This is a genomic window from Deinococcus deserti VCD115, assembly GCF_000020685.1.
In the GTDB taxonomy this organism is placed as follows: domain Bacteria; phylum Deinococcota; class Deinococci; order Deinococcales; family Deinococcaceae; genus Deinococcus; species Deinococcus deserti.
Window position 1 is genome coordinate 649,308 of the sequence record NC_012526.1, and the last position, 230,686, is coordinate 879,993.

Annotated in this window: 176 protein-coding genes, 15 tRNA genes and 2 pseudogenes (2 of these 193 only partly in view); 90 read left to right on the forward strand and 103 right to left on the reverse strand. The window is 62.1% G+C overall.

Features of this window, described 5'->3' with window-relative positions; translation table 11 throughout:
- A protein-coding gene (locus DEIDE_RS17910; RefSeq protein WP_012692520.1) for a hypothetical protein crosses the window boundary here: on the reverse strand, nt 1–86 show its beginning. Its footprint begins 1,588 nt before the window's first position; only the first 86 of its 1,674 coding nucleotides appear in the window; its start codon is at nt 84–86; its stop codon lies beyond the left edge, outside the window.
- A 95-nt stretch (nt 87–181) separates the two neighbouring features.
- Here DEIDE_RS17910 and DEIDE_RS03200 point away from each other — a divergent pair, with 95 nt between their 5' ends.
- From DEIDE_RS03200 to DEIDE_RS03210, 3 genes are read left to right on the forward strand one after another with little or no spacing between them, the layout of a single operon-like run.
- A complete protein-coding gene (locus DEIDE_RS03200) occupies nt 182–1,246 on the forward strand; it encodes an Mrp/NBP35 family ATP-binding protein (RefSeq protein ID WP_012692521.1) in 1,065 nt (354 codons plus the stop codon).
- A gap of 8 nt (nt 1,247–1,254) precedes the next feature.
- Nucleotides 1,255–1,926: a helix-turn-helix transcriptional regulator gene (locus tag DEIDE_RS03205; protein ID WP_338032127.1), complete on the forward strand. Its 672-nt coding sequence runs from the start codon at nt 1,255–1,257 to the stop codon at nt 1,924–1,926.
- Nucleotides 1,923–2,528, forward strand: a complete 606-nt coding sequence (locus tag DEIDE_RS03210) for a 2'-5' RNA ligase family protein (protein WP_012692523.1) — start codon at nt 1,923–1,925, stop codon at nt 2,526–2,528. The genes DEIDE_RS03205 and DEIDE_RS03210 overlap by 4 nt, the downstream gene beginning before the upstream one ends.
- Nucleotides 2,529–2,679: 151 nt before the next feature.
- Here the strand turns inward: DEIDE_RS03210 and DEIDE_RS03215 are convergent, their stop codons facing one another.
- From DEIDE_RS03215 to DEIDE_RS03225, 3 genes are all read right to left on the reverse strand, one after another.
- Nucleotides 2,680–3,771 carry a bifunctional 3-deoxy-7-phosphoheptulonate synthase/chorismate mutase gene (locus DEIDE_RS03215; RefSeq protein ID WP_012692524.1) on the reverse strand — a complete coding sequence of 364 codons (1,092 nt, stop codon included), beginning with the start codon at nt 3,769–3,771 and terminating at the stop codon, nt 2,680–2,682.
- A gap of 111 nt (nt 3,772–3,882) precedes the next feature.
- On the reverse strand, nt 3,883–4,293 hold the full coding sequence (locus DEIDE_RS03220; RefSeq protein WP_012692525.1) for a globin domain-containing protein: 411 nt from the start codon (nt 4,291–4,293) through the stop codon (nt 3,883–3,885).
- A gap of 176 nt (nt 4,294–4,469) precedes the next feature.
- Nucleotides 4,470–4,961, reverse strand: a complete 492-nt coding sequence (locus DEIDE_RS03225) for a hypothetical protein (RefSeq protein ID WP_041227021.1) — start codon at nt 4,959–4,961, stop codon at nt 4,470–4,472.
- 535 nt (nt 4,962–5,496) lie between these two features.
- Here DEIDE_RS03225 and DEIDE_RS03230 point away from each other — a divergent pair.
- Complete coding sequence (locus DEIDE_RS03230; RefSeq protein ID WP_041227022.1) at nt 5,497–5,721, forward strand: hypothetical protein; 225 nt, start codon at nt 5,497–5,499, stop codon at nt 5,719–5,721.
- A 294-nt stretch (nt 5,722–6,015) separates the two neighbouring features.
- Here the strand turns inward: DEIDE_RS03230 and DEIDE_RS03235 are convergent.
- The 4 genes from DEIDE_RS03235 to DEIDE_RS03250 form a co-directional block, all read right to left on the reverse strand.
- Nucleotides 6,016–6,090 (reverse strand) — tRNA-Asn (locus DEIDE_RS03235).
- An 84-nt stretch (nt 6,091–6,174) separates the two neighbouring features.
- Nucleotides 6,175–6,702: a YqgE/AlgH family protein gene (locus DEIDE_RS03240; RefSeq protein WP_041227024.1), complete on the reverse strand. Its 528-nt coding sequence runs from the start codon at nt 6,700–6,702 to the stop codon at nt 6,175–6,177.
- A 90-nt stretch (nt 6,703–6,792) separates the two neighbouring features.
- A complete protein-coding gene (gene lon / locus DEIDE_RS03245) occupies nt 6,793–9,255 on the reverse strand; it encodes an endopeptidase La (protein WP_012692528.1) in 2,463 nt (820 codons plus the stop codon).
- Between the two features lie 239 nt (nt 9,256–9,494).
- A complete protein-coding gene (locus DEIDE_RS03250; RefSeq protein WP_012692529.1) occupies nt 9,495–10,637 on the reverse strand; it encodes an acyl-CoA dehydrogenase family protein in 1,143 nt (380 codons plus the stop codon).
- A gap of 388 nt (nt 10,638–11,025) precedes the next feature.
- On the opposite strand from DEIDE_RS03250, the gene DEIDE_RS03255 reads away from it, so the two are divergent.
- The 13 genes from DEIDE_RS03255 to ppk1 all read left to right on the forward strand — a co-directional run bounded on the left by DEIDE_RS03255 (nt 11,026) and on the right by ppk1 (nt 24,450).
- A tRNA-His gene (locus DEIDE_RS03255) sits at nt 11,026–11,102 on the forward strand.
- Nucleotides 11,103–11,144: 42 nt separating this feature from the next.
- Nucleotides 11,145–11,230, forward strand: a tRNA-Leu gene (locus DEIDE_RS03260).
- 263 nt (nt 11,231–11,493) lie between these two features.
- Nucleotides 11,494–12,810: a trigger factor gene (gene tig, locus DEIDE_RS03265; RefSeq protein ID WP_012692530.1), complete on the forward strand. Its 1,317-nt coding sequence runs from the start codon at nt 11,494–11,496 to the stop codon at nt 12,808–12,810.
- A 183-nt stretch (nt 12,811–12,993) separates the two neighbouring features.
- On the forward strand, nt 12,994–14,046 hold the full coding sequence (locus tag DEIDE_RS03270; protein WP_012692531.1) for a beta-ketoacyl-ACP synthase III: 1,053 nt from the start codon (nt 12,994–12,996) through the stop codon (nt 14,044–14,046).
- Nucleotides 14,043–14,975: an ACP S-malonyltransferase gene (gene fabD, locus DEIDE_RS03275; protein WP_012692532.1), complete on the forward strand. Its 933-nt coding sequence runs from the start codon at nt 14,043–14,045 to the stop codon at nt 14,973–14,975. Before DEIDE_RS03270 ends, fabD begins: the two co-directional genes overlap by 4 nt.
- Nucleotides 14,972–15,493, forward strand: coding sequence for a DinB family protein (locus tag DEIDE_RS03280; RefSeq protein ID WP_012692533.1), 522 nt, complete (start codon nt 14,972–14,974; stop codon nt 15,491–15,493). Before fabD ends, DEIDE_RS03280 begins: the two co-directional genes overlap by 4 nt.
- Entirely contained in the window at nt 15,490–16,257 is a 768-nt protein-coding gene (gene fabG / locus DEIDE_RS03285; RefSeq protein WP_012692534.1) for a 3-oxoacyl-[acyl-carrier-protein] reductase, read from the forward strand. Before DEIDE_RS03280 ends, fabG begins: the two co-directional genes overlap by 4 nt.
- Before the next feature lie 197 nt (nt 16,258–16,454).
- The gene (gene acpP, locus DEIDE_RS03290) at nt 16,455–16,685 is read left to right on the forward strand and encodes an acyl carrier protein (RefSeq protein WP_012692535.1); all 231 of its coding nucleotides are present in this window, start codon (nt 16,455–16,457) and stop codon (nt 16,683–16,685) included.
- A 93-nt stretch (nt 16,686–16,778) separates the two neighbouring features.
- The gene (gene fabF, locus DEIDE_RS03295) at nt 16,779–18,023 is read left to right on the forward strand and encodes a beta-ketoacyl-ACP synthase II (protein WP_012692536.1); all 1,245 of its coding nucleotides are present in this window, start codon (nt 16,779–16,781) and stop codon (nt 18,021–18,023) included.
- Nucleotides 18,024–18,429: 406 nt separating this feature from the next.
- Entirely contained in the window at nt 18,430–20,643 is a 2,214-nt protein-coding gene (locus DEIDE_RS03300; RefSeq protein WP_041227026.1) for a hypothetical protein, read from the forward strand.
- A gap of 65 nt (nt 20,644–20,708) precedes the next feature.
- On the forward strand, nt 20,709–21,680 hold the full coding sequence (locus DEIDE_RS03305) for a hypothetical protein (protein ID WP_242402946.1): 972 nt from the start codon (nt 20,709–20,711) through the stop codon (nt 21,678–21,680).
- A 10-nt stretch (nt 21,681–21,690) separates the two neighbouring features.
- The gene (locus DEIDE_RS03310) at nt 21,691–22,176 is read left to right on the forward strand and encodes a hypothetical protein (RefSeq protein ID WP_012692539.1); all 486 of its coding nucleotides are present in this window, start codon (nt 21,691–21,693) and stop codon (nt 22,174–22,176) included.
- 222 nt (nt 22,177–22,398) lie between these two features.
- Complete coding sequence (ppk1, locus tag DEIDE_RS03315; RefSeq protein WP_083764269.1) at nt 22,399–24,450, forward strand: polyphosphate kinase 1; 2,052 nt, start codon at nt 22,399–22,401, stop codon at nt 24,448–24,450.
- Between the two features lie 375 nt (nt 24,451–24,825).
- Here ppk1 and DEIDE_RS03320 read toward each other — a convergent pair whose 3' ends face one another.
- On the reverse strand, nt 24,826–26,556 hold the full coding sequence (locus DEIDE_RS03320) for a 30S ribosomal protein S1 (RefSeq protein ID WP_012692541.1): 1,731 nt from the start codon (nt 26,554–26,556) through the stop codon (nt 24,826–24,828).
- Nucleotides 26,557–26,855: 299 nt separating this feature from the next.
- On the opposite strand from DEIDE_RS03320, the gene DEIDE_RS03325 reads away from it, so the two are divergent.
- From DEIDE_RS03325 to DEIDE_RS03335, 3 genes are all read left to right on the forward strand, one after another.
- Nucleotides 26,856–26,929, forward strand: a tRNA-Gln gene (locus DEIDE_RS03325).
- Nucleotides 26,930–27,047: 118 nt separating this feature from the next.
- A complete protein-coding gene (trxB, locus tag DEIDE_RS03330; RefSeq protein WP_012692542.1) occupies nt 27,048–28,025 on the forward strand; it encodes a thioredoxin-disulfide reductase in 978 nt (325 codons plus the stop codon).
- Nucleotides 28,026–28,101: 76 nt separating this feature from the next.
- Nucleotides 28,102–28,617, forward strand: a complete 516-nt coding sequence (locus DEIDE_RS03335) for an HD domain-containing protein (RefSeq protein ID WP_012692543.1) — start codon at nt 28,102–28,104, stop codon at nt 28,615–28,617.
- A 207-nt stretch (nt 28,618–28,824) separates the two neighbouring features.
- On the opposite strand, the gene DEIDE_RS03340 is transcribed toward DEIDE_RS03335, so the two are convergent.
- The gene (locus DEIDE_RS03340; protein WP_012692544.1) at nt 28,825–29,304 is read right to left on the reverse strand and encodes an FKBP-type peptidyl-prolyl cis-trans isomerase; all 480 of its coding nucleotides are present in this window, start codon (nt 29,302–29,304) and stop codon (nt 28,825–28,827) included.
- Nucleotides 29,305–29,606: 302 nt separating this feature from the next.
- Nucleotides 29,607–30,275: a CAP domain-containing protein gene (locus DEIDE_RS03345; protein ID WP_162485389.1), complete on the reverse strand. Its 669-nt coding sequence runs from the start codon at nt 30,273–30,275 to the stop codon at nt 29,607–29,609.
- 279 nt (nt 30,276–30,554) lie between these two features.
- Here DEIDE_RS03345 and DEIDE_RS03350 point away from each other — a divergent pair, with 279 nt between their 5' ends.
- Complete coding sequence (locus DEIDE_RS03350) at nt 30,555–31,757, forward strand: molybdopterin molybdotransferase MoeA (protein WP_041227382.1); 1,203 nt, start codon at nt 30,555–30,557, stop codon at nt 31,755–31,757.
- A 304-nt stretch (nt 31,758–32,061) separates the two neighbouring features.
- Here DEIDE_RS03350 and DEIDE_RS03355 read toward each other — a convergent pair whose 3' ends face one another.
- Both DEIDE_RS03355 and DEIDE_RS03360 read right to left on the reverse strand, forming a co-directional pair.
- Nucleotides 32,062–33,516 carry an alpha-amylase family glycosyl hydrolase gene (locus DEIDE_RS03355; RefSeq protein WP_012692547.1) on the reverse strand — a complete coding sequence of 485 codons (1,455 nt, stop codon included), beginning with the start codon at nt 33,514–33,516 and terminating at the stop codon, nt 32,062–32,064.
- 36 nt (nt 33,517–33,552) lie between these two features.
- Complete coding sequence (locus tag DEIDE_RS03360; RefSeq protein ID WP_012692548.1) at nt 33,553–34,854, reverse strand: HD domain-containing protein; 1,302 nt, start codon at nt 34,852–34,854, stop codon at nt 33,553–33,555.
- Nucleotides 34,855–35,044: 190 nt separating this feature from the next.
- Between DEIDE_RS03360 and DEIDE_RS03365 the strand changes: the two genes are divergently transcribed.
- A tRNA-Ala gene (locus tag DEIDE_RS03365) sits at nt 35,045–35,119 on the forward strand.
- A 488-nt stretch (nt 35,120–35,607) separates the two neighbouring features.
- Here the strand turns inward: DEIDE_RS03365 and DEIDE_RS03370 are convergent.
- Nucleotides 35,608–36,165 (reverse strand): GAF domain-containing protein, encoded by a 558-nt coding sequence (locus tag DEIDE_RS03370; RefSeq protein ID WP_012692549.1) that lies wholly within the window; start codon nt 36,163–36,165, stop codon nt 35,608–35,610.
- Between the two features lie 403 nt (nt 36,166–36,568).
- Entirely contained in the window at nt 36,569–36,799 is a 231-nt protein-coding gene (locus DEIDE_RS03375) for a hypothetical protein (protein ID WP_041227028.1), read from the reverse strand.
- A gap of 660 nt (nt 36,800–37,459) precedes the next feature.
- Between DEIDE_RS03375 and DEIDE_RS03380 the strand changes: the two genes are divergently transcribed.
- The 3 genes from DEIDE_RS03380 to DEIDE_RS03390 all read left to right on the forward strand — a co-directional run bounded on the left by DEIDE_RS03380 (nt 37,460) and on the right by DEIDE_RS03390 (nt 38,379).
- Nucleotides 37,460–38,134, forward strand: a complete 675-nt coding sequence (locus tag DEIDE_RS03380) for a TrmB family transcriptional regulator (RefSeq protein ID WP_012692550.1) — start codon at nt 37,460–37,462, stop codon at nt 38,132–38,134.
- A gap of 57 nt (nt 38,135–38,191) precedes the next feature.
- A tRNA-Ala gene (locus tag DEIDE_RS03385) sits at nt 38,192–38,267 on the forward strand.
- Nucleotides 38,268–38,302: 35 nt separating this feature from the next.
- Nucleotides 38,303–38,379 (forward strand) — tRNA-Met (locus DEIDE_RS03390).
- Nucleotides 38,380–38,472: 93 nt separating this feature from the next.
- Here DEIDE_RS03390 and proS read toward each other — a convergent pair.
- The gene (proS, locus tag DEIDE_RS03395) at nt 38,473–39,972 is read right to left on the reverse strand and encodes a proline--tRNA ligase (protein ID WP_012692551.1); all 1,500 of its coding nucleotides are present in this window, start codon (nt 39,970–39,972) and stop codon (nt 38,473–38,475) included.
- A gap of 115 nt (nt 39,973–40,087) precedes the next feature.
- Between proS and DEIDE_RS03400 the strand changes: the two genes are divergently transcribed.
- The 4 genes from DEIDE_RS03400 (at nt 40,088) to rplT (ending at nt 43,634) form a co-directional block, all read left to right on the forward strand.
- On the forward strand, nt 40,088–40,888 hold the full coding sequence (locus DEIDE_RS03400; RefSeq protein WP_012692552.1) for a nucleotidyltransferase domain-containing protein: 801 nt from the start codon (nt 40,088–40,090) through the stop codon (nt 40,886–40,888).
- 87 nt (nt 40,889–40,975) lie between these two features.
- Entirely contained in the window at nt 40,976–42,892 is a 1,917-nt protein-coding gene (locus DEIDE_RS03405; RefSeq protein ID WP_012692553.1) for an alpha-amylase family protein, read from the forward strand.
- Nucleotides 42,893–43,074: 182 nt separating this feature from the next.
- Nucleotides 43,075–43,275 carry a 50S ribosomal protein L35 gene (rpmI, locus tag DEIDE_RS03410; RefSeq protein WP_012692554.1) on the forward strand — a complete coding sequence of 67 codons (201 nt, stop codon included), beginning with the start codon at nt 43,075–43,077 and terminating at the stop codon, nt 43,273–43,275.
- Between the two features lie 5 nt (nt 43,276–43,280).
- Nucleotides 43,281–43,634: a 50S ribosomal protein L20 gene (rplT, locus tag DEIDE_RS03415; RefSeq protein WP_012692555.1), complete on the forward strand. Its 354-nt coding sequence runs from the start codon at nt 43,281–43,283 to the stop codon at nt 43,632–43,634.
- A gap of 129 nt (nt 43,635–43,763) precedes the next feature.
- On the opposite strand, the gene DEIDE_RS03420 is transcribed toward rplT, so the two are convergent.
- On the reverse strand, nt 43,764–44,456 hold the full coding sequence (locus tag DEIDE_RS03420; RefSeq protein WP_012692556.1) for a GntR family transcriptional regulator: 693 nt from the start codon (nt 44,454–44,456) through the stop codon (nt 43,764–43,766).
- 211 nt (nt 44,457–44,667) lie between these two features.
- A complete protein-coding gene (gene moaA / locus DEIDE_RS03425) occupies nt 44,668–45,669 on the reverse strand; it encodes a GTP 3',8-cyclase MoaA (RefSeq protein ID WP_083764270.1) in 1,002 nt (333 codons plus the stop codon).
- 235 nt (nt 45,670–45,904) lie between these two features.
- On the opposite strand from moaA, the gene DEIDE_RS03430 reads away from it, so the two are divergent.
- The 3 genes from DEIDE_RS03430 to DEIDE_RS03440 are packed head-to-tail and all read left to right on the forward strand — an operon-like array spanning nt 45,905 to nt 48,522.
- Entirely contained in the window at nt 45,905–46,207 is a 303-nt protein-coding gene (locus DEIDE_RS03430; protein ID WP_012692558.1) for a DUF485 domain-containing protein, read from the forward strand.
- On the forward strand, nt 46,204–47,790 hold the full coding sequence (locus DEIDE_RS03435; RefSeq protein WP_012692559.1) for a solute symporter family protein: 1,587 nt from the start codon (nt 46,204–46,206) through the stop codon (nt 47,788–47,790). The genes DEIDE_RS03430 and DEIDE_RS03435 overlap by 4 nt, the downstream gene beginning before the upstream one ends.
- A 60-nt stretch (nt 47,791–47,850) precedes the next feature.
- Nucleotides 47,851–48,522, forward strand: coding sequence for a hypothetical protein (locus DEIDE_RS03440; protein ID WP_012692560.1), 672 nt, complete (start codon nt 47,851–47,853; stop codon nt 48,520–48,522).
- Here the strand turns inward: DEIDE_RS03440 and DEIDE_RS17915 are convergent, their stop codons facing one another.
- Nucleotides 48,523–49,137 carry a 3'-5' exonuclease gene (locus DEIDE_RS17915; protein ID WP_012692561.1) on the reverse strand — a complete coding sequence of 205 codons (615 nt, stop codon included), beginning with the start codon at nt 49,135–49,137 and terminating at the stop codon, nt 48,523–48,525.
- A 1-nt stretch (nt 49,138) separates the two neighbouring features.
- Entirely contained in the window at nt 49,139–50,896 is a 1,758-nt protein-coding gene (locus tag DEIDE_RS17920) for a DUF294 nucleotidyltransferase-like domain-containing protein (RefSeq protein WP_012692562.1), read from the reverse strand.
- A 300-nt stretch (nt 50,897–51,196) separates the two neighbouring features.
- Here DEIDE_RS17920 and acs point away from each other — a divergent pair, with 300 nt between their 5' ends.
- A complete protein-coding gene (gene acs, locus DEIDE_RS03455) occupies nt 51,197–53,149 on the forward strand; it encodes an acetate--CoA ligase (protein WP_012692563.1) in 1,953 nt (650 codons plus the stop codon).
- Nucleotides 53,150–53,199: 50 nt separating this feature from the next.
- Here acs and DEIDE_RS03460 read toward each other — a convergent pair whose 3' ends face one another.
- Nucleotides 53,200–54,351, reverse strand: coding sequence for an aminotransferase class I/II-fold pyridoxal phosphate-dependent enzyme (locus DEIDE_RS03460; RefSeq protein WP_012692564.1), 1,152 nt, complete (start codon nt 54,349–54,351; stop codon nt 53,200–53,202).
- 87 nt (nt 54,352–54,438) lie between these two features.
- On the opposite strand from DEIDE_RS03460, the gene DEIDE_RS03465 reads away from it, so the two are divergent.
- A complete protein-coding gene (locus tag DEIDE_RS03465) occupies nt 54,439–54,972 on the forward strand; it encodes a DUF2721 domain-containing protein (protein WP_012692565.1) in 534 nt (177 codons plus the stop codon).
- 257 nt (nt 54,973–55,229) lie between these two features.
- Here the strand turns inward: DEIDE_RS03465 and DEIDE_RS03470 are convergent, their stop codons facing one another.
- Both DEIDE_RS03470 and rpoB read right to left on the reverse strand, forming a co-directional pair.
- On the reverse strand, nt 55,230–59,855 hold the full coding sequence (locus DEIDE_RS03470) for a DNA-directed RNA polymerase subunit beta' (RefSeq protein WP_012692566.1): 4,626 nt from the start codon (nt 59,853–59,855) through the stop codon (nt 55,230–55,232).
- Between the two features lie 88 nt (nt 59,856–59,943).
- Nucleotides 59,944–63,399: a DNA-directed RNA polymerase subunit beta gene (gene rpoB / locus DEIDE_RS03475; RefSeq protein WP_012692567.1), complete on the reverse strand. Its 3,456-nt coding sequence runs from the start codon at nt 63,397–63,399 to the stop codon at nt 59,944–59,946.
- Nucleotides 63,400–63,722: 323 nt separating this feature from the next.
- Here rpoB and DEIDE_RS03480 point away from each other — a divergent pair, with 323 nt between their 5' ends.
- Nucleotides 63,723–64,511: a tetratricopeptide repeat protein gene (locus tag DEIDE_RS03480; protein ID WP_012692568.1), complete on the forward strand. Its 789-nt coding sequence runs from the start codon at nt 63,723–63,725 to the stop codon at nt 64,509–64,511.
- A 336-nt stretch (nt 64,512–64,847) separates the two neighbouring features.
- A complete protein-coding gene (locus DEIDE_RS19850; RefSeq protein ID WP_415542892.1) occupies nt 64,848–65,204 on the forward strand; it encodes a DUF2239 family protein in 357 nt (118 codons plus the stop codon).
- A 39-nt stretch (nt 65,205–65,243) separates the two neighbouring features.
- Here the strand turns inward: DEIDE_RS19850 and rplL are convergent, their stop codons facing one another.
- The 12 genes from rplL to DEIDE_RS03545 all read right to left on the reverse strand — a co-directional run bounded on the left by rplL (nt 65,244) and on the right by DEIDE_RS03545 (nt 71,103).
- Nucleotides 65,244–65,609, reverse strand: a complete 366-nt coding sequence (gene rplL / locus DEIDE_RS03490; protein ID WP_012692570.1) for a 50S ribosomal protein L7/L12 — start codon at nt 65,607–65,609, stop codon at nt 65,244–65,246.
- Nucleotides 65,610–65,675: 66 nt separating this feature from the next.
- Nucleotides 65,676–66,173, reverse strand: a complete 498-nt coding sequence (gene rplJ, locus DEIDE_RS03495; protein ID WP_012692571.1) for a 50S ribosomal protein L10 — start codon at nt 66,171–66,173, stop codon at nt 65,676–65,678.
- Between the two features lie 198 nt (nt 66,174–66,371).
- Nucleotides 66,372–67,073, reverse strand: a complete 702-nt coding sequence (gene rplA / locus DEIDE_RS03500; RefSeq protein ID WP_012692572.1) for a 50S ribosomal protein L1 — start codon at nt 67,071–67,073, stop codon at nt 66,372–66,374.
- On the reverse strand, nt 67,066–67,500 hold the full coding sequence (rplK, locus tag DEIDE_RS03505; RefSeq protein WP_012692573.1) for a 50S ribosomal protein L11: 435 nt from the start codon (nt 67,498–67,500) through the stop codon (nt 67,066–67,068). The genes rplA and rplK overlap by 8 nt, the downstream gene beginning before the upstream one ends.
- Nucleotides 67,501–67,669: 169 nt before the next feature.
- Nucleotides 67,670–68,242, reverse strand: a complete 573-nt coding sequence (nusG, locus tag DEIDE_RS03510) for a transcription termination/antitermination protein NusG (protein WP_012692574.1) — start codon at nt 68,240–68,242, stop codon at nt 67,670–67,672.
- Nucleotides 68,239–68,418 (reverse strand): preprotein translocase subunit SecE, encoded by a 180-nt coding sequence (gene secE / locus DEIDE_RS03515; protein ID WP_012692575.1) that lies wholly within the window; start codon nt 68,416–68,418, stop codon nt 68,239–68,241. The genes nusG and secE overlap by 4 nt, the downstream gene beginning before the upstream one ends.
- An 82-nt stretch (nt 68,419–68,500) precedes the next feature.
- Nucleotides 68,501–68,668, reverse strand: a complete 168-nt coding sequence (rpmG, locus tag DEIDE_RS03520) for a 50S ribosomal protein L33 (RefSeq protein ID WP_012692576.1) — start codon at nt 68,666–68,668, stop codon at nt 68,501–68,503.
- 709 nt (nt 68,669–69,377) lie between these two features.
- Entirely contained in the window at nt 69,378–70,595 is a 1,218-nt protein-coding gene (gene tuf, locus DEIDE_RS03525; RefSeq protein WP_012692578.1) for an elongation factor Tu, read from the reverse strand.
- 143 nt (nt 70,596–70,738) lie between these two features.
- A tRNA-Thr gene (locus tag DEIDE_RS03530) sits at nt 70,739–70,813 on the reverse strand.
- A gap of 9 nt (nt 70,814–70,822) precedes the next feature.
- Nucleotides 70,823–70,895 (reverse strand) — tRNA-Gly (locus DEIDE_RS03535).
- Nucleotides 70,896–70,903: 8 nt separating this feature from the next.
- Nucleotides 70,904–70,989 (reverse strand) — tRNA-Tyr (locus DEIDE_RS03540).
- Between the two features lie 38 nt (nt 70,990–71,027).
- Nucleotides 71,028–71,103: transfer RNA gene (locus tag DEIDE_RS03545), tRNA-Thr, on the reverse strand.
- A gap of 328 nt (nt 71,104–71,431) precedes the next feature.
- Here DEIDE_RS03545 and DEIDE_RS03550 point away from each other — a divergent pair.
- The gene (locus DEIDE_RS03550; protein ID WP_049760501.1) at nt 71,432–73,321 is read left to right on the forward strand and encodes an ABC transporter ATP-binding protein; all 1,890 of its coding nucleotides are present in this window, start codon (nt 71,432–71,434) and stop codon (nt 73,319–73,321) included.
- Nucleotides 73,318–75,186, forward strand: coding sequence for an ABC transporter ATP-binding protein (locus DEIDE_RS03555; protein WP_012692580.1), 1,869 nt, complete (start codon nt 73,318–73,320; stop codon nt 75,184–75,186). The genes DEIDE_RS03550 and DEIDE_RS03555 overlap by 4 nt, the downstream gene beginning before the upstream one ends.
- Before the next feature lie 254 nt (nt 75,187–75,440).
- Here the strand turns inward: DEIDE_RS03555 and tsaB are convergent, their stop codons facing one another.
- Complete coding sequence (tsaB, locus tag DEIDE_RS03560; RefSeq protein WP_012692581.1) at nt 75,441–76,004, reverse strand: tRNA (adenosine(37)-N6)-threonylcarbamoyltransferase complex dimerization subunit type 1 TsaB; 564 nt, start codon at nt 76,002–76,004, stop codon at nt 75,441–75,443.
- A gap of 96 nt (nt 76,005–76,100) precedes the next feature.
- Here tsaB and DEIDE_RS03565 point away from each other — a divergent pair, with 96 nt between their 5' ends.
- A complete protein-coding gene (locus DEIDE_RS03565) occupies nt 76,101–77,234 on the forward strand; it encodes a citrate/2-methylcitrate synthase (RefSeq protein ID WP_012692582.1) in 1,134 nt (377 codons plus the stop codon).
- A gap of 84 nt (nt 77,235–77,318) precedes the next feature.
- Here the strand turns inward: DEIDE_RS03565 and DEIDE_RS03570 are convergent, their stop codons facing one another.
- The 3 genes from DEIDE_RS03570 to DEIDE_RS03580 all read right to left on the reverse strand — a co-directional run bounded on the left by DEIDE_RS03570 (nt 77,319) and on the right by DEIDE_RS03580 (nt 79,486).
- The gene (locus tag DEIDE_RS03570) at nt 77,319–77,777 is read right to left on the reverse strand and encodes a hypothetical protein (protein ID WP_041227035.1); all 459 of its coding nucleotides are present in this window, start codon (nt 77,775–77,777) and stop codon (nt 77,319–77,321) included.
- Nucleotides 77,778–77,845: 68 nt separating this feature from the next.
- Entirely contained in the window at nt 77,846–78,838 is a 993-nt protein-coding gene (locus DEIDE_RS03575) for an MBL fold metallo-hydrolase (RefSeq protein WP_012692584.1), read from the reverse strand.
- 111 nt (nt 78,839–78,949) lie between these two features.
- Nucleotides 78,950–79,486 carry a hypothetical protein gene (locus DEIDE_RS03580; RefSeq protein WP_162485391.1) on the reverse strand — a complete coding sequence of 179 codons (537 nt, stop codon included), beginning with the start codon at nt 79,484–79,486 and terminating at the stop codon, nt 78,950–78,952.
- Nucleotides 79,487–79,572: 86 nt separating this feature from the next.
- Here DEIDE_RS03580 and DEIDE_RS03585 point away from each other — a divergent pair, with 86 nt between their 5' ends.
- Together DEIDE_RS03585 and DEIDE_RS03590 are read left to right on the forward strand one after the other, a co-directional pair.
- On the forward strand, nt 79,573–81,303 hold the full coding sequence (locus DEIDE_RS03585) for an outer membrane protein assembly factor BamB family protein (RefSeq protein WP_012692586.1): 1,731 nt from the start codon (nt 79,573–79,575) through the stop codon (nt 81,301–81,303).
- A gap of 291 nt (nt 81,304–81,594) precedes the next feature.
- A complete protein-coding gene (locus tag DEIDE_RS03590; RefSeq protein ID WP_012692587.1) occupies nt 81,595–82,689 on the forward strand; it encodes an alkene reductase in 1,095 nt (364 codons plus the stop codon).
- Nucleotides 82,690–82,811: 122 nt separating this feature from the next.
- Here the strand turns inward: DEIDE_RS03590 and DEIDE_RS03595 are convergent.
- A tRNA-Ala gene (locus tag DEIDE_RS03595) sits at nt 82,812–82,887 on the reverse strand.
- Between the two features lie 146 nt (nt 82,888–83,033).
- On the opposite strand from DEIDE_RS03595, the gene guaB reads away from it, so the two are divergent.
- Nucleotides 83,034–84,551, forward strand: a complete 1,518-nt coding sequence (gene guaB / locus DEIDE_RS03600) for an IMP dehydrogenase (protein WP_012692588.1) — start codon at nt 83,034–83,036, stop codon at nt 84,549–84,551.
- 67 nt (nt 84,552–84,618) lie between these two features.
- On the forward strand, nt 84,619–85,263 hold the full coding sequence (gene trhA / locus DEIDE_RS03605) for a PAQR family membrane homeostasis protein TrhA (RefSeq protein ID WP_012692589.1): 645 nt from the start codon (nt 84,619–84,621) through the stop codon (nt 85,261–85,263).
- Nucleotides 85,264–85,326: 63 nt separating this feature from the next.
- Here trhA and DEIDE_RS03610 read toward each other — a convergent pair whose 3' ends face one another.
- The 4 genes from DEIDE_RS03610 to DEIDE_RS03625 form a co-directional block, all read right to left on the reverse strand.
- The gene (locus tag DEIDE_RS03610; RefSeq protein WP_012692590.1) at nt 85,327–85,941 is read right to left on the reverse strand and encodes a site-2 protease family protein; all 615 of its coding nucleotides are present in this window, start codon (nt 85,939–85,941) and stop codon (nt 85,327–85,329) included.
- Nucleotides 85,942–85,972: 31 nt separating this feature from the next.
- Nucleotides 85,973–87,073, reverse strand: a complete 1,101-nt coding sequence (locus DEIDE_RS03615; RefSeq protein ID WP_012692591.1) for a tRNA nucleotidyltransferase/poly(A) polymerase family protein — start codon at nt 87,071–87,073, stop codon at nt 85,973–85,975.
- A gap of 14 nt (nt 87,074–87,087) precedes the next feature.
- The gene (locus tag DEIDE_RS03620; protein WP_012692592.1) at nt 87,088–88,341 is read right to left on the reverse strand and encodes a S1C family serine protease; all 1,254 of its coding nucleotides are present in this window, start codon (nt 88,339–88,341) and stop codon (nt 87,088–87,090) included.
- Nucleotides 88,342–88,597: 256 nt separating this feature from the next.
- Nucleotides 88,598–89,506, reverse strand: coding sequence for an Hsp33 family molecular chaperone HslO (locus tag DEIDE_RS03625; protein WP_012692593.1), 909 nt, complete (start codon nt 89,504–89,506; stop codon nt 88,598–88,600).
- Nucleotides 89,507–89,791: 285 nt separating this feature from the next.
- Between DEIDE_RS03625 and DEIDE_RS03635 the strand changes: the two genes are divergently transcribed.
- The 3 genes from DEIDE_RS03635 to DEIDE_RS03645 all read left to right on the forward strand — a co-directional run bounded on the left by DEIDE_RS03635 (nt 89,792) and on the right by DEIDE_RS03645 (nt 95,831).
- The gene (locus DEIDE_RS03635; protein WP_012692594.1) at nt 89,792–91,588 is read left to right on the forward strand and encodes an ABC transporter substrate-binding protein; all 1,797 of its coding nucleotides are present in this window, start codon (nt 89,792–89,794) and stop codon (nt 91,586–91,588) included.
- Between the two features lie 82 nt (nt 91,589–91,670).
- A complete protein-coding gene (locus DEIDE_RS03640; RefSeq protein ID WP_012692595.1) occupies nt 91,671–92,366 on the forward strand; it encodes a response regulator in 696 nt (231 codons plus the stop codon).
- A gap of 546 nt (nt 92,367–92,912) precedes the next feature.
- Complete coding sequence (locus DEIDE_RS03645) at nt 92,913–95,831, forward strand: sensor histidine kinase (RefSeq protein WP_012692596.1); 2,919 nt, start codon at nt 92,913–92,915, stop codon at nt 95,829–95,831.
- A 26-nt stretch (nt 95,832–95,857) separates the two neighbouring features.
- Here DEIDE_RS03645 and DEIDE_RS03650 read toward each other — a convergent pair whose 3' ends face one another.
- On the reverse strand, nt 95,858–96,892 hold the full coding sequence (locus DEIDE_RS03650) for a YkoP family protein (protein WP_012692597.1): 1,035 nt from the start codon (nt 96,890–96,892) through the stop codon (nt 95,858–95,860).
- A gap of 163 nt (nt 96,893–97,055) precedes the next feature.
- Here DEIDE_RS03650 and DEIDE_RS03655 point away from each other — a divergent pair, with 163 nt between their 5' ends.
- A complete protein-coding gene (locus DEIDE_RS03655; protein WP_012692598.1) occupies nt 97,056–98,237 on the forward strand; it encodes a glycosyltransferase family 4 protein in 1,182 nt (393 codons plus the stop codon).
- Here DEIDE_RS03655 and DEIDE_RS03660 read toward each other — a convergent pair.
- Nucleotides 98,179–98,871 (reverse strand): glycosyltransferase family 2 protein, encoded by a 693-nt coding sequence (locus DEIDE_RS03660; protein WP_041227386.1) that lies wholly within the window; start codon nt 98,869–98,871, stop codon nt 98,179–98,181. The genes DEIDE_RS03655 and DEIDE_RS03660 overlap by 59 nt on opposite strands.
- 62 nt (nt 98,872–98,933) lie before the next feature.
- On the opposite strand from DEIDE_RS03660, the gene DEIDE_RS03665 reads away from it, so the two are divergent.
- Nucleotides 98,934–100,187 carry an MFS transporter gene (locus DEIDE_RS03665; protein WP_012692600.1) on the forward strand — a complete coding sequence of 418 codons (1,254 nt, stop codon included), beginning with the start codon at nt 98,934–98,936 and terminating at the stop codon, nt 100,185–100,187.
- Between the two features lie 16 nt (nt 100,188–100,203).
- Nucleotides 100,204–100,941, forward strand: coding sequence for a polysaccharide deacetylase family protein (locus DEIDE_RS03670; protein ID WP_083764218.1), 738 nt, complete (start codon nt 100,204–100,206; stop codon nt 100,939–100,941).
- A 55-nt stretch (nt 100,942–100,996) separates the two neighbouring features.
- On the opposite strand, the gene recR is transcribed toward DEIDE_RS03670, so the two are convergent.
- From recR to DEIDE_RS03690, 4 genes are all read right to left on the reverse strand, one after another.
- Entirely contained in the window at nt 100,997–101,593 is a 597-nt protein-coding gene (gene recR, locus DEIDE_RS03675; protein WP_012692602.1) for a recombination mediator RecR, read from the reverse strand.
- 28 nt (nt 101,594–101,621) lie between these two features.
- On the reverse strand, nt 101,622–101,912 hold the full coding sequence (locus DEIDE_RS03680) for a YbaB/EbfC family nucleoid-associated protein (protein ID WP_041227042.1): 291 nt from the start codon (nt 101,910–101,912) through the stop codon (nt 101,622–101,624).
- Nucleotides 101,913–101,971: 59 nt separating this feature from the next.
- Nucleotides 101,972–102,652 carry an NUDIX hydrolase gene (locus DEIDE_RS03685; protein WP_012692604.1) on the reverse strand — a complete coding sequence of 227 codons (681 nt, stop codon included), beginning with the start codon at nt 102,650–102,652 and terminating at the stop codon, nt 101,972–101,974.
- 104 nt (nt 102,653–102,756) lie between these two features.
- Nucleotides 102,757–104,742 carry an amylo-alpha-1,6-glucosidase gene (locus DEIDE_RS03690; protein ID WP_041227388.1) on the reverse strand — a complete coding sequence of 662 codons (1,986 nt, stop codon included), beginning with the start codon at nt 104,740–104,742 and terminating at the stop codon, nt 102,757–102,759.
- Between the two features lie 173 nt (nt 104,743–104,915).
- Between DEIDE_RS03690 and infC the strand changes: the two genes are divergently transcribed.
- Together infC and DEIDE_RS03700 are read left to right on the forward strand one after the other, a co-directional pair.
- Nucleotides 104,916–105,548 (forward strand): translation initiation factor IF-3, encoded by a 633-nt coding sequence (gene infC / locus DEIDE_RS03695; RefSeq protein WP_012692606.1) that lies wholly within the window; start codon nt 104,916–104,918, stop codon nt 105,546–105,548.
- Between the two features lie 127 nt (nt 105,549–105,675).
- Entirely contained in the window at nt 105,676–105,921 is a 246-nt protein-coding gene (locus tag DEIDE_RS03700; RefSeq protein WP_012692607.1) for a glutaredoxin domain-containing protein, read from the forward strand.
- Between the two features lie 68 nt (nt 105,922–105,989).
- On the opposite strand, the gene DEIDE_RS03705 is transcribed toward DEIDE_RS03700, so the two are convergent.
- The gene (locus DEIDE_RS03705) at nt 105,990–107,012 is read right to left on the reverse strand and encodes a metallophosphoesterase (protein WP_012692608.1); all 1,023 of its coding nucleotides are present in this window, start codon (nt 107,010–107,012) and stop codon (nt 105,990–105,992) included.
- 437 nt (nt 107,013–107,449) lie between these two features.
- On the opposite strand from DEIDE_RS03705, the gene thrS reads away from it, so the two are divergent.
- Nucleotides 107,450–109,399 carry a threonine--tRNA ligase gene (thrS, locus tag DEIDE_RS03710; protein ID WP_012692609.1) on the forward strand — a complete coding sequence of 650 codons (1,950 nt, stop codon included), beginning with the start codon at nt 107,450–107,452 and terminating at the stop codon, nt 109,397–109,399.
- A gap of 129 nt (nt 109,400–109,528) precedes the next feature.
- On the opposite strand, the gene DEIDE_RS03715 is transcribed toward thrS, so the two are convergent.
- Nucleotides 109,529–110,539, reverse strand: a complete 1,011-nt coding sequence (locus DEIDE_RS03715; protein WP_012692610.1) for a DsbA family protein — start codon at nt 110,537–110,539, stop codon at nt 109,529–109,531.
- 127 nt (nt 110,540–110,666) lie between these two features.
- Between DEIDE_RS03715 and DEIDE_RS03720 the strand changes: the two genes are divergently transcribed.
- The 3 genes from DEIDE_RS03720 (at nt 110,667) to DEIDE_RS03730 (ending at nt 111,897) form a co-directional block, all read left to right on the forward strand.
- The gene (locus DEIDE_RS03720) at nt 110,667–111,380 is read left to right on the forward strand and encodes an esterase/lipase family protein (protein ID WP_012692611.1); all 714 of its coding nucleotides are present in this window, start codon (nt 110,667–110,669) and stop codon (nt 111,378–111,380) included.
- A gap of 354 nt (nt 111,381–111,734) precedes the next feature.
- Nucleotides 111,735–111,808, forward strand: a tRNA-Cys gene (locus tag DEIDE_RS03725).
- Nucleotides 111,809–111,822: 14 nt separating this feature from the next.
- Nucleotides 111,823–111,897, forward strand: a tRNA-Val gene (locus tag DEIDE_RS03730).
- Between the two features lie 104 nt (nt 111,898–112,001).
- On the opposite strand, the gene DEIDE_RS03735 is transcribed toward DEIDE_RS03730, so the two are convergent.
- From DEIDE_RS03735 to DEIDE_RS03750, 4 genes are all read right to left on the reverse strand, one after another.
- Nucleotides 112,002–113,189 carry a tyrosine-type recombinase/integrase gene (locus DEIDE_RS03735; RefSeq protein WP_012692612.1) on the reverse strand — a complete coding sequence of 396 codons (1,188 nt, stop codon included), beginning with the start codon at nt 113,187–113,189 and terminating at the stop codon, nt 112,002–112,004.
- A gap of 84 nt (nt 113,190–113,273) precedes the next feature.
- Nucleotides 113,274–113,534, reverse strand: a complete 261-nt coding sequence (locus DEIDE_RS03740) for a hypothetical protein (RefSeq protein ID WP_012692613.1) — start codon at nt 113,532–113,534, stop codon at nt 113,274–113,276.
- Between the two features lie 177 nt (nt 113,535–113,711).
- Nucleotides 113,712–116,225, reverse strand: coding sequence for a bifunctional DNA primase/polymerase (locus DEIDE_RS17925; protein ID WP_049760435.1), 2,514 nt, complete (start codon nt 116,223–116,225; stop codon nt 113,712–113,714).
- Nucleotides 116,222–116,455, reverse strand: a complete 234-nt coding sequence (locus tag DEIDE_RS03750; protein ID WP_012692615.1) for a helix-turn-helix domain-containing protein — start codon at nt 116,453–116,455, stop codon at nt 116,222–116,224. The genes DEIDE_RS17925 and DEIDE_RS03750 overlap by 4 nt, the downstream gene beginning before the upstream one ends.
- 65 nt (nt 116,456–116,520) lie before the next feature.
- On the opposite strand from DEIDE_RS03750, the gene DEIDE_RS03755 reads away from it, so the two are divergent.
- On the forward strand, nt 116,521–117,687 hold the full coding sequence (locus DEIDE_RS03755) for a hypothetical protein (RefSeq protein WP_041227044.1): 1,167 nt from the start codon (nt 116,521–116,523) through the stop codon (nt 117,685–117,687).
- A gap of 409 nt (nt 117,688–118,096) precedes the next feature.
- Nucleotides 118,097–118,648 (forward strand): hypothetical protein, encoded by a 552-nt coding sequence (locus tag DEIDE_RS03765; protein WP_162485392.1) that lies wholly within the window; start codon nt 118,097–118,099, stop codon nt 118,646–118,648.
- 26 nt (nt 118,649–118,674) lie between these two features.
- On the opposite strand, the gene DEIDE_RS03770 is transcribed toward DEIDE_RS03765, so the two are convergent.
- From DEIDE_RS03770 to DEIDE_RS03790, 5 genes are read right to left on the reverse strand one after another with little or no spacing between them, the layout of a single operon-like run.
- Nucleotides 118,675–121,425, reverse strand: a complete 2,751-nt coding sequence (locus DEIDE_RS03770) for a helicase-related protein (RefSeq protein WP_012692618.1) — start codon at nt 121,423–121,425, stop codon at nt 118,675–118,677.
- Nucleotides 121,425–124,193 carry an anti-phage-associated DUF1156 domain-containing protein gene (locus DEIDE_RS03775; RefSeq protein ID WP_012692619.1) on the reverse strand — a complete coding sequence of 923 codons (2,769 nt, stop codon included), beginning with the start codon at nt 124,191–124,193 and terminating at the stop codon, nt 121,425–121,427. Before DEIDE_RS03775 ends, DEIDE_RS03770 begins: the two co-directional genes overlap by 1 nt.
- 16 nt (nt 124,194–124,209) lie before the next feature.
- Entirely contained in the window at nt 124,210–126,993 is a 2,784-nt protein-coding gene (locus DEIDE_RS03780) for an anti-phage-associated DUF1156 domain-containing protein (RefSeq protein ID WP_012692620.1), read from the reverse strand.
- Nucleotides 126,990–127,610, reverse strand: a complete 621-nt coding sequence (locus DEIDE_RS03785) for a DUF3780 domain-containing protein (RefSeq protein WP_012692621.1) — start codon at nt 127,608–127,610, stop codon at nt 126,990–126,992. The genes DEIDE_RS03780 and DEIDE_RS03785 overlap by 4 nt, the downstream gene beginning before the upstream one ends.
- Nucleotides 127,611–127,635: 25 nt before the next feature.
- Entirely contained in the window at nt 127,636–130,710 is a 3,075-nt protein-coding gene (locus DEIDE_RS03790; protein ID WP_012692622.1) for a DUF499 domain-containing protein, read from the reverse strand.
- 491 nt (nt 130,711–131,201) lie between these two features.
- Here DEIDE_RS03790 and DEIDE_RS03795 point away from each other — a divergent pair, with 491 nt between their 5' ends.
- On the forward strand, nt 131,202–136,253 hold the full coding sequence (locus tag DEIDE_RS03795; protein ID WP_012692623.1) for a RecQ family ATP-dependent DNA helicase: 5,052 nt from the start codon (nt 131,202–131,204) through the stop codon (nt 136,251–136,253).
- A complete protein-coding gene (locus DEIDE_RS03800) occupies nt 136,250–138,430 on the forward strand; it encodes a hypothetical protein (RefSeq protein ID WP_012692624.1) in 2,181 nt (726 codons plus the stop codon). The genes DEIDE_RS03795 and DEIDE_RS03800 overlap by 4 nt, the downstream gene beginning before the upstream one ends.
- Before the next feature lie 36 nt (nt 138,431–138,466).
- Here DEIDE_RS03800 and DEIDE_RS03805 read toward each other — a convergent pair whose 3' ends face one another.
- Nucleotides 138,467–141,016, reverse strand: coding sequence for an ATP-dependent helicase (locus DEIDE_RS03805; protein WP_012692625.1), 2,550 nt, complete (start codon nt 141,014–141,016; stop codon nt 138,467–138,469).
- Between the two features lie 150 nt (nt 141,017–141,166).
- On the opposite strand from DEIDE_RS03805, the gene DEIDE_RS18350 reads away from it, so the two are divergent.
- From DEIDE_RS18350 to DEIDE_RS03825, 6 genes and pseudogenes are all read left to right on the forward strand, one after another.
- Complete coding sequence (locus tag DEIDE_RS18350; RefSeq protein WP_083764220.1) at nt 141,167–145,012, forward strand: SIR2 family NAD-dependent protein deacylase; 3,846 nt, start codon at nt 141,167–141,169, stop codon at nt 145,010–145,012.
- Nucleotides 145,013–145,145: 133 nt separating this feature from the next.
- The gene (locus tag DEIDE_RS03810) at nt 145,146–146,147 is read left to right on the forward strand and encodes an IS4-like element ISDds2 family transposase (protein WP_012692627.1); all 1,002 of its coding nucleotides are present in this window, start codon (nt 145,146–145,148) and stop codon (nt 146,145–146,147) included.
- Nucleotides 146,148–147,260: 1,113 nt separating this feature from the next.
- Entirely contained in the window at nt 147,261–147,680 is a 420-nt protein-coding gene (locus DEIDE_RS19465; RefSeq protein WP_012692628.1) for a type II secretion system protein, read from the forward strand.
- Nucleotides 147,681–147,933: 253 nt separating this feature from the next.
- Nucleotides 147,934–149,037, forward strand: a complete 1,104-nt coding sequence (locus DEIDE_RS18975) for a hypothetical protein (protein ID WP_012692629.1) — start codon at nt 147,934–147,936, stop codon at nt 149,035–149,037.
- A 107-nt stretch (nt 149,038–149,144) separates the two neighbouring features.
- On the forward strand, nt 149,145–150,554 hold the full coding sequence (locus DEIDE_RS18980) for a hypothetical protein (RefSeq protein WP_162485394.1): 1,410 nt from the start codon (nt 149,145–149,147) through the stop codon (nt 150,552–150,554).
- Between the two features lie 335 nt (nt 150,555–150,889).
- Nucleotides 150,890–151,954 (forward strand): annotated as a pseudogene (locus DEIDE_RS03825) (IS4-like element ISDds7 family transposase).
- Between the two features lie 177 nt (nt 151,955–152,131).
- Here the strand turns inward: DEIDE_RS03825 and DEIDE_RS03830 are convergent.
- From DEIDE_RS03830 to DEIDE_RS03850, 5 genes are all read right to left on the reverse strand, one after another.
- Entirely contained in the window at nt 152,132–152,818 is a 687-nt protein-coding gene (locus tag DEIDE_RS03830) for a PulJ/GspJ family protein (RefSeq protein WP_012692632.1), read from the reverse strand.
- Nucleotides 152,815–153,180: a PulJ/GspJ family protein gene (locus DEIDE_RS03835; RefSeq protein ID WP_012692633.1), complete on the reverse strand. Its 366-nt coding sequence runs from the start codon at nt 153,178–153,180 to the stop codon at nt 152,815–152,817. Before DEIDE_RS03835 ends, DEIDE_RS03830 begins: the two co-directional genes overlap by 4 nt.
- Nucleotides 153,177–153,593 carry a pilus assembly FimT family protein gene (locus DEIDE_RS17935; protein ID WP_012692634.1) on the reverse strand — a complete coding sequence of 139 codons (417 nt, stop codon included), beginning with the start codon at nt 153,591–153,593 and terminating at the stop codon, nt 153,177–153,179. The genes DEIDE_RS03835 and DEIDE_RS17935 overlap by 4 nt, the downstream gene beginning before the upstream one ends.
- Nucleotides 153,590–155,506, reverse strand: a complete 1,917-nt coding sequence (locus DEIDE_RS03845) for a hypothetical protein (RefSeq protein WP_162485395.1) — start codon at nt 155,504–155,506, stop codon at nt 153,590–153,592. The genes DEIDE_RS17935 and DEIDE_RS03845 overlap by 4 nt, the downstream gene beginning before the upstream one ends.
- A gap of 920 nt (nt 155,507–156,426) precedes the next feature.
- On the reverse strand, nt 156,427–158,811 hold the full coding sequence (locus DEIDE_RS03850) for a PAS domain S-box protein (RefSeq protein ID WP_083764222.1): 2,385 nt from the start codon (nt 158,809–158,811) through the stop codon (nt 156,427–156,429).
- An 835-nt stretch (nt 158,812–159,646) separates the two neighbouring features.
- Between DEIDE_RS03850 and pdxH the strand changes: the two genes are divergently transcribed.
- Nucleotides 159,647–160,291: a pyridoxamine 5'-phosphate oxidase gene (gene pdxH / locus DEIDE_RS03855; RefSeq protein ID WP_012692637.1), complete on the forward strand. Its 645-nt coding sequence runs from the start codon at nt 159,647–159,649 to the stop codon at nt 160,289–160,291.
- Nucleotides 160,292–160,381: 90 nt separating this feature from the next.
- On the opposite strand, the gene DEIDE_RS03860 is transcribed toward pdxH, so the two are convergent.
- Nucleotides 160,382–161,887, reverse strand: a complete 1,506-nt coding sequence (locus DEIDE_RS03860; protein ID WP_041227394.1) for a 2-phosphoglycerate kinase — start codon at nt 161,885–161,887, stop codon at nt 160,382–160,384.
- Between the two features lie 127 nt (nt 161,888–162,014).
- Entirely contained in the window at nt 162,015–162,632 is a 618-nt protein-coding gene (locus tag DEIDE_RS03865; RefSeq protein WP_012692639.1) for a TetR/AcrR family transcriptional regulator, read from the reverse strand.
- An 85-nt stretch (nt 162,633–162,717) separates the two neighbouring features.
- On the opposite strand from DEIDE_RS03865, the gene ppgK reads away from it, so the two are divergent.
- The 3 genes from ppgK to DEIDE_RS03880 are packed head-to-tail and all read left to right on the forward strand — an operon-like array spanning nt 162,718 to nt 165,602.
- Entirely contained in the window at nt 162,718–163,575 is an 858-nt protein-coding gene (gene ppgK, locus DEIDE_RS03870) for a polyphosphate--glucose phosphotransferase (RefSeq protein ID WP_012692640.1), read from the forward strand.
- A gap of 49 nt (nt 163,576–163,624) precedes the next feature.
- Nucleotides 163,625–164,359, forward strand: coding sequence for a sporulation protein (locus DEIDE_RS03875; protein ID WP_012692641.1), 735 nt, complete (start codon nt 163,625–163,627; stop codon nt 164,357–164,359).
- Between the two features lie 52 nt (nt 164,360–164,411).
- The gene (locus tag DEIDE_RS03880; RefSeq protein ID WP_012692642.1) at nt 164,412–165,602 is read left to right on the forward strand and encodes an amidohydrolase family protein; all 1,191 of its coding nucleotides are present in this window, start codon (nt 164,412–164,414) and stop codon (nt 165,600–165,602) included.
- A 3-nt stretch (nt 165,603–165,605) separates the two neighbouring features.
- Here DEIDE_RS03880 and DEIDE_RS03885 read toward each other — a convergent pair whose 3' ends face one another.
- From DEIDE_RS03885 to DEIDE_RS03895, 3 genes are all read right to left on the reverse strand, one after another.
- Nucleotides 165,606–166,214: a thymidine kinase gene (locus DEIDE_RS03885; RefSeq protein WP_012692643.1), complete on the reverse strand. Its 609-nt coding sequence runs from the start codon at nt 166,212–166,214 to the stop codon at nt 165,606–165,608.
- A gap of 137 nt (nt 166,215–166,351) precedes the next feature.
- Complete coding sequence (gene rpmE, locus DEIDE_RS03890; protein ID WP_012692645.1) at nt 166,352–166,570, reverse strand: 50S ribosomal protein L31; 219 nt, start codon at nt 166,568–166,570, stop codon at nt 166,352–166,354.
- A 94-nt stretch (nt 166,571–166,664) separates the two neighbouring features.
- On the reverse strand, nt 166,665–167,657 hold the full coding sequence (locus DEIDE_RS03895) for an ADP-ribosylglycohydrolase family protein (protein WP_012692646.1): 993 nt from the start codon (nt 167,655–167,657) through the stop codon (nt 166,665–166,667).
- Nucleotides 167,658–167,723: 66 nt separating this feature from the next.
- Between DEIDE_RS03895 and DEIDE_RS03900 the strand changes: the two genes are divergently transcribed.
- From DEIDE_RS03900 to DEIDE_RS03915, 4 genes are all read left to right on the forward strand, one after another.
- Complete coding sequence (locus tag DEIDE_RS03900) at nt 167,724–168,245, forward strand: DUF4388 domain-containing protein (protein ID WP_012692647.1); 522 nt, start codon at nt 167,724–167,726, stop codon at nt 168,243–168,245.
- An 81-nt stretch (nt 168,246–168,326) separates the two neighbouring features.
- Complete coding sequence (locus tag DEIDE_RS03905) at nt 168,327–169,055, forward strand: hypothetical protein (RefSeq protein ID WP_193589560.1); 729 nt, start codon at nt 168,327–168,329, stop codon at nt 169,053–169,055.
- A gap of 609 nt (nt 169,056–169,664) precedes the next feature.
- Nucleotides 169,665–170,159: an NUDIX hydrolase gene (locus tag DEIDE_RS03910; RefSeq protein ID WP_012692649.1), complete on the forward strand. Its 495-nt coding sequence runs from the start codon at nt 169,665–169,667 to the stop codon at nt 170,157–170,159.
- Nucleotides 170,156–172,918 (forward strand): valine--tRNA ligase, encoded by a 2,763-nt coding sequence (locus DEIDE_RS03915; protein ID WP_012692650.1) that lies wholly within the window; start codon nt 170,156–170,158, stop codon nt 172,916–172,918. The genes DEIDE_RS03910 and DEIDE_RS03915 overlap by 4 nt, the downstream gene beginning before the upstream one ends.
- A 58-nt stretch (nt 172,919–172,976) precedes the next feature.
- Here DEIDE_RS03915 and DEIDE_RS03920 read toward each other — a convergent pair whose 3' ends face one another.
- The 6 genes from DEIDE_RS03920 to DEIDE_RS03940 form a co-directional block, all read right to left on the reverse strand.
- The gene (locus DEIDE_RS03920) at nt 172,977–173,579 is read right to left on the reverse strand and encodes an HD domain-containing protein (RefSeq protein WP_012692651.1); all 603 of its coding nucleotides are present in this window, start codon (nt 173,577–173,579) and stop codon (nt 172,977–172,979) included.
- Between the two features lie 150 nt (nt 173,580–173,729).
- Nucleotides 173,730–174,044, reverse strand: coding sequence for a hypothetical protein (locus DEIDE_RS18985; protein ID WP_162485396.1), 315 nt, complete (start codon nt 174,042–174,044; stop codon nt 173,730–173,732).
- Nucleotides 174,045–174,170: 126 nt separating this feature from the next.
- Complete coding sequence (locus tag DEIDE_RS03925; RefSeq protein ID WP_012692652.1) at nt 174,171–175,304, reverse strand: cysteine desulfurase family protein; 1,134 nt, start codon at nt 175,302–175,304, stop codon at nt 174,171–174,173.
- A gap of 34 nt (nt 175,305–175,338) precedes the next feature.
- Entirely contained in the window at nt 175,339–177,006 is a 1,668-nt protein-coding gene (locus DEIDE_RS03930) for a PASTA domain-containing protein (protein WP_012692653.1), read from the reverse strand.
- Between the two features lie 63 nt (nt 177,007–177,069).
- Nucleotides 177,070–177,366: an AzlD domain-containing protein gene (locus tag DEIDE_RS03935; RefSeq protein ID WP_012692654.1), complete on the reverse strand. Its 297-nt coding sequence runs from the start codon at nt 177,364–177,366 to the stop codon at nt 177,070–177,072.
- On the reverse strand, nt 177,363–178,025 hold the full coding sequence (locus DEIDE_RS03940) for an AzlC family ABC transporter permease (protein ID WP_012692655.1): 663 nt from the start codon (nt 178,023–178,025) through the stop codon (nt 177,363–177,365). Before DEIDE_RS03940 ends, DEIDE_RS03935 begins: the two co-directional genes overlap by 4 nt.
- A 387-nt stretch (nt 178,026–178,412) precedes the next feature.
- On the opposite strand from DEIDE_RS03940, the gene DEIDE_RS03945 reads away from it, so the two are divergent.
- Complete coding sequence (locus DEIDE_RS03945) at nt 178,413–178,868, forward strand: TlpA family protein disulfide reductase (RefSeq protein WP_041227056.1); 456 nt, start codon at nt 178,413–178,415, stop codon at nt 178,866–178,868.
- Nucleotides 178,869–178,997: 129 nt separating this feature from the next.
- Nucleotides 178,998–179,618 carry a histidine phosphatase family protein gene (locus tag DEIDE_RS17940; protein ID WP_012692657.1) on the forward strand — a complete coding sequence of 207 codons (621 nt, stop codon included), beginning with the start codon at nt 178,998–179,000 and terminating at the stop codon, nt 179,616–179,618.
- A gap of 205 nt (nt 179,619–179,823) precedes the next feature.
- Here the strand turns inward: DEIDE_RS17940 and DEIDE_RS03955 are convergent, their stop codons facing one another.
- The 7 genes from DEIDE_RS03955 to DEIDE_RS04000 form a co-directional block, all read right to left on the reverse strand.
- The gene (locus DEIDE_RS03955) at nt 179,824–180,963 is read right to left on the reverse strand and encodes an NAD(P)/FAD-dependent oxidoreductase (protein ID WP_012692658.1); all 1,140 of its coding nucleotides are present in this window, start codon (nt 180,961–180,963) and stop codon (nt 179,824–179,826) included.
- Nucleotides 180,964–181,654: 691 nt separating this feature from the next.
- Nucleotides 181,655–181,942: a PAAR domain-containing protein gene (locus DEIDE_RS03960; protein ID WP_012692659.1), complete on the reverse strand. Its 288-nt coding sequence runs from the start codon at nt 181,940–181,942 to the stop codon at nt 181,655–181,657.
- A gap of 32 nt (nt 181,943–181,974) precedes the next feature.
- Nucleotides 181,975–182,685, reverse strand: a complete 711-nt coding sequence (locus DEIDE_RS18990; protein ID WP_049760436.1) for an eCIS core domain-containing protein — start codon at nt 182,683–182,685, stop codon at nt 181,975–181,977.
- 4,517 nt (nt 182,686–187,202) lie between these two features.
- Nucleotides 187,203–187,745 (reverse strand): phage tail protein, encoded by a 543-nt coding sequence (locus DEIDE_RS03985; protein WP_012692661.1) that lies wholly within the window; start codon nt 187,743–187,745, stop codon nt 187,203–187,205.
- A 180-nt stretch (nt 187,746–187,925) separates the two neighbouring features.
- Nucleotides 187,926–188,345, reverse strand: coding sequence for a hypothetical protein (locus tag DEIDE_RS03990; RefSeq protein WP_012692662.1), 420 nt, complete (start codon nt 188,343–188,345; stop codon nt 187,926–187,928).
- Between the two features lie 11 nt (nt 188,346–188,356).
- Entirely contained in the window at nt 188,357–188,812 is a 456-nt protein-coding gene (locus DEIDE_RS03995; protein WP_012692663.1) for a phage tail protein, read from the reverse strand.
- 44 nt (nt 188,813–188,856) lie between these two features.
- On the reverse strand, nt 188,857–190,506 hold the full coding sequence (locus DEIDE_RS04000; RefSeq protein ID WP_012692664.1) for a phage tail sheath family protein: 1,650 nt from the start codon (nt 190,504–190,506) through the stop codon (nt 188,857–188,859).
- Nucleotides 190,507–190,733: 227 nt separating this feature from the next.
- On the opposite strand from DEIDE_RS04000, the gene DEIDE_RS04005 reads away from it, so the two are divergent.
- The 9 genes from DEIDE_RS04005 (at nt 190,734) to DEIDE_RS04045 (ending at nt 207,552) form a co-directional block, all read left to right on the forward strand.
- Nucleotides 190,734–191,558 (forward strand): Pvc16 family protein, encoded by an 825-nt coding sequence (locus DEIDE_RS04005; RefSeq protein ID WP_012692665.1) that lies wholly within the window; start codon nt 190,734–190,736, stop codon nt 191,556–191,558.
- 53 nt (nt 191,559–191,611) lie between these two features.
- The gene (locus DEIDE_RS04010; RefSeq protein WP_012692666.1) at nt 191,612–192,025 is read left to right on the forward strand and encodes a GPW/gp25 family protein; all 414 of its coding nucleotides are present in this window, start codon (nt 191,612–191,614) and stop codon (nt 192,023–192,025) included.
- Nucleotides 192,026–192,084: 59 nt separating this feature from the next.
- Nucleotides 192,085–194,211: a putative baseplate assembly protein gene (locus tag DEIDE_RS04015; protein WP_012692667.1), complete on the forward strand. Its 2,127-nt coding sequence runs from the start codon at nt 192,085–192,087 to the stop codon at nt 194,209–194,211.
- Nucleotides 194,211–195,155, forward strand: a complete 945-nt coding sequence (locus DEIDE_RS04020) for a phage tail protein (protein ID WP_012692668.1) — start codon at nt 194,211–194,213, stop codon at nt 195,153–195,155. Before DEIDE_RS04015 ends, DEIDE_RS04020 begins: the two co-directional genes overlap by 1 nt.
- Complete coding sequence (locus tag DEIDE_RS04025; RefSeq protein WP_012692669.1) at nt 195,152–200,029, forward strand: FHA domain-containing serine/threonine-protein kinase; 4,878 nt, start codon at nt 195,152–195,154, stop codon at nt 200,027–200,029. The genes DEIDE_RS04020 and DEIDE_RS04025 overlap by 4 nt, the downstream gene beginning before the upstream one ends.
- Nucleotides 200,030–200,056: 27 nt before the next feature.
- The gene (locus DEIDE_RS04030) at nt 200,057–200,665 is read left to right on the forward strand and encodes a CIS tube protein (protein WP_012692670.1); all 609 of its coding nucleotides are present in this window, start codon (nt 200,057–200,059) and stop codon (nt 200,663–200,665) included.
- A 5-nt stretch (nt 200,666–200,670) separates the two neighbouring features.
- The gene (locus DEIDE_RS04035) at nt 200,671–202,443 is read left to right on the forward strand and encodes a VgrG-related protein (protein WP_012692671.1); all 1,773 of its coding nucleotides are present in this window, start codon (nt 200,671–200,673) and stop codon (nt 202,441–202,443) included.
- Nucleotide 202,444: 1 nt separating this feature from the next.
- On the forward strand, nt 202,445–204,346 hold the full coding sequence (locus DEIDE_RS04040; protein WP_041227069.1) for an ATP-binding protein: 1,902 nt from the start codon (nt 202,445–202,447) through the stop codon (nt 204,344–204,346).
- 80 nt (nt 204,347–204,426) lie between these two features.
- On the forward strand, nt 204,427–207,552 hold the full coding sequence (locus DEIDE_RS04045) for a DEAD/DEAH box helicase (RefSeq protein ID WP_012692673.1): 3,126 nt from the start codon (nt 204,427–204,429) through the stop codon (nt 207,550–207,552).
- Between the two features lie 9 nt (nt 207,553–207,561).
- On the opposite strand, the gene DEIDE_RS04050 is transcribed toward DEIDE_RS04045, so the two are convergent.
- From DEIDE_RS04050 to coaE, 5 genes and pseudogenes are all read right to left on the reverse strand, one after another.
- Nucleotides 207,562–208,020: a GNAT family N-acetyltransferase gene (locus tag DEIDE_RS04050; protein WP_012692674.1), complete on the reverse strand. Its 459-nt coding sequence runs from the start codon at nt 208,018–208,020 to the stop codon at nt 207,562–207,564.
- Nucleotides 208,021–208,129: 109 nt separating this feature from the next.
- A complete protein-coding gene (locus DEIDE_RS19735) occupies nt 208,130–208,372 on the reverse strand; it encodes a GTP-binding protein (RefSeq protein ID WP_338032134.1) in 243 nt (80 codons plus the stop codon).
- A 113-nt stretch (nt 208,373–208,485) separates the two neighbouring features.
- Nucleotides 208,486–208,560: pseudogene (locus tag DEIDE_RS19825) on the reverse strand (hypothetical protein); the annotation flags it as partial.
- Between the two features lie 73 nt (nt 208,561–208,633).
- Nucleotides 208,634–209,662, reverse strand: a complete 1,029-nt coding sequence (locus DEIDE_RS04055; RefSeq protein WP_012692675.1) for a PIN/TRAM domain-containing protein — start codon at nt 209,660–209,662, stop codon at nt 208,634–208,636.
- A gap of 35 nt (nt 209,663–209,697) precedes the next feature.
- The gene (gene coaE, locus DEIDE_RS04060) at nt 209,698–210,345 is read right to left on the reverse strand and encodes a dephospho-CoA kinase (protein ID WP_012692676.1); all 648 of its coding nucleotides are present in this window, start codon (nt 210,343–210,345) and stop codon (nt 209,698–209,700) included.
- 331 nt (nt 210,346–210,676) lie between these two features.
- On the opposite strand from coaE, the gene DEIDE_RS04065 reads away from it, so the two are divergent.
- On the forward strand, nt 210,677–211,876 hold the full coding sequence (locus DEIDE_RS04065) for a tetratricopeptide repeat protein (RefSeq protein WP_012692677.1): 1,200 nt from the start codon (nt 210,677–210,679) through the stop codon (nt 211,874–211,876).
- A 318-nt stretch (nt 211,877–212,194) separates the two neighbouring features.
- Here the strand turns inward: DEIDE_RS04065 and DEIDE_RS04070 are convergent, their stop codons facing one another.
- The 8 genes from DEIDE_RS04070 to DEIDE_RS04105 form a co-directional block, all read right to left on the reverse strand.
- A complete protein-coding gene (locus tag DEIDE_RS04070) occupies nt 212,195–212,905 on the reverse strand; it encodes an ABC transporter ATP-binding protein (RefSeq protein WP_012692678.1) in 711 nt (236 codons plus the stop codon).
- Between the two features lies 1 nt (nt 212,906).
- Nucleotides 212,907–213,674, reverse strand: coding sequence for an ABC transporter ATP-binding protein (locus DEIDE_RS04075; RefSeq protein WP_012692679.1), 768 nt, complete (start codon nt 213,672–213,674; stop codon nt 212,907–212,909).
- Nucleotides 213,671–214,600 carry a branched-chain amino acid ABC transporter permease gene (locus DEIDE_RS04080; protein ID WP_012692680.1) on the reverse strand — a complete coding sequence of 310 codons (930 nt, stop codon included), beginning with the start codon at nt 214,598–214,600 and terminating at the stop codon, nt 213,671–213,673. Before DEIDE_RS04080 ends, DEIDE_RS04075 begins: the two co-directional genes overlap by 4 nt.
- 48 nt (nt 214,601–214,648) lie before the next feature.
- Complete coding sequence (locus DEIDE_RS04085; protein ID WP_012692681.1) at nt 214,649–215,623, reverse strand: branched-chain amino acid ABC transporter permease; 975 nt, start codon at nt 215,621–215,623, stop codon at nt 214,649–214,651.
- A gap of 95 nt (nt 215,624–215,718) precedes the next feature.
- Complete coding sequence (locus tag DEIDE_RS04090; protein ID WP_012692682.1) at nt 215,719–216,885, reverse strand: ABC transporter substrate-binding protein; 1,167 nt, start codon at nt 216,883–216,885, stop codon at nt 215,719–215,721.
- A gap of 142 nt (nt 216,886–217,027) precedes the next feature.
- A complete protein-coding gene (locus DEIDE_RS04095; protein WP_012692683.1) occupies nt 217,028–218,734 on the reverse strand; it encodes a DNA polymerase/3'-5' exonuclease PolX in 1,707 nt (568 codons plus the stop codon).
- Nucleotides 218,727–219,512, reverse strand: a complete 786-nt coding sequence (gene hisJ, locus DEIDE_RS04100; RefSeq protein WP_012692684.1) for a histidinol-phosphatase HisJ — start codon at nt 219,510–219,512, stop codon at nt 218,727–218,729. Before hisJ ends, DEIDE_RS04095 begins: the two co-directional genes overlap by 8 nt.
- 10 nt (nt 219,513–219,522) lie before the next feature.
- Nucleotides 219,523–220,413, reverse strand: coding sequence for an EamA family transporter (locus DEIDE_RS04105; protein WP_041227073.1), 891 nt, complete (start codon nt 220,411–220,413; stop codon nt 219,523–219,525).
- Between the two features lie 126 nt (nt 220,414–220,539).
- Between DEIDE_RS04105 and argF the strand changes: the two genes are divergently transcribed.
- The 3 genes from argF to argC are packed head-to-tail and all read left to right on the forward strand — an operon-like array spanning nt 220,540 to nt 223,063.
- Complete coding sequence (gene argF, locus DEIDE_RS04110; RefSeq protein ID WP_012692686.1) at nt 220,540–221,595, forward strand: ornithine carbamoyltransferase; 1,056 nt, start codon at nt 220,540–220,542, stop codon at nt 221,593–221,595.
- 29 nt (nt 221,596–221,624) lie between these two features.
- Entirely contained in the window at nt 221,625–222,140 is a 516-nt protein-coding gene (locus DEIDE_RS04115; RefSeq protein ID WP_012692687.1) for an NUDIX hydrolase, read from the forward strand.
- The gene (gene argC / locus DEIDE_RS04120; RefSeq protein WP_012692688.1) at nt 222,137–223,063 is read left to right on the forward strand and encodes an N-acetyl-gamma-glutamyl-phosphate reductase; all 927 of its coding nucleotides are present in this window, start codon (nt 222,137–222,139) and stop codon (nt 223,061–223,063) included. The genes DEIDE_RS04115 and argC overlap by 4 nt, the downstream gene beginning before the upstream one ends.
- 60 nt (nt 223,064–223,123) lie before the next feature.
- Here the strand turns inward: argC and DEIDE_RS04125 are convergent, their stop codons facing one another.
- From DEIDE_RS04125 to DEIDE_RS04135, 3 genes are all read right to left on the reverse strand, one after another.
- Entirely contained in the window at nt 223,124–223,900 is a 777-nt protein-coding gene (locus tag DEIDE_RS04125) for a segregation and condensation protein A (RefSeq protein WP_012692689.1), read from the reverse strand.
- A complete protein-coding gene (gene trpS, locus DEIDE_RS04130) occupies nt 223,900–224,898 on the reverse strand; it encodes a tryptophan--tRNA ligase (RefSeq protein WP_012692690.1) in 999 nt (332 codons plus the stop codon). Before trpS ends, DEIDE_RS04125 begins: the two co-directional genes overlap by 1 nt.
- Before the next feature lie 77 nt (nt 224,899–224,975).
- On the reverse strand, nt 224,976–226,856 hold the full coding sequence (locus DEIDE_RS04135) for a peptidyl-prolyl cis-trans isomerase (RefSeq protein ID WP_012692691.1): 1,881 nt from the start codon (nt 226,854–226,856) through the stop codon (nt 224,976–224,978).
- Between the two features lie 40 nt (nt 226,857–226,896).
- Between DEIDE_RS04135 and DEIDE_RS04140 the strand changes: the two genes are divergently transcribed.
- Nucleotides 226,897–226,973, forward strand: a tRNA-Arg gene (locus tag DEIDE_RS04140).
- A gap of 190 nt (nt 226,974–227,163) precedes the next feature.
- Nucleotides 227,164–228,186 carry an SIS domain-containing protein gene (locus DEIDE_RS04145; protein WP_041227076.1) on the forward strand — a complete coding sequence of 341 codons (1,023 nt, stop codon included), beginning with the start codon at nt 227,164–227,166 and terminating at the stop codon, nt 228,184–228,186.
- Nucleotides 228,187–228,473: 287 nt separating this feature from the next.
- On the opposite strand, the gene recJ is transcribed toward DEIDE_RS04145, so the two are convergent.
- Entirely contained in the window at nt 228,474–230,618 is a 2,145-nt protein-coding gene (gene recJ, locus DEIDE_RS04150) for a single-stranded-DNA-specific exonuclease RecJ (protein WP_012692693.1), read from the reverse strand.
- Nucleotides 230,619–230,620: 2 nt separating this feature from the next.
- Nucleotides 230,621–230,686, reverse strand: partial view of a hypothetical protein gene (locus DEIDE_RS04155; RefSeq protein WP_012692694.1) — the 3' portion only. Its footprint extends 291 nt past the window's final position; 66 of the gene's 357 nt are visible here — the last part of the coding sequence; the start codon falls outside the window, past its right edge; it ends in the stop codon at nt 230,621–230,623.

Below are 230,686 nucleotides of genomic sequence, written 5' to 3' on the forward strand. Positions count from 1 at the left end.
AAGCGGTCGGTGGCGTGCAGCGTGCGCACCGACTGTTGAGCGCCCGAGAGGTCGCGCGCCGCCACGTAGGGACCGATGGGCTTCACAAGCGCCAGTATACCGGCGTGCAGGGCTCTTCCGGGGCCGTAGTGTGAGTTGTTGTCTTGCCGCGTGCGCAGCTTTGCGCTACTACTGAAAGGATATGCGTGACGCCCTACTCAGCGCCCTGAGCACCGTGAATGACCCGGAACTGCACCGCGACCTGGTATCGCTGGGCATGATTGAGCGGGCCGAAATGGAGGGTGGGGTGGCGCAGGTCAAGGTAAACCTCACCACGCCCGCCTGCCCCATGAAAGGCCGCATCGAAGCTGATGTCCGCGCCGCGGTGCTGGAAGTACCTGGCGTGCAGGACGTCCAGGTGACCTTCGGTGCAACTGTGCGCCAGGCCGCCCAGCCGGCGCTGCCTGGCGTCAAGCACGTGGTGCTGGTGGGAAGCGGCAAGGGAGGCGTGGGCAAAAGCAGCGTCGCTGTGAACCTGGCTGCCTCTCTGGCCCGTGACGGCGCGCGTGTGGGTCTGCTTGACGCCGATGTCTACGGCCCCAGCGTGGCGCACATGATGGGTCAGGGAGCTGCCCGCGTCACCGCCAATGAGCAGCGCAAGATGCAGCCTATCGAAGCACACGGCCTGCTCTTTCTGAGCATGGCCAACCTCTCGCCAGCCGGGCAGGCGCTGGTATGGCGCGGGCCGATGCTGCACTCGGCCATTCAGCAGTTCATCAAGGACGCGGCCTGGGGTGAGCTTGACTACCTGATCGTGGACCTGCCGCCCGGCACCGGGGACGTGCAGCTCAGCCTGACCCAGACCGTACAGGTCACGGGGGCGGTCATCGTCACCACGCCGCAGGACGTGGCCCTGATCGATGCGGCGCGCGCCATCGATATGTTCCGCAAGGCCAGTGTGCCGGTGCTGGGCATTGTGGAGAACATGAGCTACTTCGTGGCACCCGACACCGGGCACACCTACGATCTGTTCGGACGCGGCGGCAGCCGCAAGCTGGGCGAGCAGTACCCGCTGCTGGGTGAGGTGCCACTGAACGTAGAAGTGCGGCAGGACGCGGATCAGGGGATTCCTGCTGTGCTGGCACACCCCGACAACGCGGCCGCTCAGGCACTGATTCAGGTGGCACGCAACCTGGCCGGGCAGATCAGCGTGCGTGCTCTTCACCAGAGCCTTGCGGACCTTCCGGATCAGCTGACCGTCGTATGAGTCTGTCCGTGGCTGCTTCCTCTGCCTCGCCCGTGTCCCCGGAGCGGACCAAGACGCGCTTGCTGGATCTGGTCAAGCGTTATGGTCCGCAAACCGCGCAGGACCTGGCGACCCGGCTGGATGTCAGCGTCCCGGCAGCCCGGCGTCATCTGGGTGACCTGCTGGATCAGGGGCTCCTGGAAGCGAAGGTCGAGAAACCCGGTGGGCGGGGCCGCCCGCAGCATGTGTTTGCGCTCACAGAGCGGGGAGAGGCGGCTTTTCCCAATACCTACTCGGGGCTCTGTGTCGATGTGCTGCACCACCTGCGCGACCTGTACGGCCAGGGCGCGGTGATCAAGGTGCTGGACGCCCGCAGTCAGGCACTCGCCGAGCGGCTGCGTACGGAACTGGCAGGAACGGCCACCCTGGGCCAGCGGGTCGAGAGCCTCGCGGTGCACCTCACAGAACTGGGCTTTGACGCTGTGGCCCACCGGGAAATGGTGGGTCCGGGCGGGGAAGAGGTCTGGTATATCACCCAGCGGCATTGCCCGAACCTGTCTGTGGCGCGGCAGTATCAGGAGTTGTGCATCTCAGAACTTACCCTCTACCGGAACCTGTTTGGTGTTCCCGTGAGTCGTGAGACCCGTATTGCCTGTGGTCAGGGGTGTTGCCGGTACCGTATCGGCGCGGCTGTTTCATGAGCCAGCCTGGCCCGCCGCAGTTTCTGCCGGCCGACCTGGAGACCCGCAAGCCACTGCACAGCATCGTGGCGTGGCCTCCAGAGCCGCTGGACACCTGGATGCGTCGCCGTCAGGAACAGCTGGGAGTACGTGGCTTCGGCCTGCCGCATCTGAACCTGCGGGCACCCTTTCAGACTGAGCTGCGCAGCGCCGAACTGGTGGCTGCGGTCAGAGAAGCGTTGCGCGGCGAGCCCGAGTTTGAGGTACGCATCAAAGGCTGGAAACAGCTTCCAAATGTCATATTTCTGGAGTTCGAACTTGATCCGACGCTGCGGAGGCTGCATGAGCGCCTGCTTGCCGTCGGTCCCTCAAGCCGCGCCCCCCACGACGGGGAACTGTACCGGCCGCACCTGACCCTGGCGCTGGGTGTATTGCCCTGGGCCGAGCCTGTGCTGTGGGAGGCTGTTCAGCGTCTGAAGCCACCGGTGGACCGCTTCACGGTGCACGCACTGAGCCTGACCCGGGAGGAACGTGGCGAGGTGCAGGAACTGCATACCTTCCCGCTGGAAGCTGCCCCGGACGAGGTTCCAGTGCTGGTCAGCCGCGACGCCGAACCCAGCTGATCTGGCGTGGGAATGGACCTGGGTGCTCGTCTCAGGAGGCCGGTACCGGGAGCCTCCGGCTGTCTCTTCTGACCGGGGGTTGAGACTTGCCGGCGGAAGCCACAGCAAGGGGGGCCGGGGATTGATGACCCGGCCCCCCTCAGCTGTGTCCTCAGGCTGGCGTTGCCACGCGCATCATGCTGCTCAGCGCCGCATGGAACTGCTCGTAGCCGGCGAAGTCCAGCTGCTGCTCGTTGTCCGACAGCGCGGTGGCCGGGCTGGGGTGTACCTCGATGTGGATACCGTCGGCACCTACAGCCAGCGCGGCCTTGGCAAGTGGGATCAGCAGGTCACGGCGTCCAGCAGCGTGGGTCACGTCCACAATGACCGGCAGGTGAGTTTCCTGCTTGGCCAGCGCGACCGCGCTGAGATCCAGGGTGTTGCGGGTCCACTTCTCGTAGGTACGGATACCGCGCTCGCACAGGATGACCTCGTTGTTGCCCTCGGACAGGATGTACTCGGCAGCGTACAGCCATTCCTCGATGGTGGCCGACAGCCCGCGCTTGAGCAGCACCGGGCGGCGGGCGCGGCCGACCTCGCGCAGCAGGGCGAAGTTGTGCATGTTGCGCGCGCCGATCTGCAGGATGTCGGCGTACTCGGCCACGACCTCTACGTCACGGGTATCCATGACCTCGGTGATAAACAGCTGGCCATGCTCACGGGCCACGCTGCTGCCTAAAATCAGACCATCGACGCCCATGCCCTGAAAGCCGTAAGGGCTGGTGCGGGGCTTGTAGGCACCGCCGCGCAGGATTTTCACGCCCTTGCCTTGCAGGAAGGCGGCCGTCTGCTCCATCTGCTCCTCGCTCTCGATGCTGCAGGGCCCGGCAATGATGATGGGCGGCTCGTTGCCTCCGATACGGACACCATCGATATCCAGCACGGTATCTTCCCGCTTGACCTTGCGCGAGACCAGCAACTGCTTCTTGTCGTTGCTTTCCTCCAGGGCCAGGCTGGCCTTGAAGATTTCCTTGAAGATGGTCTTGATGGTCGAGGCCGGGAACGGTCCAGGGTTCAGGGCTTCGAGCTCGCGCAGCTGCTGCTCTTCCCGGGCCGGATCGTAATGGTTCGGGCGGCCCTCCTGGGTCTTGGCGTGACCGATCAGGGCCACCACCTCGCCCCGCTTGGACATCAGGGTCAGGAGCTCACGATTAATCTGATCGATCTCAGCGCGCAGATCGTCAATAGAACGTTGTGATGTCATGGCCTGCAGTGTAGGAGTCTGGGATCGCAGGATTCACTCGCCCTGCTAGTCAATTGACAGGAGTTGTCCAAGTCCTGTCCAGGCTTGCTGGCCAGTCGTCGTACCCGGAAATCAGGCTGATCCGGCGGCTGGTGTGTTCACCATATGAATGGCTACCCGGCTCAGCGCCGCATACAGTTCTCGGGCGTCGTCCGGTGAGATTTCAGGCGTCTGCTGGAGCGCTGCTTTCATGCATCTGAGCCACGCCTGAGCAAGCTCCGGGGTAATAGGGAAGGGCAGATGCCGGGCCCGCAGACGGGGATGGCCGTAGCGCTGGTGATACAGCGGGGGCCCGCCGAGGAAGCCGGTCAGAAAAGCCAGTTGTTTGTCGGCCGTATGGCCGAGGTCAGATGGAAAAATCGGTGCCAGGTCCGGATCGGCCGCAACAAGCGAATAAAAGCGGTCCACCAGTGCTTTCAGGGCCTGGGGACCGATCCGTTCGTACAGGCTGCCACCTGCGCTCAGAGACATTGGGGCCGACATCATCTCCACGGTAGCGCCTGAAGTGTGCGCAGACCGTGGACGTGACCACTTGGGCTTGGCTGCCGACACGACTCGCGGTTTGATTGCCTGGGGGCAGAAGGAAACCCTGAAGGTCCCAGGCAATGAAGTCCGCGATTTAAATCATTTCCCTCAAGACCCTGGGTGGTAATCAGTGGTTACTTGTCGAGCTCGGCGCAGTCGTTGTCGGTAGCGAGCTTCAGATTTATCGTCTTCGCTGCCGCCAGATACCGCTGATAGTTCTTCTCGCGTGCGTCGGTGTTCAGCACCATCTCCTTCAGCTTTTTAAGCAGGCTGTCGCGCACGGCGTCACTTCCCTGGGTCGTGCGTTTGAGGCAGAAGGAGGTGATGAGGTGCAGTTGCAGGTGGCGGCTCAGTTCGGCTGAAGTGGGATCAGGATTGTTGCTCATGGCCTGCAGCACCAGTGCAGCGCGTACAGCCGCCCGATGCTGGGGCAGTGACTGATCGAATTCATGTTTGACCAGAGCATCTACATCGGGCCGCAGTTCGCTGATGATTTTGGCCGACCCAGAGGCGTCAGCAGCAAGTTGCGAGACAATAGAACTGCCTGAGCCTTCTGCCTGTGCCGAGCCTGCCACAAGCACAGCAGCAAACGTGAGATTTACGAGAGCTGAATGAGAAAAACGCATACCGCGCGACCGTAACATAAACAGTCTGACTAAACTCCTACAGACTCAGCTTGGTTTTCCAAAAACTTCATCCTGACGGCTTTTTTTCGGCATGAATGTCTGAACATATTGGTAAGGTCGTCTAGGCGCGTTGCCGGTCTTTCGGCTTTTTCAAAGGCATGGCGGGCTGCGATGGTCAGCACGGACCTGATCGCCGGCTTTTTGTTGGACTCAAATCATACGAAGCAGCATCCCGCTCAGGATTTGGCGTCACGCGGTGAGTGTTCAAATCTGGTCGCCCTTCAAGGGTTCGGGTTCAGGTGGCCTGGACTGGGAACACCGTCGTTGAACAGCACTGCAGGGCCTGACTCTGATGTGTGATCGGCGGACCTGCATATGACGTACTCAAATGCAGGAGCACTCAAACGTACTTCCTGCGTCTCATAGATGTCCTGCAGCCGCAGGGGAAGCGTTTGCGAGAGGAAAGAAAGGAGTAAGCCGGAGGGAGTTCAATTCAAGTATCTCCATTGCACATCAACCTTTCTTCGGAGGTCTTATGCTCACTGTGCATCTGCATCTAGCCGGCGGCGACACAATTGCCTTGGAGATGTCGCCTTCTCAGAAGGACCGGCTCAGCCGGACCATCAATCAGGAGAAACTTCCTCCCCTGCCTTTTGTAGCAGCGATCAATGGCATGACTGTAGAAATCCCCTGGCGCTCGATTGCCTACCTTTCCTCGTGTCCCCAGGTTCCAAATGTAGCCCTGGAAGCTGCTGACTAACCCGGCCCCGGTCACCCCATGGAACCGCTGTTGGATAGGCGACCAATCAGGAGAATCACGGGGGCTGGACGCGGGATCGACTGGCTCATGTGCTGCGGAAAAGTCAAAGCAATACCCATAGCCGCCCCGTCCCTGGACGGGGTTGTTGTGTTTCCCGGCTCATGCGCCTGACAGGACCGGCATATCGAGGAGTCTCTGGCCACAAATTCAGGAAATCCAGTTTCCTGAGCCCATATATCCCTGTAAGCATGGCAGCTATAAAGAAAAGCCCCGCTTGATAGCGGGGCTTTCTCCTGGCTCGGCAGGCTGGGGTCGAACCAGCGACCATTCGATTAACAGTCGAACGCTCTGCCACTGAGCTACTGCCGAATCCTACGCCTCAGGCGCGTGTGGCGCACCGTTTCCAGCGCGAGAGGGATAGTAGCATGCGTCTCCCACCTGTGCAAGTCCTGCTCAGGCCTGAGCTCCACCGGGCATCAGGGTACCGGGAGTCACTCCCAGGCGCTTGAGTGCTTCTGCCCACCGCTGCGGCGCTGGAACTTCCCACAGCAGCTCGGGAGTACTCTGCTCTACCCATACCCAGGCGCCTGCACGGGCCTCCTCTTCAAGCTGCCCGGCAGTCCAGCCAGCGTAGCCGAGGATCAGCATGTATTCCTGATCACTGGCCATCACGGCGCGCAGGACTTCCAGGCTGCTGGACAGGTGCAGGTCATCTACCAGTTTGATCTCGCCGTCCAGGCCCACCGGGTGGTGATACAGGCACCAGCCAAGGGTGGGATCGACCGGGCCACCCAGCCATGCCCGCCGGTTCTGACCGGCCGCGTCTGCCATCAGTTCTGCCACTGTCTGTGGCGTGGGAGCATTCACGATCAGGCCCATAGCGCCCTTGCGGTCGTGTTCCAGCAGCAGAATCACGGTCCCCTCGAACACCTCGCCCTGCAGGTGCGGGCTGGCTACCAGGAAAGTCAACGGTGCAGACATTGGGTTCAGGATAACGGCCCGCAGGCCCAATAACAGGAAAAACCCCCACCGTTAACGGATGGGGGCATTTGCAAAAAGCTGCAGTGAAGGTCAGGCGTGGGCGCCACCGGCACCGGCGCGGCGGCTGCTCTTGCGTTTGCCGGTGGCTGCTGGAACCGTGGCACTGCCGTCACGGGGCGTTTCCAGCGCCTTCAGGCCACCTACGAGGGCCACATCCAGAACCTGATCGACCGTCTCGCAGGGGTGGAAGCGCATCGAGCTGCGCAGGTGCAGTGGGATGTCCCTCAGGTCGGGTTCGTTGGCTTTAGGCATGATCACGTGCTTGATGCCTGCGCGCCGGGCACCCAGAACCTTCTCTTTCAGACCGCCGATGGGCAGGTAGCGGCCTGTCAGGGTCATTTCGCCGGTCATCGCCACGTCGTGACGGGCAGGAATACCGGTCAGAGCGCTGATCAGGCTGGTGGCCATGGCGCCCCCAGCGCTGGGGCCTTCTTTGGGAATGGCCCCGGCCGGGACGTGTACGTGAATCTCGCTGTTGTCCAGGCGGTCCTTGTCGATGTGGAAGCGCTCGGCATTGCTCTTGGCGTAGCTCAGGGCGGCGCGGGCCGATTCCTTCATCACGTCGCCCAGCTGTCCGGTCAGGACCAGACCCTTACCGGGCATGATGCTGGTTTCCACGAACAGGATGTCGCCGCCCACGGGGGTGTAGAACATTCCGGTACTGACACCCACCATATCTTCCTTGCCCTCGGTTTCCGGGGTGTGCCGGGCCTGGCCCAGGTAACGTTCGAGTTCCTTGTCGGTCACCTTGACGCGCTTGACCTCACCGGTGGCGATGCGGCGGGCGACCTTGCGGGCCACCGTGCCGATCTCGCGCTCCAGATTACGCACGCCGGCCTCGCGGGTGTAGTGGCTGATCAGCTTTTCCAGTGCTGCGTCCGTAAAGCTGATCTGATTGGGCTTGAGGCCGTTCTGAGTCAGCTGGCGGGGCAGCAGGTAGCGCTTGGCGATCTCCAGTTTCTCCTGCTCGATGTAACTGGAAAAGTCGATGACCTCCATGCGGTCCATCAGTGCGGGCGGAATCTGCTCGGGGTAGTTGGCGGTCGCGATGAACATTACTTCGCTCAGGTCGAACGGCACGCCCAGGTAGTGATCGGTGAAGTGCTGGTTCTGCGCCGGGTCCAGCACTTCCAGCAGTGCGCTGGAGGGGTCACCCTGGTAGCTGGTGCCCAGCTTGTCGACCTCGTCAAGCAGAATCACCGGGTTCTTGGTGCCGGCGGTGCGGATGCCCTGGATCAGGCGACCGGGCATGGCGCCGATATAGGTGCGGCGGTGTCCGCGGATATCCGACTCATCACGTGCGCCGCCCAGCGCGATGCGCACGTACTTGCGGCCCAGGGCGCGTGCAATGCTCTGCGCGATGCTGGTCTTCCCGACGCCAGGAGGGCCGGTGAACACCAGAATCGGGCCTTTGTTGACGTCCTCGGCGCTCAGTTCACCGCGCTCGGCGCGTTCCTTGCGCAGGCGGCGCACAGCCAGGAATTCCAGAACGCGGTCTTTGACCTTCTCCAGACCGTAGTGGTCCTCGTCAAGCACCTGCGCGGCTTCCTCCACATCCAGGCGGTCTTCGCTGCGTGAATTCCAGGGCAGCTCTGTCACCCAGGTCAGGTAGGTGCGGATCACCGAAGCTTCGGCTGCGTCTGGATGCATGCGCGCCAGACGGTTGACCTCGCGGTCGATTTCCTTCTTGACGTCCGGCTTGAGGTCCAGGGCTTCGATCTTGGTGCGGAAGGCTTCGGCTTCGTCGGCGTCTTCGCCGTCCTCACCGCCGTGCAGCTCCTTCTGGATCACCTTCATCTGCTCACGCAGATAGTATTCGCGCTGGTTTTTGTCGATCTCTTCCTTGACCTGAGCGCGGATGCGGGCCTGCACGGCCTGCACTTCCTGCTCCGTGTCCAGCAGGGTCAGCAGCCTGCGGATACGCTCGGTGACGGTAACAGTCTCCAGCAGCGCCTGCTTGTCTTCCAGCTTGAAATCCAGGTTGAAAGCGATGTGATCGGCCATCTCGCCGGCATCCTCTTTACCCTGAATGGTCTGGACACTCTCGGCACTGACCTTGCCACCTGCGGCAATGCCCTCGAACTTCTCGCGCAGTTCGCGGGTCAGGGCCTGCAACTCTACGGTCGGGCCAGTCTCTACAGGCAGAACCTCGATGTCGGCCGTCAGGTGCTCGTCGCGGCGGTAGTTGGTGGCGCGCACGCGGGCAACCGCCGAGACCAGCATCTGTACCGTGCCGTCAGGATTCTTGCGTACGCGCAGCACGTTACAGGCCGTCCCGATTTCGTAGAGGTCGCTGCCCTGCGGGTCATCCACGTCCTTGTCCTTCTGGGACACGATCAGGATAACCTTGTCGCCCTGCATGGCGGCCTCAATGGCATTGATGGAGATGGCGCGGCTGGCATCGATATGCTGCACCATCGTGGGGTAGATCACGCTGCCGCGAACCGGGCAGACGGGGACATTTTTGGGAAGGGTGATGTGTTCGGTGGGCATGAGGTGCTCCTTTGGCCCGTGAGGGTCTTGCTCTGAGAGGCGGGTCTCTGGCGCTCCTGATGCCAGGAAACTTGAGTGTGAATATATCAAGTTTGGGCAGTTGGGGCAAGTATGAAATCCCACTCTGCCAAGAGGCTTAAAGAGTGTCCACCACGCCAAAAGTTTACGACTCCTGGCATGATGGGACACTCACCTCCGGCTGACGGAACATTCACCCTCCGGGTTGTTCACCCCGAGGCTCAGGCCAGCAGGTCGCGCGCGATGATCAGCTTCTGGATCTCGCTGGTGCCCTCATAGATGCGCAGCAGCCGCTGGTCACGGTAGTAGCGCTCGACCGGCGAGTCCTTCATATAGCCCATCCCCCCGGCCACCTGCACGGCCTTGTCAGCGACCTGTGAGAGCGCTTCGGTGGCGTGATACTTGGCCACACTGGCCATGCGGCGCACGTCCTGCTTCTGATCGACCATCCAGGCCACCTTCTGCCACAGCAGCCGGCTTGTCTGAATGGCGATTTCCATCTCGGCCAGCATGAACTGCACCGCCTGGAACTCGGCAATGGGCTGCCCGAACTGCTCACGCGTCTTGGCGTGCGCCACACTGAGATCCAGCAGCCGTTGCATGGCGCCGGTGGATCGGGCCGCAATTCCCACGCGGCCGTTGGTCAGGATGCCCAGAGCCTCGCGGTAGCCCAGGTGTTCGGGGCCCAGCAGGTTGGCGGCCGGCACCTCGGCGTCCTGAAAAATGACCTCGGACGACAGGGCGCCCTTCTGGCCCATCTTCTCGTCGACCTTGCCGATGCTCAGGCCTGGGGTGTTCTGCGGTTCCACCAGAAAAGCGCTCATGCCGCGGGTACCCTGGGCCGGATCGGTAATGGCAATCACGGTGAGCAACCCCGCGATCGGAGCGTTGCTGATGTAGTGTTTGGTGCCGTTGAGGATGTACATGTCGCCGCGTTTCTCCGCGCGGGTGCGGATATTGGCTGCGTCGGAGCCGCTGCTGGGCTCAGTAATCGCAAAGCCGGCAATGCACTCGCCGCTGGCCATGCGGGGCAGGAAACGCTGTTTCTGTTCCTCGTTGCCCAGCTTGACCAGCCCCGAAGTGCCGATACTGGCGTGCGCACTGATCACACCACCAAAGCCCATGTGGCCCTGACCCAGCGCCTCATACACGGCGCAGCGCCCCAGCGCTCCCAGGCCCACGCCGCCGTATTCCTCGGGAATACTCAGTCCGAACAATCCCAGCCCGGCCGCCTCGCGCATCAGTTCCGGCGGCACGGCATTGGTGTCTTCGATTTCATGCGCACGCGGCTCCACGCGCGAAAGCATGAAGTCACGAATGATGGTCTGCATCTCCCGCAGGTCTTCCGGCAACTCGAAATTCATAGGCATCCTCCATCCCACCCCGCCCGGCACCGACATCTGTTCACCACACGCGCTGAGACGCGTGGGCACCGAAGAACGTTTGGACGTGAAGTAAATTAGCGCATGCCCTTGTGCGCATGCAGCCGCAGGAGGCTGGGGCGCCGCAGGCAGTCATCCCCAGGCAGGGCTTTACTGAAGCGGCGGGGCTCGGAACTCCTTCGGGAACTTTGCGTCATGGAACCTCCGCTGCCGAGCGGGACGCCTAAATGCTGAAAACTGTCCGGTGCGGGAGAACGGCAAAGTCGGAGGAGGTCCGGTGGCCTCCGACTGGCCTGACAGCAGGCATTGACACCCCACGTATCACCCCCTAGGATGTGTGGGCCTGTGAAGGTTTCGGAAACAGGACATGGTGGGTTTAGCTCAGCCGGTTAGAGCGCCGCTCTGTGGAAGCGGAGGTCGTGGGTTCAAATCCCATAATCCACCCCAACAAGTCCCGGCCCACCGTCAGGTGAGGTCGGGATTTTCCATGCGGGGATGGCGGAATTGGTAGACGCACTAGACTTAGGATCTAGTTCCCATAGGGAGTGAGGGTTCAAGTCCCTTTCCTCGCACCAGCATCAGGGGCCACATGCGGCCTGGACTCCGTGATCTCGGGTCCAGGCCGTGGCCTTATGGGCTCACTTCCTGTGCCATACGGCACATGCGGCAAATGCCGTATGATGCTTGGCGGCATGCCGCGCGCGCGCCTCTTTGCCCACAGTGGGGAGGGAGGCGGGATGCGGACGGCACGGCAACAATCAACACGGATTGCCCGCCGGGGGCCGCTCCGCACAGGAGCAAGCGCCTTTCGGCAGGCACGGACGGGAGACGAGACGCAATGGCAGAGCTGATCAGCAGAGAAGGCAACAAGGTGGAATTCAAGGTGGCGGTACCCGCCGCCGAAGTAAACCGCGCATACGAGCAGGTCTGGGCCGGTCTGGCCCGCGACGTGCGTGTTCCCGGGTTCCGCCCCGGCAAGGCCCCGCGCAAGGTGATCGAAGGCCGCGTGGGCAAGGGCTACGTGGAGCAGGAAGTGCGTGACCGCCTGCTGCAGGTTCACTACCCCCAGGCGGCCCGCGAGCTGAAGCTGAGCCTGGTGGACGCCACCATTGATCCCCAGGATCTCAACAACGGTAAGGACTTCACCTTCAATGTCCGGGGCGAAACGTACCCCGAAGTCACCCTGGGTGACTGGAGTGACCTGAAGCTCGAAGCGACCTCCCCTGAGATCACTGATGATGTGCTGAACCGCACCCTCAGCGATCTGCAGGAGCGCAACGCCACCTTCGAAAGCGTGGACCGCGCCATTGAGGCCAGCGATCAGGTAACCATCGAGGAGCAGGGCGAAGATGGCGGAACCTACCCGGTGTACCTCGATGTCGCCGAAGCTCACGTTCGTGACGCTCTGCTGGGCAAGAACAAGGGCGACACCGTGGAAATCACCGTGCCGGCCCACCAGCACGGCGACCATGAGCATGCCGAGCACACCGTGACCGTCAAGATCATGGACGTGAAGACCAAGCAGCTGCAGGAGCTCAACGACGAGTTCGCCAGCAGCCTGAACTTCGAGTCGCTTGATCGCCTGCGTGCAGATCTGCGCAACGAGCTGCAGCGCCGCGCCCAGCAGGAAGGTGACAACGCCCGCCGTGAGGAGTTCGTTGCCCACCTGACCGAGCGCATGCAGGCCGACATCCCCCAGGCTCTGCTGGAGCGCCGCCGCGAAGCGATGATGCAGGAGATTCAGGATGACCTGAGCCGCCAGGGCGTCAAGTGGAGCGAGTACGAGACCTTCATGAAGGAGCAGGGCAAGCTCGACGAGTTCATGGCCGACCTGTCCAAGAACGCCGAGACCCGCGTGAAGCGTGACCTGGCGCTGGAGAAACTGGCTGAGGACCTCAAGGTGCAGGTCAGTGACGCCGAGTTCAACCAGACCATGACCATGCTGGCGCAGGCCAACGGCCTGAGCCCTGAGCAGCTGAGCAAGCAGCTGGGGCCGAACGGCATCAACTCCTACTACGCCAGCATCGTGCGTGAACGCGCTCTGCAGCAGGCTCTCGCGCAGCTGAGCGGCCCTCAGGCCGAGACGGTCGCTGCTGACCAGGGTGAGCAGCAGGCTGAAGGGCAGGAAGAAAGCGCCGAGAAGAGCGAAGAGTAAGACCTTTCTGATGAAAGGCGGGCCCGTCAGGGCCCGCTTTTTTTGGTGACCACGCGGCCCAGGCTTGGAGTCTGCGTGTGCAGCATTCCGTTCGCACGGTTCTGGCCGGGGGAAACTGGTTCACTGGCCAAACGTTGGACTCAATTCATTGAACGTCCGTTCAAAGAATGGTAGCTTGCGTATATGACTGCACCTTCTGCCTCCCGTCTGTCCCTGGGCATTGTTGCCCTGGGCGCCTATACCCCCGAGCGCATCGTGCGCAACGAGGATTTTGAGGCGCGTATGGACACCAATGCCGCATGGATCGAGAGCCGCACCGGCATCCGTGAACGCCGCTTTGCCGCCGAGCACGAGTACACCTCCGACATGGGGGTGCGTGCGGTTCAGGACATGCTGCGGCGTGACCCGCAGGCCCTGACTGACGTGGACGCCATCATCTGTGCAACCGTCAGCCCCGACGCGCTGATGCCTTCTACGGCCGCATTGATCGGCATGCAGGTTGGTCTGGTCGGCGCGGCGGCCTTTGACCTGTCGACTGCCTGCAGCGGCTTTGTCTACGGCCTGAGCGTGGCGTCCGGGCTGATCCATGCCGGTACGGCCCGGCGGGTACTGGTCGTGGGCGCTGAAGTGCTGAGCAAGATTGTCGATCAGGATGACCGGGGCACCGCCATTCTGTTCGGCGATGGCGCCGGAGCTGCCGTTGTGGGCCCGGTGCCGGAGGGTTACGGCTTTCAGGACTTTGTGCTGGGGGCCGACGGCAACGGGGGCTCGAGTCTATACATGCGCAGTGTCGCCAAGCAGCTGCCGGGCGGCTTTGCCATGGGCGATTTTACCGGCATGAACGGCCGTGAAGTGTTCAAGTTCGCAGTACGTGTGCTGGGGGACAGCGGAACCCAGGCCCTGGAGAAAAGTGGCCTGACCACCGCTGACGTGGACTGGGTCATTCCACATCAGGCCAACGTGCGCATTATCGAGGCGGCCATGGAACGGTTCGGGCTGCCCATGAGCAAAACGATCATCAACCTCGACCGCTATGGCAACACCTCCAGCGCGACGGTGCCGCTGGTCCTGCGTGAAGGGTTGGACGACGGCCGGATCCGTGACGGACAGCAGCTGCTGCTGATTGCCTTCGGCGGCGGCCTGAGCTGGGTGGCCGGCACCATGAAGTGGTGGGGCGGGGCGCCCAGCCTGCAACCAGACAGGGCCGCAGAGCACAGCGCCGGGGTGCAGGGATGAGTGCTCAGCCCAGAATCGCGGCCCTGTTTCCTGGCCAGAACTCCCACTCTGTGGGCATGGGCGCCGATATTGCAGCGGGTTTCCCAGTGGCCCAGGAGCTCTACAGCAGTCTGGACAGAACACTGCCCGGCCTGCGCGCCCTGATTGAGCAGGGCCCGCTGGAAGACCTGACCCTGACCGCCAATCAGCAGCCGGCCCTGGTGGCCGCCAGTGTTGCCGCCTACCGTGCCTGGCACTTGCAGACGGGCCTGACGCCGGTGGTGGCTGCCGGACACAGCCTGGGAGAGTACAGCGCCCTGGTGGCCGCCGGGGTACTGGATCTTCACGACGCCCTGCGCCTGACCCGGCAGCGTGGGGAACTGATGCAGCAGGCTGTGCCAGTCGGAGTGGGCGCCATGAGCGCGGTGATGGGTGACCCGGCTGCTGTCCAGGAAGTCTGCGCATCAGTGGCCGCCCAGACCGGGCAGGTCGTGCAGCCGGCCAACTTCAATGCACCCACTCAGACGGTCATTTCCGGTGACAAGGCAGCTGTGGAAGCCGCCGCTGCCGAGCTCAAGAGCCGTGGCCTGAAAGCCATTCCCCTGAAAGTCAGCGCGCCGTTCCACTGTACGCTAATGGGTCCTGCGGCTGAGGGGCTGGCACCTGCCCTGCGCTCGGCGGCCTATGGGGCCTACGCCTTCCCGGTGGTGGCCAATGTCACCGCTGAGCCGGGTGAGGCCCCTTCGGTCACAGCAGCGCTGCTGGAAGAACAGATCACAGGCGCAGTCCGCTGGGTAGACACGATCCAGGCTTTGCACAGCATGGGCGTCGACACCTTTATTGAGTTCGGTCCGGGGACGGTGCTGACCGGTCTGGTCAAGCGCATCCTGCCTGAGGCCCGTACCCTGAATGTGGGGACAGCCGAGCAGATCAGGACCTTTTCTCTGTGAACCTGGGCACCACCCAGGGCCTGCGTGACGGCCTGCTGGAAGTTCAGGAGACCGTCAGCGACTACGTCCGGGGTCTGAGCGACCCGCAGTTTACGGCTGGAACGGCCGAGCGCTGGTCTCCGGCACATCACCTTGACCACCTGTACCGCTCGAACACTCCTGTGGCTGCCGCGCTGGGCATACGTGAGCGCTTGCCGTATGTAGCGCCGGACCAGCAGAGGCGTTCATTCGGAGAAGTGCAGGCGGCTTACCGGACCCGACTGGCTGCGGGCGCCCAGGCCAGTGGCCGCTTTCTTCCAGAACCCGCAAATGATCTCGGGGTGCAGCTGGAGCTTTACCGTGGCAGTCTGAAAGCCCTGCACGAGCAGATGCAGGGTTGGTCAGACGATGAGCTTGATGCCCGGGGCATGCCGCATCCGGCGCTTGGTGTGCTGACAGCGCGCGAAATGCTTTACTTCACCATTGAGCACAACCTTCATCACCTCAGGGGTATGCAGGCCCGATTGGAGCAATCATGACTGAACCGCAACAGACCACGACCTCAACGGGCAAGGTTGCCCTCGTGACCGGAAGCAGCCGCGGCCTGGGCCGCGCTATGGCCCTTGAGCTTGCCCGCAGCGGCTTCTCGGTGGCTATTCACTACGGCCGCAATCAGGCGGAAGCCGAGAAAGTGGCCGCTGAGGCCCAGGGCTTTGGCGTGCAGGCCGAGGTGTTCGGCGCTGACCTGACGGCCCCGGCCAATGCCTCGGCGCTGGTCGACCAGGTAATTGCCCGGATGGGCCGCCTGGACGTGCTGGTGAACAACGCCGGCATCACGCGGGATACCCTGGCCATCCGCATGAAGGATGAAGACTGGGACGCCGTGCTCCAGACCAACCTGTCCAGCGCCTTTACCGCGAGCCGCGCGGCAATCAAGCACATGATGCGGGCGCGTGCGGGTCGCATTATCAACATCGCTTCGGTGGTGGGGCTGATGGGCAACCCCGGGCAGGCCAATTACGTGGCCAGCAAGGCGGGTCTGATCGGCCTGACCAAGGCTCTGGCCAAGGAGTACGGCGGGCGGGGTATCACCGTGAATGCTGTCGCACCTGGTTTTATCCAGTCGGATATGACAGCCGAACTGAACGAGGACACCCGAAAAGCCTACCTTGCCGGCATTCCCCTGGCCCGTTTTGGTCAGCCGGAGGACGTTGCGGCGCTGGTTGTCTTTCTGGCCAGTGACGCGGCGGGATATATCACCGGCCAGACCATCGGTGTGGACGGCGGGCTGTACCCGCACTGAGCACGGGTGGCTGAACATAGGTGCTGGGCACAGATACCTGCCTGGGAAGCAGCTGGTACGACGTCTCCGTCAGGCATCTGCACACCCCGCAGGCACAGCACCGGCACGGTCTCGAATTGAACCCTGTCCACTCTGGCGCCGCTTCGGCGCGCCACACGTGTAGACTGGCGCAGACTTCAATGCAGGAGGTACCAAGCATGGCAACTTTTGATGATGTGAAAGACGTGATTGTAGACAAGCTGGGCGTAGACGGCGACAAGGTGATGCCGGAGGCCCGTTTCGTGGAGGACCTGGGTGCCGACAGCCTGGAGACCGTCGAGCTGATCATGGGTCTGGAAGACAAGTTCGGTATCACCATCAGCGACGAGGACGCCGAGAACATCCGTACCGTTCAGGCAGCCATCGACTACATCGAAAGCAAGCAGTAATCGCGCACCCTGCGCCTGTCGCAGGACACTGAAGGCAGGGGTGGGATGCGGTGAAGGCCGCGCCCACCCCTGTCTGCGCGGCAAGGAGGACACATGAGCGTTGCAGGCTTGAAACGGGTGGTGATTACCGGCCTGGGTCCGGTCACACCCATCGGGACAGGCGCGCAGGCGTATGCCGAGGCGCAGCGCGCGGGCCGCAGTGGCGTAACCCCTGTCACCCACTACGATCCCAAGAATGTTGCCAGCAAGATTGCCGGCCAGGTCAATGATGATCTGACCCCCTGGATCGACGTACGGGAAGCGCGGAAGCTGGACCGTTACGTGCAGCTCGCCCTGGTGGCGGCTGATCTGGCGGTCAAGGACAGCGGCCTGAGTGAGGAAGAACTGCGCGGGGAGCGCACCGGCACATTGGTCGGCAGTGGAATTGGAGGCATCAAGACCTTCGAGGACCAGTCGCGGGTGATGTTCGAGCGCGATGCCAGCCGCATCAGCCCGATGTTCGTGCCCATGATGATCGCCAACATGGCCACCGGTCATGTGGCCATGCGCTACGGCGCCACTGGCCCCAGCAGCACGGTCGTGACGGCCTGTGCTACCGGCTCCGGCGCCATCGGTGACGCGGCGCGCTATATCCAGCTGGGTCTGGCTGACCTGATGATTGCCGGGGGCACCGAGGCGGCTGTGACCGAGCTTGCCATGGGGGGCTTTGCCAATATGAAGGCCCTGTCCACCCGCAATGACAGTCCTGAAACGGCCAGCCGGCCCTTCAGCGCGACTCGCGACGGCTTCGTGCTGGGCGAGGGCGCTGGGGTGGTCATTCTCGAAGAGTACGAGCATGCCGTAGCACGCGGTGCGACCATCTACGCAGAGCTGGTGGGCTACGGTACCAGTGCAGACGCGCACCACATCACGATGCCGGCTCCCGAAGGACGCGGTGCCCAGGTGGCTATGCGCATGGCCCTGGCCACTGCCGGTGTCAACCCGGAGCAGGTGGGCTATATCAATGCCCACGGCACCAGCACGCACTTCAATGACCTGCACGAGACGCAGGGCATCAAGCAGGTGTTTGGTGAGCATGCTTACAAGCTGGCCGTCAGCAGCACCAAGTCCATGACCGGGCATCTGCTGGGTGCAGCCGGCGCCATTGAAGCGATTGCTGTATCCCAGGCGCTCAAGGACGGCGTCCTGCCTCCCACAATCAACCTGACGGATCCTGATCCGGAGCTGGATCTGGACTACATCCCCGAAGGTGCCCGCGAGCAGCAGGTGGAGTACGCCCTGAGCAACTCCTTCGCGTTTGGCGGTCAGAACGCCGCGCTCCTGTTTAAGCGCGTTTAAAAGTCACGCAAGCCGCCTGAGGGCGGGAAAGGATTCCTTCAGGAGTCTTTTCCCGCCCTCCTCAACTTCGCTAGGAGCAGGGCCGGGGGGCCACTAGACTGGCCACCATCCCCGGCCCTGCTTCAGTCAGGGTCAGACCCTTTACTCCAGCGCTATGCGAATTGCGCGTTCTGATCAGGCAGGTGCGTTCATGCTCGAAGCTCCCCAGACCAGGCCCAAGCCAATAAAGTCCGCCCCAAAAGACCCAGTCCAGGGAAAGACAGCAGGGCCACCGCCGCGCAAATCAGGAGCCAGGCCGCCGGGCAACAGTGTCAAGCCCGGGAAGGCAACGGTTCAGGCTACACCCAAGCCGGTCAGAACTGGCGCCAGGCAAGCACCCAAGGCCTCCGCTGTCCAGGGCCCGCAATTGCCTCCCGGAAACGCCAGCAAGCCCCAACTTGATCTGCGGCCTCAGCGCGGCAGTCCTCCTCCGGCAGCCAAAGGCATCATGGGGCTGTTCCGCGACAGGCTGACAGAGCTGCACAAATCGGCCGCCGGCAAGCGCCTGACCAGCGTGATGGATGGGGCCAGGAAGACGGTCGTGGCCGCTGCAAAGTTCGCCCGTAATCCAGTCAAGGGAGTGGCAGAGGGCGCTTCGGCCATAGGCCGGTACGCGGGCGGCAAAGTCACGCAGTTCAAGAAGTGGTACGCCACTCCAGAGGGCAAGGCCAAGTTCTGGAAGGGTGTGGCCTTGACTGCCGTGGGTGTGGCCACAGTCGCGACTGGGGGCGCTCTGACGGCCCCTGCACTGGCGCTGGCGGCTGGAATCAGTGCAGGTGGTGGCGTGGCTGCCAGGGTCGTCGAGAACAAGGTTTTCAACGCGGCAGCGGCAGCCAAGCAGAAGAACGACCGCAAGTATCAGTACAAGGCAAAATCCACCTTCGAAGGCGTCACAGCCAGAAGCGTAGCTATCGACGCCGTGGTCGGGAGTGTAGGGGGCCCGGTCTTCAAGTTCGCAGGCAAGGCCCTGGTCGGTACTGCCGCCGCGCTGGGCAAGGGAGCCCTACCGGCAGCACGTGGCCTCGCGCAACTGGGAGCCGCTGCGGCCCGGGGAAGTGGGCGCGCCACTGCCAGGCTGGCAGCCAGGATTGTTCCGCGAAGTGTGCAGAAAATCTTTGCTCAGGTGGGCCGGTTGGCCAGGAAGAACGTCGCCCAGCCCATCCTGAAGGGTGGCCGGGGTCTGGCCGCTGGAGCGCGTAAAGTGGCGAGCCGGACAAGCAAGGGACTCAGGGACACTAAAAACGCTGCTGTCCGGGGTCTGACCACGGCCACTGCCGGACCACGCGCCGCCATGACGGCTGCCCAGCGCAAGGCGGTCCGTTTTCTGGTGCGAGAAACGCCCAACCTCCGCAGGATTGCCCGGCAGACACCTGCGGCCATCCGGGAATTCGTGCAGACACGGGTGACGGCGGCGCGCCGCATGGACCGCCGGTTGCTGACGCGTTTGAAGTTGCAGGTCCGCCGCAGCCCCACCGTCAAACTGGCCCGCACTTTCAAGAATGCGGTGGACACTCTGGGCAACCGGCTGAGCAAAAATGTGCTGGTCAGGGGCAAGGTTGCCCTGGCAGACGGCATTGACGCCCTGAAGGCCCGTGTGGGCCAGAAGGTCAGCCAGACCAGTCTGGCCCGGCACGCCCGCACCTCTGCCACGAAGATGTCCAGCCACCTTGACGACATCGTCGCGCGAAATCCCGATGGACACTTCAGCAAAGCGATCCTGGAGTTCCGTACCAGCGGTACGGCAGTCCGCACCCACCTGAACAAGGTCTGGGGAGAGGCGAGCCAGGGGCTGAACAAGGATCTTTCGCGCCTGCTGGGACGCCATGGGAGTGTGCAGGCCGACTTCAGGAATCTGGCGGAGCAGGGAAACCGGGCCCTGTATGAGCAGGAGGTCGCCGCAGCGCGGACACTGGCGACCGACCGTCTGCGGCGGAAAATCGAGCAGGATACGGAAAGAGCCCTGCTGGCTCAGAGGCCTGTTCCTGGTGTACAGGTCAATATTGAAGCTGTCCGTGAGCAAGCCAGACAGGCTGGACAGAATGCGGTCAATCAAGCGAGTGACCGCCTCACACGGGAGGCCGAGACGTTCGTGGCTCGTCATCCCTCGACGGTGTTGGAAGAGGCGGCGCTCAAGACCCAGGCACTGGAAGAATCGGCTAAGGCCGCAGAGTATTACTTCGGTAAGAATGCTGCCGGTAAAGGGCTGCTGGAAAGAATGGGCCTGGCTCTGACCGCGCCTGCCCGGGCTCCCATCAACGAGCGGCTGGAGAGATACACCAAGATTGCGCAGGCCATGCGCAGCAGTACGCCGCTGGCGTCTACGGCCCTGATCGGCGTGGACACCGTGAATGAGGCCCTTGCAAAAGGCATTCAGACTAACCTGGAAAATCAGCTGAAGGACAAGGTAAGTGATCTCAAGGGCACAGGCACTGAGAAGAAGCCCAAAAAAGCCACAGAGGAAGATGGTTCTGTTCTGGCAAACGTGCTGGACGAGACCCTGAAAGAACTGTTTGCCCCCTACAGCCTTGAAGAAATCGAAAGCGACATTGCCAAGAAGACGAACATGAAAGGCGGCGAGTAATGTTCGGGCTGTTCAACAGGAAAAAGCCGGAGCCGCATCTTCGGAAAGGCGTTGAGATAGGCGAGATGCGGGATAACGCGTTGAGCACCGTAGCCAGGCTGGCGGAACTGGGTGGGGAGATTCATTCATTCCGGCAGACGGAAAGCGACATGGCTGAGGTTCGCTATAAGGATCTGAATATTCAGCTTCCTGTTGTTGGAAATCTGCTGAGTCTTCGACTTCACACCTCCATCGACCAGTGCAATATCCGCCTATGCAACACGGTTTCTGAAAAAGCCTTTGCTTACCGCTGTATTGATCATGTGTGCACTACCTGTGAGGGCGTCCGCGCCTTTTTCGATCCGCTTTCTGGCGCGCTGACTCTTGGGGTGCAGTCGGCTGGCTTCGACGAGCAGTTCCGTGCCGATACCCTGATTGATGTTGCCCTGTTCATGCTGGAAGAAGGCGTGATGGAAGCGCGCAAGTACCTGGGGCTTCCTTTCACGGAGGCAGAACGGCCCCGCGTGACCCAGTGGCAGGGAGGTTTCCATTACGGCGAGGGCTTCAGAACCTTTGCGACCGCGACCGAGGCCTTTGCCCATTTCATGGAAAGGAAGTATCAGTCCCGCGAGGTGACCCGCGACGCGACCTCGATCCTTCTGGAATCCGGGCCAGTGCAATATGACGTCAGGTTCTTCGGTTGGCGTTTCGGGTACATGGTGACCACCGCGACCCGCGGGTTCAAACACGCCTACACGGATGACGAGCGCTATGTGAGTATTCAGGAACGTCTGGCATGCCCAGTACAGTCCAGGGAACCGCACAGCGAGCTGACCTGGAACTTCCGGTCCCCTGAACTTTCGGCCATCGCCTACTTCCAGCCCGACGGCACCTTTGTGCTCGGCGAGTATGGCTTTGGCAATGTCAACACCGACAAGAATGGCACTGTTTTTGAGCGAGTGGCAGGCGCCCAGATGCTGAACGTCAAGTTCATGACATTCCTGGCAGAGGAACTTCCAGATGAACTCTACTCCGATGAATCGAACCGGCCCAATTGAAGGTGAATGTATGACCGAGCAGAAGGCAGTTAAAGTGGCCCGACCCCGTTCCAGGACTGCAGTCGTCAAGGAAGCAGTGTCTCCAATGATTGCCCTGAGAACGATGCTGGAAGCCCATGGATTTTCAGTTCAGGACGACCCAGAAGTGGGACTGTCGTTCATGTTTGAGGGCGGGCAGTATTATCTGCCGTTACAGAGCGGCGATCAGGAGTTCTATCACCTGCTGTTCCCCAACTTCTGGGCGCTGGATTCGGACGAGGAATATGGCCGCGCTTTGTTCGCCTGTGACGCTGTTAACCGGGAGGCGAAGCTGGTTAAGGTCCACACGGCCAAGTCCGATGTGTGGGCTGGTGTTGAAGCCCTGCACGCCTCTCCTGAAGCCTTTATCGCGCAGTTGCCCCGGTACCTTGTGTTGGTGCAGGAAGCGGTCCGGGCCTTTCGTGAAGTAATGCTAGCGGCCCTTGAGGAGATCGAGGTCGCTGCAGGAGTATCCTGAGCGTCACTTCAAGCGGACAGAGGTGGACAGCCACGGACTGACACCCCCTCTGTGGCGGCCCTGAGGCCGTCAGGCACGGACTGACATAGCGGTGACTGCCTCCGCGTCTCATGTCAAGGAGCCATGCCTGTGAACCTCGAACAGCCTGCTGACCATGTTGCCCATTCAACGGCGCCGAAAGGACAGAGCACAACAGATTCGTCCTCCACAGTGGAGGACGACATGCCAGAGAAAGAGGGGCAGCTCCGGACACACAGCACAGTGGCCAATCCTCAGAGCCGCTTTCTGAACCGAGAACTGTCCTGGCTGGCGTTTAACGAACGGGTGCTTGCCGAGGCCCGGGACCGGCGCAACCCGCCACTGGAACGCCTGAAATACGCGGCGATCTGCGGCAGTAACCTCGACGAATTTTTTATGGTTCGCGTTGCCGGGATTCACCGCCAGATCGCGGCCCACGTCAACATTCCCAGTCCTGATGGTCTGCTGCCGCGTGAAACGCTGACGCTGGTGCGCCAGCGTACGCACGGCATGCTACGTGGAATCGAGAAGGCGACCCGCAAGATTCTGCGTGACCTGGCCGACGAGGGAGTGAAGCTGATCCGGGTCAGTGAACTCGGCAAGCAGGCCCGCGCCCAGCTGCGCGAGCATTACCTGACAGAAATCCAGCCGGTCCTGACCCCGCTGATTGTTGATCCCAGCCATCCTTTTCCATACCTCAGCAACCTGAGCCTGAATCTGGCAGTGCTGCTCGACGCCGGGGAGGGCGAAGACCCCGACTTTGCCCGCGTGAAGGTGCCTGTGGGGGTCCTCCCACGAGTGGTCATGGTCGGAGACTCTTTGTTGATGCTCGAGGACGTGATCGCGGCGCACATCGGTGATCTGTTCAAGGGTCGGCAGGTGATTGCCACGTATACCTTCCGCGTTACGCGTAACACCGATTACGAGTTTGAAGAGGAGGAAGCGGAGGACCTGCTGGCCACCATTGAAGATGGCCTGCGTCGGCGGAGGTTCGGGTCCGCCGTGCGTCTGGAAGTCATCCGCGAAACTCCGCAGGAGATCATCACGTTTTTGCAGGCGAAGCTGCGTCTGGCAGCCGAGGATGTTTTTCTGCTGGATGGGCCACTGGGAACGGCCAACCTGATGAACCTGCCGGTTCACCGCCCGGATCTGAACTTTCCTGAATTCACACCAGGAATGCCTGACCTGGACGGAGACGACGAGGATGGCCTCTTCGAGACTCTGCGGCATGGCGACGTGATCCTGCATCACCCCTACGATTCGTTCGCCAACGTCCTGAATTTTGTTGAGGAGGCCAGCCGGGACCCCCAGGTTCTGGCGATTAAACAGACGCTGTACCGGACGGGCGATGACCCCAGGTTGCTGGGAGCCCTGCGCACCGCAGCAGAGAACGGCAAACAGGTGGTTGCGCTGATCGAGCTTAAGGCCCGCTTCGACGAACAGAGCAATATTTCCTGGGCCCGCAAGCTTGAGCATGCCGGGGCGCATGTGGTGTATGGGGTTCCGGGGCTCAAGACCCATGCAAAAGTGACCCTGATCGTGAGGCGTGAAGTCGGCGGGCTGCGCCGCTATGTGCATATCGGCACTGGAAATTACAACCCCAAGACCGCACGCCTCTACACCGACCTCAGCCTGCTCAGCGCCGACGCAGGCCTGGGCGCTGATGTGGCTGAGCTGTTCAACCACCTGACTGGGTATGCCGAGGCGCAGTACGAGCACCTGCTGGTGGCTCCAGATACAGCTCGCCGTGGCTTCGAGGCCTTGCTGGAACGTGAGGCCGACCATGCCCGTGCTGGCCGCGACGCCTGGGCCCGGATCAAGGTGAACTCGCTGACTGACCCGCAGATGATTGAAGCTCTCTACCGTGCGGCAGCAGCCGGGGTAAGAATTGAGCTGGTCCTGCGGGGAGTGTGCTGCCTGCGTCCCGGGGTTCCAGGCCTGTCGGAAACCGTGCGCGTACGCAGTCTGCTGGGCCGCTACCTGGAGCATGCCCGCGTGTATGCCTTCGGTAATGCTGGCAGCCCAGAGGTGTACTTCGGCAGTGCCGACTGGATGAGCCGGAACCTCGACCGACGGGTCGAGGTTGTGGCACCCCTGATGGATGACCGCCACCGTGAGCAGGTCCTGGCCATTATGGACACCGAGTGGGCCGATACCCGCGGTTCCTGGGAGCTGTGTACTGACGGCGAGTACGAAAAGATCATGGGAGACTTCAGTGCACAGGAAGCGTTTGCCAGCGCACGGCATTCACCCTGAGCCGGGTGCAGGTGAGGAGCGAGCCTGGCTTTATGGGGCATGTCAGACAGATGAATCCGGGCAGGGGAGATAGAGGCGAGTCAGGCTTCATTAGAGCCTAAAGCCTGCGGCTTACCGCCTGATGAAGCAATTCAGGGCACAACCTGGTTCACCTTCTGGAAGAAGCGCAAGCCGGGAACTTAGGCTCTTCGTCTCCGCATCATCCTGGGAGGTCAAGACCAGATTCGGCCTTCTGTATCACGCTGTCTGGCCTGCCTGTGCAGCCAAAGTTCAGGGTGCCACTGTGCTTTCCCAAAGTAAAACAAAGGACAGCAGAAACGCCCGGGTGCATGCACCTGGGCGTTTCTGTCTGGTCCCGGCTGGGACCGATGGGGATTATTCCCCCTTGGTTTCGTTGGTTTCGGGAGCGTCGTCCTTCTTGTCGCTGCCCAGACCGAACTGCGCGAACAGGTCGGCGTACACGTCACCCAGCTTGGTGCTGATCTTGCCACCCTGGCTGGCGTCCTTGGCGTTGTAGGCGTAGTCCGCACCGCCGCCACGGCCACCGCGTCCACCGGGGCGCCCGCCACCGCCACCGCTGCTGTAGCGGTCGCTGCGGCTTCCGCCACCCTGGCTGACGAAGTCACGGTTTCCGCCGCCCTGCGTAGGCAGCGGGCCACCGCCCAGGAAGCGGCGACGGCTCAGGCTGGCACGCTGCTCCACAGGATCGATGTTCAGGATGACGGCTTCGATCTCGTCGCCCTTCTTGAACAGATCAGCGGGGTTGTTCACGCGCTGCGTGTCGAGTTCGCTGATGTGAATCAGACCTTCGATGCCCTCTTCAATCTCCATGAACACGCCGAAATCGGTCATGCCGGTGATCTTGCCCTTGACCTGGGTGCCGGGTGGGTAGCGGTCAGGCAGCGCGCTCCAGGGATCGTCGGTGGTCTGACGGATTCCAAGGCTGATGCGGCGGTCCTTCGGGTCTATGCGCAGGATGACGGCCTCGACCTCGTCGCCTTCCTTCATGACTTCGTTGGGGTGACGCACGCGCTTGGTCCAGCTCATTTCGCTGACGTGGACCAGACCTTCCAGACCGCTTTCGAGCTCCACAAAGGCGCCGAAGTTGGTGAGGTTGGTGACCTTGCCGTTGACCTTCTGGCCAATGCTGTAACGCTCGGTGGCGCCTTCCCAGGGGTCCTGGGTCAGTGCCTTCATGCTCAGGTTGATGCGCTCGCGGCCGTCATCGACGTCCAGCACCTGTACCTGAACCTTTTCGCCCACCTTGACCACGTCGCGGGGGTGGTTGAAGCGGCCGTAGGTCAGCTCGCTGCGGTGAACCAGACCGTCGATGCCGCCCAGGTTCACGAACACGCCGAAGTCGGTAATTTCCACGACCTCGCCTTCAAACTGCGCGCCGGCTTCCAGCTGACCAACGGTGGCCTCGCGGGCCTTGGCCTTCTGGGCTTCCATGATCGCGCGGTGGCTGATGATCACGCGGTTCCGCTTGCGGTTGAGCTCGATCAGCTTCACCTGCAGCGGTTTGCCCACGTAGGGGTCGAGATCGTTGACCCGGCGGGTGTCCACCTGGGAGGCGGGCAGGAAGGCACGGATGCCCTCGACCTGCGCGACGAGACCGCCACGCACTTTTTCCAGCACGTCCACCTCGAAGGCTTCGTCGGCTTCCTGCATCTTCTCCAGGACGCGCCAGCCCTTGTCCTGATCGGCGCGCTTCTTGCTCAGCACGATCTGGCTGTTGGGCAGGTCAACGCGCACGACGTACGCCTCGATGGTATCGCCGGCCTTGTACATCTCCTGGGCCTGTTCCAGCGTGACGGGCTCGTCGCCGATCTGGTTGAGGGGAATGACGCCCTCGACCTTGGCGCCGATATCCACGGCAATGCCGTCCTGACCGATGAAGACGATGGTGCCGTCCACGATGTCACCACGGGAGACGCTCTGGTGCTCCTGCGCCGCTTCACTGGCGAGGATGTCCTCCATGGTCATCTCGGGGTACTCGCGCTCCTCGGACTGAGCAGCGGGGGCGGCGACCGGCTTGGTCGTGTCGGTGCCCGTCGTGGGCTGAATCCCGTCCAACTGGGCGGGGGTCTGGGTGTTGTCTTCCATGAACTCCTGTCCTCCTGGCGCGCGGCACTTGGCATACCGCTTCGCCTGCCTGATACCTGCTCGCACGCCACCCCCGGTCTCTCGCTCTGCATGGCCTGGGGTGGCTGCGGCGTGGCAACACCACACTGTAGCACCCTAAGACGAGCAGGGGCAAGGGTAAAGAGCGCGCTGTAAACGCGGTTCATTCCATGTGATGCGGTTTTTGCCCTGAGGCGCGTCGGGGGGGAGGTGTTGACGAGTCCGGGAGGGGCCGCTATACTCCCTCACGCTTCCCCTGTGGAAGCAGTCAGAGTATGCGTTGGGGCATCGTCTAATGGCAGGACGACGGTCTCTGACACCGTTAATCTAGGTTCGAGTCCTAGTGCCCCAGCCAGTCAAGCACCTTCACTTAGCGTGGGGGTGTTTTTCGTTGGTTGACGGCAGCGATGCTTTAGAAAGTAAAGCGTGCCTGTCTGACTTTCGACAAACGTGTGCAGTGGTACGCTTTGCTCATGACAGCGCACACTCCCCAAACGCAGGATTATGACGTCGTAATCGTCGGCGGTGGCCCCGCTGGCCTGACGGCCGCGATCTATACCGGCCGCGCCAGCCTGAGCACCGTAATCCTCGAAAAAGGACTGCCCGGTGGTCAGATCGCTCAGACTGAGGAAGTCGAGAACTACCCGGGCTTTCCGGAGCCGATCCCCGGGATGGAACTTGCCAGCCGTATGCAGCAGCAGGCCGAGAAGTTTGGGGCGCGCATTGAGATGGAAGAAGTGCAGGGGATCACCCGCAACGAGCATGACCCCCACTATCCCTTTACCGTGCAGGGCTACGGAGGCAGCTACCGTGCTAAGGCCGTGATTCTGGCCACAGGCGCCAACCCCAAGCGGCTTGGCATTCCCGGTGAGGAACTGTTCTGGGGCAAGGGCGTGAGCACCTGCGCCACCTGTGACGGATTCTTCTACCGTGGCAAGAAAGTGGTTGTTGTGGGTGGTGGCGACGCGGCCGTCGAAGAAGGCCTGTTCCTGACCAAGTTTGCCGAAGAAGTCACGCTGATTCACCGCCGTGACACCCTGCGCGCCAACAAGGTGGCCCAGGCCCGTGCGTTTTCCAACCCCAAGATGAAGTTCATCTGGGACACCGCCGTTGACGAGATTCAGGGTGAGGATCACGTGACCGGCGTTCGCCTGACCAACCTCAAGACCGGAGAGACCAGCGAGATGAGTACCGACGGGGTTTTCATCTTCATCGGGCATACCCCGAACACGGAGTTTGTCAAGGACACCGTCAAGCTGCGTCCTGACGGCTATGTGGACGTAACCGACGAGATTTACACCAGCGTGCCCATGCTGTTTGCTGCTGGCGACATCAGCGACTACATCTACCGTCAGCTGGCCACCAGCGTCGGTGCCGGCACACGCGCGGCCATGAGCGTGGAACGGTCGCTGGCCGCTTTGGAAGTCGAAACCGAAACCGCTGCTGACTGATTGCTGCCGCTCAGCAAATCTTGAGGAACGCCGCGCCACCATCCGGAGGCCGGCGTTCTTCTCGTATGCTCGGAGCATGCTGCACCTGTCTCCACCGGCCCGCGTCGTACGTAAGGCACGCGGCTACCTGGGCAAGGTGAGCCGCCTGTTACGCAGCCTGCGTGAAACCGACGCCCATCCCGACGATCTCTGGGCTGGAACCTTCCTGACTCCTGAGGAGCGCCGCGTCTACGAAAGCATGGACGCCCGAGACCGGGAGCACGCCTGCCGTGTGGCCCGGCATCTGCTTCGCGACCACCCCGAATCGGACCCGGAAGTCGTGGCCGCTGCGCTGCTACACGACTGCGGCAAGAGCGTGCGGCGCTATTCCCTGATCGAACGGGTACTTGTGGGCCTGATTCCCAACCGGTTTGCCCGGCTGCTGCCTCCGGTAGGAGCCATCGGAATCCGGGCCAGCCACCCCGAACTCGGCGCGAGGCTGCTGGCGCACGCGGGCGCGCGTCCACGGGTGGCGCGGCTTGTGGCGCGGCATCATCACCCGGTTGGAGATCCAGAGGCGACTCTGCTGCATCATTACGACGACCTGGAGTAGAGGATGTGAAGCTGGAAAGGACCTAGGCTGTCTCATTTGATGACGGCCGGAAAGCGTAGTGCGGCCTGAAAGGGAGACAGGCTGTTTCGCCGGAGCTGCTCTGTTGGCCTGACGTCTGTGCAATGACTGGTGTCTGGGAACTGAATAGCCATAAATAACTGAGGCCGCCCCCACAGCTGCGGAGGCGGCCTCGGTTGAGGTCAGTGCTTACTCGTGGTCGTGTGCTCCTGCTGCGTGCGCGTGGCCATGGTCGAGCTCCTCGCTGGTGGCGTCACGCACTGTCAGGACCTTCACATCGAAGTTCAGGGTCATGCCGGCCAGCGGGGGATTGAAGTCCACCGTGACCTTCTCGCCGTCTACCGTCAACACCGTGAAGGGAATGACGCTGCCGTCTTCGGACTGAGCGTAGTAGGTGGCTCCGACTTCGATGTCGTCATCGAAATCTGCGCGGTCGAGTTCGTCGGTGTTGTCCTCGTCACGCTCGCCGTAGCCTTCTTCCGGCTGCACGGTGACCTGCAGGACGTCACCGGCAGTTTTGCCTTCCAGGGCCTTTTCCAGTCCTGGAATAATGTTGCTGTGACCATGCAGGTAGGTCAGGGGCTCGCCGGGTTCGCTCTGGTCGATAACCTCGCCGTCTACGGTGAGCTTGTAATCGAGTTCAACAACCTTGTCCTGGGTGATGTTCATGGCAGTCTCCGTTCCCCGCGCGCCCGGCTAAACCGGGGTGAAAGGTGAGGCCGCGCGGCTGGTGCCTCAGAAGTCTACCCTGTGACCCCGCGCACAGGAGCGCTGCAGGGCCGCCTGCCTTAATCTGCGTCCTTACCAGCCACCTGAAACGACCAGCTCTGACGTCCTTCCGAGGTGTTCAGGCTGACCTGTACCTCAGCCCCGGCAGGGAGAGGATCGCGTGGCAGTTGAACAGCTGCTCCCTGAGAAGCCAGCACTTCACGCCCGGCCTGAGTGTCACCCGGAGAGCTGCCCTGGAACGTCTATGAGGTCAGCAGACACGCAGCCACGGGCTGCCCGTCCACCTTGAGGGCCCCAGCCGACACCGCTACTCCGGGTCCCGCAAGCCGCGCAATCGGCGCCCCGGCAGGTGCACGGTACCGGCAGGCGGGCAGTGGATCCGGCCACTCGTGCCGGGCTGCTTCCCGAAAAGGCGTGACAGTCCCAGGTGCCGGGAAACGAACCGGATACGCGGCCTGTCCGGAAAGCCCCCGCCTCACATCCAGCACCCCGGCTGACTGCATGGTTCCGGCCGGGTCATGGGCCTCGCCGAAGGCAACCTGTTTCAGGCGGGGGTCGAGCAGCTGAGGCAGGTGAAACGGTCCGGTGGCCCAGTACCCCACGGCGCGCTCCGGTCCGGAGTCACGTTGTGACGACACGAAATAGTGGCCATGTGCGCAGGCTTCGCCGGCCGTTGAGTGGTGGGGATTGGCGGGATCCTGGCGGTGCTCGGCACGGTCTGCACGAACCAGATAGCGGGCATGTGCTGAGCACTGCGCGGCCCATTCGTCCTGCCAGCCGACAGGTGGTAACAGGGCCAGGGCCCGGACAGCGTTCAGGCTGACCAGGGCCGCATGTGGTCCCTTCTGCAGTGAAGTGAGAGGGAGGTCGTCGGCAGCTTCCGGCCTGGATGGTGGCGATTGTGGGGGCATGGAGGCCACAGGCCGAGAGACACCGGGGGCCGCCTCTGGATGTCGGGGCGGCGGAGTCTCTGGCGCAGTCTGAACACGCGGTGGCGCCGACCTCACCATGCCCCACGACGCGAAAAAGGTAACATGCCTCAGCCAGCCGGCCCAGCCCATTGCCACCACACCGATCAGAAGAAGTCCTGCTGTCCAGCTCATCGCCCGCAGGGCCCGGCGCCACATGATGTGTTCAGCCTAAGGGGACCGGGCCAGCGCATGGATCATGGCGGCCTCTATGCTGCCTTTATGACCACCACCCACCCGGAAGGCGGGTTTCCCATGTTTGTCAGCGTGCCGCAGGCGCGCGACCTGTTACGTGCCCTGCTGCCGGACCCTGGAACCGAGACCCTGCCCCTGGCCGCAGCGTATGGCCGGACACTGGCCAAAGCACTCGACGCGCGCGTGAGTCATCCGAGCGCCACTGAAAGTGCTCTGGACGGCATTGCCTGCCGGGAGGCAGACACGCTGGCTGCTTTTTCTGAGGCCCTGGTGCGGCTGCGCGTGGTGGGGGAGAGCCGGGCCGGACTGCCGTATTCCGGTGAGGTGCAGTCCGGCGAATGCGTGCGGATCTATACCGGAGCGCCCCTGCCACCTGGTACGGACGCAATCTGCCCGGTTGAACAGCTCGACGACGATGGCCCAGACCATGTGTGCCTGCGCCGCCCGGCCCGCCCGGAAGATGTCCGACATGAGGGGAGTGACTTCTCTGCGGGTGAGGCGGTGATGCCTGCCGGGCTGAGGTTGACGGCCCCAAGACTGGCGCTGGCTGCCGCCCTGGGCCACGCGGAGGTCACAGTCCACCGGGCGCTACGGGTGGCGCTGCTGAGCACCGGCGATGAGGTGGTTGCTCCAGGCGAGCCTCTGGCACGTGGACAGGTTTATGACAGCAACCGGGTGGGGCTGCACGCCATGCTGCGGGAATGCGGCTGTGAAGTGATCCCGCTGGACCACGCGGCAGACACCCCGGCTGCCCTGCAACAGGCCCTGACAGAGGCAGGAGGAGCAGATCTGCTGCTCACCTCCGGCGGAGTCAGTATGGGCCGCTATGACCTGCTGCGCGACCTGCTGATCGGAGAGGGACAGGTGGCATTCTGGAAGGTGCGTATGCGTCCCGGAGGCCCCGCGATTTTGGGTGGCTGGCACGGCCTGCCCATTTTCGGACTTCCCGGCAATCCGGTCAGCAGCCTGGTGGTGTTCCACGTGATCGTGCGCCCGGCCCTGACCGGTCAGCCGCTCCAGATGTTGCGCCTGCGGGCTGCGACAGCCTTCCGGACGCTGCCCGACAAGACTGCATTCTGGCGCGGCGTGATCGACTCCGGAGAGGTCCGGGACTACGGTGCCCAGGGCAGCGGCATGCTGCGCTCTCTCAGCGAGGCCAACGCCCTGGTGGTGGTTCCGGAAGGGCACCCGGTCAATGCTGGCGACGATGTGGATGTGATTCTGCTCTAGCACCTGCTCCTGGAGGGAGGACGTGCTGAGCACTGCAGCACAGCAGGCGCAGCAACGTGGTGGGGCTGTCCCACATCATTGAGAGATCAGGGCTGGGGAATGGTCATGAACTTCCAGGGCGCCGTTGTCATGACAACGACGCCCTGGAAGCAAGCAGGAGAACAAAAGTTCCGGAAGGGGAGCCAATCTGCCGGCGTGCTCCTGAGAAGCCACGAGACGCCAGCTGAGCGACAAGAGGTGCGCTCCTGCTTCCGGTGGCTCCGCCTGTGCAGGACTGTGGCGGCAGGGCCTGGCTGCGACACGTTCACACAGGCAGGAGCACCACGGCCCCACGGCCGGGAACATCGACCTCACCCTGAGCCGCGATCGTGATGATCTGGCCGCTGAGGACATTGCAGTACTTTCCGGGCTGTGCATCGACCGGCAGGCTGGCTGGGGTGGGCGCGCAGTTCATGGCCACGTAAGCGTTGCCTGCGCTGTGCTCACGTGCGAATACCAGATGCTGGCCGCAGGCGTGCGTGACCCGGAAGCCGCCACGTTGTAGGGCCGGGCTGGCGTGGCGCGCAGCAGTCAGCTTACGCGTCAGGTTCAGGGTCACGTGGTCCCAGGTGCCTTCGTTCCACGGAAAAGCCCGCCGGCAGTCCGGGTCAGGTCCGCCAGGAAGGCCGATTTCGTCACCGTAGTACAGGCATGGGGCGCCTACATAGGTCATCAGGAATGTCAGGGCCAGCCGGTGGGCACTGGCGTCCCCGCCCACCGCGCTCAGGTACCGGGCCGTGTCGTGGGAGTCGAGCAGATTCAGCTGTGCCTGCACCACTTCCGGGTGATACATACGCGTCACTTCGGTCATGCGCGCCCCGAAAGCCTCGGCGGTCATCGCGGCAACCAGACCGGTGCCGCTGCGCTCGTTCATGGCATGATCCAGGGTTTCAGCACCAAAAAAAGCCAAGCATGGGCGCGTGAAGTGGTAATTCATGACCCCGTCGAACTGATCGCCAGCCAGCCAGCGGTGGGCGTCGCCCCAGATCTCCCCGACAATGTAGGCTTCGGGGTTCAGGGCCTTGACCCGCCGGCGGAACTCCTGCCAGAAGCTGTCGTCGTCAATCTCGTTGGGCACGTCCAGTCGCCAGCCGTCAATCCCGAAACGGATCCAGTGCTCGGCCACGTCCCACAGGAAATCCCGCACGGCCGCATTGCTGGTGTTGAACTTGGGAAGCGCGCGGTTGCCCCACCACGCCGCGTAGTTGGCCGGACGGGAATCGTCGTACGGGCGCAGCGGCCAGCCTTCAACGTGAAACCAGTCGCGGTAGGCACTGTCCTCGCCCTGTTCCAGCAGGTCGTTGAACTGGAAAAAGCCACGGCTGGCATGGTTGAACACACCGTCAAGCACCACCCGGATACCGCGGGCGTGGGCCGCATCGATCAGCGCCCGGAGCGCCTCGTTGCCCCCCAGCATGGGGTCGACCTGATAGTAGTCATGGGTGTGGTACCGGTGGTTGCTGGCCGACTGAAAGACCGGGCAGAAGTAGATGGCGTTGACGCCCAGACTCTGGATGTAATCCAGCCGCTCCAGTACGCCCCACAGGTCGCCTCCCATGTACTTGTTGAAATGAGGCGTATCTCCCCAGGGCTGCAGGTTGAGTCCGGTGACGCGGCCACTGCGCGCAAAACGGTCCGGGAAGATCTGGTAGAACACGGCGTCCTTCACCCAGTCGGGTGTCAGAGGGTGAGCGTCATGCGTATGGTCCTGCGGGGTCATCGGGCGGCAGCATAGCGGGAACGACCTACAGGATTGTCACGGCGCATGTCTGCTCCAGGCAGACAGAAAGTCCCGCGCTTCCTGGGCGCTGCGTACCTCCCCCAGAGCGGCGGCCTCGGCCACGGCCCGGAGCGCCTCTCCGACGCGCGGACCGGGACCCGTATTCAGCAGGGCCATGACCTCCTGGCCGCTCAGCAGAGGTGGCGGCGGTGCAGGCTGCTCCTCCAGGGCCGCCAGCACCCGGTCCATGCCCTGCGCGTAGGCCCGGCGGCTGGCCGGGCTGCTCATAGGTCCACGGGCCGCCTCGCGGTCAGCCAGCATGAGGCTCAGAAGGTCAGGCAACAGCTCGCGCCGCCTGTGAACGAAGCGCCTTGCCTCGCGCTCCGTGGCTGGCAGCGGCACCATATGTGCGCCCACCAGCGCAGCGGCCCGCCGCACGTCCCCGGCTGGCAGTTTCAACCGGGTCAGGACCGCGCTGGTCAGCTCAGCGCCCAACCTGTCATGCCCGTGAAAAGAGGTGCGGCCTGTGTCGGGGTCGGTGGCCCGAGTCCGTGGCTTGCCCACATCGTGCAGCAGGGTGGCCCACCGCAGCGGCAGGTCTGCGTCCGGGCGCCGGGCCAGCAGCTGATGCAGGGCTTCGACACCATGATCGAACACATCCAGGTGATGGAACCCGCCCTGGAGCATTCCGCGCCCTTCGCGCAGTTCAGGCATGGTCAGGCTCAGCAGCCCCAGGTCTTCCAGTCTCTGGATACCCAGTGCTGAGTTCGGATGGGAAAGCAGGGCGTGAAGTTCGTCACGGATCCGCTCTGCGGCCGGCATCGAAAGGCGCCCAGATGCCAGGGCGGTGGTGACCTCGCGCACCGTCCTCTCGGTTTCGGCTTCCAGACGGAACCGCAGGGTGACCTCGAACCGCGCCGCGCGCCATACCCGTAGGGGATCGGCCCACAGGTTGTCTGCTGAAACCATGCGCAGCTGCTTTGTCCGCAGGTCCTGCTGACCCTGGGCTGGATCCAGCACCTGCCGGTCGGCTGTCAGGGCCAGTGCGTTGACAGTGAAATCACGCCGGAGCAGATCCGCCGTGACCTCTGCGGGAAGCGGCACGAAATCATGCTGGATTTCGCCTGGGGCATGTACCCGCCAGTACCCGCGGACCTCATCCAGGGGGAAGACGGCTCCACCGGTTTCCTGGGCAAGCTGCGCCGCAGCCGCGGCCGGGTCCGGCACGGCCCAGTCAAAGTCCTTGGGAGCGACGCCACGAAGCCAGTCACGCGCCGCGCCACCAACCAGCAGCGCGCTGGGTGGGAATGGAGGCAGGGGCGGGCGACGGCGGAACATGGGCCTATGCTAGCGACCCTTTCGTGCTGTCCCGACCTGGAGCCGTTCAAGGCACCGGTACGGCAGGCACCCAAGTCGGCTGGACAGGCTTCCATGCCCGTCTCAAAGCGGTTTACGTTGCGATGGAGCCCAGGGGGAAACAGCAAAGCTTGCCAGATGCGTTTTGCTCTGCTAAGCTTCCCAGCGCTGAGGGGGCTTAGCTCAGCGGGAGAGCATCCGCTTTGCAAGCGGAGGGTCTGGGGTTCGAATCCCCAAGCCTCCACCACAAGCACGATAGAAAAAACACCCGGCATTCACCGGGTGTTTTTTCGTTGTGGGCTGCTTGTGAGGAGTTGCGGGCGAGTAATGCATGCGGGTCTGTTCCGCCCAGGTGTACCTCCCAGGCACCTGATGACGCACACAAGTTGTGGATTGCCTTTCAAGCACCGTCAGGTTCAGGTGCAGGGCTCCGTGGACAAATGGCGGGCTCCTCAATCTGTCCTGTCTGATGGTGCCGGGAAGCGATTATGAAACTGAAGTGGCCTTTGGAAGGCAAGACGGGGCCCGTATGACGATCAGGTGCACGGCTGACCCCTGGACGTACTGACCTTGCTGGCTGGGGCATGAGCGTTTCGTGCGGTGTGATTCCGAGCTTGTGTTGTTGCCCACGCACTGTTCAGCCTGGAGTGGCCGGCGGGTTTATTGCCTGAGTAAATTCACAGAAAGGTACAGCTGGCGAGAACGCTGGACGTGGGGACCGAAAACCTATTTCCCTTAGTTGAACTCAGCCCTGGTCCGCCACACCCGGTAGGGGGGATAGTCCACTCCTGAGCGAGAATTCTTCTTACGGGCCTGCAGGGTGACCGCCACCATCCCTGCAAAATAGGTCAGCGCAGACAGGTCGAATTCCCCTGCCGCATGGGGCTGGGTATCAAGAATGCAGACCGTCCCGATCCGGAAGCCTTCGGTCATGATGGGGACTCCGGCATAAAACCGAAGTTCCGGCTGTCCAATCACGAAGGGATGTGAAGCTGAGCGGGCATCCAGGCGTGTATCCGGAATGATCAGAACATCGTCGGCAGCCAGCGCGTAGCGGCACAGGGACTGAGTGACCGGCATGCTCTGGAGTTCCAGTCCGACGCTGGCCTTGCAGAACTGACGGGTTCCGTCCATGAAATTGACGAGTGCCATGGGCACGGCGTACAGCTGAACGAGCCCTTCGGCAATCAGATCAAAGGACCGTTCTTTGGGCGTATCCATAATGTTCAGGCTGCGGAGCATGCTGACGCGCTGCTCTTCATGGACAGTGGGGTTCGACTTGCGAGACAGCATCCTGGGTTCTCCTCGAGATAGGTGAAGATCAGCGCAGAGAATGTTGCCCTGACTCAGCGTGGCTCTGAAGGTGTAATCAGGATAGTGCTTCCTGTCTGAAATCGTGGCTACATGAATAGCTGTTTATTGCATGCTTGTGCGCTATGAACGAAGTGGCGGCGTACCACGAGCGCGTGCGAGCGGCTCGGGCAGGCAAGTGGACTGTGTGGTCATGACTTAGCACTGAGAAGCTCTGGACTCGGCCCCTTCATTCCTGACTACACGACAGCACAACACCTGGGGGAAGCCGGGTGCTGTGCTGGCTCATCGACCTCCTGGCGTGACGCTTGCCACTCCGTTGGTCAGGGGAAAGTTCAGGGTCGAACGAGAAAAAACCCCACTCCAGGTGGGGTCTTACTACAGTTCACATAGCAGCTTCGCGAAGCACCGGAGAAGACTGAACCTGTGGGTACGAGGAAATATACGAGATGGAACGCCAGGGAATTTCTACATCAACCCCGTCAACATTCGCGGTGAAGGGAAGAGTCGGCAGCTGGGCCTGATTGATGGTTTTGCTGAGCCGGTTTTTCTGCGAGGGAGTCATGTTCAAGGCGATGATGTCGCCGCCGGCTAAGTGCATTTTCACAGTCAGCATAGTCGTGCGGGGAATTTACCCCATTATTCTTTGTCTTATCTTAATGATTGGAATGGTGGGGGCTGATGTTCCCCACGGCCCGGCCATCTGCCTCATATGAGGGTCCTGTGCCAAGCTTGAGACGAACTGCGAAAAGGCGGCAGAGAGCGTATGCAGAGGGAGGGGCAGGAAAGCGCCCAAGGCACTTTCGGGGCAACTGCATTGGCAGAACGGCTCCTCAGAAGCCATCAGATGTGCTGTGTTGCCCTGATGACGCCGTCATCCTGAGTAACGTTCTCGCTGTACTTCCTGGCATCCTCCTGAAGCTCGTGTACGGCATATTGTTGTGCTTCTCCACGTTCACGTCAGGTCTGGTCGAAGCGGACAGATGACAGCCACCCTTGGTGTTGATGTAAACAAATGTGCTGGCGCCCAGGTTTTCGCATTTCTTGGCCCCTGAGTTCTGACCTGAAGGCACCTTCTGTTGGCCAAATTGGGCAGGCGACCTGAGCTGGGCTGGAGCGCTCCTGAAGGCGAATGGACGACGCAGCTAAAGAGCGCTGCAAACGACGTATGTCCGTGCTGCTATGAACGGGACAGCTTTGCACCGGGTGTAAAGGCAGCAGAACAGGAACGGCAATCCCAGGTTTTTAGCAGTTCATCCCGTATGCTGGGCCATAGATGAGTGCCGTGATTCACCTCCAAGCGCTGGGCCTCACCGAGTATGAGGCCCGTGCCTACACCGCCTTGCTGGCCCTGGGACGTGCGGTGCCGGCCCGCGTGGCTCGCCAGGCCGGCATTCCCCGCCCGAAGATCTACGAGACGCTCGAGCGTCTGGAAGGCCGCGGCCTGGCAGCCAAGGTGGGCCAGAACCCCCTGGAGTACGCTCCCCTGAGTGCCCGCGAGTACCTCGCCCGTGCCCGGCGTTCCTTCGACGACCGCTTGGGCGCCCTGGACCGTGACCTGTCACGGCTGGCGCCCGATCCGGCGCCTGAAGCGGTGTACCACCTGTACGGGGAGGCCGCTATCCGCAGCCTGTGCGAGGACCTGACGCTCAATGCACGGCAGCATATTTACATGGCTGGAGAACCGGCCCTGGCCGACATGCTCGAGCGCCTGACACCCAGAGGCGTCACGCTTCACCGGACCCACCTGACCAATCTGCCTGCCATCGCAGCACATGGACAGCGGGCCTTTCTGCTGGCCCGTGACGGCGAGGCCGCACTAATTGCCCACTTTATCGAGGAGGGCGGTGCTGGCGAGGCGCATGGGGTTCACACCCATAATCCCGTGATTATTCATCTGATTGAGGGTTATGTGGACCTGGCCTCTCAGCACCTGGCCGTCCCCCGTTGACAACACTGAAAGTCGCTGGTAACCTAGCTGAGCCTTGAAAGAGGCGCACCAGAAAAAGGGGCTGTGGCGCAGTTGGGAGCGCGTCTGAATGGCATTCAGAAGGTCAGGGGTTCGAATCCCCTCAGCTCCACCAAGTGAAGCCCCGGGTCAAACCGGGGCAACTTATATGGCGATGTAGCTCAGCTGGTTAGAGCGAACGACTCATAATCGTTAGGTCCGCGGTTCAAGTCCGCGCATCGCCACCAACCGAGGAACCCCGCTTCTTGCGGGGTTTTTTCGTGTAACGACAAAGCACAGAGGCCGCTGGTTCTATATCAGCGGCCTCATAACCTGCTCCTTCAGTACTGACGTCCAAAAATCACGCGCTTGCCGTATGCGCTGGGCTGACCACACTTCACGCACTGGCCCTCGCCCTGCTCATTGAAGAATTCGGCGTCGTCCAGAGGCACGTTACGGGTAGTCGCCTTGGTGTCGTCCTTGATGGCTTTCTCGCATTCCGGCTGGGCGCAGTGATAGGCGCGTACCCAGTTGCCCGCCTCAATGGCTTCCTGGAAGGCGTCGTATGTATCGGCCGGCAGGGTGTGTTCAAGCATGAAGCTGGTGGCGCGCTCCAGCAGCCAGTCATGGATGCCGTCCAGGCGCGCGGTCATACCAGAGACGGCTTCCGCGCGCTCCAGAGTTTCCTTCTCCTCGCTGTTGCGCCCCTTAACCACGACCACGCCCTGTTCCAGGTCGCGCGGCCCCAGTTCGATGCGCACGGGCACGCCCTTGAGTTCCCAGTCGTTGTACTTGAACCCGTTGGTCACACCGTCGCGCTTGTCCACCTTCACGCGCAGGCCCAGCGCACGCAGCTCCCCGGCCAGCTGCTCGGCTTCCTGGACCATGGCGTCAAAGTTGTCCTTGCGGCCCACGGGAATCACGACCACCTGAATGGGTGCGATGCGGGGGGGCATGATCAGGCCGAAATCGTCACCGTGCGTCATGATGATCGCCCCGATGATGCGGCTGGAAATGGCCCAGGAGGTGGTGTGCGCGTACTCTTCCTTCTGCTCGCGGGTCTGGAATTTTACGTCGAAGGCCCGGCTGAAGTTCTGGCCCAGGTAGTGTGAGGTTCCCGACTGCAGCGCCTTGCCGTCGCGCATCATGCCTTCGATGGAGTAGGTGGCGACCGCACCGGCAAAGCGCTCACTGGCCGTTTTCTCGCCGCGGACCACGGGCAGGGCCAGCACGTCACGGCAGAACTCGTGGTAGATGTCGAGCATCTGCCGGACTTCGCCGCGCGCTTCGGGCTCATCGGCGTGTGCGGTGTGGCCCTCGTGCCAGAAGAACTCGCTGGTGCGCAAAAATGCCTTGGTGCGCAGCTCGGCGCGGAACACACTGCCCCATTGGTAGTGCAAGAAGGGCAGGTCGCGGTAGCTGTTGAGCCAGCCGCTCCACATGTGCCCGATGATGGTCTCACTGGTGGGGCGCATCACGTAAGGCTCGGCCAGTTCCTCGGTGCCGATTTTGCTGACCGTGAAGAGTTCAGGTGCGAAGCCCTCGACGTGGTCTGCCTCTTTCATGATGAAGCCCATGGGGATCAGGGTGGGGAAGACCAGCGACTCGTGCCCGGTCGCTTTGAAGCGGTCGTCGAGCCAGCGCACGATGTTCTCCCATAGCGCCGAGCCGTACGGCCGCACGACCATGGCGCCCGCCACGGGGCTGTTGTCGGCCAGATCGGCCTTTTTCACGACTTCGTTGTACCAGTCGTTGAAATCCACGCTCTGGGGCGTCACGCCGTACTGGGCAGCCTTGCCCTGCGCCCCCTTGTTGTCCTTTTTCCCGCCGTCTTGAGTCATGCCCGGCAGGATAGCCCTGCCGTGACGCCCGGGGCTATGGGCCAAACCTGGCACCGGGTGCTAGGCCGGGTGGACGATAGCGGCTGTGGGGCGTGGTGGCTGCACAATGAACCCCATGTCTGTTCCTGCGCTGGCTCCGCTGGTGGCTGCCCGCCTGATGGAAGTGCCTGGTGTGCGGGGCGTAGCCTTGGGTGGTTCCCATGTCACTGGCACCGCTGTGACTGGCTCCGACATAGACCTGTGCCTGGCCTATGACGTCCGCCACCCCTTTGACCTGCACGCCTTGAACGCCCTGTGCCAGGAACTGGACGATACCGGCGAGGCCCAGGCGAGTGTTCCGGGTGGTTGGGGACCCTGGGTCAATGGGGGCGCCTGGCTAACCGTACAGGGGCAGCGGGTGGATGTGATCTACCGAGAGGTGGGCCGCGTGGCGCGCAGCGTGCAGGATGCCTGCGCCGGGCGCGTCGAACTGTATACCCAGATTGGTCACCCACACGGCATCCACGCGCATCATTACGCAGCCGAACTTGCCTCGTGCCAGCTGCTGCACGATCCATCAGGCGAACTTGCGCGGCTCCAGACTCAGGTGAGGGTCTATCCGGCGGCTCTGGCCTCTGCCCTGGAGGCGCATTACGGCTGGCAGCCCGGCTTCTGGCTGGACGCGGCTGACAAGGGCATGCGTCGCGGCGACCGGCATTACGCCCAGGGCTGTGTGTATCAGGCCTTGATGGCCATGGTGCAGGTCGTCTGTGCGCGCCACCGGGTCTGGCTGCTCAATGAAAAAGGTGCGCTGCTCCGGGCGGGGTCGCTTCCTGCTGCGCCTGACGACTTCACGCGCAGAGCCCTTGGGGCATTGACCACGGCAGATACAGCTGACCTGCGCGCCCTTGCTGCAGAGATGGCTGAAGCCCGATAAAGCCGGAGAGCGAACAACTTTCTTATAATCACAAGGCTTGGCCTTGGAAACGGTTCCAGCTGATCAAACTGACTTATTCTAGAAGGCATGTTGCACACGGAACTGGCCTCGCGGTTGCGCACCGCCTTTGACGACGACCGTGACGCGGGTACCTTTCTGCTGCGTCTCGAACGCTATGGCGCCGATCTGGTCGAGAGCCTGGAGCAGGTCTACGGTGATCAGGCCCCCGCGCTGCTCGACGGGCTGATTGAAGTTATGTTGCATGCGTTTCATAACCGGCCAGCGGACCTGCGCCGCCTTGACGAGGCTCGGCTGCTGCGTCCGGACTGGCTGCAGAGCCCGGACATGATCGGCTATGTGGCCTACACGGACCGTTTCGCCGGAGACCTGCAGGGGGTACGCGGCAAGCTCGACTATCTGCGTGGCCTGAGTGTGAAGTATCTGCACCTGATGCCGCTGCTCAAGCCCCGTGACGGCGAGAATGACGGAGGCTATGCCGTGCAGGACTACCGCTCGGTGCGGTCTGACCTGGGCAGCATGGACGACCTCTCGGCGCTGGCCCGCGACCTGCGGGGCCAGGGAATCAGCCTGGTGCTGGACCTGGTGCTCAACCATGTGGCCCGTGAACACGAATGGGCCGAGAAAGCGCGTGCCGGTGATCCCCACTACAAGGCGTACTTCCATATCTACCCTGACCGCACCCAACCTGACGCTTTTGAGGCCACGCTGCCGGAAGTCTTTCCGGACTTCGCCCCCGGAAACTTCACCTGGGACGAGGCGGCCGGCGGCTGGGTGTGGACCACCTTCAACACCTATCAGTGGGACGTGAACTGGTCAAACCCGGACGTGTTCCGTGAGTTCCTGGACATCATCCTGTACCTGGCCAACCGGGGTGTAGAAGTGTTCCGCCTCGACGCCATCGCCTTTATCTGGAAGCGGCTGGGGACCGACAGTCAGAACCAGCCGGAAGTGCACTGGCTGACCCGCGCCCTGCGCGCTGCTACCCGCATCGTGGCGCCCGCCGTGGCTTTCAAGGCCGAGGCCATCGTGGCTCCCGCGCAGCTGATTCATTACCTGGGCAGCCGGGCGCACCACGGCAAGGTCAGCGACATGGCCTACCACAACAGCCTGATGGTGCAGCTGTGGAGCAGCCTCGCCTCACGCGATACCACGCTGTTCCGGGAGGCCCTGCAGGCCTTTCCTCCCAAACCCGCCACTGCCACTTGGGGCCTATACGCCCGGTGCCACGACGACATTGGCTGGGCCATCAGCGATGAGGACGCCACCCGCGCCGGCCTGGACGGAGACGCGCACCGCCGCTTTCTGAGCGACTTTTACAGCGGCACCTTCCCGGGCACTTTTGCGCGCGGCATGGTGTTTCAGTACAACCCGGCCACCGGCGACCGGCGCATCAGTGGCATGGCGGCCAGTCTCGCCGGACTGGAAGCGGCGCTGGAGACCGGGGACGAGGTCGGTATCAGCACTTCCATTGCCCGCCTGCGGATGCTGCACGCCGTGGTGCTGGGCTTTGGAGGCGTACCGCTGGTGTACATGGGGGACGAACTGGCCATGCTCAACGACTACAGTTTCGAGTGGGTGCCCGAGCATGCCGCCGACAACCGCTGGGTGCACCGCCCGCTGATGGACTGGGCCCTGGCCGAGCAGGCCCGGGACGACGTCAACAGCCCGGCCGGGCGCATGTATGCCTGGCTGCAGAAGCTGGTGCAGGCGCGTGCTGCAACGCCCCATCTGCATGCCAGCGTGGAAAGCCGGGCCGTTCACAGCCCAGACAACCGCGTGCTGCTGCTGCGCCGCGACCACCCCATGGGAGTCATGCTGGGGGTCTACAACTTCAGCCATGAGGACGTGAGCTTCCCCACCTGGGCTCTGCGGGAGCACCTGGGTGAGCAGGCCGAGGACCGCCTGAGTGGCGGGCGCCTGACGTTCGCGCGCCCCACACTGCGCTTGGAGCCCTACCGGGCGATGTGGCTCACCGAACTCTGAGGTATCAGCGCTGAGGGCCGGGTGGAGCAGCCGAGCCTCCTGGCCTTGACCTGGAGCCCTCTACACGCGTACAATTCCTGCTTGGTCAAGTGGGGCAGGGCGACCAACAGCCTCCCGGAGGCGGCCCGCACCCCAGACAGAAGCCGCCACAGGCGTGTGACTGGACTACGAAGGAGGGCTCCATGCCCAAGATGAAGACTCTGAAAAGCGCCTCGCGCCGGATCAAGATCACCGGCACAGGCAAGGTTATGGCGTTCAAGAGTGGTAAACGCCACCAGAACACCGGCAAGAGCGGCGACGAGATCCGTGGCAAGGGCAAGGGCTTCGTGCTCGCCAAGAGCGAATGGGCTCGCATGAAACTCATGCTGCCGAAGGGGAAGTGAGATAGATGCCACGCGTTAAGACCGGCACCGTCCGTCGTCGTCGTCACAAGAAGGTCCTGAAGCGCGCCAAGGGCTTCGAGGGCAGCCGCAGCAAGCAGTACCGCAACGCCTTCCAGACGCTGCTGAACGCTGCAACCTACGAGTACCGCGATCGCCGCAACAAGAAGCGTGACTTCCGTCGCCTGTGGGTTCAGCGTATCAACGCTGGCGCTCGCCTTCACGGCATGAACTACAGCACCTTTATCGGTGGCCTGAAGCGTGCTGGTGTGGACCTCAACCGTAAGGTGCTGGCCGACATCGCCGCGCGCGAGCCCGAGGCTTTCAAGGCCCTGGTAGACGCTGCCAAGAACGGCAAGTAAGCCCGGACTACAAGTTTTTCAGGCCGTCCCACTCGTGGGACGGCTTTTTTCAGTCCTGTGCGCTGCTGTTTATGTTACTCGCATACAGCAAAAAACCAGGACGCCCGGCGCCCTGGTCTTCACGCAGCCTCAGGGCTCGAAGGTGTCCTGGAAGGCATACCGGTCCCCGCGCACCCAGTAGTTGACATAACTGGCGCGCTTCTGGCCGCTGAAGGTGGTGCGGCGCAGCAGGAACGCGGCGGTGCCCAGAGGAACGCGGAGCAGATCAGCCTCCTCCTGGCGCAGGTTCACGGCTTCCAGATTCTGTTCCACGCGGGCCAGCGGAACGCCCAGACTGACCATGGTTTCATGGATGCTCTCGGTGCTGAGATTATGGTCCAGCAGGGTAGGCACCAGCGCCGCATTGATATAGCGCTTTTCGATGACCAGCGCCTCGTCTCCAGCCATGCGCAGGCGGTGAATGAAAATTACCGGATCGCCAGGCTGAATCTGCAGCACGATGGCAATTTCCGGTGTGGCTTCAATCTCCATGGCGCGCAGCACGGTCGTGCGGTGCTCAGGGTGACGGGCCCATTCCTTGAACGGACGCACCCGGAACATCCCCTGGCGGAAGCGTTTGCCGGTTGGAAACGTGCCTGCGCCCTGCACGCGGTAGACATAGCCTTCGCGTTCCAGCTCGTCAATGGCACGCCGGGCTGTCATGCGTGAAACTTCAAACTCCCGGGCAAGCTGAGGTTCGCTGGGCAGCGGTAACCCTTCGGTGTAATGCCCGCCAAGCAGGCGGTCTTTCAAGGTGGTCTTGATGAGCGGGTACTTCGCCATGCATCCCTCCAAACGGTCCCGCTGGCGGGCGGGAGCCGCTGTAGGCTCATCTTAGGGTTTTGTGTACGCTGCACACAAGCTGACGAACGCTGTCTCCGGGTGCGAGACAACGGGAACGCCACGAAAAGGCCCTGAATTTGGTGAAAAAAGTTTAACCGTCCTGTCCACACAGGGGTAATGGAAATCTAGATAGCGCAGTGCTGCGGGGTAGTCAGCCACCGATGTACGACATTTCCACCTTGCTTTGGCGGGTTTGTTCCCCCCGCTCCTCGCTGTAGCGGTCGCTCCGGCCAGACCATACTCCTGTGAGGAGGCCCATCAATTGCTCGTCGGTAGCGCCGGCGCGCAGGGGCGCACGCAGATCAGTACCTGCGGAGGCAAACAGGCAGGTGTACAGCGCCCCAACTGCCGAGAGCCGTGCCCGGGAGCAGTCGCCACAGAAGGGAGCTGTCACAGAAGAAATCAGCCCCACCTCGTGGCCCTGTGCGTCGCGGTGACGGGCGGCCACCTCACCGCGGTAGTCCGGGCTCAGAGAATCGAAGACCGACGTCTCACTCCCTTCGCTGAGACGAGCGAGGACCTCACTGGACGGCACCACACTGTCCATGTTCCAGCCGTTGTGGTTGCCCACATCCATAAATTCAATGAACCGCACCGGCGCCTGGGCGCGCAGGGCCAGCCACAATTCACGCAGGCCCTGATCGTTGACGCCACGCTGCACTACCGTATTGATCTTCACGCCCAGCCCTGCCTGCAGCGCCGCTTCAATGCCGTCGAGTACCTGCTGTGGGTGAACGCCCAGGCCGTTCATCTGACCAAACACATCAGGATCCAGGCTATCGAGGCTGACGGTGACGCGGCGCAGTCCGGCAGACTTGAGCTCCCGGGCCAGGCGGGGAAGCAGCAGACCGTTGGTGGTCATGGCCAGATCCTCTACGCCCTCAAGTCTCGCGAGGCGAGCGATCAGGTCGCTCAGGTCGCGTCTTAGCGTCGGTTCTCCGCCTGTCAGGCGCAACTTACGTACACCTAGTATCAGAAAGAGCCGCGTGAGCCGCTCGATTTCCTCGAAGCTCAGTAACTCTGACCGGGGTACAAACGCGTAATCGGGACCAAACACCGAGGCTGGCATGCAGTACGTGCAGCGCAGATTGCAGCGGTCCGTCACGCTGATGCGCAGGTCACGTAGGGGTCGTCCCAGTTGGTCCACCAGCATGGGCCGCAGCATACGCTCTTCGCCAGGAACACACCGTGACACGTGGGTGGTCGCCTTCAGCTATCTAGGCGTCTCTGCGTCCGGAACGCAAATGTTGAACCGGGTTTATTGATTTTGTGTGGAACCGCTTCTACTCTGCACCTAGCCCAATTCTCAGTCCGCTCTGCTCACTCGTCCTGACAGATTCCCGTCTGTCCCCGCGCCCTCATTCAGTTGCCCCGTCCTGGAGGTTTGTATGACCATGTCCCGAGCGCCCGCAAGTTCCCCGCCCCATGTCCGCAACGCCGCGTATAAGCAGCTCGTAGCGCAACGGACCCGCTTTACCATCACCATGACGCTGACCTTCCTGGTGCTGTATTTTCTGCTGCCCGTGCTGGCCGGCTACAACAAGCCTCTGATGGCTCAGAAAGTGTTTGGCAACGTGACATTCGGTTACGTTCTGGCGTTCCTGGAATTCGTGATGGGCTGGGTTATGGCCTATATCTACGTGGTCAAGGCGCGCACCTTTGACCGCCTTGCCCTGGAGGCACAGCAATGACCCTTCTCCTCGCGGCCATCATCGTGGCCATTACCCTGGGCGTCACCTTCTGGGCCAGCGGGCGCAACACCAGCGCCTCTGATTTCTACGTGGCCGGTGGCCGCATCAGCGCCACCCAGAACGGGATCGCCATTGCCGGGGATTACATGAGCGCCGCCAGCTTCCTGGGCATTACTGGCCTGATTGCCCTCAACGGCTATGACGGCTTCATGTACTCGGTGGGCTGGTTTATCGCGTACCTCACTGTGCTGTTCATCGTGGCCGAGCCGCTGCGCAACCTGGGCAAGTACACCCTGGCTGACATGCTGGTCTACCGCCTCAAGGACCCCAAGGTCCGCTTCTATGCCGCGCTCTCGACCATTACGGTCAGCACCTTTTACATGATCGCGCAGGTCGTGGGCGCAGGCAGCCTGATCAGCTTGCTGTCTGGTGGTGTCCTGAAGGCAGAGGTTGCCATTCCGCTGGTCGGTATCCTAATGATCATCTACGTCGTGGTCGGCGGCATGCTGGCCACCACCTGGGTACAGATCATCAAGGCCATCCTGCTGATGTTCGCCACCATCGTGATGACCTTGTTCATCCTGGCGCGTTTCGGGTTTTCGTTCAGCGAGCTGCTGGGCCAGGTCGAGGCCCGCAACGGCGTGGAATATCTCGGTGCCGGCGTGAAGTACAAAAACCCGCTGGATCTGATCAGCCTGTGCCTGGCGCTGGTGCTGGGTACCGCCGGTCTGCCGCACATTCTGGTGCGCTTCTTCACCGTGCCTACCGCTCAGGACGCACGCAAGAGCGTTGTGTGGGCCATGATTCTGATCGGCGCGTTCTACGTGATGACCGCCTTCATGGGCAACGCTGCCAACGTGCTGGTGGGCAAGGACCGCATCATCGAGGCCAACGCCGCAGGCAACATGGCCGCGCCTATGCTCGCGCAGTATCTGTTCGGCGGACCTGGCACGACTGGCGGGGAGTTCGGACTGGCCTTCGTGACGGCTGTGGCGTTCGCAACCATTCTGGCAGTGGTGGCCGGTCTGACCATTGCCGCGAGCACCAGCTTCACGCACGACATTTACAACGGCGTGATGCGCGGCGGACAGGCCACTGAGGCCCAGCAGTTCCGGGTGGCACGTATGGCTACCGTGGCAGTGGGTATCGTGGCGATTCTGCTGGGCCTGCTGGCCAAAAACCAGAACGTGGCCTTCCTGGTGGCCCTGGCATTCGCGATTGCCGCCAGTGCCAACCTGCCGGTCATCCTGTTCACGCTGTTCTGGCGCCGCTTTAATGCCAACGGCGCGGTGTGGGGCATTGTGGGTGGTCTGGCAGTTACGCTGGCACTCATTGCCATCAGCCCCAACATCATGGGCGTTGACCCGCCTGAGAAGACCACGGGCCGCCACGTGATTCAGGCCCCGGCAATCTTCCCGCTGGAAAATCCCGGCATCATCAGTATTCCTGCCGGATTTGCGCTGGCTGTGCTGGGCACCCTGCTGGGCCGCCGCCGCGAGGAAGACGAACGTTCCTTCGAGGAAATGCAGTACCGCGCCTACACCGGCGCAGGCATGGATGGTACCGTCGCCGCACACGACTGAGTCGTCTCTAGCATCTGGCCCCCGGCAATCTGCCGGGGGTTTTTTCTGCCAGCATGCCTCATGGGCCGCCTGCAACGATTTCTCCGCTATGAATTTGCCCCCTGGCCAGATCAGGAACTTCTGGCGGCTGCCGCATTCCACCGCCCGGTGATCGTTCGTGTGCAGCAGCACTTTCATTCGAGTGTCGCTCTGGAAGTAGATCTGCGGGATGCTGACGCCGGAGAACTGACGCAGACCCTGCGGCTGAGCTGGCAGGCCTTCGAGACGGAAATCTACGCGCTCGAAAGTTACAACGAGTTCTACTCCGGTCCCTATGCTCAGACTTACAGCTGGAAACCGGACAATCCCCGGCGTTTCCTGCACGAAATCGTCAATGAATCGGACCCCTGGATTGAGGAACTTCTGGCCGACAACTCGCATAACGGGGTCTTTCCTATGAGTGGCACGCCCGTCATGGCGCGGCAGGAGACGCTCGCCAGGAATTCGTCCTGGCCACCTCCCACAGGACGTTTCTTCAGGCGGGACGCCCCTCTGGGCAGCGACGGACGACATGTTGTAGGTACGGCACGACAGGCACAACACGAAGTGAAACGGTTTAATGGGCACCTTGAGCAGATGTGGCTGAATATGGTTAACCGCCCCCGGTACCGGCACCTGTTTATCGCCTCGGACACGCATATGCTGGAAGTCCTGTGCGGTGACCTGCCCACCTGGACCTGGATCAGTGCCTGATCAGCTGAACAGGCCAAATGGCCGCCTGTGCCCACTGAGCCGGATCAGATCCTGCAGGGTGTCTGCCCGCCCCTGCGTTTCGAGCTCATGCGCCAGCACCAGGAACACCTGAGCTGTGATCAGGGCGTCGGCCAGAGCGTCATGTTCGCCGTAGACCTCCACGCCAAAACGGCGGGCCAGCGCTGAAAGGGTGTAGGCGTCACGCCGGGCAGTGGCAGTGCTTTGCCGGTCCAGGGCCAGGGCCAGCATCAGGGTGTCCAGGGTGGCCGCTGGGCGCAGGCCCCAGCGCTTCAGGAATCCGAGCTCCAGGGCTGCGTAATGGGCCACCAGGACCCGGCCCTGTAGCCGTGCTCCCAGTTCCAGCCTGACTGTGGAGATGGCGGGCGCCTCCTGCAGCAGTTCATAACTCAGGCCGTGAATGGCCACAGTGTCTGCCCGAAAGGGCCGGGTAGGCCGCACCCACTGCGCCCACGCGCCGCCCAGGTCCACCGCTCCGGCGTCCAGCGGTGCCAGTCCAACCTGGATGACCTCGTCGTGCGCTGGATTCATGCCGGTGCTCTCGAAATCAAGAGCCACCAGTGAAGCTTCGAGCCAGGACCGCCCGGGTGCCACCATGTCAGGGGCCGCCGACCTGTGCAGCCAGCGTGGCGTGCACCCGGGCAATCAACTTGAAAACCTCACGCAGATGGACCTCCTGCGGGCCACTCAGGCTGTGCAGCGGCAGTCGCTGGCTGAGGGCCTGCCCGGCGCTGAGCTGCGCCACCTGCAGTTCCAGGCGCAGGTCCATGAGGTAACTGTAGGCTGCGCGCAGGTCAGCGCAGGTGTCGGGATGGAGCAGGCGGTCCTGACCGGGCTCACGGAGCCGCACAAAGGTGCTGGCTCCCGCTTCGCCGGTAGACAGAGCCTGCAGGCGGGCCAGATCGACAATCAGGGCCAGCCCCTGGGTCTTGAGGTCCAGCGTGTCGCCAGGCCCGGCACGAATACGCTGGCGGAAGCCCAGCGGCGGACGGTGACTGGCGGCCAGGCGGGTGAGGTGCGCCAGAAAGAGCGGATGCTGCCGGGCACTCAGACGGACGTTGCGCGCTTCGCGGACATCCAGATCTCCGGCCACCACGCGTGGGTCGAAGAAGATGGTGACGTTCAGCAGGGCCTGGGGCTCGGGAGTGCGGAACCACTGGCGCATCTGCGCGGCGTAAGCCTCGCGGGTCAGCAGGTGCCGGCTGGCCATTACGCCCCCGCTGCACCCTGGCAGCCCGGCGCGTTCCAGCAGTGTCTCGACCCGCTGTGCCAGCGCCTCGAAGTAGGGGCGGTGCGTCTCGCGCTCGATGAGCAGCTGGTGGTCCTGGTCCGGGTTCAGGCCACTTTCGCGCCGGGCGATGGAGCCCAGCAGCACCCAGGCGTAGGGTCCTGGCGGCGGACCCAGCGCTCCTTCGGCCAGCGCGATGGCACGGCGGTACAGCGCGTCGTAGGCGTAGCTGCTGATGCGGGCAATCTGTTCGGCCCGCTGACCACTGATGCGCATCTGTGCGGCGTGCTCCTGGATGCCGTGGGCACGTGCGACCAGTGCGTCTTCATCGGGGGCGTCGAGCAGGTCCTGCACCAGAAACCCCACTCCGCGCGTCTGAAGCCGCAGCAGCTGCGCGGTACCGACCATGCCGACCAGCTGCGGGCCACGCATCAGAGGCAGGTGCCGGATGTTGTGACGGAACATCAGATTCAGCGCTGAAAGGGCCGTGACGTTGTCAGGCGCGGTCAGGGCCGGGGCACTCATGACCTCGCGCACGGGTGTGGTTGGAGGCAGGCCGTCGGCCAGCACCCGGTTGCGCAGGTCCTTGTCGGTCAGGATGCCAAAAAAGCCTTCCAGAGGCACCATCACGCTGCTGACGCGCTCGTCGCGCATGCGGGCGGCCGCCTGCTGGACCGTGGCGTCCGGAGCCACCAGCTGGGGCGGCACCATCAGGTCATGCACCACGAAACTTTCCAGGTCCAGACCAGCGTCGGCGGCGCGCAGCCGTGCCGAGAGCTCGGAAGTCAGGAACTCGTGCAGGGCCGGATGGCTCAGCCACCGCTCTGCCTGCTCCGGTGGCAGGACGTAAAGCCAGCTGTCGGTGGTCGCCTGGGCCGTGCCTGTGCGCACCCCGCCGCCCAGCGTATCTCCGGGCCCGTAGTGTTCGCCGCCCAGGTCCAGCTCTCCGCGCCGCACGATGAATACACCTCCGGTCACATCTGTGCTGGCACCGCGTGGCAGGAATCTGACCTGGAGACTGGCTACCAGTGCGTGCAGATCGGCCGCGTCCAGCGTGCCATAGGGTGGATATGCCCGTAAAAAGCGTTCGTGGTCGTGCAGCCCGACCTGACTGGCGTGTCCAAGCATGGGTGACCTCCGTGCGGGAAGGGGAGAACAATTGCCTCAGGGTAAGCCACACCGGCAAGAGGTGCCGACCTGTACAGGCAGCTCCGGTGTGGCAGCCGGAAAGCTGAGCAGAATTTTGTGCGTCTGCGATGTACTTTTGCTGGTTCTGCCCGCTGTGGACTTTGAACCGGGTTCAGTACCCCTCTGGTAACGACATCCGCGGAGCTTTGCCGGAGGCGTAAAATCTCAGCCATACCCCAGCGTGATCATCTCGCGTCCTGCGCCTGCCAGGTCCTACCTTGTTTTTCCGGAGGTCATCCTATGCCCCATACCAATTCCCACGATCACATCGACGCGATGCTGCACGAGACCCGCGTCATTGCCCCCAGCGAAGAATTCCAGGCGCGCGCGCGCGTTACTCGTGAGGAGTACGAGCGGCGTTACCGCCAGAGTCTGGAGCAGCCCGACCAGTTCTGGAGCGAGGTTGCCGGTGAACTGCACTGGACGAAGCCCTGGGAGCAGGTGCTCGACTGGCAGGAGCCGCATGCCCAGTGGTTCGTGGGGGGCCAGACCAACGTGGCCTACAACGCACTGGACCGCAACGTGCAGCGTGGGCTGGGCGACAAGCGCGCCATTGTCTGGGAAGGGGAGGACGGAGAGGTTCGCACCTACACCTATGCCGAACTGCTGCGCGAGGTCAAGAGGGCAGCCAACGTCCTGCTGGCCCTGGGCGTGCAGCCCGGTGACCGGGTCACCCTGTACATGCCCCTGATTCCCGAGGCGGCAGTCGCCATGCTGGCCTGCGCCCGGATCGGCGCGGTGCACAGCGTGGTGTTCGGTGGCTTCTCAGTCTCGGCGCTATCGGACCGCATCAACGATGCCCAGAGCAAGGTGCTGATTACGGCAGACGCAGGCTACCGCCGTGGACAGCCGGTTCCATTGAAGAAAAATGCCGATGTGGCTGCGCAGAACACCCCCACCCTGGAAAAAATGCTGGTGGTCCGCCGGGCTGGAGTCGAGGTTGCCTGGGAGCCAGAGCGCGACGTCTGGTGGCACGAGGCTATCGAGGCTGCCAGCGACGAGCACGAGGCTGCGCCCCTGGACAGCGAGCACCCGCTGTTTATCCTGTACACCTCAGGCAGCACCGGCAAACCCAAAGGCGTGCAGCACACGACCGGCGGCTACATGGTGGGCACCTACCTGACCACCCAGACGGTCTTTGACCTGCGTGACGACGACGTCTACTGGTGCACCGCCGACGTCGGCTGGATCACCGGGCACAGCTACAGCGTCTATGGGCCGCTGCTGAACGGCGCGACCGTGGTGATGTACGAGGGCGCACCCAACCAGCCGGACTGGGGCCGCTTCTGGAGCCTGATCGAAAAGCACCGGGTGACCATCCTGTACACCGCGCCCACCGCCATCCGGGCCTTTATGCAGCATGGCGATGAAATTCCGGGTCGCTACGACCTGAGCAGCCTGCGTCTGCTGGGCTCGGTGGGCGAACCGATCAACCCCGAGGCCTGGATGTGGTACTGGCGCGTGATCGGTGGCGAGCGCTGCCCGGTGGTGGATACCTGGTGGCAGACGGAGACCGGCTCAATCATGCTGACCACGCTGCCTGGGGCCTTCTCAAGCAAGCCCGGCAGTGCCGGTGTGCCGATGTACGGTGTCGAGCCTGCCCTGATGACGCGTGAAGGCGAGGAACTCGGCGCGGATGACGGTGGTCTGCTGGTGATCAAGCGCCCCTGGCCCAGCATGCTGCGCACCATCTATGGCGACGACGAGCGCTACCGCAAGAGCTACTGGGGCGAGATCAAGGGGGTCTACTTCGCTGGTGATGGTGCGCGCCGTGACGCAGATGGGTATTACACCATCGTCGGGCGTGTGGACGACGTGCTGAACGTCAGCGGCCACCGCCTGGGGACCATGGAGATCGAATCTGCCCTGGTGGCGCATCCGAGCGTTTCCGAGGCTGCTGTGGTCGGCAAGCCTGACCCCATTAAAGGGGAGAGCGTCGTGGCGTTCGTGCTGACCCAGGACGGGTATACCGTGGACCCCACCGAACTGCGCGCGCATGTCAGCCGGGAGATTGGCGCTCTGGCCCGTCCGGATTCCATTATCGTGTCTGACGCCCTGCCCAAGACGCGCTCCGGCAAGATCATGCGCCGCTTCCTGCGTCAGATCGCTGCCGGCAAGCCGATTGAGGGCGACACCAGCACCCTGGAAGACCCCAGCGTGCTCGAGCGCCTGGCGGCCACCCCCCCAGCCTGAGTCTCATAAAACAAGCGCCGCCTCTGCATCTTGCAAGGCAGCGCTTGTTTTTATGGTGTGGTTACCGTTCCAAGCAGCTGGGCTGCCTCACGCAGTACCGCTGGTGGCTGCACCAGGGCAAAACGCACGAATCCCTCGCCCTGGGCCCCAAAGGCCCTCCCCGGGCTGAGGGCCACGCCGGTCTGCTCTGCGACCCGGACTGCGAACGCCACGCTGTTCGTCAGGCCTGGCACGCGTGCCCAGGCGTACATGCTGGCCTGGGGCAACGCGACTTCCCAGCCCAGGTCGCGTAGGGCCGGCACAAGTGCGTCGCGCCGTGCCTGAAACTCGGCAGCTCCGGCGCGCCCCACTTCTTCGGGCAGACGCAGGGCCAGCGCCGCCGCACGCTGAATGCCCAGGTAAGGATGAAAATCCACCGCGCCCTTGACCCGTGCCAGCGCAGCGATGACGTCGGCGTCCCCGGCGGCAAAGCCAACCCGGAAACCCCCCATATGATGAGTCTTGCTGAGCGAGTGCAGTTCCACCACGCCACTGAGGCCAGCTTCCAGCGCACTGGGCGCCCGGTAGTCTCCGAACGTCAGCTCGGCATACGGATGGTCGTGGATCAGCAGAGCGCCCATGGACCGGCACCAGCCGGCTGCACGCTCAAAAAAAGGCCGGTCCGCCACGGCCGACGTCGGGTTGTTCGGATAGTTCAGCAGCAGGGCCCGCACCGCCAGATCCTGCCGCACAGCTTCCAGGTCCGGCAGGAACCCAAGCTCGGGAAGGAGTGGAAGAGGCTCTACGTTGAGCCCCGCCACCGCTGCGGCGCCCAGATAGGGTGGGTACCCAGGATCAGGCAGCAGCAACGTATCGCCGGGATCGGTGACGGCCAGCAGCAGGTGGGCCAGACCCTCCTGCGCTCCGATCAGCGGCAGCACCTCCGTGTTCGGATCCACCTGGACGCCAAATCGCCGCTGCAGGTAGGCGGCCGCTGCCTCACGCAGCGGAGCCGTGTCGGAAAACAGCGGGTAGCGGTAGGTGGATGGATCACGGGTCGCCTCACGCAACTCGGCCAGCACGACGTCCGGCGGCGAGAGGTCGCTGCTGCCGATGCTCAGATCAATAATCTGCCTGCCGTTTGCTCGCGCGCGTCCCTTGGCTGAGTCCATCAACGCAAAAACGCTGCCCGGCACCGCTGCCGCCCGCTTTGAAGCCCACATGCTTCCAGCCTAGCAACCGGCGGTGGCTGATGACCTGGGTGGGCAAGGGTCCACACAGCAGCTCTCACTGCGCGTACCCTGACAGGCATGGCCGACGCCAGCTTCCAGGTTCTGACTGCCATGATTACGCCCGCCGTGCTGATCAGCGGGGCTGGCACCCTGCTGATGAGCACCAGCAGCAGGCTGGGCCGGGTCACCGACCGGGTGCGGCATCTGACGGCCCGATTCAAAGTACTGGTGACGCCGGAAGGACAGCTCGAGCCACTGGCCCGCGAGGAAAAACGCATGATCGTTCAGCAGCTGCCCAAGCTGGCCCGGCGCAGCCGCATGATCGTACGGGCCATGACCGCCCTGTATCTGGCGGTGGCGCTGCTGGTGCTGACCAGCATCCTGATCGGCAGCGCGGCGCTGCTGAACCAGGCGCACGGTCCAGCCCCGGTGCTGCTCGCCATTGCCGGGGCGGCTTCTCTGGCGTACGGAGCACTGCTGCTGAGTTTCGAAACGCGCCTGAGCGCCCGCACCACCCGGGAGGAGATGCAGTTTCTGGTGGGCCTAGGCGAGCACTACGCAGACCTGTATGACAGCAAGGTTGAGCAGACCGGTCTGCCCGTCACCAGATAGCCCTGAGGCATGCAGCGCGCTTTCGCTGCCCGTGCTTAGCATTCGAAAGGCTCGCCCTCTTGGTATTTCGTCCCGGTGTCCACGGCTGGGGACATGATCTGCATACTGTTGCGGAGTTGGTAACCAGAGCACCGGCTGGCGCATGATTCCGGTCTATCTCTGCAGTAGTCCACCGAACTGACAGCCCTTCTGGCGATAACTGAGAAGACTAAAAGAACGCTCCCGCCTGAGTCAGGCGGGAGCGTTCGGTATCAGCTTCAGCTGGTGTAGGTCACGTTGTCGTTCACCACGCCGGGGCGGGTGTCGTCGTAGGAGCGGTTGCCCGTCACCGAATCGGTGCTGGTGCTGCCTTCGCCGTACTTCTCCAGCGTGCGGTCGTCGGCAACCTGCATGTCGCGCACGGTCTGCAGGCCGGTACCGGCGGGAATCAGCTTCCCGAGGATGACGTTTTCCTTCAGACCGATCAGGTCGTCGACCTGACCCTTCATGCTGGCTTCGGTCAGCACGTGGGTGGTGTGCTGGAAGCTCGCGGCCGACAGCCAGGACTTGGTGGTCAGGCTGCTCTTGGTGATGCCCAGCAGCACCGGCTTCCAGCTGGAGGGCGTCTGGCCTTCAGCCAGGGCGCTGTTGGCCTGGTCCACTTCCCAGCGCTCGACGGTCTGGCCTTCGAGCAGGTCGGTGTCGCCGCCGTCAACGATTTCCACGTAGCGCAGCATCTGGCGGATGATGACCTCGATGTGCTTGTCGTGGACCTTCACGCCCTGGCTGCGGTACACGCGCTGCACTTCGTCCACCAGGTACTTCTGGGCGGACTCGTTGTCCTTGTGCTCCAGCAGGTCGTGGGGATTGACTGCGCCGCGGGTCAGCTGCTGACCGGCTTCCACGCGTGCGCCGTCCTTGATTTCGGGCAGCAGACGGGTTGCGCGTGACACCTTGTGGAGCTTGCCGCTGTACTGCGCGTCATCAGCTTCCACCTTGATCAGGTAGCGTTCTTCCTCTTCGGTGATGTGGATGGTCCCGGTGGTGTCGGCGATCAGTGCCGGCACCTTGGGCTTGCGGGCTTCGAACAGCTCGATCACGCGGGGCAGACCCATGGTGATGTCGCCGCCGCCGGCGATCCCGCCGGTGTGGAAGGTACGCATGGTCAGCTGCGTGCCGGGCTCACCGATAGACTCGGCGGCCACGACGCCCACGGCTTCACCCATGCTGACCGGCTTGGCCTGCGACAGGTCGTAGCCGTAGCACTTCTGGCACACGCCGCTCTTGACGCGGCAGTTCAGCGGGGTGCGGACGTAGATCTCGCCCAGAGCCTTGGCGTCCTGAGTGATGGCCTTGACGTCTTCCAGGCTCAGCATCTCGCCTTCGCGGATGGTGTGGCCGTTCGACAGTTCAACGTCAGCGGTCAGGGTGCGGCCGTAGATGCTGGTCTCGATTTCGCTGCCCTTGCGGGTGCGCCACTCGCCGGTACGCTCGTCGGTGGCGCCCAGCGCCATGACCGTGTAGTCGGTGCTGCCGCAGTCCACGTCGCGCACAACGACTTCGTGAGCCACGTCGACCAGCTTACGGGTCAGGTAGCCGGAGTCGGCGGTACGCAGCGCGGTGTCGGCCCCACCCTTACGGGCGCCGTGGGTGGAGATGAAGTACTCCAGCACGGTCAGACCTTCACGGAAGTTCGCGCGGATCGGCACTTCGATGGTGCTGCCGTCCGGGCGGGCCATCAGGCCGCGCATGCCGGCCAGCTGACGCACCTGCTGCGGGTTACCACGGGCGCCCGACTGGCTCATGATCCACAGGGGGTTAAAGGGGTAGTTCTGGCTGAAGTTCTCGAACACCGCGCTCTTGACTTCGTCGGTGGTGTCGTTCCACAGCTGCACGATCTGCTTGTAGCGCTCTTCTTCGGTCATGAAGCCGAACTCATAGTTCTGCTCGATGGAGCGCTGCTTCTCGTCAGCTGCAGCCAGGATTTCGGGCTTGTTCGGCGGAATGACGATGTCGTCAATGCCGATGGTGATGCCCGAGGAGGTGGACAGCTTGAAGCCACTGGATTTGAGCGCGTCGAGCAGACCGGCGGTCGCCTCGATGCCCAGCTCCTTGAAGCAGGCCATGACCATGTCCTTGAGGTTGTCCTTCTCGTAGGCGGTGTCGAGGTTCATCAGCGTATCGACCAGGTTGGCCTGGGTGCCCAGGGCTTCCTGCACGATGCGGCGGAACATCACGCGGCCGGCGCTGGTGTTGTGGGTCACGCCGTTCAACCGGATGCGCACGTGATCCTGGTAGTCGATCTCGCCGCGTTCGACGGCCATGATGGCCTCGTCGGGGTTGGAGAAGACGTACTTGATCAGGCCGGGGGTGATGTCCTGGCCATTGAGCGTGACGGCGCTGTTCAGGGCAATGGTGCCGTTCTCAAGCGCGTCGAGCACGTCCTGCTCGCTGGTGAACGCGGTGCCGGCGCCCAGGTTGTCCTTGCGCAGCTGCGTCAGCGTGAAGATCCCCAGGATGATGTCGCGGCTGGGCTTGACGTTCGGCTCGCCGTTGGCGGGCGAAAGCAAGTTGTGCGAGGCCAGCATCTGGATGCGGGCTTCAGCCTGCGCCTGCGCGGAGAGGGGGACGTGAATGGCCATCTGGTCGCCGTCGAAGTCGGCGTTGAAGGCTTCACAGACCAGCGGGTGCAGCTGGATGGACTGACCTTCGACCAACACCGGCTCGAACGCCTGAATGCCCAGTCGGTGCAGGGTGGGCGCGCGGTTGAGCAGCACGACCTTGTCCTCGATCACTTCTTCCAGGGCGTCCCACACGCTGTCGCGGGTATCGCGGTAGCGTTCGAGCATCTTGCGCGCCTGCTTGATGTTGGTGACTTCGCCCTTCTCTTCGAGCACCTTGAACAGGAACGGCTTGAAGAGTTCGAGCGCCATGCGCTTGGGCACACCACACTGGTGCAGCTTGAGCTGCGGGCCGACCACAATCACGGAGCGGCCGGAGTAGTCCACGCGCTTACCCAGCAGGTTCTGGCGGAACCGGCCCTGCTTGCCGCCCAACAGGTCAGTCAGGCTGCGCAGGCTGCGGTCGGAGCCGGGGTTGGTGACGGGGCTGCCGCGGCGGCCGTTGTCGATCAGCGCGTCCACCGCTTCTTGGAGCATGCGCTTCTCGTTGCGGATGATCATGTCGGGCGCGCCCTGGTTCATCAGCTTCTTGAGGCGGTTGTTGCGGTTGATCAGGCGGCGGTACAGGTCGTTCAGATCCGAGGTCGCAAAGCGACCGCCGTCCACCTGCACCATGGGGCGCAGATCTGGTGGCATCACCGGCACGGTGTTGAGGATCATCCAGCTGGGGTTGTTGCCGCTGCGCTTGAAGCTGCGGGTGACTTCCAGCCGTTTGCGGGCCTTGGCGCGCTTGTGGCGTGAGGAGTCCTTCATCTGCTCGCCCAGTTCGGCGGCCAGCTCGTCGAGGTTCAGCTCGTCGAGCAGTTCCTTGACGGCTTCGGCGCCCATCTTGGCTTCGAAGTCGTAGGACTCAATGACACGGACCTGCTTGCGCACCAGGTCGATCTCGATACGTCCGCTGATCTCGCTGCGGACGTTGCCGCTGTCGGCCAGCTCGTCACCGGGCTCGACGCGGTCACCGATGACCACGAGAGGCTCGTCCTGGTAGGGGTAGACCTTGGCCTTGGAGACGATGATGCTGGCCGGCGTGTGAAGCGTGATCACACCGTCGGCTTCCGCGATGATCTCCTCTTCTTTGTCGATGGCCCCCACGACCTTCTGGCCCTTGCGGACTTCAGAGCCGTCCCCGACCAGCACGTGCATGGTGGGGTTGATGGGGTACTCGGCGCGGCGGGTCCAGTGGGCTGTGACCTTCACGTCGCCTTTCTTGGGGAAGGTAACGCCTGACAGGCGGCTGTCGCGGCTCAGGCGCAGGCGGTCGCCGGCACTGGCTTCGGCCAGCAGCGCGCCGGCTTCCACGATCTCGCCGTGGGCAACCTGCACGTTCATGCCGTGCGGGATGTACACGCGCGCCAGCACTTCGCCCTGGGCGGGGGTATCGTCTTCGCTGTCGCTTACGGACTCGCGCAGCTCGACCATCACGCTGTCTTCGCCCATGTCGTGCAGGAAGGCGGTGCCGTCCACCGGAGCGGTGATCTGCACGTCGGCTTCCAGTTCGGCCAGGATCTCACCGGCGCGGAAGGTTTCCTGCTGCACCAGCGCGTCGGCGGGCACGGGGAGGCTGGCCTCGACCTGTTCGGCGTAGGCGATCTCGGCGCGGCGCGGGAAGCGGTACTGTGCCAGACCGTCCATCTTGGCCACAACGTTGCCGCCCAGAATCTGGCCACGAGTGACGTACTCGCCGTCACGGATGACAGCTTCGGTGCCGCCTGGCAGGGCGTAGGTTTCCTGACGGCCATAGCGCAGCTCGCGGTACTCGTCGTCGCTGAGCAGTTCGCCGCGCTTGAGGGGGCGGCCGTCCTTCTGGGCGTTCAGCGGCTGGGTCACCAGGAAGGAGCTGAAGTACAGCACCTTCTCCAGCTGACCGGCCGACAGATCGAGCAGCGTGCCGATCTTGCTGGGCGTGTCCTTGACGTACCAGATGTGCGCGGCGGGCGTGGCCAGGTCGATATGGCCCATGCGGTAGCGGCGCACCTTGCTGGAGGTAACTTCCACTCCGCAGCGCTCGCAGACCTTGCCCTCGTAACGCTGGCGCTTGTACTTACCGCAGGCGCACTCGTAGTCCTTGATGGGCCCGAAGATGCGCTCGTCGAACAGACCTTCGCGCTCGGGCTTCAGGGTGCGGTAGTTGATGGTCTCGGGTTTCTCGACCTCACCAAAGCTCCACTCGCGGATTTTTTCCGGGCTGGCAATGGCGATACGGACTTTGCTGAAATCTTTCACGGCTTCTCCTGTGAGAGAGGCTTGTTGTCGGGGTCAAAGCGGGCTGAGCCGGGAGGGCAGGGGAGGGGGGACTCCTCCCCTGAGCGCTTTAGCGCTTGGGCATCATGCCTTCGAAGATGTCGACGGGACGGTCGCCCGCGTCGAGCACCTCGACGTCCAGGCCCAGCGAGTGCAGCTCCTTGAGCAGCACCTTGAAGCTTTCGGGGATGGTGCTGCCCGACACTTCTTCGCCCTTGACGATGCTCTGGTACGCGGCGTCGCGTCCATCGATATCGTCGGACTTGATCGTCAGCATTTCCTGCAGGGTGTGCGCCGCGCCGTAGGCTTCGAGCGCCCACACTTCCATTTCCCCAAAGCGCTGACCACCGTTCTGGGCCTTACCACCCAGCGGCTGCTGGGTAATCAGGCTGTACGGGCCAGTGGAGCGGGCGTGCAGCTTGTCTTCCACCATGTGGTAGAGCTTCATGACGTACATGGTGCCCACGACCACGGGGCCGCTGATGGGCTCGCCGCTGCGTCCGTCGTACAGGATGCTCTTGCCGGTGCGGGCCAGCTGCATCTGGGCGCGCTCGTAGTCGCTGCCGGGAGCGTCGATGACGCCCAGCTTGCCGGCGCGGTCCAGCACTTCCTGCTCGCGCTTGTCGAGCTCGAAACCCTCGTCCTTGCGGGCCTGCAACCTCTCGGCGGCAGCCACTTCCAGCATTTCCTTGATGGTCGCTTCGGTGACCGAGTCGAACACGGGGGTCTCGAACTTCTGGCCGGTCAGGCGGGCCACTTCACCCAGGTGGGTTTCGAGAATCTGGCCCAGGTTCATGCGGCTGGGGACGCCGAGCGGGTTGAACACCAGGTCCACGGGCGTGCCGTCTTCCAGGTAAGGCATGTCCTCGGGGCGCATGATCTTGGAGACCACGCCCTTGTTTCCGTGACGGTTGGCGACCTTGTCGCCCACCTGCAGCTGACGCTTCTGGGCCACGTACACGCGCACCATTTCACGCACGCCGGGCTTGAGGTCCACGCCTTCGTCACCGCGGCGGAAGCGCACGGTCTTCACGACGATGCCGCCCTGGCCCGACATGACGCGCAGGCTGGTGTCCTTCACTTCGCGGGCCTTCTCGCCGAAGATCGAGCGCAGCAGACGCTCTTCGGGGGTGGGCTCAGACTCACCCTTGAAGCTGGTCTTGCCGACCAGGATGTCGCCGGGCTTGACCTCGGCGCCCACGCGCACGATGCCGTCCTCGTCGAGGTCGCGCAGCGCGGCTTCGCTGAGGCCCGGGATGTCACGGGTGATCTTCTCCGGTCCGAGCTTGGTGTCGCGCGCGTCGATCTCGTCTTTTTCGATGTGGACGCTGGTGTAGAAGTCCTTCTGGACCAGGCCCTCGCTGATGCAGATCGCGTCTTCGAAGTTGAAGCCGTCGAAGGGCATGATCGCGATGGTGATGTTCTGACCCAGTGCCAGGCGGCCCAGGTCGGAAGCGGGACCGTCGGCGATGACCTGTCCGGCCACCACTTCGTCACCCACGTTCACGATGGGCGCCTGGTCGAGGTTGGTACCCTGGTTGGAGCGGGTGAAGCGCACCAGTTCGAAGGTGCGGACGTTGCCCTTGACCATGCCGGCCTCGGCGCTGTCCTCACTGAGGGTGATCTGGATGGCGCGGGCGTCCACGTAGGTCACGCGGCCGGTCACGTCCGAAACGACGCTGGTGCCCGAGTCGGTCACCACGCGGCGCTCCACGCCGGTGCCCACGGCGGGGCTGTCGGCGCGCACCAGGGGAACGGCCTGCGACTGCATGTTGGAACCCATCAGCGCGCGGTTGGCGTCGTCGTGTTCTAGGAAGGGAATCAGGGAGGTGTTGATCGAGACGATCTGCTTCGGGCTCACGTCCATGAAGTCGACTTCTTCGGGGGTGTACCACAGCGGGTCACCCTTGCGGCGGGCCAGAACGCGCTCGTCGGCGAAGGTGTTGTCGTCGTTCAGCGGGCTGTTGGCCTGAGCGATGGTGTAACGGTCCTCGATGTCGGCCGTCATGTACACCACGTCGTCGGTCACGCGGCCGTTCTCGACGCGGCGGTAAGGCGCCTCGATAAAGCCCAGGTCATTGACCTTGGAGTAGCTCGACAGCGAGGAGATCAGACCGATGTTGGCGCCTTCAGGCGTTTCGATCGGGCAGATACGGCCGTAGTGGGTACGGTGCACGTCACGCACGTCGAAGCCGGCGCGCTCGCGGGTCAGACCGCCTGGGCCCAGTGCGGAGATACGGCGCTTGTGGCGCAGGTCCGACAGGGGGTTGGTCTGGTCCTTAAACTGTGACAGCTGGCTGCGGCCGAAGAATTCACGCATGGCTGCCACGATGGGGCGGTTGTTGACCAGCTTGGTGGGGGTCGCGGCGTCGGGGTTACCCAGCAGCATGCGCTCGCGCACGCCACGCGCCATACGGCCCATGCCCACACGCAGCTGGTCGGCGAGCAGTTCGCCCACGGTGCGCACGCGGCGGTTGCCGAGGTGGTCGATGTCGTCTTCGCCCACCGGCACGTCGGTGACCACGCCGTCCTCGTCGACCATCTTCACGGTCTCGAGGCCCTGCTGCAGCGCCATCAGGTAGCGGATGGTGTCCACCAGACCCGCGTCGCTGAACTTGCCGTCCTCGAACTTCAGCAGCGTGCGCTCGGGGCGGTTGACGCCCAGTTTGGTGTTCATCTTGAAGCGGCCGGGCTCGCCCAGGTCGTAGCGGCGGGGATCGGCCAGCAGACCGTACAGGTACTGGGTCGCCTTGTCGCGCTTGGGCGGATCACCGGGACGCAGCACCGTGAACAGACGCAGCAGCGCCTCGTCAGCGCCCATACCGGCGCTCTTGTCCTCAGGCAGTTCCACGTCGGGCTCGAACTCGGTGAACAGGGCGCGCAGCTGGGCGTCGTCGTAGCCCAGGACGCGCAGCAGCAGCGCCACAGGGAACTTGCGCTTGTTGACCTTCATTTCCAGCACGCCGCCGGCGAACTCCAGCTCGATCCACGGGCCACGCTTGGGCATGGGGATGATTGCGCCGGTGTACATCTTCTTGATGCCCTTGTAGGAGCTCGTGAAGTACACGCCGGGGCTGCGGTGGATCTGGGAGATCACCACGCGGTCGGCACCGTTGATTACGAAGGAGCCGTCCTCGGTCATCAGCGGCAGGTCACCCAGGAACACCTGGTCTTCCTTGATCAGACCGCTGTCCTTGTGGATCAGCTGAAGCTTGGCGTACATCGGCGCCTGATAGGTCAGGTCCTTCTCGCGGCACTCTTCAGGGCTGTAGGGCGGGTCACCCAGGCGGTACTCCAGGTAGTCGAGCACCAGACCGGTCGAGCGGCCCTTTTCAGTTTCGTCAATCGGGAAGACTTCTTTGAAGGCACTCTGGAGTCCGGCGTCTTCACGGCGGTCCGGGGCCCGGTCGGCCTGAAGGAACGCCCGGAAGGAGTTCACCTGTACTTCGGTCAGATTGGGGAGCGGGATGACTTCTTTAATGTCACCGAAACGCTCGATGCGGGGTTCGATACCGTTGAAACTCATGCACACCTCGCTTGCGTGCTCCCTGCACTCACACACGTCTCCCCGGGGCTGAAAAAGACGCGGCTGGGAACGCAACCCCTCCGGTTGCGTTCCGCTTGTTCAAACTCAGTTGTGAAGTCCAGCTTCCTGCAAGGAACTCCTGCCCAACCCATCATGGTCGGCCACAGATCAGTCTACACCTGTACGGCGCAGCCCGTCAAATGCGACTGATGGTGCAGGTCGCTGAATGCTGGGGCGGAGCATAGCAGACCATTCACGACTTGCCCACTGCAGATGCTTCTCATCTTTCTTCACGTACCAGGTTCTTCACGTAGTCTCAGGGCATGACTCCTGGGTCCATCTTTGCGCAGGCGCCGTGGCTGTTCACGCTGTTCTATATCCTGAACATCATCTGCCTGATACACGCAGTCGCGACGCGCCGTGGCCTGCTTTGGATTGTCTTTCTGGGAATCAACCTGATGTTCGGCGGTTTTCTGGCCACACTGCTGTACTTTTTCATGGAGTTCCTGCCAAGTCTGCGCGGCAGCCGGCGCGGCGCCGGAATCGCCGTGCAGCGGGGTGTGGAGGCCATCAAGCCGCTCGATACCCGGATACGGGAAGCGCAGGCACGCCTGAACGAGAGTGACACTCTGCAAAACCGCGCTGACCTTGCAGCTCTGCTGTCACGAGCAGGGCGTCAGGCCGACGCGCAGGCAGTCCTGGAACCGCTATTGCACGGGATCTATGCCGACGACCCCGTTGTGCTCTTGACCAGCGCTGAATTGGACCTGCAGAGGGGACAGCCAGCTGAGGCCGAGGCCAAGTTGAGCCGGGTGGACTTGCGAACCAGCGCGGCCACGCGTACCCGTAGCCTGACGCTGCTCGCGCGCGCGCAGGAGGCTCAGGGGAAGCTGGAGACCGCCGAGACTTACCAGCAGGCCATGCAGGGTGCCACCAGTGAGGAGCCGCGCGCCCGGTATGCGGCGTACCTGATCCGGCAGGGGAGAGCCGAGGAAGCCCGGCCGATACTTGAAGGACTGGCCCGTACAGAGCAGCGGGCAACAGCGCTTTACCGCCGTCAGGAGCGTGAGTGGTTCCAACTGGCTGCCGGATTGCGCCGTGAACTGAAGTAGGTTTCAGCGGTGCCCCTAGCCGGTTATGTCCCTGGGGAACATCAGACATAGAAGAGAACGAAACTTACACAGCTTTTCTTGAAAACTGCCGTGTTGCTGGCGCCCTTCTTCGGGGATGACTGGCGCATCTCTAAAACCAGCCTCCTGAAGGTCATTCCACCCAGCTAAGTTTCGGCGATCAGACCGGACGGAGCATGGTCGTGAACCGAAACAGATCTCTGGAAGAAATGCTTGAGCTTGAGGCGCCACATCAAGTCCGGCCGCCTGGGCCAGGGCGTCCCCATCCGGGCGTCGTGGATCGGGAAGAGCCACTGCATCTCTGCTACTGGTATTGACTTGAAAGCCAACAGGTGTACTGCTGCTCGGCGCCGTCTGACTGATGAGGCTCACAAGGCCAGCCCGTCAGCCGATCAAACGCGGCTGTCTTGTAGGCGGACCGACCGTTGTCTCATGAGACCGGGTGTCAATCTCCCAGGAAGGGAGGAGGCCAACCGTACCCTCTATGCGGGTGACGGGTTCGGATTCCATAAGGTTATGCTGTACTGGCGTGACAATATGCGGCACTCTATTCAGTGGTTCGTTGCCAGTGCTTTCCCGCAACCCCAGAGACTGATGGTTTCTGGGCCAAAACGGCTGGCCAGCAAAAACAAAAAAGCCCCCGACCATTACGGTCGGGGGTGCACTCCGGTGTAGCGAAAAGCAGGCCTGCGGCTCCGGGGAGCCGGGGCTGGCTTACTTCAGCTCAACCTTGGCGCCAGCGCCTTCGAGCTGGGCCTTGATCTTCTCGGCATCATCCTTGCTGATGCCTTCCTTCAGGACGCCGCCCTTCTCGCTCATGTCCTTGGCTTCTTTCAGGCCCAGGCCGGTGATGGCGCGGATTTCCTTAATAACGTTGATCTTGCTGGCGCCGGCGTCAACCAGAACGACGTCGAACTCGGTCTTCTCTTCAGCAGCGGCGGCGGGGCCAGCAGCGGCAGGGCCGGCGGCGACAGCAGCGGTCACGCCCCAGGTTTCCTTCAGACCGTCAATGAGGTCCGCGAGTTCCATGATGGTGAGCTGGCCGAGCTGGTCGATAAGAGCCTGTTTGTCGTAAGCCATGATTGTTTCCTCCGAATTTGAATTTGTGGGGTGGCGCACTTGAAGCGCACCAGATCTTGCTTTGGATTAAGCGTTTTCGCCTTCGAGCTTCTCGCGGTACGCTTCGAGAATCCCGACGAAGTTGCTGAGGTGGGCGCTGAGCACGCCGACCATTTCGGCCTGCAGACTCTGCTTGCTGCCCAGGCTGGCCAGGCGCTCGACGACTTTCACGTCGACCTTGTTGCCTTCGACAAAGCCGCCCTTGATGGCGGGAATACCCTTGTCGTTTTTCTTGGCCGCGTCGCTCAGGGCCTTGGCAACCCCGGCGGGGTCTTCATGGGCCAGTACGAGGGCACTGGGGCCTTTCAGGGCGTCGCCGAAGTCACGGCCGCCATCCTGAAGGGCGAGGTTGATCAGGGTGTTCTTGGCAACGATCAGCTGCCCACCCTTCTCACGGATACTCTTGCGCAGCTCGCTCAGCTGGCCGGCGGTCAGGCCCTGGTAATTGACGACGTAAAACGTCTCAATGCCCTGAAGGCTGCCCTGAAGGCTGCTGAGGGTCTGCTGGTTCTTTGCGTTCGCCATGCAGTGAACCTCCTTTGCTGGTGAACAAGTCCAGGTGCACATTCGCAGCCTGGCAACTCGGCGGGATGTTTAAACCTGGCAAGGGTCCCCGCTGTCTTGGGTGCCGGAATTGGGGCCTATTAAAAAGGTGCGAGGTGCACCGGGGTGCTGAGGTTAGGAGGGTCCAGGGAAGTCAGATCACTCCTGGACCCAAGGCCGTTAGGCCTGTGCGCCGCCACTCAGGGTCAGCGGAATGCTGGGTCCCATGGTGGTGGTCATGTAAGCGCTGCGCAGGAACACACCCTTGGCAGTGCCGGGCTTGGCCGCTTCCAGCGCACTGATCAGCGCGCCGTAGTTGGCGCTCAGGTTGCTGGGATCAAAGCTGGCCTTGCCGATAGGTGCGTGAACCACGCCGGTCTTGTCGTTACGGAACTCGATGCGGCCAGCTTTGAGGCCACGTACCATACCGGTAACGTCAGGGCCGACGGTGCCACTCTTGGGGTTAGGCAGCAGGCCGCGCGGCCCGAGCAGGCGGGCGAGCTTCTGGCCTACGGCCGCCATCATGTCAGGGGTGGCCACCACGGCGTCGAACTCCATGAAACCGCCAGCGATGCGCTCGATCAGCTCATCGCTGCCGACCACATCAGCGCCAGCTGCTTCGGCGGCAGCAACGTTCTCACCCTTGGTGATCACGGCCACGCGCACGGTGCGGCCCGTGCCGTGAGGCAGCGCAACAGTGCCGCGGACGTTCTGGTCACTCTTACGGGGATCGATTCCCAGACGGAAGTGCACTTCCACGGTCTCGTCGAACTTCGCAGTGGCGAGTTCCTTGACCAGGGCGGCAGCTTCGTCAATGGTGTACTGCTTGTTGCGGTCAACTTTTTCAATCAGTGCGCGGTAGCGCTTGCCGTGCTTAGGCATTGGGGGCCCCCTCAATGGTGACGCCCATGCTGCGCGCGGTACCGGCCACGGTGTTGGCGGCGGCTTCCAGGCTGCCGGCGTTCAGGTCAGGCATTTTGGTCTTGGCGATTTCCAGAACCTGCTCCCAGTTCAGCTTGCCCACTTTGGCCTTGTTCGGCGTGGCGCTGCCCTTGGAAAGGCCAGCGGCCTTGCGAATCAGATAGCTCATGGGAGGCGTCTTGGTGATGAAGGTAAAGGAGCGGTCCGCGAAGATGGTGATCTCCACGGGAATGATCGCATCACCCTTATCAGCAGTCTGGGCGTTGAACGCCTTGGTGAACTCCATGATGTTCGCGCCGTACTGACCGAGCGCGGGACCGACGGGGGGGGCTGGTGTGGCCTTCCCGGCGGGGAGTTGCAGTTTGACAATCCCGGTAATTTTCTTCATGCATTTCCTCCTTAGCTCCCCCGGAGCTCGATACACACGGTATTGAGCGGGGTGCTGACGCTAAGTTCCGATCACGACATTGCACATGTCGCGGCGGCAACTTTTCTACTGTACTGTCTGCCCGGCCCTTTGCCAAGAGGGAACAGCGCGGGGGCTGGGCAGACAGTCTTTACTTGCTGACCTGCGAGAAGTCCAGCTCCACCGGCGTTTCACGGCCGAAGATGCTGACCAGCACCTTGACCTTCGCCTGGGGCAGGTTGACTTCGCTAACAACACCGCTGAAGTCGGCAAAGGGTCCGCTGGTGACGCGCACCATGTCGCCTGCCTTCAGGTCAATCTTCACGCGGGGTGCTTCTTCTACAGGCGCCTGAGTCGCCACACCTACTGAGGCCAGCAGGCGGTCCACTTCCTGAGTGGACAGGGGGACCGGACGGGTGGCAGTGCCGACAAAGCCGGTGACGCCGCTGGTGCCGCGCACCACTTCCCACGACTCGCCCAATTCTCCGGGCGCGTCGTCATCCTCAACGTCCATCTGCACAAAGACGTACCCGGGGAAGAGCTTGCGCTGGACGGTTTCCTTCTTGCCGCCGTCACGCAGTTCTACTGCTTCCTCAGTGGGCTGCAGTACCTGAAAGATCTTGGTGCCGCGCATGCCGAGTTTGGTTGCGCGTTCCATCAGATGCTGCTCCACGCGGTCTTCCTGACCAACGTAGGTGTGCACTGCGTACCATTCGATACTCACGCCAGGACCGCCTTAATCAGGTTGCTGAACAGAAGGTCCAGCGCGAAAACAATCAGCGTCAGGGCCACGACAAAGATCAGCACGGCCTGCGTGCCGTCCAGCACCTGTTGCCGGCTGGGCCAGGACACGCGCGAGAGTTCCGCGCGGGAATCCCGGAAGTACTGAATCAAGTTCATGAAGTCACCTGGATCAAGAGCAACGAGAGTCGGGTGCCAGGGCAACGCTGTCCCTCTTGAGGGACAACGTCATGGCCTGGAATCAGACCTTCTTCTCTTTGAAGACCACGTGCTTCTTGGCGACGGGGTCATACTTACGCAGTTCCATCTTGGCCTGCGTGTTGCGGCGGTTCTTGGTGGTGGTGTAGTAGAAGCCCGTGCCTGCGGTGCTTTCCATTTTCACGATGATGCGGGGGCCGTCCTTAGCCATGTGATGCTCCTTTCGCAGACCCGCCTGGAGGCGGAATCCTGCTCCCAGCGTCCGCTTTAGCGGCTTGATCCTTCGCTGGTAAAAGCCCGCCTTCTGGCGGGCAACATTCCGATTATAAGCACCAAGGCCTCAGGTGTCCACTGCCTCTGCCATACCTGTAGGGAATTCGTCAATGCCCACTGTTTTTCTGCGCTGCCAGGAATGATGGATCTGCTCCTGGCCTATGCGGCGCTGCATGTCGTTGGGATCTTGCGCTCAGCCTGGCACGTCATGTATGGAACGGCCAGGCCACATGACGTCTGCACAAGATCCCCGTTCAGGATATAGATCTGACGTGCGCCGGACGGTGACGGAAATGTTTCCGTCAGCGCCGGCCAATCTTTGCTGCCTGGACACACTGCTGAGGCCTGACCGTGGAGCCGCAGGATAAGGGGAGCGCCCTCAAGCGAACAGAACAGCAGGGTCATGCGGGGCGACTGTATCAGCTGGGCTGTTGTCTCGTTGCCGCTCCCAGTGACGTTGAGACATATCACCCGGTTCTCTGTAAGACCCGCAGGCTGTCCATGCCTTGAGGTGACACGCCGAGACGGCTGTCTGGCACGGCAATTGCGACAAAAAAATGTGCTGAAGCTGCTTGTTCATCACTGGCAATACTTCCGAGGCACCGAAAAGGGGAGGCCGTTGTGGCCTCCCCTTGAGAAGTGGTGTCTTACTCCAGGACCTTGGAGACGACGCCAGCGCCGACGGTACGGCCACCTTCGCGGATCGCGAAGCGCAGACCTTCTTCCATGGCGATGGGCTTGATCAGTTCCACGGTGAAGGTGACGTTGTCACCAGGCATGACCATTTCGACGCCTTCAGCGAGTTCCACGATACCGGTCACGTCGGTGGTGCGGAAGTAGAACTGGGGGCGGTAGCCACCGAAGAAGGCGCTGTGACGGCCACCTTCATCCTTGGACAGGATGTAGACGCTGGCTTCGAACTTGGTGTGGGGCTTGATGCTGCCGGGCTTGGCCAGCACCTGGCCACGCTCGACGTCATCACGGGCCACACCACGCAGCAGCACGCCCACGTTGTCGCCGGCCATACCGCTGTCGAGCAGCTTGCGGTGCATTTCCACGCCGGTCACGGTGGTTTTCTTGGTGTCGCGCAGACCGATGATTTCGACTTCGTCCTGGATCTTGACGATGCCACGCTCCACACGGCCGGTAGCCACGGTGCCACGACCGGTGATGGTGAACACGTCTTCGACGGGCATCAGGAAGGTCTTGTCCAGGTCACGCTCGGGGGTGGGGATGTAGCTGTCGACGGCGTCGAGCAGTTCCCAGATGTTGTCGACCCACTTGTTCTCGCCGCGGGCGGTCTTGGGGTTACCCTGCAGGGCTTCGAGGGCCTGCAGCGCGCTGCCCTTGATCACCGGCAGGTCGTCGCCGGGGAACTCGTACTTGCTCAGCAGTTCGCGCACTTCCATTTCGACTAGCTCGAGCAGTTCTTCGTCGTCGACCATGTCGACCTTGTTCATGAACACCACGATGTACGGCACGCCAACCTGACGGGCGAGCAGGATGTGCTCGCGGGTCTGGGGCATGGGGCCGTCGGCGCTGGAGACCACCAGGATCGCGCCGTCCATCTGCGCGGCGCCGGTGATCATGTTCTTGACGTAGTCAGCGTGGCCGGGGCAGTCCACGTGGCTGTAGTGACGGGTCGGCGTGTTGTATTCCACGTGGCTGGTGTTGATGGTGATGCCACGGGCCTTCTCTTCAGGCGCCTTGTCGATCTGGTCGTAGGCCAGCGTTTCGATGGTCGGGTCCATCGCGGCCGCCGTGAAGGTGATCGCTGCCGTCAGCGTGGTCTTCCCGTGGTCGACGTGTCCAATCGTCCCCACGTTCACGTGGGGCTTCGTGCGCTCAAACGTTCCCTTTGCCATGATGGTTTCCTCCTGATGGGGTCTGCCCGCTGCGGGGCAAGCGTTGCCAGTTTACTCGTCTACCCCGTAAACGCCAAGCGCAACAGGGTGCGACTACAAAAGAAGAAGCGCGGCCTACTGGAGAGCAGGCCGCGCCGGGTGATTGGAGCTTCTGATCGGACTTGAACCGATGACCTCTCCCTTACCAAGGGAGTGCTCTACCGCTGAGCTACAGAAGCAAGTGAAAAAGCGGGAAACGAGACTCGAACTCGCGACTTTCAGCTTGGGAAGCTGACGCTCTACCAACTGAGCTATTCCCGCGTATTCGGTGGTGGGCAGGGGCGGATTCGAACCGCCGTACACGTACGTGAACAGATTTACAGTCTGTCGCCTTTAACCACTCGGCCACCTACCCATTTTTCTCGGCCCTGATTGTCCCGCCTTGCAGCGAGGTGGAGCCACCCAGGAGAATCGAACTCCCAACCTTCCGATTACAAGTCGGGTGCTCTACCAGTTGAGCTAGGGTGGCACCTTCATTGAGGCAGACAGGTAGCGACAATGCTCGCCTCTGAGTGCGGAAGTTCTCGCTTGGCGCGATCTCTTCCGGCTGGGAATAGTAGCACCGGGCATAGGAGGTGTCAATCATGTCCTCCGGGAAGTCGAAATGAGCCGGTGAAATGAGCCATTCGGCGCATACCGCACTGGGCCACGCGGCGTATGCTGGCCGCCATACCAGTCTCCGGATACGAGCCTGTTCCCCGGCTGCTGAGCGATCCCGCCTGTTGCTTTTTCCTTCTTTCTCTCCCTCAATGAGGTTTCCCTTGGACAGTTTCCGCACGCTCTGGCCGTATCTGTTGATGCACCGGCGGCAGTACATCATCGGTCTGCTGGCCGTGGTGGTCGCCAACAGCGTCAGCCTGCTCCCTGCATATCTCATCCGCCTGACCATTGATGGCTTGACCGGGCAGATTGACACCGACCCTGCCACTGCCGGCCTGACCCTGTCTCAGGTGGGATGGTATTCGCTGGGCATGGTCGCCGCAGCGGCGACAGCCGGCAGCTTCATGCTGGTGATGCGGCGCATGATCGTGATCGCCTCGCGCCAGACCGAATATGAGGTCCGGCGCGACATCTTTTCCCACCTGCAGACTCTGGACAAGTACTACTACGACCGGGCCCGCACCGGTGACCTGATGAACCGCCTGACCGGTGACCTGAGCGCGGTACGCGAGATGCTCGGCTTTGGCGCTTGGCAGATCGTCAATATTCTGTCGGGGTTCCTGACTGCGTTCGCAGTCATGTTCAGCCTGAGCTGGCAGCTGACCCTGATCGTCATTGCCGTGCTGCCGATCATTGTCGGCGTGCTGTCCTACCTCGCACGTCTGATCAACGCCCGGCACAAGCTGGCCCAGGAGCAGAACTCGCTGATCGCGGCCCGGGCGCAGGAGAATTTCAGTGGCGCGCGGGTGGTCAAGGGCTACGCCATTGAGGACCGTGAAATCGAGGACTACCGCAACATGAACCTTGAGCTGCTGCGGCGCAACATCGCCCTGACCAAGGTGGACGGCCCGTTGCGGTCGTTTACCAGCCTGCTGCTGGGACTGGCCTTTGGGCTGATTCTGCTTTACGGCGGCCGCATGATCCTGAGTGACCGCAGCAGCTTTACTCCCGGCATGCTGGTGCAGTTCCTGATCACGCTGGAGCGGCTGACCTTCCCGATGCTGATGGTGGGCTGGATTACCGGTGTCACGCAGCGTGGCCTGGCGTCCTGGGTGCGCCTGCGCGAAATGCTTGATGCCCGTCCCCAGGTCTTTGACGTTCCGGGGCGCACGGACTACGGTATTCGCCGCATTCGGGGTGACGTGAGTTTCAACAATGTCAGCGTCCGATATGGACAGGCAACAGTGCTTCGGAACGTGACCCTGGATATTCCGGCGGGCACCTTCCTGGGCGTCACTGGTCCCACCGGCAGCGGCAAGACCGTCCTGGCCCAGCTGATTACCCGCAGCATGGACGCCACGAGCGGCGTGGTGAAGGTCGACGGCCATGATGTCCGCGTTATTCCCCTGCAGGTGCTGCGTGAGGCCATCAGCGTGGTTCCCCAGGAACCCTTCTTGTTCAGTGACACCATTGCCAACAACATCGGTTTCGGGGTGGAAGACCAGGAACTGCCGGTGGTTCCGGCGGGTGTGAGCGTGGTCGGGATGCCGCTGCCACCTCACCTGCCCCAGCGCCCGGACCCTGAGCGGGTGCGTGAGGCCGCGCGGCTGGCCGGACTGCTCGAAGATGTCGAGGCGTTCCCGGAGGGCTTCGGTACCATGCTGGGCGAACGCGGCGTGACCCTTTCGGGCGGGCAGCGTCAGCGCACCGCCATTGCGCGCGCCATTGTGCGTCAGCCGCAGATCCTGATTCTGGACGACAGCCTCTCAGCGGTGGATACCGAAACAGAGCGCCGCATTCTGGACGGTCTGCGTGAGATCAGCCAGGGCCGCACGGTGATTCTGATCGCCCACCGCATCAGCACCCTGCGTCACGCTGACCGCATCGTGGTCCTGGAAGAGGGCCGTCTGACCGAACAAGGAACCCACGACGAGCTGCTGGCCCTGGGCGGCCACTACGCCGAGCTCGAACGGCTGCAGCGCCTGGCCAGTGACCTGGACCGTGACGACGAGGCGGTTGCCGATCCTGAGGACGCGGCCGACCGCCTGGAACATGACATTCCCCGTGCCAGTGAGGTGACGCGATGACTCCCCCCGAAGCTGATATCGACCAGAAGGGCTTTGACCTGGAGCTGACCCGGCGCATCCTGGCCTACCTGCGGCCCTACACGAAGCTGGCGGTAGGCGGGGTGGGGCTGGCGCTGCTGACGGCCATGGTGCAGCCGCTGCCAACCCTGTTGCAGCGCCGCGCAATCGACAAGTATCTGGTGCCGTATGTCCAGGACAACAGCCTGAACCCGGACGTGCTGTACCGCGGGCTGGTCCTGATTGTTCTGGGCTACGTCGGCCTGAAGATCGTGGAGTTCATCCTGAACTACGCCAGTACCATCGCAATCGGATACCTGGGCCAGAGTGTGCTGCGCGACATCCGCGCCGATGTGTTTACCAAGCTGCAGCGCCTGCAGCTGTCGTACTTCGACCAGAACCCGGTGGGGCGCCTGATTACGCGTGTGACCAGTGATGTCGACGCCATCAACCAGTTCATTACCGGCGGGCTGATCAGCCTGATCACCAGCTCCTTCCTGATCCTGGTGTTTGTGACCGTGATGCTGACCGTCAACTGGCAGCTGGCGCTGATTTCCTTCACCGTACTGCCGATCCTCTTTGTCGCCACGAATTTTTTCCGGACCCGGCTTCGCGATGCCTTCCGGGTCACCCGCACCCAGCAGGCCATCGTGAACAGCAAGCTCAACGAGAACATCACCGGCATGCTGACGGTGCAGCTGTTCGGTCGCCAGCGCCGCAGCGCGCTGGACTTTGACCACAGCAACCGCGCGCTGCTGACCGCCAGTGAGAACAGCGTGCGCTGGTTCTCGTTGTTCATGCCGACGGTGGCGGTGCTGGGTCAGGTGGCGGTGGCGCTGGTGCTGTACTTCGCTGCCCGCCAGATTCTTGGCACAGATGCGGTGGGGACCGGCGTGGCCGCTGCGGTAACGGTCGGAACGCTGTTCGCCTTCGTGCAGTGGACCCAGCAGCTGTTCCAGCCGATTCAGGATCTGGCCGATGTGTTCAATAACCTGCAGGCCGCCATGGCCAGCAGCGAACGGATCTTTGGAGTACTCGACACGGCCGAGGAAATTACCGATAAGCCGGACGCCAAGCCGCTGAAGAACTTTGAAGGCCGGGTGGACTTTGACGATGTCTGGTTTGCTTATGACGGCAGCGTGCGCTCAGACACCCCAGACACCGATGACCGGTGGATCCTGCGCGGACTGGACCTTCACATCCAGCCGGGCGAAAGCGTGGCGCTGGTGGGTGCTACTGGTGCCGGCAAGACCAGTGTGACGGCTCTGGTCAGCCGCTTTTACGACGTGCAGCGCGGCGCAGTACGGGTGGACGGCACCGATGTGCGGGACCTCCAGCAGTACGATCTGCGCCGCCACGTCGGTGTGGTGCTGCAGGACGTGTTCCTGTTCGCGGGGACCATCGAAGGCAACCTGACGCTGGGGAACCCTGAGATCCCCCACGAGCGCGTGGTGGAGGCCTGCAAGTACGTGGGGGTCCACGAATACATCCTGGGCCTTGAGGACGGTTACCAGACCGAGGTCCGTGAACGCGGTGCCACCCTGTCTACCGGTCAGAAGCAGTTGCTGGCATTTGCCCGCGCCCTGATTCAGAACCCCGACATCCTCCTGGTGCTGGACGAGGCCACGGCTAACGTGGATACCGAGACGGAACTGCGTATCCAGGACGCCCTGACCAAGGTGATGCGCGGGCGCACCAGCATCATCATCGCCCACCGGCTGAGTACCATCGAGCATTGTGACCGCATCATCGTGATGCGTAAGGGCCGCATCGTAGAGCAGGGCAGCCACATGGAACTGCTGGCCAAGGGCGGCTACTACGCCAAACTGAACCGCCTGCAGTACGCCCAGGGGGACGCTGCGGACTAAAGGGTTTAAGCAAAGAATCAAGGCGCCCGGTGTTGATCAGGGCGCCCTGTTTTTGTCCTGATAGAGATCAGGGTGACTATGGAAGTTTCTGCTTGGTTTCCTGCGTGTGCCAGGCAGAAAGACTTTGGTCATCCGCACCTGCGTGAATCGACAAACGTCCAGTAAAGCAGGACATATTAAAAGGAATGAGTTTCAAGACGTGCGGCCGCTGGGCCAGGAGCTCAGTACTTATGCTCTGGGAAAGTTCTGCCGCCTCAGAGATAGGCCAGTGACCAGTCCGTCTGGCCATGGGCCAAGCCTGCGTGCAGCAGAGCCAGACCATCCGGAACACCGCCTTGGTGATGAGGCACCGGACCCGCCAGTGCTTCAAAGTCTCCCGCTGATAATTTCTGCGGTGGATGGATCACGCTGGTCACGACGCCACCGCTGACGTCATAGACCGCACCGTACACGTGACCTTTGCGGGCGTCCAGGGAGACAGCCTGCCTTCCGTCTCCCTGGACCAGACCTTCCAGGGTTGGGACTCCCTTTACAGGTGATTCCCAGACTCTGGCCAGACCAAGCGCGTAACTGGCACCGACCCGTACGCCGGTGTATGACCCAGGGCCGGTTCCGATCACGATGGTCTGGGCACGGAACGGCAGGCCGGCTTCGGCGAACAGGCCACGCGCCATGCCGGGAAGCTGTTCAGCATGAGCCCGGCCTACTTCCTTCGACAGCTGCCTGTGCCCTCCCGGCCAGACCAGTGCCAGGGTCAGAAAGGGCGTAGCAGTGTCCAGGGCCAGGGTGGGCATCGGGGCCGGGGAGGCGGTGTTCATCGCCGGGCATTGTAGGCTGACCGCTCTCACTGTCACCCTTCTGGGAACGTGACTGAAGCCTGACCACAACAGTCTCCGGTGGTATCGTGGGCCATCATGACGAATATTGCCAAGGGGCTCGAAGGCGTCCTCTTTACCGAGAGCAAACTTACGTTCATCAACGGTTCGGAAGGCATTCTGACCCACCTGGGCATTCCGATTCAGGAGTGGGCTGAAAAAAGCACGTTTGAGGAACTGAGTCTTGCGCTGCTGGACGGCAAGCTGCCCACTGCCGCCGAACTGGCCCACTTTGACGCGGAGCTCAGGGCCAACCGCGCCGTTCCGCAGCAGCTGATCGACGTCATTCAGAACATGCCGCGCGGCGTACATCCTATGCAGGCGCTGCGCACCGCCGTGTCGTACCTGGGCCTGCTTGACCCTCAGGCCGAAGAGGTGACCCCCGAGGCCCGGCGCGCCATCGCTACACGCATGATCGCGCAGTTCTCGACCATTATCGCGGCCATCAACCGGGCTCAGGAAGGTCAGGAGATCGTCGCTCCCCGCGCTGACCTGACGCACGCCGGAAACTACCTGTACATGCTCTCAGGCAAGGAGCCCACCGCCGAGCAGGCCCGCCTGTTTGATATCGCGCTGGTGCTGCACGCCGACCACGGCATGAACGCCAGTACGTTTACCGCTATCGCCACGAGCAGCACCCTGAGCGACATGTATTCGTGCATCACCAGCGCCATCGGAGCCCTCAAGGGCCCGCTGCACGGCGGCGCCAACGAAGCCGTGATGGATATGCTCGATGAGGTCGGCAACCCCGAGCAGGCCGAGGCATACATCACCAAAAAGCTCGACAACAAAGAAAAGATCATGGGCGTCGGCCACCGTGTCTACAAGTACTTCGACCCCCGTTCCCGCGTGCTGCGGGACTACGCCGAAGTGGTTGCCAACAAGCAGGGCAAGAGCAACTACTACCAGATTCTCGAAACCATCGAGAAGGTCGTGGTGGACCGCATTGGGTCCAAAGGCATCTACCCCAATGTGGACTTCTACAGTGGGACCGTGTACAGCGATCTGGGCATCCGTAAGGAGTACTTCACGCCAATCTTCGCCCTGGCGCGCATCAGCGGCTGGTGCGCCAGCGTGATCGAGTACTCCCGCGACAACCGACTGCTGCGGCCCGACGCGGTATATAGCGGCGCAACCGACGCGCACTACGTGGATATTCAGGACCGCCAGTAACGACAGAGTATGCAAGGAAGGCCAGTGCGGACAGCACTGGCCTTCCTTGTTTGTATTTAAAGAGCGCTTCTGACCTGATGTGCTCTAGGCGCTCATGCCCTTACTTCCGTGCAGGGTGCGCTCGACAGTTTCGGTGACCTCGGCCTCGAAGCGGCGAAGGTGCTCGCGCAGACGGTCGAGCTCACTGCGGCCCAGGTCACGGAGCCACAACACACTGCGGCCCAGCACTGCAAACGTCACAGGTACATCGTCATCCTCGGTGTCAGTCTCGACCGGGTCAAGGTTCAGCGCGCCGTAATCCAGTCCCTGATTCATGAGGTTCATCCCCATCAGGATGTCTGGCAGGCTGTCTTCCTCGACATACAGGTCCAGATCAAGATGAAGGCGGACAATCACTCCGCCCTGATGATCCTTTTCGGCAAACAGAGCGACGCGTGTTTCTCCGTCGCGTACAAGAGCGCCGTCCTCAACGGCTTCGACGGTCATGCCGCTCTCTTGCAGGGCGTCCATGATGCGCTGCAACTCTGACTGGGGGGCCGTCATGGCGCGAAGTATAGTGCGCGCCGCGTCCGGCAACCGGAAATACGCGCCATTTACTGCCTTCCTTCTGCTTATGCGTGATAGATCCAGACCTCGCGGGCCTCATCCCAGGTGCGGTACAGCTGTCCCAGCAGACGCAGATGCTCGGCGTGCGCCAGCGTCTCGGCCAGTGCAAAGCGCCGGCCGCTGACATTCAGCTCCCGCGCAAACATGGCCAGCGACAGATCGTAGGCACTGCGGGGGGCCTGGTCCGCTTCTGCCTTGATGAAGTCCAGCCGTTCATGATGGTGGGCACGCAGTTCCCGGGCCCGGGCCTGCACGCCCTCCATCAGCGGCCCATGATGGCCGACTACTGCTCGCGCCGGGTTCAGGGCCTCCAGTTTGCCCAGCGTCTGCAGGTAGTCGCCCAGCGGATCGGGCCGGGTATAGGCGTACAGCCCGACGTTCGGGCTGATGCGGGGAAGGATTGCGTCGCCCGCGATAAGCATGCGCTCCTCTTCGTGCCAGAGCCCCAGGTGACCGTCGGCGTGTCCTGGAAGCCACAGGACTTCCCACTCCAGACCAGCCAGCGCCACCTGCTGCCCCTCACGCAGCGGCTGGACACGGCTGGCCGGGAGCACACGGTCCCGGCCTTTGCGATGTTCATCGCCCATCTCCTCTAGCGATGCTCCTGGCAGGCCGTGGTCTCTCATGTGCTTCAGGTGGCCTGGAAGCCACTCTTCCCACAGGTGCCAGTACCGCTCCCCACGCCCGATCTCGACGTCCAGCATATGAATGCCTGCACCGCTGCGTTCCTCGATCAGCCCGGCAAGCCCGTAATGATCCGGATGGTGGTGAGTGATGATCACCCGGTCGATGTCCGACCAGTGCAATCCCAGGGCCGAGAGTCCATCTTCGAGGACCGAGCGGGCCTCTGGCGTATTCAGGGCCGTGTCCACCAGCGTGACCGGTCCGCCGCGAGGCACGTCAATAAGTACCGTCACGGTTTTCATGGGATAGGGAATCGGCACCTGCAAGGCATAAAGAGACCCGGTGACCGGGACCAGCAGGGCAGAATCATTCATGAGGAAAGGCTAGCACCACGCCCTAATAACAGCCGGAAGTCCATCTGTCACTGCAAATGAGACCGGCTGTGAGGATTGCCCCACAGCCGGCCTTAGTTTTAGAACGATTACTCAGAGGCGCTTCATGAGGGCCTGCAGGCTGGCACTGTCGGCCCAGCTCATGCCCTTTTCGACGTAGACGCGTGCAGCGGCGCGGTCGCCACGCTGCAGCGCCAGGAAGGCGAGCTTGGCGGCACTCAGGCTGGCCCACTGCTTCTCGGCGTCGTTCAGCTCACCAAGGCGGTTCCAGGCGTTGTAGGCGTTGATCCACCACTGGGTCTTGGTGTAGAGCTGGGCAAGATACGCGTTGTAATCGCGGTTGCCGGCTTCCTGCGTGGCGGCATAGTACGCATGATCCACGGCTGCTTTCCACAGCGTGCGGTCATAGAAGGGCACGGGGTAGGCCACGTCAGCCTGCACCGCGAACTCCTGCGCACGTGAGAAGTTGTCCCCGGCACTCATGGTAGCTGGGCTGGGAGCCTGAGCCTCTTCCGTGGTGGTCGTGGTCTCCGTGGTCGTGGTGGTCGTTTCGGTAGAGGTGGTGTTGGTGTCCTGCGCTCCGGCGAGGCCGGTGAGCGCGAACGCGGTCAGCATGAGAATCTTCTTCATAACGAAAATCATCTTAGGCCGTACCCTGTCAGGCGTCCATATCGTTTTCCCACCCGTAAAGGGACCGTAAAGGAGCTTACTATTACATGAGGAACATCCTCACTTTCTCTCTCTCTCTCCTGTTGATTGGTGGGGGGTACTCAGGTGCACAACGCACCTCAGGCGCTCCCGCAACCCCTACGTTCACTGCTCCCAAGGTCGACTGGCTCAAAGAACTGCGTGTGCTGTCCGGTGTATCGGTGGCTGACAATGGAGACCTTGTCTTCATGGGGTCAGACAACCGCATTCACCGCACCGACTCACGTGGAGTCGAAATCTGGAACTTCGCGACCTCTGATATAGGCCGCGCCAATCCGGTGATCACGCCACAGGGTATGGTTATCGCTGCTTCATACGACGACCACGTCTACGCCATAAATGCCGCGGGCAAGCAGGTGTGGAAAGTGAAGCTGGACGGCGACATTTTTGCCACCCCTGCCTTGCGTGCCGACGGCAGTGTCATTGCCGCGACGGCAGCCGGGACCGTTTACGCCCTTTCCTCACAGGGGCAGATCCTGTGGACCTATAAGGTGGGTGCCGGCGTATTCAGCAGTCCGGCTGTAGCTGCCGATGGCACCATCTATTTCGGGGCCCAGAACAACCGCATGCACGCACTGACTCCCGCAGGGCAGCTCAAGTGGGCTTTTGCTGCGGGATCGCTGGTGTTCAGTAGTCCGGCAATCGACCGCAGCGGCAACATCTACTTCGGTTCCAGCGACCGCAAGATCTATGCTGTTGATCCAGCCGGGAAGCTGCGCTGGACAGTCAAGACGTCCCTGTTTGTCAATGCCAGCCCGATCGTGACCAGTGATGATCTGGTGGTGGTGGGAAGTTATGACGGCAAGGTGTACGCCATCAACGCGACCGGCGAGCCGGAATGGACCTATGAGGCTGGCACCGGCATTGCCGCAGCCGCTGCGCAGCTGAGTGACGGCACCATTGTCGTGGGAGATCTGAGCGGAACCCTGCATGCCATCGGCAAGGCCGGGCAGCCACTGTGGATCATCAAGACGGGGAAGAAGATCGACACTGGTGTGGCGGTCAGCGATCAGGGCAGCCTGTACTTCACGACTGAAGGCGGCGGCCTGAATGCCATCCTGAAACAGCGCCCTCTGGCCGACGGCCCATGGACCACCTTCCGGGGCGTCCCTGCCGGCTGGGGCCGGGTGCTTACTCCGCAGGAAGCCCAGACCCGCGCTCAGGCGCGCCGGGCCGCAGCTACGGCCACTCTGGCCACCCTGCCCAGCAACCGGCCGTCGAATACTCCTGCGCCGTCGAACTCCCCCGTGACGACGCCGGCCCGCCCTGCTCCAGCAGCCCAGACTCCGGCAGCCCAGACTCCGGCAGCCCGGCCACCGGCGCCCACAGGTCCGGTGGCTCAGCCGGCACCAGCAGCGACGCCTGAACAGCTGGCAGCAAGTGCTGCCGCTGCGGCCCGTGTGGCCGACGGCCGGGTGTTTGTGCCGCTGCGTGAAGCTGCTGGCGCCCTTGGGCTGAGCGTCAGCAGCCTGACCAACCGCAGCGCCACCGTGCAGGTTCTTGCCAGGTCGCACAACCTGACAGTGCGCACCTTCGACCGGGTTCCTTATGTGCCGCTGGCTGCCCTGAGTACGGTACCCGGCGCGACCGTGCAGCTTCTGTCCAGACCAGGCAGTGGCGTGCGTCTGTCACTGGCTGGCCGTACCGTGACCTTCCCGCTGAACCTGCCGAAGCTGCTGCCCTTCGTCGCTCCGCCTGAATTCCCGGACGTACTGCCAACCACCGCCAGCCGTTCGTAAAGTCTGAAGGCGGGCAAATCCGTCACCTGAACAGGGAAGGGCACAGGCCTTTCCCTGTTTTCACAGTTCGGCAGACGTCCGAATATGAGCAGTCTTTGTCTGGATCATCCCAGGATCACTAACTATGTTTTATAAAGTAAGGCGTTTTTCAAACTGTTGCATCGGAGTAACTGATACTCTTTCGCGGTAGCAATTTCAGTGCCTGCCCACCTGGGTAGTGCCCTCGTTTCGGTTTTTCAGCCTCTCACCATTTCGATCCTGACTACAAGTCTGTTTTCTGGCGGAGGAAACATGAAGTTACTGGAACCCATCCAACTCGGCGCCCTGACCCTTCCCAACCGGGTCATCATGGCCCCCATGACGCGCAGCCGCGCCTTTGGGACGGTCCCCACACCGCTTATGGCGCAGTACTACGCTCAGCGCGCGTCCGCTGGCCTGATCATCACGGAGGCAACTCAGGTTTCGCCCAGCGCTCAGGGATATCCCGATACTCCGGGTCTACATACGCAGGAGCAGGTCGACGCATGGCGCGGGGTGACCGACGCGGTTCATGCCGAGGGCGGACGGATTTTTGCGCAGATCTGGCATGTCGGACGCATCTCCCACTCCTCCTATCTGGGTGGCAGCGCACCTCTGGCGCCTTCTGCTGTACGCCCGGCCGGTCAGTTGTACACGCACGGCGGCATGGTGGACTTCGAAACGCCACGTGCGCTGGAGGTCAGTGAACTCCCAGGAATCGTCGAGGACTTCCGTCAGGCTGCGGTCAATGCCTTACAGGCCGGCTTTGACGGTGTGGAAATTCACGGTGCCAACGGCTACCTGCTGAATCAGTTCCTGGAGACGGGCACAAACCAGCGCACCGATGAATACGGAGGCAGCGCAGAGAACCGCGCGCGCCTGCTGCTGGAAGTCACCGAGGCAATCACAGAGGCCATCGGTGCGGACCGTGTGGGTGTGCGTCTGTCTCCTGGCGGCACTTTCAACGACATGAGCGATGCCAACCCGCTCGAGACGTACGGTTATGTGGCGGATGCGCTTAACCGCTTCGGCCTGGCTTATGTCCACGTTGTAGAGACCTCACAGACCAACCCTCCGGTGGGCCTGCAGGGACAAAGCCCCACGGCATTGGTCCGGGAAGCGTACCGGGGCACCCTGATCAGTGCGGGCGGCTACGACCGCGACTCAGCCGAGCACGCCCTGCAGACTGGACAGGCAGACGCCATTGCCTTCGCCCGCGCCTACATCTCCAACCCTGATCTGGTGGAACGCTTCAGGCTGAATGCACCCCTGAACGAGCTGGACCCGAAGACCATGTACGGCGGCACTGAGCAGGGGTACACGACCTACCCGAGCCTGCGGCACGAGCTTGTCGGCGTCAACGGCTGAGCATGACCTGAACTATCCGTTGTGGCTTTCTGGTGACGGACAGTTCGGGTTTGAAGACTCGGCTTGAACTGGCTCAGCTTCCAGATGCCAAGAAAAACCCGCCCTTTTTGGGCGGGTTTTTGTGGTGGAGTCGAGGGGGATCGAACCCCTGACCTCGTCATTGCGAACGACGCGCTCTCCCAGCTGAGCTACGACCCCATCACCCGGATTCGGGCGAGAGAGACTTTAGCATGGCGCCTGACAGCAGACAAGATGCGCTGAAGTGAGGTCGAAGAAGCCGGAAGGCTCATAGCGTGTGGATACGGTCACTTCGCCCGGCCCAAGCTGCGGGTACACTCGGGGGCATGAGCGCGCCTGCTACCCCCACCGACATCGCCGCGGCAGTTACGTCCGCCGCCGCTGACCGTTACGCCTATAAATTCGGTCAGGAAGGCATCACTTTTGACGATGTGCTGCTTCAGCCCCGCCACTCGCAGGTGCTGCCGCACGAAGTGAGCGTCGAGGCGTCCCTGACCCGACGTATCCGCCTGAACATTCCCTTCCTGAGCGCGGCAATGGACACCGTGACCGAAACCGGCATGGCTGTGGCTATGGCGCGGGAGGGTGGCATTGGTGTGATTCACAAGAACATGTCGATCGACGCGCAGGCTGAGATGGTCCGTAAGGTCAAGCGCAGTGAAAGCGGCATGATCGTCGATCCCATCACCCTGCCGCCGCACGCCACGGTGGCTGACGCCGAGCGCCTGATGAGCGAGTACCGCATTAGTGGTGTGCCGGTGACCGACCCTTCCGGCAAGCTGCTGGGCATCATCACCAACCGCGACATGCGCTTCGTGGATGATCTGAGCGCCCGGGTCGGCGACGTCATGACCCGCGAGAATCTCGTGACGGTTCCGGTGGGGACCACGCTGGACGAGGCGCACGAGATGTTCAAGCGCAACCGCATTGAGAAGCTGCTGGTGACCGATGAGGCAGGCCTGCTGCGCGGCCTGATCACCATCAAGGACCTCGCCAAGCGCATCAAGTATCCTCGCGCTGCCAAGGACCATCTGGGGCGCCTGCGGGTGGCTGCCGCCATTGGCGTGGCGGCCGACCTGATGGACCGTGCCGGTGCCCTGGTGCAGGCGGGGGCTGATGTGCTGGTGCTCGACAGCGCCCACGGGCACAGTCAGGGCATCCTGAACGCCCTGAGCAAGGTCAAGGAGACCTTTGACGTAGACGTTATTGCCGGGAATGTCGCTACGGCCGCTGGCACCCGCGACCTGATTCTGGCCGGTGCGGACGCCGTGAAGGTGGGCATCGGGCCTGGAAGCATCTGCACCACGCGGGTGGTGACGGGTGTGGGCGTCCCGCAGATCACGGCGATCTTCGAAGCCAGCAGTGTGGCTCTGGAAGCGGGCGTGCCCATTATTGCCGACGGCGGGATCAAGCAGACCGGTGATGTCCCTAAGGCCATCGCCGCCGGCGCCAGCGTGGTCATGATGGGCAGCATGCTGGCCGGTACCGACGAGGCGCCCGGCGAAACGATCCTGCGTGACGGCCGGCGCTACAAGAGCTACCGCGGCATGGGGTCACTGGGCGCCATGGACCAGGGCAGCGCGGACCGGTATTTCCAGGGTGGCAGCCGCAAATTTGTGCCTGAAGGGATTGAAGGCATCGTGTCGTATAAGGGCACAGCGGGCGAGGTGATCTACCAGTTCGTGGGCGGTCTGAAAAGCAGCATGGGCTACTGCGGCGCGCCGGACCTGCAGACCCTGCGCGATACCGCGCAGTTCGTGCGGATCACTGGAGCCAGCCTGATTGAAAGCCATCCGCACGGCGTGACCATTACCCGCGAGGCGCCCAACTACGGCGGTCGCTGAGCCCCTCTGGGCATACTGCGTCCCGGGTCCTACTTTTTATGCTGGACCCGGGATTACCTTGCGGCGTATGAAGCGGCTCCTGACGATTCCGCGTGAGCCGGTCAATGCCCTGACCCACTGGGGCGGTGCGCTGGGCGCCCTGTTCATCACTGGTCCGCTGCTGTGGTGGGCTCAGGCGCGAGGGCTGGCGCAGTGGCCCTTTGTGGTGTTCAGCCTCAGCATGCTGCTGCTGTACAGCGCCAGTGCGAGCTACCACTCGTTCCGCCCCGGCGACCGGGGGCTGTTGTGGCTGCGCAAACTCGACCACGCGGGTATTTTCCTGCTGATTGCCGGAAGCTACACCCCGGTCGCCTACTTTGGCCTGGAAGGCATCTGGCGCGGCGCAGTGCTCTGGGCGGTGTGGGGAATCGCGCTGGCTGGCGTGCTCCTGAAACTTCTGACCATGCGCCTGCCGCGCTGGGTCAGCACCCTGCTGTACCTAGGCATGGGCTGGCTGGCCCTGGTGTTCCTGCCACAGTTGAGCCGCAACCTCCCGGCCCCCGCGTTGGTATGGCTGGCTGCGGGCGGTGTGCTGTATTCCATAGGTGCCGTCGTTTACGCCACCCGGCGCTGGGATCCGCGTCCCGGCGTGTTCGGCTTTCATGAGATCTGGCACCTGTTTGTCCTGGGAGGCACCGGCGCCCACGTCGCCATGATGTTTCACCTGCGCTGAGAGCAGGTGAAACGAAAAGCCCCCGCTAGGTTAGGCGGGGGCTTTTGCTGGGACCGGATTCAATCAGACAAAGCCCACGAACCCCAACACCCATCCGCGCACCGTGCCTATCAGCTGACCGATCGGTTCCTGCGCCAGGAAAATAAAGCCCATCACCAGCAGAAAGCTGAAGGGCATCGCCTCGAACTGCGCGAGGCTGCGGCCCAGGCTGGGTACCAGGGCGCCCAGGATGCGGCTGCCGTCCAGCAGAGGAATGGGAATCAGGTTGAAGATCGCCAGGACCACATTCACGGTCAGAACTGTCAGCAGGACCGTCAGCGTCAGGTCCGAGGGAGGCACAATCTTCAGCAGCAGCGCCGAGACCAGGGCAATCAGCAGGTTACTGATAGGCCCGGCTGCCGAAACCCACAGCGTGCCCCAACGTCCGAGGTTCATGGGATTGATGGGCACCGGCTTGGCAAAACCAAAGCCGACCAGCAGCAGCAGTAACGTACCCAGCGGGTCGAGATGTTTTCCGGGATTGAGGGTCACGCGGCCATACCGGCGTGGGGTGGGGTCCCCCAGACGGTCAGCAGTCCAGGCATGCGCGAATTCGTGGATGGTCAAAGACAGCACCAGCGCGGCAGCGATGATCACGAACGCTGTGGGGTTGCTGGTCAGCAGGTTGATGAGGCCCATATGCGCTGCATTCTACGGGCCATTGCCCCGGTTATCTGGCCAACAGATACCTTTGGAGGGCCGCACGTTCCTCTTCAGCCGAGTGCACCTGTCCTGTGCGGCGCAGGGAAGCGAGGTGAGCCAGGGCCTGGCCCACAGCCTTCCCCGGCGTTACCCCCAGCGCTACAACATCCCGCCCGGTCAGTGGCGAATAGCTGTCCGGGCGCAGCAGCCGGCGCAGGAGCAGCTCTGGTGTTCCATCCGGGAAGTAGGTGTCGGACAGGGCCCGGGCAAGCAGGGCGCCAGGACGTTCCCCCAGGCCCATGCGGGCCGCGAGGGCAGCCGGCTGATCACTCGCCGAAAGCATGGCTGCCGCATAGACCAGCCAGGGCAGGGCCGTGCCCGACGCCTGGACGTCGTCCAACGCTTCCAGTAACTTCAGCCCGGGCAACAGGGCACCGGCCCCCCACTCCTGAAGCCTGCGGGCCGCCTGCCCAGGTCGGGGCTCCTGAAGCAGGAGTTTCAGCTCGGCCCACAGCCGGGGTGTTATGGCAGCCATGTGCAGGGCGTCCGGGATCTGTTCGAGCAACTCCGGGCTGGCGTGCAGCTCAAGCCGGGCCGCCAGCCGCGCGCCGCGGACCAGCCGGCTGGCATCGTCGCGCAGGGAAGAGGCGTGCAGGGGACGTAACTGCCGGGCCTCAAGGTCGTCCAGGCCGCCCACTTCGTCCAGGAAGACCGGCTCACCGTTTGGACGAACCAGCAGAGCCAGCGCATTCAGGCCGAAGTCACGTCGGCGGAGGTCATCGGTCAAAGTGCCTGGGTGCGGCACGGGATTGGCCCCAGGCTGCGGGTAGGTTTCGCGCCTGGCCTGCACGAGGTCTGCAGACCGGCCATCGGGCAGGCTCAGGGTGGCGTTCTGGAAAGCAGGGTGAAAAGTAAAAGGCAGGCCTGTGTTCTCGGCGACGGCCAGCACCGGTGCTCCCTCAACCACCACATCCAGGTCCAGAGGGGTGTGCCCCAGCAGGGCGTCACGTACAGCGCCGCCGACCAGCGCCACGCGCCCGCCTCCGGCATGTGTGGCCACTTCAGTCAGCCACGCCCGGTCCTGCGGCTGCAGCCGGTCCCATGCGGCGGCGGCAAAAGCTGCCGTCATGGACTCACTCCGGCTCACTTGAAGGCGCTGGCGTCCAGCGTGACCTTCACTTCACGCCGCTCGCCGCCGCGCACCACCTGCAGGGTCACCTGATCGCCCTCCCGCTTGTTGAGCAGCGCCGCCTGCAGATCCTCCAGGGCGTCCACCGCCCTGCCATCGGCTTTGACAATCACGTCACTGCCCAGTGCGATCTTGCCCCCCGGGAAGCGTTGCTCCTGCTGGGCACCGCGCAGGCCAGCGCGGGCCGCAGGCGAGCCGGGAACCACCTCTCCGATCACCAGTCCCGTTTCCGGCAGCTTCAGCTGCTGCTTGGCCTCGCTGCTCAGCAGGCTCAGGCCGGCCGGCACCGTACCGCGTGCACTTTGTACCACCAGCCCGGCCGCCAGGCCCAGTCGCGGCGCACTCACGACGCCACCACGCGCCTCCTGCAGCCGGGGCAGCAGGTTTCTGGCCGCGTTGACGGGAATGGCAAAGCCGATTCCGGCGTTTTGTCCTACACCGCCAGCCTGCACACCGGGACTGATGATCTGGGTATTGATGCCGATGACCTTGCCCGAGCTGTCCAGCAGCGGACCCCCACTGTTTCCCGGGTTGATGGCCGCGTCGGTCTGAATGGCCCGCTGCATGATGCCCTCACCCGAGGCGCTGAAACCGATGGGGATGGTGCGGGCAGCGTTGCTGACAATGCCTTCAGTGACGCTGAAGTCCAGCCCGAACGGAGCCCCCATGGCCACGGCCTTTTGCCCCACGGCCAGGGTATCGCTGTTTCCCAGTGGTATCGGTGTAATCAGTTTCGGGTCCAGCTTCTCAGCGCGGATCAGTGCCAGGTCGTACTGCGGCGCCAGACCAATCACGCGGGCTGTAATGCTCTCTTCGCGGCCCATCAGGCGGATGGTGATGCGGTCCGCCGCCCCGGTCGGGCTTTCGGCCGCGATCACGTGGTAGTTGGTCAGGATGTCCCCGGCCTTGTTGACGAAAAAGCCGCTGCCTACACCCTGCTGCACCTGGGTTTCCTGACCGCCACCGAACATCCAGCCCAAGGGGTCCTGACGTACCACCTGCTGCTCGGTACTGATAAACACCAGTCCCGGCTCGTAGCGGCGCACGATATCCATGGTGTTCTGTTCGTTCTGTAGCCGTGCAGAACGCTCAGCCTGAGGGACTGCCGGAGCCTGAGCCGTTCCTGGTGGGACCTGGTCGCGCAGGAGCGTGGCGCCCAGACCCAGGCCCACCAGCACCAGCGTCGTGGCAAACAGGGGTCGTTTCATGGCTGCATTATCCGGCTGCTGGCGCAGTTTGCTTCTCACATAACCGAAGCTTCAAGTTTCACCTGACGTAAGGTCTACCATCTGCCGAAACAAAAGAACACGGTTCACAGCCGGCAGGCGAGATCAGGGGCGAACACGCTCTGAAACTTCAATACTTCCGACTCGGTTTTCCTTAAAAGGTCAGAAGACATACAGGAAAGGAGGCAGACAAAGCTCCGCCGGGTTTGTCTGCCTTTTGGGGCGCCTGACCTGAAACTCAGGCGCGGGCGCGTTCGATCTGGGCGTCCAGGGCCGCGATCTCGGCGGGCGTGATGTGGTAGGTCTCGCTGCACCAGTGGCAGTGCACGCCCTGACCTCCGGCATCAATCATTTCCTGGCGTTCTTCGGCATTGAAAAACCGCAGGCTGTCGCTGGCCCTCTCCCGCGTGCAGCGGCACTGGAAGGCCGCCGGCTGGGCCTCGGGCGCCAGGGTCAGATTCAGGCCTTCTGTCAGGACCGTCATCGCTTCCATCAGGCTGCCCCGCCGCAGGTGGTCGGTGATCTGTCCGAAAGCCCGGATATTGGCCTCCAGACGGGCCAGGGTCTCGTCGCTGACCCCAGGCATGGCCTGAATCAGCACCCCCCCGGCACGGTGGACCCGTCCCCCTTCCTCATAGACTCCCAGCAGCGCGGCATTGGGAATCTGCTCCGAGACTCCCAGGTAGGTGCTGACGTCCTCAGCAATTTCGCCGCTGATCAGGTGAACGCTGCCGGTGTAGGGCTCACCGTTGTCGAGCAGGCGCGTGACCTCAAGTTCTCCATCGGTCCCGACCAGACCGCTGACATCCAGCTTGCCGTCACTTTCTCGCAACGGCAGGTCAGCGTCCGGGTGTCCCACGTACCCGCGGATGCGGCCGTCCACACTGCCCTCGGCAACGACCAGGCCCACGGGACCACCACCATGCACGCGCACGGTCACCCGGCTGTCACTGCGTTTCCCCAGCACCGTGGCCAGCAGGGCCGAGGCCGTCATGGTCCGGCCCAGCACCGCAGTGGCGGTTTTACTCAGCCCATGACGCAGCCGGGCGTCTTCCACGATCCGTGTTGCGTCCATCCCCACGAGGCGCAGGGTGTTCTCGGCCGCAGTGCCACGCAGAACAAATGAAGCAGGAATGGCGTCAGTCATGAGGAAACCCTACAAGAGGGGACTCAAGGCTGATGTGGGTGGTCTTGCATTCATGGACTGCCAGAGCTCATTTTCCCAGTCTGTTCAAAAGGCCATGAAGGGCACACCTGGCGACGATGGGATCGAAGGCCTCAAGGCCGTATCCGGGAGTCTGACCGATAGCTGGCTGACCCTCTACAACGATTTAGAGCGAGTCTAATGCACTCTCATACATCGGGCCTACGCTATCTGTCTGTTTACCAGGGGACCGTCTGTGACGCGTACACCTCATCCAAGGAGCGACTCATGAAGCATAACTTCAAACTCGGCGCGCTTGCGCTGACGACGCTGGCATTGACGCTGGCGGCCTGTGACAATAAGAAGTCCGAGACCACCACCTCGACCACAACCGAGACCTCGACCGACAGCAGCACGACGGCGGCGGGCAGTAAGAGCACCACTCTGGTCGTGCAGTCCAGTGCCGATATTCCCACCATGGATCCCGGCACCACCTACGACACCAGCAGTGGACAGGTGGTCGAGAACCTCTACGAAACCCTGGTGACCTATAAAGGCAACAGCCTGACTGAGCTTGAACCCTTGCTGGCCACCGAGTGGACCGAAAGCGAGGATGGCAGGGAATACCGCTTTACCCTGCGCGACGGCGTGAAGTTCCACAGCGGCAATACCATGACCTGCGCGGACGCTGAATACACTTTCCGCCGCAATCTGGTCACCAACACCGCGGAGAGTGGCAACTGGTTCCTGTCCGAGAGCCTGCTGGGCACGGCCAGCAACGCCAACGACGACAAGAGCATCACCTGGGCCAAGATTTCCAGCGCTGTGAGGTGTGACGAGGGTACGCTGGTGTTTACGCTGCCCAAGGCTGACCCTGCCTTTATCAGCAAGCTGGCCTACACCGGCCAGAGTATCGTGGACAGCGCCCATGCCAAGGAAATCGGCGAGTGGGACGGCACCGAGTCTACCTGGAAAGAGGCAGTGGGCAAGGACCTGACCGGCAGTCCTCTGGCGCAGAACCCCAGCGGAACGGGTGCCTACAAGCTGCTCAATAAAGATGCCAACGCGGTGACCGCTCAGGCGTTTGCGGACTACTGGGGCGAGAAGCCCGCCATTCAGAACGTTCTGCTGCAGAAGGTTCCTGAGCAGGCGCCGCGTCTGCAGGCCTTCGAAAAGGGAGATGCGGACATTGTCGAGACCGGTGGCCGTCCCATCATCGAGTCGCAGCTCAGGGGCAAGCCCGGCATTGTCATCGTGGATGATCTGCCCGATACCAGCGCGTTCGGGATCAGCATGAACCACGCCATAAAGGGTGACGTGGTCGGCAGCGGCAAGCTCGACGGCAAGGGCATTCCTGCCAACTTCTTCAGTGACGTGGATGTGCGCCGCGGCTTCGTTGCGGCCTTCAACGTGCCCCAGTACATCGAGGAAGTGCAGAGCGGGAAGGGTGAGCCGCGCAATTTCCTGCTTCCCGACACCTTCCCTGGCTACAACAAGGACCTGGAGGCGCCCAAGTTTGACCTCGAAGCGGCCAAGGCTTCGTTCCAGAAGGCCTGGGGTGGAGAGGTATGGAAGAACGGTTTCCTCCTCAACGTCTCCTACCGCGCCAACAGCATTCCGGCCCAGACAGGCATGGAAATGTTGAAAAAGAACATCGAGTCCATCAACCCCAAGTTCCGGGTCAATCTGGTTGCCAAGGAGTGGAGCAAGCTGCTGGAGGACGGGAACGAGGGCAAGGAAGCCATGGTCATGACCGGCTGGGCCCCTGACTACGCCGACCCTGACAACTTCGTACACACCTTCTACAGCTCCGAGGGCTACTATCAGCCCCGTCTGAACTTCAAAGACGAGCAGATTGACGCCTGGATCAACGAGGCGCGCAGCACCACCGACACCGACCGCCGCAATGAGCTGTACACCAACATTGCCAAGCGGGCCATGGACCAGGCGTACTTCATTATGATGCCCAGCAACCCCGGGATTCTGGCCCACCGCGAGGCCCTGGGTGGCATCAGTCAGGATACCTTCAACCCTATGCTTTCCTTCCCCACCGGGACCCTCTGGAAGAACCTCACCAAGAGCTGATCCCGTTTCAAAAAGCCGCCTTCCTGCCAGGAAGGCGGCCTTTTCGTGTCTGTGTGGGGGCGGCCCCCGCTATGCTGCTGGCATGTCCGACGCTGCCCGTCCGCCCGAGGCCGACACCGAAATGCCCCGCACCATTACCCTGCTGCTGGTTGATGACCATCCGGTGGTGCGCAAGGGCACCCGTGAGCTGCTGGAGGGCGAGACGGACCTGCACGTAATCGGCGAGGCGGGCAGTGGTGAAGAAGCTGTGGTCAAGGCACGTGACCTGCAGCCGGACGTCATCCTGATGGACGTCAGTATGCCCGGCATGAACGGGATTGAGGCCACCAAGGCCATCAAGGCCGAGCGGCCCGGTGTGGGCGTGCTGGTGCTGACCAGCTACGATGACGACGCCTACATTTTTGCCCTGCTCGAAGCGGGCGCAGCGGGTTATCTGCTGAAAAATGCCTCGGAAGACGACCTGCTGGGTGCGGTGCGTGCCGTGGCTGCCGGCGAAAGTGCTCTGCACCCTAGCGTGGCCCGCAAGGTGCTGGAGCGCTTCAGCACCCATACCACCCCAACCCCTCCGGAGGATGACCTGAGTCCCCGCGAACTGGAAGTGCTGCGCGTGGCCGCCACCGGCCGCACCAACAAGGAAATTGCCCGGGATCTGGACATCAGTCCGCGGACAGTGCAGGTTCATCTGGCCAATATTTTTTCCAAGCTGGGTGTAGGCAGCCGCACCGAGGCCGTGCTGCACGGTATCAAACGCGGCTGGATCGACCCCAGGACGCTGTAAGACCTTTTAAGGCCTCCAGGCTCAGGTGCTTTTAGGGACGAAGTGGCTGACCCCTGAAAATGTTTGTCTCTCAGAGCTCAACACGTCAGGACTAAGGGTCCAGCAGCGCCGTTCATGCAGGGCATGAGGCCGAGTGTCCAGCAGCCAGGGCCATTCGGCGGGGGTCCGGTAAACCGCATTGCCCCATCTGGATGCCTCTGAAGCAGAACCGCGCTGACGCCTGCCCGGTTGTTATGAAATCCATCTGCGTCCGGAATCCCCTGCCGCGGTATCTGTAACTGAAGCTTTCCGGCAGGATGCGGACCCGCCGGGCATGACACGGCCAGATCGTCAGGTCCAGGCCACCATGGGCGCGGGGTTTAGGGCCCAGCAGGAAGTCCAGTGCCCACCCCGCAGCCAGAACCAGACCTGCTCCCGGGTGAAGAAGGCACTGATTTCAGGCAGGGTGTACAGAAGCGTCTGATTTTCAGGGACTCCGGCTGCCGGAGACGTGGCTGTACGCGGTCATGGCCTGCGGCATTGTGCGCTACGTTAGCCAACTAAGGTATGTCCCTGCCTCCCTTTCCTCCGGCCCTGAGCGCTGCCACCACCACCAAGCAGTTCGGTGAGGCGCTGGCGGCGTTTGCGTGCAAGGTGGCGCAGGCCCATGGTGTCCGGGTGTGGGTCATGCAGGACGGGCGGCTGAATGAAGTGGCCTGCGATGGCCGTGGCATGGCCCTGAGCGATGGAACTCTGGCCGCACAGGCCATGGCGGCAGGTGCGCGACTGGACGAAGGCATGCTGAGCGCCGTGCCTTTCGGGTGTGGGGTGCTGGAGTTCGTGGGGGCCGACCACGAAGAGGTGGGAGCCCTGAGCCAGATGGCTCCGCTGCTGGGGCTGGCCCTGGAAGGGGTACAGGCCAGGGAAGCGCGCCAGGGCCGTGGCCGGGTCGCCGAGAGCGTAGAACAGCTGGTGCGCCGTCTGGGCGGAAGCCTGGACCTGGGCGAGGTGTTGACGGCCACCGCCGAGAGTGCAGCCCTGGCGCTGGGATTCGGGCGGGCGTTCGTGGGCCTGTTCAGCGAGTTCACCGAGCGAGGCGCCCGCACGGGCGAGGTCTTCACCTATGGCCTGGACGCCTCCTTTACTGGTGGCATCGGCGTGGGGCCGGTGTCGTTTGAGCGCCTGATGCAGCGTGGGGAGGTCATCGTCTATGACCGCGCGCGTGATGCCAATTCCCCGCTGGCTGGCGGCCTGGCGGAACTGAACCCGGCAATGGCGGTGATTGCCCCGCTCAGCGCGCGTGGCCGGCCACTGGGGGTGTTGTACGTCGACCGCCAGACGCCGGGCCCCGGCCTGACCGACGACGATACCTGGCTGGTGCTGACCCTGGCCGAGCAGGCCAGCCTGGCCATCGACAACGCGCGGCTGTACAGCACCGAGACCCGCAAACGGGAGGCAGCTGAAGCCCTGCGCGAGGCAGGCGCCGCACTGGCCGGCAGCCTGCATCTCAACGAGACCCTGGCGGGCGTGCTGGAGCGCGGGACCAGCCTGTTCGGTGCCGACGCCGCTGCTGTATATGAGCTGCAGCCTGACGGCCGGACCCTGACCATCCGCAATGCGGTGGGCCTGCCCAGCGAATACGTGCTGCGGGTGCGCAGCAAGGTCGGTGCGGGCGTGACCGGGCGCGCCGTACAGCGGCGTGAACGGGTAACCACGCCTGACGTCCGGACGGCGAATCTGGGCGCCGGTAGCCGCTACACCCGTCAGCTTCTGGCGCAGGGAACCTACCCGTACCGGGGCGTGGTGGCCCTGCCGCTGAGTACCCGCGCAGGCCCGTTCGGGGCGCTGACCCTGTACTGGTCAGCCACTTTGCCCCTGGACGCCGATGATCTGGCCCTGACCGAGGTTTTTGCAGCGCAGGCCTCGCTGGCCATCGAGAACGCGCGCCTGTACGAGGAAGAACTGCGCCGCGAGCGTGAGGCGGCCGTGCTGTTGAATGTCGGCCGGCTGCTGGGCGAAGATCAGAGCGACCGCGCTCTGACAGAGGCCACGCGCCTCTGTGCCGTGGCCCTGAATGCCGCGCGCGGTCTGATTGCTCTGGTGGGTGATGACGGTCAGGTGACCCGCTGCGCCACCTACAACCTGCATCCGCCTTCAGCAGATGAACTGACATCGCTGTACGCCCAGCTGGGCCGGGGTCCACGGCCACTGACCCGCCGCTACGCCCTGCCGGTGGCGGGCAGCGCCTTGATTGTTCCCTTGCGCGCAGATCTGGGCAACGAGGGCGCGGCTCAGCAGGGCAGAGGCAGCGTACTGGGCTTCCTGTATGCCGACGACCCGGGTACCGAGGCGCCCAATGACCGGGTGCTGGGCCTGGCCCGCAGCGTGGCGGACCAGATGGCCCTGACCCTGACGCGCGAGCGCCTGCTTGTCGCCCTGGCGCGGGAGGAGGCCCGGTACCGTCAGCTGGCCGAGGGAGCCCATGACCTCATCCTGAGCGCCGATCCGCAGGGCATCATCACCTATGCCAATCCGGCCGCGACCCGCCTGCTGCAGCCCCTCACCGGTCCCCTGGTCGGCACCAGCCTGCTGGAGCTCAGCAGCGTGGCCACCCGGGACGCTCTGTATGCTGCCTGGGACGCGGCACACACCCGCCCCAGCGGAGGCCGCGCCGATATCCAGGTAGGGCCCTACCGCCTGGAAGCCCGTCTGAGTGCTGTGCGGACCGGAGTGGCGGGCGGGGAAGCCGGGGAAGGCGTGCTGATGGTTGCCCGTGACCTCAGCGAACTACAGACGCTGGCCGAGGAAATCACCCGGCGCGGGCAGGCCCTCGAAGCTGCCACCAGCCGCCAGAGCGAACTGCGCACCTATCTGACGCTCTTTACTCAGGCCCAGGAGGAAGAGCGCCGGCGTATCAGCCGCGAACTGCACGACGACACGGCTCAGGTGCTGACTGCGACCACCCGCCGCGTGGCGCGGTTGTCCCGTGAGCTGGAGGGCGAACAGCGCGCCCGTGCCGACGACATCCTGGTTGACCTCAATGACGCCATCGAGAGTGTGAGGCGGTTTGCGCGCAACCTGAGGCCCAGTGTCCTGGACGACCTGGGGCTGCTGCCGGCCCTGGAGTGGCTGGCCACCCAGGCCCAGACCGACACGCGCCTGGAAGTCAGCGGTCCGGAGCGACGCCTGACGCCGACCGTGGAACTCACGGTCTTCCGGCTGGCCCAGGAGGCGCTGAATAACGTGGATAAGCACGCCGGAGCACACAGCGCGGCAATCCGCGTGGTGTTCAGTGATTCGGGCGTTCGGGTGGCCATCACTGACGATGGCCAGGGATTCACCATGGCCCAGGCCGAGAAACGCGCCCAGGACGGCCACCTGGGATTAATTGGTCTGCGTGAACGCGTCGCCCTGGCGGGAGGCGAGCTCGACGTGAACAGTACTCCCGGCCAGGGCACCACCCTGATCTTTGACCTGCCCAGCTGAGCAGACTGGTCAGGGCAGGTGTCGGCTCAGCGGCCGTAGCGTTCCAGAAAAGCTTCTCGGCGCATCCAGGCCATTTTCGGCTTTCCTTCGCTGGGAGTCCGCGCCGTGCCGTACATCAGGCGGATCAGCCGAAACCCCAGGGCGTACCAGTGGGCACGGGCCGCCGGCAGCTCCAGCAGCGTGAAGCCCGACTGCGCCAGAGGTGCATGAAACAAGGTCACCGCGAATACAGCTTGTGCCTCCTGCAACTCTGGCATGACCTCCAGGGCCTGCGCCACGTCCCGCAGACTCCGCTGGTAGGCCCGGTAGGCTCCCAGCGCGCCGCGGCTCGCCAACCCCACGATGCGCGGCGAGTGCAGGTGGAGTTCGGCGGTGGGTGTGCCAGGGGCCAGTGGAAGCGGAGCCGGAGCGTGGTCGAGTGGCGCGATCCGCATGACTCCATCGGCGCGTTGTGTCAGGTCAATGACGCCTAAGGCCCGAGCAAAGCGGTCCTCGACCAGCCCCCGGTAGATCAGGAGCGCCAGATCGTGTCCGTGTGCGCGGCGCAATCCGGGCAGCTGGCGGAGAGGAACCGGGCGGTACCCGGACTGGCGCAGAGCGGTCAGACGGGTGGTCAGTTCAGATGGCTGCAGTTCAAGCGTCTGGCCCGGTTCTGGCCGGGCCACAGGGCGGGGCAGAGGAGAGACCCCCTGTTCCGCCAGCACCTTCAGCGCCAACCAGGGCAGATCCCGAGCGTCCCAGGTGGTGACCGGCTGGGACGCCACAGCTTCCAGCAGGGCCAGCCCGGTCGGATCGCCCCGGCCCGACAGTTCGTGACCGGCCAGGGTGGCCTCCTGAAGCAGTTCCGGTGCCTGCTGCGTCAGCCTGGTCGGCAGGACCAGACTCGCCTGCATGCCCTGACCCTTCAATGCTTCCAGGCTCAGGTGCAGCTCAGCTGCGGTGCCGACCGGAACCAGCAGCGCCACTTCTGGCCCACCACCGTGCCCCCCTGCCCACGCCCCGAACGCTCCGGCGCGCAGCAGTGCCTCACGTGGATTCAGTCCCTGCCCGGCGTCATTCATGGCCTGGACTGTAGCGCAGGACCCAACGCGTTCCAGGGGCAGTTCTGTGGGAAACGTCAGCTTTGTGGCCTCATCTCATGTCTGGCGTCGTATTCTCCTTTGTAGTGATGCTTCAGGTTTTCTTAAACTTCCTCGGGTCAGGCGCGTCACGCAGGTGCCACGCATGAAGCCGTTGCGCATCGGCCTGTTCACGGACACGTTCCTGCCTGACCAGAACGGCATTGTGACCAGCGTGGGGCTGCTCAGCGACGAGCTGCGCGCCCAGGGTCACGATGTCGAAATCGTCGCCCCGGACTTTCCTGAGCATGTCGAAGCGCGCCCGGACGTTTACCGGGTTCCCAGCGTCAAGTATGTTTTTTTGCCGACCTACCGGCTGGCGTGGCCGACCCGAAAGGACTTTGAGCGCCACTACGACATCGTGCACACGCACACGCCCCTGACGCTGGGACTGGCCGGAGCGCGGCTGGCCCGCAAGTGGAAGGTGCCGCACGTCGCGACCTATCACACCCATATCGAGGCCTACACGCATTACCTTCCAGGGGCCACGACCGTGCAGCGTCATACCGGCGCCGTCACCCGGACAGCGGGGCTGTATTACGGCCGGGCTGACGCTGTCATCACTCCCACTGCCGGGATGTTCGACGTGCTGCGCCGCATGAACGCCCGCAATCCCATCGTGATTCCGACCAGCATCGAGCCCCGGGTGCTGCGCACAGCGCCGCCTGTGGCCAGTCCCTGGCCCGAGGGACGCCGCCGCCTGCTGACGGTAGGACGTCTGGCACGCGAGAAACGGTTCGATCATGTCCTTGACACCCTGCCGGCGTTACCTGAAGCGCACCTGGTGATTCTGGGGGAAGGGCCCGAGCGTGAACACCTCGAACTGCACGCCCGCCGCTTGGGCGTCGCGGACCGCGTGACCTTCCTTGGCGTCAAGCCCTGGACCGAGATCGGAGCGTATTACCGGCTGGCCGAGCTGTTTCTGTTCGCCAGCGATACCGAGACCCAGGGCCTGGTCCTGCAGGAAGCCCAGCTGATGGGGGTACCGGTGGTGGCGGTCGGCGCGCGCGGCACCCTGAGCGGAGTGGCCCACGAACGCAGCGGTTATCTGGTGCCGCCTGGCGACGTCAACCGGCTGATTCGCCACTCCCGCGCGGTACTGGATGATCCGCAGTTGTGGGCCCGGCTGTCGGCTGGCGCGCGTGCCTTTGGGGCGACCACCACTCCGGCTGGAGTGGCCCGGCAGGTTCTGGAGGTGTACGCCCAGGTGCTGGGCATGCCGAGCGAGGTTACTTTTCCCGAGGCGGCGCCCGGTCATCCCCGAAATAGCCTCGTGTATGACCAGTGACGTTACGTATGTGACGCCACAGAAACGGAGCCAGTCCCCCTTCGAGCCGGCGCCCGCTGGTCTCGACCAGGGCTCCGGGCACATAGGCCACCTTGCCCAGGCGGTCAAGCTCCTGACCCAGGATGACGTCCTCATAGGCTTCCACCACCGGGTATCCTCCGGCCAGCAGCGCCGCCTCACGCGAGTAGGCCATGTTGGCCCCGGCCAGGTTGGGTTTGCCCACCAGGCGGCAGGTGTGCAGAAAGGCACTGTAGCTGCTGCGCGACAGCCGGACCATGGCCGGCGAGACCCCACAGAACTGCATGGGGCCGTACAGCGCCACGCGGCCCGGCGCGGCCTCATTAAGTTTTTGCAGCCACTCCGGAACGGGCAGCGAGTCGGCATCGGTGGTGGCTATCCATTCACTGCGCGCCTCTTCCAGGCCCAGCTGCCGGGCGCGCGCCACTCCACGCTCCGGACAGCACAGCACCCGGGCCCCCAGGGCGCGCGCCACCTGCACAGTGTCGTCAGTGCTGCCGTTGTCCACCACGATCACTTCGGCTGGCGGCTTAAGCTGCTGTTCCAGCGCCCGCAGCGTCTGGGGCAGGTACTTCGCCTCATTGCGGGCGGGAATCACAACCGAAAATTCGGGCACCCGCACAGGCTAGCAGGACTTTACGCTGCATTCCCGGCATACCTGAGTCACAATGGGACTTTATGAGCCGCCGACCTCTGCGTGAACATCTGCCTCTGCGTCCTGGCACCGCCGGCGGTGTCCTGGTTGCGGGGCTGACGCTGGCCTGTGCGGAATTTGTCCGGAGTGGTCTGTATGGCGCCTACCTGACTCAGGTGATCGACACGAGGTTTCACTTGCCCGTGGCCGTAGCCGGGGCCGCCTGGACATCACATATGGTGGCTGACACGCTAATGCGGGGTCCGGCCGGAGGGCTGATCCAGAGGTTCGGGCCACGGCGCGTGGCGTTTGCTGGCGCCGCTGTCAGCCTGCTGGCCCTGAGTTTGCTGCCGCTGGTCCACAGCGCCTGGATGCTGCTGCTGGTTGCCGCGCTGCATGGCATTGGCTTTTCACCTATGTGGCCAGCTGCCATGAACCTCACGGCCGACGCGGCACGCCCCGGATACGAGGGAAGGGTGCTGACGGTGGTCAGCACCTCCGTGATGCCTCTGACGGGTCTGGGATTTATGGTCTATGGGGCCCTGGCCCGCCGCCCCGATGTCTGGGCGCTGAGTCTGGCCCTGGGTATGCTCAGCCTGAGCCTGATGATGTCGCTGCTGCTGCCGGCGCGCCGACACGTGGAAGCTGCCGGTGATGACAGCGAGCGTCAGCGCCGGCCTCGGGGCCTGCTTCCTACACTGTTGCCGCTGCTGCCTGCCGCCTTGATGCAGACCCTGACCCAGGCCCTGATCGGCAACTGGCTGTTTCGTATGGCTCCTAAATTTGGCCTGGAGTACTGGGATCTGGTGGCCCTGCTGGTTGTCGGGGGCGCGGTGGCCTTTGGCAGCATGCCGTTTACGGGCCGGATCGCTGACCGTGGCCGGGCCCGGCTGGCCGTTACGGTCGGATACGCCCTGGTCGCTCTCGGCATGGCAGGTTTCGCTTTGATGCCTCCCGTATGGGCCCTGTTTCTTCTGGCGGCCTGCATTGGCCTGGGCTACGCTTTTCTGACCCCCGGCTGGGCCGCCCTGGTTGCCCAGACGCTGCCCGAGGCCCAGCGCCCGGCGGCCTGGGGTGTACTGATGACCGTCGAAAACGCTGGTTTTGCCGCTGGCCCTCTGCTGGGCGGTCTGGCGCTGCAGCAGGTAGGGGTCCGTGGACCATTTGCTCTGGGCGCAATCCTGGCATTGATGACGTCCCTGGGCTACGTGGTGTTCCGGCGACATTTCCAGTCGCGCCCACCAGGGGCTGGTGGAGTTCAGGCCGATACGTCGGTCAAGGCAGGAGGCGCCGATTAGGACGGGCAGAACCAGCATGAGCACCCGAAGTAGCGGTAAGGGGTTGCGCAGCCCGGTAGTCTCCTGGGCTGGGTTGCTCCTGGTATCGGTGGTTGCCGCTGAAGTTCTGGGGCGCGCAGCCGGCTGGGGCGCCCTGGGACCTGGGAATCCCGAGGGGCGGCGGGTGGCGGTGACCTTCGACGACGGGCCGGGTCCGCAGACCGCAGAGTTGTTGTCTGTCCTTTCCCGGCACGGCGCACGCGCAACCTTCTTTGTGACGGAGCCAGCTGCCAAAGTTCACAGGCCGGAACTGGAAGCGCTGCGCAGCGCCGGGCACCAGCTTGAGGCCCACGGACGCTGGCACATCCACGCCCTGCTGCTGCCTCCCTGGCTGGAGTGGAGTCAGGTGCGCTGGCATCCCCGTGCTCATGAGGCGGGGCCGCACCTCTACCGCCCGCCCTACGGAGGGCACAGCCCCTGGACCCGACTGTTTGCGTGTCTGCAGGGCCGGCAGATTGTCTTATGGGACGTAGAGGGCCGGGACTGGACCAGTGGCGACGCTGGCACACTGGCCGAGCAGGCCCTGAGGCGGGTGCGTGCGGGCAGTGTGATTCTGCTGCATGACGGTCCTGCCGTAACTCCGGAACTTCTTGATCACCTGCTGAGTGAACTGGCCGCGCGTGGCCTCCAGGCCGTTCCCCTGAATGAGTTGCCGCCGGGGCACATTGGCTTTCGCGCAGGGATCCGGCGGCTCCTGAGCAGCTACGGGCGCTGAACAGAAAAACCCCGCCTGACCAGGCGGGGATAAAGAAGGCTTGTACGCGTCAAACTTACTTGCTTACGCGCTGCCGGCCGGTAAGCGCACGGCCCAGCGTGACTTCATCGGCGTATTCCAGCGCGCCGCCCACCGGCAGACCATAGGCGATACGGCTGACAACAGCGCCCAGTGGCTCCAGCAGGCGCTGCAGGTACAGCGCGGTCGCGTCGCCCTCGACGGTGGTGCCGGTGGCCAGAATAATTTCCTGACCTTCCTGAACACGGGGCAGCAGCGGCTTGATATGCAGCTTTTCAGGCCCAACGCCGTTCATGGGGCTCAGGACACCGTGCAGCACGTGGTACAGGCCGCGGTACTCGCCGCTGCGCTCGATGGCGATCACGTCGCCGGGTTCCTCGACCACACAGATCAGGTTCTGGTCGCGGCTGGGATCGCTGCAGACGTCACAGCGCTCGGCATCCGTGATGTTGAAACAGACCGGGCAGGTATGCAGGTCGCGCTTGGCGGCGAGCAGTGCGCCGGCCAGCCGTTCGATGTCCTCGCGCGGCTGTTCGAACAGGTGAAAGGCCAGCCGCTGCGCGCTTTTGGGCCCGATGCCGGGCAGGCGCGACAGCTCGCGGATCAGCGACACCAGGGAAGGAGGGTATTTCATGCCTTGCCCTGTTCAGCGGACCGTTCCATCAGAATCCGGGAATACCCAGGCCGCGCGTCGCTTCCTGCTGCAGCGCGTCGGCCTTGGCACCAGCGTCCTGCAGGGCCACCAGAATCAGGTCCTCAAGCGCTTCGACGTCGCTGGCATCTACCGCCTCAGGCTTGATTTTCAGGCCCTGCACCTTGCCGTGCCCGTTCATGGTTACCGTGACCAGCCCACTGGCCGAGCCTTCCACCGTCTGTGCAGCCAGATTTTCCTGAATCCGGTTGGCGGCCACCTGGGCCTGCTGCATCTGTTTCATCAGCTTCTTCATGTCCATGACCCGCAGTCTAACGGGCAGGCGCGGTCAAGAAGGTGCCGGTGGGAAGGGTGATCAGGTCAAAGCGCGGCGCTGCGGGCACTCTTGGCCTTGCGGTACAGCTGTGCCGGGCGACCCACCCCGGTCCGGCGCTCTCCGCTGGGGGTCAGCACGCCCTGAGCCAGCAGCCGTTTGCGGAAGTTCCGCTTGTCGAGCTTGCGGTTCAGGATCGCCTCGTGGACCCCCTGCAACTCGGGAAGGGTAAAGGTCTCAGGCAGGAATTCAAGCGCCAGATTGGCATATTCCAGCCGCAGCTGCAGGCGTGCCAGGGCCCGGTCCAGAATGCTCTGATGGTCGAAGGCCAGTGCGGGCGGCTGGTGCGCACTGAACCATTCCGCCCCCAGCGTGTGGCCACCGCCCGAAACCTCCACCGTTCCGTGCGGCAATACCGCCAGATGCGCCACGCTGACAATGCGGCCGCGGGGGTCCCGGCCCACCTCGCCGAAGGTGTGGAACTGCTCCAGGTGACGCGGTTCAAGTTCCACGGTTGTCTCGGTGCGCAGCACCCTCAGGGCGGCCTCGTGCAGTTCCTCGCCGGACAGCACCAGCCCGCCGGGCAACGCCCAGTCGCGTGCGTGTGGCAGTTCACCCCGCTGAACCAGCAGCACCCGCAGAGCGCCGTCATGCATGGCAAAGGCCGCCACGTCTACCGCCAGACCTACGGGCATGGCCGGTACAGCCGAAGTGGCAGGAGGCGTCATGGCAGGATGCTAGGGTTTGTGTCCACAGGACGTCAAGGATTAAGTGTCACAGAGGTCCCGGCTTGCCTAGCGCTATCGCGTGCTTGGACCAAAGGTTTGCGTTGTTACCCTGCTGGCTGTCTTTCGGCCCTGGCAACCTTCACATGGGCACGCAGCAATTCGGCCACACTCCAGGCCTGAAACGGGCATCCACCGGGGGTGAGCCGCAGCCCGTTAAAAACCTCCGAAACGTGGCCGAGGCCAGCCTCCCATACGTGCCCCTGCAGACCACGCAGCGCATCCCGGGCGCCCGTAATGTTCCCGCCCGAGAGCAGAAGGTCCACGTAGGAGGCCAGTGGCCACGGCCAGACAGTGCCCTGATGGTACGCCGCGTCCCGCTGAACCTGCGTGCCGCCGTAATTGCCCCGGTAACGCGCATCAAGCGGTGAAAGTGTATGCAGACCCAGCGGCGTCAGGAGTTCCCGCCGCACCAGCCCGGCCGCAGCCTGGAGCTGCGCAGGAGTGGCCGGTGTGTCCGGCAGCGCCAGGGCCAGGGCGACATTTGGCCGGGTACTCAGGTCCGGCACTCCATCTGCGCTCACGGTGTCGGCAAAGGCCGTGCCGGTCCAGAAAGCACCGAAATTCTTCTGGGCCTGCTGGAACTGCGCGGCGAATTCTGGCATTTCACCCAGCCTTTCCGAAAGCCGGGACTCGGCTCCAAGGGCAGCCAGCCACAACGCCTGAATTTCTACCGGCTTGCCGTGCCGGGGCGTCACGACCCAGCCCTCGATCTTCACGTCCATCCAGGTCAGCTGGACGCCGGGTTTGCCGGCCAGCAGCAGGCCGTCAATGGGGTCCATGCAGATCCCGTGGTCGGTCCCCCGGACATGCCAGCTCAGCAGCTCACGCACCTGGGGCAGAGACTGGCGGGCAAAGTCCAGATCGCCACTGGCCTGCACATACCGCTCCAGCGCCACCACCAGCCACAGCGCTCCGTCCACGGTGTTGTAACCGGCTCCGCTGCCGTTCTCATGGAAGTTATTTGGGATCAGACCCCGGCGCAGGGTTGCCAGGAAGGTTCCCAGCAGTTCACGCGCCTCGGCATACCGGCCCGTGACCAGGGTCAGGCCGGTCAGGGCAATCATTGCGTCCCTGCCCCAGTCGGCAAACCAGGGGTAGCCGGCGATCACCGTGACGCCCGCCGGAGCTGAGCGCTGCGCGAGGTACGCGTCCGCCGCCACGGCCAGGGTCGCCACCAGGTCGTCGCGGACCCCGGTGGCCGCCCACGCCTGCTCAGCAAGGGTCCGCCGGCGGGTGGCTTCAGCCATGTAGGCCGCCCAGGGGTCGGGCACTCCGGGGGCTGGCCCACTGGAAAAGACCAGGGCGACCTGTCCTCCGCCTTCGGGCAGCCGGACCCGCCACAGTTCCGCGCCCAGGGTCAGTTCGGACTCCGCCTCGCCCCGTGCGGCGTCATGACGGTAATAAATCCGCTGGGGAAAAGGCGCAGGCGTCAGCACCTCAATCCCGGCACCGGGAGCGTGCAGGCGGACCCGGGTCTGCCGCTGTCCCTCGATCACGGCTTCGTGGCCCGAGCAGCTCAGGCTCAGGGCAGGAGCGCTGGCATGCACCGAATGCATGTCCCGGTCCACGAAGTAGCCTCCCAGCGTCAGGGTGACGGGCTCGTCTGCCTGCACGTCGTACAGATACACGACGCTGTCGGCGCCCTGCGGCATACAGCTGCGGCGGCGCACGCGTGCGCCGCGCCACAGCTGTTCCCGCTCCGGCAGCAGGTCGCGCAGTGTGGCGCCGGCCAGCAGGGCCTGGACCTGCCCTTCAAATACGTTGGGAGCAAGTTCAAGCGCATGCAGTGTGGCCTCGCCGCAGCTCGTGCTCAGGATTTCCAGCGGTGAGACCACGTGCGCATAACGCTGAACCGGAGGCCGCTGGCTGAGATTCAGGGCCGAGTAGCAGCGGGTGGGCACGCCAGCCAGACTTCCCAGTGAGAATCCGCCCCGTCCGTCGGTCAGCAGTACTTCCAGGTCCGGACAGCGGGCCTGACCCGGACCGAAGAACTGTGTCACTGCCGGCAGGGAAGCAGAAAGTCGTGTCATACGGTCCAGCATGGCAGCAAGCATGATGAAACGCTCCAGACCAGACGCGCCCCGACCAGGGAAGGGCCCGTGGTAAACTGTGAACCTGTCTGTCTGAACCACTCCTGCCCTCTTGCGGCGCGTGCGAGACAACAGGCCGCCCAGGATGCCAGCGTGCGCCGGGCGCGGCGGAGGTGATAAACATAGCGAAAGAACACAAGGTCAACGAGCAAATCCGCGTCCGCCAGATCAGGCTTATCGGCGGCGAAGGCGAGCAGATCGGCATCATCGACACTCGTGACGCCATGAATATGGCGCGCGAGAAGGGTCTGGACCTGGTCATGGTCAGCCCTCAGGCCGTTCCACCTGTCTGCCGCCTGCTCGACTATGGCCGGTTCCGCTACGAACAGCAGCAGAACGAGAAGGAAAACCGTAAGCGTGTGCGCTCGCAGGAAGTCAAGGCCATCAAGTTCCGCGTGAAGATTGATGACCACGACTTCAAGACCAAAACCGGGCACGTGCGCCGTTTCCTTGATGACGGTCATAAGGTCAAGGTGACCATCATGTTCCGTGGCCGCGAACGGACCCACCCGGAACTGGGTGAGCGGATTCTGGTTCGTGTCGCTGAAGCGCTGGCTGACGTGGGGACGCCTGAGGGCATGCCCAGCATGATGGGCATGGACATGAACATGATCATGGCCCCCAAGCAGGCTCCGGCGCCCAAGAAGGAGCGCACGGAGGAGTCTGCGGAGAAGGCCGGTTCTGCTGGAGAGACCGAGCCTGTGCCCGCCGCCTCTGCCGCGGCTGAAGCACCCGCCAACGTCTGATTCTGCACCGGAACTGACTGCCGGCGCCGTCCCATGTGGGGCGGCGCTTTTCTGTTGCTGCGGCCGGGGTCTGCTCAATAGAGACACCTGCACCCATACCCGCCGCTTTATTTAGTAAACTGGGACCATGATCAAGATGTACACGACCAGCTGGTGCCCTGACTGCCACGTAGCCAAGCGCGCCCTGCAGCAAAAAGGTTTTGAGTTCGAGGAAATCAACATCGAGAATGACGATCAAGCTGCGCAGTACGTCATGCAGGTCAACGGTGGAAAGCGCAGTGTGCCGACCCTGGTGAGCGGTGACGTCGCACATAGCCTCAGTGGCTTCCGTCCTCAGAAGCTCGACGCTTTCCTGGCCGCCGCCGGACTGTAAGGTCGGTACTCAGCCAGCCGCCGCGCCCACAGCGGGAGCGGCGGCTGGCTTTGCTTCACTGAAACGACTTACTTCCGCAGGGTCTGCGTGTGAACCAGTGTGGTGACGCCTGTTTCCGGGACGGTGTAGAAGCGGACGGTCAAGGTGTCGGGTCTGACGTCCAGCCAGACGAATCCTGGAACCTTGTAGGTTTCGAACGCAGCCAGCCGGGTTCCGACGCGGCCCCCATACGCTTTGCCCGCAGCTCCACTGACCACGGTCCAGGTGCCGGGGCATTCGGGCTGTGGTGCGAACAGTTGCAGCGCGTGTTCGTGCCCGGCGAGCAGCAGGTCAGCCCGGCTGCAGGCCACGCGGTACAGTTCGCGGACTGCGCCCCCGCGCTGAAAGGTCAAGGGCAGGTTGTCGTAGGTCCCGGCGTTTCCATGCCTGCCGTTGCTGAATAGGGGGTGATGGCCCAGCACCAGCTTCCAGCGCGCCCCGCTCCTGGTGAGCGCTTCCGAAAGCCAGGCCCGCTGCGCACGGTCCCAGACGCCACCAGGCCGCTCGTTGACCCGTACTCCCGGCAGATAAGCGGCCAGCGGCGCCGTATCCACCGCGAAGAATTCCAGCAGAGACCCCTGAGGTGCCCGGTAGGTCCGGGCGGGCATGACCCACTGGGGATTGATTCGTGAATACGCCACCTGTGCCTCTGCGCCGCGCGGGTCAGCTCCGTCGCCGCCGCGTACCCAGGACTCGTCATGGTTGCCTGGAACCATCAGGAACGGCACTTTCAGAGGCCCATACACGTCCGCAAACCGTTCGCGGAACAGAGGAGAGGCCGGATTCCTGGGACCTGCGGGGTAGAAGTTGTCGCCCAGTCCCACCCCCAGATCACAGCCGTCCGTGGCGCAGATCCCGGCCATGGCCGCTGCTACCCTGTGCTGCTCTTCGGTCCCCGTTCCCTGATCGCCCATGACGACCACGCGTATGCGCGCAGGATCAGTCGGAACAGCGACCTCCGCCACCACGTCGGGAAGAGGACTCTGACTAGGCAGTTGTGCGGGCGCACACGCAGAGAGCAGGCCTATGGCGGCGAACAACAGGAGGCGCATCCGTACAGCTTAAGGCGCGACCAGAGTCCCTTCATGCCTTCTCTGGGAATATGCTGGCAGGCTCTGAGCCTTCTCAAGACGGTTCGAAGGAGCAGGGCTGGCTCACGATTTCTCCCAGCTGGCAAGTGCCTTTTCCTGACGTCCGTGCACCCTGGATCCGGAGGCTGGCGCTCTGGCCTGGGGCAGGGAGCTGCCACCGCATCAGGTTTCCAGGGTTGCTCCTGCCGGCTGCAACCCGGTATCCTGACCCCATGAAGCCTCTCGCCCATCACTCCGGTCTGGTGATGCGTGGCGTGTGGCCGCGACGAATGCCGTACCTTCCCGGTCTGGTTACCCGAACTCTGCGCGCCTGAGAACCCCGAAGCGGTTTTCAGGCGTTCTGCTGGGTTGCGGCCAGACCGGGTCTGTCTTGTCTTGAATATGTAAGGAGAAAACACATGCACGTCGTTCTTCCTGACGGTAAACAACTTGAACTGCCCATGGGTGCCACCGCGCTGGACGCGGCCAGTGCCATCGGCCCACGCCTGGCCCAGGACGCGCTGGCTGCAACCGCCAACGGTGAACTGGTGGATCTGATGACGCCGCTGCCTGACGGAGCCAGCATCACCCTGATCACCAAGAAGAACCCGGGTGACGCTGCGCCGCTGTTCCGGCACTCGCTGGGCCACGTGATGAGCCAGGCTGTCGGAGAGTACTACCGCGCCAAGGGGTACTCCGACGACCGCATCAAGCGGGGCGTGGGCCCCAGCATCGAGAACGGCTGGTACCAGGATTTCGATCTGCCCGAGCCCCTGCGTGAAGAGGACCTGCCCGAGATCGAGAAGATCATGCGCGAGATCCTGTCGCGTAACCTGGCCTTCAGGCGCCGCGAGGTCAGCAAAGCCGAAGGACTGGCGCAATTTCCACACGACCCGTACAAGCAGGAGCTGATTCAGGGGCTGCCCGACGACGAGCCCATCACCTTCTACCAGCAGGGTGACTACGTGGACCTGTGCCGTGGCCCTCACTTTCCCTCCACGGGCCGCCTGCCGGGTGCGTTCAAGCTGATGAGCACCTCCGGCGCCTACTGGCGCGGCAACGAGAAAAACCCCATCCTGCAGCGTGTGTACGGTGTGGCCTTTGCCAGCCAGAAGGAACTCGACGAGTACCTGCATCAGCTTGAGGAAGCCAAGCGGCGCGATCATCGCAAGCTGGGCCGTGAACTTGAACTGTTTACCATCGATCCCCTTGTCGGCAAGGGGTTGCCGCTGTGGCTGCCCAACGGCACGGTGCTGCGCGAGGAACTTGCCGGCTTCCTCAAAGAGCAGCAGTTCCGCCGTGGCTACCAGGGGGTCATCACCCCCAACATCGGGAACCTGGAGCTGTACAAGACCAGCGGTCACTACCCGTACTACGCCGATGGTCAGTTCAACCCTATCGAGGTGGACGATGAGCAGTACATGCTCAAGCCCATGAACTGCCCGCACCACGTGCGGATCTACGCCAGCAAGCCGCGCAGCTACCGCGACCTGCCGGTACGTCTGGCAGAGTTCGGTACGGTGTACCGCTACGAGCAGAGCGGTGAACTCAACGGCCTGACGCGGGTGCGCGGCTTCACGCAGGACGACGCGCACCTGTTCTGCCGCCCGGATCAGCTGAAAAAAGAATTCCTGGACGTGCTGGACCTGACGGTGCTGGTCCTGAAGACCTTCGGCATGAACGACGTGCGCTTCCGGGTGGGCACCCGCGACCCCGAGAGCGACAAGTACGTGGGCGACGAGGCGAACTGGGAACTCGCTGAACGCCAGATTCTCGAGGCGGTGGATGAGGTCGGCCTGCCCTACACCATCGAGCCTGGGGACGCCGCCTTCTATGGGCCCAAGCTGGACTTTGTGGTCAAGGACGTGCTGGGCCGCGAGTGGCAGCTGGGCACCATTCAGGTGGACTACAACCTGCCGGAGCGTTTCGACATTTCCTACGTGGGCGAAGACGGCCAGGACCACCGTCCGATCATGATTCACCGCGCGCCGTTTGGCAGCCTGGAGCGCTTCGTGGGCATCCTGATCGAGCACTACGCCGGAGACTTCCCATTGTGGCTGGCGCCTCGGCAGGTCATGATCATCCCGATTGCCGACCGTCATAACGAATACGCTGAGGAGTTGCGCAGCGAACTGCATGCCGCAGGCCTGCGCGCCGAGGTGGATGACAGTTCCAACCGCATGCAGGCCAAGGTCCGCACCGCCGAGCTCAGCAAGATCCCGGTGATGCTGATCGTGGGCGACAAGGAGCAGGAAGCCCGGCAGGTCAGCGTGCGCGAACGCAGCGTCGAAGGGCACAAGGAGCGCAAGGGCGTGGCCTTCGACGACCTGTGCGCCGAACTGCTGGAGCGTTACCGCGCCCGAATCTGAACATCGCAAGCACAGCAGGCCGCCTGGATTTTCAGGCGGCCTTTCTGCTGGCAGGGCGAAGCCGGGAGCAGACCTGTGCGGAGGCAGGAAGGGCTTGTGAGGCCGCAGGGTGTAGGCCTCGCGCCCGTGTTAACGGAACTGCGCGAGTCGCGATTCGATCAGCTGTGCAGCGCTGGGCTTCGCGGTCGTGACAGCCTGCACCTGAGCCCACTCAGAGGCATCGGTGTAGTTCTGTAGCTTCATCCCATTGAGGAACACGGTCGGGGTTCCCTTGACCCCCAGGGTCAGCCCCGCCTTGATCTGTGCATCCACCACAGCGCGCGACGAGCGCTGGGTCATGCACTTCTCAAAGGTCGCTGGAGTGAGCTTGGCGTTGCCAGCGTAGGTGCGAAACTGTGTGGCCGCGTCCCGGGCGGAGAGCCGGTTCCAGACATCGAACCCTGCGAAGATCTGATCTGCCATCTTCCAGAAGGCTCCCTGCGCCGCAGCACATTCGCTGGCTTCGGCGGCGGCAAAGGCATTCTTGTGAAAGTCCAGTGGAAAGTGGTAGTGCGCCACGCGGTACTGCGTGGTCTGCCTGGCCCAGCCGGGCAGGGTCTCATGCCACAGATCGCGGCAGTAGGGACACTGGAAGTCACTGAAAATCCGGATGCTATTCGGCGCGTCGGCTCGCCCTGAAACGTTCCGCGTGGCGGGGAAAGCCGCATCCGGCCAGATTTTCAGGGCCAGATAAGCGCGCCACCGGACCTGCGCGCCCTGACCAGTAACTTTGACAGTGATCATGTCCTGCTCGCTCTCGTCCGTGAATTCAGTGAACCCACGGCGGGCCGAGGCCAGCAGTTCAGAGCTGCTCAGCTGCCGGACAAGTTGCGGCAGGTCAGCTTCCCGCATTCCCCAGGCCGCGGCCACTCCACGGGCCAGGGCAGTGCCTGTGGCGGCCTCGACTAGTACGCCCACCACCCGTCCGCCGCTGACATCCAGGGTCACGCGGGTTTCGGGACCTTGGAGTACATTGCCTGCAACGCTGAAGTCCTTCAGGACCTCCTGCCGAACGGTCGCCTGGGGCGTCTCCCACAATTGCGCACTCGCGACCGGGGCCAATGCCACTCCCCATACCAGCCCCAGCAAAACTTTATTCACAGACCCAGTGTAACAATTATCACAGTGGGAATTAAGTTGGACTTAAGATGCCTCAGAAAGTTGGCTCTGACCTTTCTGTTACCTTGGACCAGATCCAACATTCCAAAGATCCGCCCAAGGAGACGCTATGCATACTCCCTCCAAGGCCCTGGCTGCTGCGCTGACAGCCACTTTGCTCTCTGCCTGCGGCACTACGCCTCCAGAGGTTCCTGAGCCCAGCCTGCCGGCTGCCCCAGAAATCGCGCCGCAGATCATCACGCGTCACCCGGTCCTGTTTGTGCACGGGTACAGGTCCAGCGGGTCAGTCTGGAACACCATGATTGCCAATTTCAAACAGGACGGCTGGACCGATGCCCAGCTGTTCAACTGGTCCTACGATTCCACGCGCTCCAATTCCGCAACCGCTGAACTGATCCGTCAGAAGGTGGACGCAATCCTGGCCCAGACCGGAGCCGCCCGGGTAGATATCATCTCGCATTCTATGGGCGGACTGTCATCCCGCTACTTCCTCAAAAACCTTGGGGGAACAAGCAAAGTGGATGCCTGGGTCTCGCTGGGTGGGCCTAACCACGGTACGAATACCGCCAATGGCTGCTGGTACAGTTCCTGTTACGAAATGCGTGAAGGTTCTTCCTTCCTGAATTCGCTGAACAGCGAAGATGAAACGCCGGGGTTCGTCCGATACGCCACCTGGTGGTCCGCCTGCGACGAAATCATCAATCCTGACCGGAGTGTGCTGCTGTCCGGAGCACTCAACACGCAGACCGCCTGTATGAGCCACAGCCGGCTGTACCAGAGCACCACCGTATACACGCAGGTGCGTGACCTGATTCACCGTTGAGTAAACGGGGCAGCCAGGAGCGGACCCATGTCACTTTCAGTGGTTGCGCCCTTGGTCACGGCCTTCTTGCAGACGAACATGATGTTCTTTGGGCACAGCTTTTTACTGCTCTGGTAGGCGTTGATTCAGGATATCGGAGCCGCAGAGAGACTGTCTGACAGTGTCCTGGTGCAGTTCCAGAGGCGTCAGCAGCCCAGGTGTGCAGGCTCAATATTTCAAGCCAAGGGCGCTCTTGCCTCTGGTCAGGGGTCGTACCCGTTTACAGCTTGGCAGTGCCGTGCTAACATTCCTTCCGCTGGAGAGGAGAGACCCACCAGCCCCACGCAAGGGACAGCATGAACCGCCCATGCAAGCGGCGCTGTAGCCAAGTGGTAAGGCAGAGGTCTGCAAAACCTCCACCACCGGTTCGAGTCCGGTCAGCGCCTCCAATCAATACCCGTACAGACTCGTAGCTCAGGGGTAGAGCACTACCTTGACACGGTAGGGGTCAGGGGTTCAAATCCCCTCGAGTCTACCAACAGAACTCCCGTCCAGGCGGGGGTTTTTCCTTTTATGCCCAGGCGTCGTCAGAGGCAGAGAAGGCGCGTGTGTGCACCATGTGTGCACCAGTCATTCTTGGGGTCAGTCAGCTGCCTCCCTCAACGTCAGGTGTCGCTGCAGGCTGAACTCCGCGTTGCGGATCTCGTCCCGCATCACCGTCCGGTAATGAAGCATGGCGGTCGAGGGGCGGGAGTGCCCCGCAATCTTGGCGACCACCTCCGGCAGGTGACCAGCGCGCAGCAGATTCGTGATGTTCGTGTGGCGCCCCGAATGGGTTCCGAACTTCTCGATCCCCGCCCGTTCGCAGATCCGGTGAATGTTGCGTTGCACGTTGTGCCGGTCCAGGAGCGTCCCCAGACCCGTGGTGAAGATCAGGTCATGCGGCGGCCAGGTCCCACCCAGCTGTGCCTTGAGGACATTCTGATTCTGCTGATGTGCCCTGAGCACCGCCAGCAGATCCGGACTGGCCGGCAGCGTGCGGCGGGAGTTCTCGGTCTTCAGCTCGCCCAGCCTGGGTTTGTTCTTCACCAGCTTGTTCGCCTGCACGATATGGATTTCGCGGTACTCGAAGTCCACGTCACCCCAACGAAGGCCAAGTGCCTCACTGCACCGCAGGCCCAGCGAGAACAGCAGGTAGAACAGTGGGAAGAGCGGATCGCTCTGTGCCTCCTGCAGAAAGGTGACCAGCTCGGCATCGGTCAGGGCCTTGCGCCGCTTGGGCTGGCGCTTCTCGGCCAGGGATGCCGAGACCTTGATGCTGTCGGCCGGATTCTTCACCAGGAGGTCCTGGTGCATGGCTTCTTTGAATGCGGCGCTCAAATGTTCCATCACCTTCTTCCTCGTACTGGCCCGGAGATGCTCACTGAGCTGCGCTTCAAGCTCCAGAATGTGAGCCCGTTTGACCTTGTTGAGAGTCAGGCGCTTCAACTCTTCGGGCACGTAGAGCCTCAGGCGCAACTCGTACTGCTCGAAAGTCGTTTCACGCACGTGGGGTTTGCGCAGGTGCAGCCAGCGGTCCAGCCATTCCCCGACGGTAACCTTCTCGCTGGCCACCAGCAGGCCTCGTTCCCGGTCTGTGATGGCGCGAGCGAGCGCTCGCTTGGCGTCCAGCTTGGTGGCTTCAGAGCCACTGGTCACGACCACCATCTTTCCCTGGAATTTCTCCCGGAGTTGCCACCGGTACCCGTTCCGGTACTTGTAGACGCTGCCCTCGCCATTGCCGTTGTTCTCTTTGCGAGCCCTGCTCGCGGTTGTAGCCGATTTTTTCATGTGATTCCTTTCCTTGTTCAGCGACCTCCCGCTCAGATGATAGGGGAGCCGTGGAGCTCCCCCAGTGGTTGAGCGGCTTGATCTTCAGGGCTTCATCGGATGCGTTTTCCAGACACCGTAGGCTTCCCACAGGTCGCGCAGCCGGCGCTCCGGGTATCTGCCGGTGGCGTACTTGGCCGCGCACTCCAGCACCCACACGCCGAGGTCGTGGACTTCGCGATCTGCCAACTGAACAGCGACCGGCAACTTGTTCTGCGCGGCGGCGCTGACGAGCGCTTGAAGTTTCTTGGGCAGCGGCTTGAGCCTCAGGGCAGGCATATCGAAAAAGTTGAAGATGTCGGACATGGTGGTTCTCCTCGTGTTCCCGCGGTGATAAGTCGTGTCAAGGACATTCACTATGTACACCTCGGGGGAAAATGCGGTTAGGGACAACAAAACTTCTTCGGCAGGACATACATCCAAGGTGTACGTCGGTGTATGTGTACAGGAGGCGGGATGGCGCTCATCCATGGCCTGGTGCGGTTATTTGGCATGGGTGTACGTGGTGAACATTTCCGCCTCGGTTTTCCGCATGCGGTAGTACAGCCCGTCCTTGCGCCGGCCCAGAAACTCGGTGGTGTAGCCCGTCTTCGACAGAGCAGGGGCCAACCGGCGCAGACGCTCTCCCAATGCCCGGGCACTCTTGGGCCAATCAGGCGCAGGACGCTTGAACCCGGCCATGATGCCTTCCTGCTCGTTCAGCAGGTTCAGCAGCAGGTTGACTGGCCCTTCCCACCACTTCCTCTCGTCCAGGAAGTCTTGAAGCGCCTGGGCCACGTCATCGCCTTCCAGGACTACGCGGGCCGCTTCGTCCTGCATGTCGGTGTAGACCTGCAGAAACTCGCCGGGTTCCCAGGGCAGGCTGGGCTCGGCAGCCACGAGGAGCTTGGCAAAGTCCGCCAGGCGTGGCGCCTGTTCCAAATGCGTATCCTGCAGGCGCTGCAGCCCCGTAGCCAGGGCAGTAAGCAGTGCCCCTAACACCTGAGGGTGCGCCTGGACAAACCGGTTTTCCAGTTCCTGTTCCGTAAGGCGCTGGCTGGCTTCGATGCGCTGCAATTCCACCAGCAGGGTCCGCTCGGCCAGATCGGCCCGCGTCAGCAGATCCGCGATACCGTTGAGAATGGCCGGACGCATGGCCTGCAGAACCGTCTCTTCGTCGTTTGTGTGCAGCGTCCGGGTGGCAAACGATCCCCCGGTGGACAGGCAGCACAGGCTGTCACTCAGATCTGCAGAGATGCTGGACAGGTTGTCGAAGCTCAGGACATGAGCACTGCGCGCTGCGATGAACAGGTCCTGTTCCTTCCTGGGTGCTCGGCGCCGGGTGGCTGTGCTCGGGTCAACGAGCCGTTGCAGCGTACTGGCAGCGGTACTTTTCCCCACGCCCTGCTCTCCCTTAAAAGCCAGGTGGGCATATGGGCCCTGGGCAGACAGAGCACCCAGCAGAAAGGCGGTACAGAGAATCAGGCCACGCCGGTTCGTATTCAGCAGGTCAGACAACGGGCTCAGGGTGCCCGGGTCCTCGGGGAGAGGCAGGGGCAGCATCTGCGGCGAACGCGTGAAGCGAACGGGGCACTCTTCCGCAGACAGGAGGCGCCAGGCCCCTCCCGCCACTTCCACCACCTGCCAGTCATCGCGGCCCAGGTCGAGATAGACCTTGCCCTGCCAGTGTTTAACCCGCTGGCCCGTGGGATATTCCTGACCTTCACGGCGGGCACGGGCGGCCAGCGTGTCCAGCACTTCAGTGAGCGCCTGGTTACCCAGGATGCGTTGCTCCTTCTCGAAGAACAGGTCGCCCGCATAGTCCCGTGCACCTCTCGAAGTCAGGCGGTGGTGCTCACGACGCCCCTGAGCCTGCACTGTCAGGTAAGCCTGGCCGTGCTCGTCACGCCACGGTTCTCCTGCGTCAAGAACCAGCTGCAGGGCACGTGTGCTCTTGCTCATTCGCCGATCCGTGTCCTGACCGTCAGCAGAAGCAGTAGAGCTTTCTGCCTCTGTCCTGTCGTCACGCAGGGAAAGCCCCAGCAGGTGTGCTGCCGCCTTCACCGCCTCGTGGACGTTGCCCTGGTGCTCCAGCGTGCAAAACACGCTGAAGGCATCATGCCCGTGACCGTTGCATAGAGGATCGGCCTGGTGATGCGAAAACACCTTGGGCAGAAGGTCCTGATTCGGCAGCAGGTGTACGCCCGCTGAGCCGCTCGTGCTGCCAGGAAACATCCAGTCGTTCTGCCCAGTGCGCTGATACCCACAGCGTTCCAGCACTTCGCCCGGAGTGAAGCGAGCGTTGTAGGCCTCGATCACACTGGCGTTGGTCTTGGGCTGGTGCCGCGTCGGCTTAATCTCAGGCGCGAGTTTGACCTTGTTCCAGGGACAAGCGGCCTGCATTACGGGCAACAACTCATGCCAGTTCTGCCACAGCGTTACCAACTCTGCCGGCAACTCGGGTAGGACCTCCCGGCTCGGGGGGACGCCATTGACCCACACATACGGCTTTTGCGTCTGCGGATGAATAGAAGGCGGCAGAACATCCTGTACACCTGCAGAGCGCAATTCAAAGACCGTGATGTCAGGCCCACCAGTCGTGCAGGGCCACACGAGCTTGTGGTGGGGGAGAAGCATGCCTTCAGGCACGAGATACACTGGCTTTTCGCCTTTCTGGCCGTGAATACGCCAAGGGTTTTGCGGCACAAGGGCCACCAGATCAATCCCAACTGCGGCCAGCGCCATCTGCGCATACTCTTGATGATCCACGTCGATTACTGCTGTACCGCTGACGCTGTGCAACAGACCCATGTTCTCCCCGCTGTGTCCGAAGCGGGCCGCGGCCTGCACAGAATCACGCAGTGCGTTCTCTGGCTTGTTCCAACCGGTACCACGCGGGCCCTTCTGCCCCTGTGGGATGGGCACCAGGCCAAAACCCATCGTGTCGGTGTAGTGCTGGGCGTAGTCGCCGGTGGCCCATCCGGTCAGGCTTATGCCCTTGATAGGTGGAGTGCTCACTGGGTCTCCGCCTGCAGGAACTCAGCGATCGCAGCATGCGGGATCAGCCACTTACGTCCGTAGCGCACGGCCCGCAGCTGCCCGGAGTTCAGCAGGGCGTTAACGGTGTTCTTGGACAGCCGCAGCAGCGTTTCCGCTTCCTTCGGCGTGTACACCTGGGGCACGAGCGTGGTCCGGTCGGTCATGGGGGTGAGGTCTTTGGTGTCCAGCGGTGTCATGTGGTTAGTCATGGGTTCTCAACTTCTCCTTTCGAAACCCACTAGACCTAAAGCACTTTGAGTGCCTTAATTGCTTTATGACCCAAGACGAGTTGGACTTCTATGACACTCTTCATAGACAGGTACGAAGCGGGCTTCGTGCCGAGGGCGTTAAACCCTCCGCCCTCGGTGTCCTTGATGTCGTGCGAGCGGTGAAGAGATGGACAGTGCTCAGCCAGGAGTGGGACGACGCGGAGATTTACGAACTGAACGTCAAGGCTATGGTCAAACGCTTCAGCCGGACGTTTCGGAAAGCTGGCCTCCTTGAAGTTTTTCCTGACCGGACACCCGAGCAAAGCCAGCTGGACTCAAAGCACGGGGTGGCCTATGCGACGGCAGAGAACGAACTGCTCTATACCAAGGTGCGGGCCATTCGCCTGACAATGACGGGCTCTACAGCTCCCCTTTTTCCATGGTTGGACCTGGGCTATGGAGAGGCGCGTCGAAACGCTGAGGAGTGGTTGGTGCAGCAACAGGATCCGAGTGCAACCCTCGAGTGTGAGCTGGTGATTCGATTGACCACATCTCAAGCAAGCGCGTGGATGCGTCATGTCCGCGAGGTGGCCGAGCGCTACGCTGATGATCAGGAATGGCAGAACCAGGGCCAGCCTTTGACACCTGAGCTGGGTGCGGCGCTCTTCGCTGCTCCGAATTTCGCGTCACCTATGGTGATCGTCGAATCGTCTGATGATGACGGAGACCTTGTTCGGAGCACCGGTATTTTGGCCAGGACAGTTGGGACTGCCTTAAATCTCCCGGGTAGATTACGTGAAGTCGAGGTTCCACTCTCCGGCGTGCTTTTCGACTTCCACCAAGCCCTTACCGATATCGCACTCACGACGACTTGGTGGGATACCAGTCATGCGCTGGAATACGTGCTGACTGGCCATCCGCCACTGCCGCTACTGGCTTCCCCTCCAGCAACAGGGGGCCGACGCCGCGATAAGGTGCTGACCCGGCAGCACGTCGCATTGCTAGAGCTCAAGCATCGGCTTCCAGAAGCCAGTTGGCGCCGTCGGTTGGAGCAGTTCAACACGTGGTGTGACCGGGTAGACGCGCTGCGGCCTTTCCTTGGAAGTACGGCGCCGCAAGCCATTCGGGAAGAGCACGCTCGTGCACATGCCAGGGCCACTCACTTCAGCACCTTCGTCAAGCCCTCCGAGGGCAGGAGCAAGTTGGAGCATCCAGAGTCAAAGTTGTGGTGATGTCTTGACCCTTTGCCAAGGGCCCTAACCCCATGGGTTGTCCCCATCTACCAACAACTGGCCATCCCCACTTGTCCCCGGGGTGCGCTCACCCCGCGGCCACATGAAAGATGTTTCTATGGCTCGTCATAAGCGTTCAACACTGCCTGCCGTCACCCTCAGTGACGTGGAACAGCGGCCCTCCATGGTGAGGCGCACAGCCAATGGGTGGGCGTGGAAGTGCGCCTACTGTGGGCAGTTCGCCAGCAGCGAGACGCTGGTCGGAAAGTACGTGTGTCGTTCACACGGTGGCGTGACTCCTCGCCAGCGTTCTCCAGAGGCGCGTGATGCTGCCCGAAATGCAGGTCAGCCTGTTCCACAGCCTCCTGGGCGACCCTTGCAGACAGGCCTGTATTCGCGGCGTCCTAAAGTGCGCGTCGACGAAATTGTTGCTGACTACCAGGCCCGTCAGGTAAATGCTGACCACACCGATGAGGACATGCTGTATCTGCGTGCCTACCTGCAACAGCTCAAAGAGGTGCACCCTTCCGTCGGACAATTGGCGGCTCCCCTTGAGGCTCTACAAGGCCAGTTGCAAGCAGGATGTATGACTAGTCCAGACAAGGGGTCGGAGCCAGCTTGTAGGGCAACAGAAGCGCCGGCTGAGGTATTGCATCTGGTGCGTGAAACCGCACGTGTCCTGCGGGATATCACGGGGTTTACGGAACAACTTGAGCGACGGCACGAGCGCCTGATTAAACTCAGCAAACTCCGCGCCGAGACGAGGCTCAAGGACAGTGCTGCTCGACAACTTGAGGTGTTCACGCTGATGCTCAGCCGTTTACAACTCATTCTTGAAGAGCAGCTTTCCCCAGTGGACTTCGCTGCGCTACAGCAGCGGATGGCCCGTGACCTCAGTGAACTGCCAACTGCAGCTGTGAAGAGCAGTGCAGGTGTTCGTCCCGCTCGAAGGACCAGGTAAGTCCGATGGGCCTGCGTTGACGGCGATTATTGATGGTGTGTGCCCCAGCCTTGCTCCAGATGGGCTGCGGCTTCGGTCTGCTTTAAGACAGCCGTGCATTCATCCCAGTGGCTGAGGTCCGGCACTTGCTGGTGCACACGCTCAAAGGGGTGAAGCAGGGCGGTCTTCTCGGCTTCACCGACGTGGTCGAGCAGCACTTTCACGCGTTGCTCCTCAGCTTTCGCGAGTTCTACCCAGCTGTCCTCAAGGACCTGAGGGATCAGGCCAAATAGCGCAGCGATGTCACCGAAGCGCTCGGAGAGGCGCTGGTGAACGCGGTCCTCTATCGAACCCTGGTACCGCATGTTGTAGATGCGGATCGTCGAGTGCTTCTGCCCGATGCGCTGAATGCGACCTTTCCGTTGTTCAAGGCGCGTGGGATTCCACGGGAGGTCGATGTTGATGAGATTCGACAGGCGTTGCAGGTTCAGGCCCTCAGACGCTGCGTCTGTGCCCACCAGCAAGGTAACGGTACCGTCTCTGACCTGATCCTTGAGGGCCTGCCGTTCGCAGCCAGTGAAATCGCCATTGTCGTAAAAGCCGCTCTGTTCCTCGTTGGTGTAGAGGCCCACGCGGACGTCTGGGAAGTGTGCACTTAACTTGCGAGCTACCACGCGGGCGGTGTCGAGATACTGCGAGAAGAGGATGCAGCCGTCCTGCAGCCAGCTTTTCTGCCCGCGCGTGACGGCAGAGTCGCCAGTGAGCAGGTCAATGGTCAGTTTGATTTTCGGGTCGTTAGAGCGGGCCCGGCCGAGCACCCATTTCAGCTCCTCAAGCTGACGCCGCATCTCGTCTGTGGCCTGGACGGTGACTTCCTCCTCGTCCTCTTCGGTTTCCTCATCGGGAATGACTGCCTCGCCATGTAGCATGCGGCTGACGCTGATGTATCCGGCCTCGAGGCTTGAACTGATGCGGCGTAGCAAGGCCGTCTTGGCGAAGCCCGTCAGGTTGTGCTGCGTGCCCAGGACTTCGCAAATTTTCTCGGCGATCTCATAAGCACGGGCAACTTCACTTGCAACGGGCACCGCTTCGTCTGCGCGGTCGCCCTGAAGGTCTACTTCGATGCGTTCGAGTTGCCCTTGCTCTTCCAGAGCTTTGCGGGTGCGCATGATAATCCGCCGGATGTACGGGTTCTGATCCCGGACCCACTGCGGGAAGTCACGTGTGATGTGCCGCTCCTCAATAGGGCTGAGGCGGTTGTAGCCGTCGCTGCCGGCCTCGAACTCACCATTATGGAGGCCAAGACTCCGGCGGATGTCGAGCAGGTCTGCGTCGAGGCGGCCGTGTGCGTCACGGCTCTGCGCGACCGGGGATCGGTACCATCCCCATTGCTCCATGAACCCAGTAGGTGGAGCTTGGCGGCCTACCGCCAGTTCGAGGCCCTGGTCAACGTGCATGTTCCACCAGGAGAAAGGCCCACCGAGCACTTCCGGCGCCCCTTGCGCGAGGACCTGCAGCAAATCGTGCGCCTCGACGAGGTCAAGCTGCACAGGCGTAGCAGTTGCGAGGAGGACGCTGCGACTGCGCGCCGCGAGGCGACAGAAGGCGCGGTAAAGATTATTTGGCCGGCGTTGTTTTCCCTTGCCAGATTTTCGTGCGCGGTGTGCCTCGTCGAGGATCACCAGTTCGAAGTCTTGCTCGAAGACTTCGTGCGGGCTGTCGCCGAGAAAGGACAACCAGCTGGAGGACACCAGCGCAATGCGGCGAGGGCAGTTCCGAAAGCCCCGTGTGACGCGACCCCGCTCATCGATCCAGCCCTTCACGCTGCTGTCCCAGCGGGCACTCGGGACGCGCAGAAGGTCCCACATCTCCGCCTGCCACTGCCCAAGCAAGGTCTTTGGGACGGCAATCAGTACGGGCTTCTCACCTTGCAGGGCGATGATCTGCGCGCTTACGGCAAGTTGCAGGGTTTTGCCGAGCCCGACCTGATCGGCGAGCAGGAGCCTCGCGCGTTTGAACGGGCCGGAGTGTGCCAGAATCGTCTGGTGGATGAAAGCCTTCTGGTGCGGCCAGAGGCCCATCTCGTTGGTGTACAGAGGCGCTTCGATAAGCGGCGCCATCACTTCCTTCAGGTCGTGACCCCCGCTGCCCAGATCCCCCTGCAGCAGGTCACGCCATTCCTGCAAGGTCAGGTCATGCCGGCCGGCGAGGCGCTTGAGGTCATCGATGACGGCCCGGGCGAGCGGCACCGCCTGGTGGTGATTCCACAAGGCGTCGAATTCCGCTTGGACCCACGCGACGCCTTCCGGCGAGGCGTCTTCCCAGAGCAGTTCGTAGTTGCGACTCCAGGCGCTGGCTGTGTCGTTCACGCTGCCCATGAAGGCTGTTTTCGTGCCGTTGGTGACGACGCCGGCCTTGCCGTGCATGAACCCGAAGGCCTCGTCCGGCAGGACCCGGATCTCTATCTGGCCGCTGAGCAGTGCTGCGTGGAGGAGACGCAGGCGTTCACGTATTTCCGGAGGCGCGTGCAGGAGTTGAAGCTCGGGTTTGCTGGCGTGCCAGCGGCGGCGCTGCTGCTCCTCAGCGATCTTTGCGACGGCCACGTCGGACGGGTTCAGATCGGAGTTGCACACCATGCGGATATGGCCCACGGTGCTGAACGGCTCCTGAAGCAGGTGCAGGACGGATGACGTGAAGTACCCGCAGAGACGGTCGTACGTGCTGGCCCCGGTCAGGCGCGGGATCAGGAAGTCCTCGTCGATGCGGCCGAGACGGGCGCTGAAGCGGCGCAGGCTCATCAGACTCCAGCGTTCATCAGTGCCCCGCGCAGGATGCGGGCCGCTCCGGCTTCCGCCATCCAGTGGGGGAGAGTCTGCTTGCTGAGGTAATCGAGAAGTTTGATGGCTTTGGTGTGTTGCATATCGAAGTTCTGCACCTCTTTCTGGAGCCAGGTGATGCCTTTTTCTGGTTGACCGGTCTGCGTGGTGAGATTCACGGCCATTAGGACGTGACGGAGCAGTGTCCCGGCGAGCGGACCCGTGTGGACGCCGCGGGCACCCATCTCGGCGGCGGTAAGCAGATAGGCGCCCTGGCCGCGTCTCTCGCTGACAAGCTCATGCCAAGCGTTTGCGGCGAAGCCTTTAGAAAGCTCCTGGTACACTCCGCTACGCCGCTCCTCGCCGCGGTGCTCAGCTTCGAGGCCTTTGAGATAAAAGCGTTCGTGCGCACCGAGTTCACGCCAGATGTCCGCGTCAAGGCCACGCGGCTTCAGTTCCCGGCTGGCGACCTGTGAGGCCTGTTCGATCAAGCGGTGAACTGGGGACTTTTCTCCTTTAGCGCGCACCCTGAGGAGTTCGCGGCATGGGTCGATGCCGTCGATGTCGTGTGAGGTGATGACACGTAGCGCCGCAGCGTAGGTCGCTAGTTGCAGATCTGCGTCACTCCAGGTCAGGCCCGCACCCTCGAGGAACTTCATGTCCTCAAGTTGCTGGGCAACCTCTCGCTCCATGAGGGCGAGAATTTCATCGTCAAACAGCGTCTCAACCTCACCGCGTTTCCTGAGGACCAGGAGCACCGTGTTTTGCACGGCATTGGCTCCCGTCTTGCGCTTTTCAGTTTCTGTGGCTACTGTCCAAGCGGCGGTAACCTTCAGGCCAGAGGCCCACATGATCATGGCAAGATCCGCCCAGATCTGGACGTCACGGTGCGTGAACATGACGATCTGCAGGCCGTTGTCCGGCATGAGCCGCGCAAGATTGGAGTACACCTCGATCATGGATGTATTGAAGACCGTGTCCTTGCCTTGCAAAGACAGCGCACGTTTCGGGTCAGCGTACCAGCCTGGAAAATGCGCGGTGAGTCTCTTGCCGTACCACGCTAGGAAGAATTCGCTGAGGTCCTCGTAGCGGATAGCGTCGGCGTAAGGCGGGTCCGTGATCCAAAAATGACTGTGCGTGTCGACCGCTCGAGCGTCCCGCAACTCCACGTGCAGGTCAGCTGACAGCATGGACGATGTGGGGAGATACAGACTCTTGTACAGGCGCAGGCCCCGTGCACTCCAGTTGTATACGGGAGTCAGGAGGTGGGACATGAAGGTGCCGGTTGGCGTGTCTGTGGCCTTACTCCACAGACAGAACTTAGAGCTCCGGTCGGCAACTTTGCCCGCGAAGCCTAAAAGTTCCCGTGCTGCGCTACACGCCTCTGTCGCTTCGGCCAGCAGACCGCCGAGCAGAAGTTGGCGTGGTGTGAAGAGGTGATGCCAGTATGTCCACCCTCGCGCGTTCAGGAGACGGTCCTGTCTACGGTCTCCCACTGTGATCGAATCTTCGGGGATGTAGCCTTTTGCCCGCCAGTCGTCGAGGCGATCCCGCAGAAGGGCCAGACATCTGGCTTCACGTTCCAGGTCAGCCGCCGTGACGGACTCATAACTCCTGAGACTCTTGAATCTCCGGCCAACACGGACGTCTTCGCTCCAGCGGATGCAGTACAACCGCTCTTGAAGGAAATCGCCTAGCGCGGGAGTCAGGTCGTCTTTCGTCCACGGCCGGAGGCCTTGGCTGTCATCATGCCGGGTTCTGAGGCGGGACAGGAGCGTTCGCTGCGGCTCCGGAACTTCAGGCGTGCGGGGCGGAACGAGGTACTGTTCAATAACTGTGCCTTGCTGCGCCCGCTGCATTTGCTCAGGGCTTGCGTTTGACACGATGCGGATGTCATACCGTCTGTGGACCGGGTCGGGCACAAGTTCAGCAACGACTCGGTCCTTTAACGAGATGACCCAGGTCGTAGAGAGCGGTACAACGTACCCCGTTTCCGGGTCCAGCACCTCGTTGCACCACAAGTAAGCGTCCGCGCGGCGGCCCTGCTCATCGTGCTCGATGCCCCAAGCAATCACCTGGCGATCTACTTCGTCGTACACCCCCTGCTGGGCCGCTTCGATTCGTTTCCTGGCCTTGGGCGTTGCACACAGAAGCGCTTGATTGCTCCAAGTGAGGAGACCCGCGACCGGGTTGAGGTCGCTGGCGTGCGTGCCGCATCCGAGCCGGGCAGCCTCGAAAGGAATCGAACCGCCTCCAGAGAACACGTCCCCAACCCGCGTCTTCTCATCGAAGCGCATGATGCCAAGTTCTTCTACCAACTCCTGAAGGCTGGAGGAGTTCGTGCCGAGGTGATCGTTGATCATCATCCAGCTTGCCCAGTCGGTCGGGCCCTCGTAGCTTTCCGCGAGACTGGAATCCTTACGGCGCTGCTGGGTGGAACTTGCCGTGAACTGTGCGGTGGATAGCCCCGACCGCTGATGCAAGCTGGTGTCGTCGATCCCCAGGAGGCGCTCAAAGACCTCTATATCCCTTTGGGGGTCGTCGGTGGCCGGCAGCAGAGCTCCCAGAATGCTGGCGCGCACCAGCACGAGAGGTTTCCGGCCCCACCATTTGCCCATCCCGGTGAGCCGCTGTGCAGACCCGGCTGTGCGCTCCTTATAACTTTCGGCGCTAAGTTTGGCGACCGGGAAGCACCGCTCAATCAGGGCGGGCGCGTTCGACAGTGGCCTGGGTGGTGTGCCCGTCATCATGGTCTTTTTTCGGGTGTCACACCCCGGCGTTCATCAACGCCCCGCGCAGCAGGCGAGCGGCCGCCGCATCCTCGGCCCAGTGGGGGAGGGCCTGCTTTCCCAGATGCTCAAGGAGCTTAATGGTCCGGGTCTGTTGCATGCCGAAGTTTTGCACTTCGCTTTGCAACCATGCGACGCCCTTCGCTGGGTCCTGCTCACGGACCGTAATCTGCATAGCCATCAGTACGTGTCGCAGCAATGTTCCGGCAAGTGGCCCGTTGCTCACAAACCGGCTGCCCATCTCACTGGCAGTCATCAAGCGCACTTGATTGGCTCGTTCATCGCCCAGAAGGTCCCGCCAAGAATTCGCAGCAAATCCCTTGGAGAGTTCCTGGTAGACGCCACTACGGTGCTCGCCACGGCTTTCGGTTTCGAGGCCCTTGAGATAAAAGCGTTCGTGCGCGCCGAGGTCTCGCCAGATGCCCGCGTCGAGACCACGAGGCATAAGCTCCCGGCTGGCGACCTGCGAAGCCTGCTCGATCAGGCGGTGAACCGGGGATTTCTCGCCCTTAGCGCGGACCTTCAGAAGTTCACGGTGAGGGTCAACTCCGTCGATGTCGTGTGTGGTGATCACGCGCAAAGCAGCAGCGTACGTGGCTAGTTGGAGATCAGCATCGGTCCAGCGCAAACCAGCCCCTTCGAGAAGTTGCATGTCCTTGAGTTGTTTCGAGACCTCATACTCCATTAAGGAGAGAATTTCATCATCGAAAAGGGTTGTGACTGCGCCTCGTTTACGGAGAACAAGGAGAACAGTGCCTTGGACAGAGTTGGTGCCGCCTTTCAAGCCATCTGTGGTTTCAGTTGCAACAGTCCATGCCGCAGTCACCTTCAATCCAGACGCCCACATGGTCATCGCAAGGTCGGCCCAAACTTCTATGTCTTGATGAGTGAACATTACGATCTGTATGCCATTATTAGGCATAAGTTGGGAAAGGTTTGAGTAAACCTCAATCATGGATTGGTTAAAGCTAACCCCTTTCCCTTTCAAGGCCAGCGCGCGCTTGCTATCTGTATACCACTCTGGGAATAGCCTGGGGATCCTCTTCTCGTACCAAGCAAGGAAGAATTCGCTTATCTCTTCGTAAGGAATAGCATCAGCATAAGGAGGATCGGTAATCCATATTGACCGGACGTTTTCTACACCTCTTGCGTCAATTAGTTCAACTTTTGTTGGAGTGCAATTAAGATCCGAAGTCGTAATGCTCACCGTGCTTAAGGCTTGAAAACCGCGCACATTATAATTGTAAAGTGGAGAGAGGGATTGTGCTGAGTAAGTCTGACTAGATGAATTATTCATCGGTTTCCATCTGCACAGTTTGCTATTCCAATCTGCTACTTTGCCAACTAAGGCTAATAGTTCAGCGGGCGCGGAGCTTCTGGCGACTGACTCTGCAAACAAACCATTTATAAGGAGTTGTCTCGGTGTAAACAGGTGATGCCAATGGGTCCAGCCGCGCCTGCTCTGTGGCTTATGAATCTCTTTGCCCTGCTCGACTTTCAGAGTAGGTAGAAAGCCCAGCTCTTGCCAGTTACTGATTTTTCCTAGCAAAATTTCAAAGCATTGCCTTTCCCGATCTAAGTCTGCAGCTGTCACTGATTCATAGTGTCTAACCTCCTTAACTTTGATTTTTTTGCCAACCACTTTTTTTATTTTTTCAACCCATCGAATGCAGTAAAGTCGCTCCTGAAATAAGTCTTCCGCTCGTGACGAAATATCCTCAGCTTGCCATTGTTTGATTCCTGATCGTTCCATTAGGCGGTCCATATGGGTCGAGTGAGGATGGGGATTATCAAGTGTTGGGGGCGGTATTAGATGTTGATTTACTACTGTGCCAAATTTAGCTTTATGTAACTGTTCATCTGTGGCGCCGGTTATAATTTTAATTTCATATCTTTTATTTAGTTCGTCAGGTATCAGTTCTGCAACTACACGATGGGATTGGCTAATCACCCATGTCGCTGAGAGTGGTACCATATACCCAGTTTCTGGATCTAGCACTTCGTTGCACCATAGGTAAGCGTCAGCACGGCGGCCTCGTTCGTCGTGTTCGATGCGCCAATTGGTTATTTGGCGATCCACTTCCTCGTACACCCACTTTTGGGCTGCGTCGATACGTTCCTTATCTTTGGGTGTGGCGCATAGTAGAGTTTGATTACTCCACGTTAGTAATGCCGCCACAGGATTTAAGTCACTGGCGTAGGTGTCGCAGCCGAGTCGGGCAGCCTCGAAGGGAATCGAGCCGCCGCCAGAGAACACATCCCCTACTTTTGGCTTCTCACCGAAGCGCATGATGCCTAACTGCTCCACGAGTTCCTGAAGTGTGAAAGCGTTTGTCCTGAGGTGGTTGTTTATAAACTTCCAGCTTTCCTTATCGCTTGGGCCTTCATAGGCTTCTGCCAGGATAGCGTCTTTGAGTTGTTCCTCGGATGAAAGCGCAGCAAATTGACCAGCAGTCAACGCCTTGCGCGTTCGTCGCTCGTACAGGCCAAATTCGTCCATACCCATCAAACGTTCGAAGACCTCGTTGTCCTTCTGTGGGTCATCCGTAGCGGGCAGAAGGGCCCCCAGGAGACTAGCGCGCACTAACACAAGAGGTTTACGGCCCCACCACTTGCCAACTGGGGACAGACGCTGGGCTTGCTTTGCATCGCGTTCCTTGTAACTCTCGGCACTAAGTTTCGCCACTGGGAAGGCGTGTTCGATGAGGGAAGGTTGGTCAGCTAGTGGTGTTTCAGGGAGGAGGGGATGGGTCTGAGTCATGCGCTGGCCTTCCGGAACATGGGTTCCATGTCGTTCTTCCCGCTTTTTGTTTTCACGGTGCGAGTGGGCATCAATTTTAAGGTGGTGTCCGGGTCATTGACGTCATTGCCTGGCCCAGTTGGTGTGGCGGCCAGCATGAGCCTCAGCGCGGCCCGCCAGCCTTTACCACGTCCGCGTGGGTCGCCATTCAGGGCGACCGTCTGATTGAACAGCCACCACCGCTCGATGCGGTGTAGGCGCTGCCAACTTACGCGAATCACGTCTAACTCATCCTCGGTAGCGTCCTCGGCAGCCCACACGAGCACCATCAACTCCTTACCCAGGTTGTTGATGCTCAGGCGAGTATCACCTGTCTTTAGGAAGCGGCCAGGCCGCTCTCCTGCTTCCCGGAGCTGCTCGTTGAATGCGAATTCGGCGGTCCTGGCGACGTTGGCCCACTGCTTGTGAGTTAGTTGCCCCCTTAGGGTCTGGGTTAGGCGGCCAGCAAGGTTCTCGCGTACCTCGTAAAAATTTACGAGCTCTTTTCTACTGTTGGGCACGCTGACCAGCATGTGCGGCCGTTCGCTATCCGGAGCAGCAAAGTGCCCTGGTGTGGCCGTTATGCCTTGTTTCGTCATGATGAGTCTCCTGACGGTTGTTTCTTCACTGGGCGACTTCGCTCATGTTGAGCTTGTCACCTGTCTCCGCGGTCCAGTCGCTGAGGTTCTGCCCGCGTTCGAACCGAATTTCCTTCACGTCAAGGTGAAGGTTCGTTTCAGGACCCACCAGTTTACGCACGTATTCGCTGAGTTCACGCAGTGCATCGGCCGTAAAGGCGGCTCCCTCGGAGAACGTCGCGGTGCCGTATTGGTCTCCCTTGCCGTCCACCATGACTTTTACGCCGGCAGCCTTAGCCCCATGCTTCTCGAGGCGGTCCATCAGCTTCACGCTGTCTGCCGTGGCCGTCGTCTTATGAGTGCGGGCCCACCGAGCGGGCGTAACAGGATCCAGGGGAATCACGTCAGGCTTCAGAGTGATAGGCGTGCTATTCACACCGCCGCGGGTGGCAACGGCCTGCACCACGTGCGTGCCGGGCGGCGGCGTAATCGGCTTGCCGGGTTCGTAGATCTGCCCTTTCTCCGGTGCGCTGCCGTCGAAGGTGACGCGGATTTCCACGTCTGGTGACGCCTCGAAGCGAACCTCGCCACTTTCCCAAACGCCTTTCAAGAAAGTGGGCGCCTGCCAAGTAAAGCTCTGGCCAGTCGGGTGGCCCTTGTTCGCAGTTGCGTTGTAGCTGGGATCGACTGCCAGGAAGGTGAAGGTCTGACCGGTAACCTCCATGGAGGCGTCCGTCATAACCGGCGCAGCAATATCGACAGTGGAGCCTTCAGCGTAGTGGACCTGCGTACCGTACTTGGGCGTCACAGTCAGGCGATAACGGTCCGCAGCCGCGTCGAGAATGTCGTGGCGGACGGTGACGGATGTCGGCTCCAGCGGGAAGGGACCACGCTCGATTTCCTGCCCGTCCTGACGCCACTCGTCGCGGTCGATCTTGTCACGGCGCAGCTGATCCAGCGCACCGGCCGGGTGCCACGGCCACCCGGTGGTGTTCGCCGCGCGAGCAAGCAGCTCATTCCAGGTCATGCGCTTGGCGTTGCCGAATACGCGTGCCTCGAACTTGCGGCCCTCGCTCGCGTCGAGCGCCCTTACAAACTTCTTGCGGCCCTCGAGGATTTCCTGTACCTGTTGCGCGCCGCGGCTTGCCGGGTTTTTCTCGGCGAACTTTCCGGTGAAGTCCAGGCTGGTCAGGCCCGCCTGTTCTGGGAAGTGCAGGTGCGTGAAGGCCTCCTGGGCAGCCGTGAGGAAGTGCATCATTGTGGCCTGCTCGCGCTCCTCGAGTTCCAGAATCATGTCCGGGTTGGGTTTTTCGCTGCGCCGCAGTTTTCCGAGGGCGGACTGCGTGGCGCGCAGGGCCTTGGCGCGGTCGAGCAGGAGACGGTAGTTGGACTCTTCACCGGTGAGGAACATCATGCGGTTGCGCAGGGTGCTGGCGTCGAAGAGCTCTTTGAGCTTCGGATTTAGGCCATTGCCTTGTGGGCGAGAAAGGACCAGCAGCACGTGTCCTTGCTTTGGATCGATCTGATCCAGGGCCGGGAAGATCAGAAGCTCTTTGTATGCTCCGTCCGGCAGTGGATTGAACAGAATAGCCAGTTGCTCGCGGACGATGTCAAGGGCTTTGTCCTCGCTGGTTGATTGAATAGTCGCTTCAATCTCCGCGTTGATGTTCCGCGTAGAGCTGAAGTAGTAACTGTCCCCGTCTTTATGCAGATACCAAGACTTATGTGCGAGGTCGTTGAGGACGGCTTTCAGCGGTGCCAGATCAAGGCCTGGCTGGGCGAGATAATCAGCCACGAGTTGTGGCGGAAGTCCGACGACGCCGTCCACGACGTGCGCGAGCGAGGAGGTCAGCAGCAACGTCGCGGCCCGGCGGGACAGGTCCGAAGGCTCGTTCTGCTCGGCGACCGCCCGTCCCTGGTCGGCCACATCGTGCGAAAGAGCGTTCTTGAGCTTGTCGTTGATGTTCAAGAGCTCACCGCGGATGCGGTCGTTGTTCAGGTCGAGGTCCTGCAGACCGATCGTGCTGCGCTCCGAGGCGAGGCCGCTGTCCCACAGGTGGGCGGTGACTGCGCGCATCATGCGAATCAGGCCACGCGTCTGCTGGAAGCCCGGGTTATCGCGGAAGCGGGCGTAGAGGTCACGTAGGCTGGGGTGAAACGGATACGTGTCGATCAGCGCCAGGCTGGCCTGCTGCCCGTCAGCGGGGGTGAGGCCCATCTTGCGAGCCTGGTCGATCTCGTGTGCGTATTGTCCTTGCAGATGCCGGATGACACTGTCGTCCGGGACGGTCTCAAAGAGGCGCTTTCGCAGAATGTCGTACACTTCGTTTGAGTTCTGCTGCACCGGCTCAATTTCCAGCGCGAGGCGCTGCGTTTCCTTGGTAAGGTCGCTCAGGACGTCGTGGAGGTACGAGCTGGCCCGGCCGTACGCCGCGCCGCCGAGATCAGTCAGCACTAGTGCAACGCGCTCGCAGCCTGGGCGTTGTAGGGCGGCCATGAGGTTCGTCAGAGCACGGGCAGTCAGGCGAGCGAGGTTGCTGTCCCCAACCACGCGGCTCTCAACCGCTTCGAGGTACGGCGGCAACTCGTCGATGAGGATCAGGGCCGTCCGGCCTCGCAAGAGTGCTTCCCAATCCTCCTGGCCCGGTGCGTCCGGTGGCGCGTAAAAATTCGCGAACGCGGCCTTGTTACCAAGCTGTTCTGCGATAACGCCCCATAAGCCGTGCGGCGGATTACCACGGCCGTTGAAGGCTACGACCTCGACGTTTTTTACGTCCCGCAGAACGCCTTCCATGGCGGGGTCCGTGATGACTTGTGGCCGCACAAGAGTGTGCGCTGCCAGGAGGCCTAGGGTAATGAGGTTGTGGGTCTTGCCGCCGCCCATGCTCTGCTTCAGGAAGAACACACTGTTGCTGGACTGTCCCGAGAGACGTTTGAAGCCCTGCTTCAGGAGATTCTGCATGCCGTCCGTAATTACGTTCTCTTCGAAGAACGTCTGCGGGTTGATGCTGCCTTCGGTGAGATCGTTGATATCCAGTGTCGTTTCGCTCTTGTTGTTCTCGAACACGGACGCACGGGGCTGTAGCAAAGCATTGAGGGTAAGGCTGGCAATTTGAGTCATCCGTTCTCCCGGGAAGCCTAAAAATCAAGTGAAGCGCGCGTGAAGTTTTATCCTGCTACACATTAGCGCTTACGAGTGTTTTTGTTGGATTCCAGCCTTCCCACACTTGCTGGACGCTGTGTGGCTGGAGCCCGGTTGCACTGGGCAGAGAGGCTTCCTGGCCTGCCTAACTGTCACTCAACACATCAGATTTTTCGTAGCGACTGCAAGCAAACCTGATAGCTTGATGTGAGTAACGTGGGTTTATATTCCAATCACTGGCTGACCGTCTCCTCGCTTGAGGAAACTGCCTGATGTCTCCGTTGTTGCGCCGCGTCCTGGATTATCTCCGGAAGCACGGGCCGCAACTAGAAGAGGATGTACTAGATGTCTTCAGCCTAAAGCGCGCCCTCTTGACCCGACTCCTAAAAGAGGGGCGTGGTCAGGTGCGTCAGCAGGGCGAGTACCTGTTTCTATCGGGACACGAGGAGCGCGTGGCTGAGCTGCATGGCATGCCCACAAAGCTCGTGACGTCATACGTGATTCTCGATACGGAAACCACCTCAGTAGACCGCGCGGAAGCTCGCCTGCTTGAGGTGGCGGCTGTACGTGTCGAGGACGGCCGCATCTGCGACACGCTGCAATTGCTGGTCTCCGGTGAGCGTATTCCCCGTGAAGTCGCGGAGCTGACGGGCATCCGACAGGAGGAACTGGACCGTGATGGTCAGCCTCTCCCGGACGTCCTGAAGCAGGTACTTGCCTTCATGGGTGATTTACCGGTCGTGGGGCACAACGCGCAGGGGTTCGATGTTCCGCTGCTAAAGCGCTTGTGCCGGGAGCAGAGCCTGAAGTTCCAGGTGCCGTTCGTGTTCGACACCCTGCTTCTCGCCCCGCTGGCCTTCGCTGCCGTGGTCCCTCCCGTAGAGGGCTACGGCCTAGAAGGACTCCACGCCCGCTTCTGCGGTGACGTACATGACGATGCGCACCGGACACTAGCGGACTGCGCTGCGACGTCACGGCTCCTTGCCTACATGGTCGAACGCTTACGGGCCCTTCCAGAAGACCAGAAGGCCCTCATCTCGGCGCTTCCCGTCCCTGAACTGGCCCTGGCGTTTCAGCCCCGATCTATTACGAAGGCCGAATTGGAAAGGCTCTCTTCACGCGCTGCAGGCGCCTTAACAGAGGTCAGCGCTGTGTGGAGTGAAGGCCGACTTCCTCAGCAGGTGAGTGACATGCTGCCCTCGCCGCGGCCCGGTCAGCTGAAGATGGCCGAAAGCGTGTCGGCAACGCTCAGCGGGCCGGGCCGCTTGGTGGTCGAAGCTCCCACCGGTACTGGAAAAACCCGCGCTTACCTTTATCCGGCGCTGCTGCGCGGCGAACCTGGGAAGCCTGTGGTGATCAGCACCCACACCAAGCAACTACAGAATCAGATCGTCAAGGAGGCGCAGCACCTCAAGGATGCAGGGTTTAAGGTTCGTGTCGTGGCCCTGAAAGGGCAGAGCAATTACATCTGTCCAGAACGGTTGCAACTCCTGCTCACGCGCCGGTTTCGCCCTGACGAAGTGCCGGAGGCAGATCAGTACGAAGCGAATGAGAAGGACTTGTCAGCAGGCGTTGAAACTGCCAGTGACGTAGCCGAGGACCAGCGCCCCGGCCGGCTGATCATGCTCCCGGGGCAGGCGCGGGCCGTGGCCCTTTTGACCTTGCACGCGCAGGCTGGAGAGTACGGCGCGTTACCGCCAAGCGCTTTGACCCGCTCTCCGGAGTATCTGCAAGCCAAGATCGTTACGTCGACCGTTGCCAAACGCTGCCGGGATGCTTGCCCGTTCTCCACATGCTGCTCGTATCACCGCACGCAAGCACTGGTGCCGCAGGCCGACGTGGTCGTCGTGAACCACGCTTTGTTGCTGCGCAACCAACTGGGTGGCCTCGAGCAGGAGAATCTGCCGTTCGACCGTGTGGTGGTTGACGAAGCTCACGATCTGCAGGACGCAGCAGAATCCGCCCTTCGCCAGGAGATTGGCAGTGACGCGATCCTGAGCGTCGCTCGGGAGTTTCTCCGCCGCACCCATGGGGAAAGCGCCGGGTTGCTGCCGAGCATTGAGAAGGCCGCGCGAGTTGCCCAAGACGCGAATCTAGCCACGCTTTCGCAGAAGGCCGCCACAGCCTTCGACGTGTTGGTCGCGCGGGTCGACACCTGGCAGGCAGCCCTGCAAGCCTTCGCCATGCAGTTTGGTCAGGGCAGCGAGGCCTTCGGATTTCAGGCAGCCGTTGACCCCCTGCCAATGCAGAGTGCCGAGTGGCGCGCTGTGACTCGCGCTTCAGAGGAACTGACCAGTAGCCTCAAGTACTGCGCTGGCTTCATTCCTTCACTAGCGCAGCGTTCGAGCTATCAGATGGACCTGGAGGCGCTCCTTGCCCGTCTCAATGACCAGATCGATACGCTAGGGGTCTTGCTCGCAAGGTCACTGCCTGGAGCGCATGTGTACGCTGTTACGGCGAATGGGGACAGCGCCTCGATCTGGGCCGTCCCATTGTGGCTTTCCTCCGTACTAGAGGAACTGTGGAAAAAAACCAGCAGCCTGGTCTTTACGAGCGCAACGTTGCGCGTGCCCGGGACATGGGACGCTAAGGGAAGCGGTGATGTTGCCGACTTCGGTGTGTTCGAGCGGGATCTGGCGTTGCCGGAGTCAAGTTACATGGTGCTGCCGCCCGTCTTGCCGTACGACAAGGGATACGTTCTGCTCACGAGCCACCTGCCGCTGGTGCACCACCCGGACTTCTCCGGCCTCGTCGGGCAAGAGATCGACAACCTGGTCACGCAGACGCCAAACCAGGCATTGCATATTTTCACGGCCAATGAACGGCTGCGCCGCGCGAGTCGACACATCAAAAAGCGGCACCTCAATTCTGTGCGTGATGGGACGCAGCGCACTGTGCAGGACCTCCACGGCGATGGAGAATGGCACGCTCTTGGCTCAGCCGGGTTCCTGCAGGGCGTCGACATCCGGGACCTGACCCTCGTCAGCCTCGACAAGACGCCCTTTCCCATCCCGGACCTCGTGCTGGAAGCGCAGCGAAGGGACGTGAACGATTTCGAGACGTACTGGAACACGTTGTACCTGCCAAGGGCCGTATTGAAGTTCGTGCAGGGGTTTGGGCGTCTGGTCCGCAACGATCGTGAAGGCCTCCCGGCGGGTGCTTTTGTCGTCTGGGATAAGCGCCTCGCCTTCGCTCACTATCAGGACCGCTTCCTTGGGGCACTGCCGATCCCGGCCGGGAATGTCCGGCGAGCGCGTAACCGGGAGGACTTTTACGCGCAACTTGGGCACTTGTGGCAGAAGCCCTTGACCTTTGACGAGCTCGTCGCGCCGAAAATGCAGGCGATTAAGCGCTACCGCGAGGAGCTGAAGGGTCTCAAAGATCCGGAGCGGCAACGCAAACTCGAGGAAGCCCTTGTGGACCTCTTTGAATTCCCACCGGGCGGTTTCCGTGAGGGCCAGTACTCGGGCATTGCCGCGGCACTCGACGGCATTGACGTGCTTTCCGTGATGCCGACCGGCGCCGGGAAAAGCCTGGTGTTTCAGCTGCCTGCGTTTCTTGGTGAAGGGTATACGGTGGTTGTTTCCCCCCTCGTGGCGTTGATCCAAGATCAGGTGAGCCGCCTGCAGCAACTCGGTCTTCCCGCGGCGGGCCTCTGGGGAGGGCTGTCACGCGCAGAGCAGGACAGCACACTGGAGGACGTGCGCTGCGGCCGGGTCAAGCTCCTGTACCTCGCGCCAGAGCGCATTCGCAAGGGGGCTGCTGTGCGCAAACTCCTCCAGGGGCAACCGCCGGAACGCGTGGTGTTCGATGAAGCGCACACGCTCCTGGAATGGGGCCATGACTTCCGCCCAGATTACTTACACGTACGTCAGGAATTACAGAACCTCGGTGTGAAAGCGGCTGTCAGTGCCTTTACTGCCACCGCAAACCCGGAGACACGCCGGAAACTGATTCAAGTCCTTGGCATGGACGGGCCTGAACGCATTGAGCTCGGCGTAAGGCGGCACAACCTGTATTACGAGGTGGTAGACGTCCAGACCCGCATTGGTGGGCGCAAGAGGCGTAATAAAGCAGCGTCTGTTGAAGACAAGCCTGAGGGCAACGCGCGAAATGTCAGTCGGGACGAGGTGCTGCTCACGATGCTCGCGGGCCTCAAAACCAACGAGGATACCCGCGACGGGCGGGCCATCGTCTACGTTGGCAGCCGTGCAAAAGCTGAGCGCCTCACGGCCATGATCGGTGAAATCGGCGTGGAGGTTGCGGCTTACCACGCTGGCCTTTCCCCGGCCGTGCGGACGGAATTGCTCGACCAGTTCCAGGCCCGGTTCATCCGTGTGATGGTCGCCACAAATGCCTTCGGGATGGGCGTAGACGCCCCAGACATCCATCTCGTGGTCCATTACGACGCCCCTCTTTCTTTAGAAAGTTACGTTCAAGAGGCTGGGCGTGCCGGTCGCGATCCGAACATTCAGGCACGAGCTGTCCTGCTCTGGAGTAATGGCAGCGAGCGGCGGGCGAAGTACCTCATTGATCACGGATACCCGGATAAAGAGGGGGCGCAGACCCTGCTCAACGTCATGAAGAACGGTCCGGCCTTCCCGACCCTCTCAGAGCTTGGGCAGTGTGACGGCGTTGACGTCAATGTGCTGCCGACGCTGCTGCACCTGCTGGAAGTCAGTGGGGCCCTGCGGTACAGCTATGTGCCAGGCTTGTGCCGCGTGTATCCGTATTACGGCGTGGACTTGCCGGACGACCCGGCCGTCCGGGATCTCGTGGAGCGCACCCGAAAAGAACCTGTGCACCTCTCCCGTCTGTACCGAGATCGGGCAGCAGCCATCGAGGACCGGCTGATCGAGTTGCAGCGGGAAGGCAAGCTCGGCGTGATGCTCCTCGAACCCGCGCTGCGCATCGACCTGCGGCAGGACCGGATCGGCCTGACCAGCTACGAAGAGCGGGTGCTGAACCTCAAGCGGGCTAAGCACGAGCGGTTCCGCGAATTCACGCGGTTCCTCCTCGACCGCCAGACCTGCCGTGGCATGCACCTGCAGCTGCATTTTGAACACCGCGGGGATCGCTGCGGCAACTGTGATGTCTGCGCTCCCGAAAGACCCGCCCCTTGGGAAGGCATTGACGTGGACTTCGCAAGCCTCTGGAATCTACGCAAGGAACTGCTGCGACTCCTCACTCACCTGGAAAAACAGGAGCATTTCGTTGGAAGAAGCACGCTGGTACGAATTCTGCGCAACGAAGAAGTCAAAGGGTTCCAGGGGGGCCAGGACGGCCAAGCCGGAAACGCCCCCACGGCTAAACCATTCCACTGGAAGGAGAAAAGCGCACCGAACTTCGGGAAATTGCGGTTTATCAAGGCACAGGACATCCGCAGTGATCTCGAAGCGCTCTGCGGTGACGGTCTAGCTCAGGTGGAACAGCGCAGCTTCCGGTCCGGCGGCCAGCCCCTTCCGGTGGTCATCCTCACAGACCGCGGGCGACAGGTGGCTAAGTCGTGGAGCGTGTCATGAGAAACGCTGCTGGCTCTGACGGTGCCCCGCGCCCCGCCCCCGACGTCCTCATCCGCGAAGTGGAGGTCATCTTTCTGGAGCGCCTCGGCCGTGACCCTGCGGCAAGTGCCTGGCTTTCGGTGCAGTGCCGCGAGATGGATGTCCTCACCGCCCTGAAGCGCCGGCTGCCGAGGGTGCCTCTGAACGTCGAGGACGTTCTCACGGCCGCGCAAGGCAGCCCGGCTATTACGTGCAGGCTGGCGCCAGCGGAAGTGGTGGACGGACAACTCTCACGCCACGTGCTGCACTGCAACCCACGCAAGCTACCGGGGGTCACTTCCTTTGCCGTGCAGGACGACTTCGCCCGGCTCGCAAGGGAATTCAATGCGGCGGGACACCAACCGGCACCCGGGCTGAGCACGAACGAAGTCCTTTTGCGGGCTGTACAGGAAGTGGGGAAACGCTCAGCGAATTCAGGACGACTGACAAGATTTGAGGGCACCCTGACGGTTCGTAATGCTGGGTACGGCAGCGACGACGCCATTCAGGTGCTGCGGGTGCTGTGTCCCTCCTGGCTCAGCGCAACCGTCGAAGGCCGCCGCATCACCCTACAGGCCAATCCGGCTTTCAACGGCTGCTACCAAGGTCCGGTTACCGTGGAAACCAATGCAGGAGCCGCAACGGCTTTCGTCACTTCCAGGCACTGGTCATGCCCGCCCTTCACGGAGGACCCCGTCAGTTGGCGCACCCTGTCGACCCGGCACGCTCATCTTGACGAGGAAATCACAGCCCAGCTGGTTGAGGAACACCTCTTGGCTGCTGGTTACCGGGCTCTGGCGGGAGGGTTCTTTGCAAAAGCCAGCCAAGCTGCACCTTCGCGGGACGTTACGACCGACGCGTCGAGCAAAAGTGAGACGCCCAGCGACCCTGGCGTAGCAACCTGCACGTGGATAATTACAGCCCTCCACTTGGAAGAAGCCCGCCTCCCCGCTGAGGGACACGCACAACTCGTCAGGCTTTACTCACCTGACGGCATGGATCGGTACGATGTTCCCTTCGACGGTGAGGCGCTACATGGGGAGGCTCTCGCGGACCTGTTCCTGATGTGGGAAGTCAAAGCAGGCCGGGAATTGCACCTCACGCCGTATAGAGGGCATTACCAATTCGAAGTGCGCCGTCCAGGCACGTGGCTGCACATGCAAGCTGTGGAGTACCGGGTTGTTTCCACGCTCCAAGCCCTGCACCGGACGCCTTTGTTCTGGGATCAGGTTGAGGACTGGCTGGCTACCACCCCCGTAACGATGCTGATTCAGGGCAGCGAGGTAGGCCTGCTCCGGGACCTGCTGCAACGCTTTCCAGAACGCCTAGACCTCCGAACAACCACGCAACCAGTCGGCGAAGACCGCATTTATTTCGTGATGGGCGATGGTTCCGTTAAGACGCGAAATCTCCCAGAAGGCCAATCCCTGACGGGCGGCCAATGGCCGGAAGAATTATGGGAGCAGTGCGCGCCTGATGCCCATAGCCACAAAGCAGTGTCACAGCTCCCACCGACAACACAGCCCACGGATGGGCTGATGACCCGTCCGGCGAGGGGAGATCTAACTCCTCCGCGGGCCACAGTCGGCGCCTTAGACCCTTACGACATGTGGAGTAGCGCGGTGGCCCACCCCCTCCAGAACCCGGACAAAGTGCTGCAGAGCATTAAAGCCATCCTTCAAGTCGAAGGGCCAATGGTCGGCCATCAGCTCTACGCTCGGTACAGTCAAGCTGCTCAAGCCATCAAGGACCGTCCTGCGCTTTCTCCTATGCAACTCAAGAAGGTGCTGAATCCACTTCTGTATACCGCCGCGCAACGAGGAGAACTAATGGCTGAGGATGAGTTCGGCACGGGCGGACAGATCGGCCTGGTGTACCGACTGCCCGGACAGCCCACACGCCCCCGACTGAAGGGCGACCGCAGCCTGGACCGGATTCCAAACAGTGAACTCCGCGCAGTGGTGGCGTCTCTACCGCGCAACCCCAAGACGCCTGGACAGGCTAAGAGCTCCGAACTGGAGCAGGCTGTCTGGGTCCTTGAGCAGTTCGGTTTCGGCCGATTCATCGAGGGTGGTCTAGAGCGTGTTCGGCCACTCTTGAGAGAACGATTCTCGGCGTCGCTGCCAGCAGAAAAGTCTAAGCGCCGCCGCATAAGCTGAGGTTCCTCGACCAACTGAACCTGGAAAGTGGGCGGATCAGTTGCTGAGTTTCTCCAGACGGGCAAACTCGAGCGTAATGCGTTTTGTTCCGCTCTCGAAGCGAATGAGCGCTTCCGTCTGCGCCCCTAACACCTTGACCTGCACCACTTCACCGTCCCCGAACCGGGCATGACGAACCCGTTCACCGGGTGACAGCGCCAGGGATGTATTGGTTGGTATGGTGCTGCGTCCCAGGGCATCTACGCTGGAACTGCGCGTCGTTGACCCAGCCGCACTCCCCGGTGACCGCGGCTCCGTGCGGCTGGGTCCACCGCGCCGCGCGGTCAGCACAGCCTCAAGGTCAGGCCACTTGCCTCCTTTGATCCCTGCGATGTCCAGTGGACCGTGAGCAGCGTACTTCTGTAGGTCAAGCAGGCGACGCACCTCCGCGGCGACGGGATCAGTGTGCGTGGCCAGTGCCTGGTGGTTTGCCAGGTTGTGAAAGCCTGCCAGCAGTGGCCGGCGTACTTCTGGTGTGAGCCAGCGCTGTACGAACCCCTCGTGTTCAAACTGCCCCAGGATCTCCGCCGCTTCAATCGTATCGCCCGCTGACCACGCCTGCGGCTGGCGGGTGAGGAGCCCAGCCAGGCGGTCATGCTGCCGGACCACACGGTCATAATTGACGTCCTCAAGGAAGCGGGTGGTGTTGTCGTCCTCACCCACAATCAGGTGCAGTTCTTGCTGCGCTCGTGTTAAGGCCACGTAGAATACCCGCCGCTCTTCCTCGCCTGCGGCGGGATCTGCGTGCGGTTTGCCAGTGTAAATGGCTGACGTACAGTCGGGAATGATGACCACGGGCCACTCCAGCCCCTTGGCACGGAACGCAGTCATGATCGTCAGGCGTGGCTCTTCATCTTGCCCCCGTTTCCGAAGGGTTTCCTCGTAGCGAACCTGCTCGTGCAGCTGCGCGAGATGCGTGACAAGTTCACCCAGCGAGCGGGTCTGCGCCATTTCTGCCAGGGCGTCGACCATCCCAGCGCGCTCTTGCCCGAACTCCGTGGTGGGTGCTGTACTCACCAGATACTCGCGGTAACCGATCGCTCCGACAAAGTCCAGCAGGACGTCTCGGCCCGGGGTGGTCCCCATATCCTCCGTGAGGAAACCGAGCCAGGTGGCCAGCAATGCCACTGGTTTGGCTACATGATCCGGCTGGCTCTCCGCAAAAGCCTCAAGCGTGGTCGCGAGGGTGCGTCCCGAACGCCAAGCCTCCCGCGCAATGCGTTCGACGTCAGTGAGCCGTAAATACCGGGAAGGCCGGTGGGCAACACTCTTCCAGTGCGCCTGTATCCGCTCCCGCCGTTCGGTGCTCAAGGGACGGCCAGCCAGCGTGTCCAGGTCCGCGAGGGCCAGTTCGATGTACGCGAGTAACGTGGTGACCTCTGGACGCCGGTAGAACGGTGCAGCTCCAATCAGACGGTACGGGGTCCGCTCTTCTAGAAGTACTTGCTCAATCTCTGCCGACTGCGCGTACGTGCGCAGAAGGATGACGATGTCGTCGGGATTCCGGCCTTCTTTGAGAGCCTGCATTGCAACGTGCGCCGCTTCCCCGGTGCGTGGAGGATGAATGTGCACGCCGCAGCCATTTCGGGTGGCTCGGAGCCGCTTCGGGGCGCGGATGCGGTTCTCCCCGATCACCCGATCTGCCAGGGCAATGACGCCCAGCGGGCAGCGGAAGTTCGCTGGTAGGGTATATTCCTGCGCACCGTATCGCTTCGCAAAGCCAAGGATGAACCGGGGGTGCGCGCCGCGCCACTGGTAGATGGTCTGATCGTCATCTCCAATAGCCATGTACGAGCGGCAGCCCCCTGCAACAAGGTCCATCATCTCGCTCTGAGCGAGGTTCACGTCCTGGAACTCGTCCACGCTGATGTAATCCCATTTGGCTCGGATGTCCTGCTGAAGCGCTGAAAAGCGGCTCAGCAGCATCCACGCGGCGACGATCATGTCATCGAAGTCCAGTTTGCCTTCCCTGCGGCGGAGCTCATCATGGCGTTCGTACACGCGTGCGTATGGGTCGGGACCGCCTTCTGGTGGCTGCACCAGTGCTGCCGCTTGCGGCGGGAGGTCCTGCGGAAGATACGGAAGACGGAGGTTGCCTTTTTGAATTCCCAGGTACGTGTCGAAGTCCTTAAAGGTCATCTGCCTCAGACGAGACGCAAGTTCTCGCTCGTCCTCAGAGAGCTCGGCAAGCAATTGTGTGCGGGCTTCACTGAACAGGCGTTGACTAAAATGGTCCTCACCGATGATGAGGTCAGTCAGGCCCATAGTGCGCGCCCGGTCCAGGATGCGGGTGGCGAGCGCATGCAGAGTCAGGGTTTCAACGCCCGCGCACTCTGGATATTCCGCAAGTTTTTCTCGGAGGCTCCGGCCAGCCTCGCGTGTGAACGTAGTCGTGAGGATGCGGGTCGGTCGTACGCGTTTGTGATTGACGAGATAGCGTACTCGGCTCACCAGTGTTGTGGTTTTCCCGCTCCCCGCGACCGCGAACACGAGGGCGTGACCGTCACAATGTTCCACAATGCGCTGCTGCTCAACAGTAAATTCCATTCCCTTAATGGTAGAGGGTTGGTTCAGCAAGTTCCTTGCACTTGAGAAGACCAAGACGGGGTGAGCTGGGCTTTCCGAGGGCAGCAGTCGACTCTACCCACATCGCCATTCTCTTCTGACAGAAGATGTGAACCCGTGCTCTAGTGTGGTATGTCGCTTCAACGTTACGTTGGTCACATTCGTCATTTGCGCGATCGGCTGTGGATGCCTGGAGTTCATGGACGAGCAGCCGTCCTGGTAGGAGCAGGTTTCAGTCGAAATGCCCAGGCAATTTATGCTGATGCGCCTGAGTTTGCCTTGCTGTCTGACTATGTGGAGGTGTTCGCGAAGGCACTTGGACGGGACGTGAATGATGCAAAGTTCATTCCGATTGATCGGCTAGCAGAAGAGTATGAATCATCGTTTGGTCGGGAAGCACTAAACGATGTGATTCAACGCTTGATCCCTTGGACAGCATATCGACCCGGTCAACTGCACAAAAAACTTCTCCAGCTGCCTTGGGCAGATATTTTTACTACAAATTACGATCCACTTTTGGAAAGTGCACGACAGTTGGTGCCCACCCGTCGGTATGACTTTGTGACGCACCCCGATGACCTGCCAACTGCTCAGAGGCCGCGAATTATAAAGCTTCATGGTAGTTTTCCTTCTACGCGGCCCTTCGTATTTACTGAAGAAGATTTCCGACAGTATCCTCAACGATTTGCGCCGTTCGTAAACGCAGTACAACAAAGTATGCTAGAGAACACCCTGTGTTTAGTTGGATTTCAGGGAGATGATCCGAACTTTTTGCGGTGGGCTGGGTGGATCAGAGACGAATTAGGACCGCATCGACCTCTCATTTATCTCGTGAATATTTTAAACCTCAATGACGCAAGAAGGCGTTATTTAGAAAAACGCCAAATTATTCCAATTGACCTGGGAGACATCTTGGAATTCAAAGATGGAACACCTATGTCTGAGCGCTTCAGAATTGCGAATGACTGGTTTTTGGAATCCCTTAAAAACGGACGCCCGGAGAATCTACTAGACTGGCCAAAACATTCTAAACCTGCAAAGACGATAATGTACTCTCCCCTTCCTATCGAGCCTAGTCGTGCTAGGATAAGGCGGCTTCTTACAAGTGATAATTATTCCCCAGATCAGCTGTTCCTTTATTGGCGCGAACGCCGTGAAACCTATCCAAAGTGGGAAGTGTTTCGAACTGTTCATAGCGAATATTTAAAATATGATCCGCATCACGGAGCGTATTATGCTTTTAAATCAGTCCAGGAGTTGCCTGCACCACTTGATATTCTGCTTTTGCGAGAGCTGGTATGGCGATACACCCTTCAACATGCCCCACTCGAACCTGAACTGTTACAGGAAGTTATAACTAGGCTTGATCTGTACGCGCCGTTCGACACAGGACGCGACGCTCCTGAAAACCAGATCAACCGCACTTCCACTCCTTCATTAAAGATTCCGGCAGCCTGGGCCCCTGACGGCAAAGAGAGAGACTTGAGCTGGTCTGAAGTGCGCTCCATTTGGATTGAGCTGGCCTTCGCTGTTCTAGCGACACACCGCATGTATCTTGATGTCGAAGCCTTCAAAGAGTGGTCGAGCTGTTTAGAACAACACGCTGACCTCAGTCATTTCCCAGAATGGGAAGCGCAATGGCACTGGGAGCAGGTGAGACTTGCTATTAACCTGCTGGATGTAAAAGGCGCTGAAACAAGTCTGCAGGTGTGGCCCCAGAACCTCGGGAACCCTTTCTGGGAAATACGGCGAGCAGCATCGCTAGGAGAATTGGGCCACCTGGAGAAGGCCCGGACGATCTTCACCAGTGCTCTCGAACGGCTCCGCGCTGGCCATCAACCTGGGCAACTGAACCCTCGCTTGATGTCACAGCTCGCTTGGGCAATACGATTGAGGAGTTTTATATTCGATGGATTTGATGAAGGTGTTCCTGAACAAGAGGAGGAATTTGAGGACAAGGAAGGATTGTGGCGGTTAGGGATCGATCCGTCAGCCGATCTAAGACACTGGACAACTCTTGTCTCTGCTAAATATCGCGAAGCATCAAGATCAGCAGTAAAGCTAGAATTTCGGCGTGAGTTTGATATAGGTCAGGCAACACGAACTTTTTCAACTCAATTTAATGATGAGATCGAAAGTGATCCGTTGGTGGGAATGAGCTTTCTCCGATTCTTGGAATGGGCAGCCTATCCCTTACGTATCGGAAGCCGTGTTTTCGCCACGCAGGACCTTCAGCCTGCTCTCCTTTTGCTGAGCCATCCTTTTACTTTTCATACGGCAGTGCTGACCAGTATTCGCGTTGGGGATTCCAATACGCTAAATGGACTGCTGTCGCGTGAGCGAGTCGCTGCTCTACCGAATGACCAGTTGGAATTCCTTACCCAAACCCTGTTCACGTCCGTCAGGCAGACTGTAAGCAGAGTAAGAGGATCTAACGACAACCTTCGTTTGGAACAATTTAGGTTAGTCAGCCATATTCTTACCCTAGGTATTGAAGCCCTTTCTCGTGTGATTTTGCGTGCATCGACTGATGTAATAAGAAGTGCTCTAGATCTAGCGATAGAAGTGGCTGAGACCCCGTCGGTTCAACAGGACTACCGCTGCTACGAAGCAATGTCATTGTTTGTAAACCGAATTCTTGACCGGTGGGATAAAGATGACATTGAGGCGTTGGTTCAGCGGCTTGCTGACTTTCCTCTACCGCAGTCAGAACAATTTACGTACAAGTGGCCTACGCCACTCTTGCACCAGCATTTCGACCGTATTAAACGTACGACTAATAATCGGTGGGTGACTTCTAGAACGGTGGATCGACTAATCAATGTGGTGATGACAAACCCTATTGGTCAAAGGCCATTCGCGAGCCTAGCGCTTTTCAGACTTTTAAAAATGAATGCTCTCAGTGATCGGGAAGCTAAGAGATATGGTGATGCTCTATGGCATCTTATTGACAAACACTCTAAGCTGCCAATGCAGACAGGACTAATGGATTTCGCCTTACTCTCAATACCGACCTCCAAATCAGTCCAACCGGACGTACGGTTTAAGGAATACTTTTTGAGCGATAGGTTCTTTGACGTTGAACTAAACTCGAGCGTGGTTGCAGGTCAGGGCGATTCTGCGGATACTATTATAAAAGGCTTATTAAATTTATTGGGAAGTAGTGAACCTGATGAAAATGGCAGCGTACCAATTACTTGGTCATCAGATGAGGCAGAGAAGCTTCTTATCAACCTGCAAGAGTGGTGGTTCAAATGGATTGAGTATGTAAACGTTAGTCTTCAGCAACGTGGTGGTTTCTATTCGGGTAACCTAGAAAAAGCTACAAGAAGTATCCTGCAAGTCGTACACGACCTGATTTTGAAAAATTGGTCTGAAGACCCTAAGATCGTATACCAATTTTCTGATTTGATTCAAAAGTACATGAATGACAAGGGATTTACTATCCCATCAGTCCTGGGGGATCATAAAGGGATTACACATGAGTCGGTTATTAACGCTTTGCTTAGTAATAATGATCGAATTATGGAGCGGGCGATATGGGATGCCGCGAAGATAGTGCAAGCAGGAAACGAAGGTGAAAGGGAGATACTCCGTAGGTTACTAGTTTCCCGAGTTATTGATCGTGCCTCCCCAGAATTGGACACTGTTTTACGTGCAATAACCTTTTTAATCGAGCAACGGGCCCAAATTCTGCATCCAGACGAACATTCACTACTGCTTACTAGCCTCGACTATTTGGCTAACGAGACAGAACTAAAATCGCAGAACCTCACTGTGTTGTCGCACGAAGCACGTACAGCCCGCAGTGATATAAGAGCCGCTGCGTCAAAGCTTGTTGTAATACTCCTACAGCATGCGTCGTCGTTGCGCTTCGACTCAGACCTAAGTCTCCATCCCACTATTCGGAAGTGGCGGGCTATAGGGCAAAATGATCCTTTGCCAGAAGTGCGTCAACCGTGGGAAAATTTTATGTAATGGAGCGCTCGTTTGCTGCAATGGGTGTAAACACCCTCTCTAGCTGGGCTATGTCTGAGGAGGCTTTTGGCTGACTACCAGTCAAAACTCGTGAGGGCATGAAAAAAGTCGGCTCCAGTAGGGTATTTCTGCGTTGAAAACCCGGAGCCGACACCCACACGACAGCCTGCAGACCGCGCTGCGGTGTGCGTTTCCTCTTGACGGCCGCCGTCTTGAGGTCCTGACGGCGCTGATCCTGGCCATGGTGCAAGCCCGCAGTGTCGTGCTGTACACGCTGAAGACTCATGTGCACTTGCCCGGCTCCTTCGACACGCGGTACCAGCGGTTGCGGCGTTTTGTCCGCTTCGAGTTTCCAGACCATTTCTTTGTCCGCTTCGCGCTGTTCTCCCTCCCAGACGGCGAGCTGAACCTGATCCTGGACCGCACCAATTGGAAACTGGGCAAGCAGGATGTCAATATCCTGCTGCTCTCTGCAGTCTGGGACAGCTTCAGTCTGCCGTTGGTGTGGGCACTGCTCCCCCATGGGGGAAGCAGCTCGCATCAGGAGCGCTTCGCGCACCTGTTGCGCTTTGTGCGGTGCTGCTCCGAGCGACACATCGGGAGCCTCCTCGCGGATCGGGAGTTCATCGGGAAATCGTGGTTTACCTTTCTTGATCAGCACGGGATTGCGCCCTGTATCCGCCTCCCGGCAACGGCGACGATCGGGACCGGCAAACTGCCGGTCTCGTACGGCGTGTCCTCGCGCCTGTGTGCCACCAAGAATACTGCTGACGAGGTGCTGTACCTCGCGTACCGGGGTTACGCTTCAGTGAATCTCCGCCGCTATGCTCAGCGCTGGCAGGCGGAAAACCTGCACTCCGCCTTGAAAACCAGAGGCTTCAACCTGGAAGACACGGGCCTGACGCAGGCAGAGCGCGTCTCGACCGTGCTGACCTGTGTGTCGGCTGCTTTTATCTGGGCCTACGTAACGTGCCAGGTCCTGGCTGCCAAGCAGCCCGTGAAACGGAAGGAAGACGGATACCGTGCGGTATCCGTCTTCCGACTGGGACTCGATCATCTTCAGGATCTGCTACTCCATCCATCACTATCGTCCTGGCGGGCATTACAGGCCCTCATGCCGAGTTTTGACTGGTAGTCAGGGCTTTTGGACGGATAGTCGTGTTTGAGGCGGCGTGACGGGTCAGGCTGGCTCGGATCTGGCGTTGAGAAGAAAATGGAGTCTGGTGTGCACAGCCGTTCTCAGTAAGTAGGCTCGAGGGCTTGTTTGCTAATGTTCTTGTGTGCACCGTGTGTGCACCAGAGTTGCGAAAGGCTGGGATTTCAAGGGAAACCGATTATTTGGTGAAGTAAAAAACGCCCATTTTATGGGCGTTTCTGGGAAGTCGCTGGATTGAGTGGGAATAGCTTGGTTGCCTTGACACGGTAGGGGTCAGGGGTTCAAATCCCCTCGAGTCTACCAACAGAACTCCCGTCCAGGCGGGGGTTTTTCCTTTTATGCCCAGGCGCTCTAAGGGGCTTTAAAGGGGCGTGTGTGCACTGATCGTTGCAGGTTTCAGCTGCCCGCTTGTGTAGGGGTCATGTACGGAAACTGGCTGAGCTCCAAGTTGTGGGAGCCCTCACGCATTACGGTCTAACAACGGGTCACGGCTGTGGAGGGACACAACTTCGGCTCAAACGGGAAATTTTCAAATTCGTTGGGACGAAATATATGGAGCTTCGGACCCGCGATTTTGTAATGATGAGATACTTCCAGGCATCGAAAGTACAAAAAAAGCCCAAGCTATGGATCCAAAGTGGAGCAGGTAAGCATTTCCATGAGAAGATCTTTAAACCCTCTGTTGGATAGGAGATGTAGCTGGCCTACAGTTGAGTCAACCTACATCTAAAGCCAAGCTGGCTTATTTAGGTGCGGCATGCCGTAGCCCAGGTAACTCTGGGTTTCTGAACCTCCACGGTTTCCTCTGCCTGCTCAATCGGGCCTTCATAAACCGGGTGAAAATCTGCCTGAGCTAAAGTTACGTTTTGAAAAACCGATGCTCAGAAGACATAAAAACAGCGATTTTATCGGGAAAAGGGTCATCTCCGGACCTTTGTGAGGACCACTTGCCTTCTCGTGTTAGAGACCTGTTAGAAAACAAAATATATGGTGGGGATGTGGAAACGGGGAACACCCGAGCCCCACATGCTATCCCCGGCCAGACGGACCTTACTTCTATCCTTTATCCCGATGGCCAAACAGGAGATCACCATGAAGAACGGAACGCAAGGCTTCACCCTGATTGAGCTGCTCATTGTTATCGCCATCATTGGCATCCTGGCTGCCGTCCTGATCCCTAACCTGCTTGGCGCCCGGAAGAGCGCCACCGCCCGCGCTGGTCAGGCGCACAACAGCAATGTCTACAAAGCCGCCATTGCCAACCTGGCTGACAACAACACCGCCACCGCAGCCACCGTTATCACCGCTATGGGCGGGGCTGACTGTAAAGACGGCGTGGTAGGGACCTACACTGTTGATACTGCTCCTGCCGGCACCACCAGCTGCCAGATCACCGCCAACGGCACCGACGACTTCTTCGTTGACACCGTCATGGACGCCTCCGGCAATAACAAGAACTTCCGTAACGGCAAGGAAACCGCCGCGGCTGCTCCTGCTGCTCCTGCCAACTAAAAACTTTTGCAACGAGGTTGGACCGCCCTTCGGGGCGGTTTTTGCATAGGAGCGCATAGGCCTTAATCAAGCGGCCCTGCGCACCACTCAGAACCTGCAATACTCATTCATACTGATATGAGGTTTTATTGATCTGAGCATAAGTTCATAGCGTCCTGATGCCGTGGCGATCTCTGGAAGAGGCTGTTCTGGGCTGCTATCACTATGAATCAACGTACAGATCAGTAATAGGTTCAGTACCCAGGAGCAATCCATGACGCGACCAAACCATCAACAGCGTGCGTTAGCATGGCAGTTACCGCTACTAATAGCTCTGTTTGGTGCTTTGATCTGGCTTCTTTGGCCCCAAGTCCGTTTCTATACAGCACCAGAAAACAGAATGGCGCGCATTTGTAGAAATGACGTCAAATGCATCAACAAAAAGCTGCAGGAACTTGTAGCGTCTAGGGGCCCAAAAGAAGCCTTGCGAGTCGCTGTCCATCTGAGCAACATAGAACCGTTAGCCGATCACGGGCATACCTTCGCACATGAAGTTGGGTATGCAACTTACAAAAAGTATCCGACGCTCAGCGAACAAATCCAGGCTTGTGATGACACTCTAGGTAGCGGCTGCTACCACGGCGTCATGATGCTTTTCATCTCAAAGCCTGGCAACGCAGACGCAGATTTGTCAAAAACCTGTGCGCCCTTTGCAGGTAAAAAACCCCATGCAATGTATACGGACTGTGTCCATGGCATTGGACACGGGCTGATGATGCAGGCCCTAATGCTAAAGGGAAAGGATGCCGGCTGGAAGGAGATCCAGGCTGCCTTGAAAGGCTGTCGTCGAATTAGGTCTGCAGATTCTACAGAATACAGTTTCTGCTCAGGCGGAGTGTTTATGGAATACCGCGTGGCAGCTACCATGAACACCTTTCACTACCCGAACCCACCCAGATACCCTAAGAACGATGTGCATTGGCCTTGTTCAAAGGTGTCAGGGGTGGCCCGAATTTCGTGTTACAGCTACCAAGGTACCCTAATCGCGCTCGAAGCCCCGTCTCTTGCTGCTGCATTTAAAGTCTGTGCTGAAGCTGGGGGAGAGGCTGCCAGACAGTGCGCATCAAGTATTGGCCGTGATCGCGTCACCGGAGACTTGCATCTCGACACAAAGAGGACTACCGAAATCTGCGGAGCGGCAGCTCATCCAGATCTCCGAGAAACGTGTTTTATAGATTCGGCTCAATATTATTTATATTTGGATCGTAACATTCGTGGGGCATTGCGAATGTGTCGTCTCCCGGGAATCGTAAACATCAAGAAGTGTGAGAAGACCGTTCGCGATGCCGCTAAGAAAGAGTACAGTTTGTCTATATAGACACTATGCTTTCCTTAAGAAGACTTAGTTATTTTGCGATTAAATCGTCAAGTCGCGCCCCGCTGTACGTTGGGGCTTATCAGGGAAACATAAACTTGGTTACTTTAATGATCCCTCGCGAGAGCAAAAAGTTGGTGTGGTTCGCACATATGTGGGCGATCGCAGCATTATTTCACCTCTCAGGTAATGCTAGGGACGCCCTAAATAACCAACCTATCCTAGCAATTCTTTCCCTTCTCATTGCCATTGCGGCGATTTATACATTAATCACGCCATTAAAAAGACAGTGGTTGACCATATTATGTGTTCTAATACCTTTGCATGCTTGGCAGGAAACGCCAGTAATTGGAAACCACTGGATCCTTGCTGCATTTCTTAGCCTTGCTTGGCTTTTCGTTGCTGCTCGTAAAAAGTTTGTTATTAGTACACGGTGGGAGGACTTCATTCCTACTGCTCAACTTACCCTCCTTGCTGCTTACGGCTTCGCAGCTTTCGCGAAAGTGAATACTGATTTTTTAGACCCAGCGGTGAGCTGTGCAGTGTATTACCACGACCAACTTGTAAGATCCTGGGGGTTATCAGAATTACAGGCTTCGGACTCCCCCTTGACGGGGCGAGTAATTGCAGTCCTGGCCATGCTGACGGAGCTGGCCATCTTCGTAGCATTGGCGATACATAAGATACGTCGCTTGGGACTAATTCTTGCGTTCAGTTTTCATTGGCTTCTGGCGATGAATCTTGGTCAACACTTCTGGGATTTTTCTTCTGTTTTGTTTGCGGGTTTCCTGCTGTTTTTGGATGATGTTCAGGTCGCTCGGCTGCAAATTTGGGCAGATCGGGCGGCATACATAGCCCCCAGGCAGACGTTGTTAAGACTTTTCGTCGTGGTTGTCGGCGTATCAATTGCGGGATTAAATATTGTAGCGCCGTTTCCGGAACATAGCTGGGCCTTGCTTCTGATCGGGCATGCGGCATGGTGGCTATATGGAACAGCTGTACTGTTCATTGTATTGGCCTCGCTACTGAGTGTGACGAATGGCAGCAATAGTAATTCCTATCGTAGTGTTGGCATTTTAATAATCATCCCGGTCATTGCAATCTTTAATGGATTGACGCCATATCTAGAGATAAAAACAGGCTTTAGCTGGAATATGTACAGCAATCTTCGCACGGTGGCAGGCCAAACGAACCATTTGCTAATCCCCAGGACATTAGACCTGACCGGCGCTCAGCGCGACTTGGTCCGTATCTTTAATACATCGGACCCGAATTTAGACCAACTGCGCGTAAAGCAGTATGGGCTACCATTCGTAGAGTTTCGAAAGTATGCTCAAGATCATCCGGAGGAATCCGTCACATATGAGCGTGGTGGAGTCATTCGTCATGTTGATCGATTAGGCGACGACTCACTGAGCTACGATCCAATTGATGTAGCCCCGAAACGCCTCCTTTCATTTCGTGCTGTAGATTTACAGACCACTGAGCGGTGCCGGCCGGTATTTTACGCGTCGCGCTGATAGTTGTAAGAGGGATAGGTGGAGTGGATTATTAATCTGAGCGCAAGTTCATAGCGTCCCTGATGCCGTGGCGATCTCTGGAAGAGGCGGTTCTGGGCTGCCATCGCTACGAATCAACGCACAGATCAGGAATGTTCACAAGAGCAGTTGTTGGAATTAGGACACTGAGATCTAGAATCACCATGATATGACCCGGTGCAGTGGTTTGCTCTACCGTCTGACAGGACGGGACAACTCTCCTGGACCCTCCGCATAGGCCCTGGTGCTTTCAGTCTGACTACTCCTCAAAACTCGTAGGGTGAAGGGAAAGTCGGCTCCTGTACGGTGTTTCTGCGATGAAATCACCCAAGAGCCGACAGCCACACGATAGCTTGCAGACCGCGCTGCGATCTGCCTTTCCCATCGACACCCGACGCTTGACGGTCCTGGCTGCACTGATCCTGGCCATGATCCAGGCACGGACCGTGGTGCTGTACACCCTCAAGAATCATGTCGTCCTGAAAGGAAGCCTGGAGACACGGTACCAACGCCTGTTGCGCTTCGTGCAGTTTCCGCTACCCGAGGAATTGTTTGCCCGATTCTCGCTGAGCTTTCTGCCAGGTAAAGAGTTGGATCTGATCCTGGACCGGACTAACTGGAAGCTTGGTCAGCAGGACGTCAACATCCTGCTGCTCTCGGCAGTATGGAGCAGCTGTAGTTTCCCCTTGATGTGGACCGTGCTTCCCCACAGGGGCGCCAGTGATCAACAGGACCGGGAAGCGCTCGTGGAGCGCTTCGTGACGGCCTGTCCCCACCGAAAGATCCGGAGCTTGCTGGCTGACCGTGAATTCATCGGTCAGCACTGGTTCGCGTTCCTCGATCAGCAGGGGATCGCTCCGTGTATTCGCCTGCCCGCTCGCACCACCATCGGTGGCGCACGGTTCCCGGTCTGGGCCGCGTTTAAGAAATTGCACCCGGGTGAAGTGCGCATCTGCCACCGTCCAGTGACGATCTACGGGGCCACCCTCCGGGTAGCCGCGACCAAAAATCAGGCACGCGAACCGCTCTACCTGGCCTACCGGGGGCACGCCCGCAGCAACCTTCGGCGATACACTCAGCGCTGGCAGACGGAAAATCTGCATGCGGCGCTGAAAACCAGGGGGTTTAACCTGGAGGACACGGGCCTGACTCGGGCCGAACGCGTCTCCACACTCCTGGCGGTCGTTTCCATAGCGTTTATCTGAGCATGTGTTACCGGGGAACTCCAGGAGGTCAGGCAGGGGGTGCAGCTGAAAAAACACGGACACCGTACGGTGTCCGTGTTCCGAAAGGGACTCGATCATCTTCAGGATCTGTTGCTTCATCCGTCGCCGTCGTCCTGGCAGACTTTGGCGGACCTTATGCCGCGTTTTGAGGGGTAGTTAGGCTTTCAGTACCAAACAACTTGACTTCAAGCCGCCCCTGACGCGAGAAACGGCGTGCTGACCATACAGAACTGGAACGAACACTAGCCAGAAAGTAACAAAGCCCTCTACGGCATCAAGAGACGCTTTTTTGGAGATTATTAGTTGGCAGCCTTAACGGGGATTGGCGTCAAATCAGAGAACGTTTCGGGCAAAGATCGTCAAGATATAGGGGCCTGTAGTAGGAGAGTATCGCAATGTGCCTCCCGTGGCCGATACACTTCTTACCTTGATCGTCACCGTTTTAGTCGTCGCGGTATAAGCAAAAGCTGCATGTCCTGAGGTCAGGGCCAACGTATCGTCAAGCAGTGATGTGGTCGTTACTGTCGGGGCCGCAGGCTGGTTGGCAATCGTGCAGTTCGTTGTGACACTGATGTAATCGCCCGATGCCGCCCCGCGAATCTCCTGCATGGCATAGGCCACGCTCGAGATGCCAGCCATGGGGGTCCGCTCAGTGGCGGCAAGTGAACTCCACAGCACGTACCGGTACGCAACTTTCTGCCACCCGACAATCAGACCAGCACAGTCGCCCACCGTTCCGAGCACGGGCACTTCAATGGCGAGGCACGCGGGGGTAGCCGTGATATCGCACGTTGCACCGCCAACCGTGGTGCTCGCCGCATAGACCGTACGCGCCGTTTTAACCCGGTCTCCTACATACCCTGTGACATCGCTGATGGTCTGAAGCCGAGTTGCCTGGTTGCCCATCACTCCGGAAGTCTTCATCGCGCTGGACTGAAAATTCAGCACAGCGGCTATAAGGATCCCAAAAATTGCCATGGAGACCAGGAGTTCAATTAAGGTAAATCCGTGCTCTCTCACGACCCCACCCCGACATCCAGGCTGAAGGTATAGGTCTTGCTGTTCAGTGCACAACTCAGTTTGACGCGCTTCAGATCGGAGTGAAGCGTCGACATAGACTTGGTGCATATCAGGCCGTTGTCGTTGGTCGGAACCGTGACCGTCGAAAGCGTATCGGCAAAGTTGGTGCGCAACCTGCTCCGCGCCTCCTCGAAAAAGGCTTTGGCGACCAGCGTCACCCGCTGCTGATCGTTTGTAGCCCCGTTGGATTTCGTCAGGGCCGGCAGGAATGTCATCACCGAAGCAGAAATGATGGCAAAAATTGCCATAGATACAAGAATCTCAATCAAAGTAAAGCCACTTTGTGTGTCACGCATCATCATTGAATAACCACCTTGCCGAGCATGCTGATGATGCGGACTTTGCGTGTCACGGCGGAGTTCCGTGTGGACTGCACGGTCACATCAATCGGATATGTTGGGTTGCTCAGGACGCCGTAGGGCGGCTGAAACGTCAGGGTCTGAGCTGTTTTGATCGTGGCGGCGGGTACCGAATAGGTCTTTCCATTTGAGGTAAACGTCGCGCTGTCCGCCACGGTAGTCAGGACAACATTGGCTGTTCCCCGTTTTGCCAGGGTACGTGCCTCCTGGATGCGCTGAGTCAGGGTCGCCGCCGCCAATTGGACGTCGTTGTTCGCTAGCCACCGAGAATAACTTCCTGCACCGATGACGGACAGAATACCGATCATGGCAATGACAACCAAAACTTCAATGAGGGTAAAGCCAGCTCTTCTCATCGTTGCCTCCAGCTGGCGACAACAGGTGTGAACGCATAGTTTCCGGCGCCCGCGACCGCGTCCATGATGTAATCCGGGTTATAACTGACCTTCCGGCCTGTGCCCGCAAAGTCAGTATCGTCGGCGTCTGTGTTGGTGACGGTCAATCCGTCAGCGCTTACAATGCTGCCCTCTACTACAATCGCCCCACACAGCTCCAGATTTCCCTGGATGTTCAGATTGCCGCGCACGTAGATGATCCCTTTGAAATCGCAGCTTCCGTCTGCTCCGCCGCCACCAGACTGGTTGATCGTCAGGTCGCCTGCGAAGACGACCACGCCGGTCCCTGTCATTTTCGAGGAGTTGGCATTGATGGACCCAGTGGTGGAGGACACCCAGTTCAGCCCATTCATCGCACCGTTGAACGTGTCTGCCGTCCACAGGGTCGACATGCTCTTGAGTTGGTTCGGGGTCATTCCGAATGTCTGTATAAACAGCGTGTTGTCGTAAGGTGACGGCACGAGGCTGGTCCCGCCAGTGGAACCAGTAAGGATCCCACCCGACGTTGCAGTGCTGCCGCCCCCTTCAAATGTCCCGGCCGTGACGACCGCATTGGTCGACTTGGTCACGACCGAACCCTCGTTGAAGAAGGTATTGCTGGGGGTGGAAACCGCCGTATACGTGCTTGGACTCGATGTGCTGTTGCTCTTCCAGCCGTTGGCCGTGACGGTTACAGCCTGGGTGCCGTCCGGGTTGAGGGCCGTCGACTCGATGGTATTTACATATCTTGTTCCGTTAACGGTGATAGAGACGGTATCTCCCTTCACGAACATTTCGCGGGCGACGATGTTCAGCCGGTTGGCCGCCGAATCATACGTCTTTAAGCCGTTCATGATCAGGTCCAGGCCAACAGAGCCAGCCTTGATCGTGCCTCCGCCCAGGATAGACGGCAGTGAGACCGGCTCCAGGGACAGGGCCGTGGCTGAATTGTTGATCACCTTGAAGATCCCGTACTGGGTGCCTGTCAAAGTGCCCGTCAGGTTGTTGAGGGGGAGGCGAACATAGCTGCCCACTGTTGCCTGCGACGAGTAAGCCTGACTGACCGAGTCCGTTCCGATGTTGACGGTAACTGGGGTCCCGACAGCCAGCGCGTTGCCGTTCTGCCGCGTGACGTACATGCGGTTCTGGAGGATGCCGTCATTGCTGGTGTTCTCTGTGGTGTACCCGGCAATTTCGGCGTTGCCGTTCAGGTCCACAGACGGCCACGAGGTGACAGCTCCAGGAAGATTGGGATAGCCCAGTTCGTTTTTTAGCGCAGTGAAGCGCTGAAGCACCCGCGTGGAACTGCCGGAGACAGTTGAGGTTGCCTGCAACTCGATCGCCTTGAGCTTGTACGGCAGAGTAGAGGTCACTTCAGCCTTGATGGCGGTCAGGGTCACCTGGGCGGTATTGTCATCGCTCACCGTGAAATTTCCAACGGCCTCGACATTTGCCGCTGTTGCCCCGGTCTGGAAGCTGGTGGCCAGCCAGGCATTAAAGCTGCAGAGGAAACGGTCCGCTGCCTGGGCAGGGGTCTCCGTGCTGGTGGCTGCCGGGCAGGTGGTGGGAGTTGATCCACCGTACGGCGCAATCCGATTGCTTCGGCTCAGGAAAGAGTTCACTCCGGACTCCGAAGCCAGGACGGCTTGAAAGGCCATAGCCTCGTTGGCTGTATTGCTGCGGCTGCGTATTGACAACGATGACGTGATGGTCAAAATACCGATCAGGACAATGCCGACGAATAAGACAGTAACTATGACGGCGGCACCTGCATCCCGGTTCTTTAACACGTCTCGCTCCTCATGCAGAAAGTATGGATGGAGTCGTGCCTGATCTCTATCACCTGTTTGGGTGCCTAAAACCATCGGGGAGCCCATGATCTTGAGCAGATGCAAGTGCCTCATGAAGTACCCCGGCGTTTCATGCACTGTTGCGCCCTGATCATGAGCAAGCGCGCGGAGCCAGGGCTTCAGGGCCTTTGGCCAGCACTCCTTGCAGCTCATGTGGATTGAGGTGCGGGACCGCAACGACCGAGCTGTTTTTCGCTTCTGCGTCGGTACCACGCCTTGACATGCGGTACCAGTCGCGGACGTACTGCCGAGTGCAAAGGATGCTGGCGGCCGTGCCGGATGCGCCACTGCTCGCGAACGGACTTCCCGCCCAGGAGTCTTCACAGGTGACCGCCTGCGCCAGTCCAGATTGCGGGAGACCAGTTCGCCAGTTTCAGCGTGAAACAGCCCTACGCCGTCGTGGTGCAGTGCGAACGGATTGCTCAAGATGTCCTGCGCGACGACCAGCAGGTCTTGGTCAGGACTGCTGTAGCCGGAGCGCCAGCCGTCAGCGGCATTCCGTGCTTCCAGGCCCTGCGGCGTGTCGTTGGAAGGGTGCACGTGCAGGGCTGCAGCCAGGGCATACAAAGCATCAGGGCAAACAAAGCATTGCGTTGTGGCAGCAGGCTGGCGATTCGTCGCGCGGCGTGGCCGGGGGTACTGGACTCACAGCGGCAAAGGCATAGGAAGCAGCCGGTGAAAACGGGGGTTCGCAGGTTTACCCTACAGGCGGACCGTTACTTCGGCTCTTAGTTTTTGAATTCATCTCCGCCGTCAGGCTGAACCCTCCCTGAGAACTGGTCGATGGCAGCTTGCGACCTTTCAGTCTGAAATTTATTTCGTGCCGATGAGGGCAGACTGATACATCGAACTGTCCTGGACTTCGACAGCACGACACCCGCCACTTCACGGGGCGGGTGTCCTTCATGATGCTTCTCAGTCCCTGGGACGCAGGGTCTGCATCAGACGTTCGCGCCGAAACAGGCTCACTTATCCTTGTAAAGACCCTTGACCGCCTGCTCAATGAGAGCCCTCACTTTATCCTCTGGCCCCAGATCAGTAGAGCCCTTAGGGAGGGTGAAGTGAAAGCTGCTGCCGGAGCCCCTGACGGACTCCACCCACATGCGGCCTCCAGCCCTCTCAACGATCTTCCTGCACATCGCAAGACCAACGCCAGTTCCTTCAACGGTGTCTTGATGATGCAGCCGCTGAAACACCTTGAAAATACGCGCGAAGTCCTGAGTATCAATACCCAGACCATTGTCCGAAACTGTAAAATGCCACCCTGTACCCTCAAGCGTTGCGCCCACGTGGATAGTGGGTGTGCGGTCTGGAGCGCGGTATTTGACGGCATTCTCGATCAGGTGCTGGAGCAACGCTGTCAGTTCTGTCAGGTCACCGCGTACGGCTGGCAGCGGGTCGTGCGTGAGGACTGCCTCCGAGGCTGTCAGCGTGTCCACAAGGGTGTGCTGAACGCCCTGCAAAACGTTTTCCAGCGGGACGTCCTGTAGCTCACGTTCCCCACGGTCCACGCGCGCGTACATGAGGAGGTCGTCGATCATGCGCTTCATCCGATGTGCGCCGTCCGCGATGTGCCCCACGTAGGTTTTTGACTGTGCATCCAACTGCCCATCCAACTGGCCTTTGAGCTGCTCCGTCGAACTGATCACGGCCTGAAGTGGCGCCTGCAGGTCGTGCGAAATGACGTGGGCGATCTGTTCAAATTCTGTGTTCGATTCCAGCAGGTTGCGATTCGCTTCGCGCAGTTCGAGTTCTGTTCGCAAGCGCTCTGTGACGTCTACAGCCGCGCCGATCACGTAACTGACACCGTTGTCCTTGTTGGCCAGAGGCGTAAGCCAGACATCCAGGGTTTTTCCGTCGACATCGACCGTGAACTGGGGTTCCTCACCACGGAGTGCGGCCTCAAAGTGATCAGTCATCTCCAGATTATTCGGCCGTGCGTGCAGGTTCTGTCCCACCAGTTTCTCTGAGCCGAAGCCCAGATCGGTCAGCTGCTGACCTTCGACCAGTGTGAATTCACCGGAGCGGTCCAGGGCGAACAGAACCACCGGGAGATTCGCTGTTACCGCCTGGAGGAGTGCTTCGCGCAGAAGCAGAGTTCGGTGGGCTGCACGCCGTTCGGTGACGTCACGGAACGAAATGATCGAGCCCTCCACGACGCCGTCCTCTCCCCGGATCGGGATAACGACGTACTCGACCGGGAAGCTTGAGCCATCCTGACGCCAGAACGTTGCAGCCGCCAGTGCTGGTGCTTTGCCGTCCTCCACAGCGCGGCAAGCAGGACATTCCAGTGCGGGGTAGGCCTTTCCGTCCTCGCGAGCGTGATGGAGGCGCTCGTGAATGTCCTGCCCGATGATATCCGGCAGGGCATAGCCTGTCATCGACAATGCTGCCGGGTTTGCAAAGGTGCCGCGGCCGTGCATGTCCGTGCTGATGACTCCGTCACCCACCGCTTCGAGGATCAGCCGGTTGCGGGTGCTGCTGCGCTCCTGCTGTGACTCCTGTCGTCGCAGCTGATCGGTCAGCTCATTGAACGCGACACCCAGCAGCGCTCCTTCCTGCACGGGGCCGAGTGGAACGCGTTCGTCCAGCTGACCATCGGTGATGCGGCGTGCGGCGTCGCTGACGCTGCGCAGCCCTTTCGCGACGGTACGCGTCGCGCGGGTCGTCACAAGGATTGAGACCAGCAGGGCAAGCATGAGCCCACCGAGGGTGAGCCACCGCACCTGCTGGAGGGTAGCCAGCGTGGTCTGGTTCAGGGTGGCCTGCCTGGCGCCCACGGTATTACGCTGCTCGTCAAGCAGGGCCCGCATTTCGTCCATCAGCCCTGTGCCTTCCCCTGCGCGGACAATCTGTACGGCGGGGGAGGAGTTCCCTAGACGGGTCTCAGCCACTCCGGGTGTGGCCGCCGTGTCGAGCCATTGCTTGTGAAGGCGCTCCAGGTCACGCAGTACATCCAAACGTGCCTGTCGGACTGCTGGAGCCTCAGAACCTGCCAGAGTCCTGAGGGTGCCGAAATGTTGTGGGAGCGCAGCCAGACCTCGCTGATAGACCTCGAGGTATCGGTCCTCGCCGGTGAGGACGTACCCACGCACGCCTGCCTGCTGGTCGACCAGAGCGGCAGACACGCTTTGCAAAGCGACCAGTTCGGATTGCGCCTGCATATTGGCGCGTGTGTTCTGTTCCAGGCGGTGCATGCCCAGGGCAACGGCGATAGCCACGGCGAGAAGGAACAGCCAGGATCCAAGTTGGTAAGTGAGGATGTACGGTTGCAGGGGCGGTTTCTGCATAGCCTCGTCCCGCTCGGACTGGCGAGGCAGAATTCGGGATGTGGAAGGCGGGAGAGTCATGCGGGAAGTGTATCGGGCGCCCTGTCACTCGCGCCTTTCTGCCTTCTGTGCTCAAACAGCAGGTGAGAGTGACGCTCAGCAATCCTGGTGGGAACCCTGCTGGAGTTTAGGGTGAGCAAGGCGCCCAGCCATGCATCCAGGTTCCTGGGCAAGGCAGGCCCGGCTCCATATCATTGCCTCCCAGTCTCCTGGCATGCTCATCAGCAGTGAAAGGCGGGACCTGTTCATGTCCACACAGGCAGACGAGCGGAGGCCTGCGAAGGGCCGTGTGAGAAGTCCGAAGAGCGGGAGGTAAGCTCCTTGACTATCAGGTCCGCAGAGAAAAGCAAAGACAGCAGTGCTGATAGTGAACCCTGTTTTTTCCAGTTGTGGGCAGTTGGTCCGAAGGCAAAACCAGACGTGTGTGGCACGGTATCATCTGACTTTTTTAGCTGCTGGGAGGCTGTTAATAAGATTGACACGGAAGGGGGCAGGGATTCAAATGCCTCGGGTCCGCCAGATGATTGAGCCCTGAACATTCTTTTGTGTCACATATCCACATCTCTTTCCCACCATATGCAACGGGTGTACAGCTGCTCCCTTTCAGCCCACTGTCCTGGGAGTTTGGGGTGCGTATTTCAGTACTCGGAATATGCTTTATTCAAGAGTCTTTGATTCCGTCATTTGGGGCTATACACGGCTTACCGGCTTCATCGGAAGTCTGTCAATGAAAATGGGCGGCATGGCATCACACACTGGCGAAGGAGCGAATCCAGCCGTCTCCTCAGTCATGTCGAACATGGTTCCTGTAACCAGCAGTGGTGGAAGCAGATGCCAGCTCTGGCATGCTGAACGTATGACCGACCTGAGCACCCTGCGCCTTTCCTATACTCACGGCGAACTGCGCCGAGCTGACCTGAACGCTGATCCTGCCCAGCAGTTCCAGAGTTGGCTTGACGCTGCCCTGCGCAGTGGTCTGCGGGAGCCGTATGCGATGAGTCTCGCGACCGCTGACCGGGAAGGGCGTCCAAGTGTCCGTACAGTGCTGTTGCGTGGCATACAGGATGGAGGACTGACCTTCTTCACCAACTACGAGTCACATAAGGGCCATGACCTGACAGACAATCCGCAGGCTGAAGTCCTGTTTTTCTGGGCAGAGCATGAACGGCAGGTCCGGGCCTACGGTCCGGTAGAGCGGTTGTCCTCCGAAGACAGTGCTGCCTACTTCCACTCACGTCCCCGTGAGAGTCAGCTGGCCGCCCATGCCAGCGATCCCCAGAGCGCGCCGGTAAGCAACAGGGCGGAGCTTGAAACGCGGTTGACCGCGCTGCACGAGCGTTTCGCGGCAGACCAGGAGGTCCCGTGCCCAGAGTTCTGGGGTGGATACCGCATCCAAGTGCAGGAGTGGGAGTTCTGGCAGGGCCGACCTAACCGCATGCATGACCGGTTCCGGTACAGAAGGAACGATGCCGGGTGGCACATTGACCGGCTGATGCCTTAGCCCTGCCGCTCTTGATGATCAGATGGGTGCCAACCCCGACCATGATTCTGGGAAGCGCAAAAATGGCTCCATTCTTCCAGCGCCGGTACTTCAGGTGTTCTCGCGGTTCACCAGGGCTTCGCCCGCTTCCATCGAGAGTTCGTCGCCCAACAGGGCCCGGCGTTCCTCCGGGGTCAGGGCCACCATGACGCGCCGCAGGACCACGTCCACCGCCTGATCGGTGCTTTCATCCAGCGTCAGCCCATTGAGCATCGGGACGTCCAGGCGCCGGGCCACGGCTTCCAGTTCGTTCTGCATCGTGCGGATCTCGTCGAAATAACGCATGTAGCGGTGCATCGGGCGGCTGGCCGCTGTTTCCTGATCACGGCTCTCGAAGTGACGCCGGTGCTCGGTCGCGTCGGGCAGGGTCACCAGGAGCGGCACCACCAGTGCGCCAGCAAAAGCATCTGCCCGCAGGTAGCCCGGAACCAGATGCACGCCCTCAAGCACCACACTGGTGCCTTCCTCGATGCTGCGGCGCACCACGGCCCCCAGGCCCACACTGACCTGCTGTACCTGCTCGCGGAAGCCGGCCAGCAGTTCCGCCTCGGTCGGGTGCTCCGGGATGGATTGCCCCGGGGGGACCAGCGCTTCCCAGGCATTGAACGTGCTGGCGTGCAGTGTAGGCACCAGGGCGGGGGAGACCATGGCGCGCATGACCTCCCGGATAGAGTCGGTGCTGACCACCCGGGTAATGCCGAGCCGGTAGGCAATCTCGGCGGCCAGAACGCTTTTGCCAGTGCCACTGACTCCGCCCAGCAGGACCACTAGCGGGCGGGGCGGGCGGCGGATGACACGCAGCAGGCGGTAGCGCGCACTGATATCGGGCCCGACCTCCTCGCGCAGCAGGGCTTCGACCTTTTCGCGGATGCGCGAGCGGCGCACCACGCGGTCCTCACTGCCGCGCAGGTCACGTTGGGTGATGCGCGCGACCTTGCGGGCCACGTCCGGCGCCACCCCCGCAGCCAGCATGGACTGCACCAGCACGCCCTTGCTGAAGGGTGTGGGCAGGCCCAGCTCATCAGCCATGACGCCCAGACGCCCCTGGTTCTGCCGCAGGTACTGATAGGTCAACCGGAAGTGCTCTCCGTAGCGCTCGGCCAGAAAGCGCTCGGTGCGCTCGTCAATGTCTTCTGCGGTCAGGGTCTGGACTCCCTGCTGGCGCATCTCGACGTCCACTCCACTGGCGGTGGCGTAGGCTTCACGCGGTGTCAGCCCCACGTCCTCCAGCGTCCGCGCCAGCACCCCGCGGCTGAACGGTAGATTGCCTTTTTTCGAACGCACCAGGATATCCACGAACGCAGGCGTCTGCCGGGCCACCTGCGCCGCCACTTCCGGCCCGGTCACGTCCTCGGCGATTTCAGCAGTCAGGGCCTGAAGCTCCGCTGCCGTGATCAGGCGCCGTCGTGCAAGGCGCAACTGCTGCTCGACCCGCCGTCCAATCGCGGCGGCCAGAGGCGCACTTGCCCCGGCATTGACCGCTGTTTCCACAACCAGGCCGCGGCTGAAGGGCCACGACTGGCGCCCGGACCCGATCCGGAATTCAGCTTGTGGCATCATTTCACCTCCTGCGCGGCTGGACTTGCAGGTGAGCGACCTGTCCCCAGACCTCTTCCGGCAGTCTACGTGCCTGGAGACCCTGAGAGGGGCGGAAGGCTCTCAGCCTGGAAGGACCGCCAAGGCATCAGGACCGGGACGAGTCGCGCTTCAACGCCCCTTCGAGCAGCAGATTCAGCGCCAGCCGCATTTCCTCCTGCAGGGTGCGTTCTGTTCCGTAAGCGCTCCAGCGCAGCGCGACCATCAGGTAGGTGTCCGCGATCAGGTTGCTGATGCGCTGCAGGCTGAGGTCGGGGCGCATCTGCCCGCTCTGGTGCAGCGGGCGCAGAATCAACTCAATAACCTTGCTCAGCGGCAGCGCCTGATACGCCGTGCGGGCCCGCTCGGGGTTGGGATTCATGACCTCGTAGGCCAGCGGCGGGAACAGGTCACGCTCGCGCGAGTTTTCCTCGGCAAGCAGGTCCCACACCTCGTACAGCACGCTCAGGGGCGGAACACCGTCGAGCAGGCGCTGCTCGGCATGGTCACGCAGGCGATCCATGACCTCACTGCCGTAATCCAGCAGCACAGCCTCTTTATAAGGGTAGTAATTAAAAAACGTGCCCCGTGACACGTTGCTGGCCCGCGCAATGTCCGTCGCGGTGGTGGTCTGAAAGCCGCCCCGTTTGAACAGTTCAATAGCAACACTGTAAATACGGGCGCGACGGCGCTCTTTCTGACGCTCCCGCAATGAAGATAAGTCCATAGGCTGACCTATGGTATAGCGCCTGGAGTCCAAAATTGCACCCCGTCTAAGTGTGTGTCCTGTCTGATCCGTTACGCTAAGGCCCATGAGCGTGATTCTGGGCATCGATATCGGCGGCAGCGGGATTAAGGGTGCACCCGTCAACGTCAGCACCGGGCAGCTGGCCGGCGAGCGCCACCGCATTCCTACCCCGGAGGGTGCTCGTCCTGACGATGTCGTGCGTGTGGTTGCACAGCTCGTAGAGCATTTTGGCCTTGACGGGCCTGTTGGGGTGACCTTCCCGGGGATCGTGCAGCACGGCCACACCCTGAGTGCCGCCAACGTGGACAAGGGCTGGATCGGCCTGGACGCCGACGCCCTGTTCACCCAGGCCACGGGCCGGGATGTCCGGCTGCTCAACGACGCCGACGCTGCCGGGCTGGCTGAGGCGAAATTCGGCGCTGGCCGCGGCGTGGACGGCACCGTACTGGTGCTGACCTTCGGCACAGGTATTGGCAGCGCTCTCGTTCATAACGGCGTTCTGGTTCCCAATACCGAACTGGGCCATCTGTGGCTGCGCGAGCATCATGCTGAAACCTGGGCATCTGACCGTGCACGTGAGCGTGACGACCTGAACTGGAAACAATGGAGCAAGCGGGTCAGCGGTTACCTGCAGCACCTGGAACTGCTGTTCAGCCCGGACCTGTTCATCATCGGCGGCGGGGTGAGCAAGAAAGCCGAGAAGTGGCAGGACCATATCCGGCTGGAGCGCAGCCGCCTTATCCCAGCTGCCCTCCAGAATGAAGCGGGAATTGTAGGGGCCGCGCTGCTGGCCGCTCAGCCCGCGCCGCCTGCCCCGCTCGTGTCACCGGCTCTGAGACCCGCACGGGTTGCTGGCCGCACAGAAGCAGTTCCTGTACCTGTCAAACCTTCCAAAGACAAGGCGCGTCGCAAGTCCAGCTGAATCCCGGGGCCGGGAACGGTTGACCGGGCAGGCACGTAGGAGGAGGCATATGGGATTTCTGAAGAAGATGATGGCAGCGGTTGGCGTGGGTGCAGCCCGGGTGGATACCCGTCTGAGCAGCGCTGAGGTGCGTGTCGGTGAGGAACTGCGCGGCACAGTTCATGTGCAGGGCGGCCAGGTCGAGCAACAGGTGGAACGCATCAATGTTGGTCTGGCTACCCGCTATAAGCACGACGACAGCTACGTGAACCACACCCTGCAAAGTGAAGTGGTCGTGCCTGCCTTTACCATTCGCCCCGGCGAGACACGCGAGTTTCCGTTTACGCTGCGTGTGGGACCTGGCACGCCTCTTTCCCTGCCCGGATCGGACGTCTGGGTCTTTACCGACGCCGACATTGCCGGTGGCGTCGATCCCGGCGATCAGGACCCGCTGCGTGTGCTGCCCAGTGCCGGCATGGAAGCGGTGATCGGGGCCGCCCTGCGCCTGGGCTTCAGCCTCAAGGCTGCCGAGACCGAGTACGCCCACGGCCGGCTGGTGCAGGAGCTCAGCTTCCGTCCGCCGCATGGTCAGTACAAGCTCACCGAACTGGAACTTGTGATGCTGCCGGCCAATGGCGGTCTGGACGTCATTCTGGAAGTGGACCGCCGTGCCACAGGCATGGCCAGCTTCTTTACCAGCGAATTCGAGACCAGAGCCCGCTGGTTCCTGCCGGATGAGCTGCTCCGGCGCGGCCCGGACGCCATTGCCCCGGAACTTGCTGACCGTATCCGTCAGTTGAGCTGAACATGTCGGCGCTGGCCTGTTCCCTGACCAGGTGACAGGCCAGCGCTTTAGCATGCGCGTCATGACTGCTGAGCTGCCTGACCCCCATACTCCCCGCCTGCTGGTGTGCGATGTGCTGTATACGGGCATGGGCGGTGCACAGAGCCCGGGCGGTGTGGTGGTGGTCGGCGGCACAGTGGCGGCCACCGGTGCCCCGGAAGCCCTGCGCCAGGCCTATCCCCATGCCCGTGCGGAAGTGGTGGGCGGCGTCATCGCCCCGCCGCCGGTCAACGCCCACACGCACCTGGACATGAGCGCCTACCAGTTCCAGGCGCTGCCCTATTTCCAGTGGATTCCCAAGGTGGTGATCGCCGGACGCCACCAGCGCGGGCTCAGTGCGGCTCTTGCCGGGGCCGGCACCCTGTCGCAGTTGGGAGTCGGCGCCGTAGGGGACATCGTCTGGTCACCCGAGGTCATGGACGCGCTGCTGGCGCGCGAAGACCTGCAGGGGGTGCTGTATTTCGAGGTGCTGAGCCCTTTACCGGAACGGGCCGACGAGGTCTTCCGGGCTGCCCGCACCCAGATCGAGGCGTGGCGCGCAAAAGAGCGTCCACATGGCCCGCGTGTCGGCGTTTCACCCCACACGCCCTACACGGTCAGTCACCGTCTGATGCGTCTGCTGGTTGAATACGCGGCTGGTGAAGGTCTGCCCGTGCAGATCCATGTCGCGGAACACCCCAGCGAGCCGGAACTGTTCCGGACGGGCGGCGGTCCTCTCTGGGAGGGCCGTATGCCGAGCCTGTATCCCAGGACCTTCGCGGAAATCGTCGGCCGTGATCCCGAGCCGGACCTGACGCCGGTACGCTACCTCGATGAATTGGGCGTGCTTGGTGCCCGGCCCACCCTGATCCACCTGGTCAACGTGACCACGGACGATATTGCTCGGGTAGCCCGCGCCGGATGCCCGGTCGTGACCTGTCCCCGGAGTAACCATCATCTGGAATGCGGCGTGTTTCCGTGGTCGGCGTTCGCCGCTGCCGGTGTGGAAATTGCCCTGGGCACCGACTCGGTGGCCAGTGGCGGAACCCTGGACGTGCGGGACGACGTGGCCTTTGCCCGCACGCTGTATCCGGGCCTCGATCCCCGTGTCCTGGTGCGGGCGGCTGTCAAGGGGGGGCACCGGGTCCTGGGCACGACCATGCCGTTTATCCGGCGGGGCGAAGTCTGGCGCGAGGAGTATCTCTGGGGTGCCGGCCGCGCGTAAGGCTCAGCGGGTCACGACATGGTGCAGCCGGCAGCGTGCCTCGTAACTTTCCAGCGCGCCGACCAGCACCACCGGATCGTCGAAGCGGGCCGGTTCGCCGCTGATCAGGCGTTGGGACCGGGTTGCCGGCGCGCCGCACTGCGTGCAGATGGCAGTCAGCTTTTCGACACTCTCGGCGCGGGCCAGCAGGTCCGGCATGCAGCCGAACGGCTCGGCACGGAAGTCCAGATCCAGGCCAGCCAGGATGACGCGTACACCGGCGTCGGCCAGTTCCAGGGCCAGCGGCACCAGCTCCGGGCCGAAAAACTGCACCTCGTCAATACCGATCACGTCCGGCATCTCGGCGGACGCCTGGAGCAGCGGAGCCTCACCGCTGAGGTGGGCGCGGATGTCCGCCACGTCACCCACCGCCAGTGCTCCGACGGTGCGTCCGGCGTGGCTGGCCACCGCTGACTCGTGGTAGCGGTCGTCCACGGCGGGCTTGAACACCTGCACACGTTGCCGGGCGATCAGGGCGCGGGTGACGCGGCGGATCAGTTCCTCGCTTTTCCCGCTGAACATCGGACCGACAATGACCTCCAGGTGACCGCCGGAATAGGGGGACTTCAGCACGCCCGCGAGTATGCCAGATGCTCCGGTCAGGCGGGTTGTTTGAGGACCTCTCCGTGACAAGACGGTGCCTCAGCCATCCCACGCCCAGCAAAAAGAGCTGCCCCACCGTGAAGGTGGGGCAGCTCTGAAACGCCGGATTATTTCTTTTTGTTGCGGTAGCTGTCGCCGAAACGCTTGTTGAACTTGTCCACGCGGCCTTCGGTGTCCACGAAGCGCTCTTCGCCGGTCCAGAAGGGGTGAACGCCGCTCCAGACATCCACGTGGATCTCGGGGCGGGTGCTCAGGGTTTCCATGACGACCTTACCCTGGTAGATGATCTTGGTAGGAACTGCTTTGGGGTGGATGTCTTTCTTCATATTCGCCTCCTCCGCCACGTCTGCCAGGAAAACCTGGATGTGCGTAGCGGGCAACCGCAGAAGCATAGCACATCCTTTGGGCCAGGGGCGCGGCTCAGCCCTGGCGGGCAGCCTGGACAATGCCAGGCAAATGGTCCAGACACAGCCATTCCCGGTGCCACCCGGGCCAGCTGTGCCCCAGCCGCAAGGGGGGAAGAAGCGGCTCAGGCACAGGGAGGCCACGTGCACCGGCAAGGGCGCCAACCACGCACGCGACCGTGTCGCTGTCGTCACCCAGCAGCACCGCAGGTTGCACGCAGGCCAGCCATGAGGCCGCGCTGGCGTGCTTTAGAGCGGCCTCCAGGGTATCGAGCACGAAGCCGCTCTGGGAAGTGAGGACTCCATCAAGCCCCGCGCGCACACGGCTGCTCACCGCAGCGCGGGCCTCCCGGTCGCGCTCACGGAATGCCCTGTGTGCCCGCAGCGTGGTGCTGCTGAACAGTCCGGCGTCCATCAGCACGGCCTCCGCATTCAGGGCGTTCATGACCCGCAGGCTGTGGGTTGCGGCGTCAGTGTAGGAAGCGCCGCTGGACAGAGCCTCCATGCAGGCGGTCAGAGCCACAGAGGCATGCACACATCGTGGGTCCGCATGCGTCAGGGCAGTCAGCACCGCCGACTCTCGTGCCAGGGCCTCGTCCCGGAAGCCCGCGATCCACGCGGCAGCCACGCGCATCAGGCCGCCATTTCCAGCACTGTGAAAGTTACTGGCCTCCCAGGCGTGCACGCCTCCGTCCGGGCCCGCGCGGCGCAAAGCCGCGCCTGTCAGGCTGCCCACATCCGGTGGCCCGGCGGCCAGCCAGTCCTGCAGGGCCTTCCAGACGCCCGACGTTCCTTCGCCACGGGCGTAACCAAGAAGCGTGGCGACGGTCATCTGACTGTCGTCGGTGGCCTCGCCCGGCGCGAACCCGAAGACGCTGCCTTCCTGGTAGTGGTCGAAAGGCAGGGCGTAGCGCGCCTGAATGACCTCGGGGGTCTTGAACTCGGTGGCGGCGCCCAGTGCGTCAGCGGCACACAGCGAAAGCAGCGTAGACAGCGTGTTGTCCGGCACAGACCTCATTGTCGCATGAGCCGTCCGGATGCAAGTGCGGGCAATCGGCACTACACTGCGGGGCATATGGTACGCGGCGATCTGACTGTTTTTCCGCTTCTGTCCGTGATGCAGATGTTGCTCGCCAGTGGCCGGGCCGGAAGACTGAGCCTGGACCATCCGCGAGGCGGGCAGCTGTGGCTTGATCCGGGCGAGCTTGTGCATGCACAGGCCTGGACCCTGAGCGGTGACGCTGGACTGCAGGTGGTGTGCAGTGTCACTGAAGGCACCTTCACCTTCGAGGTGGACGAGCCAGCGCCTGAGCGTACCCTGGCGTTACGACGCGACGCAGCCCTTCGGCGCATGCTTGATGATTACGAAAGCTGGACTCCATTGCTCCAGACTTTTCCGGACTGGGACCGCACACTGCGCTTTACCCCCCGCTGGACCGAAGCCCAGCCTGTCACGCGCGCCCAGTACGAGGTCTTGAGCCGGCTGCAGGGCGGCACGACCGTTCGCAAGCTGCTGGAGCGCAGCCGGCAGGCTCCACGCACTCTGCTTGAAACTCTGCGGCCATTTCTGACGGCAGGTCTGATAGAGCTGGCTTAATAGGTTCAATGGTGATGACGCCGGCTCTCACCTTCCCACCATGCCAGCTGCGGCATGCTCCATGATGTACCTGGAGGAGTCATGAGCGCCATTACACGAGGGACCCCGGACGATACCCGGCGCGAACGTGAGGACGTGGGACGCGAAACTGCAACTGGCCCGGCGAGAGCAGTGGCTCACCCCTCATGGCGCTTTCAGGACCGCTTCGAACTGTGGATCGACTGGATGGTCCGCAACTCGGCCGGACAATGGCATCCGCACCAGAGTGTGCTGCAACGCAGCTACCGCACCCGCGAAGACACCCTGCTGCACGCTGAACGCATTATTCTTCGCGGGGACTTTCCAATGCAGGGGCGCTCGGTGACCCCTGTCACGCTGATCCGGAACCGCCGGGAAGAGCTGCTCGCCGCCTTCCGTGCTGCGGAGGGTGACGGCGTCACGCTGATCCGCGAGGTGCTGTTTCCGGTCGGCGAGTACGCCCTGAGCCTGAAAGTCACCTGCGAGCGCGTGGCTGATGAGGTCCGGACCAGTTTTGCGCATGCTGGCAATCCTCTGCGCAGCCTGGCGGGTCAGTCTGTAAAGCTGACGGTCCTGATCGAGCATCCCTATGATGTCCTCAGCCGCGCTGAAGGTGTTCTGGAAATGGGGGAGCTTGGGGCCCGCGTGGGCTCGGAAGTCCTGACCTTTCAGGGTGGCGCCGGTGTGACGGGGGTGCCCTACCGGCACGCCACGGTGGCGGTTTCGCGCGGGCTGCTTAAAAGGCCCATGCTGTACCGCTTTGAACTTTTGCAGGCGCCCGACGAGCCCTGACTTTAGATCTGGGATTCCAGAGCGCGCAGCGACGGTCAATTTCTTCAGGCGCAGGCCAGCGGCGTTCCAAGCTCCTGCATCACAGCTTCGTGGCGGGAAAGGACTGGTGAGAAGTGCTCAGCAGATGCAGAATCTTTCCGCGCACATCCCGGCGGTACTGACGTGAAGTCACTCATATCAGGCACCTGCTGACGCGGCCCTGTCCAGCCCCTGACAGCTCTCTGCCAACAGGCCGATTGAAATCCGGGCCGGCAGACCCGTAGACTTCCTGAGCAGTGACCGGGAAGAGTACCCGGAGATGGCACCGACAGGGAGCCCTGGGCCAAGACTGAGAGCCTGGGCCGGACCGCCACCGGAGAACGTCACCCGCGAGCATGTCGGAAGAACCCCCCAACCGGGGCCAGTAGACCCGTCCGGGCGCGCCCGTTACAGCGCACTATGAGCGCCCCTGACACTACGCAGGGGAAACGCGGTGGTACCACGGGACTTTTCCTCTTCGTCTCGTCCGCACAGAACCTGTCGCAAAGGCAGGTTCCGGCGGGCGGGATTTTGGCTTGTATGGAGGATCCGGATGACACAGGCAGGCGTACAGAAAGAAGGAGAGAAACCATGACGACCGGTGCCCCGGAACTGCAGGGGTACTCTCTTCCTCTGGCGCAGGCTCTGGCCCTGCCAGTGCGGCAGCGGGCCCTGGCTTATGTCACCCGTGGCCAGCAGGAACTGCTGGTGTTCGAACACACGCCCGAGTACCCGGATGCCGGCGTTCAGGTTCCGGCTGGTGGCGTGGAGGCTGGCGAAGGTCCTGCGCAGGCCGCCGTACGTGAGCTGTTCGAGGAGACAGGACTGCCCCTGCACTCCCCGGTGCACATCGCCTCTTTCCACCTGACACGTGCACAACGGTCGCAGGTGTATCACTTTTTCTGGCTGCGTGCGCCACTGGATACCCCGGACGCCTGGGCACACCGTGTCACAAGCGGAGACGGCGATCACGGCATGACCTTTCTCTGCCGCTTCGCGCCGCTGGACCACCCCGAACTTATCCCCGATTACGGATATGAAATCGCCATTCCACTGCTCAAACTGCTGCTCAAGGAGAACCCATGACCGACACGACTGATCACCTGACCGAGAACGAAGGGCCGCTGGCCAAGCAGTTTGAGCCCCAGAGTGTGGAGCCGCAGTGGAGCAACCGCTGGCGTACCGAGCCGTTCCGGGCTGACGCGAGCAGCGGCCGCGAGCCTTTCACGATTGTGATTCCGCCGCCCAACGTGACCGGCAGCCTGCACCTGGGTCACGCGCTGGACAACACCCTGATCGACACGCTGATCCGCTTCAAGCGCATGCGCGGCTTCGAGGCGTTGTTCCTGCCGGGCACGGACCACGCCGGCATCAGCACCCAGGTGGTCGTGGAGCGGCAGCTCAAGGAACAGGGGCTGAGCCGCTTTGATCTGGGCCGCGAAGCTTTTCTGGAAAAGGTGTGGGCCTGGAAGGAGGAGTCGGGCGGCACGATCCTGAACCAGCTGACCCGCCTGGGTGTCAGCGCCGACTGGACCCGTGAGCGCTTCACGATGGACGAAGGGCTCTCCAAAGCGGTGCGCCACCAGTTCGTGCGGCTGTACCACGAGGGCGCGGCCTACCGCGGCGAGCGCATCGTGAACTGGGACCCGGCCAGCCAGACCACCCTGTCGGAACTGGAGATCGACCGCGAGGTGCGCAAGGGCAAGATGTACACCCTGGCTTACAAGCTGGCTGACCCTTCCACACCCGCCAGCAACGGCGAGCCGGGAGAGATCCGGATTGCCACCGTGCGCCCGGAAACCATCTTTGCCGATCAGGCCATCGCGGTGCATCCGGCCGATCCACGCTTCGCACACCTGATCGGCCAGCAGGCGCGCATTCCGCTGACTGACCGCACCGTGCCGATCATTGCGGACGAGGCGGTCGAGATGGAGTTCGGCGTGGGGGCACTGAAAATCACACCCGCGCACGACCCCACCGATTTCGAAGTGGGCGAGCGTCATGGGCTGCCCAGGCCCAGCGTGATTGACCTGCACGGCAACCTGACGGGTGAACTGGTGCCAGAGGCATTCCGGGGCCTGGAGCGTTTTGCGGCGCGCAAGGCAGTTGTCAAGGCCCTGCAGGAGTCCGGCGAACTGCTTGAGGAGAAGGATCACGACACGGCCATCGGCCTCAGTGAGCGCACCAAGGTTCCGGTCGAGCCTATCGTGAGCACCCAGTGGTTCGTGCGCATGAAACCCTTTGCCGATCAGGTGCTTGAGGGCCTGGACAAAGGCGAGATCAAACTGACGCCCGAGCGCTACACCAAGGTCAACCGCGACTGGCTGGAGAACATCCGTGACTGGAACATCTCACGGCAGCTGTGGTGGGGCCACCAGATTCCAGCCTGGTACGACGATGAAGGCAACATCTACGTGCCTGATCCCGAGAAGCCGGATCTGGACTGCGACAAGGACCCACGTTACGCGCACCTGAACCTGAGGCGCGACCAGGACGTGTTCGACACCTGGTTTTCCAGCAACCTGTGGCCTTTTTCTACCCTGGGCTGGCCTGACACTGACGCGGAGGACTTCCGCAAGTTCTATCCCACACAGGTGCTGGTCACCGGCTACGACATCCTGTTTTTCTGGGTGGCCCGGATGCAGATGGCCGGATACGGCCTGACCGGTCGGGCGCCGTTCTCGACGGTCATGCTGCACGGCCTGTACCTGGATGCCAAAGGCCAGAAAATGTCCAAGAGCAAGGGCAACGGGGTAGACCCGCTGGAACTGTTCGACCAGTACGGGGTGGACGCCTGCCGCTTTGCCTTCACGTTCCTGTCTACCGGCGGCCAGGACATCAAGCACGACCCGCGCCGCTTCGAGCAGGGCCGCAACTTTGCCAACAAGCTGTGGAACGCCACCCGCTTTGCGCTGATGCGCCTGGGTGAGGCGGCTCCCAACATGACAGACGACGAGAACCTGAGCGCTTACGTGCGCCGCGCGGTGGTGCCCGGCAATGCCGACCTGCTGCGCAGCCAGGCGGTGCTGGGTGTGCTGCGCACCAGAGATGACCTGACGCTGGCCGACCGCTGGATCATCAGCCGCCTGAATGCGGTGACGCAGGAAGCGACCGCGCAGCTGGAGGCCTTCGATATCGGGGCGGCCATCCGCACGCTGTACAGCTTTACCTGGGACGAGTTCTGCGATTGGTACATCGAGGCTGCCAAACCTGCCCTCAGTGAAGGCCGTCTGGGCACCCTGGGGACGCTTAAGGCCGTGCTGGAACACATTCTGAAACTGCTGCACCCCTTCATGCCCTTTGTTACCAGCGAACTGTACGAAGCGCTGGGCCACCGCCGTCAGCTGGCCCTGCGGATCTGGCCTCAGGCCGACGAAACGCTGCATGACGCCGAGGCCACGCGGGCTTTTGATGCCCTGCGCGCTGCTGTGAGCGCGGCCCGCAGCCTCAAGAGTGAACTCGGCCTGAGCCCCCAGGACCGCCTGGGCGTCCTGGTGGAGGGTGATCTGGCAGGCACAGTGCACGAGAACGCCCGCGTGGTCGAAAGCATTGCCCGGGTGACGCTGGTCTCCGGCCTGGAAGGCCGAACCCTCAGCGCTGTCGAACAGGGCGTGATCATCAGAGCGCCGCTGGAAGGCACCGTGGAGATTGGGGACTGGCTCGGCAAGCAGAAAAAGCGTCTGCAGGAACTGGACAAGCAGATCAGGCAGGCGCAGGGCAAGCTGAGCAATGAGGGGTTCGTGGCCCGCGCCCCCGCTGAGGTGATCGAGGAAGAACGCCGCCGGGTGACCGACTTCAGCGCCCAGAAGGAACGGCTGGAACAGGTTCTGGCTCAGTTCGAATAATCCTGAAACTGAAAAAGAGTCCGCCAGTGTGGGGCGGGCTCTTTTTCTTTGACTGTGTCTAAGCCAGCAGCCGCTCGCAGAGTCCAGGGAGCAGCTGATAGACGTTGACGCCGCAGGCCCGGTCAAAGTACGCCTTCAGGTTCAACTGGGCGCGCCACTTGTCGGCTGTCCGGGCGTTCACGCCGTAGCGCAGGGCGACGTCCACCATGCGCTCCTGCACCGTGCAGAAGCCTTCCGGCAGGGCCAGCAGGTCGCACAGCTGAATCAAACGGTCTTCATTAGTCTGCTGTGCCCTGGAAAGCAGGCTCTCCAGCCGGCCCAGTTCCTCGGGAGTGCCGTCCCACTCACCCTGCAAGGTGTCCAGACCAGGTAGGACAAACGAGTGCGTCAGGGCAATGCGGGCGGCGCTGGTATAGCCGAGCCCGGTCAGGTAATCATGACCGTCCAGAATATGACGGTCGCGGTTTGGCCCTGTGCGCCGCCCGATGTCATGCAGCAGGCCCAGCACATACGCCCGCTCGGGGTCCAGCTCAGCGTGCCGCCGGGCAATGTGATGCGCGGCCAGTGCCACCTGCTGTGAATGGGCGACCCACGGTCCGGGATTGAGTTTCCCGGCTTCATGCAGGAGGTGTTCAGCCAGGGCGCGGGACGGCAGACTCATGGTGCCAGTCTGGCAGTTCTGGCCGCCTGTTCAAGGCGCTTCTGCCAATGCAAGCGAAAACGCCCGGAAGCACCAGTCATAGATCAGGAGGGGCGCAGCCACGCGGTGACTGGTCCCGGATAGCGCCTAGTACGACTTAAACACGTTGTGTTATGACAATAGGCCGATAAATGCCGTGACGTTCTGTCGCCACCCTCGTCCTAAGGTCAGTGAGCCCAGCTCGGCGGCCGCAAACCTGTCGATAGGAATCGTCCGGCTCGCTCCAATAGCCCAGGCGTGGGGTCTGGCCTGATCACTCCACGGTTCTGTCAACAGCGAGAGCACCACTTGCTGCCCGTGACGTACGAAGGACACTTGATAAAGAGACCACCAGTCGGTGGGAATGTCGCTTTCCACCTCACGCCAGCCTTTGGCGGTCAATGCCTCAACGACGACAGACCATTGGGGAGGCAAATCAGCGGGCACATTCCAAGGATACGGTGAGACCCCTGAGCATCAAACCACGTGTTTAAGTCGTACTGGCCTGCACAGGCAGTCCTTGTCCTGGCCGCCCCTCACCTCATGTGTACTCGGCGCGGCGTGGTTTTGCCCTCAGCTCCGGCTCCACTGGGCCGCCTGGGTCAGCGCAGAAGCGGCTGCGTCGATCTCCGCTTCGGTCGTGGCGGCGCCAAAGCTGAAGCGCAGCGTGCTGCGGGCATCGGCTTCACTCAGGCCAGTGGCCGTCAGCACGTGACTGGGCTGCATGGTGCCGGCCGAGCAGGCACTGCCGGCGCTCGCGCAGATGCCCAGCATGTCGAGATTCATCAGCAGGGCTTCTCCGTCCGTCCCGGGCAGGGTCAGGCTGACCACCTTGGGACTGCCTTCCGGCGGGTGGTTGATGCGCAGGCCCGGAATAGCTGCCACAGCCTGCATAAACCGTTGACGCAGTTGACTCAGGTGCGCGAAGGTGCTTTCCCGCGCCGCCTCCGCATGGGTCAGAGCCAGACCCGCAGCATAGACTCCAGCCGTGTTCTGGGTGCCGGGACGCAGACCACTTTCCTGGCCACCTCCATAGACGACTGGAGGAAGGACAGTCCCGCGCTGGACATACAGCACCCCCACTCCTCGCGGGCCACCCCACTTGTGGGCACTGAAGGTAGCAAACGTGACACCCCAGTCAGGCAGATGCACCGGCAGGACGCCCGGTGCCTGAACAGCGTCAGTGTGATACGGCACGCCCCGTGCAGCGGCAATCGCCGCCAGGGAAGGCGTGTCCTGCACGGTTCCCAGTTCGTTGTTGGCATGATGAATCGACACCAGCGCGGTGTCGTCACGCAGCGCAGCCTCAAGCTGCGCCGGTGCGTAGCGGCCATGCCGGTCCGGTGCCAGAAAAGTGACGGCCCAGCCTTGCTTTTCCAGCCAGCGGGCTGGGGCCAGAACCGCAGAATGCTCGGTCAGGGTGGTGATCAGGTGGCCGGGCCGGCCGTAAGTTTCCTCCCACGCCAGGGCAATGCCCAGGAGGACATGATTGTCTCCCTCAGTGCCGCCACTGTTGATGGTCAGGGTCCGGGGGTCTACCCCCAGCACCGCCGCTATACGGCCCCGGCCCTCTTCCAGCAACTCGCGGGCGGCCTGCCCTGCGGCGTGCACACTGGCCGGGTTGCCCGGCAGCGCAGCAGCGTGAGTGTAGGCAGCCACGGCCTCAGGGGTCATGGGGTGTGTGGCAGCGTAGTCGAGGTAGATCATCTCGGGAGGGTTCCTTCAGGGCCGGAGCACCGGTTCAGGGGTTGACCGTGGCGTACTCTGCGCCGTCGCGCCGGATCACGAACACTGCGGTCCCACGAACCGTCAGCGCATTGTCGCTGGTGGCTGTGGCACCGCGCAGCTGGGTCGCCTCGGTGGGTGCAAGCACCACACGCTCGCCATCGGCGTCTCGCACGACCACTGTATAGGTTCCGTCCGGCAGGTCCTCCGGGAACAGGTAGTTGAAGCTGACGGTACTGGTAGGCAGCTCGGCACTGGGCGCAGGTTCAGGTACGGGAACCGGACCGGTGACCGGCGGCGTGGCCGGAATCTCCTGCGGAGTGGGTTCAGGCGCCGTGTCCGGAGCGTCCGGCGGGGCGGGAGTGGGGTCCTGGGGTGCCTGCTCTGGGGCAGTTGGTGTAGGTGGGACGTAGACCGGCGGCAGAGGCAGGCTTCCGGCAGGCTGCGTGGGCGGGCTGTAGCGGGCCGTGGCCACCGTGAGGGTCACCGGGCTGCCGACAGCTACCCGGACGTACGGCGCCGGAGTCTGCTCCAAGACGCTGTTTTCCGGATCATCGCTGGGCTTTTCACGGACGTTGGTCACGACCAGACCTGCGGCGCGCACATGGTCACGCGCCTGCTCATAGGTCATGCCAGTGAGGTTGGGAATCCAGGTGTCCTTGCCCTGCACCCCAGTGCTGACGATCACCTGGACTGACTGTCCCGGCTGCGTCTGGACGCCAGGTTGGGGAAGCTGGGCAATCACATGGCCTACGGGGGTGTTGGTCAGCGTGCCATCGACCTTGAGCACCTTCCCCAGGGTGAGGGCTCCGTCTTTCAGGGCCGCTTTGGCCTGGGCAAGGGTCATTTCCTCCACGCGCGGCACCTGGATAGACGGCGGATTGTTGACCGTCAGGGTAATCAGGCGACCCACCGGCAGGGACGTGCCTCCCGCCGGGTCCTGCCGGATGATGGATCCAATAGGCAGGCTGCCTGCCTGGCCCTCGGTGTACTGAACGCGGTAGCCAGCGCGAATCAGTTGCTGGGTGGCTTCCTTGGCCTCCTTGCCCGTCACGCTGACCACCTCCTGGACCGGCGGATTGAGGTAGATCTGTGCTGCCTGGCTTCCCAGGTAGATCGCGCCCCCCAGGAACAGCAGGCCTGGCACGAACGACAACCATGCTCCCGGTTGCCGGCGGGGACGGACGCGGCCGCCACTCAGCGCGGCCAGGGTTGCCTCATTGAGCAGGGCAATATCTTCGGGCGTGCGGGTGACGGGGCGTAGATAGGCAACCCGAGGTTGATGATCCTCCACAACGATGTCGGCGTCCGTGACCGCAAAGTTGTGCGCCGCCAGACGCGCCACGAGGTTGCGCACAGCCTCGACCGTCTCCTCGGATTTGACCGGCTGGGCCAGGAACTCTTCAAGGGGGGTTCCGGCGACCGGCTGCCACACGGCGTAGTAGGCGCCGGGCCGGGCCACCACGTCGGTCAGTCCGGCTGGCGCCAGAGCCCTCACGGCAGTGCGGTAAGCGTGAAAGGCCTGACGGTCGGCAGGAGTCGTCACGTCGAACCATGCCACGCGGCGGGTGACACCCTCGCCTGCGCGAACCTCCGAGAGGGTGACATGACCCTCGCGCGCGATTTCGCGCACGATCTCGTATTTCCCGTCAATCAGCTTGTGTGGTCCGGCCTGCCCCGTCATGCGTTGCCCAGCATAGCGCGGGGGGCTGAGCCTTGCTTGACTGGCCTCATCCGAGCCGCGGCGTCAGAGCCCGGCGACCCGTGCGCCCCAGTAGGCCGCGAAGCCTCCCAGCAGCCCAAACCCCAGGTGCCGGGTGCGCCACATCAGTGCGCCGCCCACGACGCAGGCAATCAGACGCCGGACCCACTCCGGACTGCCCAGGACGTCGGGCACGACCAGTGCAGCAAAGACACTGACCGGCACAAACTTCAGAAATGCCAGCCAGAAGGGTGGCAGGTGCAGGCGGCCCAGACTCAGGCCCAGCAGCCGCGCCGGATAGGTCACAGCCCACATCAGCAGGATGATCGCAGTCGGGCTCACGCGCCAGCCTCCTGCGGTTCCAGGCGGGTCAGCAGCCAGGCTCCCAGCAAAGCGCCGCCCACACCGGCCAGGAGGATCACCAGTCCTCCGGGAAGTACGCGCGCGAGCAGCCAGGCTCCTATCCCGGAAACCGCTGCGACCAGCAGATTCAGGCGGTCGGCCAGCAGCGGCACCAGCAGACCCAGAAATGCCAGGGGAAAAATGACTCCCACGCCCAACGCCTGCGGGTCCGGCAGTACCGCACCGGCCAGGGCGCCTGCCAGGGTCGACAGGTTCCACACCACGTACAGGCTGAGTTCGGCCCCCAGAAGAAAGGCAAAGCTCAGGCCCGCAGGGTCACGGGGACCATGAACCACGCTGACGCCGTACGCCTCATCGGTCAGGAACTGTGCGGCCAGGGTACGCTCCCAGCGGGTCAGAGGCAGCTGGCGCGACAGGCTCAGACCGTACAGGACGTGCCGCACGTTGAGCAAAAAAGTGGTACCCACAACACCCAGGGCGGAAGCCCCGGAAGCAAACAGGCCGGCTGCTGCGAACTGGCTGGCGCCGGCAAACACCGTCAGGCTCATCAGCTGGGTCTCCCAGACCCCCAGACCGGCCGCACGGGCCGTGACCGCGTAGGCCACCGCGAACGGCACCAAGCCCAGCCATAGGGGCATCAGCGCCCGAAATCCCCGCCAGAACGCGGGCCAGAAAGAAGTGGCAACCAACATCCGGGTCAGTGTAGGCGCTGAGTCCGGTCCACCAGCATGTTGACGGGCCGGGGCAGGCTGGACCTCTCCGGAATCCGGCGCACGGACCTGACTGGAGACCCACGCAAACTCCCGGGCCGCAGTGACGGTCGGATGCATATGCACTCCTGTTCCGCAGCGCGTCCTGACTCTTCCCCCACATCAGCGGCCGGGCACCGGTCATGCGCGGCGTGAGACCGCAGCCTGCCAGAACACGGCTGCGACAATCTGGGTCAGCACGAAGGCAGAACTGGGTAAATCTTTGGGAAAGAAGGCCAGCGTGTTCGTCTCTACTCCGCCCTGTACGCTCGCGGCATGGAATGGCCCTCGCAGGAGGACTTCGTGCATGGTGACCCAGTGGCGCCTCCGTGTGGGTGGGACAGGCCCGGTCTGGTCATGACCTTCAACCTCGAATGCTCCGGCTGTGTGTCGCGGGGCATTCCTTTTCTCAAGCGGTTGCACAGCGAGTTCGGTGGCCGGGTGCAGCTGCTGGCGGTTCATACCAGTTGGGGGCACCGGCAGCTGCCCCGGGAGGATGTCGAACCCACCCTGCTGAAGTTCTCCCGTGACTTTGCGCGACTGCCGTTTCCGGTTGCGCTGGACCTGGACGGCTCGTTTGCCCGGCACTGGAACACTGAAGGCACTCCGCACTGGCTGGCATTCGCGCCGGGCGGCGAGTTGCTGCGCAGCGTGTACGGCAGTCAGGAAAACGCGCAGACCCGGCTTCAGTACCTGTTGCAGGAATGGGCTGGCCAGGGGGACGGACCCTGAAGAAAGAAGCCGAAGCGTTCCGCCAGAGTTCGCGATTGAAGCCGCGGAGGCCGAGAGTCCTGATGTGAATGGCAAGGGCGCAGACTTTTGGTGGTTTCCTGCGTGGTACCGAAGGGGCCACGTCACCCGATGGAACGACTTTTTAAGGTGCGACACGCCGAAACACTGGGCATAGGATTTAAGGTGCTGCGCGGCGTACAGAGACGGAACGATGTCCTTAGTGAGCACGGTCACCAGCAGGCTGCCCTGTGCAGGACCGCGCTGACCGCGCTGCGGCTGAGCGAACCTGTCATCTATGCCAGCACCTTTCTGCGGGCGCAGCAGACCGCCGGCGCCCTGGCTGAGGCTCTAGGCGTCGGCGTGAACATCTTGGAAGGACTCCAGGAAATAGATACCGGTGACTGGTACGGCCGCTCCTACGCTGAGCTGGAAACGCACAGCCACGAGTTGTTTCGTCAGACGGGCCACTTCGGTTTTCCTGGTGGGGAAAGCATCGACGATGTGAAGCGCCGGGCCCGACATGCTCTGACGCAGATTCTGAGCCGCGGTGGACCACTAGTTATCGTGTCACACGGGCTGGCTATTCAGATTCTGCTGTGTGATCTGCTGGGCACCGATTTCGCCGCGGCCTGGGCGGATGGCCGCTACGCTCATGCGAACACTGCCATTTCCGAGCTTCGTAGGCATGAAGGACAGTGGCTTGCAGTACGGCTGGGGTGCGCCCACCACCTGACTGGAGCACTGGCGTGAAACAAGCACTCACCGTCACGCAGAACAGTCAGGAGATAGCCGGGTTCTGTGCATGACGGCTATCTCCCCCCGTATGTTCAAGTGCCCAGTGAAAGGCCGGTCATATCACTTGTGAAGACTCGGACTTATTGACGTGGCCCTGAGCTTACCCAGGCATAAAAAAGCCGGAGGCGAGCGCTCGCCTCCGGCCTTAGTGGTCCGTTCTTCAGTCGATGCTGGCCCGCCAGCGCCACTCGCTGGCCCGCTTCATGACGTGCGCAATGCCGCCGGTAATGGCCAGTTTCTGGTTCCAGGGCAGCTTCATCCAGCCCACGGCCATCAGTCCACCCAGGCTGACAAATTCGCCAAGAGTGGTAGGCTCGTACGCTTCAAGCGGCTGCCCCTTGGCCAGGTGCATCAGGTTCTTGCCGGTCAGGCGCCCCTGCTGGCCTGCGTGCTGGGCAGTGGTCGGCACCGGCTTACCTTCCTGGTTCAGCGCCAGTCCCATGTCCCCAATAACGAACACGTCCGGGTAGCCTTTGGCACGAAGTTCGGCGTCCACGGCAATTCGGCCGCCGGGGCCTTTTTCCAGCTTCTCGCCCCGGACGATGTCCCGGGCCTGGATGCCGCCGGTCCAGATGATCTTGCCGGCGGGAATGATCTTCTGCTCACCCTCAGCCGTCTGCACTGTCACGCTGTCCGCGGTGGCTTGCATCAGGCGGTGTCCGGTCAGCACGTTGATGCCGTAGCCTTCCAGGGTGCGCTGTGCCTTGGCCCTCAATGCGTCGTCCAGCACGGGCAGAATCTTGGGGCCAGCCTCGACGAGGTGAATCTGGAAGGGCGGCAGACCACGGGCCTTGGTCAACAGCTCGGCGCGCTGCGCGAGCTCGGTCACCAGTTCCACGCCGGTCAGACCAGCACCGCCGACCACGATGTCGCGGTTGCCCACGTAGTCGCCGGAGTAGGCCCGGTTGACGAAAGTAAAGATCTCGTCGGCGTCAGCCACGTCCTTGAGTTCGGAGGCATTCTCAGCCAGGCCGGGAATACGATAGAAGTTCGTGACGCTGCCCAAACCCACGACCAGCGTGTCGTAGGTCAGCACGCGGCCGTCTTTAAGCAGCACTTCCTTCTCATCCAGGTTGACCGTATCAACCTGAGCCTGTTCAAGGTTCACGCCAGTTCCCCGCAGCAGCGGGATCAGCGGCAGGGTCACGCGGGTGTTGTGGGCAGCGGCTTCGTGCAGACGGGTTTCAAAGGTGTGGTAAGCATTCTGCTCGACCAGCAGAGTTTCCATGCCCGGCGTGGGCTTGAGTTTGGTGGCGGCCGCAAGGCCTGCGTAACCAGCACCAAGGATCAGGGTTTTCATTGCAAGGTCTCCTGTGAACGAATTCACGAATTGGCTGCGTGATAAGCCTGCCAACCCGCAAAAAATCGTCGGGGCTTTCACCCGACACAACGCCCAGTGTACACCTCACACCAAGACCATGAAACCCTGTGGTCTGACAGCAACTAAACATCTGCGCCGTCGCCTTGCTCAGACACGCTGCCTTGCGATGATTGTCGCTGCAGAAGTTGTTCTTGAACGTCACCGGGCGGCGTGTACGCTAAGAGCAAAGAGGAGACCGTACCTGATCCCCAACTCGTGTTGAGCCGGGCGTCAGGGAGAGACGGCCCTTATGGCCTCGAGGCCCTCACGGCAATTGCGCACCGCGGTCAGCAACTGATCGGAAGTGGTGACTCAGAGCACTGTCCCGATTTGTCGAAATTCTGGACCGGTATTACTGGCCGGACGATCGCCGTTTAGGTCGGTTCGACGCGACGGTGGAGCAATTTTGGTTTGAATCCTGGAACTTCAGGAATGCAAGACAGGGCCGGATGTCCTGGATGACCTTCACCCCCAAACTGCGCCGTAAGTACAAGAGGTGGATTGTGGAGGGTCTGGGGTTGTCCTGGGCTCTCTTCGCGCCAGCTCACCGCGACGATCTCCCGGATGCCTGAGCAACGACAACCCCAGGAACCCTGTCCAATGAATGCCACAGGGGCTGGTGGAAGAGACCTCAGCCGCCAATATTGACGGTCGGCGCACCGGCCACGATCACCCCGCCGTGGGCTGTGGTGTCACCCAGCCGCGCAGCAGGCTTGCCGTTGATCAGCACTGTGGCGCTGCCCCGGACAATCATGTCAGGTGGTCCGGTGCATACACATGGATCGCCCACACGTGCGGCCAACGCTCCGGCAATGATGACCGTAGGGCTTCCGGAAGAGATCGGCCCGCCGACATGAGGAGTCAGGCCGGTGGTCATGGGGCAGGTATGGTTGTCACCAAGACGGGCAGCTGGTGGCATGCAGAGTCCTCCTTAAGCGATGTCTGTCGTTTTCAGCTTTTTGAACGCCGGATTTCCTGGCTGAGCCGGTCACGCAGGCGGCGGTACACGTCCTGTGCCAGCAGGTCGAGGTCGACTGGTGGCGCTGAGGTCCCCCTGTGCCCTACCGCGTCGGACCGGTCGCTGGTGGAAGGTGAAGCCTTGGGAGCAGTCGGGGGAGCAGCCGAGGCTGGCGCGGCTCGGTCACTGCTGGCCGCATGCACCGCCACCTGGGCGTTACTGGCAGGTGGCGGACCTCGCCGTGCTGCAGGGCGAACCGGAGGGGGCTGGATCACCGTGGAGACTGGGCGTGGCCTCCGTTCCTGTACGGCGGCGGGTTGAGCTTGATGATCTGACGACCAGTACGGCATGGGCTCCCATGGCGCCGGCAGGCCTGGTGGCCGCTGCGCCTGAGCAAATGCAGCGTGTTCGGTAGCCAGCGCCACCGTTTCCTCGTCGTGTTGCCCGCCGCTGGTCTCGCCCAGGGCCGTCGGTACAAATCCGGGCCGGTCATGACGGATGGCATGGGTGATTTCATGGGCTGCCAGTGCATATCCTGCCGGCGTCTCCAGATTGACCTCTGCTGGAAGCAGGACTGTCCGGCCAACCGTCAGGGCGTCGGCTCTGGCTGTGCTGAGTGCCGCCTGTACCGAAGGGTTACGTACCACCCGGATGTCTCGAACCGAGGTCCCCAGTGTTGCTTCCAGGGAGCGCTGGGCACCCATTCCCAGCGGTTGACCGTGACCGTCCGCCTGAATGGCGCGGGCAGCGGCCGCAAGGACTGGTGATGCCTCTGTAATGTCCGGGCCTGCTGCTTGCCCGGAGTCTGCCGCAGGAGGCCACGTTTGGGTTCTATTCTCGGGAGTAGAGGGCCTTGGAAGAAAAGTTGCCTGAGGGTTGGCGTAAGTCTGGCTGGTTTGTATCTGGCCAGTTTGTGATGGGGCCAGAACAGGTGGTGCAGTCGGAGCAGACCTTTGCCGCTCCGGCATCTCGCTGAACAAGGCAAGGCGGGGTGGGAACCGTGTTGCCGAGGGTAACGGCCACACCTCTGCATCTGCCGTTCCAGAAGAAGCCTGAGCCGTGAGCTGTGCAGGTCCGTGTGAGGGCACTTCAGTCCAGCCGGCGACTTCAGCCGGCCGCAAGGCTTGCCCCATGAACAGATTCGCCTCGTCCTGCACGGGCATGAACATCGGAACAAGAGAGGTTCCGGGCCTGGAAAAGCTTTGAGGAGTAGGGAATATGACTGATGGCTTGAGATCGATCTGTGATGGGGTGGGTTCTGGGAACGCCGGGATGACAGGTGTCCGGACCTGATCACATTTTTGGGAAGGCGTCGAAAACCCGCCCTCGAACGGGGCCTCAGGCTGATCAGTTGATTTTGTGGGCGCGGTCCAGACGGACGGCACGCTGGGCATGGCCGGGGCTGTAGCTGACTGATCATGGGAGATGTCGGGACGCGCATCACCGTCAGTTGAAGTGACCAAACCCGCGGAAGCCCGCAAATCGCTTGCTTGTCCTGACGCGACTGGCTCGGGCAAGGGAATCTGCTGCCACGAAGAGGTTGTTGGCGGGACTGCTACTGCATCTGGTGCCAGCTGTGGTACTTGTCCTGGCGTAAGAGCTGGCATCGTTGGGTTAACCACGGACGGTGGCGTAGAGAGAAGCAGTGCGGATAGCGGCGCTGTGAACGGCGCGAGTCCGGGTGTTGCCCTGGAAACTGCGGGAACTACAGATGAATGTTCCCTATCCTTATCGAAAAGCACTGGTGTGTATATCAGCACAGACCCATGGGGATGGAACAGGAGGGCTGGTGGCGTGGGCGCCGAGTTCGAGGGGGCTGGAAAGGTCGGCTCCTCAGAACTTTGGGCGTTCCTGATGGGTGGTGACCCCCCTGTAGGCCTTTGTAGCGCTGGGCTCGATAACTGACCTTTGGGCAACACTGCCCTGGCCAGGAGTTCAGGCACGTCCAGACGCCCCGCAAAGGGGACAGCAATGGTAGTTTCGCCCGGCAGTGGTGTCAGCTGCGCTGGAAGTTCGGGTCCTCCTGAACCAGGCTGAATTTTTTGCCGTGTAGGCAGCGGCTGAGTTGCCAGAGACCGCGTGAACCTTTGGGACGCTGGAGTCAGCGTCGCAGATTCTTCTGGCTGCACAGGAGTGCCGGGTTTTATTGGACTGGACGCGGGCCAGATCCCAGTCACAGGAGCTCTGCTTTCATTTTCCAGGAGGGGAAGAGGGGCTGTAAAGGATGGTGCGGCGGCAACCGGCCCAACAGCGCCCGCCTGGAGGTGGGTTGGGATGAGGTCAGGCTCTTCTGCCTTCGGAGCTTCCCATGAGCTGGCCACATGGGAGACGCCGGGTGGCCTGATCATCCTGGAAACCTCGGCGCGAGTTTGGAACTGCTGTATGGCCTCTTCGTGGACGAGGAGCTGCGGTCTCACATCCGTTGAACCATCAGGGAAATTGGCTGACTCCGCTACCGGTGCAGGGTCCTTGCCCCCTGACTTAATGAGACGTGCTGGGCGGCGCACCACGGGAGGCTTCACCATGGGAGGTCTGGCCTGGTCTGTAAAGACGCCGGGAAGTTCTTCTTTTGGAACCAGTCTTGACGCTGCCCGGGGAGATGTAGAGGTCAGCTCGTGACGATTCGTGGTCGAATGAGGGCCATAAGTGTCGTTGGCAATCACTCTGGGTGTCTCTGCCTGCTCTCGCTGAAGGTGCGCACGGGGGTGTTGAGCCGCCGCAGGCCCCCCTTGCACTGTGGGCGCCTGATCCTTCTGCGGTTCAGTCGTCTCCGGACGACTGGAGCCAGATGAAATGGCCGGATTGATAGTCGGCGGAGCAGCTGGCGCTATGGCTGTTTGTTGGCGCTGGGGGCTGATGTCAGCCCTGGCCGCAGGGGAAGAGGTTTTCTCCGGAACGACAACGCCTGTCTCCAGCTTCCCGGGCTGAGAATCTACACCCTCGTTCTGAGCAGCCCCTGTTGCCTGATATGTCTTTCTTTCCAGGCCCCCGGGCAATTCCGGGCCCAGGAGACCGGATGATGCCGCTGAAAAATCCACGGCAGGGACAGGAGTCATGGCCTTGGATGCCAGAGGCGTGACAGCCGCCGCAGGTACGTCCGCAGAACCAGCCCACAACACGTCACGACCCGCTGGAGCTATCGCCTGGGCGCGAATTGTGAGGGACCGGAGCAGGTCCTCTGCTCCTTCGCCAGCCTCCATGCCTGTCAGAACCGAGGTTGGATCGGCCAAGGCAGACGTCGGCTGGGGTAGGGCCGTGTCTGGTTGGCCGACAGTCTGAGTTGCCCTGAGGGCTGCTGTCCTAAGGCCGGGCGCGGCCAGTTCAGGGGTTTCCTCAGGTCCGCCAAGCGTCTGTGGGGGCTCGGTGCTTCCGGGCGACTGCGTCCTGACAGCGTCTGCAATCCCCGCCTCAGTCACATCCAACCTGACGCTCTGACGGTCGGTAAACGAATCGGGGACCGGGAGGATGGTCAGTGGTCTTGCCTCTGAGTCATCCTCGCTGTCGTCGCTGTCTGACCGTTCCTGCCCCGCAGCCTGTGTTTGACCCTCCTTACGCCGGGTCTGGGTGGCCCGTGCTTTGAGCCGTGGGGGAGAGGTCGGCGTGGGCCCAGGCTGAGCGGCAGGCGCCGCCACCGCTGCCGGAAACGTGCGCTCGGTCATGTCGGAGCCAGCCATGACGTTGCGCTCCGGGTGATGATCTTCCCAGTTCTGCAGCCGGTCATAGAGCATGGGGCTTTCTTCGGTTTCGCCTGCCTGTTCCATCTCTGCAAAGCGGTTCAGTCGAGCCAGAAAGTTCTGAGAAACCTCTGGTGGCGGAGGTGGTGGAACCACGAACTCCTCTTCGACCGGGGCCTGAATCGCCGGCACTTTGGGGCGTGGTTTTCGAGGCAGCCGGACCGGCACACCATTGTTGGCCTGCTTGAGCAGCGCAGCCAGCTCTTCGCGTTCGCGCTGAGCTGCCTGGGGATCAGGCTCGTCTGCGGCCCCAGTGACCACCGGATCGGCCGGCACTTGGGAGCCGGAGGTGCCCAGCTCATCGGCCGCTGGCAGGGGAAGGTCCGGAGACACTTCCTGTTGACCGGCGTCCAGCTGTGCTGTGGGCCCTGGCAGTGTTTGGGAAGGCGTCACAGGCGCGCTACGCGCAGGTTCGCTCGTCTTCTGGGTGCCGGCAGGACGGGACGGTTCCAGCTTGGCTTGACCTGGCTCGGGCAGCTCCTGGGAAATAGGGGCACGCGGGACCGTGGGAACCGAGGCTGGCGTAGGTTCACGCTGCGGCTCCTGCTCTGCCAGCACAGAGGTCAGTGGTGCTGTGGTCAGTAATGTTGTAGCTGAAGAAACCGGTACTGGGTCGGGAAAGCTTTTCATAGCCGGGGAAGGCGCACGGTCCTGAGCAGACGGCTTGGTGACAGCAGGAACTGGGGCAGAGTCTCCAGGAAGTTTGGCGGCCACAGGGTCAGCAGGACGGGCAGAATGGCTGCCCGGTTCATTCCTCTCTGCCGAAGAAACCGGCGCAGCCTCTGAAGCCGAGAGGCGAGCCAACTGATCGGGAGCCCACTTCTGTTCCCGCGCTGTGTTGAGGGCCATAGTTTCCGCAAAGGAAGCGGGCCGGCCAGGACCGGGGACCTGAGGCCGTTCCGGGAGAACGTCTGTGAAGGCAGACGACAACGTACGGCTCGCAGGCGAATCTTCTGACCTCCTGGAGGAATGGGCAACTGCGGCGGGTCTTTCCAGGGGGGGCAGAAGGACAGGAGGTGTGCTGCTCAATCCGTCGGCCAGCACCTGAACCTGGTCACCGTAGGGATCTTCTGTTGCCTGAGAGACGTCCAGTTCGTCCAGAGGCAGATTTGGGACAGGCATCTCAGGCCAACCGCCCCAGTCCGGCATACCGGAAACCACAGGTGCAGCTTCGCCTGGGCTGCCACCGGGCGGCCCTTGAAGCAGTCGGGCGCGGACCCTGATCAGGCGTGGCGCCCCGGTTTGCGCAGCTTGAGTTCTTACGTGGTCGCGTTCTGGAAAAGCCGTGAATACCAGGGGAGACGATATGGTGCTTCCCCAGGCAGTGGGCCATAGGGCAGTTGACGCCGGAAAGCCAGGCAGCTGATGACTGCTTCGCTGGGTAACGGCCATCAGGTGGCTGAATTTCAGGCGGCGCAGCCGCTCGTCAAAGACGTTCACTCGACTCCTTTCTCGTCCAGGCTCATCTGACCTGCGTCAGTCTGGACTCAGCTCGCGGTGCTGATGTGCAGCACACCTGCATGGGCCAGTTCCAACGTCTCGACGGCAACCGCCTCGCCGTTGCCTGCAAAAGTCGGCCCCGACCATTTCACTGGGTAGGCCTGAAGCAGCTCATAACGCCCCAGCACATGTCCGCTGGTCTCGTAGGCCACGATGGTGACATTGCGAACGTCCAGAATGCCCTGCACAATCCTCAGGTGCCAGTTGAGCAGTTCATTGCCGGCCGTCACGCCTCGCTTCAGGGTGAGGTTGCCGACCTTGGACCGCACCGGCAGGCGCAGCACCCGGTCATTGGTGCCGCCCTCGATAAAGTCCATGGTTTCGGTCTCGATCTGTAAGCCGCTGACTTCGCTGAAGGCCGCGTACTCGATGCGGTCAATGGCCACGTGATAGCGGCTGTTGGCCAGCACCTGATAGGCCGAAGACCGTCTGGGCGTTTCGGCCGCGCGGCGGTGCGGTGCCGCCTTCACTATGGCCCTGACCTGCTGGATCACGTCGCCTCCAGGCAGATTCTTTACATTGATCGGCATGCCCCAGTCACCTCAGTTTGCCTTCGCGCCGGGCAAGGTCGAGCCGCAGGTCTTCCATTATCAGGGCATAGACTTTCCGGCTCAGCAGTTCCAGGTCAATGCCCGACGGTGCGGCCGATCGCGCTCCAACTGCAGAGGCAGTGGGCGACGCACCTGAACCTGATCCTTGCCCGCTGGCCTTCATACAGGCACTCCGGTATCAGCCAGGTCCAGTTCAAGAACAGCGCCGCAATGAGGACATTCTGTTTCCAAAGTGCTGGGTCCTGCAGGCACCGGGGCTGCGGCGCCCGAGTTGGGCGTTGGCAGAACCACCGTGCCAGTCTGGGTGTTCAGGCTGGCATACAGGGCCTGCAGATACGCGTAGTCGGGTGCCGGCAGGGCTGCAAGCACTTCGGGTGTGACCGGGCTGAAGGGACCAAGCCGGGTCACGACCCGTGAGAGCAGCAGCAGGCCATAGTAGGCCTCGTTGCGCTTGACACGCTCGTCACCCAGCGGCTCGATCTCGTCGAGGGCTGTGGCTGGGCGGATAGTCCCAGCCCGCTGAATGCGCCCGTCGGACGTCAGAAGTCCGACCGGGAGCATAAAGGGATATTCGTTCACTGCTGAGTGCCTTACTGCACGCGCTCGTAGCCTTCGTGGGTAATGGTCAGTTCTTCGACCGCCACCTCGTTGCTCTTGGCGTCATAGGTCGGACCGTTGAGCTTGCTGGGCCAGGCGTTGCGGAAGGTCCAGCGGGCAATTGGATCGCCCTTCTGGTTGTGCAGGGTGATGGTGCCGCTGCGGCGGGCCTTATCGATCTGGCCTTCCTCAACTTCCTTACGCCACTGCCACATGTCCATGTCGTTGGTGATGCCGCGCTTGAGCACGATGTCGTTGTACTTCATGTTGGCCGGCTCGCGGATCAGGACAGCCTTGCCGTTCTTGTCGGTCGCGCGGTATTCGACAACCTGACTTTCGCTGCCCAGGCCGGTGCATTCGCGGAAAGCGCCGACAACCTTGCCGTCGAATTCCACGCTGAAGTAAGCGGCCACCAAAGGATCTTTGCGGTTCGTGTTTGCTCCGGTCATAGTCTGTGCCTCCTGTCAGGAAGATGAAAAGAGAGAAGAGAGGTTTACTGCCCGCCGCCAGCGTGCTGGCTGAAGCGGAGAATCAGGAATTCGGCGGGCTTGACAGGCGCGAGTGCCACTTCAACCTGCATGATTCCGCGGTCACGAATTTCTTCCGGGTTCAGTTCCGCGTCGCACTTGACGTAGAAGGCGTCGCGGGCCGTCGTCCCGAACAGCGCGCCGTCACGCCACACGCTGGTGAGGAACGAGTTGATGTCACGGCGCACGCGGAACCACAGGTTCTCGTCGTTAGGCTCGAAGACAGCCCACTGGGTGCCGCGTTCGATACTGCGCTCCACATAGTTGAACAGGCGGCGGACCGAGATGTAGCGCCAGCGGGCGTCACTGGACAGGGTCCGGGCGCCCCACACGCGCACGCCCATGCCGGGGAACTCGCGAATGCAGTTCACGCCGATGGGATTGAGAATGTCCTGCTCGCTCTTGCTGATCTGAATCGCCGGGCGCAGGGCGCCGCGCACGACTTCGTTGGCTGGAGCTTTATGCACGCCGCGTTCGATGTCGTTGCGGGCGTAGATACCAGCCACAAAGCCGCTGGGCGGAACCGTCATGGGCTTGCCGTCAGGGCCGTCCACGCTGACCCAGGGGTAATACAGGGCGGCGTAGCTGGAGTCGAAGTTGGTGTCCACATTGCGCCACTTCACAGCCTGCTGGGGTGTGAGGTCCGGCGGCGTATCCAGAAGGGCCACGCGGTTGCCGTTGCGCTCGCAGTGGTCGATCAGAGCGCGCTGAACAGCCTTGACGCCATCGAGGGTCATCAGTCCTCGCTGATAGGCACCCATCAGGTCAGGTACCGCGATCATGCTGACTTCCTCAGCAATTTCCAGGCTCTCGATCCCGCTTCGGCCGTCCATGGACCCGATAAAGTCCTGGCCCTTCAGTTCGCCGCCCGACAGCACGTTGCTCTGGGCCTGCAGGACATAGGAGCCCAGTTCCGGAGCGCGCTCGGCCAGCGGGCCGGTGGTGCTGGCTTCCTCGATGGTGATCAGGGTGCTGTCGCGGTTGACGACCTCAGTCACGTTTCGGGCATGCTTCTTGCCCACCGACACGTTCTCGAACGTCTCAGTGCGGTCATTGCGGGTGACCTTGAGGGTAAACAGCCCGTCAGATCCGTCGTCGGCGTCCTTGGCAGCATCCTTGGACGCGTTGTCCTGGGGCTTGCCGCCTTTCTGGTCCTTGGGAGCCTCGGGCTTTGCTTCAGGAGTGCCCGGCAGAATCTCGATGTGCAGGTCGCTCTGGCGGCCATCACGCGCAACGATATTCAGGCTGGGCACGGCGCTGCTGGCGCGTGAGGGCAGTTGCAGCGCTGTGGCGGCTTCCACGGTGCGCTTGTCGGTGCGGCCTTCCTGGGGGACCATGCGCACCACGTAGCAGCGCGTGCCGCCGTTGTTGAAATACGCATACACCGACTGCGCGAGGTAAGCCCCCTCCATGAAGGGATTTTTGATGCCACTGGCGTCCAGCGTCCCGAAGGTTTCCCGGAACTGCTGCCAGTTGGCAATGAAAACAGGCGTGTTGGCCGGGCCGGTGGGGGCAAAGCCCACGAACGCCGCCGTGGTGGTGCTGACGCCCTCGATGGGACGCGGTCCGCCCGCAGTTTCCTCGATATAGACGCCGGGTGAAAGGTATTCCGCCATAAGCTCTCGGGTTCTCCTGGAGTGAAGGGATGGACTTTGACATGTGGCTGACCGGGACAACTGACCGCCCGGCCACTCAGCAAGTCATGGACACCCAGCATGGACGAGCGGCGAAGAGCTGCATAGCGGATTTGTGGAATCGGAGTTCGCGGCAGCCTCCTATAGTGGTCAGTCAATGCCATCGCAGCCTGTGAGTCGCGGGGCAGGTCTGGAGGAGAGGAAAAGCCGTGATCGCCGACATTCAACACGCCTTGAAGGAGTTGGTCTACTCCGAGGCGGCCCTGCCCAGGGACGCACTGGATGTCCGTTTCGCCGCGCCTACCTCGGCCTGGGTGTCCGGGCTTACCCGACCGACGCTGAACTTCTTTTTGCATGACATCCGCGAGAACATGGCCTTGCGAAGCTCCGAGTTCATGCATACGTACGTCGCCGGCGGTCGCCAGCGCGACCTGGTGCCCCGGCGCATCGATCTGAAGTATCTGGTCACCGTGTTTTTCAAGTCACAGGTCGATGAGCTGGGCCGTGACGAGTGGAACGTTCTGTGGAGGGTACTGGCTGCCCTGATGCGGCAGGACGAGTGGGAAGACCGCTACATTCCGCAGGCGGCGCGTGACCTCGATGTGGGGGTTCTTGGGGTCGTGGGGCAGCCCGAGGGCCAGGCCAGTCAGGGGATATTCACCAGCCTCGGGTTACCGGTCAGGCCCCATCTGAACTACACGCTGACGGTGCCTCTGAACCTGAACGTGTCTGAGCTGAGTCTTCTTGTGCTCGAACGCCGGGTGGATTTGCGTACCGGTCTGGAAAAGCCGGCAGCTGATGGACCCAGCATGGTGCGCTCGAGCTGGATCATCCGCGATGAGCACGGCCAAGCGGTGGCCGACGCCCTGGTGAGATCCGACCAGGGCGGGCGGGCTTTTAGCGGCCCTGACGGTGTGGTGCATCTCGCCGTGCCGCGTGAGCATGTCCGCATTCTCCAGGTGCTGACGCTGGACGGACAGTCTCTGGAGCTTCCGGCACAAGACGCGGCACTGCTGCCCCCACTGACGGAATAGAGCGCCACACCGCGTTGTCCCTTTGTTGTCCCTTCCCGACTCAAGGAGTTCCTGTGTCCCAACGATCCTCAAAACCTTCCCATGCCGACGTGCTCGGTTCGGGTGTGGCGTTTCCGCCGGCGCTCAACGCCCGTGGTCAGGTGGCCATGGTGTCAGGCGAACAGGCCGTGTCCCAGGCGATCCTGATGCTGCTGATGACCGCGCGGGGTCAGCGGGTGATGCGGCCGGAATACGGGTGCCGCATTCACGAGCTTGTTTTTGCTCCGGGCGACGCCACCACCCTGGGTCTGGCGTCCTACTACGTGGACGAGGCGCTGCGCCGATGGGAACCCCGGATCGAGGTCGATCACGTCCAGGCGCAGCTTGATCCCCAGCAGTCCACCCGCATCATCGTGGACATCCGCTACCGCCTGAAGCACTCTCCCGAACCCCTCTCACTGGTGTTTCCGTTCTACCGGACCCACTAGGTGTTGCCTGCCCTTCTGCCCCCGACCTGAACTTTGTCCCCCGATACGGAGAATCCCGCTTGCCTCTGCCTACTGTGAACCTTGACGACCGCCGTTTTGACGACATCCTGGACGAGGCGCGTCGCCTGATCCCCCAGTTCTGCCCCGAGTGGACCGACCACAATGCCAGTGACCCCGGCATGGCCATCCTTGAGGTGTTTGCCTGGATGACTGACCTGATGCTCTACCGGGTCAACCAGATCCCAGAAAAGCTGCTGGTGGCTTTTCTGGATATGGTCGGCGTACAGCTCTCGCCGCCCCGCGCGGCCGGAGTCCCGGTGACGTTCTATCTGAGTGCGCCGCAGGACACACCGCTGCACATTGCGGCCGGAACCGAAGTTGCCACCATCCGCACCGAGATCAATGAAGCCATCGTGTTTTCTACCGAGCGCCCGGGCGTCATTCTGCCGCCGGTCGTCAAGGGGCTCTATACCGCCAACACACTGGCTCAGGTGGCGCTGGAGGTAGACAGCAGCGGTGAAGCCGGTGCGGCCCGGTCTGCTGAGGGCGCGTTTGGGGAAGTCCGGCAGCACGAACTGACGCAGCTGGGCCTGCCAGGACACAAGTTTGCGGTCTTTCATCCCGAGCCCAGGCCTGGCGACGCATTTTTTGTGCAGCTGGCCGGGGACCACAGCGACCATGTGCTGGCGCTGACATTCGAGGTGGAATGGGCCGGTGGAGCCGGTGTCAATCCCAACTACCCGCCCTATGTGTGGGAGGCGTGGCAGGGAGGAGTCGGCCGCTGGGTCCCCTGCGAGGTCGAATACGACGGTACGCAGGCCTTTAACGTCAGCGGCGAGCTGATTCTGCGCCTGCCGGTCATGCGTGAGGGGACCTTCTTCAATCAGAGTGGCTATTGGCTGCGCTGCCGTCTGACCAGTGAACAGATGTACAACGGCTACAGGGTCAGCCCCGACATCGAAGCGCTGCGGGTCGATGCCCGCGGCATTACGGTGCCGGCGCGACATGCCACGGTGGTCCAGGGCGAGATCCTGGGGCAGAGCGATGGTCTCCCTGGCCAGACCTTCAGGCTGCTCAACACTCCGGTACTGGACCTCGATCCGCAGGAAGACCTGCTGGACTGTCTCACTCCCGAAGGCCAGATCCAGACCTACACACCTGTGGCCGATTTTGCCGGGTCGGGGGTCGAGGACCTGCATTTCAGGCTGGACGCCATGAACGGCACCGTGGCCTTCGGACCTTCGGTTCTGCAGGCCGACGGCAGTGTTTACCGCTTCGGAGCCGTGCCGCCGCAGGAGTCAACCCTGCGCATGCGCCGCTATCAGTTCGGCGGAGGTGTGATCGGCAACGTGCCGGCGCGCTCGCTGACAGTGCTGAAATCCAGCATCCCCTATGTGGCCCGGGTGACCAATCATGTGTCGGCTGCTGGAGGCCGCAACGCGCAGACCCTGGACGACGCGATCCTGAAAGTTCCGCAGATTCTCCGGACCCGCACGCGTGCAGTCACCGCCGACGACTACGAGTTCCTGGCGGCGCGCATTGAGGGCGTGGCGCGGGCGCGCTGCATTACCCCCAACATGGCCACCCCCGGTCAGACCTATCCTGGCCAGATTCGCACCCTGACCGTGCCTCCGGGGCAGGTCACGCTGGCGCTGCTGCCCAGTGTTGGCCTTGACGATCTGATCGCGCTGGACGATGTGGTGATTGACCCGCTGTCTCCGCTCAGCGGGCGCATTGCCCCCGAACGACTGACGCTCAGTGCCGAGCTGCGTGCGGCCGTTCAGGATGAACTTGACCCGCGCCGCCCAGTGGGCACCACCCTGGACCTGCGTGCTCCTCAGTACGTATGGATAAGCGTGACAGCCACGATCCGGACGGCGGCTGGGTCCTCGCGCCCGGTGCGTGAGGACGTGCGCCGGCGTGCGCTGCGCGCCCTGTATGCCTACCTCAACCCCTTTACCGGCGGACCGGAAGGAACCGGCTGGCCTTTTGGCCGCACGCTCAGTCTCAGCGAACTGTACGGGCTGCTGCGCAGCGTGCCTGGCGTAGAGGTGGCGGAGGACGTGCAGGTCATCCTGACCGAGCCTGGCCAGTCTGAACATCGCGAGACCATCATGGGCAGTCTGCCGCTGCCTCCACAGGCGCTGATCGTCTCGGATGTTCACCACGTGCGGGTGGACCACTGATGGCCCAATTGCATGTCCGGCAGCGCGGCGAGGTCCTGCGGGTCCTGCCGCTGGAAATGCGGCACCTGTCGATTGGCCGCACCCCCGACAATGGTCTGCCGCTGCGCGAGGCGAGCGTGGCCGTGCGGCATGCCGAGATCACAGCCGAGAACGGCGTCTTGCTGCTGACTGCCCTGGCCGGTGATCAGGCACTGACCTACGTCAACGGTCAGCGCCTCGCAGCCCATCAGCCCTGGCGGCTGGAGCATGGAGATGAGATCCAGATCGGGCCTTTCACGGTCGCTTTTCTGAATGGCGATCAGGGGGCACTGCCTGATGTGGAGCCGGTCCGTGCTCTGGTGGTGCAGGGACAGCTGGCTGCGCATCCAGCCCCGCCGCCCTTTGCAACCTATCCCGCACCCATGCCGGCCCGGAATTCTCCGGCGCTGTACACCCAGTTTCTGCCGCCTTTGTTTCAGGAATCGGAATTTCTGAGCCGCTACCTCAAGATCTTCGAGGTCATCTGGGAGCCTATGCAGGTGCGGCAGGACCACCTTGAAGCGCATTTCGACGCGCGGCTGGCCCCACCCCAGATCCTGCCCTGGATGGCCCAGTGGCTTGGTGTGCCGCTGGACCTGCACTGGCCCGAGGCGCGGCAGCGGGCGTGGATGCGCGAGGCGGTATTTCTCTATCGCTGGCGCGGTACCCGCTATGGGCTGACCCGCGCGCTGGAAACCGTGTTTGGGCTGACCCCGGTGCTGCAGGAAGACCCGGAGCACCCTCACACCCTGGAGGTCCTGCTGCTCGACTCGCTGGACGGGCCTGATACCGCCAGCCGTGAAGCAGTAGCCGACTTCGTGCAACGGCACGCGCCTGCACACACCCGGGTTACCGTCACATTTACCGAGGCCCCGGGTGCCTCCCAGAAGATCCCGGTGCCAGACCGGACAGGAACCCCCGCATGAACGACAGCAAACTGTTTTACCAGTATCAGCTTCACCGGCCGCTGGGTGGGGGCTGGCTCGGCCCGGTGCACGCCGCGACCGACCTGGACGAGGGCCGCGAGGTGGCTCTGCGCATTCTGGACGACGCCAACAGCGGACAGTCGTTCCTGATCATGCAGCTCGAGCGTCTGCTGCTCAAGGTGCACTCCCTCAGGCACGCCCATCTTCTGCCGACCGAACCTTTGCAGCAGCGCGAACACCGCGTGTTCTATGCCATGAACCTCGCGGCGCACGGGTCATTGCGGCAACTGCTGCAGCGCCAGTCGCGCTCGGCCCAGCCTCTGCCGCTGGTCACCGCTGTCGAGGCGGTGCGGCAGGCTGCGGCCGGACTTGCCTACGCGCACGCGCAGGGCCTGATGCACGGCAACCTGAAGCCCGAGAACGTGCTGCTGCAGCCCGGACGCGCCCTGGTAGGCAATGACGGCTACACCGTTCAGCTCTCGGATTTCGGTCTGGCGGAACTGCGGGCCGGTGCTCATGGTACCCACGACCGCGCGGTCGTGGGCGCACTGGCCTACACCAGCCCCGAGCAATGCCGCGGCGTGCGCAACGAACTGCGCACGGACCTGTACACCCTGGGACTGATTCTGTACGAGCTGGTTACCGGGATGGTCCCGTTCGACATCCGTGACGCAGCCGACGCTCTGGAAAAGCATCAGCACGTCGCACCCCGCCAGCCCACCCTGCTGCGGCCCGATGTGCCCGAGGCCCTGGAGGAGGTCATCCTGACCTGCCTGGCCAAACGGCCGGATGACCGCTACGCCGATGCAGGTGCCCTGGAAGCTGCGTTGCAGGCGGTGCTGAACACCATGCTGCCCAGCGGTCCTGATCCTACCGTGCGTCTGCCGACCCTGCCGGTCATGCCGGTGGCACCGGCAGTCAATGCCCAACCTGCTGCGACGCCACGTCTGCTGGTGTACAGCGAACGCCACGAGTTGCTGCGGGAACTTCCTGTTACAGGCAGCAGTCTCACGATAGGTCGCGCGCCGGGCAACAGTGTGCTGCTGGAGCACCAGGGAGTCAGCCGTCACCATCTGAACGTCGAGTTCAGCGCAGGTCAGCCGTATGTCACCGAACTGACCGCCACGAACGGCACCCTGATGGACGGCCTGCCACTGACGCCCATGACCCGGCTGCGCTGGCCGTACCGCACGCCGCTGTACCTGCGCCCCTACTGGCTGATCCTGATCGGTCCGGAGGAGCAGCAGGCCCGGCCACGCATTGTGGTGAAGCCGGAGGTCGAGCGCCTGACCCTGGTGCCTGGCGTGGCAACCCAGCTCAACGTGGTGCTGGTCAATACCGGACAGACGGTCGACCACTTTCAGCTCAGCCTGGACGGCATTCCTGCCGAATGGCTACAGAACCCCTACCAGGAAGTGCAGCTCAACCCCGGTACGCAGGCGAGCGCCAGCCTGACCGTTCTGGCTCCCAAGCGCAGCAGCAGCCGTGCAGGCGACTATCCGGTCACGGTACTGGCGCGTTCTCGTGAGAACACGGCCCAGTTTGGCAAGGCGTCCTTAACCGCAACCGTCACGCCGTTTACGGAAGTCGTGGCTACCCTGGCCCCGCCGATCCGGCGCACCTGGCGGCGCACCACCTATGCGTTCAAGCTGGACAACCGCAGTAATGTCGACGGCACCTTTGCTCCCAGGTTGCACGACAATCAGGGCGACATCCGGCTCATTCCCCGGCCACAGGACCTCGTTCAGCTCGATCAGATGGGCCAGACAGGAGGCGGACTCACCAATCCTGGCGGCGCAGTCGTGGATCCTACAAGGGTCGCCCAGGAAGCGGCGCGGCATGCGGCCATGGAAGCCCGCAACGCAGCCACACGCGCTGCCCGGCACATCATCGGCGGCGAAGGGCGCATTCGCATGGAGGACCTGCCCGCCCGTGTGGCCCTGAAGGCGGGCGAAACCAGTGAGGACACGGTGCGGGTACGGGTCCCCATCCGCTGGGTGGGAATGGCCTCGAAGCACCAGTTCACCATTCACGTGCTCGACGCCGCAGAAGCTGCGTTGCACGACTCCGGCAACGAGGACCGCCCGGTCAGCACGGCGTCGGCGGAGCTGCATCACAACGCTCTGATTCCACTGTGGCTGCTGCCGATTCTGCTGCTGCTGCTGGGGGCCCTGATCTGGTTCCTGACCCGCCCCCCCGTGATCAACCAGTTCGATCTGGTGGGCAGCAATACGGTGGTTCGGCCAGGGCAGCCGTTCAGCCTTCGCTGGGACACCCAGAATGCCCGGAGGGTCGACGTACTGGAGCTGGGCAAGGCGGGACAACATCTGTCGGCAGACGGTACGGTCAGGGTAAGCGGCATCAAGCAGGATCAGAAATACACCCTGGTGGCCCGAAACCTGATCGGCATACGCCGTGAGATGACCCGCACCATAGAGCCGCGTTACGCCACTCCGGTCATTGAGCAGTTCGTGGTCAGCCCCACCCGTGTGGCCGGAAATCAGCCGGTTACCATCAGCTGGCGAGTGAGGGGTGCCGAGCAGATCAGCATCACCGAGCTGGGCAGGGTACCGGCCAGTGGCAAGCGCACCATTACTCCATCACGTGATCTGAACCTGCAGATCACCGCCCGCAACGGCTCGGAATCCACCACCGACGGCGAGACCGTCAGCGTGATCGGCGCGAAGATCAATGTGTTCAAGCTTCAGCCGGAAGCCATCACGCGCGGCACCAGCGCGACGCTTTCGTGGAACGTCGAGAATGCCACCAGCGTGTCCATTGATGGCATTGGAACCGTGCCGGCCAAGGGAAAGAAGACGGTCTCGCCGCGCATCTCGACCTCCTATGTCATCACGGCGCAGGGGGGCAACAACAGCGTTACCACGGCCAACACGCGTCTGGAGGTCGCCGCCGCGGCGCCTAAAATCACGGCCTTCAGCATTTCGCCGCAGACAGTCAAGAGCAACCAAGACTTCACGATTACCTGGAGAACCGAAAACGCCACCAGCGTGACTCTTCAGGATGGAACGACCACCGAGACGGCCAATCCGATCGGCCGCCGCACGCTCCGGGCACCAGCTGGAAATTCCGACATCGTGATTACGGCCAGCAATGAGGAGAACGTTCAGGTCACGAAGTCCCTGCCGCTGACAGTCATTGCGGTGGACGAAGAAGCGCTGCAGGCCAAGGCAGAAGCCGAGCGCGCCGCGGCGCAGAAGAGGGCCGAGGAACAGCGTCAGGCACAGGAAGAGGAACGCAACGTCAAGCTGATTACCTTTACGGCTGAGCCGGCTCAGATCAGTGGCAAGGGTGATGTGACGCTGTCGTGGGACGCGCCGGGGTTCAAGAACGTTCAGATTCTGCCGCTCTCGGGTCCCACAAATGGCCTGTTCGACACCGCAGGCTCTCAGGTCGTCAAGGATGTCAACACCAGCCGTACCTACACCCTGCGGGTGCGCCGGCGTGACGGGCAAGCCATTACCATCACGCGCAAGGTCAAGGTCGTGCCGCTGCCGGTCCAGATCCGCTCGTTCAAGGCGTCGCAGACCATCCTCAGTGCTCCGGGTGACGTGAGTCTCAGCTGGGATGTGGCAAACACCACTGCAGTCCGTATCAGCGGCCTGGGCGCCGGCAAACTCCCGGGTGGACTGTGGCCTGCCCAGGGCAGCGCCTCCGCCAGAGTGGACGGTACCACTACCTTTGTCCTGAAGGCTGGAAGTCAGCAGGCCCGTGCAACGGTCACGCTTCCGCCCCCAGCGATCCAGGAGTTCCGCGCCAGCCCAGGAAACTTGACCGGTATCGGCACGACCAACCTGTCCTGGAGGGTCCGCAACATCAGCAGTGTACGGATCGATGGTCTGCCTGGCCCGAATCCAGATGGTTCCTGGCCAGTTGAGGGCCGCACCAGTGTGCCTGTCAGCAAGACCCGCGTGTTTACCCTGCGGGCCGGGAAAGCGACCAGACAGTCCACTGTAACTGTCACGCCTCCAGCCCCTCCACGGATTGTCAGTTTCACGCCCTCAACCACCAGCCTCAAATCCCCGGGCGGCAAAGTCACCCTGAAGTGGGATGTGGCAAATACAGACTCGGTGCGCATCACCAATGCGCCCAGCGCACGCGCCGGTCAGTTGTGGCCCGCACGTGGAACCACCACGGTCAACGTCTCAAGAACGACTGTGTTCATCCTGACGTCAGGTAGCCAGCAACGTTCCATTACGGTGGCGGTCGCGCCACAGCCGGTACCACCGTCGGCGCAGCCAAAACCACCTCAGGAAGCGCAGCCACCTCAGAGCGCTGACAGTGTGCAGGAGCCCAACATTCCGGTCACCACCCCCGCACGCATCGTGAGCTTCACGGCCTCGCCCACCACGCTTCAGGCTGGGGAAAGCGTGCGCCTGAGCTGGAAAGTCGAGCAGGCTGAAGCGGTGCGAATCGACGGCGTCCCTGGGTCCTTCCAGGGTACCGGGAGCGTCACCGTCACGCCGAGGCAGACCACAACCTATGTACTGCGTGCCGCAGGCCTGCGGCGGGACGCTCGGGTTACCGTGCGCCCGGCACGCAGCGAAAGCCCGTATGCAGATCTGGTCGGAACCTGGAACCATCCCTTCGGCTACTTCACAGTCCATAACATTCAGGGTCGCCGTGCCAGTGGAGTATTTGTCAGTCAGCGCGACCATCTCAAGGACATCCCGGTCACGTTCAGTTTTGCGGGTAATACGCTGACCGCTTCCTCGCCGGATCTTGAGGCCTTCTCGCTGGTAGCCACGCTCAATCCTGGCCGGCAGAGCTTTACAGGTACATACACCCTGCGTGGCGCCCGCGAACGTTGGTGTGCGTACCGGCCTAGTGGCCCGCAGAACGCTGACTGTAACTAGAGGCCGGTTCACTCACAGGAGGTTGTTATGTTTGCGAAAGCCCAGATTGTTCCACTCGATGGCCGAGGTCAGGAAAAAAGCCCCATCGTGTGTATGTTTAACCCCCGCGAGTACACCATCAGCCGGAAGGTAGAGTGGGACAACCAGACCAACGACACGAATGATGAGGGCAATAAGGTCTATAAGGGCGGCTCTCCGGCCTCTATGACGCTGGAGCTGTTCTTTGACACCTATGCAAACAGAAAATCGGCCAATCAGGTCGAAGATGTCCGGAAATACACTGGCCCCGTCTGGGAGCTGATCCGGATGGATCCCAGCACCAAGCCACAGGCGTCCAATCCCAATGTGGAAAAGGGCCGTCCTCCCACAGTGCTGTTTCAATGGGGCGGCACCTGGCACTTCACTGCAGTGATTACCAACATCGAGCAGCAGTTCACACTGTTTATGCCGGATGGCACGCCGGTGCGCTCCATCATGAAGGTAACTTTCGAGCAGGCGGACAAGGCGACTCATTTTTATGGTCAGAAGGCGGGCGGGCCCCGAAGCTACAACGTCAGCCAGGGCATCCGGGACAGTGCCGGCCAGAAAGGTTTTGTGGGCGACCTGCGCCGCAGCAGCTTCGGGAAAGGAACCTGAGCCCGATGGCCCGCACCGAACGCAACCCGCTTGAAGGAGCGGTCAGTAGCCTCTTCCTGACAATTGACGGTCAGGATATGGAGCCTCAACTGTTTGGGCTTATTGACGAGATTTCCGTGGACAGCAGCCTTCAGCTTCCAGACGTGGCGACCGTCACCTTCCGCGACCCGCTGGCCAACCTGGTGGACGACGAACGTCTGAAACTGGGCTCGAAAATTCAGGTCATCGCACAGGTCAAAGGCCACAAGGAAACAGTCTTTGACGGCGAAATTGTTGAAATCGAGCCGCGTTTCACCAAGGCGACGCAGCAGCTGCGGCTTCGGGCTTTTGACCGCCTGCACCGTCTGGCGCGCGGCACCCAGACCCGCTCGTTTCAGAACGTCAGTGATATGGACCTGGTGAAAAAGATTGCCGGAGAGGTCGGGATGAGTGCAAAGACCGGCCCCAGCAGTGTGGTGCATCCTTATGTGCTGCAGCACAACCAGACGAACTTGGCTTTTCTGCGGGAAAGAACCGCCCGTCTGGGCTACATCCTGTATGCCGACGGCACGACCCTGCACTGCGAACCTCTGCGCGGTCAGGAGCCTATTGAACTGAACTGGGGAGACAACCTGCTGGAATTTCTGCCCCGCCTGACCAGCATGAGGCAGACCAGCAAGACCACGGTGCGTTCCTGGGATCCGCGTCAGAAACGTGCGGTGGTCGGCCAGTCTTCCAAGGGCAAGGGAAAGGCCGAGGTTCAGGAACGCACCCAGAGTGAGCAGGTCAGCCAGCAGGCCTTCAACATGCAGGCGCCGGAAACCACCAGTGCACTGATCGTGCGTGACCAGGGCTATGCAGCAGCTATTGCAGAGGCCCAGCGCAACCAGATCGCCGAGCATCTGCTCGAAGCTCAGGGCACCAGCGCCGGGTACCCCCGCCTGACGGCTGGAAACGTCCTGAAAATCGGCAACGTGGGCCGGCGCTTCAGCGGTGACTATGTTGCCAGCAGCGTGCGCCACCTGTACCGCAACGGCGAGGGCTACAGCACCGAGTTTGTGGTCAGTGGCAGCCGCGCCGATTCCCTGGCTACCCTGATCAGCGCGGCCGCCGGGAATCAGGACCGGCCGTATACTCCCGTGCCGGGTCTGATGATCGGCATCGTGACCAACAATGACGATCCGGACAATCAGGGCAGGGTCAAGGTCAAGCTGCCAGCCCTGAACGAGGACGATGAAACCGACTGGGCGCGGGTGGTCAATATCGGCGGTGGCGCGGGCCGGGGCACTCAGGTAATTCCAGAAGTCAACGACGAGGTGCTGGTCGGGTTCGAGCATGACGATATCCACCATCCCTACATCCTGGGCGGCCTGTGGAACGGTTCAGACAAGCCTCTGTATCCCAGCGGTCAGACCGTCAAGAACGGCAAGGTCATCCGGCGTGCCTTCCGCACCCGGCTGGGCCATGAGCTGACCTATACCGATCCCGAAGGCAACGATCCGCCGGAGATCAGGCTGACCAGCAGCAAGAAACACGAACTGACGCTGAGCGACGACAAACGGCAGCCGTTCATGAAGCTCAAGACGCAAGGAAACCAGCAGGTCGTGCTGACTGACGGCACCAGCCCCAGCATCGTCCTGAAGGACAAGAGCGGCAACGAAATCACCATCAGCACCCACGGCAATACCATCCGGATCGGCAGCCGGGGGCGCATTGAGCTCAAGGCCACCAGCGGCATCAGCATTGATGGCGGAGGCGGTACGGTGGACATTCGCGGCGTCATGATCAACCTCAACTGAGATGGGACTTCGTCAGGAACTGTCGGCCTTTCTGACCGCGCTCGAAGCGGCTCAGGACCCTCCTGCGTTTGATGGCCTGGCTGTGCCCCCACTGCTGCTTCCTTCTGGAGAAAGCGGCCGGCTGGACATGCTGGCTGAAGCGCTGGGACTGTCCGCGTTTGAGCAGACCGTTCTGGCCCTGGGGCTGGCACAGGAACTGTTCCCGATCCAGACCCGTACCCTGGCGGGCGCCGTGATGGGATGGGACGGGGACGTCATGGCGGCCACCCTGACCCCGTATGCCTGCATGCAGTGGCTGGAAGACGCGGACCCAGCCGCCTTTGTCGAGGACGCGCCGCTTTTCCGCTCTGGAACCATGAGGTTCGGTTCAGGCCTGACGGGGGACGCCAGTATGCGCACCCTGTCGGTGGCGCCGGGTGTTCTGCTGTTCGTCCAGGGCCTCGACGGCGTGGACCCCGACCTGAGTGGAGTTGCCGCTGAACTGGAGAACCACGCCACCCTGAGTGATTCCCAGAGCAGATTGCTTGAGCAGGGACGTAAGCACCTGTCCCGAGGACCCCAGGAGCGGGGCGTGCTCCTGTACGGCCTGCATGCTGAAGATATGCGGGCGCTGGGCGGTCTGCTGCTAAGTGACTACGGCCGGGTCCTGCATGTGGATGTGGCTGCTCTGGCCTCCCGACCAGCCGGGGACATTGGTGCAGCTGTGCAGGCCCTGGGGCGTGAGGGCCGTCTGAAGAACCGTTGTGTGCTGGTAGACGCCACCAGGGACATTCCCGAAGGGCAGAGCCTGGACAACCTGACGCAGCAGTTGCTCAGTGAGGCCACTGGGCCGGTGGCGCTGATGGCGCCCTCACCGCTCCCCGTCTCGACCACACGGGCACTGTTGCCGCTGGAGGTGCTGCCTCCGACGCCCGCTGAACAGCGGGCGCAGTGGGCGGCCTCATTGGGTGTCTCTGAAGAGCAGCCCCTGCTGGTGCAGCTTGGTGATCAGTTCCGCCTCAGCCTGGACCGGATTGGGGTGCTTGCCCGTGAAGCGCGGCTGTCGCTGCCGGGAAATGCCAGCCAAGCAGCTCGGGCCGAACGGGCATGGGACACCGCCCGGACCGCCAACCGCCGCCTGATGGGCACGCTGGCAGAACGGGTCGATGCGCGCGCCAGCTGGGACGACCTGATTCTTCCCCCATCGGAGGCTGGGGTGCTGCGGCAGATCGCGGCGCACGTGCGCCACCGCTCGCAGGTCTATGAGCAGCTGGGAATGGCACGTCCCGGACGTGGGCGGGCACTCACTGCGCTGTTCAGCGGCCCCAGCGGCACCGGAAAGACCCTCAGTGCCGAGGTGCTGGCTACGGATCTGAACCTCGACCTGTACCGCATTGACCTGAGCAGCACCGTCAGCAAGTACATCGGCGAAACCGAAAAGAACCTGCGGCGGATTTTCGATGCGGCTGACAAGGGTGGCTGCATCCTGCTGTTCGATGAAGCCGACAGCGTGTTCGGCAAGCGGGGTGAGGTCCGTGACAGCAACGACCGCTACGCCAACATTCAGGTCAATTACCTGCTGCAGCGGCTCGAAACTTTCAACGGTCTGGCGGTGCTGACCACCAACCTGGAAAGCAGCATGGACGTGGCGTTCATGCGGCGTATCCACTTTGTGCTGAATTTCCGTGCGCCTCAACCTGCCGAGCGCGAGCGGCTGTGGCGCCTGGCCTTTCCTGCGGCGCTGGATACCACTGATGTGGACTTCGGGGCGCTGGCCCAGGCGGACGTGTCCGGAGGCAATATCCGCAGCATTGCTATGAACGCCGTGTTTATGGCTGTCTCCAGAAATGAGAATCTCAGCCAGGAACTGGTGACCGAAGCCCTGCACCTGGAGTACCGCAAACTGGGGCGGCTGGTTCTCTGAATGCTGAGGCTACAAATCATCAAGACCAGTAGGTCGTTTTGCTCTCCGCGTGGGCAGGAACACACGCGTACAATCCCGGAGTGACCCTTGCCGCGCCCAATCTGTCGAAACTGCTTGACCCTGCGCCGCCGGGTAATTTGCTGCTGCTGCCGCAGATCGCGCGCGCCGCGTTGTTCGCCGCCTATCCCGGGCCGGCAGTCCTGCTGACCACCCCGGACCGGCTCCCGAGTTATGCCTCTTCCGGGGTGCTGGGTGCGCCGGTAAGTGTGAACCCGGGCCTGCGCGACTGGGACGCGCGGCACGAGCACGTCGTGCTTGACGTGAACACGGCCCTGGACCTGTTTCCAAGCAACCCGGAAGAACATGCCCTGACCCTGAAGGTGGGCGGGACGTACCCGCGTGAAGCGCTGCTGTCCCGCCTGGAACGGCTGGGCTACGAACGCGGCGAGGAACCCGGCTTTGAGTTGCGCGGGGACACGCTGGAACTTCGCCTCGAGCCGGGTACCGGACTGCCAGTCGACGCTGAGGAAGGTGTGTGGGTGCGCGCTGAGTTCTTTGGAGACGAACTCGATACCCTGCGGACTCTGGCACCTGGGGAACTGACCGGAGCGAAGATCACTTCGTTCACGCTGGAGCCGACCGGAGAGTACCTGACTGACGTCAAGTGGGACGCCACCCGGCTGGACCTGCTGCCGGGGCGGGTGTTCCTGGATTCCCCGGAGTTTTATGCCTCTTCGCTGGGTGTTCTGGCCGAGACACTATGGCCCCGCCTCGCTGCGCGTGAAGTCACCAGTTTTGGCCGGGCTCCGCTGGATCTGCCGGACCTGCACACCGGCCTGCAGACGCTGGGCTTCTACCGCGCCCGCCTGTCGGATCTGGAGCGCGACGTGCTGGAGTGGCGCGGCGCCGGCTACCGGGTGTTCATCCTGGTGCGTCATGACCGCACGGCTGCCTATCTGGCCGACAAGCTTCTGGGCACGCACGAGATTCCGTGGCTGAGTGTTCCCCGACTGCCTGAGGGCGGGCTGGGCTTCCTGCGTGCTGCGGGCGAGGGCGGCTTCGTGATTCCCGAGCACCGTACGGTCGTGATTACTGAGGACCTGATCTATGGTTTTCAGGGCGGCAGCGCGCTGCGCGGCAAGAAGCTCACCGGCCGGCCGGTTACGGACGCGCTGGGCCTGCACGTGGGTGACTTCCTGATTCATCCCGAGCACGGCATCGGCCGCTTCGAGGGGCTGGAGACCCGCAAGGTCCTGGGCGTCACGCGCGACTATCTGAACATCGAGTACCGCGGCGGCGCGCGCCTGAGCGTGCCCATCGAACAGCTGCCGGTCTTGCGCCGCCACCCCGGCACCACCGACGACCCGCCGGTCCTGAGTTCCTTTGACAAGAAGGACTGGGCCAAAGCCAAGGAACGCGCCCGCAAGAATGCCGAGGAAGTGGCCGGTAAGCTGCTGGTGCAGTACGCCGCGCGGCAGGTGACCCCCGGCAACGCCTTTCCGCCCCAGCCGGAATGGGACGAGCAGATCGAGCAGAACTTCAAGTTTGAGCTGACGAGTGACCAGAAGATCTCGCTGAAAGAAACCATGCGGGATCTGGAAAAGCCCAACCCTGCCGACCGTCTGATCAGCGGGGATGTCGGCTTCGGGAAGACCGAGGTAGCCCTGCGTGCCGCACACCGCGTGGTGGGCCACGGCCGGCAGGTCGCCATTCTGGTGCCCACCACGCTGCTGGCCGAGCAGCACACCTCGACCTTCGTGGAGCGCTTCAAGGGGCTGCCGGTGCGGGTCGAGGGACTGTCACGCTTTACTTCTCCGCAGCAGGCCAGGAGCATCCTGAATGACCTGAAGGCCGGCAAGGTCGACATCCTGATTGGCACCCACCGCCTGCTGTCCGGGGATATCGAGTTCAAGGACCTGGGCCTGATCATTGTGGACGAGGAGCACCGCTTCGGCGTGTCGCAGAAGGAAAAGCTGCGCGCCCTGAGGGGTCTGCCGGCCATGACCGACGGCAAGCTGGAGCTGCCGCCCGAGGCCCGCGCGGTGGACACGCTGGCGCTGTCGGCCACGCCCATTCCGCGCACGCTGTACATGAGCATGGTCGGCCTGCGCGACATGAGTTCCATCCAGACGCCGCCCAAGGGCCGCAAGCCCATTCAGACCATCCTCGCACCCTTTGACCCGGTCACGGTCCGCGACGCGATCCTCAATGAGATCGAGCGTGGCGGCAAGGTCTTCTACATTCATGACCGCATTGCCAGCATCGGCGCACGCAGCCTGTACCTGCGCAACCTGGTGCCCGAGGCCCGCATTGGGGTAGCTCACGGCCGCATGAATGAAGAGGAGCTCGAGGAAATCATGCTGGGTTTCGAGCAGGGCGCTTTCGATGTGCTGCTTTCGACCACCATCGTCGAGACGGGCCTGGACATTCCGGAAGCCAATACCATCCTGATCGAGCGGGCCGACCGCCTGGGCCTGGCGCAGCTCTACCAGCTGCGTGGGCGCGTGGGCCGCCGCGCGCAGACGGCCTACGCCTACCTGTTCTACCCGCCGCGCATGACCGAGAATGCCCAGCGCCGGCTGTGGGCCATTGCTGACCTGCAGGACCTGGGCAGCGGACACCTGCTGGCCGAAAAGGACATGGAAATCCGCGGGGTGGGCAATATCCTGGGTGAGGAACAGCACGGACACGTGCAGGCGGTGTCCATCGACGTGTATACCGAACTGCTCTCGGAGGCTGTGGCCAAGCTCAAGGGGGAGAAGCTGGAAGCTCCGCCCAGCGTCTCCATTGACCTGCCGGTGAGTGCCCGCCTGACTCCGGAGTACTTTGAGCACGACGAAGAAGCCCGCATCGCCACCTACGGCCGCCTGTCCGAGGCGCGGACCCTGCAGGCCATCAGCCGTGTGGAGCGCGACCTGCGCAAGAAGTACGGTCCGCCGGCGCCGGAGGTGCAGAACTTCATCGATCTCGCCAAGCTGCGCCTGACAGCGCTGGCCAAGCGGGTCCTGAGCGTGGGGGAGACCATGACCCACCTGCAGGTGACCTTTGCCTACAAGGCGCTGGACTACGACGCTGCCGGGCTCAAGCGCTTCCCCCTCAAAACCGAGGTGCAGACCTTTCCCCCGTCCGTGAAGCTGGAAAAGCGTGGCATCAGGCCTGACGATTACGCCCGCACACTGATTGACCTGCTGGGGTACTTCGGGTGAGCTGAGCGCTCAGCGCAGCCGCAGCTCGTAGCAGAGGCTGTCTTCCATGTCCTGGTAGTACCCGTAATTCGGGATGCGCCTGAATCCGGCCTGTTCGTACAGGTGCACGGCTTCAGGCTGCTGGTTTCCGGTTTCCAGAACCAGCCGGGCGTAGCCGGCCTGCCGGCCCGCTTCGATCAGGGCAGACAGAATCCTGCGGCCCATGCCCCGGCCCCGGGCTGCTGGCACGGTGTACATACGCTTGATTTCTGCTGATTCCTCATCCAGTTTCTTCAGGGCGCCGCAGGCCAGCAATTGTCCGTCTTCCTCAATGGTCAGCAGCAGGCTGCCCTCGCCACTCAGCGTCTGAGGATCAAAGGGCTCGGTGCGGCTGTCCTCGTCGTTGTACAGGCGACGCAGTTCGCGCTGCTGCTCGTTCATCAAGTGCTGGGCGCGAGGATCGGTCGGCAGGGTTGGCACAGGAAGCATGGCCCATTGTAGGAAGGATTGCGATTGCTTCAAAAAGGCCTGATTGAGGGTAAGGGCTCACATCTCATCCTGTTTCCCCAAGAGGTCTGTCTGGACGCGCTGCTGCCTGTCAGACCTCCAGAGCGCTGTCGAGTACCGTGATCATGGCGTCCACATGCGCCTGGCCCGTCTCAGCCGCCAGCTCTAGGACTTCTGGTCTTAGGCAGAAGCTCTCTGCGATGGGCAGAGGCTCGCCGATGCCCGTACTTTCAAGCAGGATGACGTCGGGCTCACGAGTTTTGAGCAGATCATCGACCGCATGCAGCAGACAGTTGCGCAGCGTGCAACAGATGCACCCGTTGCTGAGTTCGATAGTCTGCTCGTCGGGCTATACCACCAGACTGGCGCCCGCATGGATGGCCCCGAATTCGTGGACGGCCTGACGGTGACCGCAGCTTTGCGCCCCTCGTTCTGCCGTAGCAGATGCTTGAGGAGGGTGGTTTCTCCAGCGTCAAGGAAGCCAGATAGCACGGTAGTGGATACAGACACAGACGTCGGCACGCTTAGAGTGAAAAATATAATTCAATATCAATTAGAAGAGAATAAAAGTGCTTCGCCTGAAGGTGCCCGGCTTTCAGGCGGCGTCGCTGCTGCGGTCCACACGCGCAAAAATCATACGGCCCACGTTGGTCTGCACGTTGTTGACCACCAGGACCCGAGCGGCCCGTCCACGGTACTTCAGGCCGTCCTCAACCACGACCATGGTGCCGTCCTCCAGGTACCCCACACCCTGTCCCTGCTGCTGGCCACTTTTGGTAATGGTCACCACCAGCTGGTCTCCAGCCTGCACCTGGGGCTTGAGAGCCACCGCTGCCTCATGGATGCTCATGACTTCCAGACCGTGCAGCTTGGCGATTTTGCTGAGATTGGTGTCGTTGGTCAACAGCTTGCCGCCTGTTTCGCGCGCCAGCCGGATCAGTTTGTCGTCAACAGTCGGCACATTGATATCGTCCCAGTCGTCAACCTGCATGGGCCGTATGGTGCGCAGTTCTTCAAGGACGCTCAGGCCGCGCTTGCCACGCGTGCGTTTCTGCGCGTCGGAATGGTCGGCCAGTGTCTGCAACTCGCGCAGCACAAAGCCTGGGACAACCAGTTCACCCTCCACGAATCCAGCACGCACGAGATCCAGAAGGCGCCCATCGATAATGACGTTGGAATCCAGGATTTTCATCCCCGACCTGCGGCGCGCCTGAGGCATCGTAAACACCCCGAAGGTGTCGGCATGACGCACAGCGAAACCCACAAAGAATACCGCCAGCAGCAGCGTCACCGTAATGCTCAGCACCCACGAGTAAAAGGGGAGCCCACGCAGGAGGTTACCCAGCAGCACGCTGAGCAGCAGCGCCACGATCAGGCCGAGCGTTGCCGCCGCTACCGTACGCGGCGCCAGTCGCTTGTACCAGCGGTTCAGCCTGTCGAGCCGGCTGCTCGCCACCCGTTCCAGGCGGGCCATCAACAAAACCGAAGTCAGCAGACCCGCCAGCATCAGGCTCAGCGTGTTGACCACAGCCAATTCAGAAGGGAGAGAGAGAGCCAGGGCCTGTCCGGCCAGCAGGCCTGCAGTCAGGCCCAGCAGCACAATTAGCAGTCGGATGGCCAGCACGCTCCGTAGTGTACCTGCTGGGGGCTAAAGGCAATTCAGCTTCCGGACACGGAAGGTGAGATGCCCAGCTGCCTGAGGACCTGACTCAGCTGACGGTCCAGATCCTCCAGATCGCCGGTGTTGTCCAGCACCGCTGTCGCCCGCGCTCTTTTCTGTGCGGCCGGCAGTTGCCGGGCGTCACGCAGCATGATCTCCTCACGGTTCAGGCCACTGCGGGACATCACGCGCTGTATGCGGGTTTCCAGTGGAGCGTCCACCACCAGCACCGCGTCCATTCCTGCGTCCAGGCCACCTTCGAACAGCAGCGGCACATCGTGCACCACCCAGCGCGCGCCCGACTGCACTGCCTGGGCTTCCAGTACTTGCATCCGTGCCCGGACTCGTGGATGCGTGATGGCTCCCAGTTCAGACAGGCGCGCCGGATCTGCAAAGGCCAGTGCAGCCAGGGCAGCCCGGTCAAGCCGGCCGCCCTGCACCGTACCAGGAAATGCCTGCTCGAGGCGTGCCAGAGTCTCTGGTTCCTCCGTGACAAGCCGGGCCTGTTCATCGGCATCCAGGACAAGGAGCCCTCGTGCACGCAGCAGCCTGGCCACGGTGCTCTTGCCTGAGCCGATACTGCCGGTCAGCCCCAGGCGCCGCACGGAAGCAGTTGAGGCCGGGAGGTCAGCAGAGAGGTTGCTCACAGTGAAGTAGGGTAGCGCCCTGATGCTGCCGGATGGGTTCCCAGGCCATGGAACAACATGTCAGGCGACCTGGTGTACTGAAATAGATCATCCGCAGCAGGCCAAGCTCAGAGGGGGCATCAGCTGGCAATCATCCGGGGCCTGGACACTGATGTGGGGCTGCTGTACCTTCACTGCGTCGCCCACAACGCCCGGACTCTCACAGGTACTTCACGTGAGCGTCATTCAATTTCCTCTATCATGAACATTGCCCCTCTGCGGGCAGGGCCAGGTTTCGCGGCAGCGCCTGCAATGGACCGTTGCCCCACCCCAGCCTCACGGAGGTTTCCGAGTGAACTCACGCTTTAGCACCCTCGGCCTGTTGATGGTGGCCGCTGCCCTTGGTGGCGCCACCGCGCAGACCACTCCCCCCAATCCGACCCAGCCTGCACAGACCCAGCCGGTCCAGAGCCCTGCAGCCCCAGCTCAGGCGGCTCCTGCGGCCGCTCCAGCGGTCCGGCCAGTGGCCAACTACATTGCCCTGGGCATCTTCTATTACAACAAGGGCAATTTCGATCAGGCCTACGTGGCGTTCCGCGCTGCGTCGGAGATGGATCCGGCCAACACCGAGGCTCTGTTGCTGCTGGGCCGCTCGCAGGTACGGGTGCGTCTGTACGGACCGGCCATTACCACGCTCAAGCGTCTGATTACACTCGATCCCCGCAATGTCCCGGCTTACATTGCGCTGTCGCAGGCATACCAGCAGCAGTACATCGGCACCAGTGACCGCCAGACCGTGGCGGCCAACCTGACCGAAGCGCTGCGTGTGCTGACGGCGGCAGAAACAGTGGTGCAGGCGCAGGGCACCGACCGCAATCTGAACCTCAGCAAGATCTGGAACGAGCGTGGATACGTCTACAAGCTTCAGGGCGATGTGACCCGTTCGATTGAGGCCTTCAAGCAGGCCAGCAGCCTGAATCCGGACAACAGCATTATCCTGTACAACCTGGGTGATATGTACTACGCCAGCGGCAATCTGCCCATGGCACTGGACTTCCTGCAGCAGGCGGTCATCGCTGATCCCGGAGATCCCTATAACCGTGCCTACTATGCCAAGCTGCTGGCCCTGAGTGGCAATGTCGCGACGGCCCGCGCTGAAGCGGCCCAGGCCGCCCGCCTTGCCCCGACCAACGCTTACGCCGTGGGCCAGTACGGAGTGGTCAGCTATCTGGCCAAGGACCCTGCAACAGCGCGCGCTCAGCTGACGCAGGCCGTGAAACTCGACGCCCTGCGTTACCCGGAGTTCTACTACTATCTCGGCCGGCTGGGCCTGGACAGCGGGGAACTGCGCGCAGCCCGTGACAACCTGACGCGCGCTGCTGCGCTCGGCAGCAACACGGCGGAGTATGCCTATTACCTGGGGTTGTCCTACGAGCGCAGCGCCACAGGGCTGGCTCCGGACCGTCTGAAGGCCCGGGCCAACTACGAGCAGGCCCTGCGTCTGGACCCCGGACACCGGCTGGCCCAGGAGGGCCTCAACCGCCTCCGCTGATCGTGTTCCTTGTACACCTGCACAGCCGGCCTCAAGTTGGGCCGGCTGTTTTTGATGTATAGCCAGCTGTCCTGGTGAAGGTCATGCCGGACAGGTCTGTGTCAGAGAAAATCACTTAATGTGGAGGGACTTCAGGCAGTGGCTTCCTGGCGCTTCTGAAGTCGCCTTGAGCGGCTTCGCCCGCAGAAGGCGGGGGGACCGGACCACAGGTTCCCGGAGGTCGGGCAGGGCGCGACCATCAGCGCAGGGAAATGTGGACCGGGCGGCTCTGTGAGGGGAGTCCGCCCGGTCCATCTGAAGTGATATGAGAGCGGTTGTTTACCCGCCCAGGTAGGCGTGCAGGACGCGTTCGTCGTTGACCAGCTGCGCGCTCTGACCCGTGAAGGTCATCTGCCCGGCTTCCAGCACGTAGGTGCGGTTGGAACTGTTCATGGCCAGCTTGGCGTTCTGCTCGACCAGCAGAATGGTAGTGCCCTGCTCGTTGAGCTCGCGGATAATCGAGAAGATTTCCCGCACGATGATGGGCGCCAGACCCAGACTGGGCTCGTCGAGCAGCAGCAGACGAGGGCGGCTCATCATGGCGCGCGCGATGGCCAGCATCTGCTGTTCCCCACCCGAGAGCGTACCGGCCAGCTGATGGCGGCGCTCGCCCAGACGTGGGAAGCGTTCGTACATCCGGGAAATGTCACCCTTGACCTCGGCCGCGTCCCGGCGGGTATACGCGCCCAGCTCCAGATTGTCCTGCACGCTCTGGCGCGCGAGCACCTGCCGGCCCTCAGGACTCTGGGCAATCCCGATCCTGACCGCCTCATCGGCTGGAATACGGGTAATGTCGCGCCCGGCGAACATGATGCGGCCGCTCACAGGCCGCATCATGCGCGAGACGGCCCGCAGGGTGGTGGTCTTTCCGGCGCCGTTGGCCCCGATCAGGGTGACCACCTCGCCTTCCTCCACACTCAGGCTGATGTCCCGAATTGCCTGGATGGCGCCGTAATTCACGCTGAGCCGTTCAATTTCCAGCAGGGCCATATTACTCGCCTCCCAGGTACGCTTCGATCACTTTGGGGTCGCGCTGCACGCTGACCGGGTCCCCGATCGCAATCAGCTCACCGAAATTCAGCACGGCCACGCGGTCACACAGACCCATGACCAGCGGCACATGGTGTTCGATAACCAGCACGGTCAGGTCAAACTGGTCGCGGACCTCGCGGATAAAGGCCGTGAGCGCTCCCTTCTCGGCGGTGTTCATTCCGGCGGCCGGTTCATCGAGCAGCAGCACGCGCGGTTCGGTGGCCAGGGCGCGTGCAATTTCGAGGCGGCGCTGATCTCCGTAGCTGAAGTTCCCGGCACTTTCACCGGCCCGGTCGCTGAGGCCCACCAGATCCAGCAGTTCCCAGGCGCGGCGTTCAACCTGCAATTCCTCGGCGCGGGCCTGGCCAAACACGCCGCGCCATATTCCGGCGTGCGTGCGCGTATGCTGCGCGATTTTCACGTTTTCCAGGGCGCTCAGGCCACGGAACAGACGAATGTTCTGGAAGGTTCGGCTGAGGCCCGCCTGCGCGATCCGGTGGGGCGCCAGACCAGTGACGGTCTGACCACGGTAGGTCAGGGTGCCGGTACTGGGCGGGGTGAGGCCGGTCATGAGGTTGAAGAGGGTGGTCTTGCCTGCACCGTTGGGTCCGATCAGACCGAAGATCTCTCCCTCGGTGACATCAAAGCTGACGTTGTTGACAGCCACCAGCCCGCCGAAGCGCCGGGTCATATTGCGCGCCTCAAGCACCACGTCGCGGGCACTCATGGGCGTACCTCGGCGGGGGGCAGGGCGGCAGGGCGCTCGGGAGGTCGGGGCCGGCGCAGGCGCTCCAGCGCGCCCACGATGCCCTGAGGCAGGTACAGGCTGGCCACCACCAGCACCAGCCCGTTGATGATCAGGCGCCAGTCACTGAGAAAGCGCAGTACCTCCGGCACAGCCGTCAGCAGGGCTCCGCCCACCACCGGGCCCCAGATATTGCGTGAGCCCCCGATCAGCACAAAAGCCAGAATGGCAATCGAGGCGTCGAAGGTCCCCTGCTTGGCATTCCACGTGTTCAGGAACGGCGCACTCATGGAGCCGACGATGCCGGCCAGCACAGCTCCGATAACGAAAGCCAGCACCTTGTAGCGGGTCGGCGGAACGCCCATGGCGTCGGCGGCCAGTTCATCTTCCCGGATGGCGCGCAGGGCGCGGCCGACACGGGAGCGCTCCAGCTGGTAGGCGAACAGCAGGGTCAGCACCAGCAGCGGCCCGAACAGAAATACGTATTGCCAGCGGTCCTGAAAACCGAACGCCTGGGGAATACCGAAAATACCGATGGCGCCGCCAGTGATCTGAAGGTTCAGCGACAGCACGCGCAGAATTTCCACGAAGGCGATGGTGGCCAGCGCCAGATAGATGCCGCGGAGCCGCAGCGCCGGTATGCCGACCACCAGGCCCAGGACACCAGACAGTAATGCGGCAACCAGCCAGGTCAATGGGAAGACGCCGTGGCCCAGAGCGTCGCGTATCCCCGCAAAGGTGGGATGGGTCAGCATGATCGCCGCCACATAGCCGCCCAGGGCGTAGAAGCCAGGGCTGGCCAGACTGAGCTGGCCGGCCTGGAGTGGAAAATACAGGCTCAGGCCCAGCAGGCCAGCCTGCAGCAGCGTGACGATCAGAAATCCGTACGTGGAGACAAAGTCGTTCATTTCACCTCTGGAAACTGGGCCGGGTCAAAGGGGGGAAGGCCGCGGCGGTCAGACTTTCTGAATGACGGCCTTGCCCAGCAGACCCTGGGGGCGTACCAGCAGAATCACAAACAGCAGCGCGAAGGCCACAGCGTCCTTGTACGCGCTGTAGTCGGCCGGAACGAACGCTTCAGCCAGACCGATGACCAGCCCACCAAGCACTGCGCCTGGAATACTGCCCAGACCGCCCAGGACGATGACTGCCAGCCCTTTAAGCCCGTAGGTCACGCCGAAGTAGGGGCCTGCCACACCAAAGGCTGTACCTACCAATGTTCCCGCGAGTCCGCCGAGAAATCCCGAGAGGAAAAAGGTGATCAGGATGAAGCGGTCTACGCTGATGCCCAGCAGGCTGGCTGTTCCTGGGTTTTCGGCCACGGCCCGCAGCGCTTTGCCGATCTTGGTGCGCCCGATAACGTACCCCAGGATGGCCAGCATGACCAGACTTACCAGGAAGATGATGATCTGCACTGTGCGGATCACGACCGTCTTGTCCCCGATCTGGAAGGCCAGGGCAGGTTTGACTTCCCCATAAGCGTTGGAGGGGAAGTTGTAAATTTCTGCGCCCACCAGCAGCTGGATCAGGTTGACGAGCACCAGCGCTACCCCCAGGCTGCTGACCAGGGCCAGCAGCGGATCGGCGCCGCGGGCCCGCATGGGCCGGAAGGCCAGCCGTTCGATCAGCACCGCCACCAGACCGGCCAGCACTGCGCCGATCAGGGTGGCCAGGCCAAAGCTGAGCGCGCTTCCGGAAAAAGGAGAGCCGTCTGGAAACAGGTTGATGCCCTTGAGCAGGCCGTTGTTCTCGAACTGGCCCACCACCAGGGTGTAGGTGAAATAGGCACCCAGCGTGAAGACAGCGCCATGAGCAAAATTGATGATGCCCAGAATCGAAAATACCAGCGTGTATCCCAGCGCGAAAATCGCGTACACGCTTCCTATGGCCAGGCCGTTCATGGTGTTCTGAACGAGTTGACTGAATTCCATGCAACCTCCGGCAGGATGCCCAAAACGCCGTTTGTATTCAAAGCGAGGCCGCCAGCTTCATGCGCGAAGGCTGGCGGCCCGCCCTGGATACCGCTTTACTTCAGGTACACGAACGAGCCAGTTTTGGCGTCTTTCATGCGAATCTGCGCAACGTAAAAATCGCGCTGGTTAACCTCGCCTTCCTTGTCAAAGCTGATGGGCCCCAGTGGCGTGTTGTACTTGCCGACCAGAATCTGCTTGTTCAGGGCAACCCGCAGGTCATCGAGATCCCAGGTGCTGAGCTTCTTCTTGCGGTCAATCGCCTTGAGTGCCTCGACCATGACCTGCACCCCGGCGTAGGCCTGGGCAGCAAACTGGGGCGGGTCTTTCTTGTACTGGGCGCGGTAGTCCTTGACGAACACCTGGTTGGCCGCGCTGGGCTGGGCGGGGCTGTAGGCCTGAGCGATGATCACACCGTCACAGAATTTCTGGCAGACCGGAAACACGTTGCTGGTGTTCAGGCCGTTGCCCCCGATAATCAGCCCCTTGTAGCCCAACTGGCGCAGCTGTTTGACCAGGTTGCCCCCGTCGGCTGCCAGGCCCGAGATGATTACCAGGTCCACGTCAGAATTCAGGACAGCGGTCACCTGGGTGGTGAAATCAGTGTCTGTGGTCTGAAATTTCTGCACGGTGGCCAGGGTCAGCCCCTGGGCCTTGGCTGTTTCCTGGAAAGTGCCAGTTTCCGATACCGAGAAGGCGTCGTTCTGGGCGTACAGCACCGCTGCCTTTTTGATCTTGGGGTCAAGCTTGAGCGCCTGCCTGATGGCATTGGGGGCCACCACGGCCACGGGTGCGGAGACGCGCGCAATGTAGTCTCCGATCTGCGGAATGCCCTTGGCGGTGTTACTCGGCCCCAGGACGGGCACCCGGGCACGCTCGGCAATGGGGTCAGCAGCAAAGGCCTGCTGTGAGAGCGTCGGACCCACGATGCCCACGACCTTTTCCTTGTTGATCAGGTTCTGGAAGGCGTTGATGGCGCTGTTCTCGTCGCCTGCTGCGTCCTGGAACACCAGCTTGAAAGGCGTACCGTTGATGCCGCCCCGGGCATTCAGGTATTTCTCGGCAAAGCGTGCGCCGATCACCTGCTCCTGCCCCAGCAGGGCGGTGTTGCTGGTCTGCGCCAGGGCCACGCCGATCTTGATGGGAAGTTCGACCTTTTGTGCACTGGCCGACGCGACAAGCGCCGCTGTAATAAGTGCTCCGACATAACCTACTGGTTTCATGCATGCCTCCACACGGCACCGCGAACGGACGCCCTTTTGAACTGTCTGGTGTCGTTCACTATGGGGGCGGTCTGCGGGGAAGTCAACAGAAACGCTCAGGGCTGTCTGGAACGCGTTTACTCGCTACCGGGCAATACGTGGCCTAAGCGGTAGTCCGGCCCGCCCGTTGCCGCTGCACAAACGTCAGGAACTCTGTCCTGCTCAGCGTATTGACCACCTGCGCAGGGGTCAGGCCAGCCTTGCGGGCCACCGCTACCCCATATCGGGTGTCTGCCAGACCAGCAGGCACGTGGGCGTCCGTATTGACGGCAAAGGTCAGGCGCCCGCGCCAGCGCAGGACGTCGCGCCAGTCCAGGTCCAGGCGGTAGGCGTTGGCGTTGATTTCGACCACCGTGCCAGCCACTTCGCAGGCTTCCAGAACGGCGTCCAGGTCCATCGCGTAGCCTGGGCGGCGCAGCAGCAGCCGGCCCGTGGGATGCCCAAGAATGGTGATCAGCGGATGTGAGGCGGCGCGGACCAGCCGGTCGGTCTGACGGGCAGCGTCCAGCGTGAAGTGGCTGTGCACGCTGGCCACCACGTAGTCCAGCTCAGCCAGTATGTCGTCCGGGTAGTCCAGCGAGCCGTCTTCCAGGATATCCACCTCGGCACCGGCCACCACGGGCAGACCCGCAGCCTGCAGCTCACGGACCTCGCGCAGTTGCGCGCGCAGACGTTCGATACTGAGTCCGTTGGCGTAATGCGCGGCACGTGAATGATCTCCGGTCCCCAGAAACTCGTGGCCCAGCCGCAGCGCTTCTTCGGCCATGTGAGCAATCGTTGCTGCGCCGTCGGACCAGACCGAGTGGGTATGCAGCATGCCCCGCAGATCGGCCACCGTGACCAGCTTCTCAGGTGTGGGCAGGCTTTCCCAGATACTGTCGTGCTCCGGCTCCCGGTATTCTGCCGGACGGTACGGCAGTTCGAGTGCTCGCAAAACGTCGGCCTCCGTCGGGGTAGGCAACAATGTGGCTCCGCGGTGCAGGCCCTCCCTGCTCAGCGTCAGTTTTTGCGCCTGGGCGCGGCCCTCGACTTCATCGCGGTAAGTTGCGGCGCCGCCCATCAGCAGGTCCAGGGCGCCGCGCGCCTCAGCAGGCGCGTAGGCCACCTCCACCGGCACCCCGTCAATGTGCCCTGAAAGCAAGGGCTGGTCCGCTTCTGTTTGCAGGTCCTCAACCAGACCAGCCAGCCTGCCCTGCAGCTCGGCGGCTGTCGCCGTGACGGTGACCAGGGCAGCCCGGGCGGTCTCCAGCCCCCGACCGACCTCACCCGAAATGCGGGGGTCCAGGCCTTCCAGCTGCGCAGTCAGCATCTCGCTGACGTCCAGCGCGGTGCTGAGGTGCTGACGCTCCTGTGCGGCCAGCGCGAATTCCACCGCATCCAGAATCCCCGCGGCACTTCTGGCCCCGAATCCCTTGATGGCCGCCACCCGGCCGTCGCGGCAAGCTTCGCGCAGTGTCTCCAGTGAATCGATGCCGGTGTCCCACAGTGTGCGGATCTTCTTTGGGCCCAGCCCACGCACCCGGAACAGCCCCAGCACGCCCGGCGGCACCTGGCTGGCCGCGTCTTCCAGCGGCCCGAACGCTCCGGACGCCGCATACGCCTGCAGTTCTGACGCGATGCCCCGGCCTACCTTCGGGACTCCAGCAAAGCCCGAATCCAGCAGCGCGTCCACGTCCGTCTCGGTGGCTTCCAGGCTCCGGGCAGCGCTGCGGTAGGCCTGCGCCCGGAAAGCCTCCAGATGCAGCAGGTCCAGCAGGTCGGCGGTGGTTTTCAGGACGCCCACCAGTGCCTTGCGGGTCACCTCAGCCATGACGCACCCGGGCAAGGTAGGTGACTGTGCGGCCTCCCACGTCATGAATCTGTTTCAGGGCGTCGGCGAAACGGTGGCCCACCTCGTCGGGACGGTGGGCGTCGCTGCCCAGCACGAAAGGAATGCCTCGGGTCGCCGCTGCCCGGGTCAGGTCCGGCGCCGGATAGGCTTCGGCCACCGGCTTGCGCCAGCCGGCGGTGTTGAAATCCAGGCTCAGGCCGCGTTCGGCAATGACGTCCAGAGCATGCAGGGCGGCGTGCCCATCGGTATCCAGGTGCCCGAATTTCTTGGGCAGGTCCAGATGGCCGATGGCGTCGAACAGCCCGGTCCGTGCGGCGTCTTCGACCAGCGCGTAGTAACTGGCGTACAGCTCTGTCAGGTCACGCGCCTCGTACTCGGCGACAAACTCTGGGTTGTCAAATCCCCAGGCACCCAGGTAATGCACGCTGCCGATCACGTAATCCCAGTTGTGTGCTGTCAGGACGCGTTCGACAAAGCGTTCGGTGCCGGGGTGAAAGTCTGCCTCCAGGCCCAGACGCACGTCGAGCTCACCGGCAAAATCGGCCTGGACACTGCGCACCTCCTCGATGTACTGCTCCAGCTGGTCCAGACGCATGCGCCAGGGAGCGTCATACCACGCAGGCATAGGCATGTGGTCGGTAAAGCACAGGCCGGTCAGTCCCGCGTCCAGTGCGGCCTTGGCGTATTCACGTGGCGTGCCCGCCGCATGGCCGCACAGCGGCGTGTGCATGTGCGAGTCAAACAGGGTAGAGGTCATGCCTCACAGGCTACCCTTGCGTCCCGGCCAGCGCCGGGCGGGTAAAGAATCGCGCACCAAAGACATGCAGCAGCAGACCCACGAGCACCAGCAGCGCGCCGGCAATCTTGCCCGGAGGAAAGGCCTCCTGCAGCACGAGTGCGCTGGCCAGCATCCCGAACACCGGCACCAGCAGCGACAGAGGCGCAACCCGGGAAGCCCCGTGCCGCTGTATCAGCGCGGCCCAGATGCCGAACCCCAGCACTGTATTGCCCAGCCCCATGAACAGTACCGCTCCCCAGAACATGGCCCCGCCGTTGGTCAGGGCCTGGACTACGGTGTCCCATCCACTGGTCAGTCCTGCCAGCAGCGCCAGCGGGATCGGTGGAATGAGGCTGCTCCAGATCACCAGCGAGAACACGTTGGCCTGCCCCGATGCCCGGACCAACAGGTTGCTGGCCGACCATCCCAGTGCGGCTGTCAGGGTCAGCAGCAGCGGAAACAGAGGCACATCGCCACCGGCCATGGCTCCGATCACGGCCATGCCGATAAAGGCCAGAGACATTCCAGCGGCCTGCCAGGGCGCGATCTTCTCGCCCAGAAGGCGCGCGGCCAGCAGCGCCGTGAAAAACGCCTGGGTCTGCATCAGCAAGCTGCCCATGCCGGCACTCATGCCCAGCGAAATGGCCAGGTACAGCAGCCCGAACTGAACCACACCTACCGCCAGCCCATAACCCCACAGAATGCGCCCTGATACTGCTGGCCGCGGTACGAAAAATACAGCTGGAATTGCCGCTACCAGAAAACGAAGCGCGGCCACCAGCAGAGGCGGGGCGTCGTCGACCGACCAGCGGATGACCACAAAATTGACCCCCCAGATAAAGGTGATCAGGAGGGCCAGGCCCAGGCTTCGTATGGTCATGGGCGCGGCAGTCATTGCGGGGAGTGTACTGCGGGCCAGGGTGCACTCCCCGAAAACGTGCGTCACTGCTGGACACGCAGGAACACTGATGCATACTTACACACGAGTAGCGTATACTTTCGCTCTATGACGAAAGTCGCCCGCTCTGCTAAAACTGAAAAAAAGCCCGCCAAGACTGCACAAAAGGCACTAAAGGGCGACCGACGCGTGGAGAATAAAAACACACTCCTGACCGCTGCCGAGCTTCCCAGTCCTGTGCTTGCGGGCCGCGACTTTCTCAGCAACCTCGACATGTCGGCGGCTGAGCTGCGGGTGGTGATGGATACGGCCCACTCCATGAAACGCGGCGAATGGCGTGAGGTCAAGCCGCTTGCCGGCCTCAGCCTGGCGCTGGTGTTTGAAAAGGCCAGCCTGCGCACCCGCACCACCTTTGACGTCGGCATGTACCAGCTGGGCGGCCACGCCATCACCCTGTCCAATGCCGAGATCGGTCTGGGCACGCGAGAGCGCGTCAGCGACGTTGCGCACAACCTGGAGCGCTGGGTAGACGGCGTGATGGGCCGGGTCTACCTGCAACAGACCTTGAACGAACTGGCTGACCACGCCAGCATTCCGGTGATCAACGGGCTGTCGGACATGCTGCACCCGGCACAACTGCTGGCCGACTACCAGACCATCGAGGAAGAATTCGGCACGGACCTGCGGGGCCGCCGGGTCGTGTACATCGGAGACGGCAACAACCTGGCCAACAGCCACATCCACATGGGCATCCTCACCGGTACTGAAGTGACCATCGTGACTCCTGTGGGCTACGAGCCCAACGGTGCGGTGCTGATGGACGCAGTCAGGCGCGGCGCGAACGTCACGCTGACCAATGACCTGGGCGCTATCGAGGGAGCCCACGTGCTGTACACCGACGTGTGGATCAGCATGGGCATGGAGGCCGAGGCAGATATCCGCCGCCGCGCCTTCCGTGGATACCAGGTCACCCCGGCCATGCTCGACACCATTGCCACGGACGGCATTTTCCTGCACTGTCTGCCTGCGCACTACGGTGAGGAAACCGTACCGGAAGCCACCGAGCACCCCAAGAGCCGGGTGTTCGATCAGGCCGAGAACCGCCTGCATGCACAGAAGGCCCTGATGTACCACCTGATGGGTCACCTGAAGCCCCGCTGGTGAGTGCTGGCCAGCGGAGGACAATCGGAGCCATGACCGCAGGCGTGGAATGGCTGGACCGGGTGAACAAGCGCGACGAAGTGATTGGCCGAGTCACCCGGGATGAGGCCTGGGCACGGAGCTTGCCGGTCCGTGTTATCAATGCGTTTCTGGTCAACAGCCATGGCCAGTTATGGATTCCCCGACGCACCATGCACAAACGTATGTTTCCTGGCTGCCTCGACATGAGTGTCGGCGGCCATGTCGACAGTGGCGAGGACTATGTGGAGGCGTTCCGTAGGGAAACGCAGGAAGAACTTCATATTGACCTTGATATGATCAGCTGGAGAGAAAGAGCCGCCTTCTCACCGTTTGAAACGGCGCTCAGTGCCTTCATGCGCGTCTATGAAATTCATACGGACCAAGCGCCCGACTATAACCGGGATGATTTCAGCGAAGCTTGGTGGCTTACCCCCTGCGAGTTACTGCGGCGCATCGAGGCCGGAGACCCCGCCAAAGGTGACCTGGCTGAGCTGGTGCGCCTGTGCTACGGAGACCAACTGACATGACCAGACCCCGCGTATTTATCGACGGTGAGGCCGGCACCACCGGCTTGCAGATCCGCGCCCGGCTCTCAGGCCGCACCGATCTTGAGCTGCTGAGCATTGACCCCGCCCGCCGCAAGGACCCCCAGGCGCGTGCCGAACTGCTGAACGCTGCCAACGTCAGCATCCTGTGTCTGCACGATGATGCGGCTCGTGAAGCGGTGGCCCTGACCACCAATCCCGAGGCCCGCCTTCTGGACGCCAGCACGGCCCACCGCGTCCACCCCGAGTGGGTCTTCGGATTTCCCGAACTCAGCGCTCAACAGCCAGACCGTATTCGCGCCGCACGTTATGTCGCGAACCCCGGCTGCTATTCCACCGGCGCTATTGCGCTGCTTGCCCCGCTGACTGCTGCCGGCCTGCTGAGTGCCGACTTCCCGGTCAGCATTCAGGGCTACAGCGGCTACACCGGCGGTGGTCGGGCCCTGGTGGATGCACACGAGAAGGGAGAAGCTCACCCCATGCGTGGCCCGTTCCTGAGTTACGCGCTGGGGCTGGGCCACAAGCACATCCCGGAGACCATGCGTTATGGGGGGCTGAGCCGGACGCCCATCTTCACGCCGAATGTCGGCGCCTGGGCACAGGGCATGACGGTAACCATTCCGTTGCACCTGAGTGATCTCGGTGTTTCGGCCCAGGCGCTCCACGGCGCACTGACCGCACACTATGCCGGGCAGAAGTATGTGCGCGTTGCTGCAATGGAGAGCAACCCGGAGATTCTCGATCCACAGACACTCAACGGCACCAACGATCTGGACCTGTTCGTGTACGCCAGCCAGGACGGCGAACGCGCTGTGCTGGCTGCCCGGCTGGACAACCTGGGGAAAGGGGCCGGTGGCGCGGCCGTGCAGAACCTCAACCTGATGCTGGGCCTGCCCGACGCCTGAACCTGCTGCCTGTACGGGGCAACCGGGCGGGGTGGCGCGTGCCTGCCGCCCGGTTTACTGTTACTCCTGAGGCAGCTCAGACACCACCTGAATGTCTCCATAGCATTCATCCTGCTGCACAGTGAAGCTGCCTTCCTTGACCCCTTCAAGCAGCGCGGCAAAATAGGTGGTCTGCTCGCCCCAGCCCTGAGCTGGAATGCCACGGAAGGTGAAAGTGCGCAGCCGCCCTCCAAAGGCCTTCAGGGCATCCAGCGCGTCTGCCAGGGTCAGGCGGTCACGGGCCAGCAGCGGCACATCCACCTGCCGGACCGCGTTCTGGGCCGCTTTGACCAGCCTGGCAAGGCTGCCCTGTGGGTTGCGTCTGCGTTCACGGCGAGGAAGGTCCAGTGGCGCGGGACGGGCCGGCATGATGCCTTCGCGCTCGCGGCGCCTCGCAGCCAGAAAGCCGACCAGAGCGTCAAGTTGCGCCAATGCTTCTACGCCCTGCAGCAGGTCATCCAGTGGATCGTCCAGCGTGTCCCCAAAAGGGTCATCCGCCGGATCCGCCTCGGGCTGCGGCAGCAGCAGCCGCGCTTTGAGGGCAATCACATTTGCCAGGGTCGGCAGCAGGTCCGGATGGGTTTCTGCAAATGAGGCGGGGTTCTGCCCGGTGACCTCCTGAACCCAGGCCAGCACCTCACGGGTCAGCCGCAGCAATGGAACCTCGGAAGGAATGAGCCCCCCCATACGCAGGGCACTGGCCAGCTCTGTCAGGCTCCCCTCGAAAGCGCCCAGCCGAACCGTAAATCCAGAAGCCGCAGTCTGCGCAGCCGGCCGCGCCGTCAGCAGGACCGGCATCAGAGCTTCAGGAAGCCAACCTTCGTGCGCACTTCTTCCATGATGGGTGCGGCGATGGCCCGCGCTTCACGTGCTCCCTGGGACAGCGCGTCACGCACAAAGTCGGGATCGCCGCGCAGCTCCTGGGCACGCTCCTGAATGGGCGTCAGGTGTTCGGTCATGCTCTGCAGCAGCAGCTTCTTGCAATCCACGCAGCCGATCCCGGCGGTGCGGCAGCCCTGGTAGACCAGCTCAATGGTGGGCAGGTCGGAAAACAGCTTGTGGTAGTCCCCGATCAGGCACTTGTCGGGATCACCAGGGTCCGTGCGCCGCACACGTGCCGGATCAGTGGGCGCGACCCGCAGCTTCTGCCAGATGCTGTCCAGCGGCTCCAGCAGACCAATGGTGCTGCTCTCGCCCTTGCTTTTGCCCATTTTGCCGTTCCCGTCTACCCCCGGGATCCGCAGGGCCTGCCGGTTGTACTCTGCCTTCGGTTCGGGGAAGGTCTCACCGAACGCATGGTTGAACTTCCTGGCAATCTCACGGGTCAGTTCGATGTGCTGGGTCTGATCCTCGCCGACGGGCACCGTGTCGGCCTTGTACAGCAGGATGTCGGCAGCCATCAGCACTGGGTACATCAAAAGTCCAGCCGGGATGCTCTCGAGCTTCTCGGTCTTGTCCTTGTACTGGGTCATGCGCTCCAGGTCCCCGACTGGCGTGATGTTGGTAAAGATCCAGCTGAGTTCCTGGTGCTCAGGCACGTGTGACTGCACGAAAAACGTGACCTTCTGGGGATCGAGCCCTATCGCGAAGTTGGCCAGCGCCATGTCAAAGGTCCGCTGGGCCAGCAGCTCACGGTCAAAGGACGTGGGGCTGGTCAGGGCGTGCAGGTCCACCACGCAGTAGATGCTGTTCTTGCCGTACAGGTTGCCGAGCTTGACATAGTTCTGCATGGCCCCGAAGTAGTTGCCGATGTGGGGCTCGCCGGTCGGCTGGATTCCTGAAAACACGCGTGGCATAACCCCAGGATTCTAGCGGCCCGGGCCCACACAAAAGCGGCCTCCGGTAAGGGAGACCGCCTGGGGAACAGGAACGTTTACTTTTCAGCTGGAGGTGCGGCGCTGTCTGACTTTGTTTCCGGAGTCGCACCGGTGCTGGGCTTACTGCTGTCGGTCTTCGGAGCCGCTTTAGGAGCGGCGGCAGCTACGCGCTTTTCCTGGGCAGCCAGCACTTCCTTGAGTTTGTCGGTCGGATTCAGGGCTGCTACCTGCTTGGCCAGGAATGCCTGTCCAGCCTCGTTGCGCTTGGTGGCCAGCACCTGGGACTCAATCTGACTACGCACAGCACTCAGGGGCTGCGTCGTTGCTGGTTTCAGGTCCGTCACGTACGCCACGCTGTAGCGCTCGCCGACCTTGACCACGTCGCTCAGGCTGCCTTCACCGGCACTCTTGAGCGTGCGGGCGCTGAACACGGCGGCGTTCAGCTCCTGCCCCAGCTTGCCGTCGCCAGCAGTCACACTGCCGCGTTCGCTGACGGTGCCGCCCTGCTTGCTGGCTGCAGTGGCAAAGCTGCCCTGACCGTTCCAGGTGTTGCGGAAAGCCAGTGCCTTGCTGCGGTCCTTGAAGCTGGCCTCATCCACCGTAGCGGTGGCCGGGCTCTGGAACTGCGCCTTGTTCTGGGTGTAGAAGGCCTGCACATCGGCGTCCGTGACCTTGACGTTGCGCGAGCCGTAAGCGGCAATGGCGGCAGCCATTTCCTGGCGCGTGCCGGTCACAGGAAGCTTCAGTGAGCGGGCGATCTGAGGAGCTGCGTAGCTGGAGATCAGCTGCTGGGTGACCTGAGGCTTGAGCATGCCGTTGACCAGCTGTGCTGCCTGATCGCCGGGGACCTGCTGCAGCAGTTGGCCGAACTGCTCGTTGCCCACGACCTGGCTGATCACGTCAGAGTGACGGACGTTCTGACCACCCACGGTGGCGACCACGGGGTTCTCGGTGCGCCAGTTCGGGTCCTTGACCTCGATCTTGACGTCTTTCTCCAGACCCTCGACCCACTCTTCAAGCGCTGCATTCTTCTTCTGCTCGGTGACGGCCGTGATGGCGTCGGCCTTGGCCTCAGCAAAGGGTTTGGTGGCCGGCGCAAGGTACTGCTCGACCTTAACGATGTAGAACTTGTCGCCGCTGGCCACCACGTCGGTGATTCCACCCTTGGTCAGCGCGAAAGCCGCTGCGCCTACCTCGGCGGGGAGGGCCACCTGGGCCACCGGGCGCGGTTTACCGTTCTCGACAGGCCCAAGTGCGCCGCCACGGTCAGCAAACTCAGTGCTGTTGGCTTTGGCGACGGCTGCAAAGTCGGCTCCACCACGGACCTGGGCAAGCAGTTCCTTGGCCTTGGCCTCCTTGGCGACCACAATCTGACGGCCGATGATGCGCGCTTCACTCTGAAATTTCTCGGGGTTGAGATCGTAGTACAGCTTGGCTTCGGCTTCAGTAGCCGCCGGCACTGCCTTACGCAGCTCTTCAACCTTGCGGTTGACTGCGAGCTGTTCGCGCAGCTGGGCGCGGTAGGTGGCGTCAGTCAGGCCAACGCCCTGCAGCGCATCGGTCCAGGCCTTGCTGTCGGTGAGGCTGTTGGCTTCGCGGATCTTCTTGACTTCTGCATTCACATCGTCGCGGCTGACCTTGATGTCACTGGCGGCCTGTGCCACCAGGACCTGCCGGACTTTCTGGGCCACGGTAAAGGTTTTGAAGTCATCGCCCAGGATGCCGGTGTCGGTGCTGGACAGCACCGGGTTGCTGCGGCGCACACCGTCAAGCTCCTCGGCAGTGACTGTCTTGCCGTTCACAACCAGGGCAGGAGTGCCCTTATTCGGCGAGCTGAACAGCGATCCCAGCGAAGGGGTAAACTGGTAGGCCATCCCCACCACGAGCAGTAATGCCAGAACGATCAGCAGACCGTTCACGACCTTCTTTCTATTCACTTGATCTCCTTGGGGCGAAATGCTAGGTTACCGGAGCTTTGCACTCGTAGCTCAGGTGGATAGAGCGTTGGCCTCCGGAGCCAAAGGCCACTGGTTCGAGTCCAGTCGAGTGCACCACACCACACACAGACGCCACCCCCCGGGGTGGTGTTTTGCTGTTGTCCCGCGCGTGGGGGGGCTGTCCGGAAGCGCACGCGCAGAAGTCTAGCATGTCAGGTTAAAGCAGCGTGAAGCAAAAATGACCACTGGGCCGCAATTCCTCTGTTGTCTGAGCCCAGATTTGTGGCCTGGGCGTTACCCTGGGCGCATGAGTACTGCGTCCCCCCTGATGTCCCTGCTGCTGGCTCTGCCTGGCAGCTATGCCGGCCCCACCCGCCCGGAAGAGGCTCCCCATGCCGTAGTTGGTGTGGGCGAGGGCACGCTGGCCGCCCACCTCGCACAGGGCTTTGCACCGCAGGTCCTGGCCCGCAGCGGAACGCAGCTGGTGCTGAGCAGCCCCGATGCACAGGCAGCGGCTACTGATTACGGTGATCTGGCCGAGGTGGCTGGCGCAAGCACCCGCCGCGTCAGCACCGGCGGCGCCCCGGGCGAGATTGATGTCCTTGTCCCCGGTGGTCCGCTCGCCACCTACCATTTTGCGCAGTTCGTCGCGTATGCCACTGGCCACAGCGATCAGGCGCAGGCGGCTGACCGCCTGATGACCGATCTGGCCGCCCGCTGCGCTCCTCATGTCGAAGAGGACAACCCCGCCCGTGACCTTGCCTGGAGCCTGTGGGGGCGAATGCCACTGCTGCTTGCAGCGCCCGATGCCGACGCGCTTCCCCACGCCTGGCAGGCGCTGCTGGCCCGCATGGGCAAGACCCTGGCCGTTCCGGTCGTCGGCGACCCCCTGCCCGTGGTGAGCAGCGCGTTCGAAGCTCAGCATGAAAAGGGCGACGCGAAGGTGGCAGTGCTGCTGGGCGACCCGGATCCTGCCCTGCACCTGACCCGCGAGATTCTGGAAAGCCGCATCGACGAAGTGATTCATGTGCCTTATCCGGGCGGAGAAGCCAGTGGGTACGCTGCGCAGCTGACCCTGTGGTATTTCGGAGCCTGGGTCGCCGCCTACCTGGCTGAGCGCTACAGCACCGACGCTGCAGACCCCGCGGTCCTGGGTCTGGCCCAGGCGGTCCTGAGCGGCGAGGACGCCGACCGCCTGAACTTCAATGCGGGCCGGGACGATCTGCGCCGCACCGATGTGATCGGTGGCTGGCGGGATGACGATGAGGAGGGGGACGTGGAAGAAGACTACGACCCTGGCGACGATGAGGATGACTCTGACGACCGCTGAATGTGGTGCGAGGTCAGCTGTCTGAGGGCCAGATCTGGTGGAATCAGGGTATAACCGCAAAGAAAAACACTGCCAGAAGATTTCTCTCCTGGCAGTGTTGCCGGAACCATGCTGGGGATGATCACAGAGCGTCACAGCGGCCTTACGTGCCGTATGCAGACGGTGCCCATGGTCACGGGTGGAGCGTCCCGCCAGGAGCAGGTTTTCTGCGAGCAATTGGCGTTTGTCGGAGTTTGGCCCAGCTGCCTGAACTGGTGCGGGGTTTCCTCCTGCTCAGGCTCCCAGCCTCAGGCAAAAACAGTTTGCGCCGGCTCAGTTGAATCTTCCAGGCCCGGTGGCTGAGCTTCCGGGACCGGCAGGCCGAGCATGGCATAGACGCTGGCGGTCCAGCTGGCATCATCGAGCGTGCGGTGGTGGTGGGCCCACTGCCAGTTGCGGTAGGCATCGGCGGCCCACTCCATCTGGGCAGAATCAACGCCTGTCAGGGGCGTCACCTGCGGGGGTGACAGGTGGTGACGCGTCAGGCTGCCCTCCAGTTCCGCCAGGGTTTTGGGACCGAAGGCAAAGGCCACCTTGCCTGAACTCAGCCACAGCCGGAGGTCTGCCTCAGGCGGCAGGGCATACAGAATCAGCTCTCCGCCTGGGTGGGCCTCCCCAGGCTGTACCAGGGTCAGCCCAGGCACGTTGTCACGCAGGTAGGCTGCTACTGCGCCGTCTGCAAAGGCACTGGCTCCGGCACGCAGATGTTCCATCGCTGCCTTCGGGTTCAGGCGTGCCAGATGTGGACCCGCGGCAGTTACGCCTTCCAGGCGCAGACTTTGGGGAGTACGTAGAGCCTGTCCTTGATATTCCAGTCGCGTCTGCCCTCGCCACTCGTTGGCCGTCAGGTGTGTGGCCAGGTCACGCTCTCCGGGGGTGGCGTCCCGTTCGCCGTACTTGATGCCTCGCAACGGACCCACCTTGAACTGCAGGCTGTCGCTGCGTTTGCCGACCAGCCGGGTTTCGGTGAGGACATCACGGACATGCCACAGCGGCGGCGCGTGCCCCTGGCCGAAAGGCTCAAACGCTGCGGCTTCCGTCAGAAGGTCAAGTGTCGCACCCAGAGTAGGGAGCGGTGCGTCAAGCCTCACCTGTGGACAAGGCGGCGGAAATTGCCGTGCAAAGGCATGAATACGGTCCTGAAACGCGGTGATACGGTCTTCCTGAATGGCGAATCCTGCCGCTCCAGGATGGCCACCAAACCTTTTGAGAAGGTCTGCACTGTAACGCAGGCCGTCCACCGCACTGATTCCGGGAGTACTGCGCACAGATCCCTTGCCCTGGGCAATGATAAAGACCGGTTTGTGGTAGGTCTCCAGCAGCTTGCTGGCCACAATACCCATCACGCCGGCATGCCATTCCGGGTGGGTGACGACCAACGCCGGATGGGACGGGTCCGCGATGGCCAGTGCCTGGTCAAACATCACATCCTGCAATTTGCGCCGTTCCTGATTGCGGATCTCCAGGTACTCGGCCAGCCGCCGGGCGTCATGCGCACTGCTGGTGGTCAGCAACTCCAGGGCCACGTCCGCCTCACCCATTCGCCCTGCCGCGTTGATGCGGGGCGCCAGGATAAAAGCCACGTCGCGTGCAGTGGGACGAGCGACCCGTCCGGAGTCCAGCAGTGCTCGTAGGCCGGGCAGGTCCGTGCTGGTCATTGCCTGCAGTCCAGCCCGGACCAGCGCCCTGTTTTCCCCGATCAGAGGAGCAACGTCAGCCACCGTGCCCAGGGTCGCCAGGGCCGCCAGTTCCTGTGGAGCACTCAGCCCAAGCACCTGATGCACAGCCCACAGCAGGTGGTACGCCACACCAGCACCCGTCAGGTTGTGCAGGTCTGGTTGGTAATGGTCTGTCAGGTGCGGATGGACCACCAGGGCATCCGGAAAGTCCGGGCCAGGGGCATGGTGATCTGTGACCATGACCTCGACTCCCATGGCCACGAGACCGCGCACCTCATCAAGGTTGGTGACACCGCAGTCGACGGTCACCATCACGTCGCAGCCTGCGGCATGTTCCTCAATCTTGTCGGGATGCAGGCCATAGCCCTCATTCAGACGATGCGGAATAAAGCCGTGGACATCTGCCCCAAGCGCCCTGAGACCCAGAACAAGAACTGCTGTCGCGGTGACTCCGTCGGCGTCATAGTCACCATGAATACGGATCCGCTTGTTTGCCTTGATGGCCTGTACCAGACGGTGGGCGGCTTCACGTAAGGCTGGATTGGGTGTCAGGACCAGCGGCGGATCAAGCAGAGCAGGCGTCAGGCCGCGCCCGTACAGCACCTGTGCCAGTGGCGGGGACACGCGCCAGGTATGCATGGTTTCCAGCAATGCCTCCCGGCTTGCCGGAGGCGCAAGCAGCCACTCTGCCTCTATGGGAAGGATGCGGCTCATGATTATTTTTCCTCGTTTTCAGAAGCCAGTGCCCCAGGAGACAGTGACGGGGGTTGGCTCACGGCGCC

Excerpts from the sequence above, each read along its gene's own strand:
- DEIDE_RS04145 (WP_041227076.1), top strand. The coding sequence starts at position 227,164 with ATGAGTACTGCGTCCCCCCTGATGTCCCTGCTGCTGGCTCTGCCTGGC.
- trpS (WP_012692690.1), bottom strand. The coding sequence starts at position 224,898 with ATGCCACGCGTGTTTTCAGGAATCCAGCCGACCGGCGAGCCCCACATC.
- DEIDE_RS04125 (WP_012692689.1), bottom strand. The coding sequence starts at position 223,900 with ATGCCGGTCCTGCTGACGGCGCGGCCGGCTGCGCAGACTGCGGCTTCT.
- DEIDE_RS03430 (WP_012692558.1), top strand. The coding sequence starts at position 45,905 with ATGACCATGTCCCGAGCGCCCGCAAGTTCCCCGCCCCATGTCCGCAAC.
- DEIDE_RS03480 (WP_012692568.1), top strand. The coding sequence starts at position 63,723 with ATGACTCCTGGGTCCATCTTTGCGCAGGCGCCGTGGCTGTTCACGCTG.
- DEIDE_RS03360 (WP_012692548.1), bottom strand. The coding sequence starts at position 34,854 with ATGTTCCGCCGTCGCCCGCCCCTGCCTCCATTCCCACCCAGCGCGCTG.
- DEIDE_RS03900 (WP_012692647.1), top strand. The coding sequence starts at position 167,724 with ATGGTACGCGGCGATCTGACTGTTTTTCCGCTTCTGTCCGTGATGCAG.
- DEIDE_RS03650 (WP_012692597.1), bottom strand. The coding sequence starts at position 96,892 with ATGAATGACGCCGGGCAGGGACTGAATCCACGTGAGGCACTGCTGCGC.
- DEIDE_RS03550 (WP_049760501.1), top strand. The coding sequence starts at position 71,432 with ATGCACCGGCGGCAGTACATCATCGGTCTGCTGGCCGTGGTGGTCGCC.
- DEIDE_RS03795 (WP_012692623.1), top strand. The coding sequence starts at position 131,202 with ATGCCCACAAAGCTCGTGACGTCATACGTGATTCTCGATACGGAAACC.
- DEIDE_RS03240 (WP_041227024.1), bottom strand. The coding sequence starts at position 6,702 with ATGTCTGCACCGTTGACTTTCCTGGTAGCCAGCCCGCACCTGCAGGGC.
- DEIDE_RS03775 (WP_012692619.1), bottom strand. The coding sequence starts at position 124,193 with ATGATGACGGGCACACCACCCAGGCCACTGTCGAACGCGCCCGCCCTG.
- proS (WP_012692551.1), bottom strand. The coding sequence starts at position 39,972 with ATGACTCAAGACGGCGGGAAAAAGGACAACAAGGGGGCGCAGGGCAAG.
- rplJ (WP_012692571.1), bottom strand. The coding sequence starts at position 66,173 with ATGGCGAACGCAAAGAACCAGCAGACCCTCAGCAGCCTTCAGGGCAGC.
- DEIDE_RS03930 (WP_012692653.1), bottom strand. The coding sequence starts at position 177,006 with ATGACGGGGCAGGCCGGACCACACAAGCTGATTGACGGGAAATACGAG.
- DEIDE_RS03215 (WP_012692524.1), bottom strand. The coding sequence starts at position 3,771 with ATGACATCACAACGTTCTATTGACGATCTGCGCGCTGAGATCGATCAG.
- argF (WP_012692686.1), top strand. The coding sequence starts at position 220,540 with ATGACGAAAGTCGCCCGCTCTGCTAAAACTGAAAAAAAGCCCGCCAAG.
- DEIDE_RS03925 (WP_012692652.1), bottom strand. The coding sequence starts at position 175,304 with ATGATCTACCTCGACTACGCTGCCACACACCCCATGACCCCTGAGGCC.
- DEIDE_RS03340 (WP_012692544.1), bottom strand. The coding sequence starts at position 29,304 with ATGAACATCACCCAGGACAAGGTTGTTGAACTCGATTACAAGCTCACC.
- DEIDE_RS03635 (WP_012692594.1), top strand. The coding sequence starts at position 89,792 with ATGAAGCATAACTTCAAACTCGGCGCGCTTGCGCTGACGACGCTGGCA.
- DEIDE_RS17940 (WP_012692657.1), top strand. The coding sequence starts at position 178,998 with ATGGAACGACTTTTTAAGGTGCGACACGCCGAAACACTGGGCATAGGA.
- DEIDE_RS03865 (WP_012692639.1), bottom strand. The coding sequence starts at position 162,632 with ATGGACTTATCTTCATTGCGGGAGCGTCAGAAAGAGCGCCGTCGCGCC.
- argC (WP_012692688.1), top strand. The coding sequence starts at position 222,137 with ATGACCAGACCCCGCGTATTTATCGACGGTGAGGCCGGCACCACCGGC.
- DEIDE_RS04050 (WP_012692674.1), bottom strand. The coding sequence starts at position 208,020 with ATGCTTCCTGTGCCAACCCTGCCGACCGATCCTCGCGCCCAGCACTTG.
- DEIDE_RS03880 (WP_012692642.1), top strand. The coding sequence starts at position 164,412 with ATGCGCGTCATGACTGCTGAGCTGCCTGACCCCCATACTCCCCGCCTG.
- fabF (WP_012692536.1), top strand. The coding sequence starts at position 16,779 with ATGAGCGTTGCAGGCTTGAAACGGGTGGTGATTACCGGCCTGGGTCCG.
- DEIDE_RS03790 (WP_012692622.1), bottom strand. The coding sequence starts at position 130,710 with ATGACTCAAATTGCCAGCCTTACCCTCAATGCTTTGCTACAGCCCCGT.
- DEIDE_RS03555 (WP_012692580.1), top strand. The coding sequence starts at position 73,318 with ATGACTCCCCCCGAAGCTGATATCGACCAGAAGGGCTTTGACCTGGAG.
- thrS (WP_012692609.1), top strand. The coding sequence starts at position 107,450 with ATGCACGTCGTTCTTCCTGACGGTAAACAACTTGAACTGCCCATGGGT.
- DEIDE_RS03575 (WP_012692584.1), bottom strand. The coding sequence starts at position 78,838 with ATGAATGATTCTGCCCTGCTGGTCCCGGTCACCGGGTCTCTTTATGCC.
- pdxH (WP_012692637.1), top strand. The coding sequence starts at position 159,647 with ATGACCGACCTGAGCACCCTGCGCCTTTCCTATACTCACGGCGAACTG.
- DEIDE_RS03835 (WP_012692633.1), bottom strand. The coding sequence starts at position 153,180 with ATGATGATGCGTGACACACAAAGTGGCTTTACTTTGATTGAGATTCTT.
- DEIDE_RS03955 (WP_012692658.1), bottom strand. The coding sequence starts at position 180,963 with ATGAAAACCCTGATCCTTGGTGCTGGTTACGCAGGCCTTGCGGCCGCC.
- lon (WP_012692528.1), bottom strand. The coding sequence starts at position 9,255 with ATGCCCACCGAACACATCACCCTTCCCAAAAATGTCCCCGTCTGCCCG.
- DEIDE_RS03440 (WP_012692560.1), top strand. The coding sequence starts at position 47,851 with ATGGGCCGCCTGCAACGATTTCTCCGCTATGAATTTGCCCCCTGGCCA.
- DEIDE_RS03225 (WP_041227021.1), bottom strand. The coding sequence starts at position 4,961 with ATGCGTTTTTCTCATTCAGCTCTCGTAAATCTCACGTTTGCTGCTGTG.
- guaB (WP_012692588.1), top strand. The coding sequence starts at position 83,034 with ATGAGCGCGCCTGCTACCCCCACCGACATCGCCGCGGCAGTTACGTCC.
- DEIDE_RS03780 (WP_012692620.1), bottom strand. The coding sequence starts at position 126,993 with ATGACTCAGACCCATCCCCTCCTCCCTGAAACACCACTAGCTGACCAA.
- rplA (WP_012692572.1), bottom strand. The coding sequence starts at position 67,073 with ATGCCTAAGCACGGCAAGCGCTACCGCGCACTGATTGAAAAAGTTGAC.
- rpmG (WP_012692576.1), bottom strand. The coding sequence starts at position 68,668 with ATGGCTAAGGACGGCCCCCGCATCATCGTGAAAATGGAAAGCACCGCA.
- DEIDE_RS03690 (WP_041227388.1), bottom strand. The coding sequence starts at position 104,742 with ATGACACGACTTTCTGCTTCCCTGCCGGCAGTGACACAGTTCTTCGGT.
- DEIDE_RS03565 (WP_012692582.1), top strand. The coding sequence starts at position 76,101 with ATGACGAATATTGCCAAGGGGCTCGAAGGCGTCCTCTTTACCGAGAGC.
- DEIDE_RS03915 (WP_012692650.1), top strand. The coding sequence starts at position 170,156 with ATGACCGACACGACTGATCACCTGACCGAGAACGAAGGGCCGCTGGCC.
- acpP (WP_012692535.1), top strand. The coding sequence starts at position 16,455 with ATGGCAACTTTTGATGATGTGAAAGACGTGATTGTAGACAAGCTGGGC.
- DEIDE_RS03920 (WP_012692651.1), bottom strand. The coding sequence starts at position 173,579 with ATGAGTCTGCCGTCCCGCGCCCTGGCTGAACACCTCCTGCATGAAGCC.
- DEIDE_RS03755 (WP_041227044.1), top strand. The coding sequence starts at position 116,521 with ATGACCCAAGACGAGTTGGACTTCTATGACACTCTTCATAGACAGGTA.
- DEIDE_RS03310 (WP_012692539.1), top strand. The coding sequence starts at position 21,691 with ATGACCGAGCAGAAGGCAGTTAAAGTGGCCCGACCCCGTTCCAGGACT.
- DEIDE_RS03700 (WP_012692607.1), top strand. The coding sequence starts at position 105,676 with ATGATCAAGATGTACACGACCAGCTGGTGCCCTGACTGCCACGTAGCC.
- DEIDE_RS03875 (WP_012692641.1), top strand. The coding sequence starts at position 163,625 with ATGGGATTTCTGAAGAAGATGATGGCAGCGGTTGGCGTGGGTGCAGCC.
- fabG (WP_012692534.1), top strand. The coding sequence starts at position 15,490 with ATGACTGAACCGCAACAGACCACGACCTCAACGGGCAAGGTTGCCCTC.
- DEIDE_RS03400 (WP_012692552.1), top strand. The coding sequence starts at position 40,088 with ATGTCTGTTCCTGCGCTGGCTCCGCTGGTGGCTGCCCGCCTGATGGAA.
- DEIDE_RS03995 (WP_012692663.1), bottom strand. The coding sequence starts at position 188,812 with ATGACCGGAGCAAACACGAACCGCAAAGATCCTTTGGTGGCCGCTTAC.
- trhA (WP_012692589.1), top strand. The coding sequence starts at position 84,619 with ATGAAGCGGCTCCTGACGATTCCGCGTGAGCCGGTCAATGCCCTGACC.
- DEIDE_RS03580 (WP_162485391.1), bottom strand. The coding sequence starts at position 79,486 with ATGAAGAAGATTCTCATGCTGACCGCGTTCGCGCTCACCGGCCTCGCC.
- DEIDE_RS04095 (WP_012692683.1), bottom strand. The coding sequence starts at position 218,734 with ATGGCTGAGGTGACCCGCAAGGCACTGGTGGGCGTCCTGAAAACCACC.
- DEIDE_RS04090 (WP_012692682.1), bottom strand. The coding sequence starts at position 216,885 with ATGAAACCAGTAGGTTATGTCGGAGCACTTATTACAGCGGCGCTTGTC.
- DEIDE_RS03200 (WP_012692521.1), top strand. The coding sequence starts at position 182 with ATGCGTGACGCCCTACTCAGCGCCCTGAGCACCGTGAATGACCCGGAA.
- DEIDE_RS03665 (WP_012692600.1), top strand. The coding sequence starts at position 98,934 with ATGAGCCGCCGACCTCTGCGTGAACATCTGCCTCTGCGTCCTGGCACC.
- DEIDE_RS03680 (WP_041227042.1), bottom strand. The coding sequence starts at position 101,912 with ATGGACATGAAGAAGCTGATGAAACAGATGCAGCAGGCCCAGGTGGCC.
- DEIDE_RS03220 (WP_012692525.1), bottom strand. The coding sequence starts at position 4,293 with ATGTCGGCCCCAATGTCTCTGAGCGCAGGTGGCAGCCTGTACGAACGG.
- DEIDE_RS03270 (WP_012692531.1), top strand. The coding sequence starts at position 12,994 with ATGACTGCACCTTCTGCCTCCCGTCTGTCCCTGGGCATTGTTGCCCTG.
- DEIDE_RS03770 (WP_012692618.1), bottom strand. The coding sequence starts at position 121,425 with ATGAGCCTGCGCCGCTTCAGCGCCCGTCTCGGCCGCATCGACGAGGAC.
- DEIDE_RS19465 (WP_012692628.1), top strand. The coding sequence starts at position 147,261 with ATGAAGAACGGAACGCAAGGCTTCACCCTGATTGAGCTGCTCATTGTT.
- DEIDE_RS03420 (WP_012692556.1), bottom strand. The coding sequence starts at position 44,456 with ATGGCGAAGTACCCGCTCATCAAGACCACCTTGAAAGACCGCCTGCTT.
- DEIDE_RS18350 (WP_083764220.1), top strand. The coding sequence starts at position 141,167 with ATGTCGCTTCAACGTTACGTTGGTCACATTCGTCATTTGCGCGATCGG.
- DEIDE_RS03590 (WP_012692587.1), top strand. The coding sequence starts at position 81,595 with ATGAAGTTACTGGAACCCATCCAACTCGGCGCCCTGACCCTTCCCAAC.
- acs (WP_012692563.1), top strand. The coding sequence starts at position 51,197 with ATGCCCCATACCAATTCCCACGATCACATCGACGCGATGCTGCACGAG.
- DEIDE_RS03345 (WP_162485389.1), bottom strand. The coding sequence starts at position 30,275 with ATGCCCCCACAATCGCCACCATCCAGGCCGGAAGCTGCCGACGACCTC.
- DEIDE_RS03460 (WP_012692564.1), bottom strand. The coding sequence starts at position 54,351 with ATGTGGGCTTCAAAGCGGGCGGCAGCGGTGCCGGGCAGCGTTTTTGCG.
- hisJ (WP_012692684.1), bottom strand. The coding sequence starts at position 219,512 with ATGACCTCTACCCTGTTTGACTCGCACATGCACACGCCGCTGTGCGGC.
- DEIDE_RS03350 (WP_041227382.1), top strand. The coding sequence starts at position 30,555 with ATGACCACCACCCACCCGGAAGGCGGGTTTCCCATGTTTGTCAGCGTG.
- DEIDE_RS04030 (WP_012692670.1), top strand. The coding sequence starts at position 200,057 with ATGTTTGCGAAAGCCCAGATTGTTCCACTCGATGGCCGAGGTCAGGAA.
- DEIDE_RS04035 (WP_012692671.1), top strand. The coding sequence starts at position 200,671 with ATGGCCCGCACCGAACGCAACCCGCTTGAAGGAGCGGTCAGTAGCCTC.
- DEIDE_RS03320 (WP_012692541.1), bottom strand. The coding sequence starts at position 26,556 with ATGGAAGACAACACCCAGACCCCCGCCCAGTTGGACGGGATTCAGCCC.
- rpmE (WP_012692645.1), bottom strand. The coding sequence starts at position 166,570 with ATGAAGAAAGACATCCACCCCAAAGCAGTTCCTACCAAGATCATCTAC.
- DEIDE_RS03380 (WP_012692550.1), top strand. The coding sequence starts at position 37,460 with ATGAGTGCCGTGATTCACCTCCAAGCGCTGGGCCTCACCGAGTATGAG.
- DEIDE_RS03910 (WP_012692649.1), top strand. The coding sequence starts at position 169,665 with ATGACGACCGGTGCCCCGGAACTGCAGGGGTACTCTCTTCCTCTGGCG.
- DEIDE_RS04070 (WP_012692678.1), bottom strand. The coding sequence starts at position 212,905 with ATGGCCCTGCTGGAAATTGAACGGCTCAGCGTGAATTACGGCGCCATC.
- DEIDE_RS03375 (WP_041227028.1), bottom strand. The coding sequence starts at position 36,799 with ATGCTGACTGTGAAAATGCACTTAGCCGGCGGCGACATCATCGCCTTG.
- DEIDE_RS03355 (WP_012692547.1), bottom strand. The coding sequence starts at position 33,516 with ATGACCCCGCAGGACCATACGCATGACGCTCACCCTCTGACACCCGAC.
- DEIDE_RS18990 (WP_049760436.1), bottom strand. The coding sequence starts at position 182,685 with ATGGGTGCCCAGCGCTCCCTGGAAGCAACACTGGGGACCTCGGTTCGA.
- DEIDE_RS03335 (WP_012692543.1), top strand. The coding sequence starts at position 28,102 with ATGCTGCACCTGTCTCCACCGGCCCGCGTCGTACGTAAGGCACGCGGC.
- DEIDE_RS03250 (WP_012692529.1), bottom strand. The coding sequence starts at position 10,637 with ATGAATTTCGAGTTGCCGGAAGACCTGCGGGAGATGCAGACCATCATT.
- ppgK (WP_012692640.1), top strand. The coding sequence starts at position 162,718 with ATGAGCGTGATTCTGGGCATCGATATCGGCGGCAGCGGGATTAAGGGT.
- DEIDE_RS03230 (WP_041227022.1), top strand. The coding sequence starts at position 5,497 with ATGCTCACTGTGCATCTGCATCTAGCCGGCGGCGACACAATTGCCTTG.
- fabD (WP_012692532.1), top strand. The coding sequence starts at position 14,043 with ATGAGTGCTCAGCCCAGAATCGCGGCCCTGTTTCCTGGCCAGAACTCC.
- DEIDE_RS04020 (WP_012692668.1), top strand. The coding sequence starts at position 194,211 with ATGGCCCAATTGCATGTCCGGCAGCGCGGCGAGGTCCTGCGGGTCCTG.
- DEIDE_RS18975 (WP_012692629.1), top strand. The coding sequence starts at position 147,934 with ATGACGCGACCAAACCATCAACAGCGTGCGTTAGCATGGCAGTTACCG.
- tsaB (WP_012692581.1), bottom strand. The coding sequence starts at position 76,004 with ATGAACACCGCCTCCCCGGCCCCGATGCCCACCCTGGCCCTGGACACT.
- DEIDE_RS18980 (WP_162485394.1), top strand. The coding sequence starts at position 149,145 with ATGATCCCTCGCGAGAGCAAAAAGTTGGTGTGGTTCGCACATATGTGG.
- tuf (WP_012692578.1), bottom strand. The coding sequence starts at position 70,595 with ATGGCAAAGGGAACGTTTGAGCGCACGAAGCCCCACGTGAACGTGGGG.
- rpmI (WP_012692554.1), top strand. The coding sequence starts at position 43,075 with ATGCCCAAGATGAAGACTCTGAAAAGCGCCTCGCGCCGGATCAAGATC.
- DEIDE_RS03720 (WP_012692611.1), top strand. The coding sequence starts at position 110,667 with ATGCATACTCCCTCCAAGGCCCTGGCTGCTGCGCTGACAGCCACTTTG.
- rplK (WP_012692573.1), bottom strand. The coding sequence starts at position 67,500 with ATGAAGAAAATTACCGGGATTGTCAAACTGCAACTCCCCGCCGGGAAG.
- DEIDE_RS04080 (WP_012692680.1), bottom strand. The coding sequence starts at position 214,600 with ATGAACGACTTTGTCTCCACGTACGGATTTCTGATCGTCACGCTGCTG.
- DEIDE_RS03785 (WP_012692621.1), bottom strand. The coding sequence starts at position 127,610 with ATGACGAAACAAGGCATAACGGCCACACCAGGGCACTTTGCTGCTCCG.
- DEIDE_RS03655 (WP_012692598.1), top strand. The coding sequence starts at position 97,056 with ATGAAGCCGTTGCGCATCGGCCTGTTCACGGACACGTTCCTGCCTGAC.
- DEIDE_RS03960 (WP_012692659.1), bottom strand. The coding sequence starts at position 181,942 with ATGCCACCAGCTGCCCGTCTTGGTGACAACCATACCTGCCCCATGACC.
- DEIDE_RS04115 (WP_012692687.1), top strand. The coding sequence starts at position 221,625 with ATGACCGCAGGCGTGGAATGGCTGGACCGGGTGAACAAGCGCGACGAA.
- DEIDE_RS17915 (WP_012692561.1), bottom strand. The coding sequence starts at position 49,137 with ATGGTGGCACCCGGGCGGTCCTGGCTCGAAGCTTCACTGGTGGCTCTT.
- DEIDE_RS04085 (WP_012692681.1), bottom strand. The coding sequence starts at position 215,623 with ATGGAATTCAGTCAACTCGTTCAGAACACCATGAACGGCCTGGCCATA.
- DEIDE_RS03945 (WP_041227056.1), top strand. The coding sequence starts at position 178,413 with ATGGAATGGCCCTCGCAGGAGGACTTCGTGCATGGTGACCCAGTGGCG.
- DEIDE_RS03620 (WP_012692592.1), bottom strand. The coding sequence starts at position 88,341 with ATGAAACGACCCCTGTTTGCCACGACGCTGGTGCTGGTGGGCCTGGGT.
- DEIDE_RS03735 (WP_012692612.1), bottom strand. The coding sequence starts at position 113,189 with ATGAAAAAATCGGCTACAACCGCGAGCAGGGCTCGCAAAGAGAACAAC.
- DEIDE_RS03940 (WP_012692655.1), bottom strand. The coding sequence starts at position 178,025 with ATGCCCCTATGGCTGGGCTTGGTGCCGTTCGCGGTGGCCTACGCGGTC.
- DEIDE_RS03405 (WP_012692553.1), top strand. The coding sequence starts at position 40,976 with ATGTTGCACACGGAACTGGCCTCGCGGTTGCGCACCGCCTTTGACGAC.
- DEIDE_RS03640 (WP_012692595.1), top strand. The coding sequence starts at position 91,671 with ATGTCCGACGCTGCCCGTCCGCCCGAGGCCGACACCGAAATGCCCCGC.
- DEIDE_RS03705 (WP_012692608.1), bottom strand. The coding sequence starts at position 107,012 with ATGCGCCTCCTGTTGTTCGCCGCCATAGGCCTGCTCTCTGCGTGTGCG.
- recJ (WP_012692693.1), bottom strand. The coding sequence starts at position 230,618 with ATGAGCCGCATCCTTCCCATAGAGGCAGAGTGGCTGCTTGCGCCTCCG.
- DEIDE_RS03850 (WP_083764222.1), bottom strand. The coding sequence starts at position 158,811 with ATGACTCTCCCGCCTTCCACATCCCGAATTCTGCCTCGCCAGTCCGAG.
- DEIDE_RS03805 (WP_012692625.1), bottom strand. The coding sequence starts at position 141,016 with ATGGAATTTACTGTTGAGCAGCAGCGCATTGTGGAACATTGTGACGGT.
- DEIDE_RS17935 (WP_012692634.1), bottom strand. The coding sequence starts at position 153,593 with ATGAGAAGAGCTGGCTTTACCCTCATTGAAGTTTTGGTTGTCATTGCC.
- DEIDE_RS03465 (WP_012692565.1), top strand. The coding sequence starts at position 54,439 with ATGGCCGACGCCAGCTTCCAGGTTCTGACTGCCATGATTACGCCCGCC.
- DEIDE_RS03670 (WP_083764218.1), top strand. The coding sequence starts at position 100,204 with ATGAGCACCCGAAGTAGCGGTAAGGGGTTGCGCAGCCCGGTAGTCTCC.
- recR (WP_012692602.1), bottom strand. The coding sequence starts at position 101,593 with ATGAAATACCCTCCTTCCCTGGTGTCGCTGATCCGCGAGCTGTCGCGC.
- secE (WP_012692575.1), bottom strand. The coding sequence starts at position 68,418 with ATGAACTTGATTCAGTACTTCCGGGATTCCCGCGCGGAACTCTCGCGC.
- DEIDE_RS03435 (WP_012692559.1), top strand. The coding sequence starts at position 46,204 with ATGACCCTTCTCCTCGCGGCCATCATCGTGGCCATTACCCTGGGCGTC.
- trxB (WP_012692542.1), top strand. The coding sequence starts at position 27,048 with ATGACAGCGCACACTCCCCAAACGCAGGATTATGACGTCGTAATCGTC.
- DEIDE_RS03625 (WP_012692593.1), bottom strand. The coding sequence starts at position 89,506 with ATGACTGACGCCATTCCTGCTTCATTTGTTCTGCGTGGCACTGCGGCC.
- DEIDE_RS03860 (WP_041227394.1), bottom strand. The coding sequence starts at position 161,887 with ATGCCACAAGCTGAATTCCGGATCGGGTCCGGGCGCCAGTCGTGGCCC.
- DEIDE_RS04075 (WP_012692679.1), bottom strand. The coding sequence starts at position 213,674 with ATGAGTGCCCGCGACGTGGTGCTTGAGGCGCGCAATATGACCCGGCGC.
- DEIDE_RS03615 (WP_012692591.1), bottom strand. The coding sequence starts at position 87,073 with ATGACGGCAGCTTTTGCCGCCGCCGCATGGGACCGGCTGCAGCCGCAG.
- DEIDE_RS03740 (WP_012692613.1), bottom strand. The coding sequence starts at position 113,534 with ATGTCCGACATCTTCAACTTTTTCGATATGCCTGCCCTGAGGCTCAAG.
- DEIDE_RS03800 (WP_012692624.1), top strand. The coding sequence starts at position 136,250 with ATGAGAAACGCTGCTGGCTCTGACGGTGCCCCGCGCCCCGCCCCCGAC.
- DEIDE_RS03905 (WP_193589560.1), top strand. The coding sequence starts at position 168,327 with ATGAGCGCCATTACACGAGGGACCCCGGACGATACCCGGCGCGAACGT.
- DEIDE_RS03570 (WP_041227035.1), bottom strand. The coding sequence starts at position 77,777 with ATGACGGCCCCCCAGTCAGAGTTGCAGCGCATCATGGACGCCCTGCAA.
- DEIDE_RS04105 (WP_041227073.1), bottom strand. The coding sequence starts at position 220,413 with ATGACCATACGAAGCCTGGGCCTGGCCCTCCTGATCACCTTTATCTGG.
- rpoB (WP_012692567.1), bottom strand. The coding sequence starts at position 63,399 with ATGAGTTTCAACGGTATCGAACCCCGCATCGAGCGTTTCGGTGACATT.
- rplT (WP_012692555.1), top strand. The coding sequence starts at position 43,281 with ATGCCACGCGTTAAGACCGGCACCGTCCGTCGTCGTCGTCACAAGAAG.
- DEIDE_RS04040 (WP_041227069.1), top strand. The coding sequence starts at position 202,445 with ATGGGACTTCGTCAGGAACTGTCGGCCTTTCTGACCGCGCTCGAAGCG.
- DEIDE_RS03645 (WP_012692596.1), top strand. The coding sequence starts at position 92,913 with ATGTCCCTGCCTCCCTTTCCTCCGGCCCTGAGCGCTGCCACCACCACC.
- DEIDE_RS04025 (WP_012692669.1), top strand. The coding sequence starts at position 195,152 with ATGAACGACAGCAAACTGTTTTACCAGTATCAGCTTCACCGGCCGCTG.
- rplL (WP_012692570.1), bottom strand. The coding sequence starts at position 65,609 with ATGGCTTACGACAAACAGGCTCTTATCGACCAGCTCGGCCAGCTCACC.
- DEIDE_RS03985 (WP_012692661.1), bottom strand. The coding sequence starts at position 187,745 with ATGCCGATCAATGTAAAGAATCTGCCTGGAGGCGACGTGATCCAGCAG.
- DEIDE_RS03750 (WP_012692615.1), bottom strand. The coding sequence starts at position 116,455 with ATGACTAACCACATGACACCGCTGGACACCAAAGACCTCACCCCCATG.
- DEIDE_RS17920 (WP_012692562.1), bottom strand. The coding sequence starts at position 50,896 with ATGCTTGGACACGCCAGTCAGGTCGGGCTGCACGACCACGAACGCTTT.
- DEIDE_RS03685 (WP_012692604.1), bottom strand. The coding sequence starts at position 102,652 with ATGACGCCTCCTGCCACTTCGGCTGTACCGGCCATGCCCGTAGGTCTG.
- ppk1 (WP_083764269.1), top strand. The coding sequence starts at position 22,399 with ATGCCAGAGAAAGAGGGGCAGCTCCGGACACACAGCACAGTGGCCAAT.
- DEIDE_RS03210 (WP_012692523.1), top strand. The coding sequence starts at position 1,923 with ATGAGCCAGCCTGGCCCGCCGCAGTTTCTGCCGGCCGACCTGGAGACC.
- DEIDE_RS04000 (WP_012692664.1), bottom strand. The coding sequence starts at position 190,506 with ATGGCGGAATACCTTTCACCCGGCGTCTATATCGAGGAAACTGCGGGC.
- moaA (WP_083764270.1), bottom strand. The coding sequence starts at position 45,669 with ATGCTGGTGGACCAACTGGGACGACCCCTACGTGACCTGCGCATCAGC.
- DEIDE_RS03610 (WP_012692590.1), bottom strand. The coding sequence starts at position 85,941 with ATGGGCCTCATCAACCTGCTGACCAGCAACCCCACAGCGTTCGTGATC.
- DEIDE_RS03305 (WP_242402946.1), top strand. The coding sequence starts at position 20,709 with ATGCGGGATAACGCGTTGAGCACCGTAGCCAGGCTGGCGGAACTGGGT.
- DEIDE_RS03585 (WP_012692586.1), top strand. The coding sequence starts at position 79,573 with ATGAGGAACATCCTCACTTTCTCTCTCTCTCTCCTGTTGATTGGTGGG.
- DEIDE_RS03370 (WP_012692549.1), bottom strand. The coding sequence starts at position 36,165 with ATGCTGTCTCGCAAGTCGAACCCCACTGTCCATGAAGAGCAGCGCGTC.
- tig (WP_012692530.1), top strand. The coding sequence starts at position 11,494 with ATGGCAGAGCTGATCAGCAGAGAAGGCAACAAGGTGGAATTCAAGGTG.